The sequence below is a fragment of the Citrobacter sp. MGH100 genome, from assembly GCF_001034465.1.
GTDB classification, from domain to species: domain Bacteria; phylum Pseudomonadota; class Gammaproteobacteria; order Enterobacterales; family Enterobacteriaceae; genus Citrobacter; species Citrobacter youngae.
Map to the genome: position 1 here is coordinate 496597 of NZ_KQ089801.1, position 230686 is coordinate 727282.

Below are 230686 nucleotides of genomic sequence, written 5' to 3' on the forward strand. Positions count from 1 at the left end.
AAGTCTCAATCGCAAGACGCCTTGCTATTTACTTTTCATCAGACAATCTGTGTGAGCACTACAAAGAACGTTTCTTTAAGGTAAGGAGGTGATCCAACCGCAGGTTCCCCTACGGTTACCTTGTTACGACTTCACCCCAGTCATGAATCACAAAGTGGTAAGCGCCCTCCCGAAGGTTAAGCTACCTACTTCTTTTGCAACCCACTCCCATGGTGTGACGGGCGGTGTGTACAAGGCCCGGGAACGTATTCACCGTGGCATTCTGATCCACGATTACTAGCGATTCCGACTTCATGGAGTCGAGTTGCAGACTCCAATCCGGACTACGACATACTTTATGAGGTCCGCTTGCTCTCGCGAGGTCGCTTCTCTTTGTATATGCCATTGTAGCACGTGTGTAGCCCTACTCGTAAGGGCCATGATGACTTGACGTCATCCCCACCTTCCTCCAGTTTATCACTGGCAGTCTCCTTTGAGTTCCCGGCCTAACCGCTGGCAACAAAGGATAAGGGTTGCGCTCGTTGCGGGACTTAACCCAACATTTCACAACACGAGCTGACGACAGCCATGCAGCACCTGTCTCAGAGTTCCCGAAGGCACCAAGGCATCTCTGCCAAGTTCTCTGGATGTCAAGAGTAGGTAAGGTTCTTCGCGTTGCATCGAATTAAACCACATGCTCCACCGCTTGTGCGGGCCCCCGTCAATTCATTTGAGTTTTAACCTTGCGGCCGTACTCCCCAGGCGGTCGACTTAACGCGTTAGCTCCGGAAGCCACGCCTCAAGGGCACAACCTCCAAGTCGACATCGTTTACGGCGTGGACTACCAGGGTATCTAATCCTGTTTGCTCCCCACGCTTTCGCACCTGAGCGTCAGTCTTTGTCCAGGGGGCCGCCTTCGCCACCGGTATTCCTCCAGATCTCTACGCATTTCACCGCTACACCTGGAATTCTACCCCCCTCTACAAGACTCTAGCCTGCCAGTTTCGGATGCAGTTCCCAGGTTGAGCCCGGGGATTTCACATCCGACTTGACAGACCGCCTGCGTGCGCTTTACGCCCAGTAATTCCGATTAACGCTTGCACCCTCCGTATTACCGCGGCTGCTGGCACGGAGTTAGCCGGTGCTTCTTCTGCGAGTAACGTCAATCACTAAGGTTATTAACCTTAATGCCTTCCTCCTCGCTGAAAGTACTTTACAACCCGAAGGCCTTCTTCATACACGCGGCATGGCTGCATCAGGCTTGCGCCCATTGTGCAATATTCCCCACTGCTGCCTCCCGTAGGAGTCTGGACCGTGTCTCAGTTCCAGTGTGGCTGGTCATCCTCTCAGACCAGCTAGGGATCGTCGCCTAGGTGAGCCGTTACCCCACCTACTAGCTAATCCCATCTGGGCACATCCGATGGCAAGAGGCCCGAAGGTCCCCCTCTTTGGTCTTGCGACGTTATGCGGTATTAGCTACCGTTTCCAGTAGTTATCCCCCTCCATCGGGCAGTTTCCCAGACATTACTCACCCGTCCGCCACTCGTCACCCAAGGAGCAAGCTCCTCTGTGCTACCGTTCGACTTGCATGTGTTAGGCCTGCCGCCAGCGTTCAATCTGAGCCATGATCAAACTCTTCAATTTAAGTTTGATGCTCGTGAATTAAACTTCGTAATGAATTACGTATGTTCACTCAGAGACTTGGTATTCATTTTTCGTCTTGCGACGTTAAGAATCCGTATCTTCGAGTGCCCACACAGATTGTCTGATAAATTGTTAAAGAGCAGTGCCGCTTCGCTTTTTCTCAGCGGCGCGGGGTGTGCATATTACGCCATCCCGCTACGAAGTCAAGCATTTAATTTCGCTTTCTTCGCCGGAGTTCTCAGTGGAACCCCGCTGACCCGGCGGCTTGCGTGCCGTTGTTCCGTGTCAGTGGAGGCGCATTATAGGGAGTTATTTCAGACTGACAAGTTAAAAATACAAAAAACTTATCAAGCGATTGCTTTTTAATCAACAGCTCTATTCTTGCCTGGTTATTAAACAAAAACGAGCCCCGCAGGGCCCGTTTATTGAGGTTTTGTGACTTACTGCACTGCCACAATGCGATCGTCATTCACTTCCAGACGAATCGTTTTGCCTGGAATCAGCTCACCAGACAGGATTTGCTGCGCCAGCGGGTTTTCGATCTGCTGCTGGATAGCACGTTTCAATGGACGTGCACCATATACCGGATCGTAACCATTCGCGCTCAGCAGTTTAAGCGCCTCGTCAGAGATGTGAATTTCATAGCCACGCTCTTCCAGACGTTTATACAGACGCTGCAGTTGGATCTGAGCAATAGAAGCAATGTGTTTCTCACCCAATGGATGGAATACAACAACCTCATCTATACGGTTGATGAATTCCGGGCGGAAGTTCTGGCTCACGACGCCCAGCACCATATCCTTCATGTGACCATAATCCAGCTCACCGAAGCGTTCCTGAATCAGATCAGAGCCAAGGTTCGAGGTCATGATGACAACCGTATTACGGAAATCGACCGTTCTCCCCTGCCCGTCAGTCAAACGACCATCGTCAAGCACCTGCAACAGAATGTTAAATACATCCGGATGCGCTTTTTCCACTTCATCCAGCAGAATGACAGAGTAAGGACGACGGCGTACCGCTTCCGTCAGATACCCACCTTCTTCATAACCGACATATCCCGGAGGCGCCCCGACCAGACGAGAGACAGAATGTTTCTCCATAAACTCGGACATATCGATACGCACCATCGCGTCGTCGCTGTCGAACATAAAATTAGCCAGCGCCTTACACAGTTCGGTTTTACCGACACCGGTTGGGCCAAGGAACAGGAATGAACCAATCGGACGATTCGGATCGGACAAACCCGCACGGCTACGGCGGATGGCATTAGATACCGCTTCTACCGCTTCGTTCTGGCCAATCACACGGCTGTGCAGCTCCTGTTCCATACGCAACAGTTTTTCCCGTTCGCCTTCCAGCATACGAGCCACCGGGATCCCGGTCCAGCGCGCCAACACTTCTGCAATTTCTGCATCCGTCACTTTATTACGCAGCAGACGCATGGTTTTGCCTTCAGACTGGGTGGCTGCTTCCAGCTGTTTTTCCAGTTCCGGAATTTTGCCGTACTGCAGCTCGGACATGCGCGCCAGGTCGCCGACACGACGCGCCTGTTCGATAGCGATTTTTGCCTGTTCCAGCTCTGCCTTGATGGTTTGCGTGCCGGAGAGGGACGCTTTTTCAGCTTTCCACTCTTCTTCTAACTCAGAGTACTGGCGCTCTTTGTCGTCCAGCTCTTCATTAAGCATATCAAGACGTTTTTTGCTCGCCTCATCAGACTCTTTCATTAACGCCTGCTGTTCCAGTTTGAGCTGGATAATACGACGGTCGAGTCTGTCGAGTTCCTCCGGTTTGGAGTCAATCTGCATACGAATGCTGGATGCCGCTTCGTCAATGAGGTCGATAGCTTTATCCGGCAACTGACGATCGGCAATATAGCGGTGAGACAGCGTAGCTGCCGCAACAATTGCCGGGTCAGTAATCTGTACATGGTGGTGCAGCTCGTAACGTTCTTTCAGTCCACGCAAAATGGCGATGGTGTCTTCTACTGATGGCTCAGCCACAAACACTTTCTGGAAACGACGTTCCAGCGCCGCATCTTTTTCGATATACTGGCGGTATTCATCAAGCGTGGTGGCCCCTACGCAGTGCAGCTCCCCGCGCGCCAGCGCTGGTTTCAACATGTTGCCGGCGTCCATCGCGCCATCGGCTTTACCTGCACCGACCATTGTATGCAACTCATCGATGAACAGAATGACGTTGCCTTCCTGTTTCGAGAGATCGTTGAGCACACCTTTTAAACGTTCTTCAAATTCACCGCGATACTTCGCCCCGGCCACCAGCGCGCCCATATCCAGCGCCAGCACGCGACGACCTTTTAACCCTTCAGGTACTTCACCGTTAATGATTCGCTGTGCCAGCCCTTCGACGATAGCGGTTTTACCAACACCTGGCTCACCGATCAAAACCGGGTTATTTTTAGTACGACGTTGCAGCACCTGAATAGTGCGGCGAATTTCTTCATCACGACCAATAACCGGATCGAGTTTGCCTTGTTCGGCGCGTTCGGTCAGGTCGACGGTATATTTTTTCAAGGCCTGACGTTGGTCTTCGGCCCCCTGGTCATTCACGCTTTCACCTCCACGCATTTGTTCAATTGCCTGAGTGATATTGGCGGTCGTCGCCCCTGCTGATTTTAATAAATCGGTCAGCGTACCGCGTGACTCAAGCGCCGCCAGAACGAACAGTTCTGACGAAATAAAGTTGTCCCCACGTTTTTGCGCCAGCTTGTCGCAAAGATTCAGTACACGCACCAGATCCTGAGAAGGCTGCACATCACCGCCGGTACCTTCTACCTGCGGCAAACGGCTCAACGCCTGGTCAATGGCTGTACGTAACTGGCCAGCATTAATGCCAGCAGACGTTAATAAAGGACGTACCGATCCCCCTTCCTGATTCAGCAAGGCGCTCATTAGATGAAGTGGTTCGATGAATTGATTGTCGTGCCCCAATGCGAGTGACTGGGCATCGGCAAGAGCAAGCTGGAATTTATTAGTAAGACGATCCAGACGCATAACTCCTCCCATAACAGGTCAAAATTGCTACTGGAGATTAAATGAGGTCATCCCTCAATTATTCAAGGTGAATGACCTGAATTATGTGAAAAGAAAATTACACGTACCGGATCGTCTTGATTCTTTAGGTTATATCAGCCAAATAAAACTTGCCATACGACCCGTAGTATTGTCGCGACGATAAGAGAAGAACGTCTCACTTTCGCTGAAGGTGCAATGGTCACCACCGTAGACGTTCTCAACCCCCACATTTGCCAGACGCTGGCGCGCAAGCTGGTAGATATCCGCCAGATATTTTTCACCACGCGGCACAAATGCACTGTCAGCGTGCGGATCTTTTGCCATAAACGCTTCGCGGACTTCTGCTCCCACTTCAAACGCGTCCGGGCCAATCGCCGGTCCTAACCAGGCAATAATGTTTTCCGGTTTATCGCCAAAGCACGCCACCGTTTCTTCCAGCACACCTTCACATAACCCGCGCCAGCCCGCATGGGCCGCCGCCACCTCTGTTCCAGCACGATTACAAAACAGCACTGGCAGACAGTCCGCCGTCATCACCGCACATACGGTGCCCGGCGTATTACTGTAGGACGCATCTGCACGTTTAGATAAGTATGGCCCGCCGCTCAATTTCAGGACGTCTTTACCGTGTACCTGTTCAAGCCAGACGGGTTTCGAAGGCAGATTACCCGCAGCAAACAGCCGCTTGCGGTTCTCTTCCACATGCTCCGGGTTATCACCACAATGGGCACCCAGGTTAAGCGAATCATAGGGCGACAGACTGACGCCGCCAATGCGGGTAGAACTACAGGCCGCGACACCCTGAGGTATCGGCCACTGCGGGACAATTAGCTTACTCATAGCCAGGCAACATCATCCTTATGCTCTTCGAAATCAGCGCGCATCACTTCGATAAGCTCCACCATATCTTGCGGAATCGGCGCATGCCATTCCATCTCAATACCGGAAATCGGGTGATACAAACGCAACATGGTCGCGTGCAGCGCCTGACGGTCAAACTTACGCAGCACGGAGATAAACTCGTCAGAAGCGCCTTTCGGTGGACGCGGACGACCACCGTAGACCTGGTCGCCCACCAGCGGATGGGTGATATGCGCCATGTGCACGCGGATCTGGTGCGTACGTCCGGTTTCCAGACGCAACCGCAGACGCGTGTGCACACGGAAATGCTCCATAATGCGATAGTGCGTTACCGCAGGTTTCCCCATTGGATGCACTGACATATGCGTACGTTTGGTTGGATGACGGCTGATCGGTTCTTCGACTGTACCGCCCGCTGTCATATGGCCAATCGCCACGGCTTCATACTCACGAGTGATTTCGCGCAGCTGCAATGACTCGACCAGGCGCGTTTGCGCCGGGACAGTTTTTGCCACAACCATAAGTCCGGTTGTGTCTTTATCCAGACGGTGTACGATACCGGCACGAGGAACATCCGCGATTGGCGGGTAGTAATGCAGTAACGCATTCAATACCGTACCATCAGGATTACCTGCGCCCGGATGTACCACCAGGTCACGAGGTTTGTTGATGACAAGAATGTCGTCATCTTCATAAACGATATCCAGCGGGATATCCTGAGCTTCAAAACGAACCTCTTCATCAATTTCAGCATTGATGGAGACACGCTCTCCACCTAACACTTTTTCTTTCGGCTTATCGCAAAGATTGCCATTTACCAGTACGCGCTGGTCGAGGATCCATTCTTTTATGCGCGATCGCGAATAATCAGGGAACAATTCGGCCAAAGCCTGATCTAAGCGTTGACCAAGCTGATTTTCGGAGACTGTTGCGGTGAGTTCTACTCGTTGTGCCATAAACTGCTTCTTCGTTTAACGTTGGGTTTTACGGCTTTGCCGTTTAATATAGTGTGCTATTGTAGCTGGTCTTAACCGGGAGCAGGAACAGAGAATCTCCCGTATTACATTTTGAGGAAAGTCAAAACGTCATGACGCGCATGAAATATCTGGTGGCAGCAGCCACGTTGAGCCTGTTTTTGGCGGGTTGCTCTGGTTCAAAGGAAGAGGTGCCCGATAATCCGCCAAATGAAATCTACGCGACTGCTCAGCAAAAGCTGCAGGACGGTAACTGGAAACAGGCAATAACGCAATTGGAAGCGTTGGATAACCGTTATCCATTTGGACCGTATTCTCAGCAGGTGCAATTAGATCTCATCTACGCCTACTACAAAAACGCCGATCTGCCACTTGCTCAGGCTGCCATCGATCGTTTTATTCGTCTGAACCCGACTCACCCGAACATTGATTATGTCATGTACATGCGTGGCCTGACCAATATGGCGTTGGATGATAGCGCGCTGCAAGGATTCTTTGGCGTCGATCGTAGCGATCGCGATCCACAGCACGCCCGAGCTGCGTTTAATGACTTTTCCAAACTGGTACGTGGTTATCCGAACAGCCAGTACACAACCGATGCCACGAAGCGTCTGGTGTTCCTGAAAGATCGTCTGGCGAAGTATGAATACTCTGTTGCTGAGTACTATACCGCCCGTGGCGCATGGGTTGCAGTCGTGAACCGTGTGGAAGGTATGCTGCGTGACTATCCGGATACCCAGGCAACGCGTGATGCCCTGCCGTTGATGGAAAACGCTTATCGCCAAATGCAGATGAATGCCCAGGCAGAAAAAGTAGCGAAAATCATTGCAGCTAACAGCAGCAACACCTGATTGACCTCAGAATGCAAAACGGCAGCCCAAGGGCTGCCGTTTTTTTATCCGTTAACACCACAACTGAAGCGGTTTAGCTGCGACGCATCCTATCAAATATGGCCTGCTTTCAGGTATTCCTCAAGTAAAAAATCGCCTGTTCCTGCGGTGCCTCACAAAAAGGTTTTCTTGACAAAAAGCGACAAAAATATGTGATCTAGATCGCATATTTTGACATTAGGAACGGTATGCTGGAATCACCAAGACGGGAAAGACAAGAGGTAAAATTTATGACAATGAACATTACCAGTAAACAAATGGAAATTACTCCGGCAATTCGCCAGCATGTCGCAGACCGTCTCGCCAAACTTGAAAAATGGCAAACTCATCTGATTAATCCACATATCATTCTGTCTAAGGAGCCACAGGGTTTCATTGCTGATGCCACCATCAATACACCGAACGGACATCTGGTCGCCAGCGCAAAACACGAGGATATGTACACCGCCATTAACGATTTGATCAACAAGCTGGAACGGCAGCTCAATAAAGTGCAGCACAAAGGCGAAGCCCGTCGTGCAACAACTTCAGTAAAAGACGCCAACTTCGTCGAAGCAGAAGAAGAGTAGTCCCTTACATTGAGTGTATCGCCAACGCGCCTTCGGGCGCGTTTTTTGTTGACATGGTGAAAACAGTACGGGTACTTTACTGATGTAGCCAAAGGAAAATTACATGAAACTTGTCCCGTTCTTCTTCGCATTCTTTTTTACCTTCCCCTGAATGGGAGGCGTTTCGTCGTGTGATAAAGAATGCGAAGACGAACAATAAGGCCTCCCACAACGGGAGGCCTTTTTTTTGATAACAAGAAAGGCAACACTATGACATCGGAAAACCCATTGCTGGCGCTGCGCGATAAGATCAGCACGCTGGATGAAAAATTACTGGCCCTGCTGGCTGAGCGACGTGGACTGGCCGTAGAAGTTGGCAAAGCTAAACTGCTTTCACATCGTCCGGTTCGTGATATCGACCGTGAGCGCGACCTGTTAGACCGCCTGATTCAGCTTGGCAAAGCACATCATCTTGATGCTCATTACATTACTCGCCTGTTCCAGCTGATTATCGAAGACTCCGTCCTGACCCAGCAGGCGCTCCTTCAGCAGCATCTGAATAAGATCAACCCGCATTCCGCTCGTGTTGCCTTCCTGGGACCAAAAGGGTCTTACTCACACCTCGCCGCCCGTCAGTATGCCGCACGTCATTTTGAGCAGTTTATTGAAAGCGGCTGCGCGAAATTTGCCGATATCTTTAATCAGGTTGAGACCGGACAGGCAGACTACGCGGTAGTGCCTATTGAAAACACCAGTTCCGGTGCGATTAATGACGTTTACGATCTGCTGCAGCACACCAGCCTGTCTATCGTTGGCGAGATGACGATTACTATCGATCATTGCGTACTGGTGTCGGGAACAACCGATCTGGAGAGCATCGACACGGTATACAGCCACCCGCAACCGTTCCAGCAGTGCAGCAAGTTCCTGAACCGCTACCCGCACTGGAAGATTGAATACACTGAAAGCACTTCAGCTGCGATGGAAAAGGTCGCCCAGGCTAATTCGCCACGCGTGGCAGCCCTGGGAAGCGAAGCCGGTGGTGTACTGCATGGTCTGCAGGTACTTGAGCATATTGAAGCTAATCAGACACAAAACATTACCCGCTTCGTGGTACTGGCACGTAAAGCAATCAATGTTTCTGACCAGGTTCCAGCGAAAACAACGTTGCTGATGGCGACAGGACAACAGGCAGGTGCGCTGGTAGAAGCATTGCTGGTGCTGCGTAACCATAATCTGATTATGACCAAGCTGGAATCACGCCCGATTCACGGCAATCCGTGGGAAGAGATGTTTTATCTCGATATTCAGGCCAATCTGGAATCACCCCAGATGCAAAAAGCATTGAAGGAGTTGGGTGAGATTACGCGTTCGATGAAAGTATTGGGATGTTATCCGAGTGAAAACGTGGTGCCGGTCGACCCGAGCTAACATGACAATGCCGGATGGCGCTACGCTTATCCGGCATCTTAATTAAGGACGGCTGTCATTCGCCTGGCGTAACAAAGTACGGCTTTCACTCTGGAAGCGCTGCGCATAGTCGCCAAACCAGTGTTCCACCTTACGGAAACTGTCGATAAAAGCCTGCTTATCGCCCTGCTCCAGTAAACCGATCGCCTCACCAAAACGTTGGTAGTAGCGCTTGATCAGCGCAAGGTTGCTCTCAGACGACATAATAATATCGGCATAGAGCTGAGGATCCTGGGCAAACAGACGGCCAACCATTGCCAGTTCAAGACGGTAAATAGGTGAAGAAAGAGCCAGTAACTGCTCCAGTTGAACATTCTCTTCCGCTAAATGCAGACCGTAAGCAAAGGTCGCAAAGTGACGCAATGCCTGAATAAACGCCATGTTCTGATCGTGTTCAACGGCGCTGATCCGATGTAGTCGTGCACCCCATACCTGAATCTGTTCCAGAAACCACTGATAGGCTTCCGGCTGACGTCCATCACACCAGACGACGACCTGTTTTGCCAGGCTGCCGCTGTCCGGACCAAACATCGGATGCAATCCCACCACCGGACCGTCATGTGCAGCCAGCATCGCCTGCAGAGGACCATTTTTCACTGAGGCCAGATCAACCAGAATACAGTCAGGCGGCAGGCGCGGTAATTTGGCGATTACCAGTTCGGTGACGTGGATCGGCACACTGACGATCACCATGCCTGCATCGGCGACGATCTCCGTGGCGCGATCCCAGTCCTGCTGTTCCAGAATCCGCACCTGATAACCAGACAGCGTCAGCATCTTCTCGAACAGCCGCCCCATCTGTCCGCCACCACCGACGATCACCACCGGACGCAAAGAAGGACAAAGCGTCTTAAAGCCTTTGTCATTCTCACTGGAATAAGACTCGCGCATAACCCGACGCAATACATCTTCGATCAGATCTGGCGGCACCCCCAGCGCTTCAGCTTCTGCACGGCGGGAAGCCAACATCGAGGCTTCCCGCTCGGGTACGTAGATCGGCAGCCCAAAGCGGCTTTTGACTTCACCGACTTCGGCAACCAGCTCCAGACGCCGTGCCAGTAAATCCAGCAACGCCTTATCAACTTCATCAATTTGATCGCGTAGTGCGGTCAATTCAGCAACCATACCAACCTCTTATGCTACACGCGCCGTCAGTTGGCCGTTTAAATCCTGGCTAATTTCACGCAGTAGCGCATCCGTCATTTCCCAGCTAATGCAGGCATCAGTTACGGAGACGCCGTATTTCATTTCGCTACGCGGCTGTTCGGAGGACTGGTTGCCTTCGTGAATATTACTTTCAATCATCAAGCCGATGATTGAGCGATTGCCATCTTTGATTTGGGCGATCACAGATTCAGCCACGGCTGGCTGGCGACGGTAATCTTTATTGGAATTACCATGACTGCAATCTACCATCAGAGAAGGTCGTAGTCCTGCCTGCTCCATCTCTTTTTCACACTGGGCGACATCCGCTGGGCTGTAGTTCGGCGCTTTACCGCCACGCAGGATCACGTGACCATCTGGATTACCCTGAGTTTGCAGTAGTGCAACCTGCCCCGCCTGGTTAATACCAACAAAGCGGTGTGATTGTGCTGCGGCGCGCATGGCGTTAATTGCCGTCGCCAGGCTCCCATCTGTACCATTCTTAAAACCAACCGGCATGGAAAGACCAGAAGCCATTTCACGATGCGTCTGTGATTCAGTGGTACGCGCACCGATAGCAGACCAGCTAAACAGATCGCCCAGGTATTGCGGGCTGTTTGGATCTAACGCTTCTGTTGCCAGCGGTAGCCCCATATTCACCAGTTCAAGCAGCAGTTGACGCGCAATTTTCAAGCCTGCTTCAACATCAAAAGAGCCATCCATATGAGGATCATTAATTAACCCTTTCCAACCGACGGTGGTACGGGGCTTTTCAAAGTAGACGCGCATCACCAGGTAGAGGCTATCGCTGACCTCTGCGGCAAGGGCTTTAAATCGACGAGCGTACTCAATAGCCGCTTCAGGATCGTGAATCGAGCATGGACCACACACCACCAGCAGTCGCGGGTCGCGCCCAGAGATAATGTCTGAAATGGTTTTACGCGACTGAGCGATTTGCGCCTCCTGTGCAAGGCTCAGCGGAAATTCCGCTTTAAGCTGCTCTGGGGTCATCAGAACCTGTTCGTCGGTAATGTGTACGTTGTTCAGCGCGTCTTTTTGCATGATGGTGATCCTGTTTAGCTCGTTTGCGATAGTTTTCCTCAGCGAGGAGATAATCACGATAACACAATAGGTAAAGATTTCAATCCACATTCCGTAAATTTTTATTTACGGAACACCTTTTTACAGCAAAAACACTGCAAGATTCCGTACAATTAAATTTACACCACTCTATATATGAATCCGCTATGCTTTAAAAAACGGGGAGAACAGGCAATGAAGCAACTCATCTGTACCTTATTTGTATTATTTCTCAGCGGATGTCAGATAGATCCCTATACTTTTTCCCCTACCTGGACAGGTACCGACTGGTTTGATGCCGGAATACAGGATGCCATTTCAGGCCATGTCGTTAAAGATAACGAGACACTTGCCGACAACTACAATGACCCGGAGGTCGATCGTGCCCAATATCTTAAGGGGTACGCCGAAGGACAAAGGAAAACCTGTCAGCAGGACTTTGTTTACGCGAGAGGATTGACCGGCAAAACCTTCCCCGCCAGTTGCGACACGGTAGACAATGTCAGCCGATTACATGAAGCATGGCAAAAAGGAGCAAACGAAGGAGCAGCCTCAACAAGGTTAAATTAAACAAGAGCTTAAATTTTATAAATTAATGAGATTTAGCTTAAATACTCAATGCACTCATTCCAGGAATAATGACGCCCTGGGAAAATAATGTTATTTTGTTGCAAACAATCTTGAATGTATATCGACGCAATACGGCAAACGCTGGTAGGTACCTATTCATGAGCTTTTCTTACCGACTCATACTTCTACTGGCACTGCTTCTGACCGGATTACCTCTGTACGCTCACAGCGTCACGGAAGAGGCAAAATCTGTGCGCTCTATGGTTTCCGGTATCGTCAGTTATACACGCTGGCCAGCACTTTCAGGGCCACCAAAACTGTGTATATTCTCTTCTTCGCGCTTTTCCAGCGTGCTGGAAGATACCCGAGCAGGAGCACTACCCTATCTTCCTGTCATCATTCATACGGAACAAGAAGTCTTAGTTGCGCAGTGTGATGGTTTTTATTTTGGAAAAGAAAGTCCTACATATCAGGCGGAACTAAAGAATAAATATCCTACTAAAGCATTGTTATTAATTGCCGAACAGAATCCCGAATGCGTTATTGGCAGCGCTTTTTGCCTCATAATTAAAGATGAAGACGTGAGATTTTCCGTAAATATGGATTCCCTGTCACGCAGCGGTGTAAGGGTAAGTCCAGACGTATTGATGCTTGCGCGGAATAAAAAGCATGAATAAGGGTCCTTCTCCCATAAAACGCCCAACGTTTAAGCGGACGCTGCGGCGTATCAGCATCGTCAGCGTACTGGTAACCATGACGCTGATTTGGCTGCTGCTTAGCATTTCGTCTGTGCTGGCTCTGAAGCAATACGCACAAAAGAATCTGGATCTCACGGCAGCAACCATGACCCGCACGCTCGAAGCAGCATTAGTCTTTTCGGATAGCGTCGCAGCGTCGGAAACGCTGGCGGCACTGGGACAGCAAGGGCAATTTTCAGTTGCAGAAGTCCGCAATCAAAAGCAGAAAGTGATCGCCACCTGGCGCTATGACGCGCAGGATACTACTGACAAAATCAGCAGTATCATCAGCCACTGGTTGTTCCCGCAACCAGTAACTCAACCCATTTTGCACAATGGCGACGTTATTGGTGAGGTGCGCCTGATTGCTCGCGACAGCGTTATTAGTCATTTCATTTATTTGTCGCTGGCGGTTCTTACCGGATGCATTTTACTGGCATCGGGTATTGCATTAATGCTTACTCGTTATTTACACAATGGTGTCGTGGACGCCCTGCAAAATATTACTGAGGTGGTACATGATGTTCGTACCAATCGTAATTTCTCACGGCGCGTATCTGAAGAACGGATTGAAGAATTTCATCTGTTTGCGCAGGACTTTAATAGCCTGCTGGATGAAATGGAAGAGTGGCAACTACGTCTCCAGGCAAAGAATGCCCAACTGTTGCGTACCGCGCTACATGACCCTTTGACTGGTCTTGCGAACCGTGCCGCATTTCGCAGCAGTATTAACGCACTGATGAACGACGACGCGGCCCACAGCAGCTCTGCGTTGTTATTCCTTGATGGCGATAATTTTAAATTTATTAATGATACCTGGGGACACGCTGCGGGCGATCGGGTCCTGATTGAAGTCGCAAAAAGGCTGGCCGAATTTGGTGGTAATCGGCATCACCCATACCGACTTGGCGGCGATGAATTTGCCATGGTGCTTTACAGCGTCCATTCTGAATACGAAGTTCAACGTATCTGCGCGGCGTTGTCGCAAGAGTTTAATCGACCTTTTGACCTGCATAACGGTCATCTGGCAAGCATGACACTCAGTATTGGTTTTGCGCTGACGTGGGAACATGCCTCTGCCGAGAAATTACAAGAACTTGCCGATCATAATATGTATCAGGCTAAAAATTTGCGCGCTGAGCGCATTATTAAAAAATAAGGAATTACACACATGCTAAGACGTTTATTATCCCCGTTTATTCTCATCATGCTGATTCTGGCAGGCTGTCAGGCACCTCAGGGGAAATTTACCCCAGAGCAAATTGCAGCTATGAAATCGTACGGATTTACTGAAGCTTCAGGAGACTGGTCTCTGGGTTTGTCTGACACCATCCTGTTTGACAAAAACGACTATAAACTCCGCCCTGAAAGTGAAAAACAAATCCAGGAAATGGCATCCAAACTGGCTGCTACCGGGTTAAACCATGCTCGTCTGGATGGTCACACCGATAACTATGGCGAGGACAGCTACAACGAAGCTCTGTCGCTCAAACGAGCCAATGTGGTTGCAGACGCCTGGGCTCGGGGTGCCAATATTCCACGAACTAACCTGACAACCCAAGGGCTCGGGAAGAAATACCCGCTTGCCAGCAACCAGACGTCAAAAGGCCGTGCCGAAAACCGCCGCGTTGCAGTCGTGATCTCGACACCGTAATCAATATCCAACTGGCTGCGCGTCGCGCAGTCATCTAACAAAAAATAAAGGTCGGAGTAAAAAAAGGGCCAGCCTTTCGGCCAGCCCTTTTCTAACAGGATGTCGCTTGCGCGAATCTTAGTTAAGACGCTCTTTGATACGAGCAGACTTACCAGTGCGCTCACGCAGGTAGTACAGTTTAGCTTTACGAACAGCACCACGACGTTTAACAGCAATGCTGTCAACTACCGGAGAGTGAGTCTGGAAGACACGCTCAACGCCTTCGCCGTTGGAAATTTTACGAACAGTGAATGCAGAGTGCAGACCGCGGTTACGAATAGCGATAACCACGCCCTCGAATGCCTGCAGACGTTTTTTGGAACCTTCAACAACCCATACTTTCACTTCCACGGTATCACCCGGACGGAAGGAAGGTACGTCCTGCTTCATCTGTTCTTGTTCAAGTTGCTTAATAATGTTGCTCATAATTTAATCTCTTATCCTGGGTAAACTGATATTGGGGGCTTACGCCTGCCCATCATGTTTATGTTGCTGTTGTGCGTGTTCCTTTTTGAACTCCGCCAGCAACCTTGCTTGCTCTTCAGTCAGAGCCAGGTTTTCCAGAAGTTCAGGTCTTCTAAGCCAGGTCCGGCCCAGCGACTGCTTCAAACGCCAGCGACGTATCTCAGCGTGGTTCCCCGACAGTAATACCGCCGGTACTTCCATCTGCTCTAACACTTCAGGTCGGGTATAGTGTGGACAGTCCAGCAACCCGTCAGCAAACGAATCTTCGATTGCCGAAGCCTCATGACCCAGAACCCCCGGAATAAACCGGGAAACGGAGTCGATCAGCGTCATTGCCGGTAACTCACCACCGCTGAGAACGTAATCGCCGATTGACCATTCTTCGTCAATTTCGGTTTGAATCACGCGCTCATCTATTCCTTCATAGCGACCGCACACCAGAATCAGCTTTTGATTCGTGGCCAGTTCGCTAACGCCCGCTTGATCAAGCTTGCGTCCCTGAGGTGACAGATAAATCACCTTTGCGCCTTCACCAGCCGCAGCTTTTGCTGCATGAATGGCGTCCCGTAAAGGTTGCACCATCATTAACATCCCCGGTCCGCCGCCGTACGGACGATCGTCCACGGTACGGTGCCGGTCATGAGTAAAGTCACGAGGACTCCAGCTCTGGATGTTCAGCAGGCCATTTTTTACTGCCCGGCCAGTTACCCCGTAATCGGTAATTGCGCGGAACATTTCTGGAAACAGGCTAACGATACCTATAAACACAAGCCAATCCCCATAACGCCGACTTTTACCGTTTATCCGGTGGTTTAAAAACCAGGATCCCAATCTACTTCGATAGTACGAGTAGCGAGATCGACTTTCTTGATAACCTGCCCATCGAGGAACGGCACAAGACGTTCCTTGATACCAAACGCATCTTTCAGGTTTGCCTTGATGACGATGACGTCATTAGAACCGGTTTCCATCATATCGACGACTTTACCGAGATCGTAGCCTTCAGTGGTCACTACCTGGCAGCCCATAAGGTCTTTCCAGTAGTAGGAACCATCTTCCAGCGCTGGCAACTGCGAGGAATCCACGACAATTTCGCAATTAGTCAGTAGATTCGCCGAATCACGATCGTCAACGCCTTTCAGCTTGATGATCAGATCCTGATTGTGGTGCTTCCAGCTTTCCAGCTGTACTTGCTGCCACTGACCCGCCTTCTGGATAAACCAGGGCTGATAGTCAAAAATGCTTTCGGCGTCTTCAGTGGAAGAAAACACTCTGAGCCAACCACGGATACCGTAAGAAGACCCCATTTTCCCCAAAACGATGGGTTCTACAGGAGCCTGTGCGGCGAGTTGCTTGCTCATCATGACCACCGTGACAGATTAAGCTGCTTTGTTTGCTGCTTTGATCAGCGTAGCTACGCGATCAGAAATAGTCGCGCCCTGGCCAACCCAGTGAGCGATGCGATCCAGATCCAGGCGAGTGCCTTCTTCTTTTTCGCTAGCGATCGGGTTAAAGAAGCCAACGCGCTCGATGAAGCGACCGTTGCGTGCATTACGGCTGTCGGTAACAACAACCTGGTAGAACGGACGCTTTTTAGCGCCGTGACGAGCTAAACGAATAGTAACCATAACATCCTCTTGTGTGAATAAAACACCCAGGCCCCATCGAGGAACGGAGCCCGGGTGTCATATTAAAAGCCCGAAAATTTTACTGATTTCTGGGGAAAATGCAATCAGCAGTTGATAACTCTGCTATAAAAGGCCGTCGGCGGTGCCGTCAGTTCGGTGCCGGCGTGCGCGCAGCCACCGGAGCGTACACGCAGTACGTGAGGATGGCGAGCACACCCCGGTGCCGAAATGGCAAACAAGCCAGGCCGATTAGCGACCGGGGAATCCTGGGGGCATCATCCCTTTCATATTCCGCATCATCTTCGCCATTCCGCCCTTCTTCATTTTCTTCATCATGCGCTGCATGTCGTCGAACTGTTTCAGAAGACGGTTAACGTCCTGTACCTGCATCCCGCAGCCCAGTGCGATACGGCGTTTGCGGGAGCCTTTGATGATTTCCGGCTTAGCGCGTTCTTTCATCGTCATCGAGTTGATGATGGCTTCCATACGCACCAGCACTTTATCGTCCATCTGCGATTTCACGTTGTCAGGGATCTGCCCCATGCCCGGCAGCTTGCCCATCAGGCTGGCCATGCCGCCCATGTTTTTCATCTGCTTAAGCTGTTCAAGGAAATCGTTCAGATCGAAGCCGTCGCCTTTTTTCAGCTTGCTTGCTAATTTCTCTGCCTGTGCACGGTCAACTTTGCTTTCGATATCTTCGATCAGCGACAGCACGTCGCCCATGCCGAGAATACGTGAGGCAATTCTGTCCGGATGGAACGGCTCCAGCGCTTCCGTTTTCTCACCAACGCCGAGGAATTTAATCGGCTTACCAGTGATATGACGAATAGACAATGCCGCACCGCCACGGGCGTCACCATCGACTTTAGTCAGTACCACACCGGTCAGCGGCAGTGCTTCGTTAAACGCTTTCGCAGTATTCGCAGCATCCTGACCGGTCATGGCATCGACAACAAACAGCGTTTCTACTGGATTGATAGACGCGTGAACCTGTTTGATTTCGTCCATCATCGCTTCATCAACATGCAGACGACCGGCGGTATCCACCAGTAGCACGTCGTAGAATTTGAGCTTAGCTTCTTTCAGCGCGGCGTTAACAATATCAATCGGCTTCTGGCCGACATCCGACGGGAAGAAGTCCACGCCGACCTGTTCGGCCAACGTTTCCAACTGTTTGATCGCCGCCGGGCGATAGACGTCGGCAGAGACCACCAGCACTTTCTTCTTGTGCTTCTCGCGCAGGAATTTACCCAGCTTACCGACGCTGGTGGTTTTACCCGCACCCTGCAGGCCCGCCATCAGCACCACGGCCGGTGGCTGTGCCGCCAGGTTTAGCGTCTGGTTCTCTTCGCCCATCGCCGAAACCAGTTCGCTACGAACGATTTTGACGAACTCCTGACCCGGGGTCAGGCTCTTGTTAACTTCGTGACCAACCGCTTTCTCTTTTACGCGATTGATAAACTCACGCACTACCGGCAGCGCAACGTCAGCCTCCAGTAGCGCCATGCGCACTTCGCGCAGCGTCTCTTTAACGTTGTCTTCAGTAAGGCGCCCACGGCCACTGATATTGCGCAGCGTGCGCGACAAACGATCGGTTAAATTATCAAACATTGTCTCTCGCCTGGGGTGGAAACGGTCGGTCGCAACAGCGACACATCAACAGAAATTTGTCGCAGTATAACATGAAGCCGCCTTTGTTGTTATGCAACGGTTGGAGCAGCGGTCACGTAACGCTATACTGCTTTTCTTTATCCCTGGCCAACTGTCGACACCCATATGCCCGTTTTTGCTCTGTTAGCCCTTGTCGCCTATTCCGTCAGCCTTGCGCTGATCGTTCCCGCCCTGCTGCAAAAAAACAGCGGCTGGCGGCGTATGGCTATTCTTTCTGCGGTTATCGCGCTGGTCTGTCACGCGTTTGCCCTGGAAGCACGTATTCTGCCAGGTGGTGAAAGCGGACAAAACCTGAGCCTGCTGAACGTCGGTTCTCTGGTTAGCCTGATGATCTGTACTGTCATGACCATTGTGGCCTCGCGCAACCGCGGCTGGCTATTGCTACCGATCGTCTATGCGTTTGCATTAATCAATCTGGCATGCGCTACGTTTATGCCCAACGAATACATCACCCATCTCGAAGCTACGCCGGGCATGATGATTCACATCGGGTTATCGCTGTTCGCTTACGCCACGCTGATTATCGCCGCGCTCTATGCGCTGCAACTGGCATGGATTGACTACCAGTTGAAAAACAAAAAACTGGCCTTCAGCAATGAAATGCCACCGCTGATGAGCATTGAGCGGAAGATGTTTCATATCACCCAGATAGGCGTGGTTCTGCTGACGCTGACGCTGTGTACTGGCCTGTTTTATATGCACAACCTGTTCAGCACAGAAAATATTGATAAAGCCGTTCTGTCTATCGTGGCATGGTTTGTCTATATCGTTCTACTGTGGGGACATTACCATGAAGGCTGGCGCGGACGTCGTGTCGTCTGGTTTAACGTCGCAGGCGCAGGTATTCTGACGCTGGCCTATTTCGGCAGCCGCATCCTGCAGCAGTTCGTGAGTTAAATCTTTAAGGAATCCTACGTGGAACACATCTCCACCACCACGCTCATTGTCACGCTCCTCATCATGGTGGTCATTTCCGCCTATTTTTCCGGTTCTGAAACCGGAATGATGACCCTGAATCGCTATCGTCTACGTCATCGGGCCAAGCAGGGAAATCGTCAGGCAAAACGCGTTGAGAAATTACTTCGTAAGCCCGACCGTCTGATAAGCCTGGTCCTCATTGGCAACAACCTGGTGAATATTCTGGCCTCCGCGCTCGGTACCATTGTCGGTATGCGTCTGTATGGCGATGCGGGCGTGGCAATCGCCACCGGGGTCCTGACCTTTGTGGTACTGGTATTTGCTGAAGTATTGCCCAAAACAATTGCCGCGCTGTATCCAGAAAAAGTGGCCTATCCCAGCAGCGTGTTGTTAGCGCCACTGCAAGTACTGATGATGCCGCTTGTCTGGTTACTGAATACCATCACGCGTCTGCTGATGCGTATGATGGGCATCAAAACGGATATCGTGGTGAGTGGTTCGCTGAGTAAAGATGAACTGCGCACGCTGGTGAATGAATCGCGCTCGCAAATCTCTCGTCGTAACCAGGATATGCTGCTGTCAGTGCTGGATCTGGAAAAAGTCAGCGTCGATGACATCATGATCCCGCGTAATGAAATTATCGGCATTGATATTAACGATGACTGGAAATCAATCGTGCGTCAGCTTTCGCACTCTCCGCACGGTCGTATTGTGCTGTATCGTGACTCGCTGGACGACGCTATCAGTATGCTACGCGTACGTGAAGCCTGGCGATTGATGGCCGAGAAAAAAGAGTTCACCAAAGAGACCATGTTACGCGCCGCCGACGAAATTTATTACGTTCCGGAAGGCACACCACTCAGCACCCAGCTCATTAAATTTCAGCGTAATAAGAAGAAAGTGGGCCTGGTCGTCAATGAATATGGTGATATTCAGGGACTGGTTACGGTCGAGGATATCCTGGAAGAGATTGTTGGTGACTTCACGACCTCAATGTCACCGACGCTTGCCGAAGAAGTCACGCCGCAGAATGACGGTTCAGTAATTATTGATGGCAGCGCCAACGTTCGTGAAATCAATAAGGCATTTAACTGGCATTTGCCGGAAGATGATGCGCGAACGGTAAACGGTATTATCCTTGAAGCACTGGAAGAGATCCCCGTTGCCGGCACGCGAGTGCGTATTGGGCAGTACGATATCGATATTCTCGACGTGCAGGACAATATGATTAAGCAGGTGCAGGTATTGCCGGTCAAACCGCTACGAGAAAGCGTATCTGACCAGTGAGGATAATCCAGACCGGGTAACGCATCAGCACTACCCGGTCTGAGGCTGATTAGCTTTTTGCTTTCGCCACAGACACCATTGCCGCGCGAATGGTACGTCCATTAAGGGTATAGCCTTTCTGCATGACCATCAGCACGTTACCGGCAGCAACTTCATCAGACTCAACCATTGCAATAGCCTGGTGTACGTTCGGGTCCATCGGCACATCGATATCCGCAACCACCTGCACGCCAAACTTCGCCACAACATCCAGCATCGACTTGCGGGTCAGTTCAATACCTTCAACCATCGCCGCCATCGCGTCATTATCTTTGTTCGCCACTTCCAGCGCGCGGTCCAGGCTATCCAGCACCGGCAGCAGTTCGTTGACGAATTTTTCCAGCGCAAATTTATGCGCTTTTTCTACGTCAAGTTCGGTACGACGACGCAGGTTTTCCATTTCCGCTTTGATACGCAACACGCTGTCACGCTCGCGCGTTTCAGCTTCTGCAAGCTGAGCCTCCAGATTCGCAATCTTTTCATCGCGCGGATCCACCTGCTCAGCAGAAGCGTCTGATTCTACCGCCTCAACTTCTTCGTGCTGATCCATGATAATTTCTTCCGGGGCTTGCCCCTCAGGCGTTTTCTGTTCTTTACTACTCATGAATTTCTCCGCGTTTTTTTCGCATTCATCTCGCTAACCTGGATTATTATGGGGATAAGATTCAGGGTTTCAAGGGAAGTACTCACATTGTCACTAATCTTCGTTACAAGGACCTCGAGAAAATGAACAAACATTTCAAGTGTATTGGCATTGTGGGGCATCCACGTCACCCCACTGCACTGACCACACATGAAATGCTCTACCGCTGGCTGTGCGTCAAAGGTTATGAGGTTATCGTGGAGCAACAAATCGCCCACGAGCTGCAGTTGAAAAATGTGAAAACCGGTACGCTCGCAGAAATTGGTCAGCAAGCAGACCTCGCCGTAGTCGTCGGTGGCGACGGCAATATGCTGGGCGCCGCACGCACCCTGGCACGTTATGACATCAAAGTTATTGGCATTAACCGCGGCAATCTCGGTTTCCTGACCGACCTTGACCCAGACAATGCACAACAACAGTTAGCTGACGTACTGGAAGGCCACTACATCAGCGAAAAGCGCTTTTTACTCGAAGCCCAGGTGTGCCAGCAGGATTGCCAGAAGCGTATTAGCACGGCCATCAATGAAGTTGTGCTGCACCCCGGTAAAGTGGCGCACATGATTGAATTTGAAGTCTATATCGATGAAATCTTTGCCTTCTCCCAGCGTTCAGACGGGCTAATTATCTCCACCCCGACCGGCTCTACCGCCTATTCGCTCTCTGCCGGAGGTCCCATCCTCACCCCTTCCCTGGATGCTATTACGCTGGTGCCGATGTTCCCGCATACGCTTTCCGCGCGACCGCTGGTAATCAACAGTAGCAGTACCATTCGCCTGCGCTTTTCTCATCGCCGCAACGATCTTGAGATCAGCTGTGACAGCCAGATCGCCCTGCCTATCCAGGAAGGTGAAGACGTATTGATTCGCCGCTGTGATTATCATCTGAACCTGATACACCCAAAAGATTACAGTTATTTCAATACATTAAGCACTAAATTAGGCTGGTCAAAAAAATTATTCTAATTTAACGTCAACCTCTTTACTGTATAAAAAACCAGTTTATACTGTATGTAATCACAGTTATGGTTTTTCATACAGGAAAACAACTATGTTGGCACAACTGACCATCAGCAATTTTGCTATCGTTCGTGAACTGGAGATCGATTTCCAAAGCGGAATGACCGTCATCACCGGCGAGACCGGTGCGGGTAAATCCATTGCCATTGATGCTCTCGGGTTGTGTCTGGGCGGGCGGGCAGAGGCCGACATGGTACGTACAGATGCCACACGCGCCGATCTGTGCGCGCGCTTCTCTTTAAAAGATACCCCTGCGGCGCTACGCTGGCTGGAAGAGAACCAGCTTGAAGAAGGTCGTGAGTGTTTGTTACGCCGCGTAATCAGCAGCGACGGACGCTCCCGCGGATTTATCAATGGCACTGCCGTTCCCCTGTCACAGCTCCGTGAACTGGGCCAGTTGCTTATTCAAATCCATGGCCAGCATGCGCATCAACTCCTGACAAAATCGGAACACCAAAAGTCCCTGCTTGATGGTTACGCTAATGAAGCATCCCTGATTCAGGAAATGTCCGCGCGCTACCAGCTTTGGCACCAAAGCTGCCGCGACCTGGCGCATCATCAGCAACAAAGCCAGGAGCGCGCTGCCCGGGCGGAACTGTTGCAATATCAGTTAAAAGAGCTGAACGAATTCAACCCCCAGGCAGGCGAGTTTGAGCAAATTGATGAAGAGTACAAGCGTCTGGCTAACAGCGGGCAGTTGCTCACCACCAGCCAGCAAGCGCTGGCGATCATGGCAGACGGCGAAGACGTTAATCTGCAAAGCCAGCTGTACACGGCAAAACAGCTGATCAGCGAACTGGCGGGAATGGACGGTAAGCTCTCCGGTATTCTGGACATGCTGGAAGAGGCGACCATCCAGCTCAGCGAAGCCAGCGATGAGCTGCGCCACTATTGCGATCGTCTGGATTTAGACCCTAACCGTTTGTTCGAACTTGAGCAGCGTATTTCCAGACAAATTTCATTGGCGCGAAAGCATCATGTTGCCCCTGAAGCGCTGCCACAGTTCTATCAGTCATTGCTGGATGAACAACAGCAGTTAGACGATCAGGCCGACTCTCTCGAAACCTTAACCCTGGCGGTAAACACGCACCACCAGCAGGCGCTGGAAACGGCAAAAATGCTGCACCAACAGCGCCAGCATTATGCTCAGGAATTGGGGAAACTCATCACAGAAAGCATGCATGCTCTCTCGATGCCGCACGGTGTCTTTTGCATTGATGTGAAATTTGAGGAACACCATCTGAGCGCAGACGGTGCCGATCGTGTGGAATTCAAAGTTACCACTAACCCGGGTCAGCCGTTACAGCCGATTGCGAAAGTCGCTTCCGGTGGTGAGTTGTCGCGCATTGCGCTGGCTATTCAGGTGATTACCGCGCGTAAAATGGAAACTCCTGCGCTGATTTTCGATGAAGTCGACGTTGGTATCAGTGGTCCGACGGCAGCGGTTGTGGGTAAGCTACTGCGTCAATTGGGTGAATCAACCCAGGTGATGTGTGTGACTCACCTGCCGCAGGTTGCTGGCTGCGGTCATCAACATTTCTATGTCAGCAAAGAAACTGACGGCGCAATGACCGAAACACACATGCAGCCGCTGGATAAACGCGCTCGCCTGCAGGAATTAGCCCGCCTGCTTGGCGGTAGCGAAGTGACGCGCAATACCCTCGCAAATGCAAAAGAACTGCTGGCGGCATAAGCTTTTTTACCTTGTGAAGGTCTGAGTTCAACATAAAATCGCCGACCGACCCGACAGCAAAAGGTTTTAAAGTGGTGAAAGGTCTATTATCATCGGCATATTACATATGAGCCGCGTACTGCTCGGGCCCGAAAAGGAATCAAATCACTATGCGCTGTAAAACGCTGACTGCTGCTGCAGCAGTACTACTGATGTTGACTGCAGGCTGTTCCACTCTGGAGCGAGTGGTTTACCGCCCTGACATCAACCAGGGAAATTATCTGACACCTACCGATGTCGCCAAAGTGCGTACAGGTATGACGCAGCAACAAGTTGCTTATGCACTGGGTACACCAATGATGTCCGATCCTTTTGGTACTAACACCTGGTTTTATGTGTTCCGTCAGCAGCCAGGGCATGAAGGCGTTACTCAGCAAACGCTGACGCTGACCTTTAACAGCAGCGGCGTATTAACCAACATTGATAACAAACCTGCTCTGACCGACAACAAGTAGGTTTGATAGATCAAAAAAAGGTGCTCAATGAGCACCTTTTTTATTGTCTGTTATTTTTTAGCGGATTTCTCTGCTCGCTGCCTGCGCAGTTCTTTCGGATCAGCAATCAATGGCCGATAAATTTCCACCCGATCGCCGTCATGCAAAACATCAGCAAGCTTAACCGGACGGCTGTAGATGCCCACCTTATTTTTGCTGAGATCGATATCAGTACGTAGCTCCAGCAATCCCGAAGCGCGAATCGCCTCTTCGACGGTTGCGCCCTGCTGCAACGTCACGCGCTGCAGATACTGTTTCTCGGGCAGCGCGTACGCTACTTCAACGACAATTTTAGCCGACGCTGACACTGTAAACCTCTTTCGCGCGAACCGTGAAGGCCTGCACCATATTAGAAGCCAGCTCTTTAAAGATGCGGCCAAACGCCAGTTCGATTAACTTATTGGTGAACTCAAAATCGAGATGAAACTCAATACGACACGCTTCATGACTTAGTGGCGTAAACTTCCAGCCGCCAATCAGTTTCTTGAACGGTCCATCGACCAGATGCATCAGGATGCTCTGGTTACTGGTCAGTTGATTACGCGTGGTGAACGTTTTGCTGATCCCTGCTTTCGAGACATCCACAGCGGCCGTCATTTGCCCCGGAGTCGACTCCAGGACGCGGCTTCCGGTGCAACCCGGTAAAAACTGAGGATAGGATTTAACATCATTCACTAACTGATACATCTGTTCCGCACTGTAAGGTACTAAAGCGGTCCGGCTAATCTGAGGCATAACAATTTCCATCAATATCAATCGTGCAAATAATACCATTTATCATCCGCTAAAAAAAACGCTATAGCCCAACTCGTGCTAAGATAGCGCCTTGCGCCCCGCTGGATGAAATGGGGTGTTTTTCAATTCCAGATTACCTATACTGAGCGGCATTATGACGAAGAAAAAAGCACACAAACCTGGCTCAGCCACAATCGCGCTCAACAAGCGCGCACGACACGAATACTTTATTGAAGAAGAGTTCGAAGCTGGACTCGCACTGCAAGGCTGGGAAGTCAAATCCCTGCGCGCAGGAAAGGCCAATATTGGCGATAGCTATGTCATTCTCAAAGACGGCGAAGCGTTCCTGTTTGGCGCCAACTTCACGCCGATGGCCGTTGCCTCAACGCACGTCGTGTGTGACCCTACTCGCACCCGTAAGCTTCTGTTAAACCAACGCGAACTTGACTCCTTATATGGACGCATGAATCGTGACGGTTACACCGTCGTGGCACTTTCGCTATACTGGAAGAATGCCTGGTGCAAAGTCAAAATTGGCGTCGCAAAAGGGAAGAAACAGCACGACAAGCGTTCCGATGTAAAAGAACGTGAGTGGCAGTTGGACAAAGCTCGTATTATGAAAAATGCAGGTCGATAAATCCCCTCTCAGCGGCCAGTCTCTCATCATGAGGCTGGCTCTTATTGTTTAGTTATTGAAACCCACCCATTATATTCACCAAAATTATAGTTTTTACACCGCTGAATCGTTCAAACCTAAAATAGTCTTTTCATTATTTTATCGGGTCCATAGCTTAATAAAATAAAACTTCAAGAGCGTATCGTTTATATTTTACGCCTCACCAATAACACTATTATTACTGGTGTTTATTAGATTTATAAAAAACCAAAAAGAAGAAAAACAACTTTATATACAGCGCGTTAGATTTCAACAACAACCAAAACACGTACTGGAAAGTATCCTTTTCAATTACCTCAATGTATTTTTAATATAGATAATTTGCGTAATACATCCTTTCTGACTATATCATCTAATACGAAAGAACTATTCAGACTCAGAGGCCCTGACGTATTCGAAAAACAAACTGATACCTGCGTGACCTAATCAATGAAACCACATGTGCAAACTCATCTATACGATGAACGGGCACCTGTCAGCTCATTCTCCCAACACGCTATTGTGGATTAATACTCTCGGCCTGCCATCAGGAGTGAATATATGCGTCTACTCGCCGTTGTATCAAAATTGACTGGTGTTTCCACAAATATTGAAGCTTCAGAAGTCACGCTCAATTCACCTTCCATCGTGAAGCTGTCTGTTTCTCGTGAAGAAATCAGTCAGCTTACCCGCGTAAATCAGGATCTGATTGTCACACTCCGCTCTGGTGAAACTATCACAATTAAAAACTTTTACGTTGGCAAAGGTGATGAACAAAGCCAGCTCGTACTTGAAGATAGCAACGGCGCACTATGGTGGGTTCAGGATACGGATGGCGCATTCCACTATCAGCATCTGGACGATCTCACCCCATTGATGGCGAGCGAAGGCAGTCATGAAGGAGGCGCAGTTTGGCCCTGGGTTCTTGGCGGGATCGCGGTCGCTGGCGGAGTTGGCCTCGCTGCAGGTGGCGGCGGTGGCGGTGGCGGTGGCGGTGGCGGTGGGGGGAGCGATAACAACGCCGGAAACGATAATGGTGGGAACGGCAATAGCAATGGCAATGGCAATGGCAATGGCAATGGCAATGGCAATGGCAATGGCAACGGCAATGACAATGGCAATGGCAATGGCAATGGCGATGGTGGCGATCCGCCGACAACAACCCCTAACATGCCAGACGTGCCCGTTATTACCAGCGTGATCGATAATCAGGAGCTGATTACAGGTCCTGTCAATCAGCAGGAATCCACCAACGATAATACGCCTACTCTTCAGGGCACTGGTCCCGCAAATGCCACCTTACATATTTTTGATAACGGTGTCGAAATAGGACAGGTCACTATCGATGCCAACGGCAACTGGACGTTTACTCCATCTTCCCCGCTCGCGGAAGGCGCTCACCAGTTTACGGTCAGCGCATCAAACAATGCGGGCAGCAGCGCAATCTCAGACAGTTGGGTCATTACCGTCGATACCACCCCACCTGCCGCCGCAGTAATTTCTTCAGTGAACCTGGAAGGCACCATGGTGACGGGTAGTGCAGAGCCCGGAAGCACTGTCACCATCATTGGCAGTAACAACCAGGTTCTGGGTTCAGCAATCGTCGGTTCAGGCGGCACCTTCACTATTGGCATATCACCCTCGCAAACACATGGTGAAACGCTGACAGCAAAGATTCAGGATGAAGCAGGCAATATCGGGCCAGATACCTCATTCAGTGCCTCAAATTCCGGTTATCCAGGCGTCCCCGTGATTGTCAGCGTTATGGATGATGTCGCGCCCTCCGTTGGGTCATTGACCAACAATCAGTCCACTAATGATGCGACCCCAACGCTTTCCGGAACAGCTGACGCCAACAGTACGGTTAAAATTTACAATAACGGGGCATATATCGACAGCGTCGTCGCCGACAGCAACGGTAGTTGGGACTGGACCTCCAGCACAAACTTGCGGGACGGCTCATACGCCTTCACCGCTACGGCAACCAACCACCTGGGTACGGGGGGAATATCGACGGCATTCAATATCAATATCGATACTCAGCCGCCGTTATCACCAGACAATCTGAACGTATCTGCCGATGGTGCTGTCGTCACTGGTACGGCTGAACCCGGCAGTACCGTGACTATAACCGACAATAATAATCATTTAATCGGCAGTGGCGTTACCGGGCCAGATGGCTCGTTTACTATCACCATAAACCCACCACAAACCAATGGCGAAACCATAGCCGCTATCGCTACCGATCCAGCAGGAAACCCGAGTTTGCCAGAAACAGCACTCGCTCCCGATATCACCGCCCCGCTACCGCCCGCAAACCTGACAATCAATAACGCGGGCGATGAGGTTTCCGGCACGGCAGAGCCCAACAGTACCGTACATATTCTCAATCCTGGTGGCACTATCATTGGCACGACCACCGCTGATGCTGACGGAGATTTCACCGCCACACTGGTTCCGCCACAAACGAACGGCGAACATCTTGTCGCCAATGCAACGGATGCAGCAGGTAATACCAGTAATAACACAGCAGTCACCGCACCAGACAGCACCGCCCCTGACGCACCGACAGGGGTAATTGTCGCCGGGGATGGTGGTTCAGTCAGTGGACATGCTGAAATCGGCAGCACTATCACCGTAAAAGACAGCAACGGGAATACGATTGGCGTGGGTCAGGCAGACAGCGGCGGTCACTTTGCCGTGTCGATCACCCCGTCACAAAACAATGGTGAAACGGTAAAAGTGACCGCAACGGACAGCGCAGGCAACGAAAGTCTGCCCGCTTCCGCGCTGGCTCCGGATATTACCGCGCCAGACCAACCGATTATTATTGCCGTCTTAGATGATGTTCCCGACGTCATCGGAAAAATTGATAACAACACGCTGACAAACGACGATAAACCGGAAATTAAGGGCACCGCCGAAGCGGGCTCGCAGGTAAAAATTTATGATAATGGCACCCTGCTAACCACCGTTACCGCCGATATCAATGGTAACTGGGACTACACGCCGACCACCGCGCTGAGCCAGGGCGCACACGTGTTTACGGTTACGGCAACTGATGCCGCCAACAACACCAGTAGCGCCGCCAGTTGGAAAATCATTGTCGATAGCGTCGCACCGACCGTCCCGGTTATTACTCTGATTAACGATGACGTCGGAACCATCACCGGTAACATCGCGAATAACAACGGGGTAACCAACGACAACACGCCGACCCTCTCCGGGACCGGCGAGCCAGGCTCGCTGGTGAACCTGTATGATAACGGTTTGCTGATGACGGTGATGCTCATCGACAAGTCAGGTACCTGGAGCTATACCGTCCCGGACAACAAGCAGCTTGCCGATCGCGACCATCATTTTACAGTATCCGCAACAGATGCCGCCGGTAACGTCGTCACCTCCCCCGTCACTGTCACCATTACCGTTGACACCCAGCCTCCTGGGGCTCCGGTCATTTCAGCCGCCACAGATGACATCGGCAATGCACCCGTTGACTTGCCTTCTGGTAGCCGTTCAAACGATAACCTGCCGTCACTGAAGGGGACCGGAGAAGTTGGCTCCACCATCACTATCTACGATGGTGCCACACCGATTGGAACGACCACCGTTGTGGCCGGAGGAAGCTGGAGTTTCCCGGTCACCCAGCCACTTAGTGAAGGCTCGCACACGTTGTCAGCTATCGCGACAGATGCGGCGGGTAACGCCAGTACCGCCGGAAGTTTCATGCTGACTGTCGATACAACACCACCCGCGGCCCCGATCATCACCTCAGCGGAAGGGCTTATTGGCATTGAAACTAAAGCACTGAGTAATGGCGGCAGCACGAAAAGCGACAACCCTAAACTGTCCGGAACAGGTGAGCCGGGTGCGACAATTACGATTTATGAGAATGGCGGTCTCGCCGGCATCACTACCGTACAGCCAGACGGCACCTGGACATTTACCCCGACCTCACTTGCCGATGGGCCGCATAAATTCACCGCCACGGCGACCGACGCGGCGGGCAACACAGGGATCCCATCGGCGGGCTTTACGCTGACGGTGGATAATCTGCCGCCAACGCAACCGCTCCCGCCCACCATTACGGACGACGTCAATCCGATAACCGGGGTCGTGACAAACGGCATGACTAACGACACCACGCCAACGTTCAGCGGCACGGGGAGTGTCGGCGATCTCATTACCCTCTATCTTAATGGCAACTCTTCGTCGCAGGGTACCGCAACGGTTGGGGCAGACGGTAGCTGGAGCTTTACACCATCAGTGCCACTTCCCCAGGATGTTTATCAGGTGACCATTACGGCGACCGATCCGGCTGGCAACGTCAGCCCGCCATCAGATGCCATCCTCCTGGAGATCGATACAACGCCCTCTGCCTCCCCTGTTATTCTTGCCGTCAATGATAATGTCGGTGGTTTCCAGGGCGATCTTGCACCTGGCGCAATAACAGATGATACGACGCCAACTATTCGCGGAACCGGCACTGACGGCGACACGATCACGCTGTACAACGGCAGTACGATTATCGGTACCACAACGGTGGTTGGCACCACCTGGAGTATTACTCCTGGGACGGCACTGGCAAACGGAAGTTATACGCTAACGGCCATTGCAACCGATGCGGCGGGGAACGCCAGTACCCCATCAAACAGCGTAGCGTTTACGGTTAGCAGCACCGTGCTGACCCTACCGCAGGTTACAGATATTGAAGATGACGCTGGCGTCATTATCGGTTCATTGACCAACGGTAGCGTCACGGATGATACCACCCCAACAATCAGCGGGACCGGTGCGCCGGGCAGTACGGTAGTCATTTTCGATGGCGGCAATCCCATTGCCGAAACCCTCGTTGCGGCGAATGGTAGCTGGAGTATTGAGATTACGCTGACGGGCGATGGCCCGCACACGCTGACGTTCGGCGCCAGGGATCCCGCGGGTAATTCCCTGGCGGCAGGAAACCCTGTGATGTTGATACTCGATACGCAGCCTCCTGCCGAGCCAATCGTCACCTATGTTGACCCGAACGGCACGCTGGTGAGCGGGACAGCCGAGCCGGGCAGTACCGTCATCATCAGAAATGGTACCACGGTACTGGGCCAGGGCATTGCGAACAGCGTTACAGGTGTCTACACCGTCACGATATCACCCGCACAAACTACAGGGCAGAATCTGAATGCAATCGCCCAGGATCAGGCGGGCAATAGCAGCGACCCTACGCCGTTTAACGCGGCCACTTCCAGTATTCCGCATCCGCCAACTCTCGAAATCATTGATGATGTCTCTCCCGTTACAGGAGTGATTGGCAACGGTAAATCCACCAATGACACCTTACCGCTGTTACAAGGAACCGCCACGGCAGGAGCAACGGTTACAATTTATCAGGATGGGAATGTAATCGCTACGGTCACCGCCGATGCCGTTTCCGGCGCATGGCGCTATCCATTATCCACTCCACTGACAAACGGCACGACCTACAATTTCACCGTATCGCAAACTGTAAACTCAGAACCCAGTGGGTTGTCGCCCAATTACGCCATCACTATTGATACTGCCGCCCCACAAGCACCCGCGATCACCAGTGTGATTGACGACGTGTTACCAGGTACAGGATCGTTAGATACCGGACAAATTACTAACGATGCACGCCCGACCTTCAATGGAACCGGCGAAGCGGGTGCGACTATCACCCTTTACGATAAAGGTATCGCGATTGGCACAACCACCGTGAGTGGCAGCGGATACTGGAGCTATACTCCGACAAATGGGTTGGGAGAAGGCGAGCATATCTTTACCGCACGCGCAACGGATGCGGCAGGCAACCAGGGCGATCTATCCAACAGCTTCCGAATTATTGTCGATACGTTAATCCCAAGCGCGCCCTCTATTGTGACGGTAACGGACGACGTCGGTACCCCGCAATCCCTTACATCCGGACAGCTAACCAACGACAACACCCCAACGCTTGCTGGCGTCACCGAGGCCGATTCAGTGGTTACCATTCGCGATAATGGCGCGGTAATTGGCACAACCACCAGCGATGAAAACGGCAACTGGAGCTTTACACCGGCTCCAGCACTTAGTGAAGGCAATCATTCGTTAACCGCAACCGTCACGGATGGCGCTGGCAATATCAGCCCGGCAAGCCCACCTTTCGTTCTGGTAGTTGATACGCTGCCGCCCGCGGCGCCGAACATTACCTCGGTGATTGACGATCAACCCGGCAACACATCGCTGACTAACGGACAATTGACTAACGATGCACAACCCACGCTGAACGGCAAAGGAGAGATCGGCGCATCTATCACCATCCGCGATAAAGGCGTTGATATTGGTACAACTCAGGTTGATGAATCCGGCAACTGGAGCTTCACGCCGGATGCCCCACTGACTCAGGGGCAACACATCTTTACCGCCGTTGCCACCGACCAGGCGGGCAATATGGGGGGGGTATCTTCGTCCTTTACCCTCGAACTGGATTCTATCACCCCGCAGCCCCCCATCATTAGCACGGTGCTGGACAATACGGCGCCCACAACAGGCGCGATAACCAATGGGCAGACGACAAACGAAACACGTCCGGCACTGAGCGGCACGGGCGAAGTGGGAGCGACCATTACCGTTCTGAGCGATGGTCAACCCATTGGCACTACCACCGTGGGTGCGGGAGGTATCTGGAACTTTACCCCAACGGATGCTCTGAGCAACGGACCACATACATTGACCGTCACCGCGACCGACAGTGCAGGTAACACCAGCCTTGCGTCGAACGGCTTTGGGCTCATCGTCGATACCATATCGCCGGGTATACCCGTCATTTCTCAGATCGCAGATGATGTCGGCCCGCTGACGGGCAATCTGAACAACGGCCAGGTCACAAATGATGCGCAACCCACGCTCAGTGGTACGGCAGAAGCCAATTCCACGATCAAAATTTATGACAATGGCACCTATCTCGGTACCGCTCCGGTAGACGCCAATGGAGCCTGGAACTTCACGCCAACAGCCGGACTTGGAAATGGTAACCATGCGCTCACGGTGACCGCCACGGATGCAGCCGGAAACGTCAGTCAGTCATCCGCCGCATTTAACATCATTGTGGATACCGTTGCCCCGCTTGCCCCCACCATTATCCAGGCCGTCGATGATGTACAGCCCGGCACCGGGACTCTGTCCAGTGGAGCCTGGACCAATGACACCCGTCCGCTGCTCAGTGGCTCAACGGAAGCGAATGCCCGGGTCGCGATTTACGATAACGGCACGCTGCTGGGGACGGTAACAGCCACAATAGATGGGACGTGGGAATATCTGCCATCCACACTGAGCAACGGCCAACATACATTCACTGCTATCGCCACCGACGCCGCAGGCAATATCGGTGCCACCTCAAGCGGATTTATTATTAATATCGATACGACCCCACCGCCAATCCCACAACTGATCTCGGTCATAGATGACATCGCAGGGGGAGTTTTCAATACAGCGCTGAACAATGGGCAGCTAACCAACGATGCCCGCCCAACGCTCAACGGTACCGCCGAAGCCGGTAGCACTGTCAGCATCTATGACGGGAACACTCTGCTTGGTACTGCGCTGGTGCAAAGCAATAATAGCTGGACATTTACTCCGACCACGCCGCTCGCGACCGGGTCCCATACCTTCACTGTAACCGCTACCGATGCGGCAGGTAATACCAGCGGCGCAACAGCAGGTTTTACCGTGGTGGTGGACACCACAGCCCCGGCACAGCCTTCAATAAGTAGCATTATTGATGATGTTGGCCCCAACACCGGTGCGATTGGCAGCAACCAGCCCACCAATGACTCACGCCCAACCCTGAACGGATCCACAGAGGCCAACGCGCGAGTCGATATTTATGATAATGGCAGTTTTGTTATCAGCGTAACGGCTGACAGCACCGGCAACTGGAGTTACACGCCGTCCACTGCTCTGGCTCAAGGGGCTCATTCTTTTACCATCACGGCGACAGATGCGGCGGGGAATACCAGTGGATTATCGTCTGCGGCAGCCATTGTGGTCGATACCATCGCGCCCGGTGTTCCAACCGGGCTGGCGGTCAACGCCAATGGTACGGCGTTAACCGGCGTGGCCGAAGCGAACAGTACGGTCATTATCACCTCTGGTAGCGGAACGGTACTCGGCACCACGACAGCGAATGCTTCCGGTAACTTCACCTTTACCCTGAATCCACCGCAAATTAGTGGACAAACGCTGCTGGTTAGCGCACAGGACGCCGCAGGCAACATCGGTACGGCGGGTAACGTGCTGGCCCCGTTTACCGGCGTACCGCCTGCGCCAGTGATCTCCAGCGTATTCGATGATGTCGGCACTATCACGGGCCTGGTCACCGCCGGGAAAACCACGAATGATACCCGCCCAACACTGAGCGGAACTGCGCAGGCAAACGCCGTTATCAACCTGTATAACAACGGCACGTTGATGGGGAGCACAACCGCAGACGGGAATGGGATCTGGAGCTTTACCCCATCCGGTGCGCTCAGCGAAGGCAACCACGCGTTTACTGCCAACGCCACAAATGCCAACGGCTCGAGCGTTTTGTCTGGCTCGTTCAGCGTCATTGTGGATACCACGCCACCGCCACCTCCTACGATTTTGATCAGCGCCGATGGCGGAACAGTGAGCGGCATTGCCGAAGCCGGCAGTACGGTGACGATATCCCTGCCTGGCGGCACCAGCGTGACAGCGGTCGCCAACAGCAGTGGCGTCTACAGTGCCGCCTTGCCTGTACGCCAGATTGAAGGTCAGTCGTTATCTGCAACGGCAACCGACGCGGCAGGTAACACGTCATCGCCTGCCAGCGTCATCGCGCCGGTACTCCCCCTGCAGGCTGAAGATAATGTCACCCGTTTGCCGCTACAGACTGACGTGACAATCAGCACTGAGCATCAAAGCGATTACGGTTTCCTGCTGGTGAACGCACTGGGTAATGTCGCCAATGTGCTGGGTAACGATACGGCAAGTGTTAATTTCAGCATCCAGTCTGGCGGTAGTGGCTCCATCACCATTAACGCCGCGGCGACCGGCATTGTGCTGTCACTATTAAGCTCAATGGAGATTGTTATCCAGCGCTATGACTCCTTGCTCAACACCTGGATAACCGTGGTCGATACCTCAAAACCCAATTTTGCCAGTTTGCTGACCATCGGAGCCTCTGGAGTGACGCTCAATTATGATGGGCTGACAGGCGGGGATTATCGCGTGGTCAGCTTCAACACTAACCTGCTGGCGACTGGCGCATACACCAGCCTGGACGTTGCCGTGGTGAAAACCAACGGCGGAACCATCACTGGGGGGACCACAGAATCCGGTAACATCATCACCGATACCGATCCAACTAACGGTCAAGATAACGCCCCTTCCGGCACGCTGGTCACCGCTATCACTGACGGTAACGGCAACGTCGTGAACGTCCCGGCGGGCGGCATTGATGTGCAGGGGAAATACGGCATTCTGCATATCAATCAGAATGGTAGCTACACCTATACCCTGACCAATACGTCAATCTCAGTGTATGGCCGTTCCGAAAGTTTCACTTACACGCTAACGCATGGTAGCGATCACTCCTCGGCAAAACTGGTGGTCACGCTGGGTCAGGCCCCGACCACCAGTACGGTAACGGCGGCAGACGATGTGGCTGCGCTGACTTACGGGACGCAGGTCATCGCAGTCGACAACCATCCATCACAACAAACCGGCTTCACGCTCGCCAGTGTTGGTTTGGGACAATTGCTGGATGTCAGCCTGGTCAACGGTTTGACCAACCCGATTAAATTCAACGTTGATGACGGCGCGACCCGAACGATAACGGTTCAGGCCAGCGTACTTGGCGTAACGCTGGGCGGCTTTGATCTCTATGTCTACCGCTTCAACGAGTCTATTCAGCAGTATGAGCAGTACCGGGTACAACCGAACTGGGTAACCGCCCTACTGAGCGGCAATTCACCCGCGTATACCATTACGCTGCCGGGCGGTGACTATCTGTTCCTGCTTAACGCTTCCGGCGGCCTGACGCTGCTGACCAGCTATACCCTGAATATTCAGGCCGATCACACCTACGCCGTCGACAGCCTGAGTGCGGCAACCAATGGAAATCTGCTGGCCAACGACTCGGCTCCGGCTAATACCGTTATCACCGAAGTGAACGGTGTCGCCGTTAACGCAACGGGCACTACCACCATTAACGGACAATACGGCACCCTGACTATTGATGCAAAAGGGAACTACACCTACACGCTGAAAAGCGGACTGGGCGCAGACGGTATCAGCACACCGGACAGTTTCGTCTATACGGTCAAAGCCCCCAATGGCGATACAGGTAGCGCCTCGCTGAACATTACGGCGACCCCGCAAGCGCTGGACGCAGTAAATGACGTCAGCAGCATGATGGCGGTAAGTACCATTCAGGACTCTGCGGCATATGGAAGTGGCGCGCTGGGCACCGCGACAATTCCGACGCTGGGGAGCAAAGCAACCGGTACAGGTTCGTTTGATATCGCAACAAATGACGTACTGAAAGGTGCCACGCTCAACTTTAGCATCGGCACACTTATCACCGTCGGTACGCTGGGCGTAACCTGGACAATCACCGGTCCTGACGGATTCTCGCTTTCTGGCTCTGTACCCGCCAGCTCTATCAGCCTGTTAGGCAGTTCAATTGCCGTCTCGCTGGGTAATGCTGAGCTAGCCGCTGGTCATTACAGCATCAGCTTCACAGGAACAATGGGGGGACTGGCCGTTGGCAACGTCAGCATTACGCCAAACGTCACGGGTACGACATGGCACCTCAATACCTGGGACGTTAACACCACGACGGTGAATGGCAATATTTTTGATGGCAGTGATGCCGCTGGCGCGCACGATCAGCTCTCAACCGTCCATACCCAGCTCACTGTCACCGGTTTTAACGGCAGTACCGCCACCCTCAATCCGGCCGGCAGCGCCAGTAGCGCAACCATTCAGGGTCATTATGGTTCACTGACCATGAACCTGGATGGTTCATACATCTACACGCTGAAGCCGGGTACAACCGTAGCGTCGATAATCAGCAAAGAGACCTTTACCTATACGCTGAACGACCAAAACGGGCACACGGACACCGCTACGCTGACCATCAATATGAACCCGCAGATGGCAAGCACCGCACAGCATGACGTCATCACCGGATCGGTCTACGGCGATACGCTGATTTATCACCTGCTCAATGCCAACGACGCTACCGGCGGTAACGGGACTGCGGACAACTGGACCAACTTTTCACTGGCTCAGGGCGACAAAATCGACATCGGCGACCTGCTGGTAGGCTGGAACGGACAAAATGCCACGCTCGGCAACTACCTCACAGTGACCACCAGCGGTAACAACACCATCGTGTCCATTGATCGCGACGGTACAGGCAACACGTACCACACCACTAACCTCGTAACGCTGGAGAACGTACACACCACGCTCGATGAGCTGATCCAACAAAATCACATTGTGACCTGAAACGAACGCCATACCACTATAACGATATAACAACAGCCCCGGATGCCATGACGTCCGGGGCAATAACAATCGTCACTGCCCTATTTTGCAAGGGATAAACTATGAGAAATGTCGCCCCTGTTGCTGTACTGCTGGCATTAACGTTTTGTTCCGTTCGTGCGAATGCCGAAGATGAACCGCAAATTATTACGCCGGAAGGGCTGGCAACCAGTCAGATGCTTCCCTCTCTGGATGGTTCTGTGGCCGATCTACCGCTAAGCGTTGCCGCTCCCGGAAGCCTGACGCTTAACGACGCGGTGAGTCGCGCCGTGAGCTGGCATCCTTCTATTCGTGAATCCATTGGCAAACTGCTCTCGCAAAATGAGCAGATAGACGTGGCGAAAGCGAAATATTACCCGCAAGTTACAGCCGGAATGAACAACGGCTACAGCAATACCTACACTGACCATGGCTTCAGCCCTGCACTGGTCATTTCGGTGTCACAAATGCTGTATGACTTCGGCAAAGTCGCCAGCCAGGTGCGCGCCGAAACCGCCGGTTCAGCGCAGCAACAGGCAAACGTGTTACTCAGCATCGATACTGTCGCTCACGCTACCGCCAATGCCATCGTCCAGGTTCAGACATGGCAACAGATGGTGGATGCCGCCGAAGAGCAACTGGTCGCGCTAAACGGTATTGGTCGACTGACCAGAGAACGTAATGATGAAGGGGCGACCTCGCTGTCAGACGTAGTGCAAACCGATGCGCGTATCGAGTCCGCACGTTCTCAACTGGCGCAATATCAGGCCAATCTCGACAGTAGCAAAGCGACATTGATGAGCTATCTCGGCTGGAACTCGCTTAACGGCATCAGCAATGAGTTTCCGGTAAAACTGGACAGCAGTTGCGATGTGGTAAAACCGGAGGATAAGTTAGTTCCTGCAGTGCTGGCGGCCTGGGCGCAGGCGAACGTCGCGCAGGCCAACCTTGATTACGCCAACGCGCAGATGACGCCAACCATTTCCCTGGAGCCATCTGTTCAGCACTATCTCAACGACAAATACCCCAGCCATGAGGTGCTCGACAAAACGCAGTACTCAGCGTGGGTAAAAGTCGAAATGCCGCTGTATCAAGGAGGCGGGCTCACCGCCCGACGCAACGCCGCCAGCCACGCGGTAGAGTCCGCACAGTACTCTATTCAGCGCACCCGACTCGAAGTACGACAGAAATTACTGGAATCCCGCAGCCAGGCAATGAGTCTCGCAACTGCATTGCAGATCCTGCGCCGCCAGCAGCGGCTGAGCGAACAAACGCGCGAACTGTATCAACAGCAGTATCTGGATCTCGGCTCACGCCCATTACTTGATGTTCTTAACGCCGAACAGGAGGTGTACCAGGCCCGTTTTGCCGAACTCCAGACCCAAAGCCAGCTTCGCCAGCTACAACTGAACTGCCTCTACAACACTGGATCGTTGCGCCAGGCGTTCGCCTTAAATAACCGCAGCATTCAATCGGTGGAGATCCAGCTATGAGCGACGTCGAGCCTGTTGTTGAAGATGCTATTGGCGAACCCACCCTGAGCCAGTGGGCACAGGCAATGACGCATATTGCCAGCCACTATCGCGTTGCCTGTTCGCCTGGTGCTATTCAGGCTAACGCCCCGTGGTTTGAGGGGAAAAGCAAAACCCTTGCTTTGACGCAATTAGCGCGCCAGGCGGGACTTTCCTTTCATACGCTGGATACCGCAAAGCAGGTACTTAACCAATGGCGTTTACCGGTGGTGGCGGAACTGCACGACGGCCAAATCATGGTGATCGAACATTTTAACGGTGAAGATGCCCTGGATGTTTTTATCATCGCCGACGAGGGACAACGCAACCGGCTGGCAGTGGCTGAGCTTCTGCCAGAAATCCATACTATCACCGCACTGCGCCCGTTATCGGCGTTAAAAGACGGTCGGGTTGATCGCTATATTTCGCGCTTTAGACCCGACTGGATACGCGAGCTGGTTTTACAAGATATCCGCCCTTACCTGCCGGTCATGATTGCCGCCTTTCTGATTAACGTCCTGTCGCTCGCCGGGATTATTTTTTCGATGCAGGTCTATGACCGGGTGATCCCCGCCCAGTCTTATCCAACGCTGTATGTTCTCTCTACCGGTGTTCTGGTCGCGGTGCTGTTTGGCTTTTTGCTGCGCGAAGCGCGTACCCACATCATGGACCTGCTCGGCAAACGCGCCGATATGCGCATTTCCGATCGCGTGTTTAGCCACGCATTGCGGCTGCGCAACAGCGCTGTCCCCCGCTCGACGGGGAGCTTTATTTCTCAACTGCGCGAGCTGGAACAAGTTCGCGAGATGATCACCTCCTCAACCATGTCGACCATTGTCGATCTGCCGTTTTTCTTTCTGTTCATCGTGGTGCTGGCATTTATCGCCCCACCGCTGGCGTGGATTGCACCTGTCGCGGCCCTGCTGATGATCCTGCCTGGCTTACTGTTACAGAAGAAGCTGGCGGTGCTCGCCAACCAGGCTGCCCATGAATCCACCCTGCGCAACGCGGTGCTGGTCGAGAGCGTTCAGGGTCTGGAAGACATCAAGCTGATGCAAGCTGAAAACCGCTTTTTACAGCAGTGGAACAGCTATATCCGCATTACCGGAGAGTCCGGGCTGCGCACGCGCAGGCTGACTCAGGGGCTGATTGGCTGGGGGATGTCAGTACAAAGCCTGGTCTACGCCGCCATCATTATGTTTGGCGCGCCGATGGTCATTGAAGGCACGATGACCACCGGCGCCGTGGTGGCGGCCTCAATGCTCGGTTCCAGAATGATTGCTCCGATGGCTAATCTGTGCGGCGTGCTGGCCCGCTGGCAACAGGTCAAGGCGGCGAAGATGGGATTAGACAGCATCATGCAGCTTCCCACCGAAACGCAGTACGACGAAGACCGGGTGCATCAGGAGATTTTTCACGGCCATTATCTGTTTGAGAACGCACACTTTCGCTACCACAGCGACGATCAGCGCGTTCCGCTGCGGATCTCGCGCCTGGAGGTCATGCCCGGCGAACGGGTGGCGATCCTCGGGCGTAACGGCGCCGGGAAATCAACGCTGCTGCAGGCCATGGCGGGTGGTGTGGAGATTATCCAGGGCGATGTCCGGCTCGACAACCTGAGCCTGGCGCAGATCGATATGGCCGATTTACGCCGCAACATCGGTTTTCTCAGCCAGAATGCGCGGCTGTTTTTCGGCACCCTACGCGAGAACCTGACCCTCGGCGCACCGCATGCCAGCGACGCGCAGATCTTCGAAGCGCTGGAGGTCAGCGGCGCGGCGGCTTTCGTTAAACAGCTCGCCAAAGGGCTGGCGCACCCCATTATGGAAGGCGGCAACGGTCTGTCCGGCGGCCAACGGCAGTCGATCCTGCTGGCAAGAATGCTGCTACGCTCACCCAATATTGTCCTGCTCGACGAACCCAGCGCCTCGCTGGATGAACATACCGAACGGGAGTTTATTCAGCGCCTGAACCTGTGGCTGGGCAACCGCACATTGATTGTTGCAACCCATCGCGTACCGGTTCTGGAACTGGTCGAACGCGTGGTGGTGCTCAAAGAAGGTCAACTGGTCATGGATGCCCCGAAAGCGCAGGCGTTGAATGCGAGCCGGGCACCAGCCCCTACTCACGGTCGGGAGTGGAAAAATGAAAACCAATCCGCATGACGCCGCCATGGACGACCTCGATATCCGCCGGGAACACCGTTTTTCCGGGGCCAGCCGCGTTATTCTGCTCAGCACGCTGCTGTTTGCAGTCCTGGGGATCTGGGCATATTTCGGCAAGCTGGATGAAGTCTCAACCGGCAGCGGGAAAGTGATCCCCAGCTCGCGCGAACAGGTATTGCAGTCGCTTGACGGAGGGATCCTCGCCGAACTCAGCGTGCACGAAGGAGATAAAGTTCAGGCCAACCAGATTGTCGCCCGTCTCGACCCAACGCGTTCGGAGTCCAACGTGGGTGAAAGCGCCGCCCGCTATCGCGCATCTTTAGCGTCAAGCGCCAGACTGAATGCCGAAGTCAACGATTTGCCGCTAACGTTCCCCAGCTCGCTGCAGGCCTGGCCGGATCTTATCGCCTCTGAAACACGGCTGTATAAAAGCCGTCGCGCGCAGCTTGCTGATTCTATGGTGGAACTGCAGGATGCGCTGGTCTCGGTAAATAAAGAGCTGGCCATTACCCAACGGCTGGAGAAAAGCGGTGCCGCCAGCCACGTAGAAGTGCTGCGCCTGCAACGACAAAAAAGCGATCTTGGACTCAAAATAACCGATCTGCGCTCGCAATATTACGTGCAGGCGCGTGAAGCGCTGTCGAAGGCCAACGCCGAGGTAGATATGCTGGCGGCTATCTTAAAAGGTCGCGAAGACTCCGTCACCCGCCTGACCGTTCGCGCCCCGATGCGCGGTATCGTAAAAAACATCCAGGTCACCACGATTGGCGGCGTGATCCCTCCTAACGGCGAAATGATGGAGATTGTCCCGGTAGACGATCATTTGCTGATTGAAACCCGCCTGTCACCGCGCGATATCGCGTTTATCCACCCCGGACAGCGGGCGCTGGTGAAGATTACTGCCTATGACTACGCCATTTACGGAGGGCTGGAGGGCGTGGTCGAAACCATCTCCCCGGACACCATTCAGGACAAAGTGAAACCGGAAATTTTCTACTACCGCGTGTTTATCCGTACCCATCAGGACTTCTTGCAGAACAAGCTGGGACGCCATTTTTCTATCGTACCGGGCATGATTGCCACTGTGGATATAAAAACAGGTGAAAAAACCATCGTCGACTATTTAATCAAACCATTTAATCGTGCAAAAGAAGCACTGCGCGAGCGGTAAATCCTTGCGGTTAAAGGGTTGTGGGGGCTGGTCACGCGTGTCACAAGTCTGTTATACTTGTTCTAACACATTGGGGCTGATTCTGGATTCGACGGGATTCGCGAAACCCAAGGTGCATGCCGAGGGGCGGTTGGCCTCGTAAAAAGCCGCAAAAAAATAGTCGCAAACGACGAAAACTACGCTTTAGCAGCTTAATAACCTGCTCTGAGCCCTCTCTCCCTAGCTTCCGCTCTTAAGACGGGGATCAAAGAGAGGTCAAACCCAAAAGAGATCGCGTGGATGCCCTGCCTGGGGTTGAAGCGTTAAATCTAATCAGGCTAGTCTGGTAGTGGCGTGTCTGTCCGCAGGTGCCAGGCGAATGTAAAGACTGACTAAGCATGTAGTACCGAGGATGTAGGAATTTCGGACGCGGGTTCAACTCCCGCCAGCTCCACCACTTTTTAGTAAAATGACGTCTACTCAAGTCTACTAAGGCCGCATTCCACAAGGGTTTGCGGCCTTTTTCATGTCCAGTGAAGTCTACTGAGAATTGCTAGAAACCACTCCTTATGGCACCCTCCTATTATCCCTCGTCGATGAGGGAGTAAAAACGAGGGAGCAAAAATGCCGAAGGTAGCAACAAAACTCACTGACACAGAGATCAAAAAGGCCAAGCCCACAGAGAAAGAGTTCACGCTATGGGATGGAGATGGCTTGTTCCTGCGTATCAAACCAAGTGGCAAAAAAATCTGGCACCTCGGCTATACCGTTCCTTTAACCAAGAAACGGGCCAAAATGAGTCTTGGGTTCTATCCCTACCTGACACTTGCTCAAGCAAGAGCGCTACGGGATGAATACCTCTCTTTGCTTGCACAGGGTATCGATCCCCAATCCCACAATGAGCAAAAAGCTCAAGCGCTCAAAGATGCCACTGAACACACATTCCAAACAGTGGCGAAAAAGTGGCTTGATGAAAAAATTAAAACATCAGGCATATCGCAAGATCATGCTAAGGATATCTGGCGTAGCCTTGAACGAAACATCTTTCCAACTTTGGGGGATATTCCTATTAAAGAGATCCGCCCTAAGATGTTGAAACAACATCTTGACCCTATCGAGCAAAGAGGTGTTCTTGAAACTCTACGCCGTATAATTTCCCGACTGAACGAAATTTTCCGTTATGCGGCCACAGAAGAGCTTATTGAGTTCAACCCTGCAGATAACCTCACACAGCGTTTCAGCAAGCCAAAGAAGCAAAACATGCCAGCCCTCCCCCCCAGCGAGTTACCAAGGTTCATAGTGGCTTTAGCAAACGCATCTATACGCTTAGAAACACGCCTGCTAATTGAATGGCAACTTCTTACATGGGTTCGCCCCGGAGAGGCTGTCCGTGCTCGTTGGACTGACATCGACGAAGAGAACCGATTCTGGAACATCCCCGCTGAGTTCATGAAGATGAAACGGCCCCACAAGGTTCCATTGAGTAAGGAAGCTATGCGTATTCTTGAATCCATGAAACTAATCAGCGGTCATCGTGAGTGGGTTTTCCCCAGCATCAAAGCTCCTCTTAGCCATATGCACGAGCAAACAGCTAACGCAGCAATCATCCGCATGGGTTTTGGCGGTGAACTGGTGGCACATGGTATGCGTTCTATTGCAAGAACAGCAGCAGAAGAGTCTGGTAAATTCAGAACGGAAGCTCTTGAAGCGGCCCTTGCTCACTTGAAAAGAGACGAGATCGTCGCAGCTTATAACCGTGCCGAATATCTTGCTGAAAGAGTGGCGTTAATGCAGTGGTGGGGAGATTTCGTTGCGGCGCAAAAAAACAAGTCTATAGCAGCCTGAAAACCCCATCGAATTTGAGCCTATCTGCACGATGAGATAGAATCAGCAACAAAAGATGTTAAACTCATTGACAAAACTGGGAGGTTTGCGCATGTTTTATTCAGATAAATCGCAGACAATCCTATCGAGGATAGACAGACATTTTAGCTAACATTCTCACTATTTGAATATGGAAATTTTATGGCTACTACACAACAATTGAAAGTAAAAGAACTAGTTTTAGATCTTAAAAATTTTCGAACAGTCGCCCAAGATAACGAAATTGATGCCATCAAAGCTATGATTACTATTAGTCCTGATTATTTTTGGGGGCTCATGAATAGCTTACTTGATGATGGATACCTTCCGACAGAAAACATTATCATACTTCGCGAAAATAACATATATCTTGTAAAAGAAGGGAATCGTCGCATCGCTTCACTTAAAATAATACATGGATATGTAGATAAAAATAATTTTGACTTGCCATCAGAAATAGAAAGTAGAATAAATGCGTTGCCGAATACATGGCAAGTTCAAAATGAAATGATCCCATGCACAATTTATGATACAGATGAGGCTGATTTAGTCGATAAAATTGTTACTCTTACTCATGGTAAAGGTCAAAAAGCTGGACGCGATGACTGGGAAACCGTTGCTCGAGCGAGACATAACCAGCAAGTAAATTCAGCCCCTGAGTATGGCTTAACACTGCTTGAGAAATACCTTGAACATGGTCAAAACCATTCAAATGAACAAAAGCTAAGATGGTCGGGAAAATATAACCTATCTGTTTTAAATGAAGCACTCCCTAAAATATATGAGAGAGTTGACTGCACTTCAGTTATGGATCTAGCACTGAACTATCCAAACATAAAATTTAAAAAAGAATTAGAATCAGTTATCTATGCCATTGGTTTAGAGGAATTGAAATTTCCTGATATTCGTACATCCAGTGATTTCTTAATACGGTACGGGTTCCCACCGCTGAACACGAAAAAAAACACAACCAATACCAACTCAAATAATACATCTTCATCTACCCAAAATGGTCCTACAGGGACTACTAACTCATCCGCAAACAATTCATCACAGAATAGTTCAGGTAGTTCTGGAACAAATGGAACCGCCGCTAATAGCTCAACGCCAAATAGCAATACTTCTGCAGCTAATAATGGTTCTTCGTCTACAAAAAAAACAGCCACCTCAACAAACGACATAAAAACAGTAAGAAAATTATTGCGCAGCCTGAAACTATTTGGACCAAATAGATCAAAACTATTCGATATTAGAAAAGAAATGGAAAAATTAAAGCCTGAGGAACATCCCATCGCATTTATTTTTCTTCTAAGATGCATGATTGAAATATCTGCTAAGGCATATTGTGATGACATAAGTTCATCCCAAGGCTCTCCAAAATATGTTAAAACAGATGGTAGCGACAGAAACCTAGCCGATGTATTAAGAGACATTGTAAGTTATTTAACCCAAAATAAAACTGACAAACAAATGGTAAAATTATTGCATGGCCCATTAACAGAAATAACGCGCCAAGATGGTTTATTGTCAATAACCTCGATGAACCAGCTAGTGCATAATCCAAACTTTGTTATCCGTAGTAATGATATTCCGGGTCTTTTTGTATGCATTTTCCCACTAATTGAAAAAATGAATAACTAATTATGGCTAAATATAGAACACCACTAAGATACCCCGGCGGGAAACAAAAGCTAACCCCTTTTGTTTTGGAACTAATTATTGCGAACGGAATGGAAGGCTGTCAATACGTTGAACCGTATGCAGGTGGAGCCGGTGTTGCAATGCAGCTTCTCATTGATGGACATGTGAAAAATGTTCATCTCAATGACTCATCTTATCATATCTATGCATTTTGGCATTCAATATTAAACAATACGGAAAAATTCTGTAATCAGATATCTAAGTCATTATTAAATATTGATGAATGGAAAAAGCATCGTGAAGTAGTACGTCATCCATCAGAGCATAGTATTTTTGATGTTGGTTTTTCGACCTTTTATTTAAATAGAACTAATCGCTCAGGAGTATTAACTGGCGGGGTTATTGGTGGATTATCACAAGAAGGTAAATGGAAAATTGATGCAAGATTTTCACATTCAGAGCTAATAAATCGTATAGAGTTAATTGCATCCAAAAAAGACAGTGTTTTTGTTTATAATAAAGATGCAGAGGATTTTTTTGCTGAAAATGTTATAGCCTTTCCCGAAAATACTTTCATGTATTGTGATCCGCCTTACTTTGATAAAGCAAGTGGCCTATATCTTAATTATTATAAGCCAGAAGACCATGAGAGAATAGCTAATACAATACAAACAATCGATAATATCAAATGGATTGTTTCATATGATGGTGTTGAAAACATACTCAGCTATTATAAAAACAGGAAAAAATTCCTCTATCAGCTTCAATACAATGTTGCTAAAGTATATAAAGGAAACGAAGTTTTCATTTTTTCAGATGACATGGTCATTCCTAGAGATTCTGGCTTGAACTATATTTCTCATGCATTGAAGAATAATCCACAAGTATTTGAAGCACGTGTTTGATTTAACGCACTATGAACATGTTATAACATATGTTGCTAAAAGGGCTTTTCGGCCCTTTTTCCCCCACTAATTAATATACTGATCCTCCCTTTACTCAGAGCCAACTATCAAATCTCAGTGTGTGCTTTTTCATGTAAGCCCACCTAATATAGCTTAACAGGTGGAATGTCTCACTACGTGAACCTCCCACCTATACAAATGTTTTTTAATCTATGTGTCATCAAGAACAATAGCGGAACCCTTAAAAGGGAACCCCCACCATTCTTCTTGACGTCCTAAATATAGGAGTTGTCATTTAGTCTTATTGGAGATATTGCGGCGTTCCATGAATGACTTATAACGTTCTTCAGCTTCTTTTTGAAACTTTTCAGCATCAAATGTTGACGTCTCTATTTTTATCTTTTGTTTTAACTCCGCATCTAATCTTTTATTCTCTCTCAACCTTTCCTTTTCGGATAATATAAGTTTATAGTATTTTAATTTAATGTTAAAACTTTCTTTGACTAACTCATTAGGATCAAAATCTATTTTATATTTTCGTAGAAGCCTCAATATATTATCTATAGTCATTTTTTTCGCTTCCTTTTTTATTCTCTTTTCTTCATGATCTTTTCTCCTTTTTCCGTATTTTAACCAATGCTTAAAATTATAGCCGCTGTAATGCTGCCATTGATATATTTCAGCGGCATACATCACCGACAACATACAAATAATAAAAAATACAACCATAAAAACCACACATATTAAATAATACATATCAGCCCCCGCCTTTCCTTCTATATTGTTCTTTTATTAATGCTACATGATATTTTTTTGCGTTGCTTATACTTACATCAGCAGAGTTTCTAGCAGAAGCAAAAGCACTTGAAACAACAGAAGCAATAATAGCAACTAAGAAAGCAGCAACAAAAAAACCCATCGCTGGCCCCATAAAACTAGCCCCACCGTCATCTATTGCTGGTTTTGCTTTTGCTAATAATGATAATAGGCTCATATATTTCTCTCTTCTTCAATGTTTTTAATCGCTGTTTCTATTCTTTGTTTTACAAAGTCTCTAAACGCATAACCTATTATTCGCGCGTCTTCACATATATCTAACTCATCTTTTTTATGAAAATATAAATCAGCGTTTAAAAGCTCTTCGCTTTGAATATTTAACATTTTACTAGCAAGTGATATTCTAATAATATTTCGCACTTCTAAATCCAAGCTTGCTCTATTATGCTTATTCAAAAGCTGGAGCGGATGAAAATCTTTTTTTCTTTTCATTTCTTGCATATCATTATCAAAATCTATCATTAAAAAATGTAAGCAAGTAAAAGACGTATCATAGAAGTTTAAGCGGTTCATCATATCCGCCGCCCCCTCTTTTCGAGGGTTCGGGTTAGGTCTTAAGTTATTCATCTGCTTTACTCCTTTTCTTGTTGTTTTTTAGCTTCCATTCATTCAGTCTTTTATCGCCTTCAACTTTTAAGAACTCACGCTGATCGTGTATTCTTTTCAGTATTAGACTATTAGTTAATGCTCCTATTAACAAAGAAATATCATTCGCAAAATCTAATGTCTCGATGTTATTCTCTCTAACTATTCTTATTAGTTCAGCGCCGACTTTTATTTTACGTGTCGCATCTTTTTTCCTTTCTTCTGCCTTCATTTCTTGCTCCATTCTATTCAATAAGTTTGCTCTTTGCTCAATTTCTTTTTTTACTTTATTATATTTCTCTATATTAAACGCCATTTTTTGAACCTCTCTTTTCTTTTATCGTAATAAAAAAAGCAATCAACCCACTGATCAATAAAATTGGTAAAGTTAAAATAAACCCTACCAATAACACTAATGAAAATCCGATCACGCCGGACATCTCATAGAGATTTCCGAACAATATGCTTTCGTTTTTATACTCAATCATATTCTGTAAAACAGACCTTTTTTCAAAATCTTTTTCTTTTAAATAGTCTTCTCTATATTCATAATCTTCACAACTCAAAGGAATTTCCACAGTGTTATCATTCAAATACTCATTATCATAATAGTCGTAATCATTATTCCCAATCATTCTAGAGCTCCTCCTAACGTGTCATAAACAACAGTAAAATCATTCTCATGAGAAAGAAGATTGTAAGTTATAAATAAGCTTGTCCTATAAACAATATCTGTATTTTCATCCTGTAGTTTTTGAATAATCAACTTAACAAGATCAGACGCTGCCACTTCAATTTTTTTATCAATATCATTCATGTTCCACCTCTTTTATTTTTTTGATTTCTGTTATATATATTAAGTAATATAATTATTTATTTAAGTAAAGCGCGATATATATTTTTTTGTTTTTATAACGCATCTTTCAGATAAAAGGTTCACGTGCGGCGGCTATTTTAGTTTTACTAAAAACTACAATAGCGCACTTATACATTCTTCGAATGTGCGCGCCCCATAAATGGGGATTTACTAACGCATAAAAATAAAAAGCAACATTCGCTTTATGCTCAATATTACTTAATCTATTTTTAAAAAAGCAAATATATTTTGCTTATTTTAAAAAGTATGTGCTTTCAATATCAGGAGATAGAAACAATGGCAATATTTCATACGAGTGCTCAAACAATAACACGCAGTAAGGGGCATAGTAGCGTAGCTGCGGCAGCTTATCGCCACGGCGAAAAGTTAACGGACGAACACACAGGAGAAATCCACGACTATAGCAAAAAGAAAGGTATTTCAGACAGTGTGATATTAATGCCTGAAAGCGCAGACCGTAATTTTTTAAAACCTGCATATTTATGGAACACGATAGAAAAAAGCGAAAAAAGAAAAGATGCGCAGTTAGCACGCGAGTTTAATATTGCGCTTCCTGTCGAAATGACAGACGAACAAAAAAAGGCGTTAGCAATAGATTTTTGCCAAGAGCATTTTGTAAAAAATGGAATGATTGCTGATATAGCTTTTCACAAGCTCGATAGCGACAACCCACATTTTCACGTAATGCTAACTACTCGCCGCCTTACTCCTGATGGTGCAGGGTTCGGGCAAAAGGTCAGAGAATGGAACAGCAAAGAGCAGCTACAAGAATGGCGCAAGAGCTGGGCAGACACAGCGAACGAGCACATGCAAAAGGCTGGCATCGATGCGCGTATTGATCATCGTTCATTGAAAGAACAAAAAACAGAGCTTGACGCTATCCTCCCCCCTCTCAGAACGGTTGAGCAAGAGGCGCAGTCTATCAGCTTAGACAGACCGCCGACTATCCATAGAGGCCATAGCCGCAATCCAGAGCGACAAGCACGCTTTGACGTGCTCAAAGAAGTGAAAGTATCACAAGAGGCAAAAGCACTTAACCACATTGAACAGAAACAGCTTAAGCCCTCGCCGCTGGCTCCTACTTCCTCCCCTGCCGCATCTTTGCAAGATGCTACACAGGGAGGCAATGAAAACAACCCGCAAAATAAACTCGACGAAGTTGGCGAATATCTTCAATCTGAACTCAATAAAGCAGATCTTAATGCGGATAATGAAATCAAAGTTCACACTACTAAAAATAATAGTAAAAGCAGTTCAGCAGCAGCTATAGGTTCAACATCAAATATTAATTTAACCGATGAGAAGGTAGATAAGAATCTACACTTAACAGAAGCACAAAAAGAAGAGTTAGAGGATTTAGAAAATAAAGAAGCAGCAGCGAAGAAAAAAGCTTATCTGATGGGCGGCGCTGTCGTTCCTGAACTTTCTCAAGATAACAAAACACAGTCAAAAAGTGAGTTTAAAAATAAGCTTCATACAGCTAAACAATCATTATCATTAACTGAACAGAGATTTAATGAAGAACGTGAAGCATATGAGAACAGAAGAAACCGACCAATAACGCCCTAAATATTTTGCTCATTTTTTATCCTCAATGAATGACTTAGAGTCATATTCACTTTAAACAATTGATAGTATTGGTTTATTTCCGCCTACCGTCGTATCGTTTATATCGATCAAAATCGACATAATGATAGTTATTACCTATCATAACGACTCTATCGATCGATTAAAACAATTAAAACACCGATCGATAAGCACTTTTTAATCGTTAGAAACTATCAATATTAAATAATTGATCTGTAATAACGATCATTTTACTTGAGAGCAGCCCTCCTCATGGTATGCTCGGAGCGTGGAAGATCGGGCGAATCACCTTGGTATCTTCATGATTAAGCTAAAAACTATCGCTCTATGAGGAATGAAATTTTATGAAAACCGAAAACATTATTTTTCTTTTTTGGGCAGTGATTTTTATCCTGATTCTCTGCCAACTGTTTTACTTTGGCCCTAAAAAAAGAAGATATCTCAATACTTACACAGAGGTATTAGATGGTGATGTCCTCTCATATGAATGTCAAAACACCGGTGTAGTCATTGATACTAAAAAACACACAGTACGTATTTTCAATACAGATAAGGACAGCACTTTCAAATACGACAACATCAGGGAAATAAATTATACGCTATCCGAAGCCGGAAAAATTTATAGCACAGGTAATAATCTAAACTCTATGATAAAGTCCGCTGGGGCTAACAGTAATGAACAAATGTTAGCTAATCAGCGTTCCGGTATTTTTATACTGACAGATGATATAAAAAATCCTTCATGGAAAATCAATCTACCAATGAAAAACAAAACATCATCGACCAATCAAGAGATCTGCGATCGCTGGCTTCTCATTTTTAATAAATACGTTTTATAACCTTGTTATGTTTTATAATTTATATTTGGAGTTGATATGAAAAGATTGATTGCGGCAGCATTTATTATTCTTCCTTTGGCGAGTTGTACCGTTTATGGAAACAAATCTATTAAAGACGAGACACAGCAGAATATAGCATCTAAGATTATCAAGGGTAAAACTACTCAACAAGATATCCTTCGTTTTTATGGGGAGCCTCAGACTAAAGAAACTAACGATGGTAAAGAAATGTGGGGGTATTCCGTTATGTCCGGTGAATCCCAGATTTCAAATTACATACCGGGATTAGCATTATTAAAGAACAGCAGCACAGCGCACATGAAAGATCTTGAGATCTGGTTTAAAGGTGATGTTGTTGAACGCTATACCTTTAGACAAACGGCTGGTAAAACTTCTCGCGGTTTGTTAGATTAATCTAAATCGAATACCATTTTATCTATTAAAGAAGTTGGCGTAATCCGACTTCTTTAACTTTTATCCATGATCTGACTTCACTTATATTTCCATTAGCTCTTCATTAAATAGCACTTTACTTTTTATTTGTGGTTTTATATTTATTTTTATTAAAAAACTTTTGTACTAGTAGTACTAATTAATTAATTTAAAAGTTTTTGGTTTTAAGGTTTTGGGGTTTGTGTTTTAGCGGGGCGGCTTTCAGCCGTAGTAGTTTTCCTCCGAAGGAGGAAATAGTTTTTCTTTAAGCATTCCCCCCCTACCCCCCACGCCAAAAAGGCTAAAATAGAGAGATAGGAGATGCTCATTGCGCCTTGAAAATATTCAGAACATTTCCATCCTGATATTTCCCCCACGACCCGCGCAAACACAAATCATGAAACTTTCAAACAACTCTCGTTTTACTAAAGAGCCTATACTACCGTCTGTAAATTTTTTAGATTGTGCGATTCAGGTTGGCAGCTACGCGTCATCCGGCACTGCCACAATAACATAAGAATTGCCAAACACTTGAGGAACCTTCATTCTTATACCCGATACACAGGATTAGCGTTATTGCTTTATTAAAGATTAAAATCTTCTGGAAGTGGTATTTAACATGAGTTAAAAGTCGGCGAAGAGTTTTTAATATTCTGTATCTTTATATTATATAAATCTATATATAATATCAGTCAATAGATAAAATCAAAAATATTTCAAAAACACGATTAGATAAAAATAAAAAAGACCAGTTCAAAAACCAGTCTTTTATTTTAAATAAATGATATTTTTCATATGTGGCTCTAAAACGCTCTATCCGCGATTTTGAGAGATTTTCTACTTTTAATGACTAATCCCGTCAGGAATAAATCAAAAAGCATGTAATAACATTCAGGCGGCTTTATTTCTTGAGAAATAAATCTTTTCATCAATCCACGCATCTATTTCACTTTCGACGAACCCGATTGCACGATCACCGATTTTTATAGGTGAAGGGAATTCGTCACGACTAATCAAACGATAAATCCAAGCTTTACAAAATCCTGTTCTTTCCAGAACTTCAGGTAGACGTATAAAGTTGTTTTTTTCTTTCATTTATCTCTCCCATTGTTTTTCGACAGAAGCTATTATTCGAATATCGCTTATGACGATCAACAATTTTTTTAGCAAAAAGTGCTTTTTTAGTTGACTATTTTAAATTGACAGTCATTCAATCCCCTTCGGAAGTTGAACTCATGAGTTCAACTCCTCACCGCTGTCATGACATTCAAAATGTGACTGATTTTTAGCCACAATACTTTTTTTATCCCTCTATTGCACCTTAATGTAAAATACAAATAATTAATATATCTAATAATCAAAGTATTAAAGTATGGATTACAGGGACGCCAGCCCAAAATTCTCCATCGATGATTACCAGAGTCATCCGATGAAGTCCTAAGAGCCCGCACGGCGCAAGCCCTGCGGGCTTTTTTGTACCCGTTACAGACCGAGAACATCCAGCCAAATCCAGAGAAAATTGGGCACCTATGCCGTCGTGCTTTCATTGTTTATCAGCGTTGCCAGGCGCTTAATCTGTTGTCCTTTGCTATCAAAATTACCCTCATCAAGCCACAGAGTGAACGCTTCGCGTAGCGCTGGGTATTCACTATCAATGATCGAATACCACGCGGTGTCCCGATTACGCTGGTGCACAACAACGGCCTGCCGGAATATGCCTTCAAAGGTAAAACCAAAGCGTGTTGCTGCCGCACGAGAAGGCGCATTAAGCGCATCGCATTTCCATTCAACGCGGCGATACCCCAGCCCCTCAAAAACATAGTCTAACAGCAGCGACATGACCTCCGTTGAAACCCGCGAACGTTTCATGCGTGATGAATAGGTCACCCAACCCACTTCTATTACGCCATTCGTTGCATCAATGCGCATAAGTGCCAGCGTGCCGACAGCCTGCATGCTGGCCAAATCGATTACAGCAAAATGCATGGGGTCGGTCTGCGTCGCAATCTTCGTTAAATAGCTTAAGAAAGAATCAAAGGTCGTGAATGGCCCTGTCGCGAGATAGGTCCAGTCGCGAGAGTCAGGCGTATCGCAATAGGCGTCATAAAGCGTCTTTGCGTGGCGTTCGACGTTAATACGCTCAAGTTTGCAATAACGACCGGTGATGTGCTGAGCCGTAGGAAATCGCGCACCTTGCCAGTCAGGTAACGCTAAACCAACGGGTTGCTGGAATTCATTAAACGTGGATGACATGCTATTTACCTCTCATAATAGAGTGTCAAATGACTGCAGAGTAAGAGACAACTGACAGGGTAAAAAGAACCACAATGGATGTTTTTAACAGATCCACATGACGATGCTATACCGAACATCAGCACCGTATTGCTTATCCGCAATTAAAAAATGCCGGTCATGCCACTGTTGTGGAAATAAGAAATACTGACATTATTACGTGCCATCGCTATCAGCATCAAAGCGACGCTACATGGCATGGGCAAGACGACGAATACCCTCAACAATAACCTCTGGCGGGTGATTCGCAAAACCGATCAAAATCCCCTGCCGGGAGATATCCCCATGATAATAATGACTCAATGATTGAATCCCCAACCCCAGCATTCTGGCTTTCAGTTCGACCTCATCTCCGGTCAACCCGGCATGCAACCAGCAGACAATATGCACCCCAGAATCAGAAGGCTGAACGGTCATTTTATCGGCAAGATAGCATTGAATAGCATTGACCAACGCCGTTCGCCTCTCGTAGCATGCCTTACGAACCCGTCGTACATGGCTGGCGTAATGTCCTTCTTCAATAAAACTCGCCAGTACCGCCTGCTCAAGATAACTGGAGCCAATATCGGAAAAATATTTTGTCACGATAAACTGTTCTTTTAATCCTGGCGGAACAACTAAAAAACCTAAACGAAATTCTGGGTACATCATTTTTGAAAATGTCCCTGAATATATTACCCGCTGATGCTGATCTAACCCCTGCAAGGCTTGCAAAGAGCGTGCGGCATAACGAAACTCACTATTGTAATCATCTTCAAATATCCATGCCCGGTTAACCCGAGCCCATTCCAGTAGCTCAAGTCGTCGGGATAAACTGAGTGTCCCGCTAAGCGGGTACTGATCGGAAGGAACAACATAGGCCAGTTTCGCATGAGAGAAATGATTAATGCCGTATTGAACATTCATTCCTTCGTTATCCACCGGCACAGGTCTCACAGTTGCCCCTGTTGACATAAATACCCCGCGCGCACCTTTATAACCAGGGTCGTCCAGCCAAACGTCATTTCCTTTTGTAAGCAACGCCCGGGCAGTAATATTTAACGCCTGCTGAATACCGTTTACGATAATTATCTGATCTTCACTACAGTTAACCCCTCGCGTTGTTTTCACGTAGTGACAAATTGCTTTCCGTAAGGGATAAAACCCGCAGGGGCTGGTATGAGAGCCGAGTTGATGCCGGGATTGTCTCCAGACTCGTCCCAGTAACTTGCCCCATAATGAATGAGGAAAGAGATCGGTACAGCCCACACCGACGGCAAACAGACGGTTCATTTCACGCCCTTCAACATCGCCAGACCATAAACCACGAACGGATACGATATCCGCATTTAGCTGCCCATCAACAGGCAGTTCATCTCCTTGCTGTAATTCAGGATAAAGACCGCTGATGCTGCGGTCAGGAAGACTTGGCGTGACAAAGGTTCCAGCGCCTTTGCGCGTCTGAATATACCCTTCGTCTAACAGCCGGTCATAACCCGCAATTACCGAGTTCCGTGAAATTGACATCATCTCGGACAGTCCCCGGGTTGAGGGTATCTTTGTCCCTGGCGGCAAACGGCCTTCTACGATTGCGTTGCGTAGCGCATGGTACACCTGTTCCTTAATAACGCCTTGCTCTAAAAAAAGCTCCTGAAATAAAGGTGCACTATTTTTTTTCATTGCACTCACTCTTACGTTAAAAGTGGATCCTGGAAATATTTGCAAAGTGTCTCTTTGCGGTGGCTTACGCAATATTTAGGATAACCGCCATAGAAAACCACTCTGACTAAAATTATCAGGAGACCTATGAGTAACCAAAACACAACTGCACCGATTACTATCGAACCCGTCACCCAGCAAGACTACGCGGGCTGGCTACCGCTTTGGATAAATTACCAGATTTTTTATCGTACTGAAATTTCAGACAAGGTCACACAATTAACCTGGGGGCGTTTTCTCAATCCTGTGGAGCCTGTTTTCTGCGCTGTCGCAAAATCTGACGGTAAAATTGTCGGTCTGGTACATTATCTCTTTCACCGCTCAACCTGGGCGGAGTCTGATTATTGCTATCTGGAGGACTTATTTGTTAGTGAAGAAACCCGGGGCAAACACATCGGCAAGCAGCTTATCGAGTATGTTCAAAAACACGCCCGCAAGCGCCATGCGGCAAGATTATACTGGCACACACATGAAACAAACCTCCGCGGTCAGCGCCTTTATGACTGGGTTGCCAGCAAGAGTGGGATGATCGAGTACCGTATGTAAAATAAATAATACCCATTTAATCGGGTAGTTCTATGTAAACATCCCCCCGTACTGTACCTTCATTTTTCAACACATCGTCTGCGGCTCTGTTTCGCAAAGCCGCAGAATCCGAAATCATCAGATTTCTGAGACCAAATACCCGCTACGCTAAAAAGTGATATATTCATATATTTTAAACTTTCCATCAATAAACAAACATTAATTTTCAACACGTTGCACATATCTTACTGCTCATGAGTTTTATTTTCACATAAAATGTCCCTACACTTGTTTTGCATCTCTATATTGCCGGAGCGACCTCTAAACAAGCCGCCGGGTTGCATCGGTGCGGCATGAGATAATATATCAGTAAATATACTTTCGCATACTTTTGGGTGATATCAATTTGGCTAACTGGCGATCTGGAGATGTTTGAGGCGCTGGGTAGTGAAATAATAGTGTAACCAGGCGGGATGTTTTCCCAACATTAACGCGTTACTTTCACACATAAAGGAGAAAAACAGGGTGCCGGAATAGCAACTTACGCAGCCCTGGCTTTGTCATAGTCTCCTGTTTTATTATTAATAATTAACCCTGAAAATATAGAGTGACAATGCAATTGTTCTAAATGTAGTTCATCCACCAAAGAGATATATAAAATAGCCAGAGTTTTAAATCACCTTGACGCCTATACAAATTGTTACCCTAATAACAATGTTATACGCACCTATCCCGACCCAGGAGAAATAAACAGTAAGACATCTTATTTTTGCAGTTTAAAAAAACTACTATTGTTTTTCTTAGAGAGAGCGATTAAAGGTTTAATTTAACAGCATAACTGTAAATCCTGTGGCTCTGGAACAGCAGAACCACAGGCGTTTGACACTAATCAGGCTTTACTGGGTATTGCACCTACGGCATGCGAACCTTTTACGGTCAACGTCACCACGGCGGAACATAACAGTGCGGCGATCATAAAGATAAATGCACTGTTGTAACTTCCGCCGCTGCTTTGGATAAGCCAGCCAATAATCGGCGCAGAAACCACCCCCGCCATCTGACCGCCAAAGTTAACAATACCGGAAGCCCGCCCCATGATATTGCTGGGGATGGTATCCATTAAAATGCCCCAAAATGTCGCCATGGCAAAAAACATAAACAGCGCAGAGATACACTGATAAACCACCGCCATATCCGCGCTGCTGACGCTGAAGGTCAGATACAGGAAGCCCGCCGCAATAACCGACGTCACGACATACAACGTCTTGCGCATCGGTTTGAATTTATCTGAGCAATATCCGCCGATTAATGTCCCACCCGCGCCAAACAGGAACGGAATTGCCGCCATCACTCCCGTCTTCGCCAGTGAGAATTCACGCACGGTAATCAGGTAGCTTGGCAACCAGGTTGAAAACCCCCAGAAGGTGATATCAAACAAGAACCAGATACTGGCCATCTGCCAGAGCACCGGCATCTTGAGCACGTCTTTAAACGCGATAGCGCTCGTATTTTGCAGGCCGCCCTGATCGTCAGCGGCTAAATCGGCCAGATCCTGTTGCGTAATCGCAGGGTGATCTTTCGGGTTGTCACGTGTGAATAAGTAGATACCCGCAGCAATAAACAGGCCCGGGATCCCCAGCACAATAAAGACCATGTGCCAGCCAAACGCCCCGATAATACTTGCAGCGACCACCACCGCCAGTGCGGGGCCTAAGGTATTTACCGTTGACTGAATTGCTGTAGCTCGACCGCGTTCTTTCGAAGGGAAATAGGTGGAAATCATTTTCCAGGAAGCTGATGGGAAGCACCCTTCGCCAATACCGAAGAAGAAGCGAACAGCCAGCATCAACGGCAGCGTTAATACCGCACCGGTTAAGCTGGTGAAAACTGACCACCAGGCAATACCAATAGCCATAATTTTACGTGAGCCAAACTTATCCGCCAGTAAACCACCGGGGATTTGGAACGCGGCGTAACCAATGAAAAAGGCGCTAATAATTAAACCTTGTTGAGTTGTATCAAGATTTAAATCTTTGCCGATATAAGGCAACGAAACGCTCATGACCATTCTGTCGAGGAACGAGAGTAGCCATGCCAGCCAGATTAATGTCAGGACGGTATATCTTGCTTTCCAGGTCTTAGGTTTACCTGAAGGTAAAGATGTTTGTAGGTTCATTGTGATGTCCTTGGGGTGTAGTGATCTACCGCGGCCATAAATGGTCGCGATAGATCCATGCGTGTTTAGCGTTATTTATTAATATTGTTTTCTGATAACAGTACCGCTACAGGCATAACTTTCCGTGCCATTAATTAAGGCTATGCGTCCATTAACCATCACGATTTCAATCCCTTCCGGATACTGATTAGGTTCAACAAATGTCCCCTTATCCGCAATAGTCTTGGGATCGAACATCACAATATCCGCCGCATACCCTACCTTCAGCAGTCCGCGATCCTGCAGACCCAACACCTCAGCGGGTTTGCCTGTCATCTTGCGGATTGCCGCTTCCCAGCTCAGGCATCCTTCTTCACGCACGTATTTACCCAGCACGCGCGGGAAGGCGCCAAACACACGTGGGTGTGGTTTACCCGCGCCCATCAGTCCGTCAGTGCACACGTTCTGTTCCGGCCGGCAGAGAAACTTAATGACGTGTTCTTCAGTGCCGTAAAAGTCGACCATGCCAACGGCGTTTTCTTCTTCAAACAACAGATCGAAGGTAGCGTTGTACGGATCTTTACCGCGCAATTCCCCCAGTTGAACAAGGTTCAGACCAACAGCATCCTGATTTTTCTCTGTCTTGACGCTGGTGACAAAAATCTGATCCAGGCCTGCAAAATCAATGAAGTTATCCCAGCCAGGAATGCCCTGCTGGATATCCTCTATCATTTTGGCGCGCAATTCAGGCGAGGCCAGACGCTCAAGTAATTTGTCCGTCCCGCCAGAGTGGACCCACGGAGGCAGGATCACGCCGAGCATGGTGCTTCCCGCCACGTACGGATACTGGTCGTAAGAGATACGGATCCCCTCTTCCTGGGCCTGCTCCAGCATGCCCAACATCTGGTCAATCAGCCCCCAGTTTTTCTTCCCACAGACTTTCATATGTGAAATATGCAACCAGACACCGGTGGCTTTAGCGATATCGATCAGTTCCTGCGTTGAACTGATGATATCGTCAGCCTCACTGCGCTGGTGTACCACAAAGATCCCGTCATATTTCGCCGTGACCTTGCACAACTCAATCATTTCAGCGGTATCACCAAAAGCACACGGCATATAGATAAGCCCAGTTGAAAGACCAAACGCGCCGGCTTTTAGCTCACGTTCAAGGACTTCACACATCTTCGCCACATCTTCAAGCGTGGAAGGGCGTCCATCCAGGCCCATCGCTTCCATGCGTACGTTACCGTGTGGCACCAGATATGCCAGGTTTGTCGCCGGATGTCGGGATGCCAACAGGTTGAGATAACCGTCCGTGTTTTTATATTTCCAGTCAATTTTGTCGGTGTCGCCGTCCAGTCCAGCAATATTTTTACGCCATGCCGGAATATATTCCTCCGGCAATGGTGCCAGCGCTACGCCATCCTGCCCCAGCAACTCGGTAGTAATCCCCTGGCGGATTTTCGCTGACAGCGCAGGATTAATAATGGCTGACAGATCAGAGTGTGTGTGAGTATCAATAAAGCCCGGGCAAATAATTTTCCCTGTTGCATCAATAACCTGTTCATTGATGCCAACATCAATTTGACCAATTTCGACAATATGCCCTTCATCAACCATTACATCGGCAATTCGGCCTGGATTACCCGTTCCATCAATCACATTTCCGTTTTTAAAAATGGTTTTCATCGTTATTCTCCATTGCGGTGCCGCGTAGCAGCACCACCTGTAAGGTAAGAGGTATTTATCTTTATTTTTTAACGGCGATAGAGTGTCTGGATTATGCTGTAATAGCCGCGGGCCGATCCGGTCAACTGATCAATCTCGATATACTCGTCGATGGTATGCGCCAGGTTTTCACGCGACGGCCCAAACCCGATGGTTTTGATTCCCGCTTCGCCCGCATAGTGGCTGCCGTTAGTGCAAAATGAGTACTGAGTAATCGTTGGCGAGAAACCCGCTTCGCGAACGCCTGCCAGAGCGGCCTGCACGAACTCGTCAGACTCGTCGTACACCCAGCCAGGGAAGAACCGCTCTCCCTCAATGGTGGCGCCGGTATAGCAAGACTCCTTGCCAACCGCGTAAGAGACGCGGGCTTTGAACTGCGGGTCTTGGGCGGTTAGCTCCGCAAGTGCATTTTCCAGTGGCGCAATAACACTTTCTTTGGTTTCGCCCACCAGCAAGCGGCGATCGTAAGTGGCGCGGCAGTAATCCGGCACCACTGATGCGCCAGGATACGGCGACGATTTAATGTCTGTCAGTTCCAGGATACCGGGGCCAAGAACCGGGTGGGTTGGCGGAGTAATGGTGCGAATTTTGTCGATCAACTGCGCCATTTTGTACACCGCGTTAATTCCTGCCTGCGGGTTGGCGGAGTGGGCAGGTTTACCAAAGGTTTCAACCACAATTTCAGCACGACCACGCTGGCCGATTTTCAGATTCAGTTCAGAAGCTTCGCCAATAATGACGTAATCAGGCTGATAGCGCTCACTGACCAGACGAGCGGCAATGCCTTCAAAACACTCTTCATGAACGATACAGGCGACGTAAATTTTCCCGGCGAAATTACGCTGAGTATCCTGGCCGAAAAAACCTACGGCAGAGATCATCGCAGCAACAGCACCTTTCATATCGGTGGTGCCACGGCCATAAATTTTGCCATCGTCAATATCACCGCCGTACGGGTTGCGGGTCCACTTCTCTTCGTTCACCGGCACAGTATCAATATGACCATCCAGAACCAGCGTTTTCCCCGGCTGATTTCCCACAATACCGCCAACGATATTGCCGTATTTATCAACATGGATGTCGTCGAACTGGTAATGCTGCATCATTATTTTTATGGCATTTACCACGTCCCCTTCCTGACCTGAATAACTTTTTTGCTGGATCAGCGCCTGGCAATTTTTAATAACTTCTTCAATACGGGTTGCAGATAACATGGGGTTTCTCCGTTAATACTCTCAATCAGGAAATTATTTATTGATGCGCGGGTACTGACCGCCCCAGACAATATCCAAATATTGTTGCGGGTCGGTATCACCTTCAGTACTTATCAGCAACACGCGGGAATGCTCATCAAGACCCAGTTGCTCACGGGTTTGGGCCAAATCCGGGGAGGTCATCAACAGCGCCAGAAGACCTGTCGTGACGGCCCCAGACTCACCTGAAATAATTTGTGGGTCGCCCGCCAGCGGGTTGCCCAACATACGCATGCCCAGCGCCGCGACTTCATCAGGGCAGGAAGCAAATGCGGTGGCATAATCACGCAGTAACTTCCAGCCAATGCTGTTTGCCTCACCACAGGCCAGACCCGCCATCACGGTCTGTAAATCGCCGCCTACCGCAACAGCATCCCCCTCTTTTGCACGGGCTGAACGGTAGAGACAGTCGGCAATTAACGCTTCGGCGACGATCACTTTCGGACGATTTTCGCCCCATGCGGCCGTCACCATACCCTGCACCATTCCCGCAAATGAACCCACACCAGCCTGAACGAAAACATGCGTCGGGGCGACCTGATGGAGTTGATCAATCGCTTCCAGCATCAGCGTGCCGTAGCCCTGCATAATCCACTGCGGGATCTTTTCGTACCCTTCCCAGGCCGTGTCCTGCACAACGATCCAGCCATACTTTTGCGCCTGATCTGCGGTCATACGCACGGCATCGTCATAGTTCATATCCACGATTTCAGCGGTAGCGCCTTCATTGCGGATAGATGCCAGCCGCTGCTGTGAAGATCCTTTCGGCATGTAAACCACCGCATTTTGCTTTAGCTGGCGCGCCATCCACGCCACTCCGCGCCCGTGGTTACCATCGGTGGTGGTGGCAAACGTCACGGTCTTCAGGTCATGGCGTACTGCTTCACTGGTCATGACATCAAACGGCAATTCACTGATATCCTTCCCCACTAATTCCGCGATATGGCATGCCATCGCGTAGGCGCCGCCCAGCGCTTTGAACGCTTTCAGGCCAAAACGTTGAGACTCATCTTTGAGGTAAATATTTTTTACGCCCAGTTTTTGTGAAAGTGCCGGCAACGTATACAGCGGTGTTGGAGCGTATCCCGGAATAGACCGATGAAAATTCAACGCTTTTACCAGTTCCTGGCGACTAAAGGGGGCCAGAGGTGCGTTAGGGTGCTCGGTAAACGGCGTCTGGTTGATAAAAAATGATAAGTTTTGCTGCATCATAAAACCTCATTATCCTGGTAATTCATTCCCTGTAATCGGTGTAATACAGAGTTATTTACGCTATCGGTAATCCATAAAAGCAAAATGCTTACCAGTTTTTTAGAGAATGAGGAAAAAACTAGAAATAATTTAATAAATTCTTTTATTTCAATAAATTAATCAACTTTTAATGGTAGCAAGGTAAAAACAGCCGTCATTAGTTTATCGCCTGGTTTTGATAAATTCTCATAAATGATAAATAGTGTGATCACGAAGGATAAAATTAAAAAAACATCCAAAAACAATACGCTAGATTGATTTTTCGCAAATCAATTTTGCAATGATTCGCCTATTTATCATTTTCCTTGAGAAATGAGACACCTTACCGGAGAAGTATCATGATTTCAGTACTGAGCAATATCCAGGATGATATATGCAATTATGCCGACGCTATTTCCGGCATTACCGGGACTGATGTAGAAATCATTGATGAATCTTTAATGCGCATTGCTGGCACCGGTAAATACCGACATATGCTCAATGAGAACGTGGCAAAAAATGGTTATATCTATCGGCATGTTTTGCAGGTCCGTGAGACGGTTTTGATCAAAAACCCCGGTGAACATCCTCTATGTCAACTGTGTGAAAAACACCATTACTGCTCTGAAATGCTGGATTTGAACGCCCCTATTTTTCTCAATAACCGCGTCATTGGGGTGATCGGCATTATTTGCTCAACGCAAACACAGCGTGACACTTTGCTTAGCCAGATCGATAAATTTGTCACGTTTATAGAGCAAATTGCCGTCATGATCTCCAGTAAGGTCTTTGAATGCCTGGAACGCTTACGCGCGCAGGAGACGCTCGGTGCCTTTCGTCGTCTGATTGATGCAATGGATCGCGGCGTTGTGGCCATCGATGGCAAGGGCCGCATCTGGCATGCCAACCATTCAGCAGATCGCATACTTAACCGTGAAGTTCAGGGATTACCTCTGACCATTGAAACGACCGGAGACAGTTTGTATGGCGATGAGGAAGCATGGCTGACGCTTGAAGGGCAAAAACACCATGTGCTGTGTAAACAAATCTCGCTCTCGTCACTGGATAACGACCGATTAACTATGGTTATCTTTCGCGATGCGCACGACTATCTGAGCACGATTGCTCCCTCGCCATATGAGTCTGACACACAGGTGCGTCTTATTGGCCATTCCCCCTCAATGGAACAACTCAGAAGTACCATTAGCAAAATCGCCAACAGCTACGCCAGTGTACTGATCACCGGGGAAAGTGGTTCAGGTAAAGAAGTTGTGGCATTTGCTATTCATCAGAGCAGCCCGCGTAAAGCCGCCCCTTTCGTGACCATCAACTGCGCCGCTATCCCTGAACAACTCCTGGAAAGCGAACTGTTTGGCTACGTACGCGGCGCATTCAGCGGTGCCGATCCCAAAGGCCGTGTGGGAAAATTTGAGCTGGCCAATGGGGGTAGCCTGTTCCTCGACGAGATTGGCGATATGCCACTGCATTTGCAGGCCAAGCTGCTCAGGGTACTGCAGGAAAAAGCCATCACCCGTGTGGGGTCTAACAACACCATCAATATTGACGTGCGGATTATTGCCGCAACCAACAAAAACATCAGCGCGATGGTCGAGAATAATCAGTTTCGTGAAGATCTTTTCTATCGCCTGAACGTGGTGCCATTGGTTCTCCCTTCCCTGCGCGAGCGACGGGCGGATATCGCCGTCCTGGCACAATATTTTGCCGATGAATTCTCGCTAAGCTACCAGCGACCGCCGCAAAAACTTCCCGATGATGTTATTAACCGCCTTTATGCCTGGCACTGGCCGGGCAACATCCGTGAACTGCGCAACGTCATCGAGTACATTTTTGTCATGCGCGGAGAAGCCGCCGGGATCAACGCCAGCCATCTGCCCCCTTACCTGCTTACCGCAGCCGATGGCAGAAAAAGCACAATGATGGCGCAACCTCGCCAGCTTGCCCACCAGGGCAAACAAGCAGAAAGAGATGCCATTGAAAACGTCATACAGCGATTTGGTTCAAGCGTTGAGGGTAAGAAACAAGCCGCGACAGAACTGGGGATCAGCATTGCGACGCTGTACCGAAAAATAAAACTCTATGGCTTATGAGCCTCGCCTTCTCAACGACAAAATCCGCATTATCCAATACTGCCGATCATCAATGCTCGCTTATCGGCCTACGGTTTACAGGCTTTAGTAGGCCGGATAGGGCGTCAGAGCCGCCATCCCGCAGATACAGCAAAGTCCCTTATGGTTGAGCGCTTTTAAAATTAAAACTCGCCATTCCCGCTATCTCAGATCGGCAATCAACAGGCACAGGATCTGAGTTTTTGGGAATAATTTCGCGAAAATGGAGAGAAAACGGTGATTTTTTTCGGTTAAGCTATGTGCATGCTTTGGCGCTACCTCATGGTCAAATTCACTCTTCAGGAACCAACCCGTAATGGCTAAAAGTATTCCGCAGCTGCCGCATGATCCCCATATGTGTCGCAGCTATGAAAAAAAGACTCGTAGCCCACTGGCACTCTATTCAGAGTATCAGCGTATGGATGTCGAGTTGCGGGAGCCGCTGGCCATGACTTACAGTCACTGGCATGGCCAGGTTGAAGTGAATGTGCCATTTGATGGTGATGTTGAGTACCTGTTCAATGACGAAGTGGTACAGAGCAAACAAGGCTTTATCACACTGTTCTGGGCGTGTACCCCTCATCAGCTCACGAATGCCGGGCACTGTAAGCAAATGGCTATCTTCAACTTGCCCATGCATTTATTTTTGTCCTGGCCGCTGGATAGAGAGCTGATTAATCACGTGACGCACGGCAGGGTGATTACCTCATCGGCATCCCAGCAGCTTAGCGTTTTTGAGGTTCAACGTTGGCAAAATGAACTCAACAGCGATAACGAACAGATTCGTCAGTTAGCCATTGATGAAATCGCCCTGATGCTCAAGCGGTTTAGCCTCTCAGGCTGGCGGACAGTATTGGGAAACCAAACTGCACGAACCCAGAAGAATAGCATTTCGCGGCATTCACAATTTTACGTCAGCCAGATGCTGGAATTTATTGCCGCCAACTGTGACAAATTGCTGACCGTCGAGGCCATTGCCGATCACGTCAAACTTAATCCTAATTATGCGATGGGTATCTTTCATCGCGTAATGCAACTGACGATGAAACAATATATTACGGCGATGCGCATCAACCATGTACGGGCATTACTCAGCGACACCGATAAAACCATTCTGGATATCGCGATGATTGCGGGTTTTCGCTCCAGCAGTCGATTTTATAGCTCATTTCATAAATACGTCGGTATGCCGCCTCAGCAGTATCGCAAGCTCAGCCAGCAACGCCGAAATCATCCACCTTATGCGGAGGGATAATTGACTATCAAATCTATCTCTTATTTTACTGCTGAAATATGAACATCATAATAGCAGGCCAGAAAAGATCGCCTGAAACAGTTAATAAAATAGAGTTCGTTCAACAACTCACGTAACTACGCCACTCCGTTATTGATTGGCCTGTAGCAGGTATTTCTTTGGCTTGTTCAACCGTTAACGATTGGGATGGAATTATGGAACAAAATAGCTGTACCTCACACTACAGAAAAAAACTCTCTTTCTTTTGGTCAGTATTACCTATGGTGATCATGCTGGGCGGGATTAGCATCGGATATTTTATATTCAATATTCGTGCCGAACCTATGATCCTGATGGGAACGGCAGCCGCTTCATTTATCGCCATTGCTCATGGTTATACATGGGATGATATTCTGCAATCGATTTGCAATAAAATATCAGAAGCACTGCCAGTCATTCTAATTGTCGCCAGTATCGGGTTTTTGATTGGCTCCTGGATGGCATCAGGTACCATCCCGATGATGATCTATTATGGTTTGAAGTGGATTAACCCTCAGTATTTTTATATTTCAGCATTTATGCTGGGGGCATTGATCTCAGTGTGTACCGGCACCTCATGGGGTTCCATTGGTACCGTCGGAATTGCCATGATTGGTGTGGCCATTGGCCTTAATGTCTCTCTGCCCATCGCCGCTGGAGCCATTGTTTCAGGTTGCTGGTTTGGCGATAAACTCTCGCCGGTCTCTGATTCAACCAATATGGCGGCGCTGGCTGCCGGTGTAAATCTGTACTCCCATATTGGCCATTTGCTGTGGACTACCGGTCCGGGATTCATTATTTGCTGCGTGGTTTATAGCTATATGGGAATGGGCATTGATGCCGCTGTCAGTGCACCAGAAAATATCACCCAGTTAATGAACGCTATCGGCCAGATTTATCAGTTCAACCTTCTGTTGTTGCTACCACCGATTATAGTTTTGTACGGCTCACTGTCGAAAAAACCGCCTATCCCGATGTTGTTTTTGTCCACCATCGTATCAATGATTCTGGCTCTGGTTTTTCAACAATTCAGCGCATCTTCGGTCGGTGAATCCGTGGTCAGCGGCTTTAAGCTCGCGATGCTTACCGGAGACCCTGTTCCTGCACTGTCATCTGATGTCTCGCGCTTATTAGAGCGAGGCGGCGCAATCTCTATGTTCAGCAGTTTTGTGACCGTCTTCAGCGCCTTTAGTTTTGCTGGCGCCATGAGTGCGACTGGCTCCCTGTACACGGTTATTAACGCGCTGACAAAAGGGGTTAAATCAACATTCCGCCTGGTCGCTACCACCATTGTTACGACGTTCACCATCTGCGCCTGTACCGCCAATGGAACCTTACCGTTGTTATTGTGCGGCGATGCCTTTAAAGATGAATACAAAAAACGTGGACTGGCCGCGAAGAACCTTTCGCGAACCACCGAAGATGCCGGAACCGTTGTCGAACCTATTATTCCATGGTCTGCTTCTGGTGTTTATTGCGCCACGATGCTGGGCGTGACAACTCTTGATTACCTGCCATGGGCAATTCTATGTTACAGCGGCGTCATCTTTGCATTGCTGTGGGCAGCAACCGGTATTGGCATTGCTAAATATGAGTCTAATGAACTGACTACCAATAGAGTTGAACAAGAATCATAAAGTGATAAATAGCTAAAGACAGCTATCACCAGGGGTATTTTACTATATCAACCAGATATGTACATGACGTGTGCATAAAAATCTCTGGTTTATTTCACGCGGCTTAAATTATTTATTTCAGAGACTATCCAGGAGTTAGCAATGTCTTTGTTTGATGATATTGTCACAAGGGATGTTAATTGTCGTAAATACGGGCAATTACAACAGATGTACGGTACCACCGATGTATTACCGCTGTGGATTGCAGATATGGATTTTGCGACACCAGAGCCAATTATGAGCACGCTGCGTTCGGTGGTGTCGCAGCCTGTTCAGGGCTATAACCTGGATTATCCGCAATGGAAAGAGTCCGTTATCCAGTGGTACGCAAAACAATATAATGCAGAGATTAAATCGCACTGGCTGCATTTTGTTCCCGGCGTTATAAAAACCATTGTCATGTCCTTGCTGGCACTTACCCGCACGGGAGACAATATATTAACCTGTACCCCAATATATGACCCCTACCCTAACCTGGTGAAAACCAGCGGCAGGCATTTACTCCAGACCCGCCTTATTGAAAAAGACGGTTGCTATGAATTTGACTGGCAAGATTTCGGCGAGAAACTTAAACAGTGCAAAATGTTTCTTTTTCCCTCGCCACACAATCCTGGTGGAATGGTGTGGTCACGGGAAACGCTTGAAAAAATCAGCCACTATTGCCAGCAGGCTGGCGTCATCATTCTCTCCGATGAAGTGCATAGCGATTTAACCCTGCCAGGTAAGCAACACCTACCCTTTTTTACCCTCGATGACGCAGCAGGGTGTCAGTCAATCGTACTGACCTCTGTTAGCAAGACCTTCAACACGGCGGCGATCCAGGGAGGGATAGCCATTATAAAGAATGATGAACTGCGTCACCGGTTCTATCATTTTCTCGATAACTGTTATCTTGCAGAGACTCACTCACTGCAACAGGCAACGATTTATAGCGCCTATACCCATTGCGGTGACTGGCACCGGGAGTTATTGGATTATCTGGCTGATAACGTGGCATTTGTTAGAAATGAAATCGAAATGCACTGTCCGTTGATCTCGATTGTCTATGGTGGCGCATCCTATTTGCTCTTTCTGAATGCCGAAAAAATGGCGCTTAGCGAGACGCAGCTAAGCGATTTTTTTGTCCATGAAGCCAGACTTGGCCTGTCACCGGGGTCACAATATGGTCCCGGCGGAGAGGGGCACATGCGTCTGAACGTTGGCTGCCCGCGCGCCGTCCTGGTGGACGCAATGAACAGACTAAAAACGGCATACCAGAAACGGCAGAACATGTAACGCAGACCGCTACGCTTGCCCTGCACCGTCAGGGCAACATTGCCCAAAGATAGTGACCGAACTGCTATAAAGTCTTTCCCTTCTGTCGGCTGGTGTTAAACTGGAAAGTGTGATCTTCATCATAACCTGCTTAAACAGAGAAAAGAGACACTGCTATGCAACATATCATTGAGGGCTTCCTCAACTTCCAAAAAGAGATTTTCCCTCAACGTAAGGAACTCTTCCGCAGCCTGGCATCCAGCCAGAATCCTAAAGCGCTTTTCATCTCCTGTTCTGACAGCCGACTGGTGCCAGAGTTAGTGACGCAGCAAGAGCCAGGACAGCTTTTCGTTATCCGTAACGCCGGTAATATCGTACCGTCTTTTGGCCCGGAGCCTGGCGGCGTGTCTGCGACCATTGAGTACGCGGTCGTTGCTTTAGGCGTGACGGATATCGTTATCTGTGGTCACTCCAACTGCGGCGCGATGAAAGCCATCGCAGAAAGCCAACCCCTGGATCCGATGCCTGCTGTCGCCCACTGGTTGCACTATGCCGATGCCGCGAAAGCCGTGGTTGAAAAGAAAACCTGGGCTAACGAAATCGATAAAGTGAATGCCATGGTGGAAGAAAACGTGATTGCCCAGTTGAACAACATTAAAACGCATCCTTGCGTGGCTGTTGGCCTGCGTAACAACGCGATTCGTCTGCACGGGTGGGTCTACGACATCGAAAGCGGAGAAATTCGTACTCTGGATAAGAACAGCAAAACTTACGTTTCGCTGGCCGATAATCCACACGTCCATTTCGAGTAAATCAGTACTGGAGCACGGATGCTCTGGCAATCCTCCCACTACGATTTCTGTCAGTAGACAAACATGGCTCTTGCGACTAGCTTTTAAACTAGCCATCAGTGTGGCCGTCGTGGAACCCGCAATAGATTAAGCGATAAAAAGGAGCAGGTACGCATGCGAACGAAAAATAACAGACTGATTAATATGTTATTTTTTCATGAGTCGTGGGATATTATGATCCTGAAAAATAATGGTTCGCATACCTTTCCCACTAACACGCTGGAAATTCTGAACCGCACCCGAGCCCAACAGCTCAAAAAGAAATATACCTTTCAGGCCGATCCTTTCATTATTGAAAAAGACAATAAAGTTTATGTTTTTTATGAAGCACTAAGCTTTCGTAATTCGCAAGGTATTCTGCGCTGCCGTATCCTTGATGCTAACCTGGTTGAGCTTGAGGATGTGAAACTCGACGGTTTTGATAACCTAAAATGCCATTTATCATTTCCTTTTTTATTTTACAGCAACGATCAGCTTTTCATGATCCCGGAGTCTTCAGAAAGGAAAGAGGTTATCTTATTCCAGTCGATAGAGTTCCCTACGCGCTGGAAACAGGTAAAAGTATTAGTACCTGACCAGGCGCTCACCGATAACGTCGTCGTCTCGTTGCATGAAAATCTTTATCTTTTATCCACCACGATGGAAGATGAGTTAGTTATCCATACAGCCAGTGATGTAACCGGGCCATGGCAAAAAATAGTGCCAACGCTTAACCTGTCGAATCAACACCCCCGGGGCGCTGGCGCACCACACTGCGTTGATAATAAACTCTATTTCCTCACTCAGGAATGCACACCAGAGACGTACGGAAAGTCTGTTTATATCAAAGAGCTAATCACGCTTAACGCATCCAGCTTTGATGAGCGTTTGATTGCGCAGATCAATGCCAGCATCAACCAAAGCGAGGGCGTCCACACGCTGAACTTCACCAATAACTATATCGTGTATGACAGTAAGATAAGCAAATTCAGCCTGTTTTCTATACTTAAAAAAATATCTTATAAATGCCGGGTGAAATATCGGAATTTTTACCTTAACCGACGCCACCAATAACGTTTATTTATGCGGTGGCATTAATGAATTAATGATAGTTTGCAAAAAATATATCTGGAGACTGTATGGCAATTTTAGTCACTGGTGGTGCTGGTTATATTGGCTCACATACCGTGCTGACGCTTCTGGAAAGAGGTGATGATGTTGTGGTCATCGATAACCTTTCCAACTCCTCACAAACATCCCTGGACAGGGTTGCGGAACTGACCGGTAAAGCGCCCATCGTTTATATTGCTGATGTGCTGAACAACGATGTTCTGAAAACGATTTTCTCTAACCATAACATCACCGATGTCATTCATTTTGCTGGATTAAAATCAGTTTCAGAATCCATAAAAGAGCCGCTTGCCTACTATGACAATAATGTCACCGGCACGCTGGTTTTACTGCGTGAGATGCTGGCTGCGGGAGTGAAGCACTTTATTTTCAGCTCTTCCGCCACGGTATACGGCAACCCGGAAAGCGTTCCATTAAGTGAACAATCGCCAACCGGTGGTACCACCAATCCGTATGGCACATCAAAATTCATGGTCGAGCAAATTCTGGCAGACTTTTCCCGCGCACAGCCCGATTTCCGAATCACCTGCCTACGCTACTTTAACCCAGTCGGCGCGCATCCATCGGGCAGGATTGGCGAAGATCCGAATGGTATCCCCAACAATCTGGTACCGTATATTTCTCAGGTGGCGATTGGCAAGCTGGAAAGCGTGTCGGTCTATGGAAATGACTATCCAACCCCTGACGGCACCGGTGTGCGTGATTACATCCATGTGATGGATCTGGCAACTGGCCATTTAGCGGCACTGGATTGCCAGGAAAAAGGTGCGGCATACAAAGTCATCAACCTCGGTACCGGTATCGGGTATTCCGTACTTAACCTGATTGCAGCCTTCGAGAAAGCGGCGCAAACCCGCATTAATTATAAGATTGTGGCCAGAAGGCCCGGGGATATTGCCGAGTGTTGGTCAGACCCGTCGTTAGCACGAAAAGAGTTGGGATGGCAGGCCATCTACACCCTGGATGAAATGATACGCGACACCTGGAACTGGCAAAAAAACAATCCAGATGGCTATCACGTTTAATTTTTAACGATAAGGAGCCTGGTTGCCAGGCTCCTTACTATGGCAGGCTATTTCACCGTTACCGCAGAGACGCGATACCAACCGTTGCTCTGCTTCCCTTCATTGGCAAAGTGAATTCTTGCCGCACCGGTTTTATCCACTATCGCCGTCTCAATAGCATATTTCCCTTTCGGCAGCGTCCCGGGCATCGGCATCGGGTAACTCAGTGAGTACTTTCCGGGCAGCCAGTGACGTATATCTTCCGGGGCATTCCCTTGTGCCACCACCTTATTGGCCTCATCGACCAGACGAAATGCCAGCGTGTAGGGCAAGTAAATCGGCGCGTTACCCTCATTATACCAGGTGCTTGTCAGGGTGAATTCTTGTCCACCTTCCCAGACGGACTCGTGGCTCAGAGATGCTAAGCGAAACCGATAGCCCAGTTTTGTCAGTGCCTCGTCGACAATCGGACGATACTCACGGGGCACTGTTCTTGATTTCAGGTTAATCGTACTGGTATGTTGCTTCACCGCCCAGTCAAAAATCCCCTGCACTTCCGCTCGCGTATAGTGAAACGTATTTTTCCAGTCCTGCATGTACGAGCAGATCTCAAAGCTCACTGGCGCATGTTTCCAGGCATCATTAAATCCTGAATAGCTTTTCTGTGCGGCCTGCAGCCGTTGCGGATAATCATCCGCCATATGGTTCCAGGAAGCAGAAAACACGCGGAGATCGCCCAGGCAGTCCGCACGCCAGCCTGCCCCGCGCGCGACCGCATTCGCCAGACTTTGCCCACCACTCATCAGCATGATTTTTGGCGTACTGGGGAAAGCCGTAAAATGCATCGTCACATAGCGGTCCAACTGTGCCGTGGTATAGCGCTCCAGCAATGGCTTCAGCATCGGGAAGTTGCTGTTATGCCACTCTCCCCACGACCCCACCATGCCGATATCCACGAAAGCCAGGTTCTCGTTACCATCATAGCGTTTACCCATCGCGTTCAGCAGGCGCTGGCTATATTCAATAAATAGGGGATCGTCTAAATCAGGGATAAAGGTTTTTTTGTCAGGCGTCCAGGTTCCCTTTACGCCTTTGTTAATCAACCAGTCAGGAATTTGTGAACCGGTTTCCGGCTCAGCAAGCGCCATAAACCGCAGTCCGACGTTCATCGCTGGTCGATGCGCCGCGGCATACTTAAAAGCGTCATCAACCAGTGAAAAATTGTACTGGCCTTCGACAGGCTCAAGGTCACGCCAGTAAAAGCGCTCATATTCAAAGCCGGTGTCGGGATAATCCGCCAGTCCAAGCGTTTCACCATATCCTTGATGAAAGCTGGCGACCCCGATACCTGGGTTTGTCAGTGGGCCCGTCAATGCTTTGGGGGTTACGGTCGTTAATGCGGCCAATACCGTCAGCGGACAGAACAGACACAACAGCGCAGAAAACCATTTACACTTCATCGCAGTGACGCCCTCCACAGGTTTGATAACACTAGCGGTCTTTCAGGCTTAACCACCAGTCCCAGATACCAACGTGAAAATGTTGGAATACATCAATACCCAATGCGGATTTGATCATATATAGCGTCAGTAATACGCAGCAGGTGACAAACAACGTGCCTAGCAGCAGCAAAAAAGTGAGCAACATGGTCGATAAGGTCGACTCCTGACGATGCCGCTGACGTAAGTCTCTGCCGAATAAAAAAACCAGATAAAAGCGTTTACCGAAAAATGGAAAACTTCTGCGAATATCGATCCGATGTCTTGATGCCAGAGTGCTGGCGACGATCGCTTTCTCGATCCCGCCTTTTTGTTCCGGAGTCAGTCCCTCCGATATATGCTCATCAAGTTGCGCATAAAATCGTTCGATGACGGGGGGGCGATTCTGAGGACTGGTCAAAATTAACCTATATCTTTATCAATTGAGTGATAGACATTGACTGTTTTTCTGGCAATTTCCTGCCAGTCATAATTTTGCAAATAGACACGATAGTCCACGCTATTTGCGCTGGCCCAGGCGGTTAATTTCTCAGCAAGGCTGGACAATGAGCCGACCCGAAAATAGGCCTCAGACGGCAACTGCACTTCCAAATTTGCGGGAATGTCGCTCACCACCGCCGGAAGGGAATACGACATCGCCTCCAGAAGTGCAATCGGTAGCCCTTCATGGTAGGAAGGCATAACGAACAGCCTGGCCTGCGAAAACACCGCCTGAAGTTCATCTCCCCTTAAAAACCCGGTCATCACCACACCAGGGGTATCAGCGGCAAGTTGCTTGAGTCGAATACTGTATTCCGTTGGGTGATCTGCATCGCCAATGAGCACTAGCGGCTGTTGCAAACCACTTAGTTTGTACGCAGAGATGGCATCATGCATCCCCTTTTCTTCCACAAACCGTCCGACCACCACGAAATAGTTTTTCGCCTCGAGTCCAAAGCGGGAAAGCGTGGCATGAAGGGTTTGATCTGACAACGGACGGGGCTTATTGACGCCGTTGAAAATCAAATGCGCATCATAGCGAGCATGTTTTTTCTGAATTAGTTGGTTAATAACCTCAGAAATCACTATCACCTCATTGGCATATCTCACCGCCCAGCGTTCACCCAGCAGCAATATTTTTTTGGCGACGAATCCCCATTTTTGACGATCGTAATCAGGTCCGTGGTGGGTAAAAACCACCTTCTTACCTAACACGCGTAATAATGGGATCACCAAACCCGGTCCTATCGCATGGACATGCACAATATCAGAACGGTCGACACAGGTTCTAAACGCCGCTAAAACGGAATGCACAATCGCTTCCAGTGACCGTTTTTTGGGAGCCCATAGCGCATAGGTCTCAACTTTCTTATAAGAAGATCGTTTGTAGCTAACATACGGCGAGCGGGCGATCACACAAATATCAACGTCAAACTGTTGTTTAATCGCCGGATAAAGATTCTGGCAGTGGGTTTCCACACCGCCCAATACATCCGGAATACCGCGGGTACCAAAAACCGTTATTTTTTTACTCATTCTATGGCCTGCCCAGAAGTTCTTTATATAACGCCTGTAAGGTATCCATATGTTTGCTAAGCGCATATTTTTCACTCAGGCGTGCGCGCCCCCGTAAGCCCATGACACGAGCTTTATCCGGGTCATCAACCAGAGTATCCATCGCCTTCGCCAGTTCCTGCGCATTACCCGGCTCAAATAAAACCCCTTCAATACCGTCACGTATTTGTTCGGGGATCCCGCCAATGCGCGCCCCGATCACCGGTTTCGCGAAAGACATCGCCTCCAGCACCGCCATTGAGCAGTTTTCATAACATTCAGAGGGGAGGATCACCACACGGGCATGCTTAATGAGCTGATTGAGGGCATCCCCTTGTTGTACATAACCTAAAAACTCAGCTTCCGGGTATTTCGCCACTAACTCGTCATGCAACGGACCGTGCCCCACTATTTTCAGCGGAGCCGGGTTACGCATTTTCTGATGAGCGGCCAGCAACGTTGCCACACCCTTTTCACGGCTCAGGCGGCCGAAGTACAGTATATAACCGTCATCGACGACCTCATCGATGGGCTGGCTATCATCAACACCATTGACGATCACATCGATTCGTGATTTCGGCAACGTGCGGAGTAACACGCCGCGTAGAAAGACGCTCGGTGAAACAATGACATCCAGAGCCTGATAATTTTGGGCAATGTATTGCCAGGTCGCTTCTAACGAGAGCAGCAAGCTTTTAGAGGCAGAGCCTTCCTGGCAGCGATAGCGGAAGGCATTGAAAACGGTACCGGTGATACAGGCATCACACACCTTCCCATCGCGTAACATGGAGTATGCAGGACAGACAATCTTATAGTCGTGCGCCGTCAGCACCGTTTTACAGCCAAAATTGCGCGCCACTTTAATCAACGCCGGCGTCAACTGATGGTAAATATTATGAAAGTGAACGATATCAGGGCGTTCTTTTTGTAAAAGCGCCAGCATTTTTTTGCAGGCCTGGGTGTTATGAATAAAGTTAACCGCGGTTTTGATGCCCCCCAACAGATTACTCTCTTTATGGTAATCGACATTGCTGACGAAATAATCCGCATAATCAGAGGGGAAATTTTTCTCATGCTGCATGGAAAAATCAATGACCTGCACACCAGCCTGTTTCAGCATGTCGCGTTCTTGAAAATAAACCGTTTCCGCGCCGCCTTTGATGAAAAAAAACTTGTTAACTAATAATACTTTCATGGCGCCTGCCCCGGTTATTCATGAATGATTTTATTGCTGGGCGGAGTCAGCGGATCGCGTACCGGATAAAAAATACCTTTGATCAACCCCGCTGAACGTACGATTAAATTAATAACGCTTTGCAGCCCATCTGTTAACGAGCGGTTTTGCACAATCTTCAACAAGGCAAATGCCAGTAAGGGTAGAAGCGCAACGGCAAACACGTTGATATTAAAGGTGAGCAGCGCAACAAATAAGAGAATAAGGTAGAGCGCAAATACCGCCTCATTCCTCACGATGTTGAATGACTGGGAAAACCAGGGTTTCCCCCAACTACAACGCAAAAGCTCACCCGGAGCCTGGTAATAACCGCTGGTCCAGCGGCGCGCCAGCATCTTAAACGTCGACAGCGTGTGTGACGTATGGCTGAAGTAAGGAATATCCAAACGCCGCAGTTTATAACCCGCTTCGATTAAACGCAGACCCAGCTCAGCTTCTTCATAAGCGTGCAAATTACGGTTGGTCAGATAACCAATTTTTTCAATTGCCGACCGACGATACAGTCCACCGCCTCCCAGATGATCGCTATCGCCAAGAGGATAGATTTTATTGATCCGCTGCTTACGAGACTTAAACTCATAGTTAACGGCATCATCCATTTCGACGGTACCGGCCACCCCGGCATAGTCCGGTTCCGCCTGCAAAAAGGCAACAGCCTGGTCAATGAAGCCATCTTCCAGCTCCATATCTCCATCCATCAGTAATAAATATTCCCCTTCGCTGTACAGATAGCCCAACTGATGGCCCACCCCACAACAGCGATCGCCTGGATCGGTGAGTGACACTACCGTGACGCCTTTATTGGCTGCCAACTGCTGGGTGTTATCTGTCGACAGACTGTCAGCCACAATAATTTTATGCGGATACCCGACCAACTGACGCCGAATGCTGTCGATCGTTTTCTCAATGCCTTTAGATTCGTTGAGCGTCTTAATACTCACTGAAATAAATGGCTTATTGTCCATACCATCCCCCTGCACTGCGAAGTACGGTTCGACGAATCACTAAGCTCGCCCCCAGCGATAAATAGAACAGGAACTGTAACATCGGCGTAATCATCAATATCTGGCTGTAAGGTAAGCTGATTAAACAACTGATAGCGAAAGCGTTAAACGCGGGCGCAAAGCTCAGTAACTGCAGATCCTGTTTATCCAGCTGTTCAAGCATCAATACTGGTTTTGGCTGACATACTTTCAGAATATAAATAAACAAGCCAATAAACAGCAGCGTGCCAATAATGCCAACTTCCCACAGCAGCATACTCAGCGCAGTCGAGTCTAAAATCAGGTTATAGATAATGTTCAAAAACCCAGGGGAGACCGTACTACCACTGTTTGTGGCATTAAGCCCATAGCCAAATAATGTGCCCGACAGTCCCCATAGATCGTTATTTTTTAACCAGAACAGAAACGTTGTGAAACGCCCCAACTCTCCGGTCGACATGATGTAGTTCGGATCAAAGATATAGCTCAATGAATCAATAAAAATGCTTAATGAGCCTTTTGTCGGATCGCTGCCAAAAGCGGAAGAGTAGTACCAGGCCAGTATCATAATCGACAGGCCGATGAGCACCAGCATTCCTGCCACAATGATAAATAACGTCTTCAGGTTTACCTTACTGACATCTTTAACATAGCTCGGCGATATCCACACCCATGCAAGAAATATCGGTGACAGCAGGATGACAAACTTGACCTCGCCAATGATGCATAACCCTATTCCAAGGATGATATGCAGCGCTGCGGATTTAAATGTCGCAAGCCCGTGCTTATATTCAGAGAGTTTCAGCAACATAATTAACAGGCAAAATAACCCCATCGCCGCCGTATTGCCGCCACCCATTGGATCTCCGCCGAATGTTCCGACCACGGAGTCCCATTTTTCATCTTCCCCGCGTACGGCCACACGCTGAGGAACAACCAGCAAAACCTGATAAATCATCACCGGGATTTGCGCATAGAACACCCAGTACAGATAGCGCGTCGCCCGATATATCTGCGATTCACGGCAAAAACCCAACAGCAAACAAACCATCACCAGCGATAACGCGATTTCGTTTTTGAAGGCCACAATTGCCACGGTGACCCCGCCCTGAATCAGGGTCGATGTTCCCGCCAGCACCAGAAAGGAAAAATACAGCGCAAGGATAATGGTTTCCTGTGCATCCAGACGCAGCGCCCCGTCTCGCGTCTGCATCACCAGTAATCCCACCATCAGCAATGTCAGGAAAAACGGGATCCACAACACGGACTGCATGCCGGTGAAATACTGCACCAGACCACACAGGATCAGCGTTATAAAGGTGTAGACCTGTAAATAATTTCCGGTATTCAGTGTCATGGCGTCACCGGCTTGTTTTTCAGGAGATTGGCCCGCTTGTTCATTTTCAGGTAAATGAACGCATAGCGAATAAATGTCAGTGAAGAGAACAATATTACTGACGCCGCATAATCATGGTAAAAATAGGGAACGACCACAAACGCCAGTAGCACAATCGCCAACTGTTCAAGTTGGATACGCAGAAAATAGCGGTGCGAGCCAAAAATAAGCTCAATCACCGTTAAAGGACTTATCGCCAGCGCCGGGAACAAATAGGGCAGCATGTAGCGCGACGTCTCAATGGAGTTAATCCAGTCTTCGCTAAAACCCAGGCGCATCACAATGGGATAGAAAATAAAGACGCCTAAGGTACAGACAACCCCCAACACTAGCAGCAGCATACGCACCTTCGTATACTCCTGATAATTGAAGGTGTTATTTCTAAAGTCGATGGACCATTTAGAAAAAATGGTATTGCGTACCGCGTTGCCGATAATCACTACCGGTGCCAGACAGAACCGGCTTACAACGGAAAAATACCCCGCCGTCAGCGCCGAAAACCAGAAGTTAATCAGCATAATAGGCAAGTTACTGCTCGCCATTGCCAGCACCTCAGCACTACCAACTTTAGTGATATGATGAATATTCTGTTTAAAAAATCGCAAATTACTTGCCGGGCGCAAATGCTGCGACGTCACCGAACGAATATCAAACGAATGAAAAATACAGCTAGTGGTCAGCAAAATCATGGCGCAGGCCCACGACCAGTAAAATGTCTGTACCTGGTGCGTGAGCAGTACCGAGAGCACCACCACCACGGAGACAGAAATACGCTGAAAGATTAGAAAATAAAAGTTGGCTGTCCGCAGCGATAAGTTTTCCGATATTAACGCCCACGCCGTTGAAAGCGTCAGCAAATAGAGAAACAGTATGTTCTGGTGAAACAACCACGCGGTCAGGACGGCATACGGTAACGCAATGAGCGCGCTTTGCAGCAAACAGAACACCACATTTTGCGCCAGCTCGTCATCCTGCTGTTTGGGAATCAACAGCTGTGAGGCAAAGGTACACACCTGTGCCCCCACCACCGCGATACTGTAGTTGAGCGCATACAGCCCAACCTCAGCCATATCGTACTTATGTGAGATCAACCAGATAGACAGCGCACCAATCAGCTGCGAAACGACTGATGAACTGGCTATCGTAGAAGCGCTCTTCAGTAAACTCATACACGACCTGGCGTAGTCATCAGTTGGTCAGTATTGAAGTTCAATGAGCGCAACCCTTCCTGCGTTTCAAGGTTTTTTTCTTCGACCGCATTCAACACTGCGCCAATCACCACGCCCTGATAATCCTCAATCTTATCCAGTGCGCTGGCGATATTCTCCGCAGAACCGGTTCCGGCTTTCACGATAAAGATAACCCCATCAACGGCTCGTTTGATCAGTTGGATATCCTGACTTTGATTCACCGCTGCAACGTCAATAATAATGCGTTGATACTGCGACTTCAGTTCGCGCATCACGGGTTCAACGCGCTCTGACGACAGCATCAGTAACGAGGAAATAGTCGTCTTACCGTGGGGAATGAAATCAAGATTTTCAGTGATCTTAACCCGTACCTTTTCAAGTGGAGCCTCTCCCTGCAACAGCTCCGCCACACCCGCAGAAGTCGCTGATGCCAGTTCAGAAGACAGGCCGTTGGTATTGAAGAAATCAGCATCAATAAGCAACGTTTTCTGATCGAAGCTGAATGAACTGGCCAACAGATTCGCCAACAGGGAGCGCCCTTCACCCTGCTCCGCCGAAGTAATAGCGACCGTCTGCAGCGATCGATTATCCAGCATAATTCGGGTGCGAATACCGTGGATGATATCGGCATTCAGCGGGTTCTTCAGTATCATATCCCGAACCTGCGCGCGTCCCGAAGTGCCGGTAAACCGACGAATTTCGCCCAATGGCTCGACATTGAGACGTTTCTTCAGACGGCTCAGGGTACTAATTGAATTATCCATTGCCGCTTTGACGATGAAATACATGATGCTGAATACCACAACCAGCATCACCACCATCACGAGCAGCAACGATTTATTCGGCTTAGACGGCTTTAACGGGGGAACGGCTGGATCATACAGCACCGCATCCGCATTAACCCCGGACAGCGACAATTCCTGAGTCCTCTGATAAAGCGTCTTATACAGATCTTCCATTTTATCTAACGCCAATTTTTGGCTGTTCCAGGCATCCCGTTTTGATGCCATCTTCTGGAAGATCTCTTTTTGCTCAGCAACCTGCTGCTGGTAATTCTTTTCATCGGCCAGCGCAGCCAAATACTGCTGACGTAAGCCAAGTTTTAACTCACCCAGTACCCGACCCGTTTGATTTTGGATTGATTGCACATCGGCTTCTGCTTTTAAAATATTGGCACTTTTAGGCCCATACACTTTGCGCAGTTCCGACAACGTGCGCTGCGCCTGAATCAGCGCAATGCGTAAATCCTGAATTTGCGCATGATCAGAAACTGATGGCAGCGAAATGATATCGCCTGAAGATTTCCCTCGGCTATTTACTTCATTGTAAACAGACTCCGCGGCGACACGGCGTTGGGTCGCATCGGCAAGACGGTTGGTCACAATGCTTAACTGCTCTGTTTCAAAACCATCAATACCACGGAAGGTCAGCAGCCCAGAGTTTTTCAGGTAGCTATCCATTTCCTCTTTTTGTTTCGCTATCGATTTCTGAATCTCTTCCATTTTTTCAAAGTTGAGATTGCGAGCCTGCTCTGCTTTCAGACGCTTTTGTTCTACCGTGTAGTTGATAAAGGCCTGAGCGACACCATTGGCTATCTCAGCTGAAAGTTGAGGCGAGGAAGATTCATAAGAAATAGAGGCCAGATTAGTGGTACGGATACCGATGACCTTCAGATCTTTCGACAATGTTTTCAGCGCCTGATCAACCCTCAGTTGCTGATCTTCACTACCAGAGCCGGGCTTCACCCCGGTAAAATCCGGGTTTTCATCCAGCTTCAGATCGCGGACCGCCTGCTCGAGGATAATGCGTGACTGCATCAGCGCATATTGCGTTTCGTAATATCCACTACGCGTTGAATCAAAACCATCCACCTGTGGAAACGGCGAAACGTTATCAGCTTGTGCCTTAATCAGCACCGTCGCCGTCGAGACATATTTTGATGACATCATGCTGATCAAGGGATACGCCACTACCCCGGCAATAATGCCGGCCAGCGCGATTTTCCAGGCATTCTTTTTCAGTTCTTTGGCAAAGCGGGAGAAATCGACGGAGTTTTCTCGTTGCTTGCCGTTTTCCACTATAGATAGTTTCATCGTTAGAAGAACCCCATGCCAATAATCACGACATCCCCAGGACGAACAGAGTGCGTTAAATCAACATTCTCAAGTAGCTGATTACTACCGGAGAGGCGAATGTTGATATCTTTGCGATCTGCACGGTCAGTAAATCCCCCCGCCTGAGCAATAGCTTTCTCTACGGTAAGTCCCGGCTCCCAGGCGAATCCATTCGGGCTTTTTACTTCCCCTGACACGTAGAATTTGCGGAACTCGGCAAGACTCACGGTCACCATGGGATTAACCATGTACCCGTTGCGTAAGCGTTGAGTTAATTCAATATTCACCTGTTCTGGTGTTTTATCTTTTAAACCCAGCACGCCGATATAAGGGAAGTTTATTGTTCCACTCTTATCCACGATAAATTTCATCGTCATTTCGGGTTCCCCGTAAACAACGATATTGACAGTATCCCCCGCCCCAATTCGGTAATCCTCTGCCACCGCAGCAGGATCGTCCATTAATGGTGGCCTGGACGTTGTGCATCCGACCAACAGGATACTGAATAGCAAAAACGCGCACAGTTCTATTATTTTCATTTTAGATCTGAACCTTAGCTTTAAGCATAATCATAGAATTATCATAACCCAACGTTCTAATGACTTCCTTACTGTCGTCGGGACCGATATAAAACGAATCAGTATCCTTATTTGAATTCAAGGTATCTAATTGATATTTAATCTCAAAATTGACAGACGGCGTGTAGTCATAGCTCATGGTTACACTAAATACACCATTTTTATCATGTCGATCCTTGTTCTGTTTTTTATAGTCTTCCGTGGTGTATGAGTAGTCCAGCAAAGTAGAAAAACGATTGCCCAGCCAGAAATGCTGGTAAGAAATCCCATACTCAGTCACTAAGATATACCCCCCAACTTCCGAGGGATCTTTAATACTTTGAGCAGAATGGGCGGTGAAGACTGACTGATTTAACGGCTTCCACTCCCCCTTTATATCCCAGTTTAGACCATTAAAATCACTCGAGTTTGCGGCATTTTCAAATGTTTTGTACAGCCATGAAATATTCATGTCGACGTTGGTTTTCCCCGTCAACTGCGATTTCAGACCGTAAAGCAAATAGTATTCATTACTGTCTTTTTCTGAGTTGTTATCATAGTGACGCTGATTAGTAATAAAACTATAGCGAAAGCGCGTTCTGGAGGTGTATTGGTCAAAAATTTCAGCCACCAGACTATTTTCATGCCATTCCTGCTGCTGAATATAATTGTAAAAATCCGGGCTGGTATCCTGCACATCCGAGGTATTCCCGAACGTCAGTTTTTTATACAACAGTGCCAGTTCCGCTTTGCCGCGTCCATCTGGTGCGCCATAGCTATAGCGCAACTCACTGTTGATAAAATTATTCGTCAGCGGAGAGTTAATTCCATACTGGCGGAACTGGTTCGGCAAAAAGCCCTCTGTGATATCGCGGCCGCGAGATTCATGCCCAATTGAATCTTCCAGATTCAGGGTTAAGCCGTGCATTTGCCCATAACGCCAGGCACCGTTAAAACGGAAAAAATGGTCGTTATAGTTATCGGCAGAATCGCTTGAGTAGTTACGATAATCGCCTGAATACATTAGCAAATACTTATCCTGTCCGCGCTCACCGATCATACTAAACACAGGTGCCGCGCTCTGGAACGCTGAACCTATCGCATCGCGGTTATGGGGCTGATAAGTTACGTTATCATCATAACCGTAATCCACAGCAGCTTGGCCCTGGAAGTCGATCCCCGCAAAGCCAATGTGTGATTTCGGTGTTAGATCAGCCCATGCGGACTGCGATATCACGATTCCGGTAATAACTATTAATTTAGTATGCATTCTTACCGACAAATCCTTTGAAAATAGTTTTAATAATAATTTTTATATCCAGCCATAACGACCAGTTTTGAATATATTCAATATCATACTGAACGCGCTTTTCCATCTTATAAAGTGCATCGATTTCCCCACGGAAACCGTTAATCTGCGCAAGCCCGGTGATCCCCGGCTTAACTTTATGGCGGATCATGTAGTTTTCGACCTGTTTGCGGTACTGTTCATTATGCGTAACCGCATGAGGTCTGGGACCGACAATAGACATACTTCCCTGCAATACATTAATGAATTGCGGGAGTTCATCAAGAGAGGTGCGTCGCAAGAAACTACCAAATTTTGTCACGCGCGGATCATTCTTAGTGGCCTGGATAACCGTATCGGAATTCTCCATAACTCGCATCGAGCGAAACTTCCATACCTTAATTTTTTGTCCGCTCAGGCCGTATCGATCTTGTTTGAAAAACACCGGACCACGGGAGGTAAGTTTAATACCAATAGCTATCGCTAACATCAGTGAGGAGATCATCACCATAATGATGCTACCGAGAATCAGGTCTTCCGCACGTTTAATAAATGAACCGGCCCCTTCAAACGGTGAGCTAAAGATGCCAATGGTTTGCAGGTTGTGGATCGAGCGCAGCTTGGACATATTGTTACTGTAGGTATAAAAATCAGGAACAATATAGGTATCTACCGTGGTATCCGACATCATGGCCAAAAAGTGACGAATACGATGTAATGCCACCATCGGCAATGCGATATAGATCTCGTCGATATTCCCTTGCTTAGCCTCTTCAACCAGATTAATGACAGGACCGCGAAAGGGACTTTTTATCTTATCCACGATATCACCACAGCGGGACAACGCGCGTTCATCATAAAAAGCCAAATCTAATTTGATATTGGAGTATTCAGCTATCAATGCTTTTTCTGCTGCCACGCCGTTGTCGGTAAGACCAATAATCGCCACACGAATGTTTTTTTTCGTTGAATATTTAAAAATGAAAAAACGAATAAAATAAAGAAAAGGTAAAGGAATGAAATACCAGTAAACAATAGGGGATAAAAATGACGGTGTCAGGCTTGTCAGGTATCCAAGTGACTCCGGTTCGGCCACCGTCATGCTGATCACTTCGTTGAACGAGATTGCCAGCAGCGTACAGAAAAGCAGCCGTTTTTGGTTACGTATGCCGATGGTTTTTATCTTCTGCTGGTACATTTTTGTGTATTCAGCAAGCAACAGGAAAAACACTGAGAAGAGGATGCTCAGAATGACAATGGTCTTAAACGGCACCATATTTAACAGATGGGCGCTAAAAATTAACGTAATATTGATTACAATAAAATCGACCAGCTTTAAAAAGACTGGATATCCTTGACTGCTAATCTTTAGCGAATTTTTAAGCATATCTCAGCCCATTATTTATTGATATTTAATTGTTTTTTTCTCTTTTCATGTTGCTAATTATATCACAAGTCTAAAAAACGCAATGGTACATTGTCAGTAAATGTAAAAAATAATGTTGACTAGTGTGACTATCACCCACGTTCCATTTATATCATTATGATTTTCATCATTAATTTCAGAATGAACGTTTTATCACCACCGCCAAAAAAGATGAGAATTTACAACACAACCGTTATTGACAGATAGCACTTCGTAGACTATGAAAAGCCGTTATATGTATGACGAATAGCATAAATCGTTTCTCTTTTTCCCCTAAATAGCCGTTGAAATTAATTAACTGCACCGCAATACAAATAAAATCAATAAATCACTTTCCGTTATTATTAATAATGATCGGCTTTCTTATCTGTAATTTTCTTAAGAATAATCTGCACCAGTGAAATAAAGATATCAGTTCGTGATGCTTAAAAATCGTACTCGTACGCTCAGTCCTCCTAACGTATCGCTGCGCGACAACTGCGGGTGTGTACGGTGTAGACGCGCAATATCGTTGACCAGAGCCAGGCCTATCCCTGCCCCCGGGACGTTGCCGACGTTATCCAGGCGATGAAAGGGCTGTAACGCCTGATGCACCTGTTGTGCATCAATACCTGGCCCGCTATCTTCAACCACCAGCATCACAGCTTCTCCCTCGCACATTAAACGCGCCGTCACCACGCCCTGCGCTGGCGTATATTTCAGCGCATTATCCAGCAGATTTCCGCACAGTTCACCGAGTAGCACCTCATCCCCTTCAATCCACAGCGCCTCCTGCTTCCCTTCATAGCCCAGATCGATCCCTTTACTACGCGCCTGCGCCAGTCGGGTAAAACAGCTGGTTTGCACCACCTCATACAGATTAACCGGCGAGAAATGCCTTTCCCCTTGCTCTTTGCGCTTCACCGCTGAAAGCTGTAACAACCTTTCCGTCAGCTGAATAGTGTTATCCAGCGTTGAACTCATCGCCTGTAAGCTTTCATACCATTGCTGCGGTTGCGGGCTCGCCAAAGCCACTGCCGCCTGCGTTTTTAGCACTGCCAGTGGTGTTTTGAGCTGATGGGAAGCATCTGCGCTGAAGCGTTCCTGGCGGGAGATAAGCCCTCGCAGTCGATCGATATAGCGGTTGAACGCGACAATCAGCAAACGGGTTTCCGACCACGGCAGCAGCTCAGGCAGCGGCGTCAGTAGCCCCGGCTCACGACGCACCATCAGCGAAGACAGCTGGCGCATCGGGCGTAACACCCGGCGCAGCAGCCAGCCGACCAGAACCAAAGTGAGCAGCACCAGCAGCCCTTGTGAAACCCACGAGGAAAACAGCAGCTGTCGCGCCAGATAGCGCCGCGATTGCAGCGTTTCGGCGACATAAATTTCAGCCATGCCGACAATACCGCCCTCATTGACCGGCTGGAGCAGGCGTGCCACGCGGATCGCCTCACCGCGATATTCCGTGTGATAAAACCACGCTAACGCCGGATACAGCCGGGTACGCGAGGTCGCGGGCGGCATGGCCGGTAAATCGTCATAACCCGAGATAACCTTCCCCGCCGGATCGACCACCTTGTAATACAGCCTGTCGTTCATGTTCAGTTCAAAGCTGTCCAGTACCACCCACGGCACGTTGACTTCCAGGTGTTTATTGCGCACCACCAGCCGCTCAGAAACCGTTCTGGCCGATGAGAGCAGCGTCCGGTCATACGCCTGCGTCGCGGCCTGTAATGCGCTAACGTAGCTGTTAAACGCCGAGAGTCCCCACAGCAACAGCAGCGGTAGCCCCAGAAACATCAGCAGTTGCAGGTACAACGACTGGGGCTTAACCCATCTCATCGCAGCGTTCCAGCACATAACCCAGGCCACGCAGCGTGGCTATACGCACGTCGCTCCCTTGCAGTTTCTTCCGCAACCGATGGATATACAGCTCAATGCTTTCGGGGCTGACCTCATCGCTCAAACTGAACACCTGCTCAAACAACTGTTGACGTGAAACCGGACGCAGTCGACGGTACATCAGGACTGTCAGCAGGGCCTGCTCACGCGGCGTAAGCGCCAACGGTTGTCCTTGCAACAGAAAGTAACCTTCATCATGAAACGCTAACGCCCCCAGTTGCTGTATCCCTTGCACCTGGCCTGCGCTACGCCGCAGCAAGGCCCGCAACCGGGCATCAAGCTCTTCAATCTCAAACGGCTTAGCCAGATAATCATCGGCCCCGACGTTCAGTCCCTTCACCCGATCGGCTACCGCGCTGCGCGCCGTCAGTAACAAAACCGGCAGCGTCTGCCCGCGTTTGCGTAGGCGCTGGACGACTTCCAGACCATCCAACCCCGGCATGTTGATATCCAGTACCGCCAGCGCGTAGGTTTCACTGTGTAAAAGATGATCGGCCGACTGGCCATCAAACACGCAGTCAACGGCAAAACCGTTTTGCACCAGCGCTTTCTCCAGCCAGTGAGCTAACTCACGGTTATCTTCCGCTAATAAGAGACGCATATCACATCCTGTAAAGTTTCTGCCGCATTGAAAGGGAATTGAAAGGTTAATGTTTTAACAATCACGCAACCGAACTGCTACACATCGGCTCACATAATCACAAAAATCTTCTTCCGTACCCGAAAATCCGGTTTTCCGGCGTGAGGATAAACAATGAAAAAACAATTACTTCGTACCCTTACTGCAAGCATTTTATTGATGAGTACTTCTGCTTTAGCCGAACAAGCGCCATCGCGCACCGAATGCATTGCTCCGGCAAAACCCGGCGGTGGGTTCGACCTCACCTGTAAGCTGATTCAGGTGAGCATGATGGAAACTGGCGCCATCGAAAAACCGATGCGCGTGACCTATATGCCCGGTGGCGTGGGTGCCGTGGCCTATAACGCTATCGTCGCGCAACGTCCTGCCGAAGCCGGAACCGTCGTGGCCTTCTCCGGCGGCTCCCTGCTAAATCTGTCGCAAGGTAAATTCGGCCGCTATGGCGTCGATGACGTGCGTTGGCTGGCAAGTGTAGGCACTGACTACGGCATGATTGCCGTGCGTAGTGATTCCCCCTGGAAGACGCTGAAAGACCTGCTGACTTCCATGGAGAAAGATCCCAACAGCGTGGTGATTGGCGCGGGTGCTTCTATCGGTAGCCAGGACTGGATGAAGTCGGCGCTGCTGGCGCAAAAAGCCAACGTTGATCCGCACAAAATGCGCTACGTCGCCTTTGAGGGGGGTGGCGAACCGGTGACCGCGTTGATGGGCAATCACGTCCAGGTGGTTTCCGGCGATCTCAGTGAAATGGTGCCCTATCTCAGCGGCGACAAGATCCGCGTGCTCGCGGTGTTCTCTGATGAACGTCTGCCGGGCCAGTTAGCCAATGTCCCTACCGCCAAAGAGCAGGGCTATGACCTTGTTTGGCCGATTATTCGTGGCTTCTACGTTGGGCCAAAAGTGAGCGATGCGGATTACCAGTGGTGGGTTGATGCCTTTAATAAGCTCCAACAGACCGACGAATTTAAAAAGCAGCGTGATCTGCGTGGCCTGTTCGAGTTCAACATGAGCGGTAAGCAACTCGATGACTACGTGAAGAAACAGGTCACTGATTATCGTGAGCAGGCAAAAGCCTTCGGTCTGGCGAAATAAGCCCGGGGGCAAAGATGATGAGCGATCGTATTTTCGCGGGTATCTGGCTGTTGCTCTGTATAGCCGGGCTGTTCGTGGCCTGGCAAATCAGCAGCGAATACAGCTATGAACCCGTTGGGCCGCGTCCCTTTCCGCTTGGCATTATTAGCTTGATGCTCTTGTGTGCCGTCGCGCTGCTGTTGCGCCACCCGGACACCATCAGTTGGCCTCGCCGCCACGTGCTGAAAAAGTTGCTCACGATGGTGATTGTGCTGCTGATGTACGCCTGGGGGTTTGAATGGTTGGGCTTTCCCATTGCCACTGCCATTCTCACCGTGGTGATTGGCATGCTGTTCGGCGCAACCATCCCGGCAGCGGGCATTTCCGGTTCGGTTCTCGGCATTCTGTTGTGGTACGCCTTCGACCGACTGCTTGACGTCACCTTACCACTCGGCGCCTGGCTGGGTTAACGGAGAAACGATGGATACCTGGATTTATCTTTCTCAGGGTTTCGCAGTGGCGATGACGCCGGAAAACCTGGTTATTGCCTTGATCGGCTGCTTTGTCGGCACCATCGTTGGGTTGCTGCCTGGCCTGGGGCCGATCAATGGCGTGGCGATCCTGCTGCCGCTGGCCTTCGCTTTGCATCTCCCTGCGGAATCTGCGCTGATCCTGTTGGCGACTGTTTATATCGGCTGCGAGTACGGCGGGCGCATCTCCTCTATCCTGCTCAATGTTCCTGGCGATGCGGCAGCCATTATGACCGCCCTTGACGGCTATCCAATGGCCCAACAGGGACGCGGCGGCGTGGCGCTTTCTATCTCAGCGGTCAGTTCTTTCTTCGGTTCGCTTATCGCTATCGGCGGCATCATTCTGTTTGCCCCGGCGTTAGCACAATGGTCGCTGTCATTCGGTCCTGCAGAATACTTTGCCTTAATGGTCTTCGCCATTGCCTGTCTCGGCAGCATGATGGCGCAGAACCCACTGAAATCATTTCTGGCAGCGCTTATCGGTCTCGGACTCGCGACCGTCGGCGTAGACGCCAACACCGGGGTTTATCGCTTCACCTTTGACAGTGTTCATCTCTCCGACGGTGTGCAATTTATCGTGGTAGTGATTGGGCTGTTCTCTGTCTCAGAAATATTATTAATGCTGGAACATACCAGCAGTGGCCAAACGCTGGTACGTAAAACGGGCCGTATGCTGTTCAATGCCAAAGAAGGTATGCAGTGCGTAGGCACAACGCTGCGCTCATCGGTGATTGGCTTTTTCGTCGGCGTCCTGCCCGGCGCCGGGGCCACCATCGCCAGTGCTATCACCTACATGACCGAGAAGAAGCTCAGCGGTAACAGCGACAGCTTTGGGAAGGGGGACATTCGTGGTGTTGCCGCACCTGAGGCGGCCAACAATGCCTCGGCCTGTGGCTCGTTTATCCCAATGCTGACGCTCGGCGTACCAGGTTCGGGCACCACGGCGGTAATGATGGGTGCGCTGACGCTGTACAACATCACGCCAGGCCCGGCAATGTTCACCGAACAACCGGATATCGTCTGGGGACTGATTGCGGCGCTGCTGATTGCCAACGTGATGCTGCTGGTGATGAACATTCCGTTAATCGGTCTGTTCACCCGCATGCTGACCATTCCGCTGTGGTTCCTGGTTCCGGCCATTGCGGCGGTTTCGGCGGTCGGCGTGTATGCCGTCCACAGTACGACCTTTGATCTGGTACTGATGGTCGGTCTCGGCGTACTGGGATACATTTTGCGTAAAATGCACTTCCCGATGTCTCCGTTAATTCTCGGATTTGTGCTCGGGGAAATGCTGGAGCAGAACCTGCGTCGCGCCCTGTCCATCAGTAATGGCAGCATGGATATTCTGTGGGCCAGCGGCGTGGCGAAAGTCCTGCTGGTGATGGCGGTCATGGTTATCGTTATCCCGCCAGTACTGCGCCTGATCCGCAAACACAACAATAAGCCGCAGGTGGACATCGGCTAACAAATTGCCGGATGGCGGCGCTATTGCGCCCTATCCGGCCTACAATTTGGCTCGGTTGTAGGCCGGATAAGCGCAACGCCATCCGGCATTTTTATTTTCCGCGCAGCCCCAGCGTTCCTTCCAGCACATGTTCAACAAACTGCGTCAGCTTGGGCAGTGGACGCAAATCCTGGCGCCACAACAAATGAATTGGCCGCGGCTCTGGCGTAAACCCCTCCAGCACCCGGACCAGCCGACCATTCGCGAGCTCTTCTGCCAATAAAACCTCTGGTTGTAACAGCAGCCCGGCTCCCGCTACCGCCGCCATACGCAGGCCGTGGCCATCATTACAGCGTAGAATCGCATCACGTTTCCACCTGACCTCACCCGCCACACCCGGCAGTTTCCATTCATTACGTGCCGTCCACACGGTATGCGACAAACACAGATGATCCACCAGATCCACGGGCGTTCGAGGAGTGCCGTATCGGGCAAGATAGTCCGGCGACGCACAGATGGCCATACGGTACGGACACAGATATTTCGCCACCACATCCGTCTGATGAATATCACCAATACGTATCGCCAGATCGACCCCTTCATCGACCAGATCCACCATTCGGTTAGTCAGATCTAACTCAATGCGTACCTCTGGCCAGGTTTGCAAAAAACCCGCGGCCAGCGGCGAGATAACACAGGCGCCAAAAGACGTGGGCGCGCTTATGCGTAGCGTCCCTGCTGGTGCCAGCCGCAGACGCTCTACCGAACGTTCGGCTATCGATACCTGCTCCAGCACGCGACGGGCTTCTTCAAAATAGACGCGCCCGGCGTCGGTCAGACTCTGACGGCGTGTGTTACGTTCCAGCAGACGCGTACCGAGCTGCGCTTCCAGCAGGGCGATATATTTCCCCACCATCACCGCAGATATCTCCAGTCGCGTTGCCGCACCGGTAAAGCTTCCACTTTCCACCACCGCGATAAACGTTTCCATGCTGCGCAGCTTATCCATATTGCAAACCTCTGGTTAGTAATCATCTAACTTTTAGCCAGTTTATCTGATTTCATTTTCATTAAAGAATAGCGGCTCACACTATTGCGGAGGTGGTTATGAAAATCGTCATTATTGGTGCCAGCGGTACAGTGGGTCGTGCAGTCACAGAGACGTTGAGCCGTAAACATGAGGTTATCCGCGTGGGCCGCACGCAGGGTGATTATCAGGTCGATATCACCTCACAAGAGAGCGTACAGGCGCTATTTGAAAAAACAGGACGCGTGGATGCGATTGTTTCCGCCACCGGCAATCTGTTCTTTGGCCCGCTATCAACGATGACCGACAGTGAATTTAATCAGGGCCTGCAGGATAAGTTGTTAGGCCAGGTGCGTCTGGCCTTAACCGGGCAACATTACCTGAATGATGGCGGTTCCATTACGCTTATCAGCGGCATTATCGCCCATGAGCCCATTGCCCAGGGGGCAAATGCGGCAACGATCAATGCCGGGCTGGAAGGATTTGTGCGCGCGGCTGCCTGTGAGCTGGAACGTGGTCAGCGTATTAACCTGATAAGCCCGACCGTACTGAGTGAATCTGCTGAAGCCTACGATGGATTCTTCCCAGGCTTTGAAAGCGTGCCAGCGGCAACTGTGGCCAACGCTTACCGCCGCAGCGTGGAAGGCATTCAAACCGGACGTATTTATAAAGTCGGTTACTAACATTTTTACTGCCGCTGTGCCCCTGCAGCGGCAGTATTATTAATCTTCTGTTTCTAAATAACATTCTCCAGTTTATCTCCCGCGTTTTTCATTTAACCTCACTCTTTATAATGTTAAATATTTGTTGCTTTTGATCACAAATAATAAACAAATAAGCTCATTCTGTGCGCGTTTTTCAAAAATGTAGATATTTTTAATTTATGGCTACGAAACGAGCTGCGCCATATCTCCCTGACAATCTACTGAGAGGAACGATTTGATGAACGCACTGACTGCCGTAAAACCGAACGCTGAAGATCCAGCCCAGCACTACAGCGGTTTCACGCTGAAACCTTCAGCCCAGTCCCCACGCCTGCTGGAGCTGACTTTTTCCGCTGAGACCACTGAGCAATTTCTGCAGGCCGTCGCGCAGTGGCCGGTGCAGGCGCTGGAATACAAATCTTTCTTGCGCTTCAAAGTCGGCAAAATCCTCGATGACCTGTGCGGCAATCAGTTGCAGCCTCTGTTGCTGAAAACGTTGCTCGATCGTGCCGAAGGCGCACTGCTGATCAATGCCGTGGGCGTGGATGATGTGGCGCAGGCAGAAGAGATGGTCAAGCTGGCCACGGCGGTAGCGCATCTTATCGGACGCTCCAATTTTGATGCGATGAGCGGTCAGTACTATGCGCGCTTCGTGGTAAAAAACGTTGATAACTCAGACAGCTATTTGCGCCAGCCGCACCGTGTTATGGAGCTACACAACGACGGAACCTACCTCGAAGAGATCACCGACTATGTGCTGATGATGAAGATTGACGAGCAGAACATGACCGGCGGTAACTCGCTGCTGCTGCACCTTGACGACTGGGAACATCTGGATCAGTACTTTACCCACCCGCTGGCGCGTCGCCCCATGCGCTTTGCCGCGCCGCCAAGCAAAAACGTGAGCCAGGACGTGTTCCATCCGGTATTTGACGTTGACCAGCAGGGTCGTCCGGTGATGCGCTACATCGACCAGTTCGTCCAGCCAAAAGACTATGAAGAAGGCGTCTGGCTGAGCGACCTGTCCGACGCGCTGGAAACCAGCAAAAGTATTATTTCCGTACCGGTTTCAGTGGGTAAATTCCTGTTGATCAACAACCTGTTCTGGCTGCACGGTCGCGATCGTTTCACCTCGCACCCAGACCTGCGCCGCGAACTGATGCGCCAGCGTGGCTATTTCGCTTACGCGACAAACCACTACCAGACTCATCAGTAAGCGCGAAGGAAAAAAGCGGATGTATGATTTTGTGATTATTGGCGGCGGCATTATCGGCATGTCGACCGCCATGCAACTGATTGATGTCTATCCGGACGCCAGAATCGCGCTACTGGAAAAAGAGTCCGGCCCGGCCTGCCACCAGACGGGCCACAACAGCGGTGTCATTCATGCCGGGGTCTATTACACCCCCGGCAGCCTGAAGGCGCAGTTTTGCCTGGCCGGAAATCGCGCCACAAAAGCCTTTTGCGACCAAAACGGCATCCGCTATGACGTCTGCGGAAAGATGCTGGTCGCCACCTCAGAGCTGGAAATGGAGCGGATGCGCGCGTTATGGGATCGCACTGCCGCTAACGGTTTAGAGCGCGAGTGGTTAAACGCCGAAGAATTGCATGAGCGTGAGCCAAACATTACCGGGCTGGGCGGGATTTTTGTCCCGTCGAGCGGGATCGTCAGCTACCGCGGAGTCACCGCCGCGATGGCGAAGATTTTCCAGGCCAAAGGTGGCGAGATTGTTTATAACGCCGAAGTCAGCGCGCTGAAAGAGCATGCGACGGGCGTGATTGTCCATACCCGTCAGGGCCAGGAATATGAGGGCGCGACGCTGATTACCTGCTCAGGCCTGATGGCCGATCGGCTGGTGAAAATGCTTGGCATCGACCCCGGATTCATTATCTGCCCGTTCCGCGGCGAATATTTCCGCCTGGCGTCAGAACATAACCAGATAGTCAATCATCTGATCTACCCGATCCCCGACCCGGCAATGCCATTCCTTGGTGTACATCTCACCCGGATGATTGACGGCAGCGTCACGGTCGGCCCCAACGCCGTGCTGGCATTTAAACGTGAAGGCTACCGTAAGCGTGACTTCTCGCTCAGCGATACGCTGGAGATCCTCGGCTCTTCTGGTATTCGCCGCGTGCTGCAAAACAACCTGCGATCCGGGCTTGGCGAAATGAAGAACTCGCTGTGCAAAAGCGGATATTTGCGGCTGGTGCAAAAGTATTGCCCGAGCCTGACGCTTAACGATCTGCAACCGTGGCCTGCGGGCGTGCGGGCACAGGCGGTATCACCTGATGGCAAGCTAATTGACGATTTCCTGTTTGTCACCACGCCACGCTCAATTCACACCTGTAACGCGCCTTCTCCGGCGGCAACATCGGCAATCCCTATCGGTGCACATATTGTCAGCAAAGTTCATGCGCTGCTGGAGAACCAGAGTAATCCCGGACGCACGCTGCGTGCGGCACGTAGCGTGGAGACATTACACGCCGCATTCACCCGTTAACCTTTTTAAGACAGGAAGCAATTATGCAACTTAACGATCCCACCTTGTTTCGCCAGCAGGCACTGATCGACGGCCACTGGCGTGACGCCAACAGCGGCGAGACCCTCGCGGTGACCAACCCCGCCAACGGTCAGAAATTAGGTAGCGTACCGAAAATGGGGGCGGATGAAACCCGCGAAGCGATTAACGCCGCGAATCGCGCCCTGCCCGCGTGGCGGGCGCTAACCGCCAAAGAGCGGGCCAACATCCTGCGCCGCTGGTTCAACCTGATGATTGAACATCAGGACGATCTCGCCCGCCTGATGACCCTGGAACAGGGTAAACCGCTGGCGGAGGCCAAAGGCGAAATCACCTACGCCGCTTCCTTTATTGAGTGGTTTGCCGAAGAGGGCAAACGCATTTATGGCGATACGATCCCTGGCCATCAGGCCGACAAACGCCTGATCGTCATCAAACAGCCGATCGGCGTTACCGCCGCGATTACGCCGTGGAACTTTCCCTCAGCGATGATCACCCGTAAAGCCGGTCCGGCGCTGGCGGCAGGTTGCACGATGGTGCTTAAACCCGCCAGCCAGACGCCATTCTCCGCGCTGGCGCTGGCAGAGCTGGCTAATCGCGCCGGGATCCCGGCAGGTGTTTTCAGCGTGGTGACCGGTTCTGCGAGCGCGGTCGGTAATGAGCTGACTGGCAACCCGCTGGTACGCAAGCTGTCGTTTACCGGCTCAACCGAAATTGGCCGTCAGTTAATGCAGCAGTGCGCCAAAGACATCAAAAAGGTATCGCTGGAACTGGGCGGCAATGCGCCGTTTATCGTCTTTGACGATGCCGATCTTGATAAAGCCGTGGAAGGTGCGCTGGCCTCGAAATTCCGTAACGCCGGGCAAACCTGCGTCTGCGCCAACCGCCTGTACGTTCAGGACGGCGTGTATGAGCGTTTTGCCGAAAAACTTCAGCAGGCGGTGAGCAAACTGCATCTCGGCGATGGTCTGCAACCAGAGGTCACTACCGGACCGCTGATCGACGATAAAGCGGTTGCCAAAGTGCAGGAACACATCGCCGATGCTCTGGATAAAGGCGCGCGCATTATCGCGGGCGGTAAACCTCATGCGCTCGGCGGTAACTTCTTCCAGCCCACCATTCTGGTAGATGTGCCTGACAACGCGAAGGTCGCCAAAGAAGAGACGTTTGGCCCACTGGCGCCGCTGTTTCGTTTTAAAGACGAAGCCGACGTCATCGCTCAGGCCAACGACACCGAGTTTGGTCTGGCCGCCTATTTCTACGCCCGTGATTTGAGCCGCGTCTTCCGCGTTGGCGAAGCGCTGGAGTACGGCATCGTCGGGATTAACACCGGCATTATCTCCAACGAAGTCGCCCCGTTTGGGGGAATCAAAGCCTCCGGTCTTGGCCGTGAAGGATCAAAGTACGGCATCGAAGACTACTTAGAAATCAAATATATGTGTATCGGCCTTTAATAAAATAAATACTGGAGAACACCTGATGAGCACCAACAAAGAACTCATGCAACGTCGCAGCAACGCCGTTCCCCGTGGCGTAGGCCAGATCCATCCAATTTTCGCCGAGCGTGCAGAAAACTGTCGGGTCTGGGACGTTGAAGGCCGTGAATTCCTCGATTTTGCCGGAGGTATTGCAGTGTTGAATACCGGGCACCTGCATCCGCAGATTGTCTCTGCGGTAGAAGCGCAGTTGAAAAAGCTGTCCCATACCTGTTTCCAGGTACTGGCCTATGAGCCATACCTGGAGCTGTGCGAAATCATGAACAAGAAAGTGCCGGGTGATTTCGCCAAGAAAACACTGCTAGTCACCACCGGCTCCGAAGCGGTGGAAAACGCGGTAAAAATCGCTCGCGCCGCCACCAAACGTACCGGGACCATCGCCTTTAGCGGTGCTTACCACGGCCGTACCCACTACACCCTGTCGCTGACAGGGAAAGTGAACCCATACTCTGCCGGAATGGGACTGATGCCGGGCCACGTGTATCGCGCGCTTTACCCGTGCCCGCTGCACGGCATCAGTGACGACGATGCTATCGCCAGCATTCATCGCATCTTCAAAAACGATGCCGCGCCGGAAGACGTTGCCGCCATCGTGATTGAACCCGTTCAGGGCGAGGGGGGTTTTTACGCCGCCTCGCCGGCCTTTATGCAGCGCCTGCGCGCCATTTGTGACGAACACGGGATCATGCTGATTGCCGATGAAGTACAGAGCGGCGCGGGTCGTACCGGTACGTTGTTTGCCATGGAGCAGATGGGCGTTGCGCCCGATCTCACCACCTTCGCTAAATCCATCGCCGGAGGCTTCCCACTGGCCGGCGTGACCGGACGCGCCGACGTCATGGACGCTATTCCACCGGGCGGTCTGGGCGGTACCTATGCCGGTAACCCAATTGCCTGTGCCGCTGCGCTGGCGGTACTAAACATTTTCGAGCAGGAAAATTTGCTGCAAAAAGCCAACGAACTGGGGCAAACCCTGCGTGAAGGCCTGTTGGCTATCGCGGAAACCCACCGCGAGATTGGCGACGTACGCGGGCTGGGTGCGATGATTGCTATCGAACTGTTCGAAGATGGCGACCATACGAAACCAGACGCCAAACTGACCGCCGAAATTGTCGCACGTGCGCGAGATAAAGGGCTGATCCTGCTCTCCTGCGGGCCTTACTACAACGTGCTGCGCATACTTGTCCCACTCACCATTGAAGATGCGCAAATCCGTCAAGGGCTGGACATTATCGCTCAATGCTTTGATGAAGCTAAGCAAGGTTAAAACGCAGGCACCCGTGCCGGATAGCGACGCAAAAGCGTCCTATCCGGCCTACAAAAAGTACCACCTGTTTGCCGGATAAGCGAAGCGCCATCCGGCAAACAGGCCAAAAACAATAACGGGGTAAGAAGATGGGGCAACTGTCACAATCACATGATTTAGGGGGCGGGCTGAAATCACGCCACGTCACCATGCTGTCTATTGCCGGGGTAATCGGCGCAAGTCTGTTTGTCGGTTCAAGCGTGGCGATTGCAGAAGCCGGTCCCGCAGTATTATTAGCCTATCTGTTCGCCGGATTGCTGGTGGTGATGATTATGCGCATGTTGGCCGAAATGGCCGTCGCCACACCGGATACCGGTTCTTTTTCCACCTACGCCGATAAGGCCATCGGCCCTTGGGCGGGTTACACCATCGGCTGGTTGTACTGGTGGTTCTGGGTGTTGGTTATCCCACTGGAAGCGAATATCGCCGCCATCATTCTGCACTCCTGGGTGCCTGGCATCCCCATCTGGCTGTTTTCTTTGGTTATCACGCTGGCATTAACCGGCAGTAATTTGCTGAGCGTCAAAAATTACGGTGAGTTCGAGTTCTGGCTGGCGCTGTGCAAAGTGGTTGCCATTCTGGCGTTTATTACCCTCGGCGCAGCGGCGATTAGCGGCTTCTATCCCTACGCTGAGGTCAGCGGGGTTTCGCGCCTGTGGGATCAGGGCGGCTTTATGCCCAACGGTTTTGGCGCCGTGATCAGCGCAATGTTAATCACCATGTTCTCCTTTATGGGCGCAGAGATAGTTACCATCGCCGCCGCCGAATCCGATACCCCGGATAAACATATCGTTCGCGCCACCAACTCGGTTATCTGGCGTATCTCCATCTTCTATCTGTGCTCTATTTTTGTGGTGGTGGCGCTGATCCCGTGGAACATGCCGGGACTGAAAGAAGTCGGTTCTTACCGCTCGGTACTGGAGCTACTGCATATCCCACACGCGAAACTGATCATGGATTGCGTCATTTTGCTGTCGGTGACTAGCTGTCTCAACTCCGCGCTGTATACGTCCTCGCGTATGCTCTACTCCCTGAGCCGCCGTGGCGATGCCCCCGCTTTTATGGGGAAAACGAACCGCAGTAAAACGCCTTATGTGGCGGTGTTGCTGTCTACCGGGGCGGCATTCCTCACCGTTATCGTCAACTATTACGCCCCGGCCAAGGTGTTTAAATTCCTGATCGACAGTTCCGGTGCCATCGCACTGCTGGTCTATCTGGTCATTGCCGTTTCTCAACTGCGGATGCGCAAAATCCTGCTGGCGCGAGGCGGCGAAATTAAACTGAAAATGTGGCTCTATCCGTGGCTTACCTGGCTGGTGATCGCGTTTATTATCTTTGTGCTGGTGGTGATGCTGTTTCGCCCGGCACAACAGCTGGAAGTTATCTCTACCGGATTGTTAGCCATAGGCATTATTTGCACCGTGCCCATTATGTCGCGCTGGAAAAAACTGCTATCGTGGCAAAAAGCACCATTGCAAAATACGCATTAAATCTGATCCCGGCGCAGGCCGGGACATTTATTCAGGAGTAAGACCATGACCGCCATTTCCCAACCGACGGCCATTGATGGGTACCGCTGGCTGAAGAACGATATCATCCGCGGTGTGTATCAGCCTGATGAAAAACTGCGTATGAGCCTGCTGACCTCGCGTTATGATCTTGGCGTTGGGCCACTGCGCGAAGCGCTTTCGCAGTTAGTTGCCGAGCGGTTGGTGACGGTGGTAAATCAGAAAGGGTATCGTGTCGCCCCGATGTCAGAGCAGGAGTTGCTCGATATTTTCGATGCCCGCGCCAATATGGAAGCCATGCTGGTCGCGCTGGCCATTGAACGCGGCGGCGACGCCTGGGAGGCTGAAATTCTGGCGCGCGCGCATATGCTTAGTAAGCTTGAAGCTATTGACGCCAGTGAACAGATGCTCGACGAGTGGGATCTGCGCCATCAGGCGTTTCACTCGGCGATTGTCGCCGGTTGCGGTTCACAATATTTACTGCAAATGCGCGAACGACTGTTCGATTTGGCGGCGCGCTACCGGTTTATCTGGCTGCGAAAAACGGTGCTGTCGGTGGAGATGCTGGAAGACAAACACGATCAGCACCAAACACTGACCGAAGCTATTCTGGCACGCGATGCCGCGCGCGCCAGCGAATTAATGCGCCAGCACCTGCTGACGCCGATTCCGATTATTCAACAGGCGATGTCCGGTAAATTGCTGACGGAATAAGCCTGAATAATATTACTGCTCCGGAATACGTAAAACCTGCCCGGGATAAATTTTATCCGGGCTTTTCAGCATTGGTTTATTCGCTTCAAATATTTGATTATACAGATTGGCGTTACCGTAAACCTGTTTGGCAATCGCGCTCAGGGTATCCCCTGATTTCACGGTATAAAACTGGCTTTCGCTAGCGGGCGCAGAGGTTTTAACCTGATCATCGACGCTGGCGATACCAGAGATATTACCAATCGCAATCAGGATTTTTTCTTTCGCTTCCTGACTTAATCCATCACCAGAAACGGTGGCTTTGCCTTCGTTAATTTGGACGTCCACTTTATCCGCATCCGGAATACCGGTTTTATTCAGATGTTCCTGCACTTTTTTTGCCAGATCGGCTGTGTCATGATTTCCAGTGACCGCATCCCACAGTTTTTCACCCGCATCTTTTACAAAATTGAAGAGTCCCATATCCACCTCGGTAATTAACAATCAACCCCAAAAGTGTAGCAGAGGAGAACGAGGCGCAAAGAAAACGGCGCCAAAGCGCCGCTGTAGAAGGGGAATTAGTTACGCGTCTGTATCCAGAAGGCGTGGATCAGACCAGGGATGTACCCCAGCAGCGTCAGAACGATATTGAGGATGAACGCCCAACCAAATCCTTTACCCAGCAACACGCCGAGCGGAGGCAAAATAATAGTAAAAACGATTCTCCAGAAACCCATACACACTCCCTACAAGCAAAAAATTAATCATTGTTTAAAAAGAGATTTTATCTCTAAGAGTAGCCATTCTACCCAACTCCGCCAGCATTCCGCGGCTGCTTTACCCTCCTTTACGCTCTTTACGCTGGCGTACGTTGGTTATTTATTTTAGAATATACTTAATTTAGATTATGCTTAAATACATATGACTGAACTTGAACAACTCCAGGCCAGCGCGGAACAGGCTGCCGCGTTGCTTAAAGCGATGAGTAACCCGAAACGGTTGCTGATTTTGTGCATGCTCTGCGGTTCACCCGGTACCAGCGCAGGCGAGTTAGCCCGTGTTACCGGCCTTAGCCCTTCCGCCACTTCCCAGCATCTGGCGCGTATGCGTGAAGAAGGTCTGATAGCAAGCCAGCGCGATGCCCAGCGCATCCTCTACTCCATTAAAAATGCGGCCGTGAATTCGCTGATCGCCACATTAAAAACACTGTATTGCCCATAAGGAGCCATCATGACTATTGGGACGATTTCCCCGCGCGAGGCGCAGACACTGGTCGCACAGGGTGCAAAACTGATTGATATCCGCGACGCTGACGAGTATCTGCACGAGCATATTCCTGAGGCTCATCTGGCACCGTTGCCCGCGCTTGAGCAGGGATCGCTGCCTGCGAATTTACGCGCCGAGCAGGTGATTTTTCACTGCCAGTCAGGCAAACGTACACAAAATGCGGCAACAAAACTGAGCGCCATTGCTGCGCCCGCGCAGGTCTGGCTGCTGGAAGGTGGAATTGACGGCTGGAAAGCCGCAGGGTTGCCGGTGGCGAAAGACAGTTCACAACCGTTACCGCTGATGCGTCAGGTGCAAATAACCGCAGGTAGCCTTGCCTTGCTTGGCGTCATTCTCGGTTACGCCGTTAACAGCGGCTTCTTCTTACTCAGCGGTTTTGTCGGGGCCGGGCTGATTCTCGCTGGCGTGACCGGCTTTTGCGGCATGGCGCGTCTGCTGGACAAAATGCCCTGGAACCGACGTACTCATTAAGCAGTAATCATTGAAACAGCACTGTACCCGCCGGTTGACGTGATCTATGGTGAGTTCTGCGATAAATGATAAATAAAGGAGCGCAACAATATGTTTAAACCTGGCGATCTGGTTCAACCGCGTATGGGCGGTCCAAAACTGAAGGTTGTTGAAGTCAATGACGATCAAATTGTGGCGGTACAAGCCAGCAATGAAAGTGGCGAAAAATACACCCTAAAAGTTGCTGATGTCACGCGATATTCTGAAGAAGGCGATTTCGGCGTCTGCTGAAAATAAGCGGTGAGGTTCCCCTCACCGCATTGATATTAGATCAAAAAATCATCGAGAGATTTACCGGCAGCCAGCGCCTGTGCAATCGGCTTTGGCGTGCGGCCTTGTCCTGTCCATGTTTTTGTTTCACCATTAGTATCCGTAAAACGATATTTCGCCGGACGCGGCTGACGTTTCTTAACCGAACGCGATGTTGCCGCCGACATGCTCAACAGTTCTTCAGGATCAATCCCATCAGCTCTCATCATCGCCAGCAGTGTATTAATTTTTTCCTGCTGTTCTGCACGTTGGCGCTGCAGCAGTTCTTCTTCGTCACGTCGTTCTTTGGTGACTACCCGAAGTTTTTCCAGCATATCGTCCAGAACCTCGACGGATAATTCACGCGCCATGACCCGTAGCGATCGAATATTATTTAAGTTTTTTAACATTGAACTCATATTAATAAAACCTCTTTAACGCAAAAACAGAAATAGGTATTACGAAGCAAATTGTATGCGAGTGTTTTTTCTTTTTCCAGTCTCTTTTTTGTCGCAAGATATTAAAACGACAATCGCTATTATTATTTATCTTGTCATACGGTGATCTTTAGTCAGCGATATTTTATATTCGGCCAGCAACCAGAATAAATAGACTTTGGATATCTCGCTGCCGCACCAGATAAACCAATACAGGCATCGCGCAGGCGTTGCGGTAGATATGCGCAATATTCGTCAACATTCAAAAAGGAGCGCAAAAAGTTCAGAAAAACAAGTCAAAACAACCTATTGATTTTTAATGGTTTTAATTTTCATGACAACGAAAATACCAAAACGAACAAAAAACAAACCACTGCAGAGCATTTTATCGACAAAAAGGCAATAAATAAAAATTTTAAGCTAGTTGATAGTTATTATCCAGGCAGATATCCTACTCAAACGCGAAAGCAGCAAGACAAATCACTAGCAAGAAGGCATTGAAAACCTTTTTCCCCCTTTTTACAAGGAGCATTAACATGTTCTCTCCGCAGTCACGCTTGCGTCATGCAGTAGCAGACACGTTCGCGATGGTTGTTTATTGTTCTGTCGTGAACATGTTGATCGAGATATTCCTTTCAGGAATGAGTTTCGAACAGTCACTGTACTCCAGACTGGTCGCTATCCCCGTCAACATCCTGATCGCCTGGCCATACGGTATGTACCGCGATTTGTTTATGCGCGCGGCACGCAAAGCCACGCAGGCAGGATGGGGGAAAAACCTGGCGGATGTGCTGGCCTATGTCACCTTCCAGTCACCGGTATATGTGATTATTCTGCTGACGGTTGGCGCAGACTGGCACCAGATCACAGCTGCGGTAAGCTCCAACATCGTGGTCTCAATGCTGATGGGTGCAGTGTATGGCTACTTCCTTGATTATTGCCGCCGCCTGTTTAAGGTCAGCAGCTACCACCAGGCTAAAGCGTAAAAAACATCTCATCGCGACTGGCGCTGCCAGTCGCGTTATCAGTTTGAACTCACGTCGCCAAACAACCCACTCAGATAACGTTCCAGCGCGATACGCGAGCTAAAGCCGTGTGGAATACCATAATGTTCGTGAGTATCGCCGGCTAAATACAGTGGGAATTGCTGATAGTGATCGCAGGTTTTAATATCCGTCGCGGGTTCTGCCAGCGAAGAGCTGCGCTCTTTTAGCGTGGGATGGATAATTAATGCGGTACGTCCCATACGTGCTTCACGGTTAACGTATACATAATTCTCACCACGTCGATAACCGTATGTTTTCTGTGTGACTACATCAACGGTAAAGCCCACTTTTTCAAGTACGCGCGCCACCTCATCAGGTCGTAAATACATATTATTTTCCTCGTTATCTTTTACTGCGGGCTTACCTTACCTGATTCAGCATTAGCAACGCTTTCAGAAAAGTCCATAAACGCGTGGCCAGGGTGGGACGAATATCGTAAGAACCGTACAGATTTATGTCAGTGCCAGCCGCAGTTGATTTGCCGCCTGCTGCGCCATTGCAACCGAGCTGATGTTGGTAAATGACAGCAAGATCCCCCCTTTTCCTGCTGAAGTCATTCGCCAACGGCTTAAGGCCTGAACCGCCAGCCCGGCCTGATTCGCTTTGCACACTAGCGCAACATCATCGCCGTCTACGGTCATCACCAGTTGGATCCCCCCTTCCTGAGGAATGACATTAAATCCTTGTTCGGTCAGGGCGTTTTCCATCCATTGACGCCGCTCGGCATAATGCTGGCGCATGCGTTTTAAGTGCCGCCAGAAATGACCGTCTTGCATAAAATCTGCCAGCGTTTGCTGCCATAAAACCGGAACGCTACAGGCCGTTAGCGACGCCTGCTGGCGAAAACGTTCAACCTGGGTCAGGGGTACCACCAGCCATGCCGTGCGCAACGCCGGAAACATCGATTTGCTGAACGTGCCGGCATAAATCACCCGCTGGGGCGCATCCAGACTTTTAAGCGGCGGCAACGGTTTACCGTGGTAGCGAAATTCACTGTCGTAATCATCTTCAATAATCCACGCCTGTTCGCGAGTCGCCCACTCCAGCAACCGATGACGGCGATCTAATGACAGAGCCACGCCCAGCGGACTTTGGTGTGCGGGGGTGAGCATGACAAAACGCGCCTGTGGAAAGTCGCGGATCCCGGCGCAGACATCCAGACCATCAGCATCAACCGCCACCGGCATCAGCTCAATGCGTTCCTGAGCCACCACGGGCCGAATCAACGGAAAGCCGGGATCTTCGACCCACATTCCCTCACCGGGTTGAGACAGGGCGCGCAGAATTAACGTCACTGATGCCGCGTAGCCTGACGTAATAAAAATCTGCTCCGGCTGGCACTCAATGCTGCGTGAAACGCGCAGGTAATCCACAATCGCCTGACGTAACGCGCGTTCGCCGCAAACATCTCCCACCGCAAGGTCAAAACGCGTTTGGGTGCGTAAACGCCGTCCCATCACCCGCGCCCAGACGTCACGCGGGAAGAGATCGAGTGCGGGTAATCCCATTTGAAAAGGGTGCGGTCTGGGGTTTTCTCCGGCGAAGATCGCGGGAGACGCAGGCGCCCTTTCGGGTCGCAGTTGCTCACTGACAAATGTTCCGGCCTGCCCACGTCGCGCAAGCCAGCCCTGCGCCACCAGCTCGGCGTAGGCATTTTCCACCGTCGAGCGTGACACACCCAATTCCTGGGCCCAGGTCCGACTTGATGGCAATCGGGTTCCGGGTTTGAGTTCACCTTTCTCAATTGCGTTTTTTAACTGACGGGCGATGTGCTGATAGCGCGGCATTTATGGTCTGCTTTTTTGGCAACAATATGGCTCTCTGTAGCAGTCCATTATAGTGCTACATTGCGGGTCATCCAAACGAGGAGAAATACTATGACCATGTTACGCCAGCCCTATTATGAACTCAGCCCTGAAGTCTATAACGCTCTGGTTCAGGCAAGCAAAGCGCTGGAGAACTGCGCGCTGGAACCCACGCTGACGGAACTGATTTACCTGCGGGTCTCGCAAATCAACGGCTGCGCCTTTTGTCTGGAAATGCACAGTAAAGCGCTGCGCAAATCCGGTGTTGCGCAGGCCAAACTGGATGCGCTGGCAGGCTGGCGGGTGAGTCACCACTTCAGCGAGCAGGAACGTGCGGCGCTGGCGTGGGCCGAATCCGTCACCGATATCGCCAGCACCCATGCCGAAGATGATGTTTATCTGCCGCTGCTCGACCATTTTAGCGCGAAAGAAATTAGCGACCTGACGTTTGCCATTAGCCTGATGAACTGCTTTAACCGTCTGGCGGTAGGGATGCGCATGTGATTCTGCGCTGCCGGATGGCGGCATAAACGCCTTATCCGGCCTGGGATGCGCTCTCCTGTTGCCCGTAGGCCCGATAAGCTTAGCGCCATCGGGCAATTTAGAACCACCAGTTAGCCTTCCCCCGCCACGCTCATCACCCAGTTCATCATTAATCTAAAATTCCCATATCTTGTATGGTTGAATCTTTTTAAAACTACATCTAGTATTCCTCCTATCAGGACACACACAACCCGACGCCCTCTATCGCGCCGATCTTTTATTTTTAAATGGAAATACGAATCATGCGTATTATTATTTACACTCGCAATAACTGTGTTCAGTGCCATGCCACCAAACGGGCAATGGAAAGCCGTGGTTTTGACTTTGAGATGGTAAACGTCGATTTGCAGCCTGAACTGGCAGATAGCCTGCGCGAGCAAGGTTTTCGCCAGTTACCGGTCGTAGTCGCGGGTGAAACCAGTTGGTCAGGGTTTCGCCCGGACATGATCAACCGTCTGCATCCGGAACCACGCGTGGCCAGCGCATGACGACGCTCGTCTACTTCTCCAGCAGCTCCGAAAATACGCACCGATTTATGCAGCGTCTGGGGTTACCTGCCATCCGCATTCCGCTTAATGAACGCGAGCGGATCCAGGTGGACGAGCCTTACATTTTAATCGTGCCGTCTTACGGCGGCGGCGGTACGGCAGGCGCAGTCCCGCGTCAGGTGATCCGCTTTTTAAACGATCCTCATAACCGGGCATTAATCCGTGGCGTGATCGCCTCCGGCAACCGCAATTTCGGTGATGCATACGGTCGCGCGGGTGATGTCATTTCACAAAAATGCGGCGTGCCGTGGCTTTATCGTTTTGAGCTGATGGGCACCCAAAGCGATATCGACAACGTTCGAAAAGGAGTGAGCGAATTTTGGCAACGACAACCGCAGAACGCGTAATCCAGCCCGCACTGGATTATCACGCCCTGAACGCCATGCTAAATCTGTACGATAAAGCCGGGCGTATTCAGTTCGATAAAGACCATCAGGCGGTGGAGGCTTTTTTTGCTACCCACGTCCGCCCTCATTCAGTGGTCTTTGCCAGTCAGCAGGAACGCCTGGAAACGCTGATTCGTGAAGGCTATTACGACGAAAGCATTTTAGCCCGCTACAATCGCGCATTCGTGCTGAAACTATTTGCCCACGCCCACGCCAGTGGATTCCGTTTTCAGACGTTCCTTGGCGCATGGAAGTTCTACACCAGCTATACGCTGAAAACGTTCGACGGTAAGCGCTATCTCGAAGATTTTGAGGATCGGGTGACGATGGTGGCGCTCACGCTGGCGCAGGGCGATGAAGTGCTTGCCATGCAGCTCACTGATGAAATGCTCTCTGGTCGTTTTCAACCCGCCACGCCAACCTTTTTAAACTGCGGTAAGCAACAGCGTGGCGAACTGGTTTCCTGCTTCCTGCTACGCATTGAAGACAACATGGAGTCCATCGGTCGGGCGGTTAACTCAGCGCTGCAGCTCTCTAAACGCGGCGGCGGCGTGGCATTTTTACTCTCGAATCTGCGCGAGGCCGGAGCGCCAATTAAGCGTATTGAAAACCAGTCCTCCGGGGTGATCCCGGTCATGAAAATGCTGGAAGATGCGTTTTCTTATGCGAATCAACTCGGGGCACGTCAGGGTGCAGGCGCGGTGTATCTGCACGCACACCATCCGGATATTTTACGTTTTCTCGATACCAAGCGCGAAAACGCCGACGAAAAAATCCGTATCAAAACGCTTTCGCTTGGCGTGGTGATCCCGGATGTTACCTTTCGACTGGCGAAAGAAAATGCCCGGATGGCGCTGTTCTCGCCGTATGACGTGGAACGGATTTACGGCAAACCGTTCGGTGATATCGCCGTGAGTGAGCGGTATGACGAACTGGTGGCCGACGAACGCGTGCGCAAAAAATACATTAACGCCCGCGAGTTCTTCCAGCGGCTGGCCGAGATCCAGTTTGAGTCTGGTTATCCTTACATCATGTTTGAAGATACGGTGAATCGCGCCAATCCGATTGCCGGTCGGATCAATATGAGCAACCTGTGCTCGGAGATTTTGCAGGTTAACAGTGCCTCCACCTACGATGAAAATCTCAATTACGAGCAGACCGGGCACGATATCTCCTGCAATCTCGGCTCGTTGAACATTGCCCATACCATGGATTCACCCGATTTTGGCCGCACCGTGGAGACGGCAGTTCGTGGCTTAACCGCCGTTTCGGACATGAGCCATATCCGCAGCGTGCCCTCAATTGAAGCCGGGAACAGCGCGTCGCACGCGATTGGCCTTGGGCAGATGAACCTGCACGGGTATCTGGCGCGGGAAGGGATTGCCTACGGTTCGCCCGAAGGGCTGGATTTCACCAATCTCTATTTCTACACCATCACCTGGCATGCGCTGAATACGTCAATGAAGATCGCCCGCGAGCGCGGTAAAACCTTTGCCGGATTCCAGCAGTCCCGCTACGCCAGCGGCGAGTATTTTAGCCAGTATCTGCAGGGCGACTGGCAGCCAAAAACCGACAAGGTACGCTCACTGTTCGCCGCCAGCGGCATTACGCTGCCGACGCGCGAGATGTGGGCGCAACTGCGTGAAGATGTGATGCGCTACGGCATTTATAATCAGAATTTACAGGCGGTTCCGCCCACCGGTTCTATTTCCTACATCAACCATGCCACGTCAAGCATTCACCCGATTGTATCGAAAGTGGAGATTCGCAAAGAGGGCAAAACCGGGCGCGTTTACTACCCTGCCCCGTTTATGACCAATGAGAATCTGGCCTTGTATCAGGATGCCTACGAGATCGGTCCACAAAAAATTATTGATACCTACGCTGAAGCAACGCGGCATGTCGACCAAGGGCTTTCACTGACGCTCTTTTTCCCCGATACCGCCACCACGCGCGATATCAACAAAGCGCAGATTTACGCCTGGCGTAAAGGCATCAAATCCCTGTACTACATCCGACTACGCCAACTGGCGCTGGAAGGCACCGAAATCGAAGGCTGCGTGTCATGCGCGCTGTAAGGAGAATCAAATGAAACTATCTCGCGTCAGCGCCATCAACTGGAACAAGATTGAGGATGATAAAGATCTTGAGGTATGGAACCGTCTGACCAGTAACTTCTGGCTACCGGAAAAGGTCCCGCTCTCCAATGACATTCCGGCCTGGCAAACGTTGAACGCTGCCGAGCAGCAGCTCACTATCCGCGTATTTACCGGTCTGACGCTGCTCGACACGATTCAGAATATCGCCGGAGCCCCCGCGCTGATGGCGGATTCAATCACGCCACATGAAGAGGCGGTACTGTCGAATATCAGCTTTATGGAAGCCGTGCACGCGCGTTCCTACAGTTCTATTTTTTCCACGCTTTGTCAGACCAAAGATGTGGATGCGGCTTACCTCTGGAGTGAAGAAAAAACTCCACTCCAGCACAAGGCACAGATAATTCTGACGCATTACGCCGGCGCGGAGCCGTTGAAAAAGAAAATAGCCAGCGTATTTCTGGAATCCTTTCTGTTCTATTCCGGCTTCTGGCTACCGATGTATTTCTCCAGCCGCGGCAAGCTGACGAATACCGCTGACCTTATCCGCCTGATCATTCGTGATGAAGCGGTTCATGGTTATTACATTGGCTATAAATATCAAAAAGGTCTGGAGCACGTTTCACCCTCGACGCGTGAAGCGCTACAGAATTATGCCCTCGATCTGTTGATGGAATTATATGACAACGAAGTTCGTTATACGGAGGAATTGTATGCGGAAACCCCGTGGGTGGAAGACGTCAAAGCCTTCCTTTGCTACAACGCCAATAAGGCGTTAATGAATTTAGGTTATGAGGCCCTGTTCCCGGCAGAAATGGCGGATGTGAACCCGGCAATCCTCGCTGCACTCTCACCCAACGCTGACGAAAACCACGATTTCTTCTCGGGTTCTGGCTCATCCTATGTGATGGGAAAAGCGGTCGAAACCGAAGATGACGACTGGAATTTCTAGCAATCATTCCTACGGGAAATACCGTACATTTTTCGCGGAAATATTTTAACAGGATCACACTTTTGTCGTGCAAATATAATTGTGTGATCTACACTCAATATCAGCCGCAATATTCGCCTGTATTTCAACAATTCAGGCGCATTTTCAGTGTCATTTACAAAAAATATCCCTCACGGCTCATCCGCGCTCAGCCCTTATATCATGGGAAATTCCGCCATCTGACGTTTGGCAATATTCATGCCACAACCAAATTCAGGGTTGTCTCAGATTCTCAGTATGTTAGGGTAGAAAAAGGTCACTATTTCCATCAGGTAATATATCGATATAAACAAATAACAGGAATCATTCTATTGCATGGCAATTAAATTAGAAGTTAAAAATCTCTATAAGATATTTGGAGAGCATCCCCAGAGAGCCTTCAAATATATTGAAAAAGGACTTTCAAAAGAGCAGATTCTGGATAAAACGGGGCTATCGCTTGGCGTTAAGAACGCCAGTCTGGCCATTGAAGAAGGCGAGATATTTGTCATCATGGGATTATCCGGTTCGGGTAAATCCACAATGGTACGCCTTCTCAATCGCCTGATTGAACCCACCCGCGGGCAGGTATTGATTGACGGCGTAGACATCGCCCGGATATCCGATGCTGAGCTTCGCGAGGTGCGCAGAAAAAAGATTGCGATGGTGTTCCAGTCCTTTGCCCTGATGCCGCACATGACGGTGCTGGACAATACGGCATTCGGCATGGAATTAGCCGGTGTTGGTGCGGATGAACGTCGTGAAAAAGCGTTAGATGCGCTACGTCAGGTTGGTCTGGAGAATTATGCTCACGGCTACCCGGATGAACTTTCCGGGGGGATGCGCCAGCGTGTGGGCCTCGCCCGTGCATTAGCCATTAATCCTGACATCTTATTAATGGATGAGGCCTTCTCAGCCCTCGATCCCTTAATTCGTACCGAAATGCAGGATGAACTGGTAAAACTACAGGCGAAGCATCAGCGCACCGTGGTCTTTATTTCGCACGACCTCGACGAAGCCATGCGTATTGGCGACAGAATTGCCATTATGCAAAACGGTGAAGTGGTGCAGGTCGGCACGCCGGATGAAATTCTGAATAATCCGGCCAATGATTATGTACGCACCTTCTTCCGTGGCGTTGATATTAGCCAGGTCTTCAGTGCGAAAGATATATCCCGTCGTAGCCCTGAAGGGCTAATTCGTAAAACACCAGGCGTCGGCCCCCGTTCAGCCCTGCAATTACTGCAGGACAAAGATCGCGAATATGGTTACGTGATTGAACGCGGTAATAAATTCGTTGGCGTTGTTTCAATCGACTCCTTAAAAACAGCGTTAAGTCAGGCGCAAGGTATTGAAGCGGCATTGATCGATGAGCCGTTAGCCGTAGATGCACAAACTCCTCTCAGCGAGTTGCTTTCTCATGTCGGCCAGGCCCCGTGCGCGGTGCCGGTTGTTGATGAGGAACAGCAGTATGTGGGCGTCATTTCAAAACGCATGCTGTTACAGGCTTTAGATCGTGAGGGGGTAAACAATGGCTGATCAAACTAATCCGTGGGATACCACACCTGCGGCCGATAGCGCCGCGCAATCTGCTGATGCCTGGGGGACGCCCGCAGGCACGCCTGCCGACGGTGGTAGCGCAGACTGGCTGACCAGCGCCCCCGCGCCGGCACCAGAGCATTTCAATATTATGGATCCGTTCCATAAAACGCTGATCCCGCTGGATAGCTGGGTCACCGAAGGGATTGATTGGGTGGTCACCCATTTCCGTCCGGTCTTCCAGGGCATTCGTGTCCCGGTGGATTACATTCTCAACGGCTTTCAACAACTGCTGTTGGGTATGCCTGCGCCGGTCGCCATCATCATTTTTGCGCTTATCGCGTGGCAAATTTCTGGCGTCGGAATGGGCGTCGCCACGCTGATTTCACTGATTGCTATCGGTGCTATCGGTGCCTGGTCGCAAGCCATGATCACCCTGGCGCTGGTACTGACCGCGCTGCTGTTCTGCGTGGTGATTGGCCTGCCGATGGGGATCTGGTTAGCGCGTAGCCCTCGGGCAGCAAAAATTGTTCGCCCGCTGCTGGATGCGATGCAAACCACACCTGCGTTCGTCTATCTGGTGCCGATTGTCATGTTGTTCGGTATTGGTAACGTCCCGGGCGTAGTGGTGACGATTATCTTCGCCCTGCCGCCAATCGTACGTCTGACTATTCTGGGGATTAACCAGGTGCCAGCCGATCTGATTGAAGCCTCGCGCTCGTTTGGTGCCAGCCCGCGTCAGATGCTGTTTAAAGTGCAGCTCCCGCTGGCGATGCCCACCATTATGGCCGGGGTGAACCAGACGCTGATGCTGGCACTCTCCATGGTCGTCATCGCGTCGATGATCGCCGTCGGTGGGCTGGGTCAGATGGTTCTGCGCGGTATCGGTCGTCTGGATATGGGGCTTGCCACCGTCGGCGGAGTTGGGATTGTGATCCTCGCCATCATTCTGGATCGCCTGACGCAGGCCGTCGGTCGCGACTCACGTAGCCGTGGCAACCGCCGCTGGTACACCACCGGTCCTGTTGGGCTTATCACTCGCCCTTTCACGAAGTAATTCACCCGTTGCCCGGTAGCGCATTGCTTACCGGGCCGACAATTCATTAACTTGCGCAAAATCGTTCAAGTTGCATCGCGGCGGCAAACGAATGTATCCCCTGGAGCGTACAAGTAGTACGTGACTGGGGTGCATGAATGCAGCCAACAAAGAAGCGGCTTGAAGGATGAAGTGCAATAAGGAACAACGATGCGACAGAAAATCATTATTGCCACAGCGTTTGCCACCCTTGTCTCCACCAGCACTTTCGCTGCCGACCTGCCGGGCAAAGGCATCACTGTACAGCCAATCCAGAGCACTATCTCTGAAGAATCCTTCCAGACGCAGTTAGTCGCCCGTGCGCTGGAGAAACTGGGTTACACCGTTAACAAAACCAGCGAAGTTGACTACAACGTCGGCTATACCTCTATTGCCTCTGGCGATGCAACTTTTACCGCCGTGAACTGGCAGCCGCTGCATGATGATATGTACGCCGCAGCCGGCGGAGACAAAAAGTTTTATCGCGAGGGGGTATTCGTTACGGGTGCCGCACAGGGTTATCTGATCGACAAAAAAACCGCTGAGCAGTACAAAATCACCAACATCGCCCAGTTAAAAGATCCGAAGATCGCCAAAATCTTTGACACCAACGGTGACGGTAAAGCCGATATGATGGGCTGTTCGCCGGGCTGGGGTTGTGAAGCAGTAATCAACCACCAGAACAAAGCCTTCGATCTGGAAAAAACCGTCGAGGTCAGCCACGGTAACTATGCGGCGATGATGGCTGACACCATTACCCGCTTTAAAGAAGGCAAACCCATTCTTTACTACACCTGGACACCGTACTGGGTCAGTGACGTGATGAAACCGGGCAAAGATGTCGTCTGGCTGCAGGTCCCGTTTTCTTCTCTGCCCGGTGAACAGAAAGATATCGATACCAAACTGCCGAACGGCGCGAACTATGGCTTCCCGGTAAACACCATGCACATTGTCGCCAACAAGGTCTGGGCGGAGAAAAACCCAGCGGCGGCGAAACTGTTTGCCATCATGAAATTACCACTGGCAGATATCAATGCGCAGAACGCAATGATGCATGATGGTAAAGCCTCAGAAGCTGACGTTCAGGGCCACGTTGATGGCTGGATAAAAGCCCACCAGCAGCAGTTCGACGGCTGGGTAAAAGAAGCGCTGGCTGCGCAGAAATAACCCACTCGTAGGCCTGATAAGCGCGACGCTATCAGGCCCGGTAACCACACCAATGCCGGATGGTGGCGCGATGCGCCTTATCCGGTCTACACGCCCCTCCCTCACCGCACAATCCATCACCCAACAAATCAGCAACATTTAATCACTTCCGTTATGATTGTTTTCTGCACCCCATTATTCAGTTGAAAACAATGACCAAACCCACTCACGGGCTTAGCCCGGCACTGATTGTTTTAATGTCTGTGGCGACCGGCCTCGCCGTTGCCAGTAATTATTACGCCCAGCCGCTGCTCGACACCATCGCGCGTAACTTTTCGCTGTCTGCCAGTACCGCAGGGTTTATTGTCACCGCCGCACAGCTTGGCTACGCGGCTGGCCTGCTGTTTTTAGTACCGCTTGGCGATATGTTTGAGCGTCGGAGGCTGATCGTTTCCATGACGTTGCTCGCAGCAGGTGGCATGTTGATTACTGCCAGCAGTCAGTCGCTGGGCATGCTGATCCTCGGTACTGCGCTAACCGGGTTGTTCTCAGTTGTCGCACAGATCCTGGTTCCGCTGGCGGCGACGCTCGCCACGCCAGACAAGCGCGGTAAGGTTGTCGGCACGATTATGAGCGGCCTGTTGCTGGGGATTTTGCTGGCGCGAACGGTTGCAGGATTGCTGGCGAATCTCGGCGGCTGGCGCACCGTGTTTTGGGTGGCCTCAGTATTGATGGCGTTGATGGCGATTGCCCTGTGGCGTGGTTTGCCAAAGATGAAATCAGAGACCCATCTTAACTACCCGCAGCTATTGGGCTCCGTGTTTAGCCTGTTTATCCACGATAAATTACTCCGCACCCGCGCGATGCTGGGCTGCCTGACCTTTGCCAACTTCAGTATCCTCTGGACATCGATGGCATTTTTACTCGCCGCACCGCCGTTTAACTATTCAGAGGGGATGATTGGTCTGTTCGGTCTGGCCGGGGCCGCCGGTGCGTTAGGCGCTCGTCCGGCGGGCGGTTTTGCCGATAAGGGTAAATCACACCTCACGACTACCGCAGGCCTGCTGCTACTGTTGCTCTCCTGGCTGGCTATCTGGTTCGGACATACTTCAGTGCCGATACTGATTATCGGTATCCTGGTACTGGATCTGACCGTTCAGGGGGTACATATCACCAACCAGACCGTTATCTATCGCATTCACCCGGACGCACGTAATCGCCTGACTGCCGGGTACATGACCAGCTATTTCATTGGTGGTGCGGCAGGTTCGCTGATTTCAGCTTCAGCCTGGCAGCATGCCGGCTGGGCTGGCGTTTGTCTGGCAGGTGTGACTGTTGCCGTACTCAACCTGCTGGTCTGGTGGCGAGGTTTTCACCGCCAGGAAGCCGTAAATTAGGCGTATAACGTCTGTTTATCTTTGATTGGGCTCCTCAGGGTGTTAAGGAGCCCATCAGTCTGCTAAGGTTATAACGCATTGAGCCAGGTTATTTTAATTTCGGTAATGAAGCCTATAATCCTATGGAAAGCCCTGTTCCCCAGTCTGAATCCCGTTCTGCAACGTTAACTGAAGGATTCAAAGACAGCCTACCGATAGTTATCAGTTATATTCCGGTCGCATTTGCATTTGGTATGAATGCGACTCGCCTGGGCTTTACTCCCGTTGAAAGCATTTTTTTCTCCTGCATCATTTACGCCGGCGCCAGCCAGTTTGTCATCACAACCATGCTCGCCGCAGGCAGCTCACTGTGGGTCGCGGCTCTGACCGTCATGGCGATGGATGTTCGCCACGTTTTGTACGGCCCTTCTCTGCGTAGCCGTATCGCCCGACAGCTGAGCAAACCTAAAAGCGCGCTATGGGCCTTTGGCCTCACCGACGAAGTCTTTGCCGCGGCAACGGCGAAGCTGGTGCGGGATAACCGGCGCTGGAGTGAAAACTGGATGATCGGCATTGCGCTATGCTCCTGGGCCTCCTGGGTGTTTGGTACGGTGCTCGGCGCGTTTTCCGGCACTGGCTTACTGAAGGGGTTCCCGGCGGTAGAAGCGGCGCTGGGGTTTATGCTCCCGGCACTGTTTATGAGTTTTCTGCTGGCCTCTTTCCAGCGTAAGCAAACGCTATGCGTCACGGCGGCATTAGCCGGTGCGCTGGCTGGCGTGACGCTGTTCTCTATCCCGGCGGCCATCCTGGCGGGCATAGCCTGTGGATGCCTGACCGCGCTCATTCAGTCGTTCTGGCAGGGAGGTCCTGATGAGTTATGAGGTTCTGCTGCTCGGCCTGCTGGTCGGCTGCGTCAATTACTGTTTTCGCTATTTACCACTGCGTTTGCGAATGGGGAATGTGCGCCCGACAAAACGCGGAGCCACTGGAATATTACTCGACACCATCGGTATTGCATCAATTTGCGCCCTGCTGGTGGTGTCTACTGCGCCAGAAGTGATGCACGACGCCCGTCGTTTTGTGCCTACGCTGGTGGGGTTTGTGGTACTGGGTGCAAGCTTCTATAAGACCCGCAGCATCATCATTCCGACCTTACTGAGTGCCCTGGGCTATGGATTAGCCTGGAAAATGTTGTTTGTCTTATAGATTAAAATAATCATTTTAAATAAATAATACATTTACTTTATTTGTCACTGTCGTTACTATATCGGCTGAAATTAATGAGGTTATACCCAAATGGATAGTTCGTTTACGCCCATTGAACAAATGCTAAAATTTCGCGCCAGCCGCTACGAAGAGTTCCCTTATCAGGAAGTGCTTCTGACTCGTCTTTGCATGCATATGCAGGGCAAGCTGCTGGAAAACCGCAATAAGATGCTGAAAGCTCAAGGGATTAACGAGACGTTGTTTATGGCGTTGATTACGCTGGAGTCTCAGGAAAACCACAGTATTCAGCCTTCTGAACTGAGTTGCGCACTTGGCTCGTCACGGACTAACGCCACCCGTATCGCGGATGAGTTAGAAAAGCGTGGCTGGATCGAGCGCCGCGAAAGCGATAACGATCGCCGCTGTCTGCATCTGCAATTGACCGAAAAAGGCCATGCTTTTTTGCAGGAGGTATTACCGCCTCAGCATAACTGCCTTCATCAGCTTTGGTCATCTCTCAGCACCACCGAAAAAGATCAACTTGAGCATATCACCCGTAAACTTCTGACCCGTCTTGATCAGATGGAGCAGGATGGCGCGGTGTTAGAAGCGCTGCGCTAACGCGCTGACTCGCTCAGAAATCCAGATTTATAAATGAAAAACCGACAGGCCAGCACGCATACTGCTGGCCTGTCTGATAAACAGGTCGGCTCAGCCGATGTGAAAAAATAAGATCGTGGAGAACAACATGAGCGCAAATGCGGAGACTCAAACCCCGCAGCAACCGGTCAAGAAGAATGGCAAACGTAAAAGTATGCTACTCCTGCTGACCTTGCTCTTTATTATCATTGCCGTGGCATATGGGATTTATTGGTTTTTAGTACTGCGTCATATCGAAGAGACAGACGATGCGTACGTGGCAGGGAACCAGGTTCAAATTATGGCGCAGGTATCAGGCAGCGTGACGAAAGTCTGGGCTGATAACACTGACTTTGTAAAACAGGGCGATGTGCTGGTCACTCTCGACCAGACAGATGCCAAACAGGCATTTGAAAAAGCCAAAACTGCGCTGGCCTCCAGCGTGCGCCAGACGCACCAGTTGATGATCAACAGCAAGCAACTGCAGGCCAGCATTGAAGTGCAGAGAACTGCACTGGCCCAGGCACAAAGCGACTTTAATCGCCGTGTCCCGCTGGGTAATGCCAACCTGATTGGCCGCGAAGAACTGCAACATGCCCGCGATGCCGTCGCCAGCGCTCAGGCTCAGCTTGATGTCGCAATCCAACAATATAATGCGAACCAGGCAATGATTCTGGGTAGCAAGCTGGAAGATCAACCTGCTGTACAACAGGCTGCCACCGAAGTGCGTAATGCCTGGCTGGCACTGGAACGTACCAAAATTGTTAGCCCGATGACCGGCTATGTTTCCCGTCGTGCCGTGCAGCCTGGCGCGCAAATTAGCCCGACTACGCCACTGATGGCGGTTGTTCCGGCCACTAACCTGTGGGTGGATGCCAACTTCAAAGAAACACAGCTGGCGCACATGCGTATTGGCCAACCGGCGACCGTTATCAGTGATATTTACGGCGATGACGTGAAATACACCGGGAAAGTCGTCGGCCTGGATATGGGTACGGGCAGCGCGTTCTCCCTGCTGCCGGCGCAAAACGCGACCGGTAACTGGATCAAAGTCGTCCAGCGTTTGCCGGTACGTATCGAACTGGATGCGCAGCAGCTGGCACAACATCCACTGCGTATTGGTTTGTCAACACTGGTTACGGTAGATACCGCTAATCGTGACGGGCAGATCCTGGCAAGCCAGGTCCGCACCACGCCAGTATCAGAAAGTAATGCACGTGAAATCAACCTTGATCCGGTCAATAAGATGATCGAAGAGATCGTGCAGGCCAACGCGGGCTAATTTAAAGGTGCGTGTGATGCAACAGCAAAAACCGCTTGAAGGCGCGCAGCTCGTCATTATGACGATTGCGCTGTCCCTGGCGACATTCATGCAGGTGCTGGACTCCACCATTGCTAACGTGGCGATCCCCACTATCGCCGGGAACCTCGGCTCTTCGCTGAGCCAGGGAACCTGGGTGATCACCTCATTCGGGGTGGCGAACGCTATCTCAATTCCGATCACCGGCTGGCTGGCCAAACGCGTTGGCGAAGTCAGACTATTCATGTGGTCAACTATCGCCTTCGTCATTGCGTCGTGGGCATGCGGGATGTCCACCAGCCTGAACATGCTGATTTTCTTCCGCGTCATTCAGGGTATTGTCGCTGGTCCATTGATTCCGCTGTCACAAAGCCTGTTATTGAATAACTATCCACCCGCCAAGCGTTCCATCGCCCTGGCGCTATGGTCGATGACGGTGATTGTTGCCCCGATATGTGGTCCTATTCTGGGGGGCTATATCAGCGACAACTATCACTGGGGCTGGATATTTTTTATCAACGTGCCAATCGGTGCTGTAGTGGTATTAATGACGCTGCAAACTTTGCGAGGTCGGGAAACCAAAACCGAGCAGCGGCGTATCGACGCCATTGGTCTGGCTTTGCTGGTCATTGGTATCGGCAGTTTGCAGATTATGCTCGACCGCGGCAAAGAATTGGACTGGTTCGCCTCGCAGGAAATTATTATCCTGACGGTTGTCGCCGTGGTGGCAATCAGCTTCCTCATCGTCTGGGAGCTTACCGATGAGCACCCCATTGTCGATCTCTCGCTGTTTAAGTCGCGCAACTTTACCATCGGCTGTCTGTGTATCAGTCTGGCCTATATGCTCTACTTCGGCGCAATCGTCCTGTTACCGCAGTTATTGCAGGAGGTGTACGGATATACGGCAACCTGGGCAGGTCTGGCGTCTGCGCCGGTTGGGGTGATTCCGGTGATCCTGTCGCCGATTATCGGCCGTTTCGCACACAAGCTGGATATGCGTCGGCTGGTCACGTTCAGCTTCATCATGTATGCCGTCTGTTTCTACTGGCGTGCGTGGACATTCGAACCCGGTATGGATTTTGGCGCATCGGCCTGGCCGCAGTTTATTCAGGGGTTCGCGGTAGCCTGCTTCTTTATGCCACTGACCACCATCACGCTATCGGGGTTACCGCCTGAACGAATGGCGGCAGCATCGAGCCTGTCTAACTTTACGCGAACGCTGGCGGGTTCTATTGGCACATCGATCACCACAACGATGTGGACTAGCCGTGAGTCGCTGCACCATGCGCAACTGACGGAGTCAGTAAACCCCTACAACCCAAATGCTCAGGCAATGTACGACAAGCTGCAGGATTTAGGGATGACGCACCAGCAGGCGTCAGGGTGGATAGCCCAGCAGATCACTAATCAGGGTCTGATTATTTCCGCCAACGAAATCTTCTGGATGTCGGCGGGGATCTTCCTGGTTTTGCTTGGTCTGGTGTGGTTCGCCAAACCGCCCTTCGGCGCGGGCGGCGGCGGCGGTGGAGCGCACTAACTCTCTAATAAAAGGGATCTGCGGATCCCTTTTTTATTGTGGCCAGCATTAGAAATAATATTTGAATCTCAGGCGTCCACCGTAACGTGCATCTTCGCTGTTGTCGCCATTGTTCGGATCGGCCTCAACCCATGAGGCATAAGCACCGAGATAGATATTAAAGTTTCTCATATTCATTACGTTAGGGAATAAGTATGAGGCATGAATGGTGTGAATGTCATAGCTGCCCGGATCGGTGATCCAGCAGTCTTCCTCGCAAACGGCCTCCAGGTTAGTGGCATTGAAAGCGTCAATGTTGTTATGCGCATAGATATAGCCCAGTTCGAATCGATGCCACAACGCGTTCACCCCAGCGGTAAAATCGGTCTCATCGGTCGCGTCCATATAAGCAGTATTCAGGTTAATCACCGCGCCGTCTTCCGGATCGGTTTTTTGTCCGTCCCAGGTCATGGTAAAACCATACCCCGTACGATCGGACTGATCGATCCACTTCCCGTTCTCATAATAGCCGTAGGCGTTGTTAACGACGTTACTTTCCATCGCCACTGCCGTCGAGAAACGCCCGTTTTGCCAGGCGATCACCGGGCGCACGTAAGCCACGTTTTTATCATTGGTTAAGTCCATCCCGTGGTACTGCTCCTCGGTATAGAGCGTACTGGCATTTTCCATCAATGTATTCACTTCAAAATACCAGTTATCGATGGTTTTACTTATCAGGAAATTACCGCCGCTGTCGCTACGCCCACGCCCCTCTTTCATCATATAAATATAGCCATAGCCATCGCTGTAAAGGTCATTCGCCGTATTACCTGAATATTCAATAAACGTATCCTGATTCAGCGGGAACATATCGTACGCTTCAAAACGTCCGACCTTAATTTGCCAGTCTTTTTCCTGGCCAAAAAAGAACACTGCATCATCGAGATTCATTTTTCCGGTCAGGTCTGCCAACGGCTGAACTGAGAATCCGGCGAAATTACCGTTGTTCAGTCGTTGGTAGCCATCAAACCCTAATAGCAGACGCCCGTTGATATCCCAACGCTCATTCGTTCCCGGCGCCCAATCTTTATTTGCCGAAGTTCTGGTTGATGTCAGACTACCAGAGCGGCTTGCCGCATCCATATTAAACTCAACGTCGCCATAGAACTTGATATCGCTAAAACCGGATAGCGTTAACTTGGGTGGATTTTCCGTAGAGGCGGAGGGTTCAGCAGACTGTACTTGCACCGTCGGCGCTGCGGCTACCTGCTGCTGCCTCAGCGAGCGAATTTGCGATTCAGCATCTGCGGCTCGCTGTTCGGCATTAATCACGCGCTGCTCCAGTTCGGCAAGACGCTGTTCAATAGCAGTATTTGCTGCCCAAAGGTTATGCGAAAAGCAAGCGCCGACCACAAGCGCTAAATATTTCACCTTCATTTTTTATCCCTAAAGTTTAATGTATACCAGATAAGATTTGATAAAAACCCCATCCACCAGCGATGAAAAGAGTCTTTTTATTACCTGGATACCTGACGTATTCCATTATGTTTTTCTATTAATTATTTATGTTTTTTGATTTATGTGATCGGTGTGAGCTGGCATCGTTAATTATCCATTACTTTCTGTTTACCAGATCACGTTTTGTTATTTAACAGGCCCCACATTAATTAGCTTAAATTATATTCCTGTCTTAAATATAATAGATGTGGATTATATTAAGTAATAAAAAACCCCGGACATAAACCGGGGTTAATTTAAATACTGGAACAGCTAATCAATAAGACTAAATATGCAATTCCTGCAGTTTCTCTTTCGGCAGCGCCAGCTCCTCATTGCTGTTAACGCGGACATCACGTTCCAGAATATGACGTGCAATGTCCTGCGCTTCGCTGAGGGAGTGCATCTGATACGTACCGCACTGGTAGACGTTCAGTTCCGGGATCTGATTCTGATCCTGCACTTTCAACACATCTGCCATTGCCGCTTTCCAGGCATCAGCTACGCGTTGTTCGTCCGGCGTTCCAATCAGGCTCATGTAGAAGCCGGTACGGCAACCCATTGGCGAAATATCGATAATCTCGACACCGTTGCCATTCAGGTGGTTACGCATAAAACCAGCAAACAGGTGTTCCAGCGTATGAATACCTTTCTCAGGCATCACTTCTTTGTTCGGAATGCAAAAACGCAGATCAAACACGGTGATTGCGTCGCCATGCGGGGTATTCATCGTTTTTGCAACCCGGACCGCGGGAGCTTCCATCCGGGTGTGATCGACAGTAAAACTATCTAACAACGGCATTTAGCCACCTCCGATAAATTTTTTTAAAATATTCTGAACTCTTTGTTCCGGGGCGAGTCTGAGTATATGAAAGACGCGCATTTGTTATCATCATCCCTGTTTTCAGAGATGAAATTTTGGCCACTCCCGAGTGGCCTTTTTCTTTTGTATCAGGCGTGCTTTTCCAGCCACACACCAAACGGCTCAGTATCTGCCGCTTCAATCTCCTGCTGACGGCGCTTAGAAGCCACACTTTCAGCAATAAATTCGTCTTCCTGCAGCAGTTCCAACGGCTCTTCGCGCAACAGGTTACGGTACGCTTCACCCAACGCTTTACCCGTGCCACCGATACCAGTATCAATCATAGACCGCAGGATCCGCGCTGAGAATGTCAGCTCAGGATTATCAAAGCAGGCAACCAGTTCGTCACATACTTTTTGATATTCCTCTCCTCCGTGAATGCCGTCCAGCGTTTGTGCCACACGTTTCAGATCACGGAACAGATCTTTACCCACTTTAGGCAACGGGAACTGAGCCGTTTCACAACCAATACCTAACGTCAGGCCTGGCTTGCGCCCTTCCAGAATAACGCGATTCCAGTTAGTACGCGTACACAGCAGCTCGTCGCTACTCATTTCCGGGGCATCAGCCAGAACGCACCAAACCATGAACAAATCGAGGAAGCGCACCTGTTGTTCATCTACGCCGATTGGCGAGAAGGGGTTGATGTCGAGCGAACGCACTTCGATGTACTCAATGCCGCCGCGTAGAAGCGCATCAGACGGCGTTTCACCGCTGCGAGTCACGCGTTTCGGACGAATTGGCGCATACAGTTCATTTTCGATCTGCAAAACGTTGCTGTTGATTTGCAGGCGCTTACCGTCTTTCTCCAGACCGATCGCCGCGTACTCCTCTGAAGGCGTTTTAATCGCGCGCTTCAATCCTGCCACATACTCATGCAAATCGTTAAACGTAATTCCGAGATTGCTTTGCGACTTATTGGTATAACCCAGGTCACTCAGACGCAGCGACGTGGCATAAGGCAGGTAATACATACCACAATCGGTTTTTTCAAACGGCAGCGTTGTCGGTTTTCCTTGCAGGAAGGAGGAACAAATGGCCGGAGAGGCGCCAAACAGATACGGGATCACCCAACCAAAACGGTAGTAGTTGCGAATCAGACGGAAATACCCTGCTGACACTTTTTCTTTAGCGTCTTCATCGCCATCTGTTACGCCACATTTCGCCTGCCAGAAAGCCATTGGCAGCGAGAAGTTGTAGTGTACGCCGGAGATAGTCTGCATCAACGCGCCGTAACGGTTTTTGAGGCCTTCACGGTAAAGGGTTTTCAGACGACCGATATTCGACGTACCGTACTGCGCCAGCTCGATATCCTGACCTTCGGCAATATAGCAAGGCATGCTCAACGGCCACATACGCTCATCGCCAAGATTCCTGGCAGTATAGCGATGCAGATCGCGCATGAACGTGAGCATTTTGTGAATGTCATCGCCCGGTGGAGTAATAAACTCCAGCAGTGTTTCGGCAAAGTCAGTGGTTATCCATTTATGCGTTAGCGCTGAGCCTAACACTTCAGGATGGCCTGTCGTTGCCAATGAACCATCAGCATTAACACGCAGCGTTTCGCGCTCGAGCCCGCGTTGAATCCCCTCTAACGCATGAGGATGTTTTTCCAGCCAGGCCAGTGCCTGTGATACGTCCGGGATCAAATTGACCTCCCGCCTGTCAAAATCGTTTTAATTAGCATAATGGTATTGGTCAACCTGCAGGTTATTCCACAACACAATTAGTGCCACCACATAATGCCTTGCGTCGTAACCGCCGCGACCACAACATAGCGCAGCGCTTTGCCAAGACATAAAAAAAAGAGAACTGGGCCCCACGAGATGCGCATCCATCCCGCTAACAAGCACAGTAAATCACCCACAACCGGCATCCAGCTTAATAATAGTGTGACAGCGCCATAGCGCCTCAGCCAGCCAGTGGCTTTTTCTTGCCAGCGCGATGTTTTACGCAATGGAAAGAAACGCCCAAGGATAACGTTAGTTAACCCTCCAAGGCTATTACCCATTGTTGCTGTTAAAACTAAGACCCAGGGATGACTCGCTCCAGAAACCAGTAAGGCAACTAAAACAACTTCAGAATTTCCAGGTAATAGCGTGGCGCTGAGAAAGCTGCTGGCAAACAGCGAGAGGAGCGACAGTCCATCACTCACAATAACCGGACATCCACGGCGTCCATTCCTGCGGCACGCGCCGCCTGAAGTCCAAAATCGGCATCTTCAAACACGACGCAACGCGCCGGTTCAACGCCCATACGTTCAGCACAGAGCAAAAACGTATCAGGAGCCGGTTTGTGGCGTTGTACGTGATCGGCCGCCACCACGGCATCAAAATAACGACGCAGCCCAAGGTGAGTAAGCAGCGCTTCTGCAATCGCGCTTTCACTCCCCGTTCCTACCGCCATAGGCCGACGACCATGCCAGGCTTTCACGACGTCAACCAACGGCAGAGGCTGGACGCTATCCAGCAACATGCTTCTCACCTTGTCGGTTTTTTCACGCGCTAAGGCATGGGGGTCGAGATCGGCATGATTCAATTCAATTACCGACTGGGCAATACGCCACGTTGGGGAGCCGTTGAGGGCGACCATGGCTTGTTCATCAAAACGCAGCCCATAATGTCCCAATACCTCATGCCACGCCTTACGGTGCGTTGGCTCAGTATCCAGGATGGTGCCATCCATATCAAAAATCAAACCCGCATAACGTTCGTACATCGTCTTCTCACAAGCCGAATGACCAGACGTTATTTTATCGTAATTGATTGATTTTGTCGCTGACAGCGAATTGAGGGGCATTCAGAGAATATGTGGAAATAATTTAAAGGGGGAGATGGTGCATCCGGGAGGATTCGAACCTCCGACCGCTCGGTTCGTAGCCGAGTACTCTATCCAGCTGAGCTACGGATGCATCGGGAATTGCTGTTTACTACTGATACTGCGAAGAAGATGGTGCATCCGGGAGGATTCGAACCTCCGACCGCTCGGTTCGTAGCCGAGTACTCTATCCAGCTGAGCTACGGATGCATCAGGAAAACTTACTTACTGCAGATTTGATATCGCTGCTAAAGTGATATCGATTTCCGTAACAACGCTAATGCGTTATTGCAGATAAGATGGTGCATCCGGGAGGATTCGAACCTCCGACCGCTCGGTTCGTAGCCGAGTACTCTATCCAGCTGAGCTACGGATGCAAATGGCGGTGAGGCGGGGATTCGAACCCCGGATGCAGCTTTTGACCGCATACTCCCTTAGCAGGGGAGCGCCTTCAGCCTCTCGGCCACCTCACCAACACGCCTCTTGCGAGTGCTTCGAAGAACTTGTTTCTGCTCATCGTCGCTGCGTGGCGCACATATTACTTTCTGGGACTTATAAGTCAAACAATTTTTCCAGAGCTTTTATCGTTTGCACATTTCACGCGCAATTAGTCTGCAAAAACGGCAAAAAGAGTGTTTTATCAACAAATAAATTGGCAATTTCCTGAAGCAGTGAACAAACGGAAACTTCGTAGGGAAAGGCATTACGCCCAGTGGAATCGAAAAAATGGGGAGGACGAAGAAGAACAGAGAAGAAAAAGGGTAACTCAATCAGGTTGCGCCTCACCAGAAAGGTGAGACGCGAAAACCTTAGTAACTGGACTGCTGGGATTTTTCAGCCTGGATACGCTGGTAGATCTCTTCACGATGGACAGAAACTTCTTTCGGGGCGTTGACGCCAATGCGCACCTGGTTGCCCTTCACCCCTAAAACTGTCACGGTGACCTCATCGCCTATCATGAGGGTCTCACCAACTCGACGAGTCAGAATCAGCATTCTTTGCTCCTTGAAAGATTAAAAGAGTCGGGTCTCTCTGTATCCCGGCATTATCCATCATATAACGCCAAAAAGTAAGCGATGACAAACACCTAAGTGTAAGCAGTCACGGCATCACATTCTGTTAAACCTAAGTTTAGCCGATATACACAACTTCAACCTGACTTTATCGTTGTCGATAGCGTTGACGCAAACACTGCGGATTGAAGTCCGCAGCGTCGGCTTACGCTTATAATTTTTACAGTTTTGCGCTAACCCAGCCTTTCACACTGGCTAACGCTGCCGGCAGAGCCGCAGCATCCGTACCACCGGCTTGCGCCATGTCCGGACGACCACCACCCTTGCCGCCTACCTGCTGAGCGACCATCCCAATCAGTTCCCCTGCTTTCACGCGGTCTGTCACATCCTTAGACACGCCCGCAATCAGAGAAACCTTACCTTCAGCAACTGTTGCCAGTACGACAACAGTAGAACCCAGCTGATTTTTCAGATCATCAACCATGGTACGCAGCATTTTCGGTTCAACGTCCGCAAGCTCGCTGACCAACAGCTTCACGCCATTGATATCAACGGCTTTGCTGGAAAGGTTCGCACTTTCCTGCGCTGCGGCCTGTTCCTTCAATTGCTGCAATTCTTTTTCGAGCTGACGCGTACGTTCCAGTACGGAACGAACTTTGTCACCGATATTCTGGCTATCGCCTTTCAGCAACTGCGCAATATCGCTTAAGCGATCGCTTTCAGCATGCACGGTATTAAGAGCGCCTTCACCGGTCACGGCTTCGATACGACGAACGCCTGCCGCAGTACCAGACTCGGAGATAATACGGAACAGACCGATATCGCCCGTACGGCTGGCGTGAGTACCACCACACAGTTCGGTAGAGAAATCACCCATACTCAGTACACGCACGTGGTCATCGTATTTCTCACCAAACAGCGCCATTGCACCTTTGGCTTTCGCCGCCTCAAGATCCATGATGTTCGTTTCAATCGGCAGGTTGCGACGAATTTGCGCATTCACCAGATCTTCAACGGCACGGATTTCAGCAGGCTTCATCGCTTCGGTATGAGAGAAGTCGAAGCGCAGAATTTTATCGTTAACCAGCGAACCTTTCTGTGCCACGTGCGTGCCCAGAACCTGGCGCAGCGCCGCGTGCATCAGATGCGTTGCGGAGTGGTTCAGGCGAATACGTGCACGACGCGCTTCATCCACATCAGCCTGCACTGCATCGCCAACTTTCAGAGAACCCGCAGACAGTTTGCCGATGTGGCCAATCGCCTGACCATATTTCTGCGTGTCGCTAACGGCAAACGCGAAGCCCGCACCTTTCAGTTCGCCTTTATCGCCAACCTGACCACCAGATTCCGCATAGAACGGTGTCTGATCAAGAACGACAACGGCATCCTGACCTGCGTTAATGGCGTCTACCGCTTTACCATCAACAAACAGCGCGGTGACTTTGCCGTTCAGTTCCAGGTGCTCGTAGCCTTTAAATTCAGAAGCACCATCAACGCGAATCATCGCATTGTAGTCTGCACCAAAGCCGCTGGCTTCACGTGCGCGACGGCGTTGTTCTTCCATTGCGGCTTCAAAGCCGGCTTCATCAACCTTAATGTTACGCTCGCGGCAAACGTCTGCCGTCAGGTCAACCGGGAAACCGTAGGTGTCATACAGACGGAATGCGGTTTCGCCGTCCAGCGTATCGCCGGACAGTTTTGCCAGTTCTTCATCCAGCAGCGCCAGGCCACGCTCCAGCGTACGCGCAAACTGCTCTTCTTCGGTTTTCAGAACCTGCTCAACCATAGACTGTTGACGCTTCAGCTCTTCGCCCGCGGAACCCATTACATCTACCAGCGGACCAACCAGCTTGTAGAAGAAGGTGTCCTTCGCGCCCAGCATGTTGCCATGACGAACTGCGCGACGAATGATACGGCGCAGCACATAGCCACGGTTTTCATTAGACGGAACAACGCCATCGGCAATCAGGAACGCACAGGAACGGATATGGTCGGCGATAACGCGCAGTGATTTATTGCTCAGATCGGTCGCGCCGGTGACTTTCGCCACGGACTCAATCAGTGAACGGAACAGGTCAATTTCATAGTTGGAGTTAACGTGTTGCAGCACGGCCGCAATACGCTCCAGACCCATACCGGTATCCACGGACGGTTTCGGCAGCGGTTCCATGGTGCCGTCAGCCTGACGGTTGAACTGCATGAAGACGATGTTCCAGATCTCAATGTAGCGATCGCCATCTTCTTCCGCGCTTCCCGGAGGGCCACCCCAAATATGGTCGCCGTGGTCGTAGAAAATTTCGGTGCACGGACCGCAAGGACCGGTATCACCCATCTGCCAGAAGTTGTCGGAAGCATAAGCCGCGCCTTTGTTATCACCGATACGGATGATACGTTCGCGCGGAATACCGACTTCTTTTTCCCAGATTTCATAGGCTTCATCGTCAGTTTCATAGACGGTGACCCACAGACGCTCTTTTGGCAGGGCAAACCAGTTTTCACCGGTCAACAGTTCCCATGCGTATTGAATGGCGTCGTGTTTGAAGTAATCGCCGAAGCTGAAGTTGCCCAGCATTTCGAAAAAGGTATGGTGACGTGCAGTGTAACCGACGTTTTCCAGGTCGTTGTGCTTACCGCCCGCACGTACGCAACGCTGCGAGGTGGTTGCGCGGGAATAATTACGCTTGTCGAGGCCAAGGAAAACATCCTTGAACTGGTTCATCCCGGCGTTGGTAAACAACAAAGTAGGGTCATTGTTCGGTACCAGGGAGCTGCTGGCAACTACCTGATGTCCTTTACTATGGAAAAAATCGAGAAACGCCTGACGGATCTCAGCGGTGCTCTTGCTCATAATTATCCTGAAGAAATCAAGCTAACGAAATGTCATTACCAGCATCGGCACGTAAACTGCGCCTCTGGCAATCGAAAAGTGGGAATAAGATAAGTTTTCTTTACTGGGAAGTAAAATCCCGTATGCGCTCAATCGTCAAAATTTCGCCATATTGCCTGAATATCTTCCATCAGATAGCCGCGATAGAGCAAAAAACGCTGGACCTTTACCTTATCTGAAAATTCCACAGGTAAAGGTTCACCGTACTTCCGGACGGCCTGCTCGCGCGCAAGCACTGCCCAGTCAATTTCACACTCGCGCATAGCACGCTCAATGGACTCACGCGCGACCCCTTTCTGATTTAATTCCTGACGCACGCGGGCAGGTCCGTAGCCCTTACGACTGCGGCTGGCGATAAACTGCTGAACGAAGCGGTCATCATCCAGATAGCGACTTTCAATACACCAGGCGATGACCTTGTCGTAATCCTCCGGCGTAGCATCAATGTCTTCCGGTCCATTTTTTCCCATCACCGGAGCGGCCAGCTTGCGCCGCAGTTCCTGCTCACTGTGGTCGCGCATCGCAAGTATTCGCACGGCGCGGTCAAGTAATCGGGAGTAAGCAGAGCGGCGGGAAGTTGAATCTGTCATAGTGAGCCTTCAGAAATGAAAAAGGGCTGCATGATATGCAGCCCTTTACTATATACGATTCAAAACATGCGATTCAAAACAGGTTATCAGAAATCTTCGTTCGTTTCTTTTACGTCTTCACCACTGTCATCAACGGAGAAATCAGGCGTTGAATCCTGGTTATTGAGCAGTAACTCACGTAATTTCTTCTCAATTTCTTTCGCGGTTGCCGGGTTTTCTTTCAGCCAGTTGGTTGCGTTCGCTTTACCCTGACCGATTTTCTCACCGTTGTAGCTGTACCATGCACCCGCTTTTTCAATCAGCTTCTCTTTCACGCCCAGGTCAACCAGTTCGCCGTAGAAGTTGATGCCTTCACCGTAAAGAATCTGGAATTCAGCCTGTTTGAACGGCGCTGCAATTTTGTTTTTCACAACCTTAACGCGGGTTTCGCTGCCAACTACGTTGTCACCTTCTTTCACCGCACCAATACGACGGATATCCAGACGAACAGACGCATAGAATTTCAGGGCGTTGCCACCGGTGGTGGTTTCCGGGTTACCGAACATAACGCCAATCTTCATACGGATCTGGTTGATGAAAATCAGCAGCGTGTTGGACTGCTTCAGGTTACCGGCCAGTTTACGCATTGCCTGGCTCATCATACGTGCCGCAAGGCCCATATGAGAGTCACCGATCTCACCTTCGATTTCAGCCTTCGGCGTCAATGCGGCAACGGAGTCGACCACGATAACGTCAACCGCGCCGGAACGCGCCAGCGCATCACAGATTTCCAGCGCTTGCTCACCGGTATCCGGCTGAGAACACAGCAGATTATCGATATCAACACCAAGCTTACGGGCATAAACAGGGTCCAGCGCGTGTTCCGCATCGATGAACGCACAGGTTTTACCTTCGCGCTGTGCGGCGGCAATAACCTGCAGTGTCAGCGTTGTTTTACCGGAGGATTCAGGCCCGTAGATTTCGACGATACGGCCCATTGGCAAACCGCCCGCGCCCAATGCGATATCCAGAGAAAGCGAACCGGTGGAGATGGTTTCCACGTCCATGGAACGGTCTTCACCGAGGCGCATGATGGAGCCTTTACCGAATTGCTTTTCGATCTGACCCAGCGCTGCCGCCAACGCTTTCTGTTTGTTTTCGTCGATAGCCATTAATTACTCCTGTCATGCCGCTTTCGGGTTAAACCGCGAAACGTGATAGATAATGTTCTGTTGAGGCAATTATACTGTATGCTCATACAGTATCAAGTGTTTTGTAGAAATTGTTGCCACAGGGTTTGTAACGCGTAGACAGTCGCCTGTCGACGTACCGCATCGCGATCGCCGATAAAGCATTCCCGGCGGGTAATCCCCTCGCCGCTTGCGCTGGCAAAGGCAAACCATACCGTCCCCACGGGCTTGTCTTCACTACCGCCATCGGGTCCTGCGATACCGCTAATCGAGACGGCGAAGTCTGCACGGGCGGCTTTTAGCGCGCCAATCGCCATTTCAACGACCACCGGTTCACTCACCGCGCCATGCTGGGCCAGCGTCTCTTCACGCACGCCAATCATCTGCGCTTTGGCTTCATTGCTGTAGGTCACAAACCCGCGTTCAAACCAGGCGGAGCTTCCGGCAATATCCGTAATCGCTTTGGCTACCCAGCCGCCGGTGCAGGATTCCGCCGTCGTCACTGTTGCCCCGCGCGCTTTCAGCGCCAGGCCAACCTGCTCGCTTAACTGCATCAGTTCACTGTCGGTCATTTCAGCCTCTGTCAGTTAAAAAATATGCCGGACAAGATAGCACTTTCATAACCAATATGGGGATGGGGAGAACGTTTTACGAGGGGGGTTCCAAAAATTGCTCCGTTGCACAAATAAGACCTGCCGGATGGCGATGCCAGGACATCTTTTCCGGCCTACAAGAGATATCTTCCGGTAGGCCGGTGGAGCGATTACTGTACGCGCGCCAGCGCCACCGCCTGACCTAACTGCCAGACTGCCATCGCGTAATGCGTGCTGTGGTTGTAGCGGGTGATGGTGTAGAAGTTCGGCAACCCATACCAGTACTGGTAGCCGGTACCGATATCCAGGCGCAGCAGGCTGGCCTGCTGATGATTCCCCAACGACTGCTGCGGCGTCAGGCCCGCGGCGGCAAGCTGAGAAATGCTGTACTGGGTTTTAAAGCCGTTAGCCAGCCCAGGCGCCTGACCATTTGCCGGAACCGCGACCGTATCGCCTTTCACCCAGCCGTGACCTTTGAAATAGTTCGCCACGCTACCGATGGCATCAACCGGATCCCACAGGTTAATGTGCCCATCGCCATTGAAATCAACGGCATATTGTTTATAGGAAGACGGCATAAATTGGCCGTAGCCCATTGCCCCCGCGAAAGAACCTTTCAAATCGAGCGGATCGTCGCTTTCATCTCGCGCCATCAGCAGGAAGGTTTCCAGTTCACCAGAGAAGTATTCCGCCCGACGAGGATAGTTAAACGACAGCGTCGCCAGCGCATCCAGAATCCGCGTTTTACCCATCACGCGGCCCCAGCGAGTTTCTACGCCAATAATACCAACGATAATTTCCGGCGGTACGCCGTATACCTGCCACGCGCGGTTCAGCGCATCTTCGTATTGATTCCAGAACGCCACGCCGTTTTGCACGTTATCCGGCGTGATGAACTGTTTACGATACCGCAGCCATGCGCCGTTAGGTCCGGCTGGCGGTTGCGTCGTCGGCGCCTGGCGGTCCATCAAACGCAATACCGAGTCCAGACGCTTGGCCTGCGACAGGATCTCCTGCAATTGCTGGCGGTCAAAGCCGTGCTTGTTCACCATTTTCTCGATGAACTGCTGTGCATTCGGATTATTGGCGAAGTCGCCGCTTGTTTGCATGACGTTGTGCTGCGGCTCAAGCAGGAAGCCGCCGGATGGCGTACCCGTAGTCGTTTGAGTCTCTGAAGGTTTGGGTTTGCTGCTACAGGCAGCAAGCAGTACGAAAAGGGGGAGTAACGCTACATAACGACGCTTGAACATGAGACATCCATTAAACAAATTCAGCCTGGGGGAAGTATGGTAAAGCATCCTCCGTCATACAAGGAAGCGGTAGTCGCTCTCCTTCACAGAATTTACATCCCCTTTCATCTCTGAGCCGCACATTTGCGAGCACTCACGCAATAACTTTCAAATTAAAATATTTTCCTTTCATTTTGAGATCAAAATAACACTTTTAAATCTTTCGATCTGATTAAAATTGGTTACCGTTTGGCAAGGTAACTAAAATCCCTACAGGAGAGAATAATGATCGACACCATCACACTCGGTGCGGAGTGGTTTATCGGGCTGTTCCAGAAAGGCGGAGAGGTCTTTACCGGCATGGTGACCGGTATTCTTCCACTGCTGATTAGCCTGCTGGTCATCATGAATGCGCTGATTAACTTTATTGGCCAGCAGCGTATTGAACGTTTTGCCCAGCGCTGCGCCGGAAACCCATTGTCCCGCTACCTGCTGCTGCCGTGCATCGGCACATTCGTTTTTTGTAACCCCATGACGCTGAGCCTGGGCCGTTTTATGCCAGAGAGATATAAGCCCAGCTATTACGCAGCAGCGTCCTATAGCTGCCACTCAATGAACGGCTTGTTCCCACACATTAACCCCGGAGAGTTGTTTGTCTATCTGGGGATTGCCAGCGGCTTGACGACGCTGGGCCTCCCGCTCGGCCCGCTCGCGGTGAGCTATTTGCTGGTCGGTCTGGTGACCAACTTCTTCCGTGGCTGGGTGACCGATTTCACCACCGCCATCTTTGAGAAAAAAATGGGCATTCAACTTGAGCAGAAAGTGCATCTGGCGGGAGCAACATCATGACGCGTATTCGTATTGAAAAAGGCACCGGTGGTTGGGGTGGTCCGCTTGAACTGGAAGCAACGCCCGGGAAGAAAATTGTCTATATCACTGCCGGAACGCGCCCGGCGATTGTCGACAAGCTGGCGAACCTGACCGGCTGGCAGGCCGTTGATGGCTTCAAAGAAGGTGAACCACCAGAGAATGAAATCGGTGTAGCGATCATCGACTGCGGCGGCACACTGCGCTGCGGGATCTATCCAAAACGTCGTATCCCGACGGTGAATATTCACGCGACCGGGAAATCCGGCCCTCTGGCACAATACATTATTGAAGATATCTATGTCTCTGGCGTGAAAGAAGAAAATATCACCGTTGTCGGTGAAGCATCCGCTACCCCAACGCCTGTAAACAGCACTATCGGTCGCGATTACGACACCAGCAAAAAAATCACTGAACAGAGCGATGGCCTGCTGGCAAAAGTTGGCATGGGCATGGGTTCAGCCGTTGCAGTGCTGTTCCAGTCTGGGCGCGACACCATCGATACCGTCCTGAAAACTATTTTGCCATTTATGGCGTTCGTCTCGGCACTGATCGGCATCATTATGGCTTCCGGTTTGGGTGACTGGATAGCCCATGGACTCGCACCGTTAGCCAGCCATCCGCTGGGGCTGGTGACCCTGGCGCTGATTTGTTCTTTCCCGCTGCTGTCGCCTTTCCTCGGCCCCGGTGCGGTTATCGCCCAGGTTATCGGCGTTTTGATCGGCGTACAGATTGGTTTGGGGAATATTCCCCCTCATCTGGCGCTACCTGCCCTGTTCGCCATTAACGCTCAGGCTGCATGCGACTTTATTCCTGTCGGGCTGTCGCTGGCCGAAGCGCGTCAGGACACGGTTCGCGTCGGCGTGCCATCCGTTCTGGTGAGTCGTTTTCTCACCGGCGCGCCTACCGTTCTCATCGCCTGGTTTGTTTCCGGCTTTATTTACCAATAAGAGGCACTCAAAAATGACCGTGATTTATCAGACCACCATCACCCGTATCGGCCAGAGCGCCCCGGATGCACTCAGCGACCAGATGTTGATTACCTTTCGTGAAGGCGCGCCAGCGGATATCGAGGAGTTTTGCTTCATTCATTGCCACGGCGAGCTGAACGGTTCGTTGCAAGCCGGGATCCAGTTTGAACTGGGCCAGCATCACTACCCGGTCACCGCCGTTGGCAGCGTAGCGGAACAAAATTTACGTGAACTGGGGCATATCACCCTGCGTTTTGACGGACTGAGCGAAGCGGAATTCCCCGGCACCGTACACGTTGCAGGCCCCGTACCGGACGGTATCGCGCCGGGCTGTATTTTGAAGTTTGTCGCTTAAGAGTAAAGGAGAGAAAAATGAATCAAGTTGCCGTTGTCATTGGTGGAGGCCAGACCCTGGGGGCATTCCTTTGCCGTGGGCTTGCAACAGAAGGTTACCGCGTTGCGGTCGTCGATATTCAAAGCGATAAAGCGGCGAATGTGGCACAGGAAATTAACGCCGAATTCGGCGAAGGCACCGCCTACGGTTTTGGTGCCGATGCCACCAGCGAGCAGAGCGTGCTGGCGCTATCACGCGGAGTGGATGAAATATTTGGCCGTGTCGATCTGCTGGTTTACAGCGCCGGTATCGCTAAAGCCGCATTTATTAGTGATTTTCAGCTTGGGGATTTCGACCGCTCGCTGCAGGTGAATCTGGTCGGCTACTTCCTCTGCGCACGTGAGTTCTCACGCCTGATGATCCGCGATGGCGTTCAGGGGCGCATTATCCAGATCAACTCCAAATCAGGGAAAGTGGGCAGTAAACACAACTCTGGCTATAGCGCGGCAAAATTTGGCGGCGTGGGCTTAACCCAGTCGCTGGCGCTGGATCTGGCGGAATACGGGATCACCGTGCATTCATTGATGCTCGGCAATCTGCTGAAATCACCGATGTTCCAGTCGTTACTACCGCAATATGCGACCAAGCTTGGCCTTAAGCCAGACGAAGTTGAGCAGTACTACATTGATAAGGTTCCACTCAAACGCGGCTGCGATTATCAGGACGTGCTGAACATGCTGCTGTTTTACGCCAGTCCAAAAGCCTCTTACTGCACCGGGCAGTCCATCAACGTGACCGGCGGTCAGGTGATGTTTTAATGTTGAATTGCCGGATGGCGGCTACGCTTATCCGGCAAAATCAAAGGAGTACATTATGGTTTCCGCACTGATTACCGTCGCCGCTATCGCCTGGTGCCTGCAACTGGCGCTCGGTGGCTGGCAAATATCCCGCTTTAATCGGGCTTTCGATAAGCTCTGCCAACGGGGTCGGGTTGGCGTGGGGCGCTCCGGCGGACGTTTTAAACCCCGCGTGGTGATCGCCATTGCGTTAGATGAGCAGCAGCGGGTTACCGATACGTTATTTATGAAAGGTCTTACGGTATTCGCCAGACCCGGCAAAATTGCCACAATAATGGGCAAACATCTTGATGAATTACAGCCTGATGTGATCTTTCCCCATGATCCGCTATCGCAGAATGCACTATCATTAGCGCTTAAACTGAAACATGGGTAATTTCGTTGTGAATGCTAATAGCTTGCGAAATTATCATTTTGCAACCTATAGTCAGGGTAATCACGCCTATGAAACCTCGTCAGCGTCAGGCTGCCATACTGGAGCACCTGCAAAAGCAGGGAAAATGCTCGGTTGAAGAACTGGCCCACTACTTTGACACCACCGGCACGACCATTCGCAAAGACCTGGTCATTCTGGAAAATGCCGGCACCGTCATTCGTACCTATGGCGGCGTGGTATTAAATAAAGACGAATCCGACCCGCCAATCGATCACAAAACGCTAATCAACACGCATAAAAAAGAGCGGATTGCCGAAGCCGCCGTCCGTTTTATTCACGATGGCGACTCGATTATTCTGGATGCGGGCAGCACCGTACTGCAGATGGTGCCGATGCTCACGCGCTTTAGCAACATCACCGTTATGACCAATAGCCTGCACATTGTTAACGCCCTTTCGGAGCTGGACAACGAGCAAACCATCCTGATGCCCGGCGGGACCTTTCGCAAAAAATCTGCGTCATTTCACGGTCAGCTGGCAGAAAACGCCTTTGAGCAGTTCAGCTTTGATAAACTCTTCATGGGCACCGACGGCATTGACCTCAATGCTGGCGTGACCACTTTTAATGAGGTGTTTAGCGTCAGTAAAGCGATGTGTAATGCCGCTCGCGAAGTGATTCTGATGGCTGACTCGTCAAAATTTGGGCGCAAAAGCCCTAATGTTGTATGCAGTCTGGAAAGCGTCGACAAGCTGATTACCGATGCGGGTATCGACCCTGCATTTCGTCAGGCGCTGGAAGCAAAAGGGATTGAAGTAATCATAACCGGAGAAACCAATGAGTGATGCACTACTGAACGCGGGCCGTCAGACGTTAATGCTGGAACTACAGGAAGCCAGCCGTTTGCCTGAGCGACTGGGCGATGATTTTGTCCGCGCTGCCAATACTATCATCCACTGTGAAGGCAAAGTGATTGTCTCCGGGATTGGCAAATCCGGCCATATTGGCAAAAAAATTGCGGCGACCCTCGCCAGTACCGGCACCCCCGCCTTTTTTGTGCATCCGGCAGAAGCGCTGCACGGCGACTTAGGCATGATTGAAAGCCGCGATGTCATGCTGTTTATCTCCTACTCCGGCGGGGCTAAAGAGCTGGATCTCATCATCCCACGCCTGGAAGACAAATCCGTCGCCCTGCTGGCCATGACCGGAAAACCGACCTCACCGTTGTGCCTGGCCGCCAAAGCCGTGCTGGATATTTCCGTTGAGCGCGAAGCCTGTCCGATGCGCCTGGCGCCGACCTCCAGCACCGTTAACACGCTGATGATGGGCGACGCGCTGGCCATCGCCGTGATGCAGGCGCGCGGCTTTAACGAAGAAGATTTCGCCCGCTCGCATCCGGCGGGTGCGCTGGGCGCTCGTCTGTTAAATAAAGTGCATCATCTGATGCGTCGTGACGATGCCATCCCGCAGGTGACGCTTACCACCAGCGTCATGGACGCGATGCTGGAACTTAGCCGTACGGGTCTTGGCCTGGTGGCAGTCTGCGACGACCAGTCACTGGTGAAAGGGGTCTTTACCGACGGCGACCTGCGCCGCTGGCTGGTTGGCGGTGGAGCGCTCACCACTCAGGTTAGCGAGGCGATGACCCACAATGGCGTTACGCTGCAGGCACAGAGCCGCGCGATTGACGCCAAAGAGATCCTGATGAAGCGCAAAATCACTGCCGCACCGGTGGTCGATGAAAACGGTAAACTCACCGGTGCTATCAACCTGCAGGATTTCTATCAGGCCGGTATTATCTAATCCTTCAACCCCAGACGCTTCGCCAGCCGGTGCAGGTTGGCGACGTCTGTTTCCAGCGCCCGCGCACTTGCCGCCCAACTATGGTTATTTTGTGCCAGCGCCCGGCGGATCATCTCCCGCTGGAATGACTCCGTTGCCTCACGCAGATTATGCTGCTGCGGGATCTCTGCAACAACTTCCGCCGCCGGTGTTACTGGCGCTTCATCCTGCAGGGCAAAATGCTGCGCCTCCAGCACCACTTCATCCCCTGCCCTGGTGGCTCTTGCCAGAACGACCGCGCGGTGAATGGCATGTTCCAGTTCACGCACGTTCCCGGGCCAGGCGTAGCTCAACAGATGACTACGCGCACCGGGGCTTAACACCACGCGGGACAGTCCCAGCCGCAGCCGACATTGCTCGCAAAAATAGCCTGCCAGCAGCACCACGTCTTCGCCGCGTTCACGAAGAGGCGGTACCGAAAGGGGAAAGACGCTCAGCCGGTGGAACAAATCCGCACGGAAATTCCCGGCCAACACCTCTTCGCGTAAATCACGGTTCGTCGCCGCCAGCACTCGCACATCCACGCGCAAGCTGCGATCGTCACCCACGCGCTGAATATCGCCGTACTGCAATACGCGCAGCAGCTTAGCCTGTAGCGCCAGCGAGAGTTCACCTATCTCGTCGAGAAATAGCGTCCCATTGTCGGCCATTTCAAACTTACCGCTACGATTGCTGATAGCCCCGGTAAACGCGCCTTTTACGTGACCAAACAGTTCGCTTTCGGCAACGCTTTCCGGCAACGCCGCGCAGTTCAGATACACCAGTGGATTCACCGCGCGCGGCGAACCTTCATGGATAGCTTTAGCCACCAGCTCCTTCCCGGTCCCTGTTTCGCCGCTAATCAGCACGTTGAGATCGGACCCCGCCACAATCTCAATCTCTTTTTTCAACTGCATCATATTGGGCGACAGGCCAATCATCTGGGTTTCCGTCACCTGCTCAAAGTTGGTTGACGAACCTGGCAGCATATTCTGGCTTTCCAGCTGTTCAATCAGCAGCGCATTGCTCAATGCGCCAGCCGCCAGTGCGGCAATCAGCCTAAGCTCCTCATCGCTGAAAACATCGAACTGATCCGGTTCCATGCCATCCAGCGTTAACGCACCAATCAAATTTTGACCGGCGAACAACGGCAACCCAATACAGGCATGTACCTTCAGACTCTCCTGCCCCGGAATCAGACCATCATACGGGTCTGGCAAATCGCTGTCGGCAGGGAAACGAACCACGTCCCCGGCGCGGGCAATCGCCTCCAGACGCGGATGCCCTTCCAGAGTAAAGCGTCTGCCGAGAACATCCTGCGCCAGCCCATCGATCGCCAGCGGAATAAACTGTCGCGACTCGTAGCGCAGCAGTGCCGACGCGTCGCACTCCAGCACCTGACGCAAGGTGGTTATCAGGCGCTGAAAACGGTCCTGATGCCCAATACCGCTTTGTAATTCAATGGCGATGCCCGCCAGCACGTCTACGGAAAAGCTCATGGCTACCTCATTGTCATTTTGACAATTCATATTGTCATATTGACAATAAAACATATAGTCATTTTGACTACCACCTTATAGGTGTAAAAATATTAATCCTTTAAAATCAAACAAATAAAAAGTTGGCACGCAACCTGCAATTAGCAAAACATCTTTTTTGAAAAACGCTGAATTAATTGAGGTTGTTATGTCTATTCTGGTTAAAAATAACATTCATTGGGTTGGCCAACGTGACTGGGAAGTGCGTGATTTCCACGGAACTGAATACAAAACGCTGCGCGGCAGCAGCTACAACAGCTATCTCATCCGTGAGGAAAAAAATGTCCTGATCGATACCGTAGACCACAAGTTTAGCCGTGAATTCGTGCAGAACCTGCGCAGTGAAATTGACCTCGCGGATATCGACTACATCATCATTAACCATGCAGAAGAAGACCACGCCGGGGCGCTGACCGAGCTGATGTCCTGCATCCCGGACACGCCGATTTACTGCACAGCCAACGCCATTGACTCTATCAACGGGCACCACCATCACCCGGAATGGAACTTTAACGTGGTGAAAACCGGTGATTCGCTGGACATTGGTAACGGCAAGCAGCTGATCTTCGTTGAAACGCCGATGCTGCACTGGCCGGACAGTATGATGACCTACATGACCGGCGATGCGGTGCTGTTCAGTAACGACGCCTTCGGTCAGCACTACTGTGACGAACGCCTGTTTAACGACGAAGTTGACCAGACCGAGCTGTTCGAACAGTGCCAGCGCTACTATGCCAACATCCTGACGCCGTTCAGCCGTCTGGTGACGCCGAAAATTACTGAGATCCTCGGCTTCAACCTGCCGGTCGATATGATTGCCACTTCCCACGGCGTGGTATGGCGCGACAACCCAACACAAATCGTTGAGCTGTACCTGAAATGGGCGGCGGATTATCAGGAAGACCGCATCACCATTTTCTACGACACTATGTCCAACAACACCCGCATGATGGCGGACGCGATTGCCCAGGGCATCAACGAAGTTGACCCGAATGTAGCGGTGAAAATCTTTAACGTCGCCCGTAGCGACAAAAACGAAGTTCTGACCAACGTCTTCCGCTCTAAAGGCGTGCTGGTCGGGACTTCCACAATGAACAACGTGATGATGCCGAAAATCGCCGGTCTGGTGGAAGAGATGACCGGCCTGCGTTTTCGTAACAAGCGTGCCAGCGCCTTTGGTTCACACGGCTGGAGCGGCGGTGCGGTAGACCGTTTGTCCACGCGTTTGCAGGATGCGGGCTTTGAAATGTCCCTGAGCCTGAAGGCCAAATGGCGTCCTGACCTCGATGCGCTGGAACTGTGCCGCCAGCACGGCCGTGAAATCGCGCGTCAGTGGGCATTGGCTCCATTGCCGGAAACAACCGTGAAAGCCGTCGCCCAGGAAGAAGCCTGTGCCTGTGCCGCTGCGGCTGCCGCCGATCTTGGTCCCAGCATGCAGTGCAGCGTGTGCCAGTGGATTTACGATCCAGCAAAAGGTGAACCGCTGCAGGACGTTGCACCGGGTACGCCGTGGAGCGACGTGCCGGATAACTTCCTGTGCCCGGAATGTTCATTAGGTAAAGACGTCTTTGACGTACTGGCAACGGAGGCAAAATGAGCCACGGAATTGTCATCATTGGTTCGGGCTTTGCCGCCCGCCAGTTAGTCAAAAATATCCGTAAACAGGATGCGGCTGTTCCGCTGACCCTGATTGCCGCGGACAGCATGGATGAGTACAACAAGCCCGATCTCAGCCACGTTATCAGTCAGTCACAGCGTGCAGACGACCTCACCCGCCAGTCGGCGGGGGAGTTTGCCGAACAGTTTAATTTGCGCCTGTTCCCACATACCTGGGTAACCGACATCGACGCCGATGCCCACGTAGTGAAAAGTCAGGACAAGCAGTGGCAGTACGACAAACTGGTGCTGGCGACGGGGGCTTCAGCCTTTGTACCTCCGGTTAGCGGGCGTGAGTTAATGCTTACATTGAACAGCCAACAAGAGTACCGCGCCTGTGAAACGCAGCTGCGTGACGCCCGGCGGGTACTGATTGTTGGCGGTGGCCTGATTGGTAGCGAACTGGCGATGGATTTCTGTCGTGCAGGTAAAGCGGTGACGCTTATCGACAACGCCGCCAGCATTCTGGCCTCGCTGATGCCGCCGGAAGTCAGCAGTCGCTTACAGCATCGTCTGACCGATATGGGGGTCCATCTGCTGCTGAAATCACAGCTTCAGAGTCTGGAGAAAACCAGTACCGGTATTCGCGCCACGCTCGATCGTAGCCGCAACGTCGAAGTCGATGCGGTGATTGCCGCCACCGGCCTGCGCCCGGAAACCGCACTGGCGCGTCGCGCCGGATTGAACATCAATCGTGGCGTCTGCGTCGACAGCTACCTGCAGACCAGCCACCCGGACATTTATGCCCTCGGCGACTGTGCGGAAATTAACGGTCAGGTCCTGCCGTTCCTGCAGCCGATTCAGTTGAGCGCCATGTATCTGGCGAAAAACCTGCTCGGCGGCAATGCGCCATTGAAACTGCCAGCCATGCTGGTAAAAGTCAAAACACCAGAGCTGCCTTTGCATTTGGCCGGGGAAACTCAGCGCCGCGATCTGAATTGGCACATCGCCGCCGAAGCACAGGGGATGGTCGCCAGAGGGATGAACGACGAAGGCCAGCTGTGTGCGTTTGTCGTCAGTGAAGACCGCATGAAAGAGGCCTTTGCGCTGCTGAAAACGTTGCCCGTGTAAGTCTGTGATGCCGGATGGCGCCACTTCGCGTCTTATCCGGCCTACGACTTTGCCCGGCAACGCTGCTACTGATTTATTAACCTCACGCACATGGATGTGCGTTGCCACTTGTCGGTATGCCCCGACATGTTTTTCTTGCCCCGCCAGTCCCGGGGCTTTTTTTATTTTTGCGTCAACACCCGCGCCGCAGCAATCACGCCCTGCCCCAATGACAATCCGCCGTCGCCCGCCGGTAAACGCTGTGGGAACAGTAAGGTAAAATCACGCAGATAAAACGCCAGCCGGGATGACAATAAGCGGTTATGCATCACGCCGCCGCTGAAGACTAACGTTTTAATTCCGCGCGTTTCGGCCTGCTCACGCATCAGTGTGGCAAACCCACGCGCCAGCGCGTCGTGAAATGCCCACGCTCTTTCAGCAGGGGCGGTCTGCCAGGTTAGCCATTGCTGCCAAAAAATCGCTAAGTCCAGTTGATTGCCATTAAGCGGCACCGTAACAGGGTGATCAACGCCTGCACACTGCGATGCCAGCGCCTCCAGCGCGCAGGCAGCCTCACCTTCATAACTCAACGATTCCGGCGCACAATGCAACGCGGCGGCAACCGCATCAAACAAGCGTCCGCACGACGATGCCAGCGGGGCATTGATTCCCCGCTCGATGGCGCGCGCCAGTACGTTCCAGTTTTGATGTTGCAGCGCCGATGTTTCCGGATAACGCTGCCAGTCAGGAACAAAACGCAGGCACTGCGCGAGCAGATTGCGCCATGGCTGTTTTGCCGCTAAATCGCCACCCGCCAACGCTACCGCCGGTAAGCCGCCAAGGTGTTCGCATTCACGATAGTTGACCCGCAGACATTCGCCGCCCCACAGCTCGCCATTTTCCCCCATGCCGATGCCGTCCAGCGTCAGAGCAATCACGTCGCCGCCATCGAGCGGCCAGCCGTGCTCGGCAAGACATGCAGCGGCATGAGCATGGTGATGCAGTACCGTTTCGGTTGGCAGATTCATCTCGCTGGCCCACTGGCTGGAAACATAGCCAGGGTGCGCATCATGCACGATACGCTGTGGCATAAAATCATAAATATTCTGGATCAGGCGTAGCGCATCACGCCACTGCTGCTGAATGCCGTCATCGCTGAGATCGCCTAAATGCTGGCTGATAACCGCCTGTTCGCCACGCACCAGGCAGAAGGTATTTTTCAGATCCGCGCCTAAGCACAGCATCGGCGGCACGTCGCGAAATCCTGGCGGCAGCGCGACCGCATCCGGAACGTAACCCCGGGAACGACGCAGCATTTCCCCGCTATCACGCACCACGGAGTCATCCATCCGCTGCACAATTTCGCGGTTATGCAGCAGGAAACCATCAGCAATCGCACTTAAATCTTCCAGCGCCTGGGCATTGGTAATGGCCGGAGGCCTGCCGCTGAGGTTGCCGGAGGTCATTACCAGCGGACAATTCATCTCTTGTAAGAGCAGATGCTGCAACGGATTCGCTGGCAGCATAACGCCTACTTCCGTTAACCCTGGCGCAATGCCCTCGCTCAATGCAGCGACATAGCGTTTCTGCATCAGCACGATTGGCGCGGCAGGGGTTGTCAGCAAATGACGTGCGGGTTCAGGTAATCCGTCATCAGCAGGCAGCATTACCGCCAGCGGTTTCGCCGGACGGTGTTTACGCAGCCTGAGCAGTGCGACGGCGTCATCATTGCGCGCATCGCACACCAGATGAAAGCCGCCAATGCCTTTCACGGCCACAATGCCGCCCGCTTTCAGCTGTGCCACCGCCGCCTGCAGGGCGTCTTCTTTTTCAGCCCGCACGTCAGTACTGATCCATTCCAGATGCGGGCCGCATGCCGGACAGGCAACAGGCTGGGCATGGAAGCGACGGTCATACGGGTCACGATACTCTTTGTCGCATTGCGCACAGAGCGGGAACGACGCCATCACGGTCAACGGACGGTCATACGGCATGGCGCGGATAATGGTAAAACGTGGGCCGCAGTGGGTGCAGTTGATAAAGGGATAACGATAGCGGCGTTCGCCGGGAGTGTTCATTTCAATCAGACATTCGGGGCAGGTCGCGGCGTCCGGAACGATCTGCGTATTCATCGAACCGCCAGCGCTTTGACGAATCGAGAAATCGGCAGGCTGCTGCGTCCAGACGAACGGTTCGCTCTCAACGCTGTCAATGCGCGCCAGCGGTGGGCAGTGTTGATGTAACTGCGCAATAAACTCCGCCGGATCTTCCTGCAAGCGCACAACCACACCGTCACCGTCGTTACACACGTCGCCATGCAGCTGTAACCGTTGCGCCAGTTGCCAGACGTAGGGGCGAAATCCGACGCCCTGTACCTTGCCGCGAATACGCAACTGTACGCCGGAGGGGGTGTTTATTGTCATTAGATTTTTCCCGCAGTCATCAATCCCGGTTAGCCTGATGGCGCGATGCTTATCAGGCCTACGGGGATGCGAACAGTAGGCCGGATAAGGCGAAGCCGCCATCCGGCATAAGTACTACCGTATTTTACGCGGATTTGCAGATATCAGAACAGCAAAGATGCGGTGGAATCCAGCGCCGCGCGACGGCGTTTTTCCGCGCTCAGTTGCTCAAGCTTGTTGCGATCCACATAAATCAGCGCGTGAGTCGGGCAGACTTCCATACAGGCAGGACCGGCCTCACGGTGGTGGCACAGGTCGCACTTATTGGCTTCGGCTTTTTCTGCACGGACGTTCAGACCCGCGCCGCTGTTACGCACAACCGGACGCACGACCACTTCCATTGCGCCGTAAGGACAAGCCACAACGCAAGTTTTACAGCCAATGCAGCGTTCCTGCATTACGTGAACAAAACCTTTATCACGGCTGATCGCACCGTTCGGGCAGACGTTAGCGCACGGCGCGTCTTCACACTGGCGGCACAGCGTCGCCGTGGAGACATTAACGCCTTTGATGACGTGAATGCGGGGTAAAAAAGTTTCAGGGGTCAGCGATGCGCAGTCCTGGTTATCCTGATGGGATACCACGCAGGCCACTTCACAGGTACGGCAACCAATGCATTTATTGGCGTCTGCAATGATGAAACGGTTCATCAATTTCTCCAGCAATGACAGAATATCTGCCGAAGCATTCACAAATCGTGCCAGATTTTAATTTACTGTTATTAAAGGATTTTTATTATAATGAATACAAGGATGGCGTGTCATCGTCACTAGTGACGATGACAAATGACAGCCGTCAGCGCTAAGCGGGCGGCGCAACAGAGTCGCGCTGGATGAGTTCACCGGTGAAAGTCTTTGGCGGCGTAAACGCCCCGTCACCCAACATAAAGATCAGGCGCCCAATCGTTTCCTGAATCATTTCTGTTACCGGAATTTTTACGCTGGAAAGCGCCGGAATAGTGTATGGCGCGAGGGTGATATCATCGAAGCCAATCACCGACACCTGTAAAGGCACCCGCACACCATGGGCGTGTAACTGCTTCATCGCGCCGATCGCCATATCGTCATTGCTGGCCACCAGCGCGGTAAAATTGACCTTACGTGAAAGCAACGCATCAACGCCCGCAGCACCGCAGGCTGGCGTCCACTTTCCCTTAACAATCAAGTCATTATTAAGCGCAATACCATGATGTGCCAGCGCGTCTTTATAACCTGAAAGTCGCTCCACGCCGGTTGGAGAATCCATCGAGCCAGTAATAAAACCAATCTCTTTATGCCCGGCGGCAATGAGCTGAGTAACGGCGTTAAAGCTGGTCTGCTTTTGATCACACCATACGCTGTGGCTACTGTTTTTCCGCAGGCGTCGGTTAAGCACCATAATCGGCTGAGTATGGGCGTCGATGATATCGTCTATCTCATCCACGCTGAGAAAACGCGGATAAATCATAATCGCGTCGCAGCGTAAGTCCAGAAGGTACTGGATCGCCTGGCGTTCTTCCTCAGCGCTGTGCTTACCGTCAGCCAGCAACAGCTGACGCCCCTTATCCTCCGCCATGCGTGCGGTATGAAACAACAGTTCGCTGAAATAGACGCCGTGATAAAGGGTGTTCGTCACCACCAGTCCCAGCGTCTGCGTGGTTTTCGCCGCCAGGCTACGCGCCAGCAAGTTAGGGCGATAACCACTCTCTTCAATGGCCTGAAACACGCGGTCTTTGGTCTCCTGGCTGACATAGCCGTTTCCGGAAAGCACCCGGGAAACTGTCGCTTTCGACACCCCGGCACGCTTCGCCACCTCCAGCATCGTGGTCATATTACTCATCCCTATTCTCTCAATGTGACGCAGTGTACTGCACCGTTTCGCCGCTGTCCTTGCTGCTAAATCGCAGACGCTGATATCTGGTGATCGGAGTCACAATTACAAAAAATGATCAAAATTAAATCTTGCTCACTACTAATATTTTAAACATTATTTTGTGGAACCGGTTTCCTATCTGCGTTTCATAACCCAGAAAAGCGACCCAACGTAAACGGATAAAACATAACGTACCCTACTGATAAAACAGGATTAAATCCGATGTCCAAGAATTATGCAGCGCTGGCGCGCTCCGTTGTGACGGCTCTGGGAGGCGTCGACAACATCACAGCAGTGACCCACTGTATGACCCGTTTGCGTTTCGTTATCAAAGATGACTCGCAGGTCGACAGCGCGACGCTGAAGACACTCTCTGGCGTGCTCGGCGTGGTGCGCAACGAGAACCAGTGCCAGGTGATCATCGGCAACACCGTTTCGCAGGCGTATCGCGAAGTGGTCAGCCTGTTGCCTGCCAATATGCAGCCTGCTGAGCCGCAAACCAAACCCCAACTGACGCTGAAGCGGATTGGTGCGGGGATCCTTGATGCGCTGATCGGCACAATGTCGCCGTTGATCCCGGCAATTATCGGCGGATCAATGCTCAAGCTGCTGGCAATGATCCTCGAAATGACCGGCGTGCTGGAGAAAGGATCGTCCACGCTCACCATTCTGACCGTTATCGGTGACGGCGCATTTTTCTTCCTGCCGCTGATGGTCGCTGCGTCGGCCGCTATCAAATTCAAAACCAACATGTCACTGGCAATCGCCATCGCGGGTGTACTGGTGCATCCCAGCTTCATCGATCTGATGGCGAAGGCTGCGCAGGGTGAGCACGTTGAGTTTGCCCTGATCCCGGTGACGGCGGTGAAATATACCTACACGGTGATCCCGGCGCTGGTGATGACCTGGTGCCTGTCATACATCGAACGTTGGGTGGATCGCATCACTCCGGCAGTCACCAAAAACTTCCTGAAACCAATGCTGATCGTGCTGATCGCCGCGCCGCTCGCCATCGTCATCATTGGCCCGATCGGCATCTGGATCGGTAGCGCAATTTCAGCGCTGGTGTATACCATTCACGGCTATCTCGGTTGGCTGTCAGTGGCCATTATGGGCGCATTGTGGCCGCTGCTGGTAATGACCGGTATGCACCGTGTCTTTACGCCAACCATTATTCAGACCATTGCCGAAACCGGAAAAGAAGGCATGGTGATGCCGTCGGAAATCGGTGCCAACTTGTCGCTCGGCGGCTCGTCGCTGGCGGTGGCATGGAAAACCAAAAACCCGGAACTGCGTCAAACGGCGTTAGCGGCAGCCGCCTCCGCCATTATGGCGGGGATTTCCGAACCCGCGCTGTATGGCGTGGCGATCCGCCTGAAACGTCCGCTGATTGCGAGCCTTATCAGCGGTTTTATCTGCGGTGCCGTTGCCGGAATGGCCGGACTTGCAAGCCACTCCATGGCGGCTCCTGGCCTGTTCACCAGCGTCCAGTTTTTCGATCCGTCCAATCCGATGACCATCGTCTGGGTATTTGGCGTGATGGCGCTGGCGGTAGTGCTTTCCTTTGTATTAACGCTGATTCTCGGCTTTGAAGATATCCCTGTCGAAGATGCAGCCGCGCAGGCCAGAAAAAATCAGGCCGCACAACCGGGCAATATCAATGGAGCCAGCATTTGACTGGTATGAACTGAGGTTAATTATGTCTGTTTTTCCGCAAGGATTTTTATGGGGCGGCGCACTGGCCGCCAACCAGTCTGAAGGGGCATACCGGGAAGGCGGCAAAGGACTGACTACCGTCGATATGATCCCCCACGGCACACACCGCATGCCCGTCAAGCTGGGTCAGGAAAAGCGCTTTGCGCTGCGGGATAACGAATTTTATCCCAGCCATCAGGCGATCGACTTTTATCATCGCTATAAAGAAGATATCGCGCTGATGGCGGAAATGGGGTTTACGGTATTTCGTACTTCCATTGCCTGGAGCCGTCTCTACCCTAACGGCGATGAGCTGACGCCGAATAAAGAGGGCATCGCGTTTTACCAGAACGTGTTTGCCGAGTGTAAAAAATACGGTATTGAGCCATTAGTCACGCTGTGTCACTTCGACGTGCCAATGCATCTGGTCACCGAGTACGGCTCCTGGCGTAACCGCAAAATGGTTGAGTTCTTTACCCGCTACGCCCGTACCTGCTTTGAGGCCTTTGACGGACTGGTGAAGTACTGGCTGACGTTCAACGAAATCAACATTATGCTGCACAGCCCCTTTTCAGGCGCCGGGCTGGTATTTGAAGAAGGTGAAAATCAGGATCAGGTGAAATATCAGTCCGCTCACCACGAACTGATAGCCAGCGCCCTGGCGACTAAAATAGCCCATGAAATTAATCCGCAAAACCAGGTCGGTTGTATGCTGGCTGGCGGTAATTTTTATCCTTATTCCTGTAAACCAGAAGATGTGTGGACCGCGCTGGAAAAAGACCGCGAAAACCTGTTCTTTATTGATGTGCAGGCGCGCGGGGCCTACCCGGCTTATTCTGCCCGCGTGTTTCGCGAAAAAGGCGTGGTCATAGAAAAAGCCCCGGAAGATGACGACATCCTGAAAAACACCGTCGATTTCGTCTCGTTCAGCTATTACGCATCGCGCTGCGCCTCGGCGGAAATGAACACCGGCAATACCAGCGCCGCCAACGTGGTGAAATCGCTACGTAATCCATACATTGCCGCCAGCGAATGGGGCTGGGGCATCGATCCGCTTGGTCTGCGCATCACCATGAATATGATGTATGACCGCTACCAGAAACCGCTATTTCTGGTGGAGAACGGGCTGGGAGCGAAGGATGAAATCGATGCCAATGGTGAGATCAATGACGACTATCGCATCAGCTATTTACGCGAGCACATTCGCGCCATGGCAGACGCGATTGAAGATGGCGTGCCCCTGATGGGCTACACCACCTGGGGCTGTATTGACCTGGTTTCTGCCTCAACCGGTGAGATGAGCAAACGCTACGGTTTTGTGTATGTGGACCGCGATGATGCGGGCAACGGCACGCTGGCGCGCACCCGTAAGAAATCATTCTGGTGGTACAAAAAAGTAATCGCCAGCAACGGTGCCGATCTGGCATAACAGATCTGCCGGAGGGGGTTACAGCCTTCCGGCAGAATTACATATTTTCATTTCATTTATTACATTCCAGATGTGGAATCGTCCTTCCAGTTTCAGGTTTGCCCTCATCCTTTTTTACTGGCATTTTATTCAGTAGTTTTTAATCCTGGCCGTTCACCACAAGGAAACGTGCATGTCTGATAAAAATGGCACAACAGCAGTGGCTATCACTAAACCCGTACGTCGATTGAAAGTTGGCTATGTCAGAAAACTCCATGAAGATCCCAAAACGGGTTACACGCGACGAATCAGTCGGCACGCCTCACTCACGCTGAACGGCGACTGGCTGGAACAAGCAGGGTTTCCTACCGGTACGGCAGTGAGTGTGTCAGTGATGCAGGGGAAATTAATTATAGAGCAGGCCATTGAGTAACGAGGAAGGCGGGAAACAGGCCGGATGTCACTCACATCCGGCACTGATACGGTTTACTCTTCTGGCGCTTCCAGCTCGGAGAATCCACCGTGTCCTTCCCAACCGGCTAATTGCTGATAGACGGTATCAACAGCATCTTTGATCGGCTGTGTCATCGGGTAGTAAAAACCGACGATGTCCGGTTGAATGCCGAGGAAAATCACCTCACCAACGTCGTCTTTCAACTGATCGACCAGGTAATTCAGCGGCATGTTATGGGTGGTCATCATGAACATCTCGGCAATGTCATCGGGATCGATAATGCGGATTTCACCTGGGTTCAGCCCCATATCGGTGGCATCAACAATCAACAAACGTTGCGGACGCAGTTCACGGATGGCGACAATATCGTTCTCCGGCGCGCTACCGCCGTCGATGACAACCCAGTTGCCTTGAGGATTTGCAGCACACATTTCAGCCAGCAGCGGGCCCGCGCCGTCATCGCCCATCATGCTGTTACCCACACATAATAAAACGTCAGTCACGGTGTCTCCTCACCATCAGATAGATGGCGCTTTCCTGGTGTATGTCGTGCAGCATGCTAAGCATCAGCTTGCTCCACTCCTGCTGCTGCGGGGTCTGTACGGCACGCGCATCATCGAACGCGCGTGCCAGCATTTGCACATGGTTGAAATCGATAACGATCTCGCCGTATTTCGGCACACCTTCCATTTTCCGGCGGGCTTCGCTTCCCTCAGCAAGGGTAGCAATCCATGCCAGATATTCGTCCCATGGACAAGTTAACGCCGCTTCCAGGCAATCGATGATCCCAAGGTGGTGACCAATCGCCAGGCTGTAATAGACAACCTGCTGCGCCTCGGCGGGCGTCGCATCGTTCTCATCAATAAACTTACGGCTCAGTTGACTGAACACCACCGTTTCACTCATCGGATACGCGCCTCTTCGACAACATGGTTAAGATGCGTGACGATCTCGGTCAGACGCGGATCGTTTTCCGCCTCCAGCCAGCGCGCCACCTGATGCTCGCCCTGCCCTAACTGCGTCATATAGTCATCAGCAATCTGGCGACCATAGCGGTATCCCGCCAGACGGCGAGCCTCGCGATCCACCTTCACTCGCAGCGGCTGAACCATATCCGGATGCAGAATTTCAGCAGGTTGTTCGTCCAGTTCGCCCGGCGCACGTGCATGAATTTTCTGTTCCAACAGGCCAAGCGCCATCGCAAAACCATACAGCGTGGCTGCAGGCGTTGGCGGGCAGCCAGGGATATACACATCCACCGGTACGATTTTGTCCGTGCCGCCCCATACGCAGTATAAGTCGTGGAAGATACCGCCGCTGTTACCGCAAGCACCGTAAGAGATACAAATTTTCGGGTCTGGCGCAGACTGCCAGGCGCGCAGCGCCGGAGAGCGCATGGCACGGGTTACCGCGCCGGTAAACAGCAGGATATCCGCATGGCGCGGGGACGGTACCACTTTGATGCCAAAACGTTCGGCGTCAAACAGCGGAGAAAGCGTGGCGAAGATTTCGATTTCGCAACCGTTGCAGCCGCCGCAGTCCACACGGTAAACGTACGCTGAACGCTTGATGCTTTTTAGCAGCGACGCTTTCATGCTGGCAATGGATTCATCCACCGTCATCGGTACCGGAATACCGTTGGCGTCACGTGGGCCTAATAAATTGCTCATCAGCTGGCCTCTTTCATATAGCGAGTCAGTTCAATACGGTCAGACGGCACCAGGCATTTCTGGCGCTTACAGTCCGGGCAGGTCTCAAAGCTTTCACGGTGGTTTTCCGCGCGGCTATCACCGTTGTGCTTAAGCAGCGCAATGGCGTAATCAATCTCTTTTTGTACCGCAAACGGACGGTTACATACGCGGCAATTACACAGCGCAAAGCGGGACTGCTGCAGGAAATCCTCTTTCTTCCACACCGCCAGCTCATACTCCTGCGACAGCTTGATCGCCGCCGTCGGGCAAACTTCTTCGCAACGGGCGCAGAAGATGCAGCGACCGAGATTGAACTGCCACGCCAGCTCATTGGTGGCCAGATCGGTTTCTACCGTCAACGCGTTCGACGGGCACGCATTCACACAGGCCGCGCAGCCAATACACTGCTGCGGATTATGTTCCGGTTTGCCACGGAAGTTTTTATCGACCGCGATCGGCTCCAGCGGATACGACGACGTCGGCGCCCCGGTTTTGATGACTTTTTTGATAAAGGTAAACATGGCGATTCCTTATTTCAGCGGCGAGTTTTTACGCTCGATGCTGTAGCGCTCAAGTTCTTTGTACGGCACGACTTTGCTCTTCTTCTTACGTACATCGACCACGGTCATACGGTCAGTACAGGAGTAGCAAGGATCGAGGCTACCGATAATCAGCGGCGCATCGGAAACGGTATTACCACGCAGCATGTAGCGCAGCGTCGGCCAGTTGGCGTAGGTCGCCGCACGGCAGCGCCAGCGATACAGTTTCTGGTTGTCGCCGGTCATGCTCCAGTGGATGTCATCTCCACGCGGCGCTTCAGCAAAGCCCAGTGCGAAACGGTGAGGAATGTAGGTAAAGCCTTCCACCATCAGCGGGCCGCCCGGCAGGTTATCCAGACCAAAGTCGATCATATTCAGTGCGGTATAGACTTCATTAATACGAACTTTCAGACGAGAAATAACGTCGCAGCCTTGCTCGCTATGAACTTCCATCGGCAGCAGACCATAGCCGACAAACGGGTGATCGGCGCGGGTGTCACGCGCGTGGCCGCTGGCGCGAACCATCGGGCCGACGTTACTGAAGTCACGGGCAATTTCCGGATCCAGACGACCAATACCAACGGTACGCTGTTCCATGTTCGGTGTGCTGAGCAGCATATCGACCAGTTCCTGCACGTCACGACGCATCTGCTGCGCCAGTTGACGGGTCTGGATCATATCTTCTTTCAGCAGATCACGACGGATACCGCCGATCAGGTTCAGACCGTAAGTTTTACGTGCCCCGGTGAGGATCTCCGCCATCTTCATCGACGTTTCACGCACGCGGAAGAACTGCATAAAACCGGAGTCAAAACCGGTGAAGTGACAGGCCAGACCGAGGTTCAGCAGGTGCGAGTGCAGACGCTCAACTTCCAGCAGAATGGCGCGGATCATCTGCGCACGTTCCGGCACCACGATGCCCATCGCATTCTCAACGGAGGTGGTATAGGCAGTGCTATGCGCAAAGCCGCAGATACCACACACGCGATCTGACAGGAACGTCACTTCGTTGTAACCCATACGGGTTTCCGCCAGTTTCTCCATGCCGCGGTGGACATAGAACAGACGGTAGTCGGCATCGATAATGTTCTCGCCGTCCACGAACAGGCGGAAGTGACCGGGTTCATCGGAGGTGACGTGCAGCGGGCCAATCGGCACCACGTTATTTTTCTTGTCGCCCAGTTCGTTGATGAACTCGTAGGTTTCCGCATCGGTAGTCGGCGCCGGACGCTGACGATAATCCATGCTGTCTTTACGCAGCGGATAGAGTTCGTCCGGCCAGTCATCCGGCAGTACCAGGCGACGCTCATCCGGCAAACCAACCGGGATTAAACCGTACATATCGCGCACTTCGCGCTCGCCCCAGACCGCAGCCGGAACGCGTGGCGTGACGGACGGGAACTCCAGTTTATTGGCATCGACTTCAACGCGGACAGTTATCCAGCATTTGGTGCCCTGCTCCATCGACATCACGTAGTAAACAGCGTAATGACCGCACAGCTGGCGCTCGTCGTTACCAAACAGCACGGACAACCAGCCGCCCTGTTTGTAGTACAGGAATTCCACCACTTCCGGCAGGTAGTTCACCTTGACGGTGATCGTCAGCTGATCTTTGGTCTGCCAGGCTTCATCCAGCACCACACCCGGGAAGGCCTGGTGCAGCGCAGCGAGATAGTGTTGACCTAATTTTTCTTCAGACATGCTCAAACTCTCTTAAATCACGCCACCAGCAAGGAGACGAACGCTAAAAACGCAAACCCAAAACCGGCCCAGGTCACGCGTGAAGTGGCGCAAAAACGCAGACGCGCCATGCTGTTTTCGAACAGGGCGATGACCAGCACGCCGAGGACCAGTTTGACGACGGCAATCACCAGCGCCAGCAGCAGCCCCCCCGCGGTGAAGGTTTCCATCTGTCCCCACGGCAGGAACACACCAACGAACATTTGCAGAACGACCAGTTGCTTGAGGCTAATGCCCCATTTCAGCACGGCAAAACCGCTGCCGCTGTATTCAGTCAATGGACCTTCCTGCAGCTCTTGCTCTGCTTCTGCCAGATCGAACGGCAGTTTGCCCATTTCGATAAAGGTGGCGAAAGCACAGGCGCACAGCGCCAGAATCAGCGGGATGCTATACGCGGCAGGCCAGTGATAAACGGTATCGGCAATGTTGCTGATGTGGGTCGAACCGGCAACCTGCGCCGCCACCCACAGCCCCAGCAGCAGGATAGGTTCAACCAGCACGCCGAGCATCGCTTCACGGCTGGCACCAATGGCAGTAAACGGGCTACCAGTATCCAGTCCCGCGATAGAGAAGAAGAAACGGGCAATGGCGAACAGGTAAATTAAGGTGATCAGATCGCCCAGTTGTGGCAGCGGCGAGCCAACGGTCACTACCGGCAACGCAGTGGCGATAGTCAGCATCACGCCCACCATCACAAACGGCGTCAGGCGGAAAACCCAGCTGGAATCCGCAGGCGCAATGCTCTGACGACCCAGCAGTTTGATAATGTCGCGGTATTCCTGCAAAACGCCCGGACCGCGGCGATTGTGCAAACGCGCACGCGCCACGCGGGTAACACCGGACAGCAGCGGCGCAACGGCAAACAGCACCAGCGCCTGAATTAACGGATATAAAACACTCATTCTCAGGCTCCTCGTGAAACCACAATCACCACCAGCACCGCCAGCTCAATTAGCGCCAGTCGACGGAACAGCACCGGCGCAGCCGCATTCTGCCAGCCCGGAATCAGTGATACCGGGTTTAGCCATTTACGCAGTTTGAGTACCGGGGCAAAGGCTTCTTTCACCGGCATGGCAAAACCGTGCGCGGTAATGACCATTGACTGCTCGTGATCGTAACCACACACCCATGCCGCACCGCGTGAACGCGACGGCAGACGGTTGCCTTTAAAAATTGCCATGATGATGAACGGCAGCAGCGGACATGCGATCAGCAGCAGCGTGATCATTGGCTGAGAAACGGTGGTGTTCGCAGTTTCCAGCGGCAGCGGAACGGCAGAGGAGATCATCGGCAGCAGCCACGGCGCAGCCACGCCGCCAATCACGCAACAGATAGCCAGCGCAACGACGCTCACACCCATCAGGATTGGCGCGCAGCAGGCGTTTTCAGCTTCCTTCGTGCGCGGTGCGCCAAGGAAAGTAACGCCATAGACTTTCGCCATACACATCACCGCCAGCGCGCCGGTAATCGCCAGTCCTACCGCCAGCAACGGTCCTAAAAAACGGCCGACAAATGCGCCGCTGTTGCCAAGCTTAAAGAAGGACTGGTAGATAACCCACTCACCGGCAAAACCGTTCAGCGGCGGCAGTGCGGCCATCGCCATCAGACCAACCAGCATCGCCAGAGAGATAACCGGCATGCGTTTGCCGATACCGCCCAGTTTTTCGATATCACGATGACCGGTACGGAACCAGATGCTGCCTGCGCCCAGGAACAGAACGCTTTTGAACAGGCTGTGGTTTACCAGGTGGTACAGACCGCCGGTCAAACCCAGCGCAATCAGCGCCGGTTGATTCAGGGAAATCCCGGTCACGCCAGCGCCCAGCCCCAGCAGAATAATGCCGATGTTTTCCAGCGTGTGGTACGCCAGCAGACGCTGGATGTTGTGCTCCATCAGCGCATACAGACCGCCGACAAACGCGGTGATCATCCCCAGCACCAGCAGCGTAACGCCCCACCACAGCGGCGCGTTACCGCCCAGCAGCGACAGCGACAGAATACCCAGCAGACCCACCTTCATGACGACGGTAGAGAACAGTGCCGCAGCCGGTGCGCTGGCATTGGCGTGAGCCTGTGGCACCCAACCATGCAGAGGAATAATTCCGGCCAGCAGGCCAAAACCCGCCACGCCCAGCAGCCAGATGTCGGCGCCGAGCGGCAGCTCCTGGGTACGCAGATCAAGCAGACGCAGCTCCAGGGTGCCGTAGCGTTGCCACACAAGGTAGCAGGCAACCGCCAGCAGCAGCGTACCAATACGTCCCAGCGCAAACCACAGTTTGCCTTCTTTACTGCATCCGGTGAGGAACACAGCACACAGCGCCATGATTTCCGCCATCACCACCAGCGTACCGAGGTTGCTGGCAACCACCGCACATACCGCCGCGGCCATCAGCAGATTCACCAGCAGGCCGTTAGCTAAAACCAGCGGATGACGATGCCAGTCAATGTTGTACAGGCTGACAAACAGACCGCACAGACCCAACGTAATCAGCCAGATAGCGTTCAGCGGCGTCATTTGCAGACTGTGACCAATAAACGGCATCACGCCGCTGACCGCCAGCCCATTAATCAGTACGCTAAAACCCGCAGCCGCCGTATACAGGCTGCCCACCGCACCGCCAACCCCGGCAATCCAGCCACTCAACGATTTATGAAATGAAAACAGAAATGCCAGAACCGCCGCCGCTGTAAACCAGGCCACGCCGCTGTTAATTAGTGAAATTGCGCTCATTTTGCATCCCCACTCTGAGCCTGCTGAAACAAGGTGAGATCGCCGAAATCGGTGTTGAAAGTCAGCTCACGCTTACGTTTGCTGGCGCGGGCGATATCCATGTTGCTCACCAGGTGCAGGGCTTTGGTTGGGCACATGCGCACGCAGGCCGGACCTTGCTCGTCAAAACTGCACAGATCGCATTTCACCGCGATGGCGCGAACGCCCGGAACCCAGTCCAGCAGCGTGCTCACACGCGCAGGCGCCGGCGGAGCCGGAGGCGCTTTTGGCGTATTGGCGTTCGCCGGGATGTGCAGCGGACGGCTGCCGGAAAACTCAATCGCGCCGAACGGACAGGCAATCCCGCACAATTTACAGCTGACGCACAGGCTTTCATTCAGCTGTACGGCGCCATCAACGCGGTTAATGGCATTAACCGGACAAACGGTGGCGCAAGGCGCATCTTCACACTGGTGGCAAAGCTGCGGCGCGGATTCTTTTTCATTTAACATCACTTTCAGGCGCGGCATTGACTGCAGGCCATGCTGGCGATGTGTCTCTGAGCAGGCGGCCTCACAGGTGTGGCAGCCAATGCAAAGAGTGGAGTCAGCAATTACAAAACGATTCACCAGGCATTCCTCAGGTGATAGTCATTTTTGACGAAAACATGTCTGCGAAATGTCATTTCGACATTTTTCGACATGCCCATCCCCTAAACTGTCGTGACGCAGAATGAAAGCGCATCATGACAAAAGTGGGCAGCCCCCGAGGCTTAAGCCGGGTTATGTCCTTCAACCAGCTGGCTTAAATTCACCGGCATATTGTTTTCAACCGCGGTGTACAGGCTGTCGTAGACGCTGGCGATTTTTTCGAGATAGTGCTCCAGCACCTGCTCGCGATCGCGGTTGCTGATACGCTCATCGACTTTACCGTCGAGGGTCAACTCTGCTTGTGCAATCAGTTGCTTATCATCACCGTCTTTCGTTTCGACGTAGTACTCGATGGTGTGGCTATTGAAGCCGTCCGCCAGCGTGACGTAGATAGTGAAGTGTTCAAAAAGGACAAAGCACAAATCCTTGTCCGGCGCGCAGCTCATCGCATGATGCAAACGCGCTTTTGACAGGGTGATCCCCTGAACCAGCGAGTTGCAGTAAATACGCCACTGGTCCTGTAGGCGACGATGCCGTTCAGCGATGTAATCGGCTTTTTCGCTTATTTCCCAAATAGTCATGTCAGGTTACCCGTTTAGCAGAGATGAACAGCCTTAAGCACATTTCATGCCAAAATTAAATCACTTATTTTTCATATAGATAAAAAATCAAAGGCGGGTGACGACATGTCATTTCGTCATCGTCGTCATTGTCACGAATGAAAAAACTCAACCTGGCATGCTTATTGCTTTTGATACGGCAACTTCACAGGAGGCGGTATGCACGAAATAACCCTCTGCCAACGGGCACTGGAATTGATTGAACAACAGGCCACGCAACACGGTGCTCAGCGAGTAACTGGGGTCTGGCTCAAAATTGGCGCATTTTCTTGCGTAGAAACCAGCGCTCTCGCCTTTTGTTTTGATCTGGTATGCCGTGGCACCCTTGCAGAAGGTTGTAAACTCCACCTCGAAGAACAAGAAGCCGAATGTTGGTGCGAATCTTGTCAGCAATACGTCACGTTACTGACGCAACGCGTGCGCCGATGTCCGCAATGCAACAGCGATATGCTGAGAATTGTGGCCGATGACGGCTTACAGATTCGACGTATTGAAATAGATCAGACTCCAGCGCCGGATGGCGACGCTTAAGCGTCTTATCCAGCCTACACAAAGAGCTCGTTTGTAGGCCGGATAAGGCAAAGCCGCCATCCGGCAACAGATATACCGCAAGATAAAGATCAGGAGTGAGCGATGTGTACGACATGTGGTTGCGCTGAAGGCAACCTATATATAGAGGGTGATGAACATAATCCCCACTCGGCGTTTCGCAGCGCGCCATTTGCCCCGGCGGCTCGTCCGGCGCTGAATATTACCGGTGTGAAAACCTCAAATTTCACACCGAGCCAGACTGAAGAAGGTGATTTGCACTACGGTCACGGTGAAGCAGGCACCCACGCGCCAGGCATGAGCCAACGCCGTATGCTGGAAGTGGAAATTGACGTACTGGACAAAAACAACCGCCTGGCCGAACGCAACCGTGCCCGCTTTGCGGCCCGTCAGCATCTGGTACTGAACCTTGTTTCAAGCCCGGGTTCCGGTAAAACCACGCTGCTGACCGAAACGCTAATGAAGCTCAAAGACAGCGTGCCATGTGCCGTCATTGAAGGCGACCAGCAAACGGTGAACGATGCTGCCCGTATTCGCGCCACCGGCACGCCCGCCATCCAGGTCAACACCGGTAAAGGTTGCCACCTCGACGCCCAAATGATTGCCGATGCCGCGCCGCGTTTGCCGCTTGACGATAACGGTATTTTGTTCATTGAAAACGTCGGCAACCTGGTGTGCCCGGCCAGTTTCGACCTCGGCGAACGTCATAAAGTCGCCGTGCTTTCCGTCACCGAAGGTGAAGACAAACCGCTGAAATATCCGCATATGTTTGCCGCCGCATCGCTGATGCTGCTCAACAAAGTGGATCTGCTACCGTACCTCAATTTTGACGTTGAAAAATGCATCGCCAGCGCCCGGGAAGTGAACCCGGGAATTGAGATCATCCTGATTTCCGCCACCAGCGGCGAAGGGATGGATCAATGGCTGTCATGGCTGGAGAATCAGCGATGTGCATAGGTGTTCCGGGTCAAATCCGCACCATTGATGGCAACCAGGCTAAGGTCGACGTTTGCGGTATTCAGCGCGACGTCGATCTGACGCTGGTCGGTAGCTGTGATGAACATGGCCAACCGCGCCTCGGCCAGTGGGTACTGGTTCACGTCGGTTTCGCCATGAGCATCATTAATGAAGCAGAAGCGCGCGACACGCTCGACGCGCTGCAAAACATGTTTGACGTTGAGCCGGATGTCGGCGCGTTGCTGTATGGCGAGGAAAAATAATGCGTTTTGTTGACGAATACCGCGCACCAGAACAGGTGATGCAGTTGATAGAGCACCTGTGTGAACGTGCTGCACTCCTCCCCTACACGGCTGAACGCCCGCTGCGCATCATGGAAGTTTGTGGGGGTCATACCCACGCAATCTTCAAGTTCGGTCTCGACCAGTTACTGCCTGAAAACGTCGAGTTTATTCACGGTCCAGGCTGCCCGGTGTGCGTTCTGCCGATGGGCAGAATTGACAGCTGTGTCGAAATCGCCAGCCACCCGGAAGTGATTTTCTGCACCTTTGGCGACGCGATGCGCGTCCCGGGTAAACAAGGTTCTCTGCTACAAGCCAAAGCGCGCGGCGCGGATGTCCGTATCGTCTATTCCCCAATGGATGCGCTGAAGCTGGCCGAGGAAAACCCAACGCGTAAGGTGGTGTTCTTTGGCCTGGGTTTTGAAACCACCATGCCGACAACCGCCATCACTCTGCAGCAGGCCAAACAGCGCGATGTGCAGAACTTTTACTTTTTCTGCCAGCACATCACCTTGATCCCAACGCTGCGCAGCCTGCTGGAACAACCGGACAACGGCATTGATGCCTTTTTAGCGCCGGGTCACGTCAGCATGGTGATTGGCACTGACGCCTATAATTTTATTGCCTCAGATTTCCATCGTCCGTTAGTGGTCGCTGGCTTCGAACCGCTCGATCTCCTGCAGGGCGTGGTGATGTTGATTGAGCAGAAAATTGCCGCGCACAGCCAGGTAGAAAACCAGTATCGTCGCGTGGTACCGGATGCCGGTAACGCGTTAGCCCAACAGGCTATCGCCGACGTGTTCAGCGTGAATGGCGACAGCGAATGGCGCGGTCTGGGCGTCATTGAATCATCAGGCGTTCACCTGACGCCTGACTATCAGCGCTTTGACGCCGAAGCGCATTTCCAGCCAGCGCCGCAGCAGGTGTATGACGATCCGCGCGCGCGTTGCGGAGAGGTATTGACCGGCAGATGCAAACCGCATCAGTGCCCGCTATTTGGCAAAACCTGTAACCCGGAGACCGCATTTGGCGCCCTGATGGTCTCCTCCGAAGGCGCATGTGCCGCCTGGTATCAGTATCGTCAGCAGGAGTGTGAAGCATGAACAGCGTACAACTCGCCCACGGTAGCGGCGGCCAGGCTATGCAGCAGTTGATCAACAGTCTGTTTATGGAGGCATTTGCGAATCCGTGGCTGGCGGAACAGGAAGATCAGGCGCGCCTGGAATTGGCGCAACTGGTCGCAGAAGGCGATCGCCTGGCGTTTTCAACCGACAGCTATGTTATCGATCCGTTGTTCTTCCCGGGCGGTAATATCGGCAAGCTGGCTATCTGTGGTACGGCTAACGACGTGGCAGTCAGCGGCGCGATCCCACGCTATCTCTCCTGCGGTTTTATCCTCGAAGAGGGGCTGCCAATAGACACGCTGAAAACCGTCGTGAACAGCATGGCGGCAACCGCGCGCGAAGCGGGTATCGCCATCGTCACCGGCGACACCAAGGTTGTACAGCGCGGTGCCGCGGACAAACTGTTCATCAATACTGCCGGCATGGGCGCGATCCCCGCCAACATTCACTGGGGCGCACAGACCCTGAGCGTGGGCGATGTGCTGCTGGTCAGCGGTACGCTTGGCGATCATGGTGCAACTATCCTTAACCTGCGCGAACAGCTGGGTCTTGATGGCGAACTGGTCAGCGACTGCGCGGTATTGACGCCGCTTATCCAGACGCTACGTGATATCCCCGGCGTGAAGGCGCTGCGTGACGCGACCCGTGGCGGCGTGAATGCGGTAACGCATGAATTTGCCGCATCATGCGGGTTTGGCATTGAGCTGTCTGAAGCGGCCCTGCCCGTGAAACCCGCGGTGCGTGGCGTTTGCGAACTGCTGGGTCTGGATGCGCTCAATTTTGCTAACGAAGGTAAGCTGGTGATTGCCGTTGAACGTCAGGCTGCTGAAGCCGTGCTCGCCGCACTCCACGCCCATCCTTTAGGACGCGATGCCGCGCTGATTGGTGAAGTGGTAGAACGCAAAGGTGTGCGTCTGGCCGGACTGTACGGCGTGAAACGGACCCTCGATTTACCACACGCCGAACCTTTACCTCGTATATGTTAGCAGCCAGTTGGCAGCATACTGTAGGCCGGATAAGACGCATTTGCGTCGACATCCGGCATTAACGCTGCATTATCGCCTGATGGCGCTTTGCTTATCAGGCCTACGGATTGCGTGACCAGCGAGTTCGCGGTCAGCTATCCGGCAATGATTTACGACTTATACCTATAATTCATTTACCGTTTTCGCACCGTTCTGCGGTGCTTTTCCTGGAAAAGCAATATGTCGTATACACCGATGAGTGACCTCGGACAGCAAGGCCTGTTCGATATTACTCGTACATTATTACAGCAGCCCGATCTCCCGTCTCTTAGCGAGGCGCTTTCGCAGCTGGTCAAGCGTTCAGCGCTGGCCGACTGTGCGGCTATTGTGTTATGGCAGGCACAAACGCAGCGTGCGCGTTATTTTGCGACGCGTGAAAATGGTAAACCCATCGATTATGAAGATGAAACGGTACTGGCCCATGGCCCGGTACGCCGTATTTTGTCTCGCCCCGATGCGCTGCACTGCAACTATCATGAGTTTACGGAAACCTGGCCACAGTTGGCTTCAGGTGGACTGTATTCTGAATTTGGCCACTACTGCCTGCTGCCGCTGGCGGCGGATGGACGCATCTTTGGCGGCTGTGAATTCATCCGCAACGAAGATCGTCCGTGGAGTGAAAAAGAGTACAACCGGCTGCAGACCTTCACCCAGATAGTCGGCGTCGTTGCGGAACAAATTCAGAGCAGAGTCAGCAACAACGTCGATTACGATTTGCTGTGTCGCGAACGTGACAACTTTCGTATCCTCGTCGCCATCACCAATGCGGTGCTCTCCCGCCTGGACATTGACGAGCTGGTCAGCGAAGTCGCCAAAGAGATCCATCACTACTTCGACATTGATGCCATCAGCATCGTGTTACGCAGCGATCGCAAAAACAAGCTCAGCATTTATTCCACCCACTATCTGGATGAACATCATCCGGCGCACGAACAAAGTGAAGTGGATGAAGCAGGTACGCTTTCTGAACGCGTTTTCAAAAGCAAAGAGATGCTGCTGATTAATCTGAGCGAACGCGATACGCTCGCCCCTTACGAACGGATGCTGTTCGAAACCTGGGGCAACCAGCTACAGACTCTGTGCCTGCTGCCGCTGATGTCCGGCAACACGATGCTTGGCGTGCTCAAACTGGCGCAGTGTGAAGAAAAAGTTTTCACCACCGCCAACCTGAAACTGTTGCGCCAGATTGCCGAACGCGTAGCCATTGCGGTAGATAACGCGCTTGCCTAACAGGAGATACACCGCCTGAAAGAACGTCTGGTCGATGAAAACCTGGCGCTGACCGAGCAACTGAACAATGTGGACAGTGAGTTCGGCGAAATTATCGGTCGCAGCGAAGCCATGTACAGCGTACTCAAACAGGTCGAAATGGTGGCGCAAAGCGACAGCACCGTATTGATTCTGGGTGAGACAGGTACGGGTAAAGAGCTGATCGCCAGAGCGATTCATAATCTGAGTGGGCGTAACGCCCGCCGGATGGTGAAGATGAACTGCGCGGCAATGCCTGCCGGATTACTGGAAAGCGACCTGTTTGGTCACGAGCGCGGCGCGTTTACCGGGGCCAGCACACAGCGAATTGGTCGTTTTGAACTGGCGGATAAAAGCTCGCTGTTCCTCGATGAAGTAGGTGACATGCCGCTGGAGCTACAGCCTAAGCTGCTGCGCGTACTGCAAGAGCAGGAATTTGAACGCCTGGGCAGCAACAAGCTGATCCAGACCGACGTTCGGTTGATCGCCGCCACTAACCGCGATCTGAAAAAGATGGTTGCCGATCGGGAATTCCGTAACGATCTGTATTACCGGCTGAACGTTTTCCCAATCCATTTACCTCCGCTGCGCGAGCGCCCGGAAGATATCCCACTGCTGGTGAAAGCCTTTACCTTTAAAATTGCTCGCCGGATGGGACGCAATATCGACAGTATTCCTGCCGAAGCGCTTCGTACCTTGAGCAGCATGGAGTGGCCGGGTAACGTGCGCGAACTGGAAAACGTGGTGGAGCGCGCGGTTCTGCTTACCCGAGGCAACGTGCTACAGCTGTCCCTGCCGGATATTGCCGCGTTGACGCCGTCCGCACCGCCGGTAGCCACCGAAGTTGCGCAGGATGGCGAGGACGAATACCAGTTGATCATGCGCGTCCTGAAAGAGACCAACGGCGTGGTTGCCGGTCCTAAAGGTGCTGCGCAGCGATTGGGGCTAAAACGAACCACGTTGTTGTCGCGTATGAAGCGATTAGGTATTGATAAGGATGCGCTGGTTTAGCCATTGTGGCTATACTGGGTGATAACTCAACGAAAGGAGGCAGTATGGCGGTATCAGCACGTAATCAATTAACCGGTACAGTCAGTGCAGTTGCCACTGGTGCAGTGAATGATGAAGTTGAACTGACGCTGGCTGGCGGCGCAAAACTGGTCGCGATTGTGACCCATAGCAGCCAGCAGGCACTGGGTCTGGCGAAAGGAAAAGAAGCCATTGCGCTGATTAAAGCGCCGTGGGTGACGCTGGCGACTGAAGACTGTGGCCTGAAATTCTCTGCCCGTAACCAATTTGCCGGTAGCGTTTCACAGGTAACCGAAGGCGCCGTTAACGCCACCGTACACATCAAAACTGATGCCGGTTTTGACATTGTCGCGGTCGTGACGAACGAAAGTCAGCAAGAGATGAAACTGAGCCAGGGAAGCCGGGTCATCGCGCTGATCAAAGCCTCGGCCATTCTTATTGCCACCAAAGCGTAACCGCCATCCGGTACCGGATAGTTAAATTGCCCGATGGCGCTACGCTTATCGGGCCTACGCGACAGGTGAGCCTGCGCTTGCTGGCCGGATAAGGCATCGCCGCCATCCGGCACAAAATAACCAGATTACTTCTTGCGCTGATATTTCTCAGGTAATTCCGGGACGGGACGCTTGTCATCAATCAGATGGCGAACGGTCAGAATCGGGTGACGCCAGAGCATTCTCGGCCCGGCCCAACGCATAATTTGCTTCATCTCTTCGCGTTTAGCAGGTTGATAGCAGTGTACCGGACACTGTTTGCAGGCCGGTTTTTCCTCGCCAAACACGCACTTGTCCAGGCGCTTTTGCGCATAAGCAAACAACGCATCGTAATGCCCCTGTTCATCTGAAGCTTCCGGACACTGGCTTTCGTACAGCGAGATCATCTTTTGGATCGTCATTTTTTCACGAGCAATACGTTTGCCGGACATGATGCCTCCATAATTAAGTTGCATAAATAATACACCTTAAAAATACGCAGCACTATTACCTGAAGGTGATACATCCTTACCCTACGCAAATAAGAATTATTTTCATTTATTTATGCCATGTGCTATATAACATAGCAAAGGCTATATTCGATGATTAATTAACCACTTTGTTGTGAGGGATACTATGCCGCATCTGCCTCGTCTGAAGTCAGTTCTCCTTGCCAGCCTGTTGACGGCACTTACGCTGTCGCCTGCCTGGGCGAAAGAAAAGTTCAAGGTCATCACGACGTTTACGATCATTGCTGATATGGCAAGCAATGTGGCAGGCGATGCGGCAGACGTCAGTTCAATCACCAAACCCGGGGCAGAGATTCACGAATACCAGCCCACGCCAGGCGACATTAAGCGGGCGCAGGGCGCGCAGTTAATTCTCTCTAATGGTCTCAATCTGGAACTCTGGTTTACCCGCTTCTACCAACATCTGTCCGGCGTACCGGAAGTGATGGTCTCAAACGGCGTAAAACCGATGGGCATCAGCGAAGGGCCATACAATGGAAAACCCAATCCGCATGCCTGGATGTCAGCAGACAACGCACTCATTTACGTGGATAACATTCGCGATGCGTTAATGAAATATGACCCGGAAAACGCAGCGACCTACCAGAAGAATGCCGATCGCTATAAAGCAGAAATTCAGCAAACGCTCGCGCCGCTCCAGGCCGAACTTGCCAAAATTCCTGCCGATAAACGCTGGCTGGTCACTAGCGAAGGGGCGTTCTCCTATCTGGCGCGCGATAACGACCTGAAAGAACTGTACTTATGGCCGATCAACGCCGATCAACAAGGTACGCCGAAGCAGGTACGCAAGGTGATCGATACCTTACGTGCGCATCAGATCCCCACGGTATTTAGCGAAAGTACCGTGTCCGACAAACCCGCGCGTCAGGTAGCCCGGGAGTCTGGCGCACATTACGGCGGCGTGCTGTACGTCGATTCACTCAGCGCTGCCGACGGCCCGGTCCCGACCTATCTGGATCTACTGCGCGTCACCACACAAACCATTGTTAACGGCATCAATAACGGCCTTGGGAGTCAACCATGAGTCAATCTGCGATTACCGTGAATCAGGTTACGGTGACGTATCGCAACGGCCACACTGCACTGCGGGATGCCACGTTTCAGGTTCCGGGCGGCTCGATTGCCGCACTGGTTGGTGTCAACGGTTCCGGGAAATCAACACTGTTTAAGGCGTTGATGGGGTTTGTCCGGCTGGCACAGGGGGAAATCTCTATCCTGCAACAGCCGGTCAACAAGGCGCTAAAACAGAATCTGATTGCTTATGTGCCCCAGTCTGAAGAGGTGGACTGGTCATTTCCGGTACTGGTGGAAGATGTGGTGATGATGGGACGCTTTGGCCATATGGGCTGGCTGCGTCGGCCAAAGGCGCACGATCACGCCTGCGTGGATGCGGCGCTGGCGCGGGTTGATATGCTGGAATATCGCCATCGCCAGATTGGTGAACTTTCCGGTGGGCAGAAAAAACGCGTTTTCCTGGCAAGGGCCATTGCACAAGATGGGCAGGTCATTTTACTGGATGAACCCTTCACCGGCGTGGATGTAAAAACCGAAGCCCGTATCATCGACCTGCTGCGCGAATTGCGTGATGAGGGCCGAACCATGCTGGTCTCCACCCATAACCTGGGCTCGGTCACCGAGTTTTGTGATTACACGGTAATGATTAAAGGCACCGTGCTGGCAAGCGGTCCAACTGACACCACCTTTACCACCGAGAACCTTGAACAGGCATTTAGCGGCGTTCTGCGTCACGTCGCATTGAGTGGGGGTGAGCAGCATGTGATTACCGATGATGAGCGCCCGTTTATTTCGCGCCGCGCGGCACGCGAGGGGGAATAGTCATGAACTGGCTGACAGAACCCTTTGGTTACCAGTACATGCTCAACGCCATGTGGGTTTCGGCGATGGTCGGCGGCCTGTGCGCGTTCCTCTCATGCTACCTGATGCTCAAAGGCTGGTCGCTTATTGGCGATGCGCTATCGCATTCCATCGTTCCCGGTGTTGCTGGGGCATATATGTTAGGGCTTCCCTTCGCGCTGGGGGCATTTCTCTCCGGGGGACTGGCTGCGGGCAGTATGCTGTTTCTCAATCAGCGCTCACGCCTGAAAGAAGATGCGATTATCGGACTGATATTTTCCTCTTTCTTCGGTATCGGGCTGTTTATGGTGTCGCTCAATCCGATGTCGGTGAACATCCAGACCATTATTCTCGGTAACGTGCTGGCGATTGCGCCGGAAGATATTTTGCAACTGGCGATCATCGGCGTCATCTCACTGACTATCCTGCTGCTGAAGTGGAAAGACCTGATGGTGGTCTTTTTCGATGAAAACCATGCACGCTCTATTGGTCTGAATCCTGGTCGGCTGAAGCTGCTATTTTTTACGCTGCTCTCCGTTTCCACCGTTGCTGCACTGCAAACCGTCGGCGCATTTCTGGTCATTTGCCTGGTGGTCACGCCTGGCGCGACCGCATGGCTGTTGACCGATCGTTTTCCTCGTCTGCTGACGATCGCTGTGGCTATCGGTAGCCTGACCAGCTTTTTCGGCGCCTGGCTAAGCTACTGGCTGGACGGCGCAACCGGCGGAATTATCGTCGTACTGCAAACGCTGCTGTTCCTGCTGGCGTTTGTCTTCGCCCCCAAACACGGTCTGCTGGCGAATCGCCGCCGCGCCCGGCAGGTGAACAAGGAGTCCTCATGTTCTTAACCACATTACTGGAACCCTTTCAGTTCAGCTTTATGGTCAACGCGCTGACCATCTCCGTTATCGTCGCCGTCCCCTGCGCGCTGCTGTCGGTATTTTTGGTGTTGAAAGGTTGGGCGCTGATGGGGGATGCCATGAGCCATGCGGTCTTTCCGGGGATTGTACTGGCCTGGATTGCGGGTATTCCGCTGGCGATTGGCGCTTTTGTCGCCGGATTGTTCTGCGCGGTCGCCACCGGGTATCTTGACGATAATAGCCGTATCAAGCGCGATACCCTGATGGGGATCGTCTTTTCCGGTATGTTTGGCGCCGGACTGGTGCTGTATGTGTCAATCCAGTCTGAAATTCATCTGGACCATATTTTGTTCGGTGACATGCTGGGCGTTTCGCTGGGCGACATTGCGCAGACTGCGGTTATCGCTTTGGGGATAGCGCTTATCATCGGGCTTAAATGGAAAGATCTGCTACTGCATGCGTTCGATCCGCACCAGGCAAAGGCCAGCGGTCTTAACACCACACTGCTGCATTATGGTCTGCTGTGTATGATAGCCCTGACTATCGTCGCGACGCTAAAGTCGGTAGGTATTATTTTGTCGATCTCCTTGCTGATTGCCCCCGGAGCGATTGCGATTTTAATGACGCGCAGGTTCGCCCAGGCATTATTACTGGCTACCGCCATATCGGTTGCAACGTCATTTCTGGGTGTATACCTGTCATTTTTCATCGACAGTGCCCCCGCGCCGACCATAGTCGTTTTATTTTCCCTGCTGTTTGTCATCACCTTTATTTATTCAACGCTGCGCGATCGGCGTTTAGAGAATCAACTTCAGCTGCATGATGTATAAATAATGCTTCATGATATGTCAGCTAATGATGCTTATGCCTCTAAAACCTCGTTTCCGCATCCTGACGGGTATTATCGATATTCAATAAGATAAAAAAGAGCAACCACGAAATGAATGAGTAATTTGATACAAACTTCACCAGCCACACTTCAATAGTACATTGGGGTGTGGTGTAAATAGACCCGTTTTAGTTCCAGGCATTTTTTGAGATCCCGGCCAGATAATAGTGCTGTCGGTATTCCTCCGGTGTCATATTGTTCAGTGATTCATGCGGGCGTTCACAGTTATATTCAGATAACCATTTCTCCGTGATTTCCCGCACTTCATTCAGCATTCTGAACAGATAAAAATCGGGTATTTCTGTACGGTATGTTCGGTTAAAGCGCTCAATAAAAGCGTTCTGTGTCGGCTTACCCGGCTGGATAAACTCCAGTTTTACTGCATGTTTCTCTGTCCATTCAGCCAGTGCCAGTGAGATAAATTCCGGACCATTATCCATGCGTAGCGTGACCGGATCGCCGCGATTTGCCGCGATCCTGTCGAGCACACGGACCACGCGCAGAGCTGGCTGATTCAGTTCGATTTCAATCGACAACGCCTCACGGTTAAAGTCATCAACGACATTGAACGTGCGAAAACGACGGCCACAGACCTGGGTATCAGGCATAAAGTCGATAGACCAGTTCTGGTTCAGACTCCGGCAGGCCTGACGGAGAAGCTTTAATTCGTGGAGTTTAAAACGTGCAGCAAACGAGAGAAGTTGTGGAAAGTTACCAATTTTAAACTGAACAAGTTTACCAGTCGGGGACTCGCGTAACGGTAGGAAAAAGACTTCATCCCGGTGGCACCACATGAGAGACGTAAACCACGATTTTCGCCCACGTCAGCTTCATCTTTGCCACCAGGCTTCATCATTTTTACCGCTTTAAACGAAAGTGGCTTTCCCTCTTGTTTTACTACCATAAAGACTCCGTTATCATGCACCGTATGCAGTCATGAATTCCTACTGTTAAATGTAGGATGTCATGATATTCGATGAGACACCGTGAAACCTAATGATAACCACAAAAATCACTAACTCATTAAAAATTAAGAAATATGGACATCACACTCCAATGAGTACAATAGAAAATCTAGACTCTCACACCCCCATGATGCAGCAGTACTTTCATTCAACATCTTACCTATTGATATTATTGAATAATTCAATATTTAACCAAATTTGGTATACATATGGGCTACTATATCTTAAAAAAAAGCAATGATAGATAGCTTAGGGGAGTATACCAAGTCATCAAAAAATAATGGAACGATACTTCTTGTTCACACAGATTTAAGTTATATTCTGAATAAGTATAGGTCATCATCCTATTAAATAAAAAATAAATTTAATTCAGATGGAGAAAGAAATGTTCAGTAGAGGCTCAGAATGGAATAAATGGGATCTTCATGTCCATACTCCTGCATCAGTTTTGAGAAACGAATATAGAGACGACTGGGATAAATATATTATTGATTTATTCACTAAAGCTATCGAAGAAAATATAAAAGTAATAGGGATTACTGATTATTTTTTCATAGATGGATATAAAAAGATAAAAAATGACTACTTATCTAACCCTGAAAGAATGGAGCAATTATTAGGTGCTGAAAATTATGAGTTAGTTAAAGAAATAAGGGTATTACCAAACATCGAGTTCAGAATTGATAAATTAGTTATCGGAAAGGAATCAGATTTAAGGTGGAATAGAAAAGTAAATTACCATCTCTTATTATGTGATTCTGTTTCTCCAGAAACCATAGAAAAAGAAATTATAAACTGTCTGAAATTTGATTTTTATTCAGAACCAGGTGCCAGAACAGACAGAAGAAACTTCACAAAAGAGAATATAATCGAATTTGGCGAAAAACTATGCCAACATCAACATAATTTTGCTGGACAAAATCCTTTATTTGTAGGGATGATAAATTCATGCTTCAATCTTGATGAACTCAAAGACATATTAAACACGAACGGAAAATTCAAAGGAAAATATATATTAGCTTTACCAGCAGACGAAGATCTAAGTAAAGTCAGTTGGAAGAGTCAAGGCCATGCCGTTCGGAAGCATCTCATAATGCAATCACACATGCTCTTCACTTCAAATAGTGGCACTATTGATTTTTGCAAAGGTGAAAAACACGAGACGATAAGAGATTATCTGAAAGAGTTTGGAAACATAAAACCTTGCGTTTGGGGTTCAGATGCACACTCCTCAGATAAAATGTTTAAACCTGACGATAACAGACACACCTGGATAAAAGCTAATCTCAGTTTTGATGGGCTAAAACAAATAATATATGAGCCTGAGTCGAGAGTTAAAATCCAAGAATCTCACCCTCAGACAAAAGCTGGATATCAAACGATATTAAGAGCAAGATTTATATGTGAAGATAAAAAATTCCCCAAAAATTGGATATATTTAAATAAAGATTTGAATACAATAATAGGTGGAAAGTCTTCTGGAAAATCACTTTTACTTTACTTCATTGCAGCGGCTATAAATAAAAGTGCTGTTTTAGAAAATATAAACTTAGCTGACACCGATAACTATAATACACAAGGTGTTGACTTTGAGGTAGAATGGGATGATGGAAGTATTAGTTTGCTCTCTGACTTAGAGGATACAAAACCTATAACTTACATACCTCAATTGTATATTAATAAACTTGCGGAAGTTGAAGGAAAAAATCAGCTCAAAAAACTTATCGAGTCAATTCTGAAGCAGAATAGAGATTTTTATGAATTCAGTGAAGTAAAAGACTCTGAAATTAAATTAAAAAACAAAGAGATAAAAGAAAAAATTGAACTTCATCAGACATTTTCAGATAATTACACAACATTATGTGATGAAAGAAATAAGATTGGTGATAAATTCTCTATTGAAAAGGAGATCAGTTCATTAGAAGAACAATGTAAAAAACTAAGAGAAAAATCAGGATTCAATCAGCAAGAAATAATAAAATACAATAAACTCAACACCATTCTAAAAAACTCTGAGAATAGACTAAGAGTAGTTGATAACTATCATTTAAACTCCACAAAGCTAATAACTGGCCTACACGAAAGGTTTCTAGATTACACTAATGCTTTAAAATCTGATTTAGCATCCTCATTAAGTGTTGCGGATACTGCTATTTTTTCCAGAAAATACTATTCCATTATTGAAAAAGGTATGGACAGTATTCGCTTAGAAACTCAAAAGCATTTTGAGTTGAAAACAAATAAAATACCAAAACTCATCGATAAAATCACACAAATAAAAGAAAAATCAGAGTTAGAGATCACTCCTTTATTATTAAAAGTTAAGGAAAAACAAAGCCTCGACTTATTTACCAAAAAAATAAGTATCGAAAGAGAAAAACTAAGCAAAATAAATGGACTGCAACAAGTAATAGATAAATTATTAGTAGATGCAAAAGACAACCTTTCTAATTTACAAACAAACTATGCAGAATTAATGTCTTTATATCAAGACTATATTATTGAGTTATCATCCGAGCAATATAGTATTTCTGATGATATGAAAATAATCCCTAAACTGAGTTTCAATAAAGATGGATTTGATAAATTCATAGATAATTATGACATGAGAGGCAATTTACAACCTTTAATGGGTGATGCATATGATCCTAAAGAGATTTTTGCTTTTGATGTAGTAAACCATATAGAAAAAATAAATACCATTTTAGCAAATACAAAAAAAGAAACCTGTCCCAAAGTGAAGAAAGGGATTACTAAAAAGGATATCCTTTACACACTCTACGATGACTATTTCTTCATTGATTATGAAATTATCTATAATAATGATGAAATAATAAAAATGTCTCCCGGTAAAAGAGGGTTAGTTCTTTTGAATTTATTGCTGCACCTGAGCAATGCATCGCATCCAATACTCATAGATCAACCAGAAGATAACTTAGATAACAGAACTATTTATGAACAGTTGAACAGGTTTATTAAGCAACGCAAAAAAACGAGACAAATAATATTGGTTACTCATAACGCAAACCTTGTTGTTTCCGCTGATTCAGAATGTGTTATTGTTGCAAACCAAACTGGTCAAATTAAAGATGGTGAGAATGAAGAGTATCAGTTTGAATATATCAGTAATGCACTTGAAAATACTTTTGAAAAAATACAGGATACTTGCCTTCTCAAGAGTATGGGTATAAGGCAACATGTATGTGAAATTCTGGAGGGAGGCCAGGATGCATTTAAAGAAAGAGAAATAAAATATGGCCTAAGATTCTAAATGATATATAGGAATGTTAGCAAGGTATGACTAAGAGAAGCGGAGCTTCTCTTGTCCCTTGCTCTTTTCACCGTTCTGTTGAAAAAATCAAAATCTAAGCACGAAGATTGACCTACACTGAGATTCTTAATGCTAAACGTGGAAACAAAAGCAAGGCGAATGGCTTCGATTAACCTCTTTGATAGGCTTCCTCCTGTCGTTCCTGCTATCAATGTTGAAGCTTGGAAATCACAGTCTAACATATCCCAAAAGCTGAACCGCCTTATAAGCCATCTTGATGCAAAAAGTAGCAATAGTGAGTTAGCTAAAACAGAGATCTTCGCAGTCAAGAAACAGATCAAAGAGCTTCGCTCGTGCCAGACAGCCTCTATGAGTAGGTATTCCTATGAAGTGAATGCAACAGCCCCTCATCCCTCTAAAAAATGGTCATGAGAGCATGATTGTCAGGATTGCAATTAACCATCAAATTCTTTTTATGTTTTTAGCTTTATCTGAATTTTCTAATATGATTGAAGAAATTATTTTTTCTTCTTTTTTTGCAATTAGAGATTGGATATTAATAGTACCATAATCTAAATTATCTCCCCACCAGTACATGAATTCTTTTATTACGGAAGTCATATTGTCTATAACCTCTTGAGATCCTTCGTTATAAATAAAAGATAGTATTTTTAAATTTTCAACATCAATCTCTTGCACAATTATCCGAAACATATCATCAGTTGGATATAAATTCGTTTCATTTAATGATATATTTAATTTCTCAAGCATCTCATTCATAAGCAAGTCTACTTCATTGAAGGCCGTATTATATTCAGTCATTATTTAACCTCTTGTTTTAAATTTATACAACATTACAATTAATCACTTTAAGAAAGAATGTCAAGCGTTTTTGTTAAATAAATAATATTTATTATAAAAAGAATTGCTTGAGTGAATAATTTTTTAATTATAAGCACCATACAGTGTCATCTATTCAACCGAAGCGGAAATTTATAGCATCTTCTGTGCTGCAAGAGAAGCTTTAAAATAAATGCAAGTTAAGCTGTATATCTTTATATAAAATATCAGGCACTGCGATTTTTTATTATTATAGCGAAATGAAGCAAGGGCTAACTCTGCGAAGCCGCTGCGCTTGCTTCTTCGAGTTCCCCTTGCTTTTCTTCCCTTCGGTTAGAAAAGAAAGAAAACCTCTGCCAACCTTGCATATCAATAATTATATTCAGGCAAATATCATATATACTTCTCTTAAGCATTTCTTCCAAAAATAAACCTCTCACTTTACAAACAACTTGACACATCATTTTAGCTTGACATCCTATTCGTTTAGAATATTAACACCCGATGAATTTTAATGACCAAGTAAAAATTTTCACCATGACAAAAAATTTAATAACTAAACGTGATGTAAGTACATTAAGACAGTTTTTTGATTACAAAGTTTTGTATCTTTTGCTTTATCTTCCTGTAAATATGCAAGAAGAGGATAGAGTGAAGGGTACAGAAAATTCTCACAGTTATGTAGTATGGAACTCACTTGGTGTTAGTCCGAATAGTAGAAATTCACCCAGACAAACATTAACAGCTATACAGCAATTATGCCTATGACCGTGACTCCATTGAGGGCCAACGACTGACATCAACAACCCTGTTACAAAGCACTTACCCCATGAGTCATTGCACTTGCTGAGCTGAACGAAAACACTAAAATCAGATAATAATTAATCGCTGTATAAGCTCGTAACAAGCGGAACTTTAAGGCAAAATAGGGCTACCATCCTAATTCACGAAGTTACGCCAATGGCAAGAAAACCTAAAGAAATCAAAACAGATCCGTTAGAAGTCATCCTGTGGAAAGCGGCAGACAAGCTGCGTAAAAACATTGATGCAGCCGAGTATAAGCATGTCGTGCTGGGCCTCATTTTCCTTAAGTATATTTCTGATTCTTTTGAATCTCATTATGAGTTGCTGAAGGCTGGTGAAGGCGAGTTCGCAGGCGCTGACCCGGAAGATAAAGACGAGTACACCGCTTACAACATTTTCTTTGTCCCTGAGCTTGCACGCTGGAACTATCTAATATCTAAGGCCAAGCTACCTGAAATCGGTAAGCTGGTTGATGATGCTATGGAGCTTATCGAAGCGGGTAACCCACAGCTAAAAGGTGTGCTGCCGAAAGTCTACGCTCGCCAGAACCTCGACGCCACCGTGCTGGGTGAACTGATAGATTTGATTGGCAACATTGCACTGGGAGATGCCAAAGCGCGTTCTGCTGATGTATTAGGCCACGTATTCGAATACTTCCTTGGTGAATTTGCACTGGCAGAAGGCAAACAGGGCGGTCAGTTCTATACGCCAAAATCCATCGTAAGCCTGCTGGTTAACATGCTGGAACCCTATAAAGGCCGAGTCTTTGACCCCTGCTGTGGTTCTGGTGGTATGTTCGTTCAGTCAGAAAAATTTGTGGCAGCACACCAGGGAAATATTGACGATATTTCGATCTATGGACAGGAGTCCAACCAGACCACCTGGCGTTTGGCAAAAATGAACCTAGCAATTCGTGGCATTAACTCCGAACACGTTCGCTGGAATAATGAAGGTTCATTCCTTAACGATGCTCATAAAGATTTAAAATCTGATTTTATCATTGCTAACCCACCGTTTAACGTTTCCGACTGGTCCGGTGAGCAGCTTCGTGGTGATGCCCGTTGGCAATATGGTATCCCTCCTGCCGGCAATGCTAACTTTGCCTGGATGCAACACTTCCTGTATCACCTGTCGCCAAAAGGTCAGGCTGGCGTTGTGCTGGCAAAAGGGGCTTTAACCTCTAAAAGTTCGGGTGAAGGTGATATTCGTGCAGCACTGGTCAAAGATGCCAATGTGATTGATTGTATCGTTAACTTACCCGCAAAACTGTTCCTGAATACCCAGATCCCAGCGGCCTTATGGTTTATGCGCCGAGATCGTGAAAACAGCAGTCATTATCGTGATCGCAGTAAAGAAATTCTGTTTATTGATGCCCGTAATCTTGGTCATTTAATCAACCGCCGTAGCAAAGTGCTTTCTGACGAAGATATCAAAACTATTGCTGACACCTACCATAACTGGCGTAACAAAGGTGGCGACTACGAAGATGTGGCTGGTTTCTGTGCATCTGTCGATATCAATGAAGTCGCTAAACTTGATTATGTGCTGACGCCTGGCCGTTATGTTGGCCTTGCTGACGAAGAAGACGATTTTGACTTTAAAGAACGTTTTACGGCTCTTAAAGCGGAGTTTGAAGCACAATTGGAAGAAGAAGCGCATCTGAATAAGTCTATCGCTGAGAGTCTGGCGAAGGTGGTTTTATGAGTCAGTGGATAAAAACTAAACTTGGTGAGATTGTCATTCTTAATTATGGTAAAGCATTAAAGGCACAGGATAGGAATGCTGGCTCTATACCTGTATATAGTTCAGGTGGATTAACTGGTTGGCATAACAAAGCATTAATAAACGAACAAGGAATTATTATTGGTCGTAAAGGAACTGTTGGGAAAGCGTACTTAACTTATGGACCATTTTGGTGTATTGATACTGCTTATTATATTTTACCTAACCCTTCGAAATATGATTTTGTTTTTTTATTCTATTTGTTGAAAACATTAGGGCTGGAAGAACTGAACGAAGATAGCGCTGTTCCTGGACTAAACAGGGATACCGCTTATAGTCAAGAGATCCTATTACCTTCACTGCCAGAGCAAAAAGCCATCGCCTCTGTACTGTCCTCTCTTGATGACAAAATAGACCTGCTTCATCGCCAGAATAAAACGCTGGAATCTATGGCTGAAACACTGTTTAGGCAATGGTTTGATGTGGATAGCAATGATGAATGGCAAGAAAAAAATGTCCTAGATATATTCACATTAGTTGGAGGTGGAACGCCAAAAACTTCAGTTGCTGAATATTGGACCGATGAGATACCTTGGATTTCCGGAGGAGATATTTCAGCAGCTCATCAAGGCTATCTGTATAGCACAGAAAAGTCTATAAGCTTAGCGGGACTTCAAAACAGTTCAGCTAAATTGCTGCCTAAAAACTCAACCGTTATAAGTGCTCGTGGTACAGTGGGAAAGTACGCTCTTTTAGCAAGAGATATGGCTTTTAGTCAATCCAATTATGGCATTGTTTCAAAAATTGGAAGCTATCCTTTCTTCATATATCTTCTGGTTGGATTTATTGTCGATGATTTGCTGACAGCGGCTTATGGCAGCGTATTTGACACTATTACGACAAGAACTTTCGAGTCTGTAAACTTGAAGTTTCCTTCTTTAAATTCAATTGAGAAATTTAATGAAGAAATATCTCCGATATTTAGTAAGAAAGAGACGAACACTCAGCAAATTAAAACACTAGAAAATCTCCGCGATACCCTACTTCCCAAACTGATGAACGGTGAAGTACGGGTTCAGTATGCAGAAGAAGCAATCGCATCAGTAGCATAAAATAATTATGCGGGTGTACAGCCCGCTCTCTGGTTAAGCGGCAATAAGGACAGTACGCATGGCAAAGATGACCGAATCCGATATTGAAGTAATGGCAATTGAGCACCTGCAAGGGCTGGGCTATGAGTATGTTTACGGCCCGGACATTGAACCCAGTGGAATCAATCCGTTACGTAGCTATCAGCAGGTTATCCTTGAAGATAAAGTGCGTACAGCATTGCAACGAATTAATCCGCACCTTAGTGAGCAGAAGTGTGAGGAAGCTCTAAAACAGGTGATGCAGATCAGCTCACCTGACCTAATGGCAAACAATCTAACCTTTCATCGCCTTTTGACCGAAGGAATCAATATCGAAGTCAGCAAGGATGGTAATACACAAGGGGAGCTGGCCAGCCTGATCGACTTTAACGATCCCACTAATAATGCATTTCTGGTCATTAATCAGCTCACCATCAAAGAAGGCAACCATACCCGCCGGCCGGATCTTATTTTGTTCATCAACGGTCTGCCGTTAGTCGTTATTGAACTAAAAAATGCTACTGACGAAAATGCTACGGTATTGGGCGCTTATAACCAGATTAAAACCTATCAGAACCAAATACCCAGCCTGTTTACCTACAATGCGTTTAATGTTATTTCAGACGGACTGGAATCCAAGGCGGGTACAGTTTCTGCTGATTTCAGTCGCTATATGACGTGGAAAACAGCTAATGGTAAAACACAAGCCACCAGTACCCAACCACAGCTTGAGGTTTTATTACAGGGGTTACTTAATCCTGTAACGCTGTTGGATGTGATCCGCCACTTTATCGTGTTTGAAGCCAGTAAACATGAAGACAGCCAAGGGATTATCAGTATCCGCACTGTTAAAAAAATGGCCGCTTATCACCAGTATTACGCGGTCAATGCAGCAGTTCTTTCCACTATTCGTGCCTCAGCGGTGAATGCGGACTCCCCCTCTGCCGAAGTGGCACTGCGCCAGCAGGGACGTAACAGTAAAGATCTTGTTAATGCGCAAAAAACCGGAGATCGCAAAGCGGGCGTAGTCTGGCATACTCAGGGTTCCGGTAAATCGCTTTCGATGGTGTTTTATACCGGGAAAATTGTGCTGGCGCTGGATAATCCGACAGTTGTTGTGATTACTGACCGTAACGATTTGGATGATCAGCTATTCGGTACGTTCTCTTCCGCGACCCAGCTACTTCGTCAGACACCAAAACAGGCCGACAACCGGGAAGAACTCAAAGAATATTTGCGCGTAGCCTCTGGCGGTGTGGTGTTTACCACTATTCAAAAATTCCAGCCTAATGATGGCAGCAATATCTATGAGTTGTTGTCAGACAGAACCAATATTGTCGTTATCGCTGATGAAGCCCACCGTTCACAATACGGTTTCAGCGCCAAAGAAGTTGACGTGAAAGACAGTGAAGGCAACGTTACAGGTAAGCGCACTGTTTATGGCTTTGCCAAATATATGCGTGATGCCTTACCTAATGCGACCTATCTCGGCTTTACCGGAACCCCCATAGAAAAAACGGACGTCAACACGCCTGCTGTTTTTGGTAACTATGTTGATATCTACGATATCTCGCAGGCCGTTGAAGATGGTGCAACAGTTCGTATCTTTTATGAAAGCCGTCTTGCCAAAATTGCCATCAGTGATGAAGGTCGTCAGCTTATTGAAGACTTTGATGATGAGTTTAACGAGGACGAACTGACGCTCACGCAAAAAGAACGTTCTAAATGGGCCAGAATCGAAGGTTTGATTGGCAGTTCAAAACGTATTAAAGCGATTGCGGCGGATATGGTTCTGCACTTTGAGCAGCGCTTAAAATCCAATGCCGATCATGGTAAGGGCATGATTGTTACCATGTCCCGCCGTATTGCTGCTGAACTATATAAAGAAATCATAGCCTTAAAACCTGAATGGCACAGCGATGATTTAAATGACGGTATAATAAAAGTCGTCATGACCTCTTCTGCTGCTGACGGGCCAGAAATTGCCAAACACCACACCACAAAAAAAGAACGTCAGGTTCTGGCTAACCGTATGAAGGATGACGACGACAAGCTGAAACTGGTGATAGTGCGTGATATGTGGTTAACCGGCTTCGACGCTCCCAGCATGCATACGCTGTATATCGACAAACCAATGAAAGGCCACAACCTTATGCAGGCAATTGCCCGTGTGAACCGTGTGTATAAAGATAAGATAGGCGGTCTGGTTGTTGACTATCTGGGCATTGCCTCTGATTTAAAAGAAGCCCTCTCCTTTTACTCTGATGCAGGTGGACGTGGAGATCCTGCTGAGGTTCAGGAAGAAGCCGTAACGCTCATGCAGGAAAAGCTGGAAATCCTGGAAGGCATGATGCATGGATACGATTACAAAGCTTACTTTGCCGCAACTACCTCACAACGCCTGACAATTATTCTTGAATCAGAAAACCATATTTTAGGGCTGGATAACGGTAAAGGTAAAATGCGTTTCCTGGCTGCGGTTGCAGCCTTATCGCAGGCATTTGCATTGGCGACACCGCACGATAAAGCAATGGAAGCGGCACCCGAAGTAGCATTCTTCCAGGCAGTAAAAGCCAGACTGAATAAATTTACTGAAAACTCAGACGGATCAGAAGAAGAACACAATGACAGTCTCGAAGTTCGGGTAAAACAGACTATCGATCAGGCTCTGGTTACCGATAAAGTTGTTGATATTTTTGACGCTGCTGGGATACAAAAGCCTGATATTTCCGTTCTTTCTGAAGAATTCCTTCAGGAAATGAAGGATTACCAACACAGAAATATTGCTTTGGAAACGCTTAAAAAACTGCTTTCTGACGAGATCAAGGTTCGCTCGAATCAAAGTATCACCCAAGGCAAAAAACTGATTGATATGCTGACCTCTGCAATCAATGGCTACCAGAACAAGGTACTGACCGCAGCGGAGGTAATTGATGAGCTAATCAAGCTTGCCAAGACTATCCAGGAATCTGACAGCCTTGCCACCCAGTTAAACCTCAGCGCTTATGAATATGCCTTCTATTCTGCTGTTGCAGATAACGACAGTGCTCGCGAGTTAATGGAAAAGGAAAAACTACGAGAACTGGCAGTCGTACTTACGGAGGCTATCCGCAACAATGTCAGTCTTGACTGGACAGTGAAAGAAGCAGCAAGAGCAAAAATTCGCGTGGTGGTAAAACGTCTGCTCAAAAAATATGGTTATCCACCCGATATGTCCTTGCTCGCCACAGAGACCATTTTGAAGCAGGCTGAACTTTTAGCTGGAGAATTAGGAAAATGATTCCCTAAATTTTTAGCATATAAACTATTTGGTAATGGTCCCAACTTATTGATAGTGTTTTATGTTCAGATAATGCCCGATTACTTTGTCATGCAGCTCCACCGATTTTGAGAACGACAGCGACTTCCGTCCCAGCCGTGCCAGGTGCTGCCTCAGATTCAGGTTATGCCGCTCAATTCGCTGCGTATATCGCTTGCTGATTACGTGCAGCTTTCCCTTCAGGCGGGATTCATACAGCGGCCAGCCATCCGTCATCCATATCACCACGTCAAAGGGTGACAGCAGGCTCATAAGACGCCCCAGCGTCGCCATAGTGCGTTCACCGAATACGTGCGCAACAACCGTCTTCCGGAGCCTGTCATACGCGTAAAACAGCCAGCGCTGGCGCGATTTAGCCCCGACATAGCCCCACTGTTCGTCCATTTCCGCGCAGACGATGACGTCACTGCCCGGCTGTATGCGCGAGGTTACCGACTGCGGCCTGAGTTTTTTAAGTGACGTAAAATCGTGTTGAGGCCAACGCCCATAATGCGGGCTGTTGCCCGGCATCCAACGCCATTCATGGCCATATCAATGATTTTCTGGTGCGTACCGGGTTGAGAAGCGGTGTAAGTGAACTGCAGTTGCCATGTTTTACGGCAGTGAGAGCAGAGATAGCGCTGATGTCCGGCGGTGCTTTTGCCGTTACGCACCACCCCGTCAGTAGCTGAACAGGAGGGACAGCTGATAGAAACAGAAGCCACTGGAGCACCTCAAAAACACCATCATACACTAAATCAGTAAGTTGGCAGCATCACCCCTTCCTGGCTGTTGAAAAAGACTACGCTGCTTAAATTTTAAATGAGCATCCTCAAGCCGAATAACTTAAAGGATGCTCTTCAAATTTTTATAAGAATTATCAACAGCAAAAAACCTCATAAAAAACACTACTCATTTAATTTCCAAAATTAAGATGAACATTAATAACCACCATTATATTACATGATCTTTTCCATATCCTATAGCATTACTCTCTATAGTATTAATATCTGAGCCTCTAATTATCTCCTTTATACAGATTAGCTCCAATATGGATAAATATTCTTGTGAAAATGGTTAATCCACATCACATAGGATAACCTTAACGTCCCTATGTTCCATTAAGTTAAGAATAACCTTAAGCAAACAAAATCAGATACCCCCTAATAAAACAAAAATAAATTTGAATACCGTAAAATCTGGTGTCATTAATATCTTGAAAACAACAAAAAAGGAGATAAACAATGATATCAAGAGAAAATAATAAAAATAACCTATTCCGTGTAAAGTCTAAAAATGGTGTCCTTCGTTGCCTTAAGGCTGGCATGGATATAAATATGTGCAATAGTAAAGGTCAAACTGCTCTTTTTACCTGTAATGTACCTGAAGCTATACAGGCAATGATTGACGCTGACATTGACATTCACCACTTGGATAATGACGGTAATAATGCATTATTCTATGCTCAAAATGTTGAAACAGTGGAACTTCTTGTCAGCAATGGTATTAATGTTAACCACCGGAATAAGTCAGGCACCCTTGCGATTCAACATATTGATGTTTCACCAGGGTTAGTAAAATATCTTATCAAAGCAGGACTAGATATCCATACCAAAGATAGCTATGGCAATTCCTTTCTTTTCATTCCATTTGAAGGATATGTGTACGATGCACTAATTGAGGCTGGTTGCGACATTAATCATAAAAATATAAGTGGACAGACAGCATTCGATCACTGGCAGTCAGAAAATAATAGCATAGTTGGTAAATATACGCACTGGGAATCTAAAAATGATAACTACATGCGCTTCCTTATCCGTAATATTCACCTTACAAATAGTTCAAAAATTGTATTCAAGAACATTACATTTAAATCAATTGAGCTGTTGTCATTGCTTATAAAACAAAAAAATGAATTTGAGATAAGTGATAAATGTATCATAACACCAACAAATGCCGACGCTAAAAAATTAATTTTACAACTAAAGAAGCTGACAGACATTAGTCATGTTTGGTTTTACATAAGCAGTACATATCTACTGACGCACTATGCAGGAAGACTGCTAATTAAATGGTTAATACGTAATGATATAAAAGTTGATATAGAATCGCTAAAAGAACGCTACTTTTATGAAGAAATCCTCCGGGACAAATTACAGAGAGAGCAAAAGGTTTTACGAACAACGCTTCAACCAGTTACCTGTAAAGCAATTACAAAAAAAAGATTATGAATTGAATCTGCCTGAACACTCTCCCCTTGGCTTTAACCTTTAGTTAGATAGCCAAGGGGCGCTAACATCATTAATTTAATACAAAGCCCCACATTGCACCTTTGCACTTTGATAAATTTATTTTTTAAAACACCCTCATCGCCAATTCATACTATATCAATCACTACTCTCAAACCAAATCAATCAAATAAAACACAGCACTTTTTGATAAAAATAAAATAACAATGAAAAACAACACCTTATATGAAATATAATAAAAATATAACTATTTAATTAAATAAATATAAAAATATATTTGCATTTTGTTTATTTAATAATATATATTTCCTTTGTTAATTAAATAAAGGAGAACTAAAATGAATAAAACAAAATATCCAAGCCTGACTAACTATCTCGCCAAAACAAAAAAGAACGCAGATCTTTATAGATTATATAATCCACAATTTTCTTTTTTCTGCAAAAGTGACACTCAGGAGCAAAGATTTTATTTCGATTATTTCTCAAGACATATGGTCTCGAAGAGAAATATTTTAACCGTATTCTCTATCTATACATTCACCTCTTATAACATGAACAAAAAAGAGACAATAAAAAATTTCATTCGATTTCTCAAAACGACGAATGAAAGTACATTCCATAATGCTTTTTCATTTCGCGGTGGTAACATTTTGTATGTAAGCAACAAAAACATGTTGAAAGAGATCTCATGGTTTTCACTCGCTCGAATTTACGAAGACATTAAAAAAATAAAGGAATATAAAACCAACCATGACAACTATATCAGATTAGTCGCTTAACAGAGGAGAAAAATTATGAATAACAACGCAATAAATACATTACTCTCTTGTAAAACTCCAAAAGACATTCAGGCTTGCATTAATGCAGGCTCCGATATTAATACACTGGATTCGTTTGGAAGAAATATACTGTTTTACTGTAAAAACCCAAGAATGATTGACACTCTGGTTAAAGCAGGAATAGATTTTAACCATGCTGACAACTATGGTCACAATGTTTTGTTTAACCAGCGAAATCCTCACATACTGAAAAAATTGATTGATTCCGGCGTAGATATACACCATAAAAATGGTCTCGGCCAAACCTGTTTATGCTCGTTAGCTGATAATATATCCTGTTGCAAAACCCTGATCAATGCTGGAATTAATGTCAACAATGTGGATAAATGCGGAAGAACAATACTTTTTTACGTAAAAAATCACTCTATCTTTGATTTGATGGTACAGGCCGGTTGCGATATAAACCACAGAGATAACCAGGGTCACGGTATTTTTGAAATTTGCTATTCATTAGGCGATTTCAAAGCCAAAATGCTCATTCGTCATATTAGTATGAAGGATAGCAGTCCAGTAATTTTCAACTACCTCAACAGCGAAAGTCTGCAGATAATGGATTTGCTTCAGAAGAAAAACCTTAACTTTACTATCTCTGATAACTGCCAGGTTTATCTAAGTGCCAATGAAAATGAAATGAGCTCTTTCTTCAGTGAACTAAAGAAGAAGACAGATATCAGCAACACACATTTTCGCCATATTGTACTGCGAGGTTATGATTTACGCGGGGACATTGAAACCATTAAATGGTTTATCCGCAATGACATCAAAATGGATAAAAAAAAACTGGAACAGCATATTCGACATGATGAGATTTGTAAATATATAGCAGAACATGAGAAAAAGAAACTTAGCGAAATTATGAAACAAACAATCTCTTTAATGCCAGTAAAACGTAGATTGTAACCTCCGCCCCTCCTCACTGTCATAATGAATTTAATATGAACCCTATTTTTACCCAGAGCAGATTACCTAATTAGCAATCTGCTCCACCTATCTTATTTATAAATTTCGACACTGCCTTGACTTATTTTACCAATGCGCTAACTGTAGATCATGAACACATTTTAAAAAAGGTTAGATATGCATAAAAATGAAAGTAAAGAAGATCTATCAAGAAGCTCAAGAAGAGGTAAATTCCATACAGCAAAATATTCACCTAATGAAGTTCGAACTCACTGCGTCAGCGTTCAGTTAAACGAAGAAGAATTATCTATTCTCGATAGTAAAAGAGGCCCTTATAAAAAAGGGGAATGGCTAAGAATGGCATCCCTCAACAAACTCCCACCGGTATTACCTGAAATCAATCGTGAAGCATGGGTTAAACTCGGCAACCTTTCACAGGATTTAAACCGCCTGCTGAATCATCTCGACAGCAAAAGCCCTGACAGCGAACTGACCCGTACAGAACTCTTCGCCCTGCGCAGACAAATCAAAACTCTCAGGGATCACCTTATTCCATCAACCTTTCTGGAGCAAGACCAGTGAAAGGCATGCAGAAAATAAAGCGGGGTAAACAGTTTGCAGGTGTGGTTCTCTATAGCCTTAAGTCAGGATCTCACCACAAAATCACGCCTTATATTATCGGTGGCAACATGACGGGAAGCACTGCTGCTGAACTTATCAGTGAATTTGAAGGCACAAGACTACTGCGCCCCGGTGTCGCCAAACCTGTCTGGCATAATTCGCTTCGCCTGCCAAAGGGAGAAACACTGTCAGTCAGACAATGGGCGGCATTCGCTGACGATTATATGACCCGGATGGGATTCACTGAAACCCATCTTCGCTGCTATATCATGCACGATGATTCGGACGGGCAGCATATCCATATAATAGCTAACAGAATTAACATGGTCGGTGGGAAGCTGTACCTTGGGAAAAATGAAAATCTTATCAGTACCCGGATTATCAGCGAGCTGGAGAAAGTCCACAAACTCACTCAAACCACATCTGCAATCAGTAGTCATAGTCAGGAGAAAAGAAAGCCTTCCCGCAACGAGCTGATGATGGCTGAAAGAACGACAACTCCCTGCCCCAGGTCCACTCTGCAGAGCCTGATTGATAATGCGTTAACCGGCCGCCCTGATTTGCTGACTTTTATCACTATGCTGGAAAAGGAAGGCGTGAACTGTAAACCTAATATCGCCTCAACGGGAAAAATGAACGGCTTTTTATTTCAGTACCAGGGCATTGCCTTTAAAGCGTCTCAGCTTGGAAAAAAGTATGGCTGGTCTTCTCTGCAAACACAGATTGATTTTACACCAGAGCACCTGGCTTTACTGAAAAAAGAGCAACAGCAGACTGTGCCAGTGCCAGTGCCAGTGCCAGTGCCAGTGCCAGTGCCAGTGCCATCATGCGAGCCTGAAGAACAGGCTGCAAACCGGGAAACGATTCTGGAGAAAATCCTTCAGCTTGAAGAAAAAATTCGTCTGGAAAGACAACAGGAAACAGTGGGTGTCATTCAGCTCAGGAGCAAGCTGCACAATACAACCCGTCAGATACCCCGCCAGCGTCGCCTGAAGGCGTGGCTTTTACTACTCAGCCAAATTGTTGTACTTCTAAGGCGCAAGGGACTGTCACTGCTGCATGCCACAATACATCATTTCCGCAAGATTCTTCATCTGCACCTATTAGAACCCATTCCTTTCACAGCCGGTCATTCCCTTCAGGAACAATCAGTTAGTAATAACCAGCACCTCACACCATAAGAATCCCTAGTTTATAATGTAATGATAGTCAATAAATTATTGATCGTTTATATAGATCGATAATTTGATTACAATAGCTAAAATCTATCGCAAAGCAATCATCGATCGGTACAAGCAATTTTACTAAAGCGGGTCATTCATCGAAAATGTTCAAAAATACATCACCTTAAATCAGGCCATGGAGTCATGATGGATAATAAAACGATTAGCTGCCCCTTCTGCTTTACACAAAGCCCGCACGGCGTGCGGATTTGCAAAGGCTGCCATGCAAAAGTGGCCTATGGTGAAAGTCCGCTCAGTGTGGCATTCCTTTTTCAATTCGTGGCATTAGCTCTCGCCTGGTTAGTATTTTCATTGACTGGCAGCACTCCTGTCTCAGTCATTACGTTTTTTGCCAGCGTCATTATTCTTATCTGCATTATTAAACAGAAATATGCAGACAGAGTTGTTTTTATACGGTGATATTAATTTCATACCACCGCAAACATAAAAAATTAATATGAGAGAACTTATGAACAGATTCATGATTTCTGTGTTTTTTATTTCTTCTTTACTTATTTCTGGCTGTTCAACATCAGGCAACCAGCATCTAAAAAAAGAAACATCACAAAGTCTGCTGTCGAAAATCATCAAAAATAAAACAACGAAATCAGAAATCATTACCGCATTCGGTCAGCCCGAAACCAAAACTACACTTGATAGTGGCAATGAAGAATGGACTTACTCGATGGACAACAATCAGTTTGATGCCACCACATTCATTCCCGTGATTGGACTGCTGACAGGGGGTTCACAGACGCAGGCCAAAACGCTGGAAATCGAATTTAAAGGCGAAACGGTCAGCAATTGGACGTTCTCTGAAAACAACAGCAAGATGAAAACCGGTCTTATTCAATAACGTACTCTACAGTCTGGGATTATTTTATGAAAACATATGCATTTACCACACTCATTGCGTCCATTTTTTTGCTGAGTGGCTGTACCGGTGAACCGTCTGAGCAGGATATTTACACTGCGATGAATAAGGTCGTGGAGCAGACGAATGCCATCGTTAAATCCATAGCAGGTAAAGATGTCCCGAAAGACGCACTGCGGGAATTAAAATCTGTCAAAAAGCATGACTGCGTGAAAGTATCGGATAAAAGCTATAAATGCAATGTAACAGCTGTTGTCGATAACGAAAAACGCACAGCGGCTGTCACGCTGGTCAAAACGGATGATGGCTGGCAGGTCGTTGATAAGTAAACCCACCTTAAAGCCATCACGACAGGCGGGACGCCAACTGGGTGGCTCCTGCCTTTTTAATACTCGATTATGACCTGCCGGAAACGCCAGCTCCATTTCTCTCCACCATTCAGCATCCCATTCCTTGTACACGCTGCTGCCGCTATCAAAGTCTTTTCCTGATCACTGAGCCTGGCGGAGTATAAGCCAGAGAGCCTGCAATGCGTTTCTTTTCATACTGAGCCAGCAAATCAGCATAAATATGCTCTGCTTCGTCCAGATTGCCTGAAATATAATTCACAAGTGAATTCAGGCAATGCAGCAATGTATTGCTGTTTGCAAGCTTCCTGAGCAGAGTTGTGTTCAGGGTTGAAACGACTCCTGTAAACATCTGCATAATATTATCAACGTGATAACATGAATTGCGATACTGCGCCCGTGAATAAAAATACTTCAGATGATACCCGGCGAAGAGAACATAAAGTTTTTTGTAAAAGACATTGTTATTAACGCTGTTGTGATGATGGGTTATAAATTTATCAACAACATGTATAAACTTTTCCTCCTGAGATAAAACATCAATAGCACTCATAATTTTCTCCATTTTTTGTTTTTATAATTAAGTACTATCATCTTCAAAAATAAAATCAATAGTAATTTAAAAATATTTTTATAAAACAATATTTATTCTATTCTCACTTAAAACAGCTTTCACTGTGGAGATATTGAGTCCTCCAGATTGCATTACTATTTCATATTTCAATTATCTGAGTCATTTCCATATTTCAGATAAAAAAACCACAGGAATTTTTTTGAGAGCGTGCTACGCACTGGCTTACGCCCCGACTACCGATAAATGTTAATTATTTTTACCAAACCGGTGAAAACCATAATTTTGTTTCCCTGGCAGCGCCGCTGAGTGCCCACAGCACTCACTCGCTGAAGCAGAAAGGGTTTTTCCGAAGGGTCCCGGCGTGAGCCGTACTCAGCAAATGGGCAAATCATGTATCTGTGTTCGCTTTCCCGATCAACTCAGCCTCCTGATTTTTTGCGCGAAGCGTATTTGTAATGACAGTTAACCTCAGGTCTATGAACTCGTGCGCGAAGCGTATTTATACTTACAGAAAATACTGTAGTAATGTTCTGAAGCCCAATGGCGCAACACACAGTTGCGCAGGCTTCACTTAAGAAATGATATTATGTAAGAAAAACAATAATAAAAGTGTTTTCATCAGGTACACCAAGGCCTTGAGTATCGTTCTAATGCAAAACTGTGGTTTCTTATTTCTTTATCACTCTTTTATCTTGCAGAACACAATTGAAAATTAACCAATAAAATCAAATAATTAAACAAACCCTGCCGTTATTAATTTCAGAACCAAAAATCATTAATTACATAACAGGTGATGGTGAAATTTAGCACCCCTTGTTTTAAATTTGATAACCAACCATCTCACACTAAATAACAACCGTAAAATCTCAAAAGTAAATACAATTAAATAATGCTACCAATCAAGTTGACAAATAAATTAAATGTGCCATATATGTAATCACAACAATAAAAAAGGAGCCATCATGTCAATCACAAGCGTTGTATTAACTAAAGAACAAAAGTCCATTATTGCAGAAGCATTAGAGGTTATGCCCGAAGATCTGGAAGAAATAAAGATTAAAGCAAATAGCTATAAAAAAACGTCATTCAGAGACGATTTCTCAATGATATTCAAAGGCAATATGGCCACACTCGCCAGGATGGATTTGACGCCCACAGCGTTTAGAATTGTGCTTTATCTCTTCTCAGTAATTGATTATGGAAATATTATCCCTGATTTTTCACAGTCACGTATAGCCAAAGATCTTGGGCTGAATAAATCAAATGTCTCACGCGCATTCAAAGAGTTATTTGAGAGAAAAATACTTATTCGTGACGCCATAGATAACCAAGTATACCTTAATTCAAACTTGTGTGTTAAAGGAATCCCTCGTCGTTTCAATGAAGATCTGATGGATAAATTTAGAAAGTCCAGACTGGAGACAGAAGACTTTGCCAATTCGTTTAACTTTTATCGTGCAGGGAGTAAAACAAAGCCGGTTAAAAACCCCAAAAGAAGATATCCTACAGACGGCATTCCATTTGATTAAAATAATAAATAATGCTGTTGAACAATTTATACTTCCGCAAATGACTATTTCCCAACATAAATTCAATTTTATATTGGGAATGAAATTAATCATAAAATATCATTAAGTATATGACGTTCTTGTTCAATTTCACATGATTTAACCATCCCACTTAGTACACTAACAAAAACGTCATTCCATTTCTGGCGCTCTCTCGAAGCATGCCAGTTCTCAAACAACACTTTCTCAAGAGAGATCCAAATAACTTCTGCGCGAGAGGTATTTAATAGCTCCTTGAATACTTCGTCAGATACAGTAAGGGCATGAGAATAAATTTTATTATCAATAGTCCAGAAAGGCTCTGGCTTGGTAAAATCAGCCAAAGAAGCAAAAGCCAACCCACGGACCTGTGCTGCTTCCATTGTGCTGTTCACTTTATGATTATCCCGCCAGGTTTTTAAATCACCCAACAGATAATTTACGCGTTGATTTCTTGCTTTGCTATCTTCAGCTTGGTATTGGATATAAGCAGGGCCATTACCAGTCTGGCGATAACGAGCCAATGTTTTGACACTTACACCAAGGTAAAGGGCCGAAACTTCAGCACTCAGGGTTGCATCATCTGGCATACTACCAAATAGCCGCCATACTTCAGCATATTCTCTTAAAGTATCGATTGCACTCATTCCCTGTCCCCCTAATTTGTTGGCAATGGTTGATATTTCGCCGAAGCCAAAAGTGTATTATACAACTCAGGTACTGTCATCAGCATATGAAGCTCAATCCGTTGAAGTGCCTCAAAAACTCGCTCGTTATCAGGCTCAGCATATCTTTCAGTAGGGTCCGTGGTATTACGGTGGTTAAGCAATCTTTTCACCACTGCATACGAAGTTAGTTCTTCTGCAACACGGCCAAAAGTTCTTCGCAGATCGTGCATTCCCAGCTTCATTATTCCAGCTTCCTGACAGATATACTCGCGCAAGCTTTTACTGTCAGAATAATGTCCAACCTTGCTTCGTGATGAACGAGCCGGAAAAACCCATTTGCGTTTATCTGCCCGTATTTCGGTATCGTTGACGATATCTCGTCGGTCTTCCAGAATTCGCTTTGTAGCATCACAGATTGGAAGCTCATGGTCGTTACGATTTTTCGTGTCGTAAAAGCGAATAACCCGGTTTTCGAGATCGACATAGCTTGTCGTTCTGACTTCCTCTTCTGTCAGGGCCTCTCGCCAGCACAGTGTTGCTGTCTCTTCTTTCCTGGCTCCTGTCAAAATGGTCAGCAACAGATAATCACAACCCAAACGATTAAAACCTCTCTTATTGTGTAATGCAGCTAGAAACCGTCCCAAAGTATCTTTGGGGGACAATGGATTTCGTACGCCCTTGGCACGATAGCTATCTTCCAGCTCAGATCGTGTTCTGAACTTCTTCTGTACCTTTAAAATTGAAAAAGGATTATAGGACAACGAAGGTTGTCGTTGCTGGGTCTGAGCATTCCCAGCTTCAATCTCGATTGCGTGTTTTACAGCAACATTGGCCCACCTAAAAGTCTGTTCTGCTGCTGTTCTGGCTCTTGAAGCAATCTCGTCAAACTTTCGAAGGATTTCATTACCAGTAAGATCCTTGATTCGAAGGTTTTGCCATTCTTTCAACCGATTCTCAGCTTTGTCTAACACATTGAGAGTGTTTGGTTTAGCAGGTTTGGTTCTGCCAAGTAAGTGACTCCTGTATTGGGCAAAAGCTTCACTCACGGTCAATTCAGCCAGATCGAGTTCCCTTTTAATCTTGTTGGGATTTCTCTTTGTTGCAATCATTGTCTGAACCAACTGCCGAGCTGCCTCACGGGCTTGATCGATACTCGGAAAATCGGACACATTCCCAACCTTTACTTTCAAGACAGAGCTTGGCTTCTTACCCTCACTGACATTACGATCTGAAGAGGCTACTCTTCGCTGGATTACATAGGTTTTTTTCGTCAAACTGACCTTCACACCGAAGCCAACGGGTGAATCTCGATGATCGTCAAAAACTATGTAAGGTTTTTGGTCAGGGTTGGCTTCGAAAACGACTTTTCCAGAGCTACTGAGCTCAGGCTTAACATTAATACTTAACTTGTTGATAATAAAAGCCTGATTGAGAGTTGTTTTCAAAGTATCACCACCATTTGTAACCCAAAGAAGGAGTACAACCAATCTATCACGCTTTGGGCTACAAGTGAGCTACAAATTTATGGGTTTATGTGGGTTTAAAGGGGTTTTACCTGGGGCCATATGAGCACTTGAAAGAATTAAAAAATGAGTAAAATCAATATGAATGAAGACATTGATAAGGACTTCTCTAGCCATACCCCCATGATGCAGCAGTATCTCAAGCTGAAGGCTCAGCACCCGGAGATCCTGCTGTTTTACCGCATGGGCGACTTTTACGAACTGTTTTATGACGACGCGAAACGTGCGTCGCAGTTGCTCGATATCTCGCTGACCAAACGTGGCGCATCGGCAGGCGAGCCAATCCCGATGGCGGGCATTCCCCACCATGCGGTGGAAAACTACCTCGCTAAGCTGGTCAATCAGGGGGAATCTGTCGCTATTTGCGAGCAGATTGGCGATCCAGCAACCAGCAAAGGGCCGGTTGAACGCAAAGTGGTACGCATCGTCACACCGGGCACCATCAGCGATGAAGCACTTTTACAGGAACGTCAGGACAACCTGCTGGCCGCCGTCTGGCAGGACAGTAAAGGCTTTGGCTACGCCACACTGGACATCAGCTCCGGGCGTTTTCGCGTCAGTGAACCCGCAGACCGTGAGACGATGGCTGCGGAACTACAGCGCACCAATCCTGCCGAATTGCTGTATGCCGAGGATTTCGCAGAAACGTCGCTGATCGAAGGCCGTCGCGGCCTGCGTCGTCGTCCGCTGTGGGAGTTTGAAATTGATACCGCCCGCCAGCAGTTAAACCTGCAGTTTGGCACACGGGATCTGATCGGCTTTGGTGTGGAAAACGCGCCGCGTGGATTATGCGCTGCCGGCTGCCTGCTGCAATATGTAAAAGATACCCAGCGCACCTCACTGCCACATATTCGCTCCATCACCATGGAACGCCAGCAGGACAGCATCATTATGGATGCCGCCACGCGCCGCAATCTGGAAATTACCCAGAACCTGGCCGGTGGCGTAGAAAACACGCTGGCATCGGTGCTCGATTGCACCGTGACGCCAATGGGTAGCCGTATGCTCAAACGCTGGCTGCATATGCCAGTCCGCGATACGCAGATACTGATCGAGCGCCAGCAGACCATCGGCGCGCTGCAGGATTCCACCAGCGAATTGCAACCCGTACTACGTCAGGTGGGCGATCTGGAACGTATTCTGGCACGTCTGGCACTGCGTACCGCGCGCCCACGCGATCTGGCGCGGATGCGTCACGCCTTCCAGCAATTACCGGAACTGCGCGCTCAACTGGAAAACGTAAACAGCGCTCCCGTACAGATGCTGCGCGAGAAAATGGGCGAGTTCACGGAACTGCGTGAACTGCTGGAGCGTGCCGTGGTTGATGCCCCGCCCGTGCTGGTACGCGACGGTGGCGTTATCGCACCGGGCTATAACGAAGAGCTGGACGAATGGCGAGCGCTGGCTGATGGCGCAACCGATTATCTGGACAGACTGGAGATCCGCGAGCGCGAGCGCACCGGCCTGGACACATTGAAAGTTGGATTTAACGCCGTCCACGGTTACTACATTCAGATCAGTCGTGGACAGAGTCATCTGGCACCGATTAACTACGTACGCCGTCAGACGCTGAAAAATGCCGAGCGCTACATTATTCCTGAGCTGAAAGAGTACGAAGACAAAGTTCTGACCTCAAAAGGCAAAGCGCTGGCACTGGAAAAACAGCTGTATGACGAGCTGTTCGACATGCTGTTGCCGCATCTGGCTGATTTACAGCAGAGCGCCAGCGCACTGGCAGAGCTTGACGTGCTGGTCAACCTGGCCGAACGCGCTTATACCCTGAACTACACCTGCCCGACATTCAGCGATAAGCCCGGTATCCGTATTGCAGAGGGTCGCCATCCGGTGGTGGAACAGGTGCTGAGTGAGCCGTTTATCGCCAACCCACTTAACCTTTCCCCGCAGCGGCGGATGCTGATTATCACCGGGCCAAATATGGGCGGTAAAAGCACCTATATGCGCCAGACCGCGCTGATTGCGTTGCTGGCCTACATCGGTAGCTATGTGCCGGCACAAAAGGTAGAAATAGGTCCAATCGACCGTATCTTTACCCGTGTGGGCGCAGCGGATGACCTCGCATCCGGTCGTTCAACCTTCATGGTAGAAATGACCGAAACGGCCAATATTCTGCATAACGCCACTGAGAACAGCCTGGTGCTGATGGATGAGATTGGGCGCGGGACCTCAACCTATGACGGTTTATCTCTGGCCTGGGCTTGTGCTGAAAATCTGGCGAATAAAATCAAAGCACTCACGCTGTTTGCTACCCACTACTTCGAACTGACTCAGTTACCGGAAAAAATGGAAGGCGTAGCGAACGTACATCTGGATGCGTTAGAGCATGGCGATACCATCGCCTTTATGCACAGCGTACAGGATGGCGCGGCGAGTAAGAGCTATGGTCTGGCGGTCGCGGCACTGGCTGGCGTTCCGAAAGAGGTTATCAAACGCGCACGGCAAAAACTGCGCGAGCTGGAAAGCATTGCGCCAAACGTTGCCGCGACCCAGGTCGATGGTACACAGATGTCGCTGCTTTCAGTGCCTGAAGAAACCTCGCCCGCCGTTGAAGCGCTGGAAAACCTCGACCCGGATTCGCTAACACCGCGCCAGGCGCTGGAGTGGATCTACCGGTTGAAGAGTCTGGTGTAGTATGAAAGTGCCCGATGGCGCTTTGCTTATCGGGCCTACGGCAACGCGAGAATGGGTGCGAGAGGCCGAAACCAAGCCATCAAGACGCGGGGTTTCCCCCGCGTTGTTGCTACTTCTTCGGTTCGTAAGCGAGAACAGCTTTAAACTCCATACCACGTTCTTTAATACTTAACTCGCACAACGAATCTCGCACCATTAACGTGAATCCCAGCGCCGTGAAACACAGCACTACAATTGCCACAAGGGCATATTTTGTCAGCATGTCTTGCCTCCCTGCAAAGAAGAGACTAACATCCAAATGGTCTAGGTTTGAACGCTAGCCTCAGGTTGATAGAACTATCTCCTGGGGCTTTTGTCTTTCCGGGACCTTACAAATGCTCAAAGCCCAGAAAGCCTCAAGCACCCGCAGCTATTCTATTGCAGAAGTCATCTCTTCGAACAAATTAAGCCATTTGCTACGAGCCTGCTCGCAAAATAACAAGCCCCGGATATTCCGAGGCTTAATATTGGTGTGTCCTTCCCGATGGCGCTATGCTTATCGGGCCTACAAAATACCGCTATATGTAGGTCGGGTAAGGCGAAGCCGCATCCGGCGTGTTGATTAGCGCTTATCTTCTGCCAGCAGCGGTGGAATACTCGGCACCATCGGTGCGTCATCAATATCCTTCTGCGTCATGCGAAACGCCTGCGGGTAGTGCTCACGGCTGGTACGCCGTAGCGGTTCGGTATCGCGCCAGGTGTACAGACAATGCTGACACTGATAAACCGTCCAGACACCTTTTACCGGCGAGACCGCCATCAATTCTATGTGTTCATCAGCACAACGTGGACAAATCATCTGCATCTCCTTATTTACGGTTGGCCAGCATGGCGGTCAGCTTTTCAGCCCAGGCTTTCGTTTCCGGTAAATCACATACCGGCTGGCTGTAATGGCCACGGTTATCCGGGGCAACCGGGGTAGTGGCATCAATAATCAGCTTGTCAGTAATACCTGCCGGGCTGGAGCCTGGGTCCAGTTCCAGTACCGACATATTCGGCAACTGCACCAGATCGCCCGCCGGGTTAACCTTCGACGACAGCGCCCACATCACCTGCGGTAAGTTGAACGGATCAACATCCTCATCAACCATAATCACCATCTTCACATAGCCCAGACCATGCGGCGTCGTCATCGCCCGCAGCCCCACCGCACGGGCAAAGCCGCCGTAGCGTTTTTTGGTGGAGATAATCGCCAGCAAACCGTGGGTATACATGGCGTTAACCGCCTGCACTTCAGGGAATTCTGCTTTCAGTTGCTGGTACAACGGCACACAAGTCGCCGGGCCCATCAGGTAATCGATCTCCGTCCACGGCATGCCGAGATAGAGTGATTCAAAAATCGGCTTCGTACGGTAAGACACTTTATCAATGCGCACCACGGTCATGTTGCGCCCGCCAGAGTAGTGACCGGTAAATTCGCCAAATGGCCCTTCTATTTCACGTTTGCGGCTTTCGATGACCCCTTCAAGGATCACCTCAGAGCCCCACGGTACGTCAAAACCAGTGAGCGGTGCGGTGGCGATCGGGTACGGGCTTTCACGCAGTGCCCCCGCCATTTCGTATTCAGACTGATCGTACTTCAGCGGCGTCGCCCCCATCAGAGTGATGATCGGATCGTTGCCAAGGGTGATGGCAATTGGCAGATCCTCGCCGCGCTCTTCCGCCTTATGCAGGTGCAGCGCGATATCGTGCATCGGCACCGGTTGCAGGCCCAGCTTACGCTTGCCTTTTACTTCCATACGGTAAATACCGACGTTCTGCTTACCGAAATTGTCGACATCCAGCGGATCGCGCGAAACCACGCAGGCTTTATCAAGGTAGAAACCACCGTCACCATCGTTCAGACGAAACAACGGCAGAATATCAAACAGGTTAATATCGTCGCCGTCGACGCTGTTTTCCGCCCACGCCGGATTGGCGCGACGTTCTGGTGCAACCGGAAATTTATCCCAGCGGCGAATAAATTCATCGATCTGTTTTTTCACCGGCGTATTCGGTGGCAAACCCAACGAGATTGCGTGGTTCTGCCAGGAGCCGATAGTGTTCATCGCCACACGGGCATCGGTAAATCCACGAATGTTGTCAAACCACAGCGCAGGCGCGCTGTCACCAATACGCCCGGTGGCATTGGCAGCAGCCGCTAAATCCGGTTCAGCGTTCACTTCTTCACTGATTTTCAGCAATTGTCCCTGGTCGTCCAGCGCTTGCAAAAAACTGCGCAAATCATCAAATGCCATTACTCATTCTCCTGTGAAAAATTCTGCGCCTGCCGTAATCCCTGCCAGCGACGGGCGTTTGGGTGTTCCAGACCAAACTGATCGAGAACGCGAGCGACAATGTGCTGCGTAATGTCATCGACCGTTTGCGGATGGTTATAAAACGCGGGCATCGGCGGAACCATTGCGACGCCCATACGGGAAAGTGCGAGCATATTTTCCAGATGAATGGTGCTCAGCGGCATTTCACGCGGAACCAGCACCAGCTTGCGCCCTTCTTTTAGCACCACATCAGCAGCACGCCCCACCAGCCCGTCCGCATACCCAGCCCGAATACCGGCCAGCGTTTTCATGCTACAGGGGATAACAACCATGCCGTCGGTCCGAAACGACCCGGAGGAAATACTCGCCGCCTGGTCCGCCGGATGGTGGCAGTAGTCCGCCAGCGCAGACACATCGTGAACGCGGTACGGCGTTTCCAGCTCAATCGTCGTTTTCGCCCACTTCGATAACACCAGATGAGTTTCCACATCCGGCATTTGTCGCAGCGCCTGTAGCAGCGCCACACCAAGCGGCGCTCCTGTTGCCCCGGTCATTCCTACGATGAGTCTCATTCAACCCCTCAATATTGTTCGTGTACGAACATTTTACTTAACATACTCCCACAACCGACTCCGGGCAAGGACACCTGGCACAGATAGCTAAAGTCGCGCTTGTTAAAAAATCACGCGTTACCCGCTATGATAGAGACCGATCGTTTGCCCGGAGTTCCCATGGAGTTACGAAATACCGCGTTTCACTTACTACGTCAGCTTTTTCAAAAGCATACGGCTCGCTGGCAGCATGCATTACCGGAACTGACCAAACCTCAGTACGCAGTGATGCGGGCCATCGCTGAACAGCCCGGCATTGAGCAGGTTACCCTGACCGAGGCTGCAGTCTGTACCAAGGCGACGCTTGCGGAAATGCTGAGCCGGATGGAAAAACGCAATCTGGTCAGGCGTGAGCACGACCCGGCGGATAAGCGTCGACGGTTTGTTTATTTGACCGCGCAAGGAGAAGCGTTACTGGCCAGCGCAACCCCGTTGGGAGATAGCGTGGATGATGAGTTTCTGGGCCGACTTAGCGGGGAAGAGCGCGAACAGTTTACGCAGTTGGTGCGTAAGATGATGAACTGATTTGCCGGATGGCGACGTAAACGTCTTATCCGGCCCACAAAGCCCTGCTCTCCGTAGAGCCTGATAAACGCAGTGCCATCAGGCAACAAACAAAGAAAAAGGCCAGCCTCACCGAGACTGGCCTTTCTTGATAGAACTTGTGCTTACTCGCGGAACAGCGCTTCGATATTCAGCCCCTGTGTCTGCAGGATTTCACGCAGACGACGCAGGCCTTCAACCTGAATCTGACGAACACGTTCACGGGTCAGGCCAATTTCACGGCCCACATCTTCCAGTGTCGCAGCTTCGTACCCCAGCAGACCAAAACGACGTGCCAGCACCTCACGCTGTTTGGCGTTCAGTTCGAACAGCCATTTGACGATGCTCTGTTTCATATCATCGTCTTGCGTGGTGTCTTCCGGACCGTTTTCCTTTTCGTCGGCCAGAATATCCAGCAACGCTTTTTCGGAATCGCCACCCAGCGGGGTGTCTACCGAAGTAATGCGCTCGTTGAGTCGGAGCATACGGCTGACGTCATCAACCGGTTTATCCAGTTGTTCCGCAATCTCTTCTGCGCTCGGTTCGTGGTCCAGTTTATGCGACAACTCACGCGCGGTACGCAGATAGACGTTCAGCTCTTTTACAATGTGAATCGGCAGTCGGATCGTACGGGTTTGATTCATAATCGCCCGTTCGATCGTCTGGCGGATCCACCAGGTTGCGTATGTTGAGAAGCGGAACCCGCGCTCAGGGTCAAACTTCTCGACGGCACGGATAAGCCCCAGATTGCCCTCTTCAATCAGGTCCAGCAATGCCAGACCACGATTGCCATAACGACGAGCAATTTTCACCACCAGACGCAGGTTACTTTCAATCATGCGGCGGCGAGAAGCGACATCTCCACGCAGTGCGCGACGCGCAAAATAAACTTCTTCTTCGGCTGTTAACAGTGGCGAATAACCAATCTCACCAAGGTAAAGCTGAGTCGCGTCCAACACACGCTGTGTGGCCCCCTGCGATAACAGCTCTTCTTCAGCCAGGTCGTTATCACTGGGTTCCTCTTCACTCAAGGCTTTCTCATCAAAAGCCTCTACTCCGTTCTCATCAAATTCCGCATCTTCATTTAAATCATGAACTTTCAGCGTATTCTGACTCATAAGGTGGCTCCTACCCGTGATCCCTAACGGAACTAGCACGTGAAAGCCTGGTTCCGCCGAATTATCGCTGCGGTAAATAGCGCAGCGGGTTTACGGATTTCCCCTTGTAACGAATTTCAAAATGCAAGCGTGTAGAACTGGTTCCGGTGCTACCCATGGTAGCTATCTTCTGCCCCGCCTTGATTTCTTGTTGTTCCCGAACCAGCATTGTATCGTTATGGGCGTAGGCACTCAGGTAATCATCGTTGTGTTTGATGATAATAAGATTACCGTAACCACGCAGCGCATTACCGGCATATACGACGCGTCCATCTGCGGTCGCGACAATAGCCTGTCCTTTGCTGCCTGCAATGTCGATCCCTTTATTGCCACCTTCGGTAGCTGCGAAGTTTTCGATCACTTTGCCGTCAGTCGGCCAGCGCCAGGTAGAAATCGGCGAACTGGTAGAAGTTGAGCTTGCAGTCGATTCGGTTGCACTAACTGCCGGAGCCGTTACAGGCGCTGTGACGACGGTCCCAGCAGGCTTGTTGTTCGGCAACATTTTGTTAGCACTTTGTTCACCTGAATCCTCAGAATACGTAATTGTTGGTTTCGAAGCAACAGCAACGGTGGAATTTTGTGCAGGGTTGGTCACAACTCCTTGCTGTGCTGCATCCGCCTGGGTGATGGCATTACCACCGGTAATCGGTGCGCCCGACGCGTTGCCCACTTGCAGAGTTTGTCCGACATTCAGGCCATACGGGGCCGGAACGTTATTGCGTTGTGCGAGGTCACGGAAATCGTTCCCGGTAATCCAGGCAATATAGAAAAGCGTGTCGCCTTTCTTAACAGTATAGGTACTGCCACCCGTATAGCTACCTTTCGGAATATTCCCATACTGACGATTGTACACAATCCGCCCGTTTTCCATCTGGACAGGCTGTTCTGCAACCGGCTGAACCTGTGTTGGCTGAGTCGCCGGGCGTTGCACCGGTTGAATCTGTGGCGTTTGTTGTACTGTCGCCGTTGATCCCATTTTTGGTGGAGGCGTGATCAGCATGCCGGAGCTGGTGTTCGATGATGCATTGCCGCCAACAGAGCTGACCGGTGCTGGTGGATTCGAAGTGTTTGAACAACCTGCCAGCCATAACGAAACCAGTGACAATGCCGCCATGCGGCGAACGGTAAATTTGTGGCTTCCCGCGCTCATTTATCCCCCAGGAAAATTTGGTTAATACCCAGTGACGTAATCACCGTGCAAGGCATCGGACTGGACACTGGAAAATGTGACCACGATACGCTTACTAATTCCAGAATATCCAGGAAAACTCCAGGTATTCAGCAGCGTTAGCTACGCCAGCTCCCCTTTGACTAAGGGAACAAAGCGTACGGCCTCCACGGTGTCGATAATAAATTCGCCTCCCCGACGACGCACCCGTTTCAAAAACTGGTGCTCATCGCCCACGGGCAAGACGAGAATGCCGCCTTCATCCAACTGCATCATCAATGCCGTTGGGATCTCCGGCGGTGCTGCCGTCACAATGATAGCGTCAAACGGAGCTCGCGCCTGCCAGCCTTGCCATCCATCACCATGACGGGTCGAAACATTATGTAAATCAAGCTGTTTCAGGCGACGACGCGCCTGCCATTGCAAACCTTTAATGCGCTCAACAGAGCACACGTGCTGCACCAGATGCGCCAGGATCGCCGTCTGGTAGCCAGAGCCGGTACCAATTTCCAGCACCCGAGACTGCGGTGTTAGCTCCAGCAGCTCGGTCATGCGAGCCACCATATAGGGCTGTGAGATGGTCTGCCCCTGGCCAATCGGCAGGGCGATATTATCCCAGGCCTTATGTTCAAACGCCTCATCAACGAACTTTTCACGCGGCACGGCGGCGAGCGCATCCAGGACATGCTCATCTCTGATGCCCTGCGCACGTAATTGTTCAAGAAGAGTGTGTACGCGTCTGCTTACCATTGCGTGTCGGCTCCCACGCTGTCTAACCAGTCAGAAACCACCTCATGCGCGCCATATGCGGTTAAATCGACATGCAGCGGCGTGATGGAAACATAACCTTCATCAACGGCAGCAAAATCCGTATCCGGACCGGCATCGCATTTTTCGCCCGGTGGTCCTATCCAGTACAGCGTATTGCCTCGGGGGTCCTGCTGTGGAATCACCTGATCCGCCGGATGGCGGCTGCCGCAGCGGGTAACGCGAATACCTTTGATCTGATCCAGGGGTAAATCCGGCACGTTGATATTCAGAATGCGACCGGTGCGCAGCGGTTCGCGGCTTAACGCGCGTAAAATTCGGCAGGTTACTGCGGCAGCAGTATCGTAGTGTTTATGCCCATCGAGTGAGACCGCCAGCGCAGGGAACCCCAGATGACGACCTTCCATCGCCGCCGCCACGGTACCGGAATAGATAACATCATCGCCGAGATTAGGACCTGCGTTAATACCAGACACGACAATGTCCGGACGCGGACGCATTAATGCGTTCACGCCCAGATAGACGCAGTCGGTGGGTGTCCCCATTTGTACGGCGATATCACCGTTATCATAGGTGAACGTGCGAAGTGAGGATTCCAGCGTCAGCGAGTTGGACGCGCCACTGCGGTTACGATCCGGGGCAACCACCTGTACGTCAGCAAACTCACGCAGCGCTTTCGCCAGCGTTTGTATACCGGGTGCGTGGACCCCATCATCGTTACTCAGCAATATACGCATAATCACCCATTGTGTTAATAAGTTCCCTTACAACACTGGTGGCGAAGCTACCTGCCGGTAGCCAGAAGCGCAACTCAACGGTTACGTCATCCCACCAGTTCCAGCTTAATTGTTGTGGATACAGCAACATAGCGCGTCGCGACGCGTCGACTTTCTCGCGCAATAACAGAGACTGTAGCGCGGTTTCATCAGCAATAGCGGCTTCTTCAAACGCCAGCGCATCGCGCTGAGTTCCCCACTCACCGCTGCCCGGCAATGCCGCTGTTATCATCAATTCTTTCTCATCGACGCGACGCTGTAATTCAGTTTGTTCTTCCTGTGTGGCGACAAACCAGCTTCCGCGTCCCGACAATTGTAGCGCATCGCCGTCAACAACTTGATTAAAGTCTGTTTTTTTCAGGCGTTCACTGACTATCTGATTAAACAACGCGCTACGGGCCGCCGACAACCAAAAACTGCGTTTATTGCGATCGCGCACCGGCGCATCGCTTTGCGCCCAGCGCAACGCCCCTTGCAGGTTGCTGCCGCCGATACCAAAACGCTGAGCGCCGAAATAGTTCGGTACGCCGCGCTCGCTAATCGCCTGTAAACGCGCTTCAACATCATCACGCTCGCTCACTTCACGCAACACCAGCGTAAATTCATTGCCTTTCAGCGCCCCTAAACGCAGCTTACGCTTGTGGCGCGCGTACTCCAGCACTTTACAGCCTTCAAGCTCAAATTTGCTTAAATCAGGCATCGCATTGCCCGGCACACGCGCACACAGCCACTGTTCCGTGACCGCATGCTTGTCTTTCTGGCCAGCAAAGCTCACTTCGCGGGCATGAATTTTCAGGAATTTCGCCAGCGCGTCAGCCACAAAACGGGTGTTACAACCGTTTTTCAGGATACGCACCAAAATGTGCTCGCCTTCGCCATCGGGTTCGAAGCCTAAATCTTCGACGACGACAAAGTCTTCCGGATTCGCTTTCAGAACGCCATGGCCTTGTGGTTTGCCATGGAGATAGGTCAGATCTTCAAACGCAGTCATTTCGTTGCCTTAATGAGTAACGCCACCGCTTCACAGGCAATCCCTTCCCCACGCCCGGTAAAACCGAGTTTTTCCGTGGTGGTCGCTTTCACGTTAACATCATCCATATGGCAGCCGAGGTCTTCGGCAATAAACACACGCATTTGTGGAATGTGCGGCAGCATCTTCGGCGCCTGGGCAATAATTGTCACATCCACATTACCAAGCGTATAGCCTTTGGCCTGAATACGCCGCCAGGCTTCACGCAATAATTCACGACTATCTGCACCTTTAAAGGCCGGGTCGGTATCAGGGAAGAGTTTACCGATATCCCCCAGCGCAGCCGCACCCAGCAGAGCATCGGTTAGCGCGTGTAACGCTACATCACCATCAGAATGCGCCAGCAAACCTTTTTCATACGGAATGCGCACACCACCAATGATAATTGGGCCAACGCCGCCAAAAGCGTGTACGTCGAAACCGTGTCCAATTCGCATTATGTCTTCTCCTGGTATACACAACATCCTGCAGGCTGCCTCGTTGCAGCGTGAAGGATGAGGTGTCTAGATAGTTCGGGTCAGATAAAATTCCGCCAGCGCCAGATCTTCCGGGCGGGTGACTTTAATGTTGTCAGCGCGTCCTTCGACCAGCAGCGGATGAAAGCCGCAATATTCCAGAGCCGAAGCCTCATCGGTAATGGTTGCGCCTTCGTTGAGCGCTCGCGTCAGGCAGTCGTGCAACAGCTCGCGTGGGAAAAACTGCGGCGTCAACGCGTGCCATAAATCGGTGCGTTCGACCGTATGAGCAATCTCGGTCTTACCAGGCTCGGCACGTTTCATTGTGTCGCGTACGGGAGCCGCCAGGATACCGCCGATACGGCTGGCTTCACTTATTGCCAGTAAGCGGGCTAAATCATCCTGATGCAGACATGGCCGTGCGGCATCATGCACCAGTACCCACTGAGCCTCCCCTGCTGCTTGCAAACCGGCAAGGACAGAATCAGCACGCTCGTTGCCGCCATCCACTACGGTAATTTGCGGGTGCGCAGCAAGTGGAAGTTGGGCAAAGCGACTGTCGCCTGGGCTGATAGCGATGACTACTCGCGTCACCCGGGGATGAGCCAGCAGCGCATCCACCGAGTGTTCAAGAATGGTTTTATTGCCAATAGAGAGATACTGCTTAGGACACTCTGTTTGCATTCGGCGGCCAAACCCGGCAGCCGGCACCACGGCGCAAACGTCCAATAAAGTGGCTGCCATGTTAAATCCCTGGACGGTTTATCGATTGTTTTGCCCTGTAGTCTGAGCGCGTTTAGACGCGTCAGGCACCAGACGATAAAAGGTTTCGCCCGGCTTAGTCATACTGAGTTCGTTGCGCGCACGCTCCTCAATAGCCTCTTGTCCGCCATTGAGATCGTCAATTTCAGCAAAGAGCTGATCGTTACGCGCTTTAAGTTTCGCGTTTGTAGCTTGCTGCGCAGCAACATCATCGTTGACGCGACTATAGTCATGTATGCCGTTCTTACCGAACCACAGCGAATACTGCAGCCAGACTAATAAAGCCAGCAACAGCAGCGTTAGTTTACCCATCCTGCCCCCTGAAAAACGGCATTTACATCCCATAACTTCCGCAGACAACTTTACATCAACGGTCGGGAATGCCGCGACAACGCGGGCAAATGTACCACATTTGCCCGTTGTTACGTATACCCCGTGTAAGGAGAACATAATCTCATTGTTGGTTACGGTTTGAATTAGAGCTGCCGGTATGCGGCACCACTCACCATGAAAAAAGGGAAGTGAACCTAGCCCAGCAGCCACAGGAACAATGCGCCAAACATCGACCCGACCACCAGCAGGGTAAACGTAACGCTTAGCAGCAGCCGTCCCTGCATAAGCGAATGCAGGGCAATACCCGCCACAATGGCGACGGGCAGCAACGCGAGGAAAAAGGGCCAGGTATAAATGAAAAAAAACAGTGTATTAGGGCCATACATCAGACACGGGAATCCCAGCGCCAACAACCACGCAATAAAACCGACCACGGCCCCCGGTAGTGACCAGGTGGTTTCGTCGTCGGCAGCGAAGGTATCTGACTCTGTAATAGTAATGTTATGGCTGTTACGCATATCTAATCCTGTGACCGTGACTGACCGGGCATGTGAGCTCGGGTGTCTCAGGATCTGATAATATCTTCCTGCCTCAGCAGGTCTAATAATTGGGGTACCAAATTTGTTACCAATTGTTCACCATCAAGATGAATTTCTGGCGATTCAGGCGCTTCGTATACCGAGTCAATGCCAGTAAAATTGCGCAACTCACCCGCCCGCGCTTTTTTATACAGCCCTTTTGGATCACGTGATTCACAGGTCGCCAGCGGCGTATCGACAAACACCTCTATAAAACGCCCTTCGCCAACCCGCTCACGAACCATTTTGCGCTCGGCGCGATGCGGTGAAATAAAGGCGGTCAACACCACAAGGCCCGCATCCACCATCAGGTTAGCCACCTCACCAACCCGACGAATATTCTCCTTACGATCGGCATCGCTAAATCCAAGATCGCTACACAGACCGTGGCGCACGTTATCGCCATCCAGCAGATAAGTGCTAACCCCCAGCTTGTGCAACGCTTCTTCCAGCGCTCCCGCTACCGTGGATTTACCCGAACCAGAGAGTCCGGTGAACCACAGCACAACACCACGATGCCCGTGGTGTTGCTCCCGCTGTTGCGGCGTAACAGGATGGGCATGCCAGACGACGTTTTCGTCATGCAGCGCCATTATTTTCCTCCCAGCAGATCGCGCGCACCCCAGTGTGGGAAATGGCGGCGCACCAGCGCATTAAGCTCCAGCTCAAACGCGCTGAACTGGGATGTCGTGGCCTGCTCCTGGACGATCGGCTCGCGTACCAGTCCAGCCCCGACGGTAACGTTAGTCAGACGGTCAATGATAATCAGGCCGCCCGTGACCGGATTATGCTGATAGGTATCCAGCACCAGCGGTTCATCAAAGGTCAGATTAACCAGGCCGATGCCGTTTAGCGGCAGCGCTTCAACGTCACGTTGGGTAAGGTTGTTAATATCGACCTGATACTCCACGCTATCAACACGCGCACGCGTCTTCTTGCCCGCCACTTTGATGTCATAGCTCTGCCCTGGCGACAACGGTTGTTCCGCCATCCACACCACATCAACGGCAGCGCTTTGTACCGCCGGCAACGCTTCACCGGCATCAAGTAACAGGTCGCCACGGCTGATATCGATCTCATCTTTCAGCACCAGGGTAATGGCTTCACCCGCGTGCGCTTCCTGCAAGTCGCCATCGAAGGTCACGATCCGCGCTACGCTGGACTCAACGCCGGACGGTAGCACTTTGACGCGCTGTCCCACCTTCACACTACCGGAGGCCAACGTTCCGGCATAACCACGAAAATCAAGATTTGGGCGGTTCACATACTGCACCGGGAATCGCATCGGCTGAGTATCGACAACGCGCTGGATTTCAACAGTTTCAAGCACTTCCAGCAGCGTCGGGCCGCTGTACCACGGCATGCTGAAACTTTGCGACGCCACGTTGTCACCTTCCAGTGCTGAAAGCGGTACAAAACGGATATCCAGGTTGCCCGGCAACTGCTCTGCAAAGGTCAGATAATCTTCACGAATCCGGTTAAATGTCTCTTCGCTAAAATCCACCAGATCCATTTTGTTGATCGCAACGATCAGATGTTTTATTCCCAACAGCGTGGAGATAAAGCTGTGACGACGCGTCTGATCCAGCACGCCTTTACGTGCATCGATCAGCAGGATCGCCAGATCGCAGGTCGACGCACCGGTTGCCATATTGCGGGTGTACTGCTCATGGCCGGGGGTATCCGCAATGATAAATTTACGCTTCTCGGTAGAGAAATAACGGTAAGCCACGTCGATGGTGATGCCCTGCTCGCGCTCGGCCTGCAAGCCATCAACCAACAGCGCCAGATCGAGCTTTTCGCCCTGGGTGCCGTGACGTTTGCTGTCGTTGTGCAGCGATGAAAGCTGATCTTCATAAATCTGACGCGTGTCGTGCAGCAGGCGACCAATCAGGGTACTTTTCCCGTCATCCACGCTACCGCAGGTTAAAAAGCGCAGCAGACTTTTGTGTTGCTGGGCAACCATCCAGGCTTCAACGCCGCCTTCATTAGCAATTTGTTGTGCAAGTGTCGTATTCATGGCGGCTCCTTAGAAATACCCCTGACGTTTCTTCAGCTCCATGGAGCCCGCCTGGTCGCGGTCAATCACGCGCCCCTGACGTTCACTGGTGGTTGAGACCAGCATCTCTTCGATAATTTCCGGCAGCGTCTGCGCGGCCGACTCCACCGCGCCAGTGAGCGGCCAGCAGCCGAGCGTGCGGAAACGCACCATGCGTTTTTTAATCACTTCACCGGGTTGCAGATCGATTCTGTCGTCATCAATCATCATCAACATGCCATCGCGCTCAAGCACCGGACGCTCTGCAGCAAGGTACAGCGGAACAATGTCGATGTTCTCCAGCCAGATGTACTGCCAGATATCCTGTTCCGTCCAGTTAGAGAGCGGGAATACGCGAATGCTTTCGCCTTTGTTAATCTGGCCGTTGTAGTTATGCCACAGCTCCGGACGCTGGTTTTTCGGGTCCCAGCGATGAAAACGATCGCGGAAGGAATAGATGCGCTCTTTCGCGCGCGATTTCTCTTCATCACGGCGTGCGCCACCGAATGCTGCGTCAAAACCGTATTTGTTCAGCGCCTGCTTCAACCCCTCGGTTTTCATAATGTCGGTATGCTTGGCGCTACCATGGACAAACGGGTTGATGCCCATCGCCACCCCTTCCGGGTTTTTATGCACCAGAAGTTCGCAGCCGTAGGCTTTTGCCGTACGGTCGCGAAATTCGTACATCTCGCTGAATTTCCAGCCGGTATCAACGTGTAGCAGAGGAAACGGCAGTGAACCAGGATAAAACGCTTTGCGCGCCAGATGCAGCATTACGCTGGAATCCTTGCCGATGGAATACATCATCACCGGATTCGAAAACTCGGCGGCCACCTCACGAATGATATGGATGCTCTCCGCTTCCAGTTGCCGCAGGTGGGTAAGTCGTTTTTGATCCATAACCGTTCCTATGTATTGCCGTTATTTTGCTAACGAAGTTCAGATAACCTGACTATAGGGAGGGCAAGAGAGCGAATGAAATTACGAATTGGAATGAGTAGTTCCTCAAAGGAATAACGATTTGGAAAAGCAAAGTTCAAAAAGTGCTTAAGCCGCCGGATTTCGGGCATTTAGGAGCAAATGAAATTGTTTTACCTCGATCACAGTTTCATACTAGCGGCTGAAAATTTCTGCTTGGTATTTAAGGACTCATTATGTTTTCCGCAACGCGCCACCTTATTGCTGCCATGGCGCTCGGCGCGTGTTTTATCCTTCCTGCACAGGCAACATCCTCCAGACCTGGAGATATCGCAAATACTCAGGCCCGATATATCGCAACATTCTTCCCTGGCCGCGTGACGGGCTCTCCGGCAGAAATGCTATCTGCTGATTATTTACGTCAGCAATTTCAGCAGATGGGCTATCGCAGTGATATTCGAACGTTTAATAGCCGTTATGTTTATACCGCCAAAGACAACCGTAAGAACTGGCATAACGTTACGGGCAGCACCATCATTGCAGCGCATGAAGGCAAAGCGCCGCAGCAGATTATTATCATGGCGCACCTCGACACTTACGCCGCGCTGAGCGATGCCGATTCCGATGCTAATCTGGGCGGATTAACCTTACAGGGCATCGACGATAACGCCGCAGGTTTGGGTGTCATGCTGGAATTGGCTGAAAAACTTAAAAATGTGCCGACACAGTACGGCATTCGGTTTATCGCCACCAGCGGCGAGGAAGAAGGCAAACTCGGCGCAGAAAATATCCTCAAGCGCATGAGTGCGGCTGAGAAGAAAAATACGCTGCTGGTTATCAACCTCGATAACCTGATCGTCGGGGATAAGCTCTACTTCAATAGTGGGAAAAGAACCCCGGAAGCCGTACGAAAACTGACGCGCGACCGGGCGCTGGCAATTGCACACAGCCGCGGTATCGTCGCCAGTACCAACCCGGGCCTGAACAAAGACTATCCGAAAGGAACCGGATGTTGTAACGATGCCGAGGTCTTCGACAAAGCGGGAATCGCCGTGCTCTCGGTAGAAGCAACCAACTGGAACCTGGGTAAAAAAGACGGCTATCAGCAACGCGCTAAAACCGCCTCTTTCCCCGCAGGTAACAGCTGGCACGACGTGCGTCTGGACAACCAGCAGCATATTGATAAAGCGCTTCCAGGCCGGATTGAACATCGCAGCCGCGACGTCGTACGCATCATGCTGCCGCTGGTAAAAGAACTGGCGAAAGCAGGTAAATCCTGAAGAAGAAGCCCGGTAATATGTAAACGTTACCGGGCTTTTAGCCGTTACCCTTCGTGCAGCCCGCACTCTCTTTTCAGCCCAAAGAACCGCGTCTCTTCTTCCGCCATCCCCGGCTCCCATTTGCGGGTGGTATGGGTATCGCCGACTGACAGATAGCCTTGATCCCACAGTGGATGATACTTCAGACCGTGTTTTTGCAGATACTGGTATACCGTACGGTTGTCCCAGTCGATAATCGGCAGCACTTTAAATACGCCACGCTGAATAGCCAATACCGGTAAATGTGCACGGCTACCGGACTGTTCGCGGCGCAGACCCGCAAACCAGGTTTGTACATTCAGTTCTTTCAGCGCCCGGTTCATGGGTTCGACTTTGTTGATGTCATTGTATTTCTCAATGCCTTCGACGCCCTGTTCCCACAGCTTACCGTAGCGTGCCTCCTGCCAGGCGGCGCTCTCTTTCGCGCGATAAACCTGGAGATTCAGCTTGAGTTTGTCCGTTAACTCGTCAATAAACTGGTAGGTTTCCGGGAACAGATAACCGGTATCGGTCAGGATCACCGGGATATCCGGGCGAACCTGGTTCACCAGATGCAGGCTGACCGCCGCCTGAATACCGAAGCTTGATGACAGAACATATTCGCCGGGCAGGTTTTCCAGCGCCCACGCCACACGATCCTCGGCACTCAGTTTTTCCAGTTCGGCGTTGGTTTCTGCCAGTGCTAATACGCGTTCGACTTTCGGCAGTTCATTCAGCGTGTTTAGATCGAGTTTGGACATAAGTTCCTCGCTGTATGCCTTGCCTGATGGCGCTGCGCTTATCAGGCCTACCGTCTGCGTAGGCCTGATAAGGCATTTATGCCGCCATCCGGCAATTCATGTTATTCCCAGAAATCACGCGCTGGATCGAGCACCGGGCGAATGATGCCCGCACGCACCGTAAAGTCGCCGAAGCCTTCACCCGCTTCACGCTCTTTCGCCCAGCGCCCAACCAGTTCGTCAACGGCGTCGAGAATTTCCGATTCCGTAATGTTTTCGCGATACATACGCGGAATACGTGTTCCCATGCGGTTACCGCCCAGGTGCACGTTGTAGCGCCCCGGCGCTTTGCCCACCAGCCCCAGCTCGGCCAGCATTGCGCGGCCACAGCCGTTCGGGCATCCCGTCACACGCATCACGATATGCTCGTCAGGAATGCCGTGTTTTTCCAGAATCGCTTCCACTTTGTCGGTGAACGACGGCAGGAAACGCTCGGCTTCGGCCATCGCCAGCGGACAGGTCGGGAACGACACGCAGGCCATCGAGTTTTCACGCTGCGGTTTCACCGAATTCATCAGCCCATGATCGCGCGCCAGCTTCTCTACCTTCGCTTTCTGGCTTTCCGGTACACCGGCAATAATCAGGTTCTGGTTAGCGGTAATACGGAAATCGCCCTTGTGGATCTTCGCGATCTCCAACAAGCCGGTTTTCAGCGGACGGCCCGGGTAATCCAGAATACGGCCATTTTCAATAAACAGCGTCAGATGCCAGTTATTGTCGATCCCTTTCACCCAACCAATCCTGTCGCCACGACCGGTGAACTCGTATGGGCGGATCGGCTCAAATTTGATCCCCGCACGACGCTCCACTTCCTCTTTGAACGTGTCGATACCAACGCGTTCAAGGGTGTATTTGGTTTTAGCGTTTTTACGGTCGGTACGGTTGCCCCAGTCACGCTGCGTCGTCACCACCGCTTCCGCCACCGCCAGCGTGTGTTCAAGCGGCAGATAGCCAAATTCGCTCGCCGTACGGGCGTAGGTTTTCTTATTGCCATGCTCAATCGACAAACCACCGCCGACCAACAGATTAAAGCCTACCAGCTTGCCGTTTTCGGCAATCGCCACGAAATTCATATCGTTGGCGTGCAGATCGATATCGTTCTGCGGCGGGATCACCACGGTAGTTTTAAACTTACGCGGCAGATAGGTTGAACCGAGGATCGGCTCTTCGTCCGTCGTCGCAACTTTTTCCTGATCCAGCCAAATTTCCGCATAGGCACGAGTGCGCGGCAGCAGATGCTCGGAAATCTTTTTCGCCCACTCGTAGGCTTCGGCGTGCAGCTGCGATTCATACGGGTTGGAGGTGCACAGCACGTTACGGTTCATGTCGTTGGCGGTCGCCAGTGCGTCCAGCCCCACCGAATGCAGCATCTGGTGTACCGGCTTAACGTTCTTCTTCAGAATGCCATGGAACTGAAAGGTCTGACGGTTGGTCAGACGAATACTGCCGTAAATGGTGTTATCAGCGGCAAATTTGTCGATGGCCTTCCACTGGGTTGGGGTGATCACCCCGCCCGGCAGACGGCAGCGCAGCAGCATCGCGTGGCGCGGCTCCAGCTTCTGCTCGGCACGTTCGGCGCGAATATCGCGGTCATCCTGCTGATACATACCGTGGAAACGGATCAGCAGGAAGTTATCGCCATGGAAGCCGCCGGTCAGGCCGTCGTTCAGGTCTTCCGCGATGGTGCCGCGCAGGAAATTACTTTCACGCTTCATGCGCTCGGCGTCAGTCAGTTTGCCTTCGACCACTAAAGGCCCTGGGTATTTTTCGCTCATTAGTAGACATCTCGCTGATAACGGCGCTCAACGCGCAGCTCACTTAAAAATTCATCCGCCGCTTCGATGTCCATTGCACCGAATTCAGCAATCACTTCCAGCAATGCCTGCTCAACGTCTTTCGCCATGCGATTAGCGTCGCCGCAGACATAAATGTGGGCACCGTCATTGATCCAGCGCCACAGTTCCGCGCCCTGTTGGCGCAGTTTGTCTTGTACGTAGATTTTTTCTTTTTGGTCACGCGACCAGGCGAGATCGATCCGGCTCAACACGCCCTCTTTGACGTAGCGCTGCCATTCCACCTGATACAGGAAATCCTCGGTGAAGTGCGGGTTGCCGAAGAACAACCAGTTTTTACCTTCTGCGCCATCGGCAGCACGCTGCTGCATAAAGGCACGGAACGGTGCGATACCGGTACCCGGGCCAATCATGATCACCGGCGTCTGCGGGTTCGCCGGCAGGCGGAAGTTATCGTTATGTTCGATGAAGACGCGAACTTCGCCCTCTTCTTCCACACGATCGGCGAGGAAGCTGGAGGCACCACCGGCGCGGGCGCGGCCTTCAATGTCGTAACGCACGACGCCAACAGTCACGTGCACTTCACTTTCGACTTCCGCCTGGGAGGAAGCAATGGAGTACAAACGCGGGGTCAGCGGGCGCAGAAGATCAACTAACGCCTGAGCGTCCAGTTGTGCCGGGGAGAAACGCACCATATCGACGATTGGCGTGGTGGCGGCGTAATGCTGCAACTGCGTTTTATCGCCCACCAGCGGCAGCAGCGATTCACTGCGCGTCAGCGTGGCGTAGTTTTCCACGATATTGGCGGTGTTGACCGTCAGCTCAAAGTGCCACTGTAAGGCTTCCGCCAGCGGCAGCGTTTTGCCATTAACCGTGACCGGTTCATCACCCTTCAGCCACAGCAGCTCTGCCAGCTCTTTGACCAACGCGGGATCGTTCTGATACCACACGCCCAGCGCGTCGCCCGGCTGGTAGCGCAGGCCGGAATCGCCGAGATCGATTTCGATATGGCGCACATCTTTTAGCGAGTCGCGACCGGTGATTTTCTGATTCACCGCAAGTGACGCCGCCAGCGGCGCTTCTTTGGTGTACGGGCTGGTGTGTACTTCGTTTACCGCACCACTCACAGCAACTTGCACAGACGGTGCAGCCGGCGCACGCGCTTTCAGAACCTCAACCAGACGCTCACGCCACTGCGCGGCAGCGGCCTGGTATTCGACATCAGCATCCACCCGATCCAGCAGGCGCTCGCCACCCAGTTCAGCCAGCCTGCTGTCGAAATCTTTCCCCGCCTTGCAGAAGAACTCATAGGAGGTATCGCCCAAACCAAATATGGCAAAAGCAGTGTTCTCAAGCTTCGGCGCTTTTTTCGAAAACAGGAATTTATGCAACGCCACGGCTTCTTCCGCCGGTTCACCTTCCCCTTGCGTCGACGCCACCATGATCAGCAATTTTTCATTGGCGATTTGTTTGAATTTATAGTCGCCAGCGTTGATCAGAGTGACGTTGAGCTTCGCGGAGATCAAATCATCGCGCAGGGCTTCCGCCACACGACGCGCATTACCGGTTTGCGAGGCGGAGATAAGCGTAATACCGGGCATTTCAGCAGCAGGCGCAGGGGCCGCCGCATTGCTGCCAGGCTGCTGATTCAGCACGCCCCAGAAATAGCCAGAAACCCACGCGAGCTGTGCGGGAGTGAAGTCAGTCGTGGCTGCCTGAAGGCGTGCCAGTTGCTCCGGATTTAGCGGTAGCAAAGCGGAAGGTGGGGCCTGTGTCGTCATGCGTTGTCATGTTCCAGTAAGCAAAGCGGATTTCAGCAATAAAACCCAAACTGAAGATAAGGTTAACGGCGGGGATAGTAACAATTAAAGAAGGGATAGAAATAACAAATAACCAAATGGACTAACCTGTTTTAGTTATAGTCATTAACGACAAAAACGATTTAATAACTATATGATATATAAATAGTTATCAAACATTAACAGCGTAAATATGACGTTCTGATGCTTAGCGCCCTTTTAACTAATGATAAAAATTGTACTTTACGGTACCCTACGGCGGTTTTTCGCATTCTTGAGAGTAAAAAATGTCCACCACCTTGTTTAAAGATTTCACCTTCGAAGCCGCTCACCGCCTGCCGCATGTACCAGAAGGGCATAAATGTGGCCGCCTGCATGGTCACTCATTTATGGTGCGTCTTGAAATTACCGGTGAAGTCGATCCGCATACCGGTTGGATCATGGATTTTTCTGAGTTAAAAGCGGCGTTTAAGCCGACCTACGACAGACTCGATCACTACTATCTGAACGATATTCCGGGCCTCGAAAACCCAACCAGCGAAGTGCTGGCAAAATGGATTTGGGAGCAGGTTAAACCGGTGGTTCCACTGCTGAGCGCAGTAATGGTAAAAGAAACCTGCACAGCAGGCTGCGTGTATCGCGGCGAGTGATCCCGACCTTGCCGGATGGCGACGCACCGCGACTGATCCCGGCCTACCTTATTAGCAAGCGTAGGCCGGACAAGCGAAGCGCCCCGGCAAAACTTATCAGGCAATATTCAGATATTTGTGGGTTTGCATCGACAAACGCCAGTTACGCGCAATACAGGTATCAATACACAAACGCGTCGCATCTTCTTTCTGACTGATTGGCTGTAAGGCGATGATTCGTGGTTTTTCGTCGCTCAACGTGGCCAACAGTTCATCCAGTGCTTCAATATCGCGAACGCGACCAACCGGATGTTTGATTTCATTCGCGCGCTCCAGCGCCTGCGACAGCACATCATAACCGCCGCGCATATTTACCTTCGGCGATACGGTCACCCAGGTATTCGGCGTACAGCGCACTTCATGGGTGCCGCTTGTTTCAATCTGGCAGCTAAAGCCGTTCTTTTCCAGCAGGTCAGTCAGCGGCATCAGGTCATGAATGCAGGGCTCACCACCGGTTATCACCACATGACGGGCGGTATAGCCCTGACGCTGAATAACAGCCAGCAGATCTTCACTGCTCGCCGCCCCCCATTTATCACTCTCTTTCGTCTTAGCCAGGATGCTGTACAGGGAGACTTCCCGATCCTCAAGCTTATCCCAGGTGTGTTTGGTATCGCACCAGGCACAGCCAACCGGGCATCCCTGTAAACGAATAAAAATGGCGGGGACGCCGGTAAAGTAACCCTCACCTTGCAGGGTCTGGAACATCTCGTTAATCGGGTACTGCATAGTCATCTCTGTTTAGGGTTATGGACGCGTATTATTGCAGATTTGCACGCTCAGGTCTTGCCCCCGGCTGCGCTGTCCCCTGAGTTAAAAATCATGAAACATGATCTCGTGTTTGCGCCTGAAATGATCGAATAGCTGTGATCTAATTTCATAGCTGTTCAGGCAGCGTTTTGATGTAACAAAATATTATTGATAATAACCTTATAAAAATAGTATAAATATTTTAAAAGTAAAATATTTCAAGCATGTACAAACGGATACATGAAATTATGAATTTATTAGTATCACGCATAGTCAAATTCGATCCGCGGTATCTTTTTATATTAGAATAGGCTTAAGAAACCTAAACTTACGCTAATTTTCCATTTAATCTCCGTTTAATTATCCGCGCCTAGAATCCAGTCAACCACCCCTAATGAGACTGCATTCATGAATACACTATTAATTACTGGCGCAACCGGTTTTTTGGGCGGAGCCGTTTTAGAAAACATTCTGAATCAGACAAATGGATTTAATCTGCTGCTTTTAGTACGTGCCAGTAATGATGTATCAGCGCTGGAACGGATAAAGGAAAATCTGCGCAAATTCAATATTGCAGAAGAAAAACTGGCCACACTTAGCCCGCGGAATATCCTGTTGGGTGATTTAGTAGAACCTGAAGCGTTTCTTAACGACCCGCGTCTGGGCCAGGTTACTCATGTCATCAATTGCGCCGCCGTCGCCTCTTTTGGCAACAACCCGCTTATCTGGAAAGTCAATGTCGAAGGAACGCTGAAGTTCGCCCGGAGAATGGCCTGTGTCGGCAGCCTGCAGCGTTTTCTTCACGTTGGTACAGCAATGTCATGCTCCCCAGACCCCGATTCACTGGTGGCCGAAAGTGCAGAGTTTCGCGAGCGTGCTGAGCATCTGGTTGAGTATACGCACTCTAAATCCACGATAGAACGTCTGATGCAACAGGAGTGCCCAACATTACCACTGGTTATCGCGCGGCCTTCGATCGTTGTTGGCCATACTCATCACGGCTGTAAACCCTCCAGCAGTATTTTCTGGGTATTCAGCATGGGTCTGATGCTACAAAAATTTATGTGTTCGATGGAAGACCGTATTGACGTGATCCCGGTTGATTATTGCGCCGATGCATTGCTGATGTTACTGAGCAGTCCACTTGCTCGCGGTGAAGTGGTGCACATCTCAGCAGGAGAAGAAAATAGCGTGAGGTTTGCAGATATTGATAACGCGATGGCATCTGCGCTGGAACAAGCTCCCGTCGGCAATAAATACGCACAGGTCAGCTATGAAACGCTGGTCCAAATGCGCCGTGAACTGAAGAATATTTTTGGCCCCTGCAACGAACGACTAATGCTGAAAGCCATGCGTCTTTACGGCGCGTTCGCAACGCTGAACGTGCGATTCAGCAATGATAAGCTGCTCAGCATGGGGATGCCGAAGCCGCCGCGTTTTACCGATTACATTGAGCGCTGTGTACAGACGACACGTGGGCTGACTATTCCACAGCAAATGGCAGTGGACTTTAAATAGGTTGCTATTGTGCAGGCAAAAAAATGCCAGCCCGAAGGCTGGCATTTTTAAATCAGAGAAAGAACAGGATTACGCCTGACCTTTGATCTCTTTACGACCGTTGTACGGAGCTTGTTCACCCAGAGCTTCTTCGATACGAATCAGCTGGTTGTACTTAGCAACGCGGTCAGAACGGCTCATAGAACCAGTTTTGATCTGGCCTGCAGCGGTACCAACAGCCAGGTCAGCGATGGTAGCGTCTTCAGTTTCGCCAGAACGGTGAGAGATGACAGCGGTGTAGCCAGCGTCTTTCGCCATTTTGATCGCAGCCAGAGTTTCGGTCAGAGAACCGATCTGGTTGAATTTGATCAGGATGGAGTTAACGATGCCTTTTTCGATGCCTTCTTTCAGGATCTTGGTGTTGGTTACGAACAGGTCGTCACCAACCAGCTGGATTTTGTCGCCCAGTACTTTAGTCTGGTATGCGAAACCATCCCAGTCAGACTCGTCCAGACCATCTTCGATGGACACGATCGGGTACTGTTTGGTCAGTTCTTCCAGGAAATGAGTGAATTCTTCGGAGGTGAATGCTTTGTTGCCTTCGCCAGCCAGAACGTATTTACCGTCTTTGTAGAATTCAGACGCTGCACAGTCCATCGCCAGAGTGATGTCTTTGCCCAGCTCGTAGCCAGCTGCTTTAACCGCTTCAGCGATTACCGCCAGAGCTTCAGCGTTGGAACCCAGGTTCGGCGCATAGCCGCCTTCGTCACCCACTGCAGTGTTCATACCTTTGGCTTTCAGAACTTTAGCCAGGTTGTGGAACACTTCAGAACCCATACGTACAGCTTCTTTCAGGGTTTTAGCGCCAACAGGCTGAATCATGAATTCCTGGATGTCGACGTTGTTGTCAGCGTGCTCACCACCGTTGATGATGTTCATCATCGGAACCGGCATGGAGTATTTGCCCGGAGTGCCGTTCAGTTCAGCGATGTGTGCATACAGCGGCAGGCCTTTAGCAGCAGCTGCTGCTTTGGCGTTCGCCAGGGACACAGCCAGGATGGCGTTTGCACCGAAGTTAGATTTGTTTTCAGTACCGTCCAGATCGATCATGATCTTGTCGATGCCAGCCTGATCTTTAGCATCTTTACCCAGCAGAGCCTGAGCAATCGGGCCGTTAACAGCTGCAACAGCTTTCAGTACGCCTTTACCCATGAAGCGGGATTTGTCGCCATCGCGCAGTTCCAGTGCTTCGCGGGAACCAGTAGAAGCACCTGACGGAGCTGCTGCCATACCAACGAAACCACCTTCCAGGTGTACTTCGGCTTCAACAGTCGGGTTACCACGGGAGTCGATGATTTCACGACCGATGATTTTAACGATTTTGGACATTAGGTTTTCCTCAGTACAAGTTAAACTAAAACTCCAGACAAACAATGCACCCTGATGGGTGCATTGCCGTTCTAACTTTTTACTTCTTACTTCGCCTGACGCTTCTGATGTTCACTGGCGGCTTTCACAAAGCCGGCGAACAGCGGGTGCCCATCACGTGGCGTGGAAGTAAATTCCGGGTGGAACTGACAGGCCACGAACCACGGATGATTCGGTACCTCAATGATCTCGACCAACTGATCATCACCGGAACGGCCTGCAACACGCAGACCCGCAGCTTCAATCTGTTTCAACAGCATATTGTTGACTTCGTAGCGGTGGCGATGGCGTTCAACAATTGTCGGCGTACCGTACAGTTGACGAACCAGACTCTCATCGCTCAGCTGACACTGTTGCGCACCAAGACGCATTGTGCCGCCCAGATCGCTCTTCTCGGTACGGACTTCGACGTTGCCGTCTTCATCACGCCATTCAGTAATCAGGGCCACCACCGGGTACTTACAGTCTGGCACAAATTCTGTGGAGTTGGCGTTGTCCATTCCCACGACGTTACGAGCAAACTCAATCAACGCAACCTGCATACCCAGGCAAATACCCAGATAAGGAATATTGTTCTCACGCGCAAAGCGCGCTGTCGCGATTTTACCTTCAACACCACGGTAGCCGAAGCCGCCAGGGATCAGGATTGCATCAAGACCTTTCAGGATCTCAACGCCGCGCGTTTCGACATCTTGCGAATCAATCAGCTTGATGTTGACGGTGACACGATTCTTCAAGCCACCGTGCTTCAGCGCTTCGATAACTGACTTATAGGCATCCGGCAGTTCAATGTACTTGCCGACCATACCAATAGTCACTTCGCCTGCCGGATTCGCTTCTTCGTAGATAACCTGTTCCCATTCTGACAGATTCGCTTCCGGACAGTTCAAGCTGAATCGTTTACAAATATAATCGTCAAGGCCCTGAGATTTCAACAGGCCCGGAATTTTATAGATGGAATCGACATCTTTCAGAGAAATCACCGCTTTTTCCGGAACGTTACAGAACAATGCAATTTTTGCACGTTCATTAGCCGGAACTGCGCGATCGGAGCGGCAAATCAGGATATCTGGCTGAATACCGATAGAAAGCAGCTCTTTTACCGAGTGCTGAGTCGGTTTAGTTTTGACTTCACCTGCCGCCGCCATGTACGGAACCAGCGTCAGATGCATAAACAACGTGTGCTCACGGCCAATTTCTACGGCCATCTGGCGAATCGCTTCAAGGAACGGCAGAGATTCGATATCCCCAACGGTTCCGCCGATTTCAACCAGAACAACATCATGACCTTCGCCGCCTTCCAGAACGCGTTCTTTAATGGCATTCGTGATGTGCGGGATAACCTGAACGGTCGCGCCCAGGTAGTCGCCACGGCGTTCTTTACGCAGAACGTCGGAGTAGATACGACCGGTGGTGAAGTTGTTACGGCGGCTCATTTTCGTACGAATGAAACGCTCATAGTGACCCAGGTCCAGGTCGGTTTCAGCGCCGTCTTCGGTAACGAACACTTCCCCGTGTTGGATAGGGCTCATAGTACCTGGATCGACGTTGATGTACGGATCCAGTTTCATCATGGTTACATTGAGGCCACGGGCTTCAAGAATGGCTGCCAGGGAGGCTGCGGCAATGCCTTTTCCCAGAGAGGATACGACCCCGCCGGTCACAAAAATATAGTTCGTTGTCATGCTGGACCTGAGAAGTTAGGGTGAAACGATGGAATTACCAAGACGGGAAAGTAGTATACCCGAACATGACGAGCGCCACAAACTTTCATTATTCCTCCTCTTCACCAGGCTCACATTAACATCGGGAGTGAGAAAATAGCCCCTTTGGGGTAAATGTTTTTGACGTAAATCAAGCGCTTGTTATTTAAAAAATCACACAAATCGCCCTTGACCGACGAAATCCCTTAGAGATCAATTTCCTGTCGTTTTACCTGTTGCCAGACTTCTTCCATTGTTTCCAGATCAACACCTGTCATTTCCAGACCGCGGGCAGCCACAATTCGCTCAACCTCACGAAAACGGCGCTCGAATTTTTCATTCGCTTTCTGCAATGCCGTCTCTGCTTTTGTCCCTAAATGACGGGCCATATTGACCGTGGCAAACAGCAGGTCGCCCATTTCCTCCTCCAGTTTAGCCTGGTCAACGACAGCCTGCTTCGCCTCGAACATGACTTCGTCAATCTCTTCGTAAACCTTGTCGACAACCGGCCCTAATGTTTTCCAGTCGAAGCCAACATTTGAGCAACGTTTCTGGATTTTCTGGGCGCGCATTAGCGCCGGTAAACTACGAGGAATATCGTCCAGCGCGGAATGTTGTGACTTCTCGGCACGTTCTTCTGTTTTGATTTGCTCCCAACGGGTTAGCACCTCGGTGCTGTTACTGGCAGAAACATCTGCGAAAACATGCGGGTGGCGGCGTTCAAGCTTATCGCTTATCGCAGCACAGATATCATCAAAGTTGAAGCGCCCTTCTTCCTGTGCCATCTGGGCGTAAAACACCACCTGGAACAACAGATCGCCTAATTCACCACGCAGATCGTCGAAGTCTTCGCGCGCAATGGCATCAAGTACTTCATAGGTTTCTTCGAGGGTGTAAGGGGCAATAGTGGCGAATGTCTGCTCTTTATCCCACGGACAACCGTTTTCCGGGTCGCGCAGGCGCTGCATAATACCGAGCAGTCGATCGATTTGGTTCATTGGAATATCCTGAAATTTCAATACGGTAGGCCGGATAAGGCGACAGCCAACATCCGGCGATATAGCAATGCCTGATGGCAACGCTGACGCGTTGCCATCAGGCCTACAAGATCATCCGGCCTACAAAATAATTAATTACCGTGCAGACGGCGTGCGTCGATCACATCCGGCACCTGGTTCAGCTTGCCGAGCACACGTCCGAGCACCTGCAGGTTGTAGATTTCGATGGTCATATCAATGGTGGCCAACTGTTGTTTGGTATCACTCCGGCTGGCAACCCCCAGCACGTTCACCTTTTCGTTGGCAAGAATCGTCGTGATATCACGTAACAAGCCGCTGCGATCGTTAGCCTGGACGCGAACCACCAGCGAATACCCTGCCGAGTAGCTTTCGCCCCAAACCGCGTCAACAATTCGTTCCGGCGCATGCGAGCGCAGTTCATTCAGCTGTTCGCAATCCGCCCGGTGGACGGAAATACCGCGTCCCTGGGTGATAAACCCGACAATCTCATCGCCAGGAATCGGCTGGCAGCACCGAGCGATGTGGTGCATCAGGTTACCCACCCCTTCAACCACCACGCGACCGTCGTCTTTTCGGCGACTCTGCGGCGCCTGCGTTTTCTGCTGAAGTTGTTTCAGCGCGGCGGCATCCTGTTCGGCAGCGCTTGGTTTATTAAACTGCGCCTGCAGGAAGTTCACCATCTGGTTGAGGCGGATGTCTCCTCCGCCAATCGCCGCCAGCAGCTCATCCAGCTCATTGAAGCTGTAGCGCGGCAGCAGATGTTTTTCCGCTTCTTTCAGGCTAATACCTAAATGTGCCAGCTCATCGTCGAGGATCTGGCGGCCCGCCAGGATGTTTTTGTCGCGATCCTGTTTACGGAACCAGGCGTGGATCTTCGAACGCCCACGACTGGTGGTTACGTAGCCAAGGTTAGGGTTCAACCAGTCGCGGCTTGGGTTTGGCTGTTTCTGGGTGATAATTTCAATTTGATCGCCCATCTGTAGTTGGTAGGTAAACGGTACGATGCGTCCACCAATTTTCGCGCCAATGCAACGATGCCCCACATCACTATGAATGTGGTAAGCAAAATCGAGCGGCGTGGAACCTGCAGGCAGATCCACAACGTCGCCTTTCGGTGTAAAGACGTACACGCGGTCATCAAAGACCTGGCTACGCACTTCATCCAGCATTTCACCGGAATCCGCCATCTCTTCCTGCCAGGCGATCAGCTTACGCAGCCACGCAATGCGGTCTTCATGACCAGAGCGCGCCGCGCCTGAAGCAGTACCTTCTTTGTACTTCCAGTGCGCGGCAACACCCAGCTCAGCATCTTCGTGCATCTGTTTGGTACGGATCTGGATTTCAATGGTTTTACCGCCAGGCCCCAGCACAACCGTATGGATTGACTGGTAACCGTTAGGCTTTGGATTGGCAACGTAGTCATCGAACTCATCAGGCAGATGGCGATAGTGAGTATGCACAATCCCCAGCGCGGCATAGCAATCCTGTAAACGCTCAGCCACGATACGCACCGCGCGCACATCGAACAGTTCGTCAAAAGCCAGCTGCTTTTTCTGCATTTTGCGCCAGATGCTGTAGATGTGCTTCGGACGTCCGTAAACTTCGGCTTTGACGCCTTCCGTTTTCATCTCTGAGCGCAAATGACCGACGAATTCATCAATGTAATGTTCCCTGTCGATACGACGTTCATGCAGCAGTTTGGCAATACGTTTGTATTCAGCCGGGTGCAGGTAACGGAAGCAGTAATCTTCCAGTTCCCATTTTAATTGCCCGATGCCTAATCGGTTAGCCAGCGGGGCGTAGATATTGGTGCACTCTTTTGCCGCCAGTACGCGTTCATCTTCCGGCGCATCTTTCACTTCTCGCAAATGGGCAATACGTTCCGCCAGCTTGATGACCACGCAGCGGAAGTCGTCGACCATTGCCAGCAGCATGCGACGAACGTTATCGACCTGCTCGGAAGAGACTGAATCGGTATGCGTGGCTTTAAGTTGGCGTATCGCCGCCATATCACGCACACCATGGATAAGGTTAACGATTGACGTGCCTACGCTCTCGCGCAGGATGTCTTCACTCACCACATTGGCATCCGCCAGAGGGAACAGCATCGCCGCTCGCAGCGTGTCGATGTCCATGCTCAGCATGGAGAGTATTTCCACCATTTCGACGCCACGCCACAGCAGCAGATCCGCATCCGGATGCCCCTGTGTCTGCTGCAGGCAATACGCCCAGGTTTCGGCTAAGCGTTCACACGACTGCTGGCTGGAGATCCCAAGACTCGCGATCCATTTCTTAGGATCAAACTCACCAGCTTTATTTATATGTGCACTTCTTACCGCAACCATCGTCCTCTCCTTAAGGGGCATGGCCTGTCGAAGTCGACAAGCCGTACCCATTGTCTTTCACGTTGCATTACAACCCGAAATCCAATGGGTATAAAATTCATTACAAACGCTCAAACAGGACCATCGATTCCAGATGTCCAGTGTGCGGGAACATATCGAGCATCGCCAGTCGCCGAACGGTATATCCTGCATTGAGTAACGCTTCGCTGTCACGAGCCAGCGTAGCAGGATTACAGGATACATAAACAACGCGGCCAGGGTTTAACTTTATAATATGTTGCATCACGCCGGCAGCCCCCGCACGCGCAGGATCGAGCAATACTTTATCAAATCCGTTCATTGCCCATGGTTGTTTGGTGACATCTTCTTCAAGGTTTTCATGAAAGAATGTCACATTGTGTAGTCCGTTATTCCGCGCATTTTCCCGGCCTTTTTCCACCAGCGCAGGGACACCTTCAACACCCACAACGCTCGCTGCTCGTACGGCCAACGGCAACGTAAAATTCCCCATACCACAGAACAAATCGAGCACCCGGTCCTCTGGCTGCACATCCAGCCATTCCAGCGCACAGGAAACCATTTTTTGGTTTACCCCTTCATTGACCTGGATAAAATCACGCGGGCTGAAGGTTAAACGTAGTCCATTTGAATCATACCAGGGCGATTCTTCTGAATTTGATTCCAGTATCTCGCTTTGCGGAGCCAGAAACAAAGACAGTCCCTGAGAATGCGAAAAGTGTTCCAGTTTTTCTTTATCCGCGGCACTCAATGGTGCGGTGTGGCGCAAAATCATCAGAGTTCCACTTCCAGCCTGCACCAATTCGACATGCCCCAAGTGACGCAGCCCCTGCAGACTCTGCAGGCATGCCCGAATTTCAGGCAGCAACGCCTCAAGTTGGGGCACCAAAATAGGGCATTGCTTCACATCAATAATGTCGCTGGAGCCGGACTTGCGAAATCCCATCTGCAATTGCTGCTCTTTCGAGCGATAGTTCAGACTTAAACGCGCGCGGCGTCGATAGCCCCACGGGGTATCGGCGATAACTTCTGTCACCTCACATTTCATTAAACGCGATAACGCTGCACTTTTGCTACGCTGCTGCAACGAGATGCTGGCGTGCTGCTGTTGACAGCCACCACAGACCCCAAAATGTGGACAACGTGGCACTTCACGTTCCGAACTGTCGTTTAAACGACGTTTGACTTGCGCGCGGGCGAACTGTTTTTTATCTTCAGTTATCACCACTTCTGCGCTTTCCTGAGGCAGCAATTCCGGTATAAACAGGGCTTTCCCGTTATGACGAGCAACGCCCTGACCAAAAGAATCAAGGTCATTGACGGTAACGGTTATGATCTGACGCGTCGTCACGCGTCGTTTTGCAGAGTAGAATTGCGCCATCGACGAGATATTTCTCTATTTAACAGTGTGACCCTAATTGTCCCATAACGGAACTCCATGACCAACTACAGCCTGCGCGCACGCATGATGATTCTGATCCTGGCCCCGACCGTCCTGATAGGTTTGCTGCTCAGTATCTTTTTTGTTGTGCATCGCTATAACGACTTGCAGCGTCAACTGGAAGATGCTGGTGCCAGCATCATCGAGCCACTCGCGGTTTCCAGCGAATACGGCATGAACTTGCAAAACCGGGAATCCATCGGCCAGCTTATCAGCGTGTTGCATCGTCGCCATTCCGATATTGTGCGGGCAATTTCCGTCTATGACGAAAATAACCAACTGTTCGTCACCTCCAACTTTCATCTTGATCCGTCAGAGATGCAATTGGCTACCGGATCGCCGTTTCCGCGAAAGCTGAGCGTAACCCGGCACGGGGATATCATGATCCTGCGTACCCCTATTATATCGGAAAGCTATTCACCTGATGAATCTGCCGTTAGCGATGCCAAAAACACCAAAAATATGTTGGGGTATGTGGCGCTTGAGCTGGACCTCAAGTCCGTGCGATTACAGCAGTACAAAGAGATCTTTATCTCCAGCGTCATGATGCTGTTTTGTATTGGCATTGCGTTAATTTTCGGCTGGCGTCTGATGCGCGACGTGACCGGACCAATTCGCAACATGGTGAATACCGTTGACCGAATACGTAGAGGTCAGCTCGATAGCCGCGTGGAAGGTTTCATGTTGGGCGAACTGGATATGCTGAAGAATGGCATCAACTCGATGGCAATGTCTCTCGCCGCCTACCATGAAGAGATGCAGCACAATATCGATCAGGCGACTTCAGATCTGCGCGAAACGCTGGAGCAGATGGAGATCCAAAACGTTGAGTTGGATCTGGCGAAGAAACGCGCCCAGGAAGCTGCACGTATTAAATCAGAGTTCCTGGCGAACATGTCTCATGAGCTACGTACACCGCTAAACGGTGTCATTGGCTTTACACGCCTGACACTGAAAACCGAGTTAAATACCACCCAGCGCGATCACCTGAATACAATTGAGCGCTCTGCTAACAACCTGCTTGCTATCATCAATGATGTGCTCGACTTCTCTAAACTGGAAGCGGGTAAACTGATTCTGGAAAGCATACCGTTCCCGCTGCGCAGCACACTGGATGACGTCGTAACGCTGTTAGCGCACTCCTCCCATGACAAAGGGCTGGAGCTAACACTGAATATTAAAAATGACGTTCCGGACAATGTGATTGGCGATCCGCTGCGCCTGCAACAGGTCATTACCAACCTGGTCGGCAATGCCATCAAATTTACTGAGAGCGGCAATATCGACATTCTGGTTGAAAAACGCGCGCTCAGTAACACCAAAGTCCAGATTGAAGTTCAAATCCGCGATACCGGTATTGGCATCCCGGAACGCGATCAGTCACGTCTGTTCCAGGCTTTCCGTCAGGCTGATGCCAGCATTTCGCGCCGTCACGGCGGTACCGGACTTGGCCTTGTGATCACACAAAAACTGGTCAATGAAATGGGTGGGGATATCTCGTTCCATAGCCAACCCAATCGCGGTTCCACTTTCTGGTTCCATATCAGTCTTGATCTCAATCCTAATGTTATCAGCGATCGTTCAACCACCCGCTGTCTGGCCGGAAAACGACTGGCTTACGTTGAACCAAATGCTACCGCCGCGCAATGCACGTTAGATATCTTGAGTGAAACGCCGCTGGAGGTGATTTACAGTCCTTCATTCTCTGCATTACCGGCAGAACACTACGATATTCTGCTACTTGGTGTCCCCGTCACTTTCCACGAGCCGCTCACCATGCAGCATAAACGTCTGGCAAGCGCAGCCGCAATGACCGATTTCCTGTTGCTGGCGCTGCCTTGCCATGCGCAGATTAACGCTGAAAAATTAAAGCAAGGCGGCGCGGCGGCATGTCTGTTAAAACCGCTCACCTCAACCCGATTGCTGCCTGCGTTAACCGAATATTGCCACCTGAACCAGGGTGCAGAACGCCAGTTGTTAGATGAAAGCAAGATTGCGATGACCGTGATGGCGGTGGACGACAACCCGGCGAACCTGAAGCTTATCGGCGCATTACTTGAAGATAAGGTTCAGCACGTCGAGCTGTGCGACAGCGGACAGCAGGCGGTGGACAGAGCCAAGCAAATGCAGTTTGATCTGATCCTGATGGATATTCAGATGCCAGACATGGACGGTATTCGTGCCTGCGAACTGATCCATCAGCTTCCACACCAGCAGCAGACACCGGTTATTGCGGTAACAGCACATGCCATGGCAGGGCAAAAAGAGAAGTTACTCAGCGCCGGAATGAATGACTACCTGGCTAAGCCGATTGAAGAAGATAAATTGCACAGTTTGCTGTTGCGCTATAAGCCCGGTGCCGGCACATCAGCCCGGGCTATCGTGGCGGCCCCCCCTGACCCCGTGGTCAACCCGAATACGACCCTCGACTGGCAACTGGCGTTGAGACAGGCTGCCGGTAAAAACGATCTGGCGCGGGATATGCTGCAAATGCTGATCGATTTCTTGCCTGAAGTCCGTAACAGAATTGAAGAGCAACTGGTGGGTGAAAACCCTGAAGGGTTGGTGGATTTGATTCATAAACTACACGGCAGCTGCGGTTACAGCGGGGTTCCCCGCATGAAAAACCTGTGCCAGCTTATTGAACAGCAGTTACGTAGCGGGACCAAAGAAGAAGATCTGGAACCAGAGTTTTTAGAGCTTCTTGATGAGATGGACAACGTCGGGCGAGAAGCGAAACGGATATTGGGGTGATATTCGCCGATGCGGCGTAAACGCCTTATCCGGCCGACAGGTTTCGCTGTTTACCGTAGGCCCGATAGGCGTCGCGCCATCGGGCACATCGCCGGAGCGGCGTAAACGCCTTCTCCGACCTACAACTCAGCGTAATTGCTGCCCTGCTTTAAGCGTTGCGGCCACGTTGCGTGCCGTCATCCGCACATTTTCACTCGCATTATCCAGCGCCTCATCCAGCGTGCAAATGGTATAAATCACGCTAAAAACAGCATCAATTCCATGCTCATGCACCACGCCAACATCTGGCGTCAGGCTGCCTGCAATACCAATGACAGGCTTATTATATCGCTTTGCAACGTTCGCTACGCCTACCGGGACTTTGCCATGGATCGTCTGACTGTCAATACGCCCTTCCCCGGTCACAACTAGATCTGCATCCGCAACGCAGTCGTCAAGGTGTAACGCATCCGTCACGATCTCGATACCACGGCGTAGCTGCGCGCCGCAAAACGCATACAGTGCAGCCCCCATGCCTCCGGCAGCGCCTCCACCGGCCAGATCCAGCACGTTAACGTCCAGATCGCGGGCAATCAGTTGTGCATAGTGCGTCAGCGCATTATCCAGACGGGTGATCATCTCTGGCGTTGCCCCTTTTTGTGGACCAAATACTGCAGAAGCGCCCTCTTTACCGGTCAGCGGATTCGTGACATCACAGGCCACTTCGATACGACAGGTGGCAAGGCGCTTATCTAACGCTGAAATATCGATCCTGGTGAGCGCTTCCAGACCGATCCCGCCTTGTGCAATCTGGTTATTCTGTGCATCCAGCAATTTGGCGCCCAGTGCCTGCACCATACCGGCACCCCCATCATTGGTCGCACTACCGCCAATCCCGATGATGATGTGTTCTACACCCGTATCCAGCGCATGGCGAATCAACTCTCCGGTCCCCCATGAGGTGGTTTTCAGCGGGTCGCGTAACCCTGCCGGAACTCGCTCTAACCCACTGGCGGCCGCCATCTCGATAAACGCTGAGCGCTCATCTCCTGATACCCCATAAAATGCCTGTACCTTACTTCCCAGGGGCCCCGTAACATCAACATGCACAAGGTGGCCCGCCGTAGCGGCAACCATCGCCTCGACCGTTCCTTCACCACCATCAGCGACCGGTATCTTTACGTAATCCGCATCAGGCCAGATCTCACGAAAACCCTGCTCAATGGCAGTTGCCACCTCAAGCGCACTCAAACTCTCTTTATAAGAATCCGGTGCAATTACTATTTTCATAAGCCGTCCTTACGCATGTTGATTCTGTTAATCATACACCTGGAGATGTGCCGGTTCCTGTCAGAACCGGCATAACACTTAGCGCACCATGCATGGGCGTTTATTATCGAAGGTCCAGTTCGGGATCAGGTACTGCATTCCCATCGCGTCATCACGCGCTCCCAGGCCATGTTGCTGGTACAGTTCGTGCGCTTTCATCACCTGGTCCATATCCAGTTCTACACCCAGACCCGGTTTTGCCGGAACCTGCACCATGCCGCCTTTGATTTCAAATGGCTCTTTGGTCAGGCGTTGATTGCCTTCCTGCCAGATCCAGTGGGTGTCAATCGCGGTAATTTTTCCCGGAGCCGCTGCCGCTACATGCGTAAACATCGCCAGCGAAATATCAAAGTGGTTGTTAGAGTGCGACCCCCAGGTCAACCCAAACTCATGGCACATTTGCGCCACGCGGACAGAACCCTGCATGGTCCAAAAGTGCGGGTCCGCCAGTGGGATATCCACAGACTGCAACGACAGCGTGTGCCCCATCTGACGCCAGTCGGTAGCAATCATATTGGTCGCCGTCGGCAGGCCAGTAGCGCGGCGGAATTCCGCCATCACTTCACGCCCAGAGAACCCCTGCTCTGCGCCACATGGATCTTCAGCATAAGCCAGCGATCCTTTCAGATACTTACCGATCTTGATCGCTTCATTCAACGACCAGGCGCCGTTGGGATCGAGCGTTACGCGGGCCTGCGGGAAACGCTTCGCCAACGCGACGATAGATTCCGCTTCCTCTTCCCCTGCCAGCACGCCGCCTTTCAGTTTAAAGTCGTTGAAACCATACTTCTCATACGCGGCTTCCGCCAGGCGTACTACCGCATCCGGGGTCATCGCCTCTTCATGACGCAGACGATACCAGTCGCACGTCTCATCCGGCTGACTCTGATACGGCAGCGGCGTCGCTTTACGGTTGCCGACGAAGAACAGATACCCCAACATTTCCACTTCGCTACGCTGCTGACCATCACCCAGCAGAGACGCGACATTCACCCCCAGGTGCTGGCCTAACAGATCCAACATTGCCGCTTCGATCCCGGTAACCACATGAATAGTGGTACGTAAATCGAAGGTCTGCAAACCACGCCCACCGGCATCCCGATCGGCAAAGGTATTGCGTACCGTATTCAGTACGTTTTTGTATTCACCTAACGTTTTGCCCACCACCAGCGGAATCGCATCTTCCAGCGTTTTACGGATTTTTTCTCCGCCGGGAATTTCACCCACGCCGGTATGACCGGAGTTATCTTTAATAATCACAATATTGCGCGTGAAGAACGGAGCATGTGCGCCGCTCAGGTTCATCAGCATACTGTCATGACCCGCAACCGGAATAACCTGCATAGAGGTAACCAGTGGGGTAGAAAATTGTGCGCTCATAATTAAGTCCTTATTCAAAATTAGTGGCGGCCGAAAACGGGACGTTTACGGTCAAAAGTCCATCCGGGGATCAGATACTGCATTGGGCCTGCGTCATTACGCGCGCCGCCGGGCAGCGCCTTATAGGCTTCATGCGCTTTCTGCACCGGATCCCAGTCCAGTTCCACGCCCAGACCGGGCGCATCGGGTACCGCAATTTTTCCGTTTTTAATCTCCAGCGGATTTTTGGTCAGGCGGCAATCACCCTCCTGCCAGATCCAGTGGGTATCAATAGCCGTTGGATTACCCGGTGCAGCCGCACCGACGTGGGTGAACATCGCCAGCGAAATATCAAAATGATTGTTAGAATGGCAGCCCCAGGTCAGGCCCCAGTCATCGCACAACTGCGCCACGCGTACCGCGCCGGAAAGCGTCCAGAAGTGCGGATCGGCCAGCGGAATATCGACTGCATTCAGCATTACCGCGTGGCCCATTTCGCGCCAGTTGGTAGCAATCATGTTGGTCGCCACCGGCAAACCAGTCGCGCGGCGGAACTCGGCCATCACTTCGCGCCCGGAAAAGCCCTGTTCAGCGCCGCACGGATCTTCGGCATAGGTCAGCACATCATTCAGGCCTTTACAAAGGGAGATGGCTTCATCCAGCAGCCAGGCACCGTTTGGATCGACGGTAATACGCGCATCCGG

Annotated in this window: 205 protein-coding genes, 4 tRNA genes, 1 rRNA gene, 1 other RNA gene, 3 pseudogenes and 1 other annotated feature (1 of these 215 cut by a window edge); of the genes and pseudogenes, 104 read left to right on the forward strand and 110 right to left on the reverse strand. The window is 50.3% G+C overall.

The window, feature by feature from the left end:
* Positions 1 to 81 precede the first annotated feature (81 nt).
* The 4 genes from SK32_RS13975 to rluD all read right to left on the reverse strand — a co-directional run bounded on the left by SK32_RS13975 (position 82) and on the right by rluD (position 6475).
* Positions 82 to 1623 (reverse strand): 16S ribosomal RNA (locus SK32_RS13975).
* Positions 1624 to 2063: 440 nt separating this feature from the next.
* Positions 2064 to 4637 carry an ATP-dependent chaperone ClpB gene (gene clpB / locus SK32_RS13985; RefSeq protein ID WP_048212931.1) on the reverse strand — a complete coding sequence of 858 codons (2574 nt, stop codon included), beginning with the start codon at positions 4635 to 4637 and terminating at the stop codon, positions 2064 to 2066.
* A 129-nt stretch (positions 4638 to 4766) separates the two neighbouring features.
* Complete coding sequence (gene yfiH / locus SK32_RS13990; RefSeq protein WP_048212932.1) at positions 4767 to 5498, reverse strand: purine nucleoside phosphorylase YfiH; 732 nt, start codon at positions 5496 to 5498, stop codon at positions 4767 to 4769.
* Positions 5495 to 6475: a 23S rRNA pseudouridine(1911/1915/1917) synthase RluD gene (gene rluD, locus SK32_RS13995; RefSeq protein ID WP_005130415.1), complete on the reverse strand. Its 981-nt coding sequence runs from the start codon at positions 6473 to 6475 to the stop codon at positions 5495 to 5497. Before rluD ends, yfiH begins: the two co-directional genes overlap by 4 nt.
* Before the next feature lie 131 nt (positions 6476 to 6606).
* Between rluD and bamD the strand changes: the two genes are divergently transcribed.
* The 4 genes from bamD (at position 6607) to pheA (ending at position 9362) form a co-directional block, all read left to right on the forward strand.
* Positions 6607 to 7344: an outer membrane protein assembly factor BamD gene (gene bamD / locus SK32_RS14000; RefSeq protein WP_005130417.1), complete on the forward strand. Its 738-nt coding sequence runs from the start codon at positions 6607 to 6609 to the stop codon at positions 7342 to 7344.
* Between the two features lie 269 nt (positions 7345 to 7613).
* Positions 7614 to 7952 carry a ribosome-associated translation inhibitor RaiA gene (gene raiA, locus SK32_RS14005; RefSeq protein ID WP_003031244.1) on the forward strand — a complete coding sequence of 113 codons (339 nt, stop codon included), beginning with the start codon at positions 7614 to 7616 and terminating at the stop codon, positions 7950 to 7952.
* A gap of 102 nt (positions 7953 to 8054) precedes the next feature.
* Positions 8055 to 8180, forward strand: a sequence feature (Phe leader region).
* On the forward strand, positions 8056 to 8103 hold the full coding sequence (gene pheL / locus SK32_RS26055) for a pheA operon leader peptide PheL (protein ID WP_100250063.1): 48 nt from the start codon (positions 8056 to 8058) through the stop codon (positions 8101 to 8103). Its footprint overlaps the feature before it by 48 nt.
* A 21-nt stretch (positions 8181 to 8201) precedes the next feature.
* A complete protein-coding gene (gene pheA, locus SK32_RS14010) occupies positions 8202 to 9362 on the forward strand; it encodes a bifunctional chorismate mutase/prephenate dehydratase (protein ID WP_048212933.1) in 1161 nt (386 codons plus the stop codon).
* Positions 9363 to 9404: 42 nt separating this feature from the next.
* On the opposite strand, the gene tyrA is transcribed toward pheA, so the two are convergent.
* Positions 9405 to 10526 (reverse strand): bifunctional chorismate mutase/prephenate dehydrogenase, encoded by a 1122-nt coding sequence (gene tyrA, locus SK32_RS14015; RefSeq protein WP_048212934.1) that lies wholly within the window; start codon positions 10524 to 10526, stop codon positions 9405 to 9407.
* 9 nt (positions 10527 to 10535) lie between these two features.
* Positions 10536 to 11606: a 3-deoxy-7-phosphoheptulonate synthase AroF gene (gene aroF, locus SK32_RS14020; protein WP_005130422.1), complete on the reverse strand. Its 1071-nt coding sequence runs from the start codon at positions 11604 to 11606 to the stop codon at positions 10536 to 10538.
* 213 nt (positions 11607 to 11819) lie between these two features.
* On the opposite strand from aroF, the gene SK32_RS14025 reads away from it, so the two are divergent.
* From SK32_RS14025 to SK32_RS14040, 4 genes are all read left to right on the forward strand, one after another.
* Positions 11820 to 12194: a DUF2799 domain-containing protein gene (locus SK32_RS14025; RefSeq protein ID WP_048212935.1), complete on the forward strand. Its 375-nt coding sequence runs from the start codon at positions 11820 to 11822 to the stop codon at positions 12192 to 12194.
* Between the two features lie 158 nt (positions 12195 to 12352).
* Positions 12353 to 12871 (forward strand): regulatory sequestration protein YfiR, encoded by a 519-nt coding sequence (locus SK32_RS14030; RefSeq protein WP_040234078.1) that lies wholly within the window; start codon positions 12353 to 12355, stop codon positions 12869 to 12871.
* Positions 12864 to 14090 (forward strand): diguanylate cyclase DgcN/YfiN, encoded by a 1227-nt coding sequence (gene dgcN, locus SK32_RS14035; RefSeq protein ID WP_048212936.1) that lies wholly within the window; start codon positions 12864 to 12866, stop codon positions 14088 to 14090. Before SK32_RS14030 ends, dgcN begins: the two co-directional genes overlap by 8 nt.
* 12 nt (positions 14091 to 14102) lie before the next feature.
* Positions 14103 to 14585 (forward strand): OmpA family protein, encoded by a 483-nt coding sequence (locus tag SK32_RS14040; RefSeq protein ID WP_048212937.1) that lies wholly within the window; start codon positions 14103 to 14105, stop codon positions 14583 to 14585.
* Positions 14586 to 14702: 117 nt separating this feature from the next.
* On the opposite strand, the gene rplS is transcribed toward SK32_RS14040, so the two are convergent.
* The 5 genes from rplS to ffh form a co-directional block, all read right to left on the reverse strand.
* Positions 14703 to 15050, reverse strand: coding sequence for a 50S ribosomal protein L19 (gene rplS, locus SK32_RS14045; protein WP_002914145.1), 348 nt, complete (start codon positions 15048 to 15050; stop codon positions 14703 to 14705).
* Between the two features lie 39 nt (positions 15051 to 15089).
* Positions 15090 to 15857 carry a tRNA (guanosine(37)-N1)-methyltransferase TrmD gene (gene trmD / locus SK32_RS14050; RefSeq protein ID WP_003031232.1) on the reverse strand — a complete coding sequence of 256 codons (768 nt, stop codon included), beginning with the start codon at positions 15855 to 15857 and terminating at the stop codon, positions 15090 to 15092.
* A gap of 44 nt (positions 15858 to 15901) precedes the next feature.
* Entirely contained in the window at positions 15902 to 16450 is a 549-nt protein-coding gene (rimM, locus tag SK32_RS14055) for a ribosome maturation factor RimM (RefSeq protein WP_003031230.1), read from the reverse strand.
* A gap of 18 nt (positions 16451 to 16468) precedes the next feature.
* Positions 16469 to 16717: a 30S ribosomal protein S16 gene (gene rpsP / locus SK32_RS14060; protein WP_003031228.1), complete on the reverse strand. Its 249-nt coding sequence runs from the start codon at positions 16715 to 16717 to the stop codon at positions 16469 to 16471.
* A 249-nt stretch (positions 16718 to 16966) separates the two neighbouring features.
* Positions 16967 to 18328, reverse strand: a complete 1362-nt coding sequence (ffh, locus tag SK32_RS14065) for a signal recognition particle protein (RefSeq protein ID WP_048212938.1) — start codon at positions 18326 to 18328, stop codon at positions 16967 to 16969.
* Positions 18329 to 18493: 165 nt separating this feature from the next.
* Here ffh and SK32_RS14070 point away from each other — a divergent pair, with 165 nt between their 5' ends.
* Both SK32_RS14070 and SK32_RS14075 read left to right on the forward strand, forming a co-directional pair.
* Entirely contained in the window at positions 18494 to 19285 is a 792-nt protein-coding gene (locus SK32_RS14070; protein ID WP_048212939.1) for a cytochrome C assembly family protein, read from the forward strand.
* 18 nt (positions 19286 to 19303) lie between these two features.
* The gene (locus SK32_RS14075; RefSeq protein WP_048212940.1) at positions 19304 to 20593 is read left to right on the forward strand and encodes an HlyC/CorC family transporter; all 1290 of its coding nucleotides are present in this window, start codon (positions 19304 to 19306) and stop codon (positions 20591 to 20593) included.
* Between the two features lie 49 nt (positions 20594 to 20642).
* On the opposite strand, the gene grpE is transcribed toward SK32_RS14075, so the two are convergent.
* Positions 20643 to 21236, reverse strand: coding sequence for a nucleotide exchange factor GrpE (grpE, locus tag SK32_RS14080; protein WP_048212941.1), 594 nt, complete (start codon positions 21234 to 21236; stop codon positions 20643 to 20645).
* Between the two features lie 122 nt (positions 21237 to 21358).
* Between grpE and nadK the strand changes: the two genes are divergently transcribed.
* The 3 genes from nadK (at position 21359) to bamE (ending at position 24478) form a co-directional block, all read left to right on the forward strand.
* Positions 21359 to 22237, forward strand: coding sequence for an NAD(+) kinase (gene nadK / locus SK32_RS14085; RefSeq protein WP_005130436.1), 879 nt, complete (start codon positions 21359 to 21361; stop codon positions 22235 to 22237).
* Positions 22238 to 22322: 85 nt separating this feature from the next.
* A complete protein-coding gene (gene recN, locus SK32_RS14090; protein ID WP_048212942.1) occupies positions 22323 to 23984 on the forward strand; it encodes a DNA repair protein RecN in 1662 nt (553 codons plus the stop codon).
* Positions 23985 to 24133: 149 nt separating this feature from the next.
* Positions 24134 to 24478, forward strand: a complete 345-nt coding sequence (gene bamE / locus SK32_RS14095; RefSeq protein ID WP_003826401.1) for an outer membrane protein assembly factor BamE — start codon at positions 24134 to 24136, stop codon at positions 24476 to 24478.
* Between the two features lie 50 nt (positions 24479 to 24528).
* Here bamE and SK32_RS14100 read toward each other — a convergent pair whose 3' ends face one another.
* The gene (locus SK32_RS14100) at positions 24529 to 24825 is read right to left on the reverse strand and encodes an RnfH family protein (protein WP_003839823.1); all 297 of its coding nucleotides are present in this window, start codon (positions 24823 to 24825) and stop codon (positions 24529 to 24531) included.
* Complete coding sequence (gene ratA, locus SK32_RS14105; RefSeq protein WP_003031213.1) at positions 24809 to 25252, reverse strand: type II toxin-antitoxin system toxin RatA; 444 nt, start codon at positions 25250 to 25252, stop codon at positions 24809 to 24811. The genes SK32_RS14100 and ratA overlap by 17 nt, the downstream gene beginning before the upstream one ends.
* Before the next feature lie 154 nt (positions 25253 to 25406).
* Here ratA and smpB point away from each other — a divergent pair, with 154 nt between their 5' ends.
* The 9 genes from smpB to SK32_RS14145 all read left to right on the forward strand — a co-directional run bounded on the left by smpB (position 25407) and on the right by SK32_RS14145 (position 46686).
* A complete protein-coding gene (gene smpB, locus SK32_RS14110; protein WP_003031211.1) occupies positions 25407 to 25889 on the forward strand; it encodes an SsrA-binding protein SmpB in 483 nt (160 codons plus the stop codon).
* Between the two features lie 579 nt (positions 25890 to 26468).
* Positions 26469 to 37433, forward strand: coding sequence for a BapA/Bap/LapF family large adhesin (locus SK32_RS14115; protein ID WP_048212943.1), 10965 nt, complete (start codon positions 26469 to 26471; stop codon positions 37431 to 37433).
* A gap of 101 nt (positions 37434 to 37534) precedes the next feature.
* A complete protein-coding gene (locus SK32_RS14120; RefSeq protein WP_048212944.1) occupies positions 37535 to 38944 on the forward strand; it encodes a TolC family outer membrane protein in 1410 nt (469 codons plus the stop codon).
* The gene (locus tag SK32_RS14125) at positions 38941 to 41127 is read left to right on the forward strand and encodes a type I secretion system permease/ATPase (RefSeq protein ID WP_048212945.1); all 2187 of its coding nucleotides are present in this window, start codon (positions 38941 to 38943) and stop codon (positions 41125 to 41127) included. Before SK32_RS14120 ends, SK32_RS14125 begins: the two co-directional genes overlap by 4 nt.
* Before the next feature lie 7 nt (positions 41128 to 41134).
* Positions 41135 to 42298, forward strand: coding sequence for a beta-barrel domain-containing protein (locus SK32_RS14130; RefSeq protein ID WP_086523808.1), 1164 nt, complete (start codon positions 41135 to 41137; stop codon positions 42296 to 42298).
* Positions 42299 to 42370: 72 nt separating this feature from the next.
* Positions 42371 to 42734: a transfer-messenger RNA gene (gene ssrA, locus SK32_RS24880) on the forward strand.
* A 167-nt stretch (positions 42735 to 42901) separates the two neighbouring features.
* Complete coding sequence (locus tag SK32_RS14135; protein ID WP_048212947.1) at positions 42902 to 44122, forward strand: integrase domain-containing protein; 1221 nt, start codon at positions 42902 to 42904, stop codon at positions 44120 to 44122.
* A gap of 180 nt (positions 44123 to 44302) precedes the next feature.
* On the forward strand, positions 44303 to 45781 hold the full coding sequence (locus SK32_RS14140) for a hypothetical protein (protein ID WP_048212948.1): 1479 nt from the start codon (positions 44303 to 44305) through the stop codon (positions 45779 to 45781).
* 2 nt (positions 45782 to 45783) lie between these two features.
* On the forward strand, positions 45784 to 46686 hold the full coding sequence (locus SK32_RS14145) for a DNA adenine methylase (RefSeq protein WP_048212949.1): 903 nt from the start codon (positions 45784 to 45786) through the stop codon (positions 46684 to 46686).
* A gap of 291 nt (positions 46687 to 46977) precedes the next feature.
* Here SK32_RS14145 and SK32_RS14150 read toward each other — a convergent pair whose 3' ends face one another.
* The 6 genes from SK32_RS14150 to SK32_RS14175 are packed head-to-tail and all read right to left on the reverse strand — an operon-like array spanning position 46978 to position 48925.
* Complete coding sequence (locus SK32_RS14150) at positions 46978 to 47442, reverse strand: hypothetical protein (RefSeq protein ID WP_048212950.1); 465 nt, start codon at positions 47440 to 47442, stop codon at positions 46978 to 46980.
* 1 nt (position 47443) lies between these two features.
* A complete protein-coding gene (locus SK32_RS14155; RefSeq protein ID WP_048212951.1) occupies positions 47444 to 47680 on the reverse strand; it encodes a hypothetical protein in 237 nt (78 codons plus the stop codon).
* Positions 47677 to 48090: a hypothetical protein gene (locus tag SK32_RS14160; protein ID WP_048212952.1), complete on the reverse strand. Its 414-nt coding sequence runs from the start codon at positions 48088 to 48090 to the stop codon at positions 47677 to 47679. The genes SK32_RS14155 and SK32_RS14160 overlap by 4 nt, the downstream gene beginning before the upstream one ends.
* Positions 48083 to 48424, reverse strand: coding sequence for a hypothetical protein (locus tag SK32_RS14165; RefSeq protein WP_048212953.1), 342 nt, complete (start codon positions 48422 to 48424; stop codon positions 48083 to 48085). The genes SK32_RS14160 and SK32_RS14165 overlap by 8 nt, the downstream gene beginning before the upstream one ends.
* Positions 48414 to 48743, reverse strand: coding sequence for a hypothetical protein (locus SK32_RS14170; RefSeq protein ID WP_048212954.1), 330 nt, complete (start codon positions 48741 to 48743; stop codon positions 48414 to 48416). Before SK32_RS14170 ends, SK32_RS14165 begins: the two co-directional genes overlap by 11 nt.
* Positions 48740 to 48925, reverse strand: coding sequence for a hypothetical protein (locus tag SK32_RS14175; RefSeq protein ID WP_048212955.1), 186 nt, complete (start codon positions 48923 to 48925; stop codon positions 48740 to 48742). Before SK32_RS14175 ends, SK32_RS14170 begins: the two co-directional genes overlap by 4 nt.
* Before the next feature lie 336 nt (positions 48926 to 49261).
* Here SK32_RS14175 and mobQ point away from each other — a divergent pair, with 336 nt between their 5' ends.
* From mobQ to SK32_RS14190, 3 genes are all read left to right on the forward strand, one after another.
* Entirely contained in the window at positions 49262 to 50554 is a 1293-nt protein-coding gene (gene mobQ, locus SK32_RS24015; protein ID WP_053065232.1) for a MobQ family relaxase, read from the forward strand.
* Positions 50555 to 50916: 362 nt separating this feature from the next.
* Positions 50917 to 51411 carry a DUF4755 domain-containing protein gene (locus tag SK32_RS14185; protein ID WP_023214636.1) on the forward strand — a complete coding sequence of 165 codons (495 nt, stop codon included), beginning with the start codon at positions 50917 to 50919 and terminating at the stop codon, positions 51409 to 51411.
* Between the two features lie 36 nt (positions 51412 to 51447).
* Positions 51448 to 51825, forward strand: a complete 378-nt coding sequence (locus SK32_RS14190) for a hypothetical protein (protein WP_048212956.1) — start codon at positions 51448 to 51450, stop codon at positions 51823 to 51825.
* Positions 51826 to 52734: 909 nt separating this feature from the next.
* Here SK32_RS14190 and SK32_RS14195 read toward each other — a convergent pair.
* The 3 genes from SK32_RS14195 to pdxR (SK32_RS14205) all read right to left on the reverse strand — a co-directional run bounded on the left by SK32_RS14195 (position 52735) and on the right by pdxR (SK32_RS14205) (position 55794).
* Positions 52735 to 52938 carry a helix-turn-helix transcriptional regulator gene (locus SK32_RS14195; protein ID WP_048212957.1) on the reverse strand — a complete coding sequence of 68 codons (204 nt, stop codon included), beginning with the start codon at positions 52936 to 52938 and terminating at the stop codon, positions 52735 to 52737.
* 432 nt (positions 52939 to 53370) lie between these two features.
* Positions 53371 to 54096, reverse strand: a complete 726-nt coding sequence (locus SK32_RS14200) for a GNAT family N-acetyltransferase (RefSeq protein WP_048212958.1) — start codon at positions 54094 to 54096, stop codon at positions 53371 to 53373.
* Positions 54097 to 54324: 228 nt separating this feature from the next.
* On the reverse strand, positions 54325 to 55794 hold the full coding sequence (gene pdxR, locus SK32_RS14205; protein ID WP_048212959.1) for a MocR-like pyridoxine biosynthesis transcription factor PdxR: 1470 nt from the start codon (positions 55792 to 55794) through the stop codon (positions 54325 to 54327).
* Positions 55795 to 55920: 126 nt separating this feature from the next.
* On the opposite strand from pdxR (SK32_RS14205), the gene SK32_RS14210 reads away from it, so the two are divergent.
* On the forward strand, positions 55921 to 56379 hold the full coding sequence (locus SK32_RS14210; protein ID WP_048212960.1) for a GNAT family N-acetyltransferase: 459 nt from the start codon (positions 55921 to 55923) through the stop codon (positions 56377 to 56379).
* Positions 56380 to 57247: 868 nt separating this feature from the next.
* Here SK32_RS14210 and SK32_RS14215 read toward each other — a convergent pair.
* From SK32_RS14215 to dpaL, 4 genes are all read right to left on the reverse strand, one after another.
* The gene (locus SK32_RS14215; protein WP_048212961.1) at positions 57248 to 58534 is read right to left on the reverse strand and encodes an MFS transporter; all 1287 of its coding nucleotides are present in this window, start codon (positions 58532 to 58534) and stop codon (positions 57248 to 57250) included.
* 78 nt (positions 58535 to 58612) lie between these two features.
* Complete coding sequence (locus tag SK32_RS14220; RefSeq protein ID WP_048212962.1) at positions 58613 to 60205, reverse strand: N-acyl-D-amino-acid deacylase family protein; 1593 nt, start codon at positions 60203 to 60205, stop codon at positions 58613 to 58615.
* A 68-nt stretch (positions 60206 to 60273) separates the two neighbouring features.
* Complete coding sequence (locus tag SK32_RS14225) at positions 60274 to 61458, reverse strand: YgeY family selenium metabolism-linked hydrolase (protein ID WP_048212963.1); 1185 nt, start codon at positions 61456 to 61458, stop codon at positions 60274 to 60276.
* Positions 61459 to 61491: 33 nt separating this feature from the next.
* Entirely contained in the window at positions 61492 to 62706 is a 1215-nt protein-coding gene (gene dpaL, locus SK32_RS14230) for a diaminopropionate ammonia-lyase (RefSeq protein ID WP_048213489.1), read from the reverse strand.
* Positions 62707 to 63086: 380 nt separating this feature from the next.
* Here dpaL and SK32_RS14235 point away from each other — a divergent pair, with 380 nt between their 5' ends.
* The 7 genes from SK32_RS14235 to galE all read left to right on the forward strand — a co-directional run bounded on the left by SK32_RS14235 (position 63087) and on the right by galE (position 72042).
* Positions 63087 to 64835: a sigma-54 interaction domain-containing protein gene (locus tag SK32_RS14235; protein ID WP_048212964.1), complete on the forward strand. Its 1749-nt coding sequence runs from the start codon at positions 63087 to 63089 to the stop codon at positions 64833 to 64835.
* 334 nt (positions 64836 to 65169) lie between these two features.
* The gene (melR, locus tag SK32_RS14240; RefSeq protein ID WP_048212965.1) at positions 65170 to 66108 is read left to right on the forward strand and encodes a transcriptional regulator MelR; all 939 of its coding nucleotides are present in this window, start codon (positions 65170 to 65172) and stop codon (positions 66106 to 66108) included.
* 194 nt (positions 66109 to 66302) lie between these two features.
* Entirely contained in the window at positions 66303 to 67763 is a 1461-nt protein-coding gene (nhaC, locus tag SK32_RS14245) for a Na+/H+ antiporter NhaC (RefSeq protein ID WP_048212966.1), read from the forward strand.
* 141 nt (positions 67764 to 67904) lie between these two features.
* A complete protein-coding gene (locus SK32_RS14250) occupies positions 67905 to 69077 on the forward strand; it encodes a MalY/PatB family protein (protein WP_048212967.1) in 1173 nt (390 codons plus the stop codon).
* A 155-nt stretch (positions 69078 to 69232) separates the two neighbouring features.
* Positions 69233 to 69868: a carbonic anhydrase gene (locus tag SK32_RS14255; RefSeq protein ID WP_005122990.1), complete on the forward strand. Its 636-nt coding sequence runs from the start codon at positions 69233 to 69235 to the stop codon at positions 69866 to 69868.
* 153 nt (positions 69869 to 70021) lie between these two features.
* Complete coding sequence (locus tag SK32_RS14260) at positions 70022 to 70960, forward strand: glucosamine inositolphosphorylceramide transferase family protein (RefSeq protein ID WP_048212968.1); 939 nt, start codon at positions 70022 to 70024, stop codon at positions 70958 to 70960.
* A gap of 65 nt (positions 70961 to 71025) precedes the next feature.
* Positions 71026 to 72042 (forward strand): UDP-glucose 4-epimerase GalE, encoded by a 1017-nt coding sequence (galE, locus tag SK32_RS14265; protein WP_048212969.1) that lies wholly within the window; start codon positions 71026 to 71028, stop codon positions 72040 to 72042.
* Positions 72043 to 72089: 47 nt separating this feature from the next.
* On the opposite strand, the gene SK32_RS14270 is transcribed toward galE, so the two are convergent.
* The 13 genes from SK32_RS14270 to tctD form a co-directional block, all read right to left on the reverse strand.
* Positions 72090 to 73481 carry a DUF4832 domain-containing protein gene (locus tag SK32_RS14270; RefSeq protein ID WP_048212970.1) on the reverse strand — a complete coding sequence of 464 codons (1392 nt, stop codon included), beginning with the start codon at positions 73479 to 73481 and terminating at the stop codon, positions 72090 to 72092.
* 31 nt (positions 73482 to 73512) lie between these two features.
* Positions 73513 to 73920: a membrane protein gene (locus SK32_RS14275; protein WP_048212971.1), complete on the reverse strand. Its 408-nt coding sequence runs from the start codon at positions 73918 to 73920 to the stop codon at positions 73513 to 73515.
* A gap of 2 nt (positions 73921 to 73922) precedes the next feature.
* On the reverse strand, positions 73923 to 75035 hold the full coding sequence (locus tag SK32_RS14280; RefSeq protein ID WP_048212972.1) for a glycosyltransferase family 4 protein: 1113 nt from the start codon (positions 75033 to 75035) through the stop codon (positions 73923 to 73925).
* A gap of 1 nt (position 75036) precedes the next feature.
* Complete coding sequence (locus tag SK32_RS14285; RefSeq protein ID WP_048212973.1) at positions 75037 to 76248, reverse strand: glycosyltransferase family 4 protein; 1212 nt, start codon at positions 76246 to 76248, stop codon at positions 75037 to 75039.
* Between the two features lie 14 nt (positions 76249 to 76262).
* A complete protein-coding gene (locus SK32_RS14290; protein ID WP_048212974.1) occupies positions 76263 to 77252 on the reverse strand; it encodes a glycosyltransferase family 2 protein in 990 nt (329 codons plus the stop codon).
* Complete coding sequence (locus SK32_RS14295; protein WP_048212975.1) at positions 77242 to 78627, reverse strand: hypothetical protein; 1386 nt, start codon at positions 78625 to 78627, stop codon at positions 77242 to 77244. Before SK32_RS14295 ends, SK32_RS14290 begins: the two co-directional genes overlap by 11 nt.
* Positions 78624 to 79835: a lipopolysaccharide biosynthesis protein gene (locus SK32_RS14300; protein ID WP_048212976.1), complete on the reverse strand. Its 1212-nt coding sequence runs from the start codon at positions 79833 to 79835 to the stop codon at positions 78624 to 78626. The genes SK32_RS14295 and SK32_RS14300 overlap by 4 nt, the downstream gene beginning before the upstream one ends.
* On the reverse strand, positions 79832 to 81949 hold the full coding sequence (locus SK32_RS14305) for a GumC family protein (RefSeq protein WP_048212977.1): 2118 nt from the start codon (positions 81947 to 81949) through the stop codon (positions 79832 to 79834). Before SK32_RS14305 ends, SK32_RS14300 begins: the two co-directional genes overlap by 4 nt.
* Before the next feature lie 2 nt (positions 81950 to 81951).
* Complete coding sequence (locus SK32_RS14310) at positions 81952 to 82509, reverse strand: polysaccharide biosynthesis/export family protein (protein ID WP_048212978.1); 558 nt, start codon at positions 82507 to 82509, stop codon at positions 81952 to 81954.
* 1 nt (position 82510) lies between these two features.
* A complete protein-coding gene (locus SK32_RS14315; protein WP_048212979.1) occupies positions 82511 to 83797 on the reverse strand; it encodes an outer membrane beta-barrel protein in 1287 nt (428 codons plus the stop codon).
* Positions 83787 to 85202 (reverse strand): undecaprenyl-phosphate glucose phosphotransferase, encoded by a 1416-nt coding sequence (locus tag SK32_RS14320; RefSeq protein ID WP_048212980.1) that lies wholly within the window; start codon positions 85200 to 85202, stop codon positions 83787 to 83789. Before SK32_RS14320 ends, SK32_RS14315 begins: the two co-directional genes overlap by 11 nt.
* A 450-nt stretch (positions 85203 to 85652) precedes the next feature.
* Entirely contained in the window at positions 85653 to 87065 is a 1413-nt protein-coding gene (locus tag SK32_RS14325; protein ID WP_048212981.1) for a sensor histidine kinase, read from the reverse strand.
* A complete protein-coding gene (tctD, locus tag SK32_RS14330; RefSeq protein ID WP_048212982.1) occupies positions 87052 to 87726 on the reverse strand; it encodes a transcriptional regulator TctD in 675 nt (224 codons plus the stop codon). The genes SK32_RS14325 and tctD overlap by 14 nt, the downstream gene beginning before the upstream one ends.
* 153 nt (positions 87727 to 87879) lie before the next feature.
* Between tctD and SK32_RS14335 the strand changes: the two genes are divergently transcribed.
* The 3 genes from SK32_RS14335 to SK32_RS14345 are packed head-to-tail and all read left to right on the forward strand — an operon-like array spanning position 87880 to position 90831.
* Positions 87880 to 88857, forward strand: coding sequence for a Bug family tripartite tricarboxylate transporter substrate binding protein (locus SK32_RS14335; RefSeq protein WP_048212983.1), 978 nt, complete (start codon positions 87880 to 87882; stop codon positions 88855 to 88857).
* A 14-nt stretch (positions 88858 to 88871) separates the two neighbouring features.
* Entirely contained in the window at positions 88872 to 89306 is a 435-nt protein-coding gene (locus SK32_RS14340; RefSeq protein ID WP_086523429.1) for a tripartite tricarboxylate transporter TctB family protein, read from the forward strand.
* Between the two features lie 10 nt (positions 89307 to 89316).
* On the forward strand, positions 89317 to 90831 hold the full coding sequence (locus tag SK32_RS14345; protein ID WP_048212984.1) for a tripartite tricarboxylate transporter permease: 1515 nt from the start codon (positions 89317 to 89319) through the stop codon (positions 90829 to 90831).
* A 91-nt stretch (positions 90832 to 90922) separates the two neighbouring features.
* Here the strand turns inward: SK32_RS14345 and SK32_RS14350 are convergent, their stop codons facing one another.
* Positions 90923 to 91819 (reverse strand): LysR family transcriptional regulator, encoded by an 897-nt coding sequence (locus SK32_RS14350; protein ID WP_048212985.1) that lies wholly within the window; start codon positions 91817 to 91819, stop codon positions 90923 to 90925.
* A gap of 98 nt (positions 91820 to 91917) precedes the next feature.
* Between SK32_RS14350 and SK32_RS14355 the strand changes: the two genes are divergently transcribed.
* The 7 genes from SK32_RS14355 to csiR all read left to right on the forward strand — a co-directional run bounded on the left by SK32_RS14355 (position 91918) and on the right by csiR (position 100087).
* Positions 91918 to 92520: a short chain dehydrogenase gene (locus SK32_RS14355; protein WP_048212986.1), complete on the forward strand. Its 603-nt coding sequence runs from the start codon at positions 91918 to 91920 to the stop codon at positions 92518 to 92520.
* Between the two features lie 259 nt (positions 92521 to 92779).
* The gene (glaH, locus tag SK32_RS14360; protein ID WP_048212987.1) at positions 92780 to 93757 is read left to right on the forward strand and encodes a glutarate dioxygenase GlaH; all 978 of its coding nucleotides are present in this window, start codon (positions 92780 to 92782) and stop codon (positions 93755 to 93757) included.
* Positions 93758 to 93776: 19 nt separating this feature from the next.
* Entirely contained in the window at positions 93777 to 95045 is a 1269-nt protein-coding gene (gene lhgO / locus SK32_RS14365; protein ID WP_048212988.1) for an L-2-hydroxyglutarate oxidase, read from the forward strand.
* A gap of 23 nt (positions 95046 to 95068) precedes the next feature.
* Positions 95069 to 96517, forward strand: coding sequence for an NADP-dependent succinate-semialdehyde dehydrogenase (gene gabD, locus SK32_RS14370; protein ID WP_048212989.1), 1449 nt, complete (start codon positions 95069 to 95071; stop codon positions 96515 to 96517).
* Positions 96518 to 96542: 25 nt separating this feature from the next.
* Positions 96543 to 97826 (forward strand): 4-aminobutyrate--2-oxoglutarate transaminase, encoded by a 1284-nt coding sequence (gene gabT / locus SK32_RS14375; RefSeq protein ID WP_048212990.1) that lies wholly within the window; start codon positions 96543 to 96545, stop codon positions 97824 to 97826.
* Between the two features lie 128 nt (positions 97827 to 97954).
* Positions 97955 to 99355 carry a GABA permease gene (gabP, locus tag SK32_RS14380; RefSeq protein ID WP_048212991.1) on the forward strand — a complete coding sequence of 467 codons (1401 nt, stop codon included), beginning with the start codon at positions 97955 to 97957 and terminating at the stop codon, positions 99353 to 99355.
* Positions 99356 to 99400: 45 nt separating this feature from the next.
* A complete protein-coding gene (gene csiR, locus SK32_RS14385; protein WP_048212992.1) occupies positions 99401 to 100087 on the forward strand; it encodes a DNA-binding transcriptional regulator CsiR in 687 nt (228 codons plus the stop codon).
* Positions 100088 to 100099: 12 nt separating this feature from the next.
* Here the strand turns inward: csiR and lysM are convergent, their stop codons facing one another.
* Together lysM and SK32_RS24885 are read right to left on the reverse strand one after the other, a co-directional pair.
* Positions 100100 to 100549, reverse strand: a complete 450-nt coding sequence (gene lysM / locus SK32_RS14390) for a peptidoglycan-binding protein LysM (RefSeq protein ID WP_003037241.1) — start codon at positions 100547 to 100549, stop codon at positions 100100 to 100102.
* A gap of 95 nt (positions 100550 to 100644) precedes the next feature.
* Positions 100645 to 100803 carry a YqaE/Pmp3 family membrane protein gene (locus tag SK32_RS24885; protein WP_003037242.1) on the reverse strand — a complete coding sequence of 53 codons (159 nt, stop codon included), beginning with the start codon at positions 100801 to 100803 and terminating at the stop codon, positions 100645 to 100647.
* A gap of 184 nt (positions 100804 to 100987) precedes the next feature.
* Here SK32_RS24885 and SK32_RS14400 point away from each other — a divergent pair, with 184 nt between their 5' ends.
* The 3 genes from SK32_RS14400 (at position 100988) to SK32_RS14410 (ending at position 102094) form a co-directional block, all read left to right on the forward strand.
* Complete coding sequence (locus SK32_RS14400; RefSeq protein WP_048212993.1) at positions 100988 to 101287, forward strand: ArsR/SmtB family transcription factor; 300 nt, start codon at positions 100988 to 100990, stop codon at positions 101285 to 101287.
* A 9-nt stretch (positions 101288 to 101296) separates the two neighbouring features.
* A complete protein-coding gene (locus SK32_RS14405; protein ID WP_048212994.1) occupies positions 101297 to 101824 on the forward strand; it encodes a rhodanese family protein in 528 nt (175 codons plus the stop codon).
* 90 nt (positions 101825 to 101914) lie between these two features.
* Complete coding sequence (locus SK32_RS14410; protein WP_048212995.1) at positions 101915 to 102094, forward strand: hypothetical protein; 180 nt, start codon at positions 101915 to 101917, stop codon at positions 102092 to 102094.
* Positions 102095 to 102129: 35 nt separating this feature from the next.
* On the opposite strand, the gene stpA is transcribed toward SK32_RS14410, so the two are convergent.
* Entirely contained in the window at positions 102130 to 102531 is a 402-nt protein-coding gene (gene stpA / locus SK32_RS14415; protein WP_048212996.1) for a DNA-binding protein StpA, read from the reverse strand.
* A 554-nt stretch (positions 102532 to 103085) separates the two neighbouring features.
* Here stpA and alaE point away from each other — a divergent pair.
* Positions 103086 to 103535 (forward strand): L-alanine exporter AlaE, encoded by a 450-nt coding sequence (alaE, locus tag SK32_RS14420; RefSeq protein ID WP_016154144.1) that lies wholly within the window; start codon positions 103086 to 103088, stop codon positions 103533 to 103535.
* 38 nt (positions 103536 to 103573) lie between these two features.
* Here the strand turns inward: alaE and SK32_RS14425 are convergent, their stop codons facing one another.
* On the reverse strand, positions 103574 to 103924 hold the full coding sequence (locus tag SK32_RS14425) for a DUF2002 family protein (protein WP_048212997.1): 351 nt from the start codon (positions 103922 to 103924) through the stop codon (positions 103574 to 103576).
* Between the two features lie 123 nt (positions 103925 to 104047).
* Positions 104048 to 105382 carry a MocR-like pyridoxine biosynthesis transcription factor PdxR gene (pdxR, locus tag SK32_RS14430; protein WP_048212998.1) on the reverse strand — a complete coding sequence of 445 codons (1335 nt, stop codon included), beginning with the start codon at positions 105380 to 105382 and terminating at the stop codon, positions 104048 to 104050.
* A gap of 90 nt (positions 105383 to 105472) precedes the next feature.
* On the opposite strand from pdxR (SK32_RS14430), the gene SK32_RS14435 reads away from it, so the two are divergent.
* The 14 genes from SK32_RS14435 to emrB all read left to right on the forward strand — a co-directional run bounded on the left by SK32_RS14435 (position 105473) and on the right by emrB (position 119761).
* Positions 105473 to 105904, forward strand: coding sequence for a carboxymuconolactone decarboxylase family protein (locus SK32_RS14435; RefSeq protein WP_048212999.1), 432 nt, complete (start codon positions 105473 to 105475; stop codon positions 105902 to 105904).
* Positions 105905 to 106185: 281 nt separating this feature from the next.
* Entirely contained in the window at positions 106186 to 106431 is a 246-nt protein-coding gene (gene nrdH / locus SK32_RS14440) for a glutaredoxin-like protein NrdH (protein ID WP_048213000.1), read from the forward strand.
* A complete protein-coding gene (nrdI, locus tag SK32_RS14445) occupies positions 106428 to 106838 on the forward strand; it encodes a class Ib ribonucleoside-diphosphate reductase assembly flavoprotein NrdI (RefSeq protein ID WP_048213001.1) in 411 nt (136 codons plus the stop codon). The genes nrdH and nrdI overlap by 4 nt, the downstream gene beginning before the upstream one ends.
* Complete coding sequence (gene nrdE / locus SK32_RS14450) at positions 106811 to 108955, forward strand: class 1b ribonucleoside-diphosphate reductase subunit alpha (RefSeq protein ID WP_048213002.1); 2145 nt, start codon at positions 106811 to 106813, stop codon at positions 108953 to 108955. Before nrdI ends, nrdE begins: the two co-directional genes overlap by 28 nt.
* 10 nt (positions 108956 to 108965) lie before the next feature.
* Positions 108966 to 109925 (forward strand): class 1b ribonucleoside-diphosphate reductase subunit beta, encoded by a 960-nt coding sequence (gene nrdF, locus SK32_RS14455; RefSeq protein ID WP_048213003.1) that lies wholly within the window; start codon positions 108966 to 108968, stop codon positions 109923 to 109925.
* A 354-nt stretch (positions 109926 to 110279) separates the two neighbouring features.
* Positions 110280 to 111482, forward strand: coding sequence for a glycine betaine/L-proline ABC transporter ATP-binding protein ProV (proV, locus tag SK32_RS14460; protein ID WP_003037282.1), 1203 nt, complete (start codon positions 110280 to 110282; stop codon positions 111480 to 111482).
* A complete protein-coding gene (gene proW / locus SK32_RS14465) occupies positions 111475 to 112539 on the forward strand; it encodes a glycine betaine/L-proline ABC transporter permease ProW (RefSeq protein WP_048213004.1) in 1065 nt (354 codons plus the stop codon). Before proV ends, proW begins: the two co-directional genes overlap by 8 nt.
* Before the next feature lie 189 nt (positions 112540 to 112728).
* Positions 112729 to 113724, forward strand: coding sequence for a glycine betaine/L-proline ABC transporter substrate-binding protein ProX (gene proX / locus SK32_RS14470; RefSeq protein WP_048213005.1), 996 nt, complete (start codon positions 112729 to 112731; stop codon positions 113722 to 113724).
* Between the two features lie 191 nt (positions 113725 to 113915).
* Positions 113916 to 115100 carry an MFS transporter gene (locus SK32_RS14475; RefSeq protein WP_048213006.1) on the forward strand — a complete coding sequence of 395 codons (1185 nt, stop codon included), beginning with the start codon at positions 113916 to 113918 and terminating at the stop codon, positions 115098 to 115100.
* Positions 115101 to 115222: 122 nt separating this feature from the next.
* The gene (locus tag SK32_RS14480) at positions 115223 to 115960 is read left to right on the forward strand and encodes an AzlC family ABC transporter permease (protein WP_048213007.1); all 738 of its coding nucleotides are present in this window, start codon (positions 115223 to 115225) and stop codon (positions 115958 to 115960) included.
* Positions 115950 to 116285, forward strand: a complete 336-nt coding sequence (gene ygaH / locus SK32_RS14485) for an L-valine transporter subunit YgaH (protein WP_005122930.1) — start codon at positions 115950 to 115952, stop codon at positions 116283 to 116285. Before SK32_RS14480 ends, ygaH begins: the two co-directional genes overlap by 11 nt.
* 90 nt (positions 116286 to 116375) lie before the next feature.
* A complete protein-coding gene (gene mprA, locus SK32_RS14490) occupies positions 116376 to 116906 on the forward strand; it encodes a transcriptional repressor MprA (RefSeq protein ID WP_005122929.1) in 531 nt (176 codons plus the stop codon).
* Positions 116907 to 117033: 127 nt separating this feature from the next.
* Positions 117034 to 118206, forward strand: a complete 1173-nt coding sequence (gene emrA, locus SK32_RS14495) for a multidrug efflux MFS transporter periplasmic adaptor subunit EmrA (RefSeq protein ID WP_048213008.1) — start codon at positions 117034 to 117036, stop codon at positions 118204 to 118206.
* A 16-nt stretch (positions 118207 to 118222) separates the two neighbouring features.
* The gene (emrB, locus tag SK32_RS14500) at positions 118223 to 119761 is read left to right on the forward strand and encodes a multidrug efflux MFS transporter permease subunit EmrB (protein ID WP_048213009.1); all 1539 of its coding nucleotides are present in this window, start codon (positions 118223 to 118225) and stop codon (positions 119759 to 119761) included.
* A gap of 48 nt (positions 119762 to 119809) precedes the next feature.
* Here the strand turns inward: emrB and SK32_RS14505 are convergent, their stop codons facing one another.
* The 15 genes from SK32_RS14505 to mltB all read right to left on the reverse strand — a co-directional run bounded on the left by SK32_RS14505 (position 119810) and on the right by mltB (position 132418).
* On the reverse strand, positions 119810 to 121177 hold the full coding sequence (locus tag SK32_RS14505) for a carbohydrate porin (RefSeq protein WP_048213010.1): 1368 nt from the start codon (positions 121175 to 121177) through the stop codon (positions 119810 to 119812).
* 346 nt (positions 121178 to 121523) lie between these two features.
* Positions 121524 to 122039, reverse strand: coding sequence for an S-ribosylhomocysteine lyase (gene luxS, locus SK32_RS14510; RefSeq protein ID WP_003037312.1), 516 nt, complete (start codon positions 122037 to 122039; stop codon positions 121524 to 121526).
* 149 nt (positions 122040 to 122188) lie between these two features.
* Entirely contained in the window at positions 122189 to 123748 is a 1560-nt protein-coding gene (gshA, locus tag SK32_RS14515) for a glutamate--cysteine ligase (protein ID WP_048213011.1), read from the reverse strand.
* Between the two features lie 77 nt (positions 123749 to 123825).
* Entirely contained in the window at positions 123826 to 124254 is a 429-nt protein-coding gene (locus SK32_RS14520; protein ID WP_042313100.1) for a YqaA family protein, read from the reverse strand.
* Positions 124251 to 124817 carry a fructose-1-phosphate/6-phosphogluconate phosphatase gene (gene yqaB, locus SK32_RS14525; protein WP_048213012.1) on the reverse strand — a complete coding sequence of 189 codons (567 nt, stop codon included), beginning with the start codon at positions 124815 to 124817 and terminating at the stop codon, positions 124251 to 124253. The genes SK32_RS14520 and yqaB overlap by 4 nt, the downstream gene beginning before the upstream one ends.
* Before the next feature lie 116 nt (positions 124818 to 124933).
* A tRNA-Arg gene (locus SK32_RS14530) sits at positions 124934 to 125010 on the reverse strand.
* 39 nt (positions 125011 to 125049) lie between these two features.
* A tRNA-Arg gene (locus SK32_RS14535) sits at positions 125050 to 125126 on the reverse strand.
* A gap of 90 nt (positions 125127 to 125216) precedes the next feature.
* A tRNA-Arg gene (locus tag SK32_RS14540) sits at positions 125217 to 125293 on the reverse strand.
* A gap of 3 nt (positions 125294 to 125296) precedes the next feature.
* Positions 125297 to 125389, reverse strand: a tRNA-Ser gene (locus SK32_RS14545).
* 336 nt (positions 125390 to 125725) lie between these two features.
* Positions 125726 to 125911: a carbon storage regulator CsrA gene (csrA, locus tag SK32_RS14550; RefSeq protein WP_000906486.1), complete on the reverse strand. Its 186-nt coding sequence runs from the start codon at positions 125909 to 125911 to the stop codon at positions 125726 to 125728.
* 238 nt (positions 125912 to 126149) lie between these two features.
* On the reverse strand, positions 126150 to 128777 hold the full coding sequence (alaS, locus tag SK32_RS14555) for an alanine--tRNA ligase (RefSeq protein ID WP_048213013.1): 2628 nt from the start codon (positions 128775 to 128777) through the stop codon (positions 126150 to 126152).
* 128 nt (positions 128778 to 128905) lie between these two features.
* The gene (recX, locus tag SK32_RS14560) at positions 128906 to 129406 is read right to left on the reverse strand and encodes a recombination regulator RecX (RefSeq protein WP_048213014.1); all 501 of its coding nucleotides are present in this window, start codon (positions 129404 to 129406) and stop codon (positions 128906 to 128908) included.
* Between the two features lie 86 nt (positions 129407 to 129492).
* Positions 129493 to 130557 carry a recombinase RecA gene (gene recA / locus SK32_RS14565; RefSeq protein WP_003037330.1) on the reverse strand — a complete coding sequence of 355 codons (1065 nt, stop codon included), beginning with the start codon at positions 130555 to 130557 and terminating at the stop codon, positions 129493 to 129495.
* Positions 130558 to 130649: 92 nt separating this feature from the next.
* Entirely contained in the window at positions 130650 to 131147 is a 498-nt protein-coding gene (gene pncC / locus SK32_RS14570) for a nicotinamide-nucleotide amidase (RefSeq protein WP_048213015.1), read from the reverse strand.
* 191 nt (positions 131148 to 131338) lie between these two features.
* Entirely contained in the window at positions 131339 to 132418 is a 1080-nt protein-coding gene (gene mltB, locus SK32_RS14575; protein ID WP_048213016.1) for a lytic murein transglycosylase B, read from the reverse strand.
* Positions 132419 to 132682: 264 nt separating this feature from the next.
* Here mltB and srlA point away from each other — a divergent pair, with 264 nt between their 5' ends.
* The 7 genes from srlA (at position 132683) to gutQ (ending at position 137602) form a co-directional block, all read left to right on the forward strand.
* The gene (gene srlA / locus SK32_RS14580; protein ID WP_048213017.1) at positions 132683 to 133246 is read left to right on the forward strand and encodes a PTS glucitol/sorbitol transporter subunit IIC; all 564 of its coding nucleotides are present in this window, start codon (positions 132683 to 132685) and stop codon (positions 133244 to 133246) included.
* Complete coding sequence (gene srlE, locus SK32_RS14585; protein WP_048213018.1) at positions 133243 to 134214, forward strand: PTS glucitol/sorbitol transporter subunit IIB; 972 nt, start codon at positions 133243 to 133245, stop codon at positions 134212 to 134214. The genes srlA and srlE overlap by 4 nt, the downstream gene beginning before the upstream one ends.
* Before the next feature lie 13 nt (positions 134215 to 134227).
* Positions 134228 to 134590 carry a PTS glucitol/sorbitol transporter subunit IIA gene (gene srlB, locus SK32_RS14590; RefSeq protein ID WP_048213019.1) on the forward strand — a complete coding sequence of 121 codons (363 nt, stop codon included), beginning with the start codon at positions 134228 to 134230 and terminating at the stop codon, positions 134588 to 134590.
* A gap of 17 nt (positions 134591 to 134607) precedes the next feature.
* Positions 134608 to 135387, forward strand: a complete 780-nt coding sequence (gene srlD, locus SK32_RS14595) for a sorbitol-6-phosphate dehydrogenase (RefSeq protein ID WP_003037345.1) — start codon at positions 134608 to 134610, stop codon at positions 135385 to 135387.
* A gap of 55 nt (positions 135388 to 135442) precedes the next feature.
* The gene (gene gutM / locus SK32_RS14600; RefSeq protein WP_048213020.1) at positions 135443 to 135802 is read left to right on the forward strand and encodes a transcriptional regulator GutM; all 360 of its coding nucleotides are present in this window, start codon (positions 135443 to 135445) and stop codon (positions 135800 to 135802) included.
* Between the two features lie 68 nt (positions 135803 to 135870).
* Entirely contained in the window at positions 135871 to 136644 is a 774-nt protein-coding gene (gene srlR / locus SK32_RS14605; RefSeq protein ID WP_048213021.1) for a glucitol operon DNA-binding transcriptional repressor SrlR, read from the forward strand.
* A complete protein-coding gene (gutQ, locus tag SK32_RS14610) occupies positions 136637 to 137602 on the forward strand; it encodes an arabinose-5-phosphate isomerase GutQ (RefSeq protein WP_048213022.1) in 966 nt (321 codons plus the stop codon). Before srlR ends, gutQ begins: the two co-directional genes overlap by 8 nt.
* Here the strand turns inward: gutQ and norR are convergent.
* The gene (gene norR, locus SK32_RS14615) at positions 137599 to 139119 is read right to left on the reverse strand and encodes a nitric oxide reductase transcriptional regulator NorR (RefSeq protein WP_048213023.1); all 1521 of its coding nucleotides are present in this window, start codon (positions 139117 to 139119) and stop codon (positions 137599 to 137601) included. The genes gutQ and norR overlap by 4 nt on opposite strands.
* Positions 139120 to 139306: 187 nt before the next feature.
* Between norR and norV the strand changes: the two genes are divergently transcribed.
* Together norV and norW are read left to right on the forward strand one after the other, a co-directional pair.
* On the forward strand, positions 139307 to 140755 hold the full coding sequence (gene norV, locus SK32_RS14620; RefSeq protein ID WP_048213024.1) for an anaerobic nitric oxide reductase flavorubredoxin: 1449 nt from the start codon (positions 139307 to 139309) through the stop codon (positions 140753 to 140755).
* On the forward strand, positions 140752 to 141885 hold the full coding sequence (gene norW, locus SK32_RS14625) for an NADH:flavorubredoxin reductase NorW (protein ID WP_048213025.1): 1134 nt from the start codon (positions 140752 to 140754) through the stop codon (positions 141883 to 141885). Before norV ends, norW begins: the two co-directional genes overlap by 4 nt.
* Positions 141886 to 142046: 161 nt before the next feature.
* On the opposite strand, the gene hypF is transcribed toward norW, so the two are convergent.
* The 3 genes from hypF to SK32_RS14640 all read right to left on the reverse strand — a co-directional run bounded on the left by hypF (position 142047) and on the right by SK32_RS14640 (position 146135).
* Complete coding sequence (hypF, locus tag SK32_RS14630) at positions 142047 to 144287, reverse strand: carbamoyltransferase HypF (RefSeq protein ID WP_048213026.1); 2241 nt, start codon at positions 144285 to 144287, stop codon at positions 142047 to 142049.
* 143 nt (positions 144288 to 144430) lie between these two features.
* Complete coding sequence (hydN, locus tag SK32_RS14635) at positions 144431 to 144976, reverse strand: electron transport protein HydN (RefSeq protein WP_003037366.1); 546 nt, start codon at positions 144974 to 144976, stop codon at positions 144431 to 144433.
* A 151-nt stretch (positions 144977 to 145127) separates the two neighbouring features.
* A complete protein-coding gene (locus tag SK32_RS14640) occupies positions 145128 to 146135 on the reverse strand; it encodes a LacI family DNA-binding transcriptional regulator (protein ID WP_048213491.1) in 1008 nt (335 codons plus the stop codon).
* Positions 146136 to 146399: 264 nt separating this feature from the next.
* Between SK32_RS14640 and ascF the strand changes: the two genes are divergently transcribed.
* From ascF to SK32_RS14655, 3 genes are all read left to right on the forward strand, one after another.
* Complete coding sequence (ascF, locus tag SK32_RS14645; protein WP_048213027.1) at positions 146400 to 147854, forward strand: PTS cellobiose/arbutin/salicin transporter subunit IIBC; 1455 nt, start codon at positions 146400 to 146402, stop codon at positions 147852 to 147854.
* A gap of 22 nt (positions 147855 to 147876) precedes the next feature.
* Complete coding sequence (locus SK32_RS14650; protein WP_048213492.1) at positions 147877 to 149301, forward strand: 6-phospho-beta-glucosidase; 1425 nt, start codon at positions 147877 to 147879, stop codon at positions 149299 to 149301.
* Between the two features lie 172 nt (positions 149302 to 149473).
* On the forward strand, positions 149474 to 149713 hold the full coding sequence (locus SK32_RS14655) for a SymE family type I addiction module toxin (protein WP_048213028.1): 240 nt from the start codon (positions 149474 to 149476) through the stop codon (positions 149711 to 149713).
* 53 nt (positions 149714 to 149766) lie between these two features.
* Here SK32_RS14655 and hycI read toward each other — a convergent pair whose 3' ends face one another.
* The 9 genes from hycI to hycA all read right to left on the reverse strand — a co-directional run bounded on the left by hycI (position 149767) and on the right by hycA (position 157645).
* A complete protein-coding gene (gene hycI / locus SK32_RS14660; protein WP_048213029.1) occupies positions 149767 to 150237 on the reverse strand; it encodes a hydrogenase maturation peptidase HycI in 471 nt (156 codons plus the stop codon).
* Complete coding sequence (locus SK32_RS14665) at positions 150230 to 150640, reverse strand: formate hydrogenlyase maturation HycH family protein (RefSeq protein ID WP_003037385.1); 411 nt, start codon at positions 150638 to 150640, stop codon at positions 150230 to 150232. The genes hycI and SK32_RS14665 overlap by 8 nt, the downstream gene beginning before the upstream one ends.
* Positions 150637 to 151404 (reverse strand): formate hydrogenlyase subunit HycG, encoded by a 768-nt coding sequence (gene hycG / locus SK32_RS14670; RefSeq protein WP_003037388.1) that lies wholly within the window; start codon positions 151402 to 151404, stop codon positions 150637 to 150639. Before hycG ends, SK32_RS14665 begins: the two co-directional genes overlap by 4 nt.
* Positions 151404 to 151946, reverse strand: coding sequence for a formate hydrogenlyase subunit HycF (gene hycF, locus SK32_RS14675; RefSeq protein WP_048213030.1), 543 nt, complete (start codon positions 151944 to 151946; stop codon positions 151404 to 151406). Before hycF ends, hycG begins: the two co-directional genes overlap by 1 nt.
* 9 nt (positions 151947 to 151955) lie before the next feature.
* Positions 151956 to 153665 (reverse strand): formate hydrogenlyase subunit HycE, encoded by a 1710-nt coding sequence (gene hycE / locus SK32_RS14680; protein ID WP_005130590.1) that lies wholly within the window; start codon positions 153663 to 153665, stop codon positions 151956 to 151958.
* Positions 153666 to 153682: 17 nt separating this feature from the next.
* Entirely contained in the window at positions 153683 to 154606 is a 924-nt protein-coding gene (locus tag SK32_RS14685) for a respiratory chain complex I subunit 1 family protein (RefSeq protein WP_005130594.1), read from the reverse strand.
* A gap of 2 nt (positions 154607 to 154608) precedes the next feature.
* Positions 154609 to 156435 carry a formate hydrogenlyase subunit 3 gene (hycC, locus tag SK32_RS14690; protein WP_048213031.1) on the reverse strand — a complete coding sequence of 609 codons (1827 nt, stop codon included), beginning with the start codon at positions 156433 to 156435 and terminating at the stop codon, positions 154609 to 154611.
* Positions 156432 to 157043 (reverse strand): formate hydrogenlyase subunit HycB, encoded by a 612-nt coding sequence (hycB, locus tag SK32_RS14695; protein ID WP_005130602.1) that lies wholly within the window; start codon positions 157041 to 157043, stop codon positions 156432 to 156434. The genes hycC and hycB overlap by 4 nt, the downstream gene beginning before the upstream one ends.
* Positions 157044 to 157186: 143 nt before the next feature.
* Complete coding sequence (gene hycA / locus SK32_RS14700; RefSeq protein ID WP_048213032.1) at positions 157187 to 157645, reverse strand: formate hydrogenlyase regulator HycA; 459 nt, start codon at positions 157643 to 157645, stop codon at positions 157187 to 157189.
* 198 nt (positions 157646 to 157843) lie between these two features.
* Here hycA and hypA point away from each other — a divergent pair, with 198 nt between their 5' ends.
* The 7 genes and pseudogenes from hypA to SK32_RS14735 all read left to right on the forward strand — a co-directional run bounded on the left by hypA (position 157844) and on the right by SK32_RS14735 (position 164352).
* Complete coding sequence (gene hypA, locus SK32_RS14705) at positions 157844 to 158215, forward strand: hydrogenase maturation nickel metallochaperone HypA (protein WP_048213033.1); 372 nt, start codon at positions 157844 to 157846, stop codon at positions 158213 to 158215.
* A gap of 102 nt (positions 158216 to 158317) precedes the next feature.
* The gene (gene hypB, locus SK32_RS14710; RefSeq protein ID WP_048213034.1) at positions 158318 to 159190 is read left to right on the forward strand and encodes a hydrogenase nickel incorporation protein HypB; all 873 of its coding nucleotides are present in this window, start codon (positions 158318 to 158320) and stop codon (positions 159188 to 159190) included.
* Positions 159181 to 159453: a hydrogenase 3 maturation protein HypC gene (gene hypC / locus SK32_RS14715; RefSeq protein WP_003037411.1), complete on the forward strand. Its 273-nt coding sequence runs from the start codon at positions 159181 to 159183 to the stop codon at positions 159451 to 159453. The genes hypB and hypC overlap by 10 nt, the downstream gene beginning before the upstream one ends.
* Positions 159453 to 160574 carry a hydrogenase formation protein HypD gene (gene hypD, locus SK32_RS14720; protein WP_048213035.1) on the forward strand — a complete coding sequence of 374 codons (1122 nt, stop codon included), beginning with the start codon at positions 159453 to 159455 and terminating at the stop codon, positions 160572 to 160574. The genes hypC and hypD overlap by 1 nt, the downstream gene beginning before the upstream one ends.
* The gene (gene hypE, locus SK32_RS14725; RefSeq protein WP_048213036.1) at positions 160571 to 161581 is read left to right on the forward strand and encodes a hydrogenase maturation carbamoyl dehydratase HypE; all 1011 of its coding nucleotides are present in this window, start codon (positions 160571 to 160573) and stop codon (positions 161579 to 161581) included. Before hypD ends, hypE begins: the two co-directional genes overlap by 4 nt.
* 219 nt (positions 161582 to 161800) lie before the next feature.
* Positions 161801 to 163879 (forward strand): annotated as a pseudogene (gene flhA, locus SK32_RS14730) (formate hydrogenlyase transcriptional activator FlhA).
* Positions 163880 to 163923: 44 nt separating this feature from the next.
* The gene (locus SK32_RS14735) at positions 163924 to 164352 is read left to right on the forward strand and encodes a TOBE domain-containing protein (protein ID WP_003037421.1); all 429 of its coding nucleotides are present in this window, start codon (positions 163924 to 163926) and stop codon (positions 164350 to 164352) included.
* 125 nt (positions 164353 to 164477) lie between these two features.
* On the opposite strand, the gene SK32_RS14740 is transcribed toward SK32_RS14735, so the two are convergent.
* Positions 164478 to 164822 carry a nitrous oxide-stimulated promoter family protein gene (locus tag SK32_RS14740; RefSeq protein ID WP_048213037.1) on the reverse strand — a complete coding sequence of 115 codons (345 nt, stop codon included), beginning with the start codon at positions 164820 to 164822 and terminating at the stop codon, positions 164478 to 164480.
* Positions 164823 to 165006: 184 nt separating this feature from the next.
* Between SK32_RS14740 and SK32_RS14745 the strand changes: the two genes are divergently transcribed.
* Genes SK32_RS14745 through sitD form a run of 4 tightly spaced genes read left to right on the forward strand, consistent with a single transcriptional unit; the run spans position 165007 to position 168444 of the window.
* Complete coding sequence (locus tag SK32_RS14745; protein WP_048213038.1) at positions 165007 to 165924, forward strand: metal ABC transporter substrate-binding protein; 918 nt, start codon at positions 165007 to 165009, stop codon at positions 165922 to 165924.
* Positions 165921 to 166736: an iron/manganese ABC transporter ATP-binding protein SitB gene (gene sitB / locus SK32_RS14750; RefSeq protein ID WP_048213039.1), complete on the forward strand. Its 816-nt coding sequence runs from the start codon at positions 165921 to 165923 to the stop codon at positions 166734 to 166736. The genes SK32_RS14745 and sitB overlap by 4 nt, the downstream gene beginning before the upstream one ends.
* 2 nt (positions 166737 to 166738) lie before the next feature.
* Positions 166739 to 167602, forward strand: a complete 864-nt coding sequence (sitC, locus tag SK32_RS14755; protein ID WP_048213040.1) for an iron/manganese ABC transporter permease subunit SitC — start codon at positions 166739 to 166741, stop codon at positions 167600 to 167602.
* Positions 167593 to 168444, forward strand: a complete 852-nt coding sequence (sitD, locus tag SK32_RS14760; RefSeq protein WP_048213041.1) for an iron/manganese ABC transporter permease subunit SitD — start codon at positions 167593 to 167595, stop codon at positions 168442 to 168444. Before sitC ends, sitD begins: the two co-directional genes overlap by 10 nt.
* A 187-nt stretch (positions 168445 to 168631) precedes the next feature.
* Here sitD and SK32_RS14765 read toward each other — a convergent pair.
* Together SK32_RS14765 and SK32_RS26460 are read right to left on the reverse strand one after the other, a co-directional pair.
* Positions 168632 to 169141, reverse strand: a pseudogene (locus SK32_RS14765) (transposase); the annotation flags it as partial.
* Between the two features lie 23 nt (positions 169142 to 169164).
* Positions 169165 to 169407 carry a DUF4102 domain-containing protein gene (locus SK32_RS26460; RefSeq protein ID WP_320338604.1) on the reverse strand — a complete coding sequence of 81 codons (243 nt, stop codon included), beginning with the start codon at positions 169405 to 169407 and terminating at the stop codon, positions 169165 to 169167.
* A 446-nt stretch (positions 169408 to 169853) separates the two neighbouring features.
* Between SK32_RS26460 and SK32_RS14775 the strand changes: the two genes are divergently transcribed.
* Positions 169854 to 172739 (forward strand): TrlF family AAA-like ATPase, encoded by a 2886-nt coding sequence (locus tag SK32_RS14775; RefSeq protein ID WP_048213043.1) that lies wholly within the window; start codon positions 169854 to 169856, stop codon positions 172737 to 172739.
* Positions 172740 to 172858: 119 nt separating this feature from the next.
* Positions 172859 to 173171, forward strand: a pseudogene (locus SK32_RS26465) (hypothetical protein); the annotation flags it as partial.
* A 30-nt stretch (positions 173172 to 173201) separates the two neighbouring features.
* Here SK32_RS26465 and SK32_RS14785 read toward each other — a convergent pair.
* Positions 173202 to 173561 (reverse strand): hypothetical protein, encoded by a 360-nt coding sequence (locus SK32_RS14785; protein ID WP_048213044.1) that lies wholly within the window; start codon positions 173559 to 173561, stop codon positions 173202 to 173204.
* Between the two features lie 978 nt (positions 173562 to 174539).
* On the opposite strand from SK32_RS14785, the gene SK32_RS14790 reads away from it, so the two are divergent.
* The 3 genes from SK32_RS14790 to SK32_RS14800 are packed head-to-tail and all read left to right on the forward strand — an operon-like array spanning position 174540 to position 180515.
* The gene (locus SK32_RS14790; protein WP_023294350.1) at positions 174540 to 176087 is read left to right on the forward strand and encodes a type I restriction-modification system subunit M; all 1548 of its coding nucleotides are present in this window, start codon (positions 174540 to 174542) and stop codon (positions 176085 to 176087) included.
* Positions 176084 to 177217 carry a restriction endonuclease subunit S gene (locus SK32_RS14795; protein ID WP_048213045.1) on the forward strand — a complete coding sequence of 378 codons (1134 nt, stop codon included), beginning with the start codon at positions 176084 to 176086 and terminating at the stop codon, positions 177215 to 177217. Before SK32_RS14790 ends, SK32_RS14795 begins: the two co-directional genes overlap by 4 nt.
* Positions 177218 to 177275: 58 nt before the next feature.
* Positions 177276 to 180515 carry a type I restriction endonuclease subunit R gene (locus SK32_RS14800; protein ID WP_021536850.1) on the forward strand — a complete coding sequence of 1080 codons (3240 nt, stop codon included), beginning with the start codon at positions 177276 to 177278 and terminating at the stop codon, positions 180513 to 180515.
* A 45-nt stretch (positions 180516 to 180560) separates the two neighbouring features.
* On the opposite strand, the gene SK32_RS14805 is transcribed toward SK32_RS14800, so the two are convergent.
* Positions 180561 to 181258, reverse strand: a protein-coding gene (locus SK32_RS14805; RefSeq protein ID WP_103215986.1) for an IS1-like element IS1A family transposase whose coding sequence is annotated in 2 segments (ribosomal slippage) — positions 180561 to 181009 and positions 181009 to 181258 — 699 coding nt in all. Because the reading frame shifts where the segments join, the coding sequence is not laid out codon by codon here.
* Positions 181259 to 181777: 519 nt separating this feature from the next.
* Between SK32_RS14805 and SK32_RS14810 the strand changes: the two genes are divergently transcribed.
* The 8 genes from SK32_RS14810 (at position 181778) to SK32_RS14845 (ending at position 187568) form a co-directional block, all read left to right on the forward strand.
* On the forward strand, positions 181778 to 182764 hold the full coding sequence (locus SK32_RS14810; RefSeq protein ID WP_048213046.1) for an ankyrin repeat domain-containing protein: 987 nt from the start codon (positions 181778 to 181780) through the stop codon (positions 182762 to 182764).
* A gap of 356 nt (positions 182765 to 183120) precedes the next feature.
* Positions 183121 to 183561: a hypothetical protein gene (locus SK32_RS26600; protein WP_016246254.1), complete on the forward strand. Its 441-nt coding sequence runs from the start codon at positions 183121 to 183123 to the stop codon at positions 183559 to 183561.
* A gap of 15 nt (positions 183562 to 183576) precedes the next feature.
* A complete protein-coding gene (locus SK32_RS14820) occupies positions 183577 to 184521 on the forward strand; it encodes an ankyrin repeat domain-containing protein (protein ID WP_048213047.1) in 945 nt (314 codons plus the stop codon).
* A gap of 177 nt (positions 184522 to 184698) precedes the next feature.
* Positions 184699 to 185103: a hypothetical protein gene (locus SK32_RS14825; protein ID WP_048213048.1), complete on the forward strand. Its 405-nt coding sequence runs from the start codon at positions 184699 to 184701 to the stop codon at positions 185101 to 185103.
* Positions 185100 to 186323 (forward strand): relaxase/mobilization nuclease domain-containing protein, encoded by a 1224-nt coding sequence (locus SK32_RS14830; RefSeq protein WP_048213049.1) that lies wholly within the window; start codon positions 185100 to 185102, stop codon positions 186321 to 186323. The genes SK32_RS14825 and SK32_RS14830 overlap by 4 nt, the downstream gene beginning before the upstream one ends.
* 189 nt (positions 186324 to 186512) lie before the next feature.
* Positions 186513 to 186785 (forward strand): hypothetical protein, encoded by a 273-nt coding sequence (locus tag SK32_RS14835; RefSeq protein ID WP_032186627.1) that lies wholly within the window; start codon positions 186513 to 186515, stop codon positions 186783 to 186785.
* Between the two features lie 49 nt (positions 186786 to 186834).
* Positions 186835 to 187221, forward strand: coding sequence for a hypothetical protein (locus SK32_RS14840; RefSeq protein ID WP_023294354.1), 387 nt, complete (start codon positions 186835 to 186837; stop codon positions 187219 to 187221).
* 26 nt (positions 187222 to 187247) lie between these two features.
* On the forward strand, positions 187248 to 187568 hold the full coding sequence (locus tag SK32_RS14845; protein ID WP_016239768.1) for a hypothetical protein: 321 nt from the start codon (positions 187248 to 187250) through the stop codon (positions 187566 to 187568).
* A 145-nt stretch (positions 187569 to 187713) separates the two neighbouring features.
* Here SK32_RS14845 and SK32_RS14850 read toward each other — a convergent pair whose 3' ends face one another.
* Positions 187714 to 188139, reverse strand: coding sequence for a hypothetical protein (locus SK32_RS14850; protein ID WP_004114857.1), 426 nt, complete (start codon positions 188137 to 188139; stop codon positions 187714 to 187716).
* Positions 188140 to 189122: 983 nt separating this feature from the next.
* On the opposite strand from SK32_RS14850, the gene SK32_RS14855 reads away from it, so the two are divergent.
* Positions 189123 to 189689: a helix-turn-helix domain-containing protein gene (locus SK32_RS14855; RefSeq protein ID WP_016239675.1), complete on the forward strand. Its 567-nt coding sequence runs from the start codon at positions 189123 to 189125 to the stop codon at positions 189687 to 189689.
* Positions 189690 to 189778: 89 nt separating this feature from the next.
* On the opposite strand, the gene SK32_RS14860 is transcribed toward SK32_RS14855, so the two are convergent.
* Positions 189779 to 190354 (reverse strand): hypothetical protein, encoded by a 576-nt coding sequence (locus SK32_RS14860; protein ID WP_004114867.1) that lies wholly within the window; start codon positions 190352 to 190354, stop codon positions 189779 to 189781.
* An 11-nt stretch (positions 190355 to 190365) separates the two neighbouring features.
* On the reverse strand, positions 190366 to 191820 hold the full coding sequence (locus SK32_RS14865) for a tyrosine-type recombinase/integrase (RefSeq protein WP_001530776.1): 1455 nt from the start codon (positions 191818 to 191820) through the stop codon (positions 190366 to 190368).
* Positions 191821 to 191979: 159 nt separating this feature from the next.
* On the opposite strand from SK32_RS14865, the gene mutS reads away from it, so the two are divergent.
* Positions 191980 to 194547: a DNA mismatch repair protein MutS gene (gene mutS, locus SK32_RS14870; protein WP_156182773.1), complete on the forward strand. Its 2568-nt coding sequence runs from the start codon at positions 191980 to 191982 to the stop codon at positions 194545 to 194547.
* A gap of 109 nt (positions 194548 to 194656) precedes the next feature.
* Here the strand turns inward: mutS and SK32_RS24910 are convergent, their stop codons facing one another.
* From SK32_RS24910 to SK32_RS14890, 4 genes are all read right to left on the reverse strand, one after another.
* Complete coding sequence (locus SK32_RS24910) at positions 194657 to 194809, reverse strand: Hok/Gef family protein (RefSeq protein WP_003034202.1); 153 nt, start codon at positions 194807 to 194809, stop codon at positions 194657 to 194659.
* 339 nt (positions 194810 to 195148) lie between these two features.
* Positions 195149 to 195385 carry a non-oxidative hydroxyarylic acid decarboxylases subunit D gene (locus SK32_RS14880; protein WP_048213051.1) on the reverse strand — a complete coding sequence of 79 codons (237 nt, stop codon included), beginning with the start codon at positions 195383 to 195385 and terminating at the stop codon, positions 195149 to 195151.
* A gap of 10 nt (positions 195386 to 195395) precedes the next feature.
* Positions 195396 to 196823 carry a non-oxidative hydroxyarylic acid decarboxylases subunit C gene (locus tag SK32_RS14885; RefSeq protein ID WP_048213052.1) on the reverse strand — a complete coding sequence of 476 codons (1428 nt, stop codon included), beginning with the start codon at positions 196821 to 196823 and terminating at the stop codon, positions 195396 to 195398.
* Positions 196823 to 197416, reverse strand: coding sequence for a non-oxidative hydroxyarylic acid decarboxylases subunit B (locus SK32_RS14890; RefSeq protein WP_048213053.1), 594 nt, complete (start codon positions 197414 to 197416; stop codon positions 196823 to 196825). The genes SK32_RS14885 and SK32_RS14890 overlap by 1 nt, the downstream gene beginning before the upstream one ends.
* A gap of 159 nt (positions 197417 to 197575) precedes the next feature.
* Between SK32_RS14890 and SK32_RS14895 the strand changes: the two genes are divergently transcribed.
* Entirely contained in the window at positions 197576 to 197980 is a 405-nt protein-coding gene (locus tag SK32_RS14895; protein ID WP_048213054.1) for a MarR family winged helix-turn-helix transcriptional regulator, read from the forward strand.
* 143 nt (positions 197981 to 198123) lie between these two features.
* Here the strand turns inward: SK32_RS14895 and rpoS are convergent, their stop codons facing one another.
* From rpoS to cysD, 12 genes are all read right to left on the reverse strand, one after another.
* Positions 198124 to 199116 carry an RNA polymerase sigma factor RpoS gene (gene rpoS / locus SK32_RS14900; RefSeq protein WP_000081498.1) on the reverse strand — a complete coding sequence of 331 codons (993 nt, stop codon included), beginning with the start codon at positions 199114 to 199116 and terminating at the stop codon, positions 198124 to 198126.
* Between the two features lie 61 nt (positions 199117 to 199177).
* Entirely contained in the window at positions 199178 to 200260 is a 1083-nt protein-coding gene (gene nlpD, locus SK32_RS14905; RefSeq protein ID WP_306308092.1) for a murein hydrolase activator NlpD, read from the reverse strand.
* A gap of 186 nt (positions 200261 to 200446) precedes the next feature.
* Positions 200447 to 201073 carry a protein-L-isoaspartate O-methyltransferase gene (locus tag SK32_RS14910; RefSeq protein WP_048213056.1) on the reverse strand — a complete coding sequence of 209 codons (627 nt, stop codon included), beginning with the start codon at positions 201071 to 201073 and terminating at the stop codon, positions 200447 to 200449.
* Positions 201067 to 201828 carry a 5'/3'-nucleotidase SurE gene (surE, locus tag SK32_RS14915; protein ID WP_003825728.1) on the reverse strand — a complete coding sequence of 254 codons (762 nt, stop codon included), beginning with the start codon at positions 201826 to 201828 and terminating at the stop codon, positions 201067 to 201069. The genes SK32_RS14910 and surE overlap by 7 nt, the downstream gene beginning before the upstream one ends.
* Positions 201809 to 202858 (reverse strand): tRNA pseudouridine(13) synthase TruD, encoded by a 1050-nt coding sequence (gene truD, locus SK32_RS14920; protein WP_048213057.1) that lies wholly within the window; start codon positions 202856 to 202858, stop codon positions 201809 to 201811. The genes surE and truD overlap by 20 nt, the downstream gene beginning before the upstream one ends.
* Positions 202855 to 203334 (reverse strand): 2-C-methyl-D-erythritol 2,4-cyclodiphosphate synthase, encoded by a 480-nt coding sequence (gene ispF / locus SK32_RS14925; RefSeq protein ID WP_003034167.1) that lies wholly within the window; start codon positions 203332 to 203334, stop codon positions 202855 to 202857. The genes truD and ispF overlap by 4 nt, the downstream gene beginning before the upstream one ends.
* 66 nt (positions 203335 to 203400) lie before the next feature.
* Positions 203401 to 204096, reverse strand: a complete 696-nt coding sequence (gene ispD / locus SK32_RS14930; protein ID WP_048213058.1) for a 2-C-methyl-D-erythritol 4-phosphate cytidylyltransferase — start codon at positions 204094 to 204096, stop codon at positions 203401 to 203403.
* Positions 204097 to 204114: 18 nt separating this feature from the next.
* Positions 204115 to 204426: a cell division protein FtsB gene (gene ftsB, locus SK32_RS14935; RefSeq protein WP_048213059.1), complete on the reverse strand. Its 312-nt coding sequence runs from the start codon at positions 204424 to 204426 to the stop codon at positions 204115 to 204117.
* 215 nt (positions 204427 to 204641) lie between these two features.
* The gene (locus SK32_RS14940; RefSeq protein ID WP_048213060.1) at positions 204642 to 204965 is read right to left on the reverse strand and encodes a DUF3561 family protein; all 324 of its coding nucleotides are present in this window, start codon (positions 204963 to 204965) and stop codon (positions 204642 to 204644) included.
* A 47-nt stretch (positions 204966 to 205012) separates the two neighbouring features.
* Positions 205013 to 205618, reverse strand: a complete 606-nt coding sequence (cysC, locus tag SK32_RS14945) for an adenylyl-sulfate kinase (RefSeq protein ID WP_048213061.1) — start codon at positions 205616 to 205618, stop codon at positions 205013 to 205015.
* Complete coding sequence (cysN, locus tag SK32_RS14950; RefSeq protein ID WP_048213062.1) at positions 205618 to 207045, reverse strand: sulfate adenylyltransferase subunit CysN; 1428 nt, start codon at positions 207043 to 207045, stop codon at positions 205618 to 205620. Before cysN ends, cysC begins: the two co-directional genes overlap by 1 nt.
* Positions 207046 to 207054: 9 nt before the next feature.
* Positions 207055 to 207963, reverse strand: coding sequence for a sulfate adenylyltransferase subunit CysD (gene cysD / locus SK32_RS14955; protein ID WP_048213063.1), 909 nt, complete (start codon positions 207961 to 207963; stop codon positions 207055 to 207057).
* A 254-nt stretch (positions 207964 to 208217) separates the two neighbouring features.
* On the opposite strand from cysD, the gene SK32_RS14960 reads away from it, so the two are divergent.
* Complete coding sequence (locus tag SK32_RS14960) at positions 208218 to 209261, forward strand: aminopeptidase (protein ID WP_048213064.1); 1044 nt, start codon at positions 208218 to 208220, stop codon at positions 209259 to 209261.
* Positions 209262 to 209305: 44 nt separating this feature from the next.
* Here SK32_RS14960 and cysH read toward each other — a convergent pair whose 3' ends face one another.
* The 3 genes from cysH to cysJ all read right to left on the reverse strand — a co-directional run bounded on the left by cysH (position 209306) and on the right by cysJ (position 213653).
* Positions 209306 to 210040 (reverse strand): phosphoadenosine phosphosulfate reductase, encoded by a 735-nt coding sequence (gene cysH / locus SK32_RS14965; protein WP_048213065.1) that lies wholly within the window; start codon positions 210038 to 210040, stop codon positions 209306 to 209308.
* Positions 210041 to 210141: 101 nt separating this feature from the next.
* Positions 210142 to 211854 (reverse strand): assimilatory sulfite reductase (NADPH) hemoprotein subunit, encoded by a 1713-nt coding sequence (gene cysI, locus SK32_RS14970; RefSeq protein WP_048213066.1) that lies wholly within the window; start codon positions 211852 to 211854, stop codon positions 210142 to 210144.
* The gene (gene cysJ / locus SK32_RS14975; RefSeq protein WP_048213067.1) at positions 211854 to 213653 is read right to left on the reverse strand and encodes an NADPH-dependent assimilatory sulfite reductase flavoprotein subunit; all 1800 of its coding nucleotides are present in this window, start codon (positions 213651 to 213653) and stop codon (positions 211854 to 211856) included. The genes cysI and cysJ overlap by 1 nt, the downstream gene beginning before the upstream one ends.
* A 305-nt stretch (positions 213654 to 213958) precedes the next feature.
* Between cysJ and queD the strand changes: the two genes are divergently transcribed.
* The gene (gene queD, locus SK32_RS14980) at positions 213959 to 214321 is read left to right on the forward strand and encodes a 6-carboxytetrahydropterin synthase QueD (RefSeq protein ID WP_048213068.1); all 363 of its coding nucleotides are present in this window, start codon (positions 213959 to 213961) and stop codon (positions 214319 to 214321) included.
* A gap of 96 nt (positions 214322 to 214417) precedes the next feature.
* On the opposite strand, the gene queE is transcribed toward queD, so the two are convergent.
* Positions 214418 to 215089, reverse strand: a complete 672-nt coding sequence (queE, locus tag SK32_RS14985; RefSeq protein WP_048213069.1) for a 7-carboxy-7-deazaguanine synthase QueE — start codon at positions 215087 to 215089, stop codon at positions 214418 to 214420.
* A gap of 429 nt (positions 215090 to 215518) precedes the next feature.
* Between queE and SK32_RS14990 the strand changes: the two genes are divergently transcribed.
* Positions 215519 to 216628: an SDR family oxidoreductase gene (locus SK32_RS14990; RefSeq protein ID WP_048213070.1), complete on the forward strand. Its 1110-nt coding sequence runs from the start codon at positions 215519 to 215521 to the stop codon at positions 216626 to 216628.
* Between the two features lie 69 nt (positions 216629 to 216697).
* Here SK32_RS14990 and eno read toward each other — a convergent pair whose 3' ends face one another.
* The 5 genes from eno to rlmD all read right to left on the reverse strand — a co-directional run bounded on the left by eno (position 216698) and on the right by rlmD (position 224501).
* Positions 216698 to 217996, reverse strand: a complete 1299-nt coding sequence (gene eno / locus SK32_RS14995; protein WP_003034129.1) for a phosphopyruvate hydratase — start codon at positions 217994 to 217996, stop codon at positions 216698 to 216700.
* Positions 217997 to 218082: 86 nt separating this feature from the next.
* On the reverse strand, positions 218083 to 219720 hold the full coding sequence (gene pyrG, locus SK32_RS15000; RefSeq protein ID WP_005130912.1) for a glutamine hydrolyzing CTP synthase: 1638 nt from the start codon (positions 219718 to 219720) through the stop codon (positions 218083 to 218085).
* A gap of 224 nt (positions 219721 to 219944) precedes the next feature.
* A complete protein-coding gene (gene mazG, locus SK32_RS15005; protein ID WP_048213071.1) occupies positions 219945 to 220736 on the reverse strand; it encodes a nucleoside triphosphate pyrophosphohydrolase in 792 nt (263 codons plus the stop codon).
* 131 nt (positions 220737 to 220867) lie between these two features.
* On the reverse strand, positions 220868 to 223102 hold the full coding sequence (relA, locus tag SK32_RS15010) for a GTP diphosphokinase (protein ID WP_048213072.1): 2235 nt from the start codon (positions 223100 to 223102) through the stop codon (positions 220868 to 220870).
* 100 nt (positions 223103 to 223202) lie between these two features.
* Complete coding sequence (gene rlmD / locus SK32_RS15015) at positions 223203 to 224501, reverse strand: 23S rRNA (uracil(1939)-C(5))-methyltransferase RlmD (protein WP_048213073.1); 1299 nt, start codon at positions 224499 to 224501, stop codon at positions 223203 to 223205.
* 57 nt (positions 224502 to 224558) lie between these two features.
* On the opposite strand from rlmD, the gene barA reads away from it, so the two are divergent.
* Positions 224559 to 227315, forward strand: a complete 2757-nt coding sequence (barA, locus tag SK32_RS15020; protein ID WP_048213074.1) for a two-component sensor histidine kinase BarA — start codon at positions 224559 to 224561, stop codon at positions 227313 to 227315.
* 126 nt (positions 227316 to 227441) lie between these two features.
* Here barA and SK32_RS15025 read toward each other — a convergent pair whose 3' ends face one another.
* The 3 genes from SK32_RS15025 to SK32_RS15035 all read right to left on the reverse strand — a co-directional run.
* The gene (locus tag SK32_RS15025) at positions 227442 to 228584 is read right to left on the reverse strand and encodes a glycerate kinase (RefSeq protein WP_048213075.1); all 1143 of its coding nucleotides are present in this window, start codon (positions 228582 to 228584) and stop codon (positions 227442 to 227444) included.
* 78 nt (positions 228585 to 228662) lie between these two features.
* Entirely contained in the window at positions 228663 to 230003 is a 1341-nt protein-coding gene (gudD, locus tag SK32_RS15030; RefSeq protein WP_048213076.1) for a glucarate dehydratase, read from the reverse strand.
* Between the two features lie 20 nt (positions 230004 to 230023).
* Positions 230024 to 230686: the final stretch of an enolase C-terminal domain-like protein gene (locus SK32_RS15035; protein ID WP_048213077.1), read on the reverse strand. Its footprint extends 678 nt past the window's final position; the window shows 663 of its 1341 coding nt (coding positions 679–1341); the start codon falls outside the window, past its right edge — the gene reads right to left on this strand; it ends in the stop codon at positions 230024 to 230026.

Bases quoted from the DNA above. Each gene is read 5' to 3' on its own strand.
- SK32_RS14890 (WP_048213053.1), bottom strand. From the start codon at position 197,416: ATGAGACTCATCGTAGGAATGACCGGGGCAACAGGAGCGCCGCTTGGT.
- nrdH (WP_048213000.1), top strand. From the start codon at position 106,186: ATGCGTATTATTATTTACACTCGCAATAACTGTGTTCAGTGCCATGCC.
- hypA (WP_048213033.1), top strand. From the start codon at position 157,844: ATGCACGAAATAACCCTCTGCCAACGGGCACTGGAATTGATTGAACAA.
- SK32_RS14810 (WP_048213046.1), top strand. From the start codon at position 181,778: ATGATATCAAGAGAAAATAATAAAAATAACCTATTCCGTGTAAAGTCT.
- lhgO (WP_048212988.1), top strand. From the start codon at position 93,777: ATGTATGATTTTGTGATTATTGGCGGCGGCATTATCGGCATGTCGACC.
- cysJ (WP_048213067.1), bottom strand. From the start codon at position 213,653: ATGACGACACAGGCCCCACCTTCCGCTTTGCTACCGCTAAATCCGGAG.
- SK32_RS14685 (WP_005130594.1), bottom strand. From the start codon at position 154,606: ATGAGTGTTTTATATCCGTTAATTCAGGCGCTGGTGCTGTTTGCCGTT.
- smpB (WP_003031211.1), top strand. From the start codon at position 25,407: ATGACGAAGAAAAAAGCACACAAACCTGGCTCAGCCACAATCGCGCTC.
- hypB (WP_048213034.1), top strand. From the start codon at position 158,318: ATGTGTACGACATGTGGTTGCGCTGAAGGCAACCTATATATAGAGGGT.
- recA (WP_003037330.1), bottom strand. From the start codon at position 130,557: ATGGCTATCGACGAAAACAAACAGAAAGCGTTGGCGGCAGCGCTGGGT.
- yqaB (WP_048213012.1), bottom strand. From the start codon at position 124,817: ATGTACGAACGTTATGCGGGTTTGATTTTTGATATGGATGGCACCATC.
- sitC (WP_048213040.1), top strand. From the start codon at position 166,739: ATGAACTGGCTGACAGAACCCTTTGGTTACCAGTACATGCTCAACGCC.
- srlB (WP_048213019.1), top strand. From the start codon at position 134,228: ATGACCGTGATTTATCAGACCACCATCACCCGTATCGGCCAGAGCGCC.
- SK32_RS24885 (WP_003037242.1), bottom strand. From the start codon at position 100,803: ATGGGTTTCTGGAGAATCGTTTTTACTATTATTTTGCCTCCGCTCGGC.
- dpaL (WP_048213489.1), bottom strand. From the start codon at position 62,706: ATGCAGCAAAACTTATCATTTTTTATCAACCAGACGCCGTTTACCGAG.
- SK32_RS14785 (WP_048213044.1), bottom strand. From the start codon at position 173,561: ATGACTGAATATAATACGGCCTTCAATGAAGTAGACTTGCTTATGAAT.
- srlD (WP_003037345.1), top strand. From the start codon at position 134,608: ATGAATCAAGTTGCCGTTGTCATTGGTGGAGGCCAGACCCTGGGGGCA.
- gutM (WP_048213020.1), top strand. From the start codon at position 135,443: ATGGTTTCCGCACTGATTACCGTCGCCGCTATCGCCTGGTGCCTGCAA.
- SK32_RS14940 (WP_048213060.1), bottom strand. From the start codon at position 204,965: ATGCGTAACAGCCATAACATTACTATTACAGAGTCAGATACCTTCGCT.
- bamD (WP_005130417.1), top strand. From the start codon at position 6,607: ATGACGCGCATGAAATATCTGGTGGCAGCAGCCACGTTGAGCCTGTTT.
- SK32_RS14130 (WP_086523808.1), top strand. From the start codon at position 41,135: ATGGACGACCTCGATATCCGCCGGGAACACCGTTTTTCCGGGGCCAGC.
- SK32_RS14405 (WP_048212994.1), top strand. From the start codon at position 101,297: ATGACTATTGGGACGATTTCCCCGCGCGAGGCGCAGACACTGGTCGCA.
- cysN (WP_048213062.1), bottom strand. From the start codon at position 207,045: ATGAATACGACACTTGCACAACAAATTGCTAATGAAGGCGGCGTTGAA.
- cysI (WP_048213066.1), bottom strand. From the start codon at position 211,854: ATGAGCGAAAAATACCCAGGGCCTTTAGTGGTCGAAGGCAAACTGACT.
- SK32_RS26600 (WP_016246254.1), top strand. From the start codon at position 183,121: ATGAATAAAACAAAATATCCAAGCCTGACTAACTATCTCGCCAAAACA.
- SK32_RS14740 (WP_048213037.1), bottom strand. From the start codon at position 164,822: ATGTCCGGCAAACGTATTGCTCGTGAAAAAATGACGATCCAAAAGATG.
- SK32_RS14145 (WP_048212949.1), top strand. From the start codon at position 45,784: ATGGCTAAATATAGAACACCACTAAGATACCCCGGCGGGAAACAAAAG.
- SK32_RS14070 (WP_048212939.1), top strand. From the start codon at position 18,494: ATGCCCGTTTTTGCTCTGTTAGCCCTTGTCGCCTATTCCGTCAGCCTT.
- grpE (WP_048212941.1), bottom strand. From the start codon at position 21,236: ATGAGTAGTAAAGAACAGAAAACGCCTGAGGGGCAAGCCCCGGAAGAA.
- hycA (WP_048213032.1), bottom strand. From the start codon at position 157,645: ATGACTATTTGGGAAATAAGCGAAAAAGCCGATTACATCGCTGAACGG.
- SK32_RS14335 (WP_048212983.1), top strand. From the start codon at position 87,880: ATGAAAAAACAATTACTTCGTACCCTTACTGCAAGCATTTTATTGATG.
- SK32_RS14505 (WP_048213010.1), bottom strand. From the start codon at position 121,177: ATGAAGGTGAAATATTTAGCGCTTGTGGTCGGCGCTTGCTTTTCGCAT.
- mobQ (WP_053065232.1), top strand. From the start codon at position 49,262: ATGGCAATATTTCATACGAGTGCTCAAACAATAACACGCAGTAAGGGG.
- ffh (WP_048212938.1), bottom strand. From the start codon at position 18,328: ATGTTTGATAATTTAACCGATCGTTTGTCGCGCACGCTGCGCAATATC.
- SK32_RS14250 (WP_048212967.1), top strand. From the start codon at position 67,905: ATGTCTTTGTTTGATGATATTGTCACAAGGGATGTTAATTGTCGTAAA.
- SK32_RS14775 (WP_048213043.1), top strand. From the start codon at position 169,854: ATGTTCAGTAGAGGCTCAGAATGGAATAAATGGGATCTTCATGTCCAT.
- hycE (WP_005130590.1), bottom strand. From the start codon at position 153,665: ATGTCTGAAGAAAAATTAGGTCAACACTATCTCGCTGCGCTGCACCAG.
- SK32_RS14140 (WP_048212948.1), top strand. From the start codon at position 44,303: ATGGCTACTACACAACAATTGAAAGTAAAAGAACTAGTTTTAGATCTT.
- rluD (WP_005130415.1), bottom strand. From the start codon at position 6,475: ATGGCACAACGAGTAGAACTCACCGCAACAGTCTCCGAAAATCAGCTT.
- melR (WP_048212965.1), top strand. From the start codon at position 65,170: ATGGCTAAAAGTATTCCGCAGCTGCCGCATGATCCCCATATGTGTCGC.
- SK32_RS14665 (WP_003037385.1), bottom strand. From the start codon at position 150,640: ATGAGTGAAACGGTGGTGTTCAGTCAACTGAGCCGTAAGTTTATTGAT.
- dgcN (WP_048212936.1), top strand. From the start codon at position 12,864: ATGAATAAGGGTCCTTCTCCCATAAAACGCCCAACGTTTAAGCGGACG.
- gabT (WP_048212990.1), top strand. From the start codon at position 96,543: ATGAGCACCAACAAAGAACTCATGCAACGTCGCAGCAACGCCGTTCCC.
- gabD (WP_048212989.1), top strand. From the start codon at position 95,069: ATGCAACTTAACGATCCCACCTTGTTTCGCCAGCAGGCACTGATCGAC.
- queE (WP_048213069.1), bottom strand. From the start codon at position 215,089: ATGCAGTACCCGATTAACGAGATGTTCCAGACCCTGCAAGGTGAGGGT.
- SK32_RS14195 (WP_048212957.1), bottom strand. From the start codon at position 52,938: ATGAAAGAAAAAAACAACTTTATACGTCTACCTGAAGTTCTGGAAAGA.
- truD (WP_048213057.1), bottom strand. From the start codon at position 202,858: ATGACTGCGTTTGAAGATCTGACCTATCTCCATGGCAAACCACAAGGC.
- emrB (WP_048213009.1), top strand. From the start codon at position 118,223: ATGCAACAGCAAAAACCGCTTGAAGGCGCGCAGCTCGTCATTATGACG.
- queD (WP_048213068.1), top strand. From the start codon at position 213,959: ATGTCCACCACCTTGTTTAAAGATTTCACCTTCGAAGCCGCTCACCGC.
- SK32_RS14845 (WP_016239768.1), top strand. From the start codon at position 187,248: ATGAAAACATATGCATTTACCACACTCATTGCGTCCATTTTTTTGCTG.
- SK32_RS14300 (WP_048212976.1), bottom strand. From the start codon at position 79,835: ATGAGTTTACTGAAGAGCGCTTCTACGATAGCCAGTTCATCAGTCGTT.
- SK32_RS14410 (WP_048212995.1), top strand. From the start codon at position 101,915: ATGTTTAAACCTGGCGATCTGGTTCAACCGCGTATGGGCGGTCCAAAA.
- mazG (WP_048213071.1), bottom strand. From the start codon at position 220,736: ATGAACCAAATCGATCGACTGCTCGGTATTATGCAGCGCCTGCGCGAC.
- SK32_RS14650 (WP_048213492.1), top strand. From the start codon at position 147,877: ATGTCTGTTTTTCCGCAAGGATTTTTATGGGGCGGCGCACTGGCCGCC.
- gutQ (WP_048213022.1), top strand. From the start codon at position 136,637: ATGAGTGATGCACTACTGAACGCGGGCCGTCAGACGTTAATGCTGGAA.
- SK32_RS14200 (WP_048212958.1), bottom strand. From the start codon at position 54,096: ATGTCATCCACGTTTAATGAATTCCAGCAACCCGTTGGTTTAGCGTTA.
- SK32_RS14290 (WP_048212974.1), bottom strand. From the start codon at position 77,252: ATGGACAATAAGCCATTTATTTCAGTGAGTATTAAGACGCTCAACGAA.
- SK32_RS14960 (WP_048213064.1), top strand. From the start codon at position 208,218: ATGTTTTCCGCAACGCGCCACCTTATTGCTGCCATGGCGCTCGGCGCG.
- SK32_RS14125 (WP_048212945.1), top strand. From the start codon at position 38,941: ATGAGCGACGTCGAGCCTGTTGTTGAAGATGCTATTGGCGAACCCACC.
- SK32_RS14800 (WP_021536850.1), top strand. From the start codon at position 177,276: ATGGCAAAGATGACCGAATCCGATATTGAAGTAATGGCAATTGAGCAC.
- ascF (WP_048213027.1), top strand. From the start codon at position 146,400: ATGTCCAAGAATTATGCAGCGCTGGCGCGCTCCGTTGTGACGGCTCTG.
- SK32_RS14855 (WP_016239675.1), top strand. From the start codon at position 189,123: ATGTCAATCACAAGCGTTGTATTAACTAAAGAACAAAAGTCCATTATT.
- cysH (WP_048213065.1), bottom strand. From the start codon at position 210,040: ATGTCCAAACTCGATCTAAACACGCTGAATGAACTGCCGAAAGTCGAA.
- SK32_RS14820 (WP_048213047.1), top strand. From the start codon at position 183,577: ATGAATAACAACGCAATAAATACATTACTCTCTTGTAAAACTCCAAAA.
- tctD (WP_048212982.1), bottom strand. From the start codon at position 87,726: ATGCGTCTCTTATTAGCGGAAGATAACCGTGAGTTAGCTCACTGGCTG.
- proW (WP_048213004.1), top strand. From the start codon at position 111,475: ATGGCTGATCAAACTAATCCGTGGGATACCACACCTGCGGCCGATAGC.
- hypE (WP_048213036.1), top strand. From the start codon at position 160,571: ATGAACAGCGTACAACTCGCCCACGGTAGCGGCGGCCAGGCTATGCAG.
- norR (WP_048213023.1), bottom strand. From the start codon at position 139,119: ATGAGCTTTTCCGTAGACGTGCTGGCGGGCATCGCCATTGAATTACAA.
- galE (WP_048212969.1), top strand. From the start codon at position 71,026: ATGGCAATTTTAGTCACTGGTGGTGCTGGTTATATTGGCTCACATACC.
- SK32_RS14040 (WP_048212937.1), top strand. From the start codon at position 14,103: ATGCTAAGACGTTTATTATCCCCGTTTATTCTCATCATGCTGATTCTG.
- SK32_RS14150 (WP_048212950.1), bottom strand. From the start codon at position 47,442: ATGTATTATTTAATATGTGTGGTTTTTATGGTTGTATTTTTTATTATT.
- yfiH (WP_048212932.1), bottom strand. From the start codon at position 5,498: ATGAGTAAGCTAATTGTCCCGCAGTGGCCGATACCTCAGGGTGTCGCG.
- SK32_RS14185 (WP_023214636.1), top strand. From the start codon at position 50,917: ATGAAAACCGAAAACATTATTTTTCTTTTTTGGGCAGTGATTTTTATC.
- SK32_RS14025 (WP_048212935.1), top strand. From the start codon at position 11,820: ATGAAGCAACTCATCTGTACCTTATTTGTATTATTTCTCAGCGGATGT.
- stpA (WP_048212996.1), bottom strand. From the start codon at position 102,531: ATGAGTTCAATGTTAAAAAACTTAAATAATATTCGATCGCTACGGGTC.
- tyrA (WP_048212934.1), bottom strand. From the start codon at position 10,526: ATGGTTGCTGAATTGACCGCACTACGCGATCAAATTGATGAAGTTGAT.
- srlR (WP_048213021.1), top strand. From the start codon at position 135,871: ATGAAACCTCGTCAGCGTCAGGCTGCCATACTGGAGCACCTGCAAAAG.
- SK32_RS14120 (WP_048212944.1), top strand. From the start codon at position 37,535: ATGAGAAATGTCGCCCCTGTTGCTGTACTGCTGGCATTAACGTTTTGT.
- SK32_RS14165 (WP_048212953.1), bottom strand. From the start codon at position 48,424: ATGGCGTTTAATATAGAGAAATATAATAAAGTAAAAAAAGAAATTGAG.
- norW (WP_048213025.1), top strand. From the start codon at position 140,752: ATGAGCCACGGAATTGTCATCATTGGTTCGGGCTTTGCCGCCCGCCAG.
- SK32_RS14030 (WP_040234078.1), top strand. From the start codon at position 12,353: ATGAGCTTTTCTTACCGACTCATACTTCTACTGGCACTGCTTCTGACC.
- SK32_RS14895 (WP_048213054.1), top strand. From the start codon at position 197,576: ATGGAGTTACGAAATACCGCGTTTCACTTACTACGTCAGCTTTTTCAA.
- SK32_RS14170 (WP_048212954.1), bottom strand. From the start codon at position 48,743: ATGATTGGGAATAATGATTACGACTATTATGATAATGAGTATTTGAAT.
- emrA (WP_048213008.1), top strand. From the start codon at position 117,034: ATGAGCGCAAATGCGGAGACTCAAACCCCGCAGCAACCGGTCAAGAAG.
- SK32_RS14155 (WP_048212951.1), bottom strand. From the start codon at position 47,680: ATGAGCCTATTATCATTATTAGCAAAAGCAAAACCAGCAATAGATGAC.
- rlmD (WP_048213073.1), bottom strand. From the start codon at position 224,501: ATGGCGCAATTCTACTCTGCAAAACGACGCGTGACGACGCGTCAGATC.
- SK32_RS14860 (WP_004114867.1), bottom strand. From the start codon at position 190,354: ATGAGTGCAATCGATACTTTAAGAGAATATGCTGAAGTATGGCGGCTA.
- SK32_RS14345 (WP_048212984.1), top strand. From the start codon at position 89,317: ATGGATACCTGGATTTATCTTTCTCAGGGTTTCGCAGTGGCGATGACG.
- SK32_RS14215 (WP_048212961.1), bottom strand. From the start codon at position 58,534: ATGAACCTACAAACATCTTTACCTTCAGGTAAACCTAAGACCTGGAAA.
- SK32_RS14340 (WP_086523429.1), top strand. From the start codon at position 88,872: ATGATGAGCGATCGTATTTTCGCGGGTATCTGGCTGTTGCTCTGTATA.
- SK32_RS14795 (WP_048213045.1), top strand. From the start codon at position 176,084: ATGAGTCAGTGGATAAAAACTAAACTTGGTGAGATTGTCATTCTTAAT.
- SK32_RS14315 (WP_048212979.1), bottom strand. From the start codon at position 83,797: ATGCATACTAAATTAATAGTTATTACCGGAATCGTGATATCGCAGTCC.
- SK32_RS14260 (WP_048212968.1), top strand. From the start codon at position 70,022: ATGCGAACGAAAAATAACAGACTGATTAATATGTTATTTTTTCATGAG.
- SK32_RS14640 (WP_048213491.1), bottom strand. From the start codon at position 146,135: ATGACCACGATGCTGGAGGTGGCGAAGCGTGCCGGGGTGTCGAAAGCG.
- nhaC (WP_048212966.1), top strand. From the start codon at position 66,303: ATGGAACAAAATAGCTGTACCTCACACTACAGAAAAAAACTCTCTTTC.
- SK32_RS14400 (WP_048212993.1), top strand. From the start codon at position 100,988: ATGACTGAACTTGAACAACTCCAGGCCAGCGCGGAACAGGCTGCCGCG.
- norV (WP_048213024.1), top strand. From the start codon at position 139,307: ATGTCTATTCTGGTTAAAAATAACATTCATTGGGTTGGCCAACGTGAC.
- SK32_RS14880 (WP_048213051.1), bottom strand. From the start codon at position 195,385: ATGATTTGTCCACGTTGTGCTGATGAACACATAGAATTGATGGCGGTC.
- SK32_RS14255 (WP_005122990.1), top strand. From the start codon at position 69,233: ATGCAACATATCATTGAGGGCTTCCTCAACTTCCAAAAAGAGATTTTC.
- raiA (WP_003031244.1), top strand. From the start codon at position 7,614: ATGACAATGAACATTACCAGTAAACAAATGGAAATTACTCCGGCAATT.
- SK32_RS15025 (WP_048213075.1), bottom strand. From the start codon at position 228,584: ATGAAAATAGTAATTGCACCGGATTCTTATAAAGAGAGTTTGAGTGCG.
- pdxR (WP_048212998.1), bottom strand. From the start codon at position 105,382: ATGCCGCGCTATCAGCACATCGCCCGTCAGTTAAAAAACGCAATTGAG.
- SK32_RS14280 (WP_048212972.1), bottom strand. From the start codon at position 75,035: ATGAGTAAAAAAATAACGGTTTTTGGTACCCGCGGTATTCCGGATGTA.
- SK32_RS26460 (WP_320338604.1), bottom strand. From the start codon at position 169,407: ATGGTAGTAAAACAAGAGGGAAAGCCACTTTCGTTTAAAGCGGTAAAA.
- sitD (WP_048213041.1), top strand. From the start codon at position 167,593: ATGTTCTTAACCACATTACTGGAACCCTTTCAGTTCAGCTTTATGGTC.
- SK32_RS14320 (WP_048212980.1), bottom strand. From the start codon at position 85,202: ATGCTTAAAAATTCGCTAAAGATTAGCAGTCAAGGATATCCAGTCTTT.
- SK32_RS24910 (WP_003034202.1), bottom strand. From the start codon at position 194,809: ATGCTGACAAAATATGCCCTTGTGGCAATTGTAGTGCTGTGTTTCACG.
- SK32_RS14355 (WP_048212986.1), top strand. From the start codon at position 91,918: ATGAAAATCGTCATTATTGGTGCCAGCGGTACAGTGGGTCGTGCAGTC.
- SK32_RS14295 (WP_048212975.1), bottom strand. From the start codon at position 78,627: ATGACACTGAATACCGGAAATTATTTACAGGTCTACACCTTTATAACG.
- ratA (WP_003031213.1), bottom strand. From the start codon at position 25,252: ATGCCTCAGATTAGCCGGACCGCTTTAGTACCTTACAGTGCGGAACAG.
- hycF (WP_048213030.1), bottom strand. From the start codon at position 151,946: ATGTTTACCTTTATCAAAAAAGTCATCAAAACCGGGGCGCCGACGTCG.
- ispD (WP_048213058.1), bottom strand. From the start codon at position 204,096: ATGGCAGCCACTTTATTGGACGTTTGCGCCGTGGTGCCGGCTGCCGGG.
- rplS (WP_002914145.1), bottom strand. From the start codon at position 15,050: ATGAGCAACATTATTAAGCAACTTGAACAAGAACAGATGAAGCAGGAC.
- SK32_RS14735 (WP_003037421.1), top strand. From the start codon at position 163,924: ATGGCGGTATCAGCACGTAATCAATTAACCGGTACAGTCAGTGCAGTT.
- alaE (WP_016154144.1), top strand. From the start codon at position 103,086: ATGTTCTCTCCGCAGTCACGCTTGCGTCATGCAGTAGCAGACACGTTC.
- ygaH (WP_005122930.1), top strand. From the start codon at position 115,950: ATGAGTTATGAGGTTCTGCTGCTCGGCCTGCTGGTCGGCTGCGTCAAT.
- pheA (WP_048212933.1), top strand. From the start codon at position 8,202: ATGACATCGGAAAACCCATTGCTGGCGCTGCGCGATAAGATCAGCACG.
- SK32_RS14835 (WP_032186627.1), top strand. From the start codon at position 186,513: ATGGATAATAAAACGATTAGCTGCCCCTTCTGCTTTACACAAAGCCCG.
- SK32_RS14270 (WP_048212970.1), bottom strand. From the start codon at position 73,481: ATGAAGTGTAAATGGTTTTCTGCGCTGTTGTGTCTGTTCTGTCCGCTG.
- rpoS (WP_000081498.1), bottom strand. From the start codon at position 199,116: ATGAGTCAGAATACGCTGAAAGTTCATGATTTAAATGAAGATGCGGAA.
- hypC (WP_003037411.1), top strand. From the start codon at position 159,181: ATGTGCATAGGTGTTCCGGGTCAAATCCGCACCATTGATGGCAACCAG.
- nadK (WP_005130436.1), top strand. From the start codon at position 21,359: ATGAACAAACATTTCAAGTGTATTGGCATTGTGGGGCATCCACGTCAC.
- rimM (WP_003031230.1), bottom strand. From the start codon at position 16,450: ATGAGCAAGCAACTCGCCGCACAGGCTCCTGTAGAACCCATCGTTTTG.
- clpB (WP_048212931.1), bottom strand. From the start codon at position 4,637: ATGCGTCTGGATCGTCTTACTAATAAATTCCAGCTTGCTCTTGCCGAT.
- SK32_RS14350 (WP_048212985.1), bottom strand. From the start codon at position 91,819: ATGGATAAGCTGCGCAGCATGGAAACGTTTATCGCGGTGGTGGAAAGT.
- SK32_RS14850 (WP_004114857.1), bottom strand. From the start codon at position 188,139: ATGAGTGCTATTGATGTTTTATCTCAGGAGGAAAAGTTTATACATGTT.
- nrdF (WP_048213003.1), top strand. From the start codon at position 108,966: ATGAAACTATCTCGCGTCAGCGCCATCAACTGGAACAAGATTGAGGAT.
- SK32_RS14190 (WP_048212956.1), top strand. From the start codon at position 51,448: ATGAAAAGATTGATTGCGGCAGCATTTATTATTCTTCCTTTGGCGAGT.
- luxS (WP_003037312.1), bottom strand. From the start codon at position 122,039: ATGCCGTTGTTAGATAGTTTTACTGTCGATCACACCCGGATGGAAGCT.
- SK32_RS14235 (WP_048212964.1), top strand. From the start codon at position 63,087: ATGATTTCAGTACTGAGCAATATCCAGGATGATATATGCAATTATGCC.
- glaH (WP_048212987.1), top strand. From the start codon at position 92,780: ATGAACGCACTGACTGCCGTAAAACCGAACGCTGAAGATCCAGCCCAG.
- SK32_RS14435 (WP_048212999.1), top strand. From the start codon at position 105,473: ATGACCATGTTACGCCAGCCCTATTATGAACTCAGCCCTGAAGTCTAT.
- nrdI (WP_048213001.1), top strand. From the start codon at position 106,428: ATGACGACGCTCGTCTACTTCTCCAGCAGCTCCGAAAATACGCACCGA.
- recX (WP_048213014.1), bottom strand. From the start codon at position 129,406: ATGACAGATTCAACTTCCCGCCGCTCTGCTTACTCCCGATTACTTGAC.
- SK32_RS14475 (WP_048213006.1), top strand. From the start codon at position 113,916: ATGACCAAACCCACTCACGGGCTTAGCCCGGCACTGATTGTTTTAATG.
- mltB (WP_048213016.1), bottom strand. From the start codon at position 132,418: ATGTTCAAGCGTCGTTATGTAGCGTTACTCCCCCTTTTCGTACTGCTT.
- SK32_RS14745 (WP_048213038.1), top strand. From the start codon at position 165,007: ATGCCGCATCTGCCTCGTCTGAAGTCAGTTCTCCTTGCCAGCCTGTTG.
- bamE (WP_003826401.1), top strand. From the start codon at position 24,134: ATGCGCTGTAAAACGCTGACTGCTGCTGCAGCAGTACTACTGATGTTG.
- pncC (WP_048213015.1), bottom strand. From the start codon at position 131,147: ATGACCGACAGTGAACTGATGCAGTTAAGCGAGCAGGTTGGCCTGGCG.
- barA (WP_048213074.1), top strand. From the start codon at position 224,559: ATGACCAACTACAGCCTGCGCGCACGCATGATGATTCTGATCCTGGCC.
- hydN (WP_003037366.1), bottom strand. From the start codon at position 144,976: ATGAACCGTTTCATCATTGCAGACGCCAATAAATGCATTGGTTGCCGT.
- mutS (WP_156182773.1), top strand. From the start codon at position 191,980: ATGAATGAAGACATTGATAAGGACTTCTCTAGCCATACCCCCATGATG.
- SK32_RS14160 (WP_048212952.1), bottom strand. From the start codon at position 48,090: ATGAATAACTTAAGACCTAACCCGAACCCTCGAAAAGAGGGGGCGGCG.
- cysC (WP_048213061.1), bottom strand. From the start codon at position 205,618: ATGGCGCTGCATGACGAAAACGTCGTCTGGCATGCCCATCCTGTTACG.
- hypF (WP_048213026.1), bottom strand. From the start codon at position 144,287: ATGACAATAAACACCCCCTCCGGCGTACAGTTGCGTATTCGCGGCAAG.
- ispF (WP_003034167.1), bottom strand. From the start codon at position 203,334: ATGCGAATTGGACACGGTTTCGACGTACACGCTTTTGGCGGCGTTGGC.
- SK32_RS14225 (WP_048212963.1), bottom strand. From the start codon at position 61,458: ATGTTATCTGCAACCCGTATTGAAGAAGTTATTAAAAATTGCCAGGCG.
- gudD (WP_048213076.1), bottom strand. From the start codon at position 230,003: ATGAGCGCACAATTTTCTACCCCACTGGTTACCTCTATGCAGGTTATT.
- SK32_RS14305 (WP_048212977.1), bottom strand. From the start codon at position 81,949: ATGAAACTATCTATAGTGGAAAACGGCAAGCAACGAGAAAACTCCGTC.
- SK32_RS14220 (WP_048212962.1), bottom strand. From the start codon at position 60,205: ATGAAAACCATTTTTAAAAACGGAAATGTGATTGATGGAACGGGTAAT.
- relA (WP_048213072.1), bottom strand. From the start codon at position 223,102: ATGGTTGCGGTAAGAAGTGCACATATAAATAAAGCTGGTGAGTTTGAT.
- surE (WP_003825728.1), bottom strand. From the start codon at position 201,828: ATGCGTATATTGCTGAGTAACGATGATGGGGTCCACGCACCCGGTATA.
- SK32_RS14790 (WP_023294350.1), top strand. From the start codon at position 174,540: ATGGCAAGAAAACCTAAAGAAATCAAAACAGATCCGTTAGAAGTCATC.
- ftsB (WP_048213059.1), bottom strand. From the start codon at position 204,426: ATGGGTAAACTAACGCTGCTGTTGCTGGCTTTATTAGTCTGGCTGCAG.
- recN (WP_048212942.1), top strand. From the start codon at position 22,323: ATGTTGGCACAACTGACCATCAGCAATTTTGCTATCGTTCGTGAACTG.
- SK32_RS14990 (WP_048213070.1), top strand. From the start codon at position 215,519: ATGAATACACTATTAATTACTGGCGCAACCGGTTTTTTGGGCGGAGCC.
- csrA (WP_000906486.1), bottom strand. From the start codon at position 125,911: ATGCTGATTCTGACTCGTCGAGTTGGTGAGACCCTCATGATAGGCGAT.
- sitB (WP_048213039.1), top strand. From the start codon at position 165,921: ATGAGTCAATCTGCGATTACCGTGAATCAGGTTACGGTGACGTATCGC.
- lysM (WP_003037241.1), bottom strand. From the start codon at position 100,549: ATGGGACTCTTCAATTTTGTAAAAGATGCGGGTGAAAAACTGTGGGAT.
- SK32_RS14655 (WP_048213028.1), top strand. From the start codon at position 149,474: ATGTCTGATAAAAATGGCACAACAGCAGTGGCTATCACTAAACCCGTA.
- SK32_RS14115 (WP_048212943.1), top strand. From the start codon at position 26,469: ATGCGTCTACTCGCCGTTGTATCAAAATTGACTGGTGTTTCCACAAAT.
- SK32_RS14425 (WP_048212997.1), bottom strand. From the start codon at position 103,924: ATGTATTTACGACCTGATGAGGTGGCGCGCGTACTTGAAAAAGTGGGC.
- hycG (WP_003037388.1), bottom strand. From the start codon at position 151,404: ATGAGCAATTTATTAGGCCCACGTGACGCCAACGGTATTCCGGTACCG.
- SK32_RS14175 (WP_048212955.1), bottom strand. From the start codon at position 48,925: ATGAATGATATTGATAAAAAAATTGAAGTGGCAGCGTCTGATCTTGTT.
- hypD (WP_048213035.1), top strand. From the start codon at position 159,453: ATGCGTTTTGTTGACGAATACCGCGCACCAGAACAGGTGATGCAGTTG.
- srlE (WP_048213018.1), top strand. From the start codon at position 133,243: ATGACGCGTATTCGTATTGAAAAAGGCACCGGTGGTTGGGGTGGTCCG.
- SK32_RS14910 (WP_048213056.1), bottom strand. From the start codon at position 201,073: ATGGTAAGCAGACGCGTACACACTCTTCTTGAACAATTACGTGCGCAG.
- cysD (WP_048213063.1), bottom strand. From the start codon at position 207,963: ATGGATCAAAAACGACTTACCCACCTGCGGCAACTGGAAGCGGAGAGC.
- SK32_RS14825 (WP_048213048.1), top strand. From the start codon at position 184,699: ATGCATAAAAATGAAAGTAAAGAAGATCTATCAAGAAGCTCAAGAAGA.
- SK32_RS14325 (WP_048212981.1), bottom strand. From the start codon at position 87,065: ATGAGATGGGTTAAGCCCCAGTCGTTGTACCTGCAACTGCTGATGTTT.
- mprA (WP_005122929.1), top strand. From the start codon at position 116,376: ATGGATAGTTCGTTTACGCCCATTGAACAAATGCTAAAATTTCGCGCC.
- hycC (WP_048213031.1), bottom strand. From the start codon at position 156,435: ATGAGCGCAATTTCACTAATTAACAGCGGCGTGGCCTGGTTTACAGCG.
- alaS (WP_048213013.1), bottom strand. From the start codon at position 128,777: ATGAGCAAGAGCACCGCTGAGATCCGTCAGGCGTTTCTCGATTTTTTC.
- gabP (WP_048212991.1), top strand. From the start codon at position 97,955: ATGGGGCAACTGTCACAATCACATGATTTAGGGGGCGGGCTGAAATCA.
- SK32_RS14885 (WP_048213052.1), bottom strand. From the start codon at position 196,823: ATGGCATTTGATGATTTGCGCAGTTTTTTGCAAGCGCTGGACGACCAG.
- pyrG (WP_005130912.1), bottom strand. From the start codon at position 219,720: ATGACAACGAACTATATTTTTGTGACCGGCGGGGTCGTATCCTCTCTG.
- pdxR (WP_048212959.1), bottom strand. From the start codon at position 55,794: ATGAAAAAAAATAGTGCACCTTTATTTCAGGAGCTTTTTTTAGAGCAA.
- aroF (WP_005130422.1), bottom strand. From the start codon at position 11,606: ATGCAAAAAGACGCGCTGAACAACGTACACATTACCGACGAACAGGTT.
- SK32_RS14480 (WP_048213007.1), top strand. From the start codon at position 115,223: ATGGAAAGCCCTGTTCCCCAGTCTGAATCCCGTTCTGCAACGTTAACT.
- SK32_RS14285 (WP_048212973.1), bottom strand. From the start codon at position 76,248: ATGAAAGTATTATTAGTTAACAAGTTTTTTTTCATCAAAGGCGGCGCG.
- srlA (WP_048213017.1), top strand. From the start codon at position 132,683: ATGATCGACACCATCACACTCGGTGCGGAGTGGTTTATCGGGCTGTTC.
- SK32_RS14840 (WP_023294354.1), top strand. From the start codon at position 186,835: ATGAACAGATTCATGATTTCTGTGTTTTTTATTTCTTCTTTACTTATT.
- SK32_RS14210 (WP_048212960.1), top strand. From the start codon at position 55,921: ATGAGTAACCAAAACACAACTGCACCGATTACTATCGAACCCGTCACC.
- proX (WP_048213005.1), top strand. From the start codon at position 112,729: ATGCGACAGAAAATCATTATTGCCACAGCGTTTGCCACCCTTGTCTCC.
- SK32_RS14310 (WP_048212978.1), bottom strand. From the start codon at position 82,509: ATGAAAATAATAGAACTGTGCGCGTTTTTGCTATTCAGTATCCTGTTG.
- eno (WP_003034129.1), bottom strand. From the start codon at position 217,996: ATGTCCAAAATCGTTAAAATCATCGGTCGTGAAATCATCGACTCCCGT.
- csiR (WP_048212992.1), top strand. From the start codon at position 99,401: ATGACCGCCATTTCCCAACCGACGGCCATTGATGGGTACCGCTGGCTG.
- rpsP (WP_003031228.1), bottom strand. From the start codon at position 16,717: ATGGTTACTATTCGTTTAGCTCGTCACGGCGCTAAAAAGCGTCCGTTC.
- SK32_RS14135 (WP_048212947.1), top strand. From the start codon at position 42,902: ATGCCGAAGGTAGCAACAAAACTCACTGACACAGAGATCAAAAAGGCC.
- proV (WP_003037282.1), top strand. From the start codon at position 110,280: ATGGCAATTAAATTAGAAGTTAAAAATCTCTATAAGATATTTGGAGAG.